Source organism: Moraxella sp. CTOTU47618 (genome assembly GCF_032017425.1).
Taxonomy (GTDB): domain Bacteria; phylum Pseudomonadota; class Gammaproteobacteria; order Pseudomonadales; family Moraxellaceae; genus Faucicola; species Faucicola tetraodonis.
In genome coordinates this window covers 173,015-403,700 of record NZ_DALZPW010000001.1, presented here as the reverse complement: position 1 = coordinate 403,700, position 230,686 = coordinate 173,015, and the positions used below count along the sequence as shown (strand labels likewise).

204 protein-coding genes and 1 pseudogene (2 of these 205 cut by a window edge) are annotated in these 230,686 nt (G+C 43.9%); 79 read left to right on the top strand and 126 right to left on the bottom strand.

Annotated elements, in window-relative coordinates:
* The 6 genes from aceE to RTS09_RS01775 form a co-directional block, all read right to left on the bottom strand.
* A protein-coding gene (aceE, locus tag RTS09_RS01800; RefSeq protein WP_312533708.1) for a pyruvate dehydrogenase (acetyl-transferring), homodimeric type crosses the window boundary here: on the bottom strand, positions 1-2,199 show its 5' portion. Its footprint begins 615 nt before the window's first position; the window shows 2,199 of its 2,814 coding nt (coding positions 1-2,199); its start codon is at positions 2,197-2,199; its stop codon lies beyond the left edge, outside the window.
* A gap of 280 nt (positions 2,200-2,479) precedes the next feature.
* Complete coding sequence (locus RTS09_RS01795) at positions 2,480-3,175, bottom strand: glutathione S-transferase (RefSeq protein WP_312533705.1); 696 nt, start codon at positions 3,173-3,175, stop codon at positions 2,480-2,482.
* Positions 3,176-3,348: 173 nt separating this feature from the next.
* The gene (gene gyrA, locus RTS09_RS01790) at positions 3,349-6,162 is read right to left on the bottom strand and encodes a DNA gyrase subunit A (RefSeq protein ID WP_312533703.1); all 2,814 of its coding nucleotides are present in this window, start codon (positions 6,160-6,162) and stop codon (positions 3,349-3,351) included.
* A 489-nt stretch (positions 6,163-6,651) separates the two neighbouring features.
* On the bottom strand, positions 6,652-8,316 hold the full coding sequence (locus RTS09_RS01785; protein ID WP_312533701.1) for an alpha/beta hydrolase family protein: 1,665 nt from the start codon (positions 8,314-8,316) through the stop codon (positions 6,652-6,654).
* 168 nt (positions 8,317-8,484) lie between these two features.
* A complete protein-coding gene (gene pssA / locus RTS09_RS01780; protein WP_312533699.1) occupies positions 8,485-9,405 on the bottom strand; it encodes a CDP-diacylglycerol--serine O-phosphatidyltransferase in 921 nt (306 codons plus the stop codon).
* Positions 9,406-9,534: 129 nt separating this feature from the next.
* The gene (locus RTS09_RS01775; protein ID WP_312533696.1) at positions 9,535-10,422 is read right to left on the bottom strand and encodes a 23S rRNA (adenine(2030)-N(6))-methyltransferase RlmJ; all 888 of its coding nucleotides are present in this window, start codon (positions 10,420-10,422) and stop codon (positions 9,535-9,537) included.
* 133 nt (positions 10,423-10,555) lie between these two features.
* On the opposite strand from RTS09_RS01775, the gene RTS09_RS01770 reads away from it, so the two are divergent.
* The gene (locus RTS09_RS01770) at positions 10,556-11,170 is read left to right on the top strand and encodes a 2OG-Fe(II) oxygenase (protein ID WP_312533693.1); all 615 of its coding nucleotides are present in this window, start codon (positions 10,556-10,558) and stop codon (positions 11,168-11,170) included.
* Here RTS09_RS01770 and RTS09_RS01765 read toward each other — a convergent pair.
* Positions 11,156-11,770: a LysE/ArgO family amino acid transporter gene (locus tag RTS09_RS01765; protein ID WP_409418361.1), complete on the bottom strand. Its 615-nt coding sequence runs from the start codon at positions 11,768-11,770 to the stop codon at positions 11,156-11,158. The two genes, RTS09_RS01770 and RTS09_RS01765, sit on opposite strands and share 15 nt — an antisense overlap.
* A gap of 170 nt (positions 11,771-11,940) precedes the next feature.
* On the opposite strand from RTS09_RS01765, the gene dapE reads away from it, so the two are divergent.
* Positions 11,941-13,179, top strand: a complete 1,239-nt coding sequence (gene dapE, locus RTS09_RS01760; RefSeq protein ID WP_282841065.1) for a succinyl-diaminopimelate desuccinylase — start codon at positions 11,941-11,943, stop codon at positions 13,177-13,179.
* A 239-nt stretch (positions 13,180-13,418) separates the two neighbouring features.
* Here dapE and iscX read toward each other — a convergent pair whose 3' ends face one another.
* The 6 genes from iscX to RTS09_RS01730 form a co-directional block, all read right to left on the bottom strand.
* Positions 13,419-13,619: a Fe-S cluster assembly protein IscX gene (gene iscX, locus RTS09_RS01755; protein ID WP_036604374.1), complete on the bottom strand. Its 201-nt coding sequence runs from the start codon at positions 13,617-13,619 to the stop codon at positions 13,419-13,421.
* A 12-nt stretch (positions 13,620-13,631) separates the two neighbouring features.
* Complete coding sequence (locus tag RTS09_RS01750; RefSeq protein ID WP_312533680.1) at positions 13,632-14,144, bottom strand: acyl-CoA thioesterase; 513 nt, start codon at positions 14,142-14,144, stop codon at positions 13,632-13,634.
* Between the two features lie 88 nt (positions 14,145-14,232).
* Entirely contained in the window at positions 14,233-15,621 is a 1,389-nt protein-coding gene (locus RTS09_RS01745; protein WP_312533928.1) for an NAD(P)(+) transhydrogenase (Re/Si-specific) subunit beta, read from the bottom strand.
* 11 nt (positions 15,622-15,632) lie between these two features.
* Positions 15,633-15,995 carry a proton-translocating transhydrogenase family protein gene (locus RTS09_RS01740; protein ID WP_312533678.1) on the bottom strand — a complete coding sequence of 121 codons (363 nt, stop codon included), beginning with the start codon at positions 15,993-15,995 and terminating at the stop codon, positions 15,633-15,635.
* A 43-nt stretch (positions 15,996-16,038) separates the two neighbouring features.
* The gene (locus RTS09_RS01735) at positions 16,039-17,160 is read right to left on the bottom strand and encodes a Re/Si-specific NAD(P)(+) transhydrogenase subunit alpha (protein ID WP_312533675.1); all 1,122 of its coding nucleotides are present in this window, start codon (positions 17,158-17,160) and stop codon (positions 16,039-16,041) included.
* A gap of 222 nt (positions 17,161-17,382) precedes the next feature.
* On the bottom strand, positions 17,383-18,432 hold the full coding sequence (locus tag RTS09_RS01730; RefSeq protein WP_312533672.1) for a ribonuclease Z: 1,050 nt from the start codon (positions 18,430-18,432) through the stop codon (positions 17,383-17,385).
* 454 nt (positions 18,433-18,886) lie between these two features.
* Here RTS09_RS01730 and RTS09_RS01725 point away from each other — a divergent pair, with 454 nt between their 5' ends.
* Both RTS09_RS01725 and RTS09_RS01720 read left to right on the top strand, forming a co-directional pair.
* On the top strand, positions 18,887-19,168 hold the full coding sequence (locus RTS09_RS01725; protein ID WP_312533670.1) for a subtilase-type protease inhibitor: 282 nt from the start codon (positions 18,887-18,889) through the stop codon (positions 19,166-19,168).
* A gap of 159 nt (positions 19,169-19,327) precedes the next feature.
* On the top strand, positions 19,328-21,034 hold the full coding sequence (locus tag RTS09_RS01720) for a sigma 54-interacting transcriptional regulator (protein ID WP_312533668.1): 1,707 nt from the start codon (positions 19,328-19,330) through the stop codon (positions 21,032-21,034).
* Here the strand turns inward: RTS09_RS01720 and RTS09_RS01715 are convergent.
* The 7 genes from RTS09_RS01715 to pheA form a co-directional block, all read right to left on the bottom strand.
* Positions 21,031-21,579 carry a 2-amino-4-hydroxy-6-hydroxymethyldihydropteridine diphosphokinase gene (locus RTS09_RS01715; RefSeq protein ID WP_312533666.1) on the bottom strand — a complete coding sequence of 183 codons (549 nt, stop codon included), beginning with the start codon at positions 21,577-21,579 and terminating at the stop codon, positions 21,031-21,033. The two genes, RTS09_RS01720 and RTS09_RS01715, sit on opposite strands and share 4 nt — an antisense overlap.
* A gap of 40 nt (positions 21,580-21,619) precedes the next feature.
* Positions 21,620-22,099: a dihydroneopterin aldolase gene (folB, locus tag RTS09_RS01710; RefSeq protein ID WP_312533663.1), complete on the bottom strand. Its 480-nt coding sequence runs from the start codon at positions 22,097-22,099 to the stop codon at positions 21,620-21,622.
* Positions 22,100-22,110: 11 nt separating this feature from the next.
* A complete protein-coding gene (gene rarD, locus RTS09_RS01705; protein ID WP_312533926.1) occupies positions 22,111-23,007 on the bottom strand; it encodes an EamA family transporter RarD in 897 nt (298 codons plus the stop codon).
* Positions 23,008-23,204: 197 nt separating this feature from the next.
* Positions 23,205-25,439, bottom strand: a complete 2,235-nt coding sequence (locus tag RTS09_RS01700) for a bifunctional prephenate dehydrogenase/3-phosphoshikimate 1-carboxyvinyltransferase (protein ID WP_312533660.1) — start codon at positions 25,437-25,439, stop codon at positions 23,205-23,207.
* Positions 25,440-26,330 carry a DMT family transporter gene (locus tag RTS09_RS01695; protein ID WP_312533658.1) on the bottom strand — a complete coding sequence of 297 codons (891 nt, stop codon included), beginning with the start codon at positions 26,328-26,330 and terminating at the stop codon, positions 25,440-25,442.
* Positions 26,331-26,334: 4 nt separating this feature from the next.
* Positions 26,335-27,420, bottom strand: a complete 1,086-nt coding sequence (gene hisC / locus RTS09_RS01690; RefSeq protein ID WP_312533656.1) for a histidinol-phosphate transaminase — start codon at positions 27,418-27,420, stop codon at positions 26,335-26,337.
* Between the two features lie 54 nt (positions 27,421-27,474).
* A complete protein-coding gene (gene pheA, locus RTS09_RS01685) occupies positions 27,475-28,575 on the bottom strand; it encodes a prephenate dehydratase (protein ID WP_050324445.1) in 1,101 nt (366 codons plus the stop codon).
* A gap of 423 nt (positions 28,576-28,998) precedes the next feature.
* Between pheA and RTS09_RS01680 the strand changes: the two genes are divergently transcribed.
* Positions 28,999-29,937 carry a transaldolase gene (locus tag RTS09_RS01680; protein WP_312533653.1) on the top strand — a complete coding sequence of 313 codons (939 nt, stop codon included), beginning with the start codon at positions 28,999-29,001 and terminating at the stop codon, positions 29,935-29,937.
* Between the two features lie 115 nt (positions 29,938-30,052).
* Here the strand turns inward: RTS09_RS01680 and RTS09_RS01675 are convergent, their stop codons facing one another.
* Positions 30,053-30,589, bottom strand: a complete 537-nt coding sequence (locus RTS09_RS01675) for an adenine phosphoribosyltransferase (protein ID WP_312533650.1) — start codon at positions 30,587-30,589, stop codon at positions 30,053-30,055.
* A gap of 379 nt (positions 30,590-30,968) precedes the next feature.
* Between RTS09_RS01675 and rubA the strand changes: the two genes are divergently transcribed.
* The 3 genes from rubA to RTS09_RS01660 all read left to right on the top strand — a co-directional run bounded on the left by rubA (position 30,969) and on the right by RTS09_RS01660 (position 33,667).
* On the top strand, positions 30,969-31,133 hold the full coding sequence (gene rubA, locus RTS09_RS01670) for a rubredoxin RubA (protein WP_036589380.1): 165 nt from the start codon (positions 30,969-30,971) through the stop codon (positions 31,131-31,133).
* Between the two features lie 21 nt (positions 31,134-31,154).
* A complete protein-coding gene (locus RTS09_RS01665) occupies positions 31,155-32,606 on the top strand; it encodes an FAD-dependent oxidoreductase (RefSeq protein ID WP_312533648.1) in 1,452 nt (483 codons plus the stop codon).
* A 95-nt stretch (positions 32,607-32,701) separates the two neighbouring features.
* Positions 32,702-33,667 carry an alpha/beta fold hydrolase gene (locus tag RTS09_RS01660; protein ID WP_312533646.1) on the top strand — a complete coding sequence of 322 codons (966 nt, stop codon included), beginning with the start codon at positions 32,702-32,704 and terminating at the stop codon, positions 33,665-33,667.
* 18 nt (positions 33,668-33,685) lie between these two features.
* Here the strand turns inward: RTS09_RS01660 and RTS09_RS01655 are convergent, their stop codons facing one another.
* The 6 genes from RTS09_RS01655 to RTS09_RS01630 all read right to left on the bottom strand — a co-directional run bounded on the left by RTS09_RS01655 (position 33,686) and on the right by RTS09_RS01630 (position 39,068).
* A complete protein-coding gene (locus tag RTS09_RS01655) occupies positions 33,686-34,306 on the bottom strand; it encodes a hypothetical protein (protein WP_312533644.1) in 621 nt (206 codons plus the stop codon).
* A gap of 6 nt (positions 34,307-34,312) precedes the next feature.
* A complete protein-coding gene (locus tag RTS09_RS01650) occupies positions 34,313-35,977 on the bottom strand; it encodes an ABC1 kinase family protein (protein ID WP_312533641.1) in 1,665 nt (554 codons plus the stop codon).
* 158 nt (positions 35,978-36,135) lie between these two features.
* Entirely contained in the window at positions 36,136-36,777 is a 642-nt protein-coding gene (locus RTS09_RS01645; RefSeq protein WP_312533638.1) for a hypothetical protein, read from the bottom strand.
* A 15-nt stretch (positions 36,778-36,792) separates the two neighbouring features.
* Positions 36,793-37,248 carry a hypothetical protein gene (locus tag RTS09_RS01640; RefSeq protein WP_312533635.1) on the bottom strand — a complete coding sequence of 152 codons (456 nt, stop codon included), beginning with the start codon at positions 37,246-37,248 and terminating at the stop codon, positions 36,793-36,795.
* Positions 37,249-37,251: 3 nt separating this feature from the next.
* Positions 37,252-38,283: a bifunctional demethylmenaquinone methyltransferase/2-methoxy-6-polyprenyl-1,4-benzoquinol methylase UbiE gene (gene ubiE, locus RTS09_RS01635; protein ID WP_312533632.1), complete on the bottom strand. Its 1,032-nt coding sequence runs from the start codon at positions 38,281-38,283 to the stop codon at positions 37,252-37,254.
* A gap of 86 nt (positions 38,284-38,369) precedes the next feature.
* A complete protein-coding gene (locus RTS09_RS01630) occupies positions 38,370-39,068 on the bottom strand; it encodes a DUF8198 family protein (RefSeq protein ID WP_007116680.1) in 699 nt (232 codons plus the stop codon).
* A 222-nt stretch (positions 39,069-39,290) separates the two neighbouring features.
* On the opposite strand from RTS09_RS01630, the gene RTS09_RS01625 reads away from it, so the two are divergent.
* Complete coding sequence (locus RTS09_RS01625) at positions 39,291-40,982, top strand: ATPase (RefSeq protein WP_312533629.1); 1,692 nt, start codon at positions 39,291-39,293, stop codon at positions 40,980-40,982.
* A 193-nt stretch (positions 40,983-41,175) separates the two neighbouring features.
* On the top strand, positions 41,176-43,044 hold the full coding sequence (locus tag RTS09_RS01620) for a SurA N-terminal domain-containing protein (protein WP_312533626.1): 1,869 nt from the start codon (positions 41,176-41,178) through the stop codon (positions 43,042-43,044).
* A 131-nt stretch (positions 43,045-43,175) separates the two neighbouring features.
* Here RTS09_RS01620 and fdx read toward each other — a convergent pair whose 3' ends face one another.
* The 8 genes and pseudogenes from fdx to RTS09_RS01580 form a co-directional block, all read right to left on the bottom strand.
* Positions 43,176-43,514 carry an ISC system 2Fe-2S type ferredoxin gene (gene fdx / locus RTS09_RS01615; protein WP_036597564.1) on the bottom strand — a complete coding sequence of 113 codons (339 nt, stop codon included), beginning with the start codon at positions 43,512-43,514 and terminating at the stop codon, positions 43,176-43,178.
* 39 nt (positions 43,515-43,553) lie between these two features.
* Positions 43,554-45,512, bottom strand: coding sequence for a Fe-S protein assembly chaperone HscA (gene hscA, locus RTS09_RS01610; RefSeq protein WP_312533624.1), 1,959 nt, complete (start codon positions 45,510-45,512; stop codon positions 43,554-43,556).
* Between the two features lie 176 nt (positions 45,513-45,688).
* A complete protein-coding gene (locus RTS09_RS01605) occupies positions 45,689-46,321 on the bottom strand; it encodes a Fe-S protein assembly co-chaperone HscB (RefSeq protein ID WP_312533622.1) in 633 nt (210 codons plus the stop codon).
* A 53-nt stretch (positions 46,322-46,374) separates the two neighbouring features.
* A complete protein-coding gene (gene iscA / locus RTS09_RS01600; RefSeq protein ID WP_219332926.1) occupies positions 46,375-46,716 on the bottom strand; it encodes an iron-sulfur cluster assembly protein IscA in 342 nt (113 codons plus the stop codon).
* A 103-nt stretch (positions 46,717-46,819) separates the two neighbouring features.
* Positions 46,820-47,203 (bottom strand): Fe-S cluster assembly scaffold IscU, encoded by a 384-nt coding sequence (gene iscU, locus RTS09_RS01595; protein WP_007116687.1) that lies wholly within the window; start codon positions 47,201-47,203, stop codon positions 46,820-46,822.
* 80 nt (positions 47,204-47,283) lie between these two features.
* Positions 47,284-48,501: an IscS subfamily cysteine desulfurase gene (locus RTS09_RS01590; protein WP_312533615.1), complete on the bottom strand. Its 1,218-nt coding sequence runs from the start codon at positions 48,499-48,501 to the stop codon at positions 47,284-47,286.
* 179 nt (positions 48,502-48,680) lie between these two features.
* Positions 48,681-49,112 (bottom strand): annotated as a pseudogene (locus RTS09_RS01585) (Rrf2 family transcriptional regulator); the annotation flags it as partial.
* Positions 49,113-49,345: 233 nt separating this feature from the next.
* A complete protein-coding gene (locus RTS09_RS01580; protein ID WP_312533613.1) occupies positions 49,346-50,008 on the bottom strand; it encodes a hypothetical protein in 663 nt (220 codons plus the stop codon).
* Positions 50,009-50,448: 440 nt separating this feature from the next.
* Here RTS09_RS01580 and RTS09_RS01575 point away from each other — a divergent pair, with 440 nt between their 5' ends.
* On the top strand, positions 50,449-50,721 hold the full coding sequence (locus RTS09_RS01575) for an HU family DNA-binding protein (RefSeq protein WP_099808014.1): 273 nt from the start codon (positions 50,449-50,451) through the stop codon (positions 50,719-50,721).
* A gap of 170 nt (positions 50,722-50,891) precedes the next feature.
* Here RTS09_RS01575 and RTS09_RS01570 read toward each other — a convergent pair whose 3' ends face one another.
* Entirely contained in the window at positions 50,892-53,948 is a 3,057-nt protein-coding gene (locus RTS09_RS01570; protein WP_312533611.1) for a lytic transglycosylase, read from the bottom strand.
* A gap of 227 nt (positions 53,949-54,175) precedes the next feature.
* Complete coding sequence (locus tag RTS09_RS01565) at positions 54,176-54,685, bottom strand: hypothetical protein (protein WP_007116693.1); 510 nt, start codon at positions 54,683-54,685, stop codon at positions 54,176-54,178.
* 346 nt (positions 54,686-55,031) lie between these two features.
* On the opposite strand from RTS09_RS01565, the gene yajC reads away from it, so the two are divergent.
* The 5 genes from yajC to RTS09_RS01540 all read left to right on the top strand — a co-directional run bounded on the left by yajC (position 55,032) and on the right by RTS09_RS01540 (position 59,927).
* Positions 55,032-55,376: a preprotein translocase subunit YajC gene (yajC, locus tag RTS09_RS01560; protein WP_081454568.1), complete on the top strand. Its 345-nt coding sequence runs from the start codon at positions 55,032-55,034 to the stop codon at positions 55,374-55,376.
* 154 nt (positions 55,377-55,530) lie between these two features.
* Positions 55,531-57,426, top strand: a complete 1,896-nt coding sequence (gene secD / locus RTS09_RS01555) for a protein translocase subunit SecD (protein WP_060995021.1) — start codon at positions 55,531-55,533, stop codon at positions 57,424-57,426.
* Positions 57,427-57,436: 10 nt separating this feature from the next.
* Positions 57,437-58,699, top strand: coding sequence for a protein translocase subunit SecF (gene secF, locus RTS09_RS01550; protein WP_095355462.1), 1,263 nt, complete (start codon positions 57,437-57,439; stop codon positions 58,697-58,699).
* 69 nt (positions 58,700-58,768) lie between these two features.
* Positions 58,769-59,476 carry an AzlC family ABC transporter permease gene (locus RTS09_RS01545; RefSeq protein ID WP_312533609.1) on the top strand — a complete coding sequence of 236 codons (708 nt, stop codon included), beginning with the start codon at positions 58,769-58,771 and terminating at the stop codon, positions 59,474-59,476.
* A 61-nt stretch (positions 59,477-59,537) separates the two neighbouring features.
* Positions 59,538-59,927 carry an AzlD domain-containing protein gene (locus RTS09_RS01540; protein WP_312533607.1) on the top strand — a complete coding sequence of 130 codons (390 nt, stop codon included), beginning with the start codon at positions 59,538-59,540 and terminating at the stop codon, positions 59,925-59,927.
* Positions 59,928-59,965: 38 nt separating this feature from the next.
* On the opposite strand, the gene purF is transcribed toward RTS09_RS01540, so the two are convergent.
* From purF to tolQ, 9 genes are all read right to left on the bottom strand, one after another.
* Positions 59,966-61,501, bottom strand: coding sequence for an amidophosphoribosyltransferase (gene purF, locus RTS09_RS01535; RefSeq protein WP_065252635.1), 1,536 nt, complete (start codon positions 61,499-61,501; stop codon positions 59,966-59,968).
* Positions 61,502-61,612: 111 nt separating this feature from the next.
* Complete coding sequence (locus tag RTS09_RS01530; RefSeq protein ID WP_312533605.1) at positions 61,613-62,128, bottom strand: CvpA family protein; 516 nt, start codon at positions 62,126-62,128, stop codon at positions 61,613-61,615.
* 24 nt (positions 62,129-62,152) lie between these two features.
* Positions 62,153-63,196, bottom strand: coding sequence for a quinone-dependent dihydroorotate dehydrogenase (locus RTS09_RS01525; RefSeq protein WP_159676254.1), 1,044 nt, complete (start codon positions 63,194-63,196; stop codon positions 62,153-62,155).
* Positions 63,197-63,474: 278 nt separating this feature from the next.
* Positions 63,475-63,987 (bottom strand): DUF4870 family protein, encoded by a 513-nt coding sequence (locus tag RTS09_RS01520; protein ID WP_007116703.1) that lies wholly within the window; start codon positions 63,985-63,987, stop codon positions 63,475-63,477.
* 74 nt (positions 63,988-64,061) lie between these two features.
* Positions 64,062-65,120, bottom strand: coding sequence for a hypothetical protein (locus RTS09_RS01515; RefSeq protein ID WP_312533603.1), 1,059 nt, complete (start codon positions 65,118-65,120; stop codon positions 64,062-64,064).
* A gap of 16 nt (positions 65,121-65,136) precedes the next feature.
* On the bottom strand, positions 65,137-66,447 hold the full coding sequence (locus RTS09_RS01510) for a TolB periplasmic receptor (protein WP_312533601.1): 1,311 nt from the start codon (positions 66,445-66,447) through the stop codon (positions 65,137-65,139).
* A 137-nt stretch (positions 66,448-66,584) separates the two neighbouring features.
* On the bottom strand, positions 66,585-67,550 hold the full coding sequence (gene tolA, locus RTS09_RS01505; RefSeq protein ID WP_312533598.1) for a cell envelope integrity protein TolA: 966 nt from the start codon (positions 67,548-67,550) through the stop codon (positions 66,585-66,587).
* Between the two features lie 116 nt (positions 67,551-67,666).
* On the bottom strand, positions 67,667-68,134 hold the full coding sequence (gene tolR, locus RTS09_RS01500; protein WP_312533596.1) for a protein TolR: 468 nt from the start codon (positions 68,132-68,134) through the stop codon (positions 67,667-67,669).
* Positions 68,135-68,190: 56 nt separating this feature from the next.
* On the bottom strand, positions 68,191-68,919 hold the full coding sequence (gene tolQ, locus RTS09_RS01495) for a protein TolQ (protein WP_076776105.1): 729 nt from the start codon (positions 68,917-68,919) through the stop codon (positions 68,191-68,193).
* 557 nt (positions 68,920-69,476) lie between these two features.
* On the opposite strand from tolQ, the gene RTS09_RS01490 reads away from it, so the two are divergent.
* The 3 genes from RTS09_RS01490 to RTS09_RS01480 all read left to right on the top strand — a co-directional run bounded on the left by RTS09_RS01490 (position 69,477) and on the right by RTS09_RS01480 (position 72,009).
* Entirely contained in the window at positions 69,477-70,055 is a 579-nt protein-coding gene (locus tag RTS09_RS01490; RefSeq protein ID WP_188875545.1) for a TerD family protein, read from the top strand.
* Positions 70,056-70,122: 67 nt separating this feature from the next.
* Positions 70,123-70,725 carry a TerD family protein gene (locus RTS09_RS01485; RefSeq protein ID WP_312533593.1) on the top strand — a complete coding sequence of 201 codons (603 nt, stop codon included), beginning with the start codon at positions 70,123-70,125 and terminating at the stop codon, positions 70,723-70,725.
* A gap of 93 nt (positions 70,726-70,818) precedes the next feature.
* The gene (locus RTS09_RS01480) at positions 70,819-72,009 is read left to right on the top strand and encodes a S1 family peptidase (RefSeq protein WP_312533591.1); all 1,191 of its coding nucleotides are present in this window, start codon (positions 70,819-70,821) and stop codon (positions 72,007-72,009) included.
* Between the two features lie 153 nt (positions 72,010-72,162).
* Here RTS09_RS01480 and RTS09_RS01475 read toward each other — a convergent pair whose 3' ends face one another.
* From RTS09_RS01475 to RTS09_RS01465, 3 genes are all read right to left on the bottom strand, one after another.
* Positions 72,163-72,897, bottom strand: a complete 735-nt coding sequence (locus RTS09_RS01475) for a hypothetical protein (protein ID WP_312533588.1) — start codon at positions 72,895-72,897, stop codon at positions 72,163-72,165.
* A gap of 172 nt (positions 72,898-73,069) precedes the next feature.
* A complete protein-coding gene (locus tag RTS09_RS01470) occupies positions 73,070-73,441 on the bottom strand; it encodes a hypothetical protein (RefSeq protein WP_312383523.1) in 372 nt (123 codons plus the stop codon).
* 287 nt (positions 73,442-73,728) lie between these two features.
* Positions 73,729-74,874, bottom strand: coding sequence for a DUF805 domain-containing protein (locus RTS09_RS01465; RefSeq protein ID WP_312533586.1), 1,146 nt, complete (start codon positions 74,872-74,874; stop codon positions 73,729-73,731).
* Positions 74,875-75,133: 259 nt separating this feature from the next.
* Here RTS09_RS01465 and RTS09_RS01460 point away from each other — a divergent pair, with 259 nt between their 5' ends.
* A complete protein-coding gene (locus tag RTS09_RS01460) occupies positions 75,134-76,087 on the top strand; it encodes a LysR family transcriptional regulator (RefSeq protein WP_065263623.1) in 954 nt (317 codons plus the stop codon).
* A 46-nt stretch (positions 76,088-76,133) separates the two neighbouring features.
* On the opposite strand, the gene lipB is transcribed toward RTS09_RS01460, so the two are convergent.
* Entirely contained in the window at positions 76,134-76,814 is a 681-nt protein-coding gene (lipB, locus tag RTS09_RS01455; RefSeq protein ID WP_284033992.1) for a lipoyl(octanoyl) transferase LipB, read from the bottom strand.
* Positions 76,815-76,858: 44 nt separating this feature from the next.
* On the bottom strand, positions 76,859-78,202 hold the full coding sequence (locus tag RTS09_RS01450) for a calcium-binding protein (protein WP_312533580.1): 1,344 nt from the start codon (positions 78,200-78,202) through the stop codon (positions 76,859-76,861).
* A gap of 345 nt (positions 78,203-78,547) precedes the next feature.
* Here RTS09_RS01450 and RTS09_RS01445 point away from each other — a divergent pair, with 345 nt between their 5' ends.
* From RTS09_RS01445 to accC, 6 genes are all read left to right on the top strand, one after another.
* On the top strand, positions 78,548-80,062 hold the full coding sequence (locus RTS09_RS01445) for a protein adenylyltransferase SelO (protein WP_312533577.1): 1,515 nt from the start codon (positions 78,548-78,550) through the stop codon (positions 80,060-80,062).
* A gap of 117 nt (positions 80,063-80,179) precedes the next feature.
* A complete protein-coding gene (locus RTS09_RS01440) occupies positions 80,180-82,510 on the top strand; it encodes an NADP-dependent malic enzyme (protein WP_312533574.1) in 2,331 nt (776 codons plus the stop codon).
* Positions 82,511-82,593: 83 nt separating this feature from the next.
* The gene (locus tag RTS09_RS01435; protein ID WP_312533571.1) at positions 82,594-83,775 is read left to right on the top strand and encodes a tRNA nucleotidyltransferase/poly(A) polymerase-related protein; all 1,182 of its coding nucleotides are present in this window, start codon (positions 82,594-82,596) and stop codon (positions 83,773-83,775) included.
* Between the two features lie 13 nt (positions 83,776-83,788).
* The gene (gene aroQ / locus RTS09_RS01430) at positions 83,789-84,277 is read left to right on the top strand and encodes a type II 3-dehydroquinate dehydratase (protein WP_312533568.1); all 489 of its coding nucleotides are present in this window, start codon (positions 83,789-83,791) and stop codon (positions 84,275-84,277) included.
* Between the two features lie 168 nt (positions 84,278-84,445).
* Positions 84,446-84,865 (top strand): acetyl-CoA carboxylase biotin carboxyl carrier protein, encoded by a 420-nt coding sequence (locus RTS09_RS01425; RefSeq protein WP_100269924.1) that lies wholly within the window; start codon positions 84,446-84,448, stop codon positions 84,863-84,865.
* 56 nt (positions 84,866-84,921) lie between these two features.
* Positions 84,922-86,289, top strand: coding sequence for an acetyl-CoA carboxylase biotin carboxylase subunit (gene accC / locus RTS09_RS01420; protein WP_312533565.1), 1,368 nt, complete (start codon positions 84,922-84,924; stop codon positions 86,287-86,289).
* Positions 86,290-86,340: 51 nt separating this feature from the next.
* Here the strand turns inward: accC and ruvA are convergent, their stop codons facing one another.
* The 4 genes from ruvA to RTS09_RS01400 all read right to left on the bottom strand — a co-directional run bounded on the left by ruvA (position 86,341) and on the right by RTS09_RS01400 (position 90,092).
* Positions 86,341-86,961: a Holliday junction branch migration protein RuvA gene (ruvA, locus tag RTS09_RS01415; protein WP_007116725.1), complete on the bottom strand. Its 621-nt coding sequence runs from the start codon at positions 86,959-86,961 to the stop codon at positions 86,341-86,343.
* A 108-nt stretch (positions 86,962-87,069) separates the two neighbouring features.
* The gene (gene fba / locus RTS09_RS01410; protein WP_007116726.1) at positions 87,070-88,107 is read right to left on the bottom strand and encodes a class II fructose-bisphosphate aldolase; all 1,038 of its coding nucleotides are present in this window, start codon (positions 88,105-88,107) and stop codon (positions 87,070-87,072) included.
* 214 nt (positions 88,108-88,321) lie between these two features.
* Positions 88,322-88,726 carry a hypothetical protein gene (locus tag RTS09_RS01405; protein WP_007116727.1) on the bottom strand — a complete coding sequence of 135 codons (405 nt, stop codon included), beginning with the start codon at positions 88,724-88,726 and terminating at the stop codon, positions 88,322-88,324.
* Between the two features lie 175 nt (positions 88,727-88,901).
* The gene (locus tag RTS09_RS01400; protein ID WP_312533563.1) at positions 88,902-90,092 is read right to left on the bottom strand and encodes a phosphoglycerate kinase; all 1,191 of its coding nucleotides are present in this window, start codon (positions 90,090-90,092) and stop codon (positions 88,902-88,904) included.
* A 278-nt stretch (positions 90,093-90,370) separates the two neighbouring features.
* Here RTS09_RS01400 and RTS09_RS01395 point away from each other — a divergent pair, with 278 nt between their 5' ends.
* Positions 90,371-90,697 (top strand): TraR/DksA family transcriptional regulator, encoded by a 327-nt coding sequence (locus RTS09_RS01395; protein ID WP_203171832.1) that lies wholly within the window; start codon positions 90,371-90,373, stop codon positions 90,695-90,697.
* Positions 90,698-90,807: 110 nt separating this feature from the next.
* Here the strand turns inward: RTS09_RS01395 and RTS09_RS01390 are convergent, their stop codons facing one another.
* Both RTS09_RS01390 and RTS09_RS01385 read right to left on the bottom strand, forming a co-directional pair.
* Positions 90,808-91,842, bottom strand: a complete 1,035-nt coding sequence (locus RTS09_RS01390) for a D-alanyl-D-alanine carboxypeptidase family protein (RefSeq protein WP_312524366.1) — start codon at positions 91,840-91,842, stop codon at positions 90,808-90,810.
* A 355-nt stretch (positions 91,843-92,197) separates the two neighbouring features.
* Entirely contained in the window at positions 92,198-93,949 is a 1,752-nt protein-coding gene (locus RTS09_RS01385; RefSeq protein ID WP_312383496.1) for a glutamine--tRNA ligase/YqeY domain fusion protein, read from the bottom strand.
* Positions 93,950-94,161: 212 nt separating this feature from the next.
* On the opposite strand from RTS09_RS01385, the gene RTS09_RS01380 reads away from it, so the two are divergent.
* Complete coding sequence (locus RTS09_RS01380; RefSeq protein ID WP_060994994.1) at positions 94,162-94,671, top strand: peptidylprolyl isomerase; 510 nt, start codon at positions 94,162-94,164, stop codon at positions 94,669-94,671.
* Positions 94,672-94,680: 9 nt separating this feature from the next.
* A complete protein-coding gene (locus RTS09_RS01375; protein ID WP_312533559.1) occupies positions 94,681-95,466 on the top strand; it encodes a UDP-2,3-diacylglucosamine diphosphatase in 786 nt (261 codons plus the stop codon).
* Between the two features lie 38 nt (positions 95,467-95,504).
* Here the strand turns inward: RTS09_RS01375 and RTS09_RS01370 are convergent, their stop codons facing one another.
* The 4 genes from RTS09_RS01370 to RTS09_RS01355 form a co-directional block, all read right to left on the bottom strand.
* Positions 95,505-96,227 carry a phosphoribosyltransferase gene (locus tag RTS09_RS01370; RefSeq protein WP_227522682.1) on the bottom strand — a complete coding sequence of 241 codons (723 nt, stop codon included), beginning with the start codon at positions 96,225-96,227 and terminating at the stop codon, positions 95,505-95,507.
* An 8-nt stretch (positions 96,228-96,235) separates the two neighbouring features.
* Positions 96,236-98,233: a transketolase gene (gene tkt, locus RTS09_RS01365; protein WP_284033981.1), complete on the bottom strand. Its 1,998-nt coding sequence runs from the start codon at positions 98,231-98,233 to the stop codon at positions 96,236-96,238.
* 190 nt (positions 98,234-98,423) lie between these two features.
* Positions 98,424-99,122 (bottom strand): N-acetylmuramate alpha-1-phosphate uridylyltransferase MurU, encoded by a 699-nt coding sequence (murU, locus tag RTS09_RS01360; protein ID WP_312533554.1) that lies wholly within the window; start codon positions 99,120-99,122, stop codon positions 98,424-98,426.
* Between the two features lie 6 nt (positions 99,123-99,128).
* A complete protein-coding gene (locus tag RTS09_RS01355) occupies positions 99,129-100,271 on the bottom strand; it encodes an aminoglycoside phosphotransferase family protein (protein ID WP_312533551.1) in 1,143 nt (380 codons plus the stop codon).
* A 165-nt stretch (positions 100,272-100,436) separates the two neighbouring features.
* Between RTS09_RS01355 and RTS09_RS01350 the strand changes: the two genes are divergently transcribed.
* Together RTS09_RS01350 and RTS09_RS01345 are read left to right on the top strand one after the other, a co-directional pair.
* Positions 100,437-103,400: an LPS-assembly protein LptD gene (locus RTS09_RS01350; RefSeq protein WP_312533545.1), complete on the top strand. Its 2,964-nt coding sequence runs from the start codon at positions 100,437-100,439 to the stop codon at positions 103,398-103,400.
* 332 nt (positions 103,401-103,732) lie between these two features.
* Entirely contained in the window at positions 103,733-105,295 is a 1,563-nt protein-coding gene (locus RTS09_RS01345) for a peptidylprolyl isomerase (protein ID WP_312533543.1), read from the top strand.
* 57 nt (positions 105,296-105,352) lie between these two features.
* On the opposite strand, the gene pgeF is transcribed toward RTS09_RS01345, so the two are convergent.
* The 3 genes from pgeF to RTS09_RS01330 form a co-directional block, all read right to left on the bottom strand.
* Positions 105,353-106,243, bottom strand: coding sequence for a peptidoglycan editing factor PgeF (gene pgeF, locus RTS09_RS01340; RefSeq protein WP_312533540.1), 891 nt, complete (start codon positions 106,241-106,243; stop codon positions 105,353-105,355).
* 82 nt (positions 106,244-106,325) lie between these two features.
* Complete coding sequence (prpF, locus tag RTS09_RS01335) at positions 106,326-107,507, bottom strand: 2-methylaconitate cis-trans isomerase PrpF (RefSeq protein ID WP_312533537.1); 1,182 nt, start codon at positions 107,505-107,507, stop codon at positions 106,326-106,328.
* A 142-nt stretch (positions 107,508-107,649) separates the two neighbouring features.
* Positions 107,650-108,687, bottom strand: a complete 1,038-nt coding sequence (locus tag RTS09_RS01330) for a hypothetical protein (RefSeq protein WP_312533534.1) — start codon at positions 108,685-108,687, stop codon at positions 107,650-107,652.
* Between the two features lie 148 nt (positions 108,688-108,835).
* Here RTS09_RS01330 and RTS09_RS01325 point away from each other — a divergent pair, with 148 nt between their 5' ends.
* Together RTS09_RS01325 and RTS09_RS01320 are read left to right on the top strand one after the other, a co-directional pair.
* Positions 108,836-109,723: a glycerophosphodiester phosphodiesterase gene (locus RTS09_RS01325; protein WP_076776690.1), complete on the top strand. Its 888-nt coding sequence runs from the start codon at positions 108,836-108,838 to the stop codon at positions 109,721-109,723.
* A 35-nt stretch (positions 109,724-109,758) separates the two neighbouring features.
* Positions 109,759-110,214 carry a DIP1984 family protein gene (locus RTS09_RS01320; RefSeq protein ID WP_188874431.1) on the top strand — a complete coding sequence of 152 codons (456 nt, stop codon included), beginning with the start codon at positions 109,759-109,761 and terminating at the stop codon, positions 110,212-110,214.
* A gap of 213 nt (positions 110,215-110,427) precedes the next feature.
* On the opposite strand, the gene RTS09_RS01315 is transcribed toward RTS09_RS01320, so the two are convergent.
* Positions 110,428-111,150 carry a ribonuclease HII gene (locus RTS09_RS01315; protein ID WP_312533529.1) on the bottom strand — a complete coding sequence of 241 codons (723 nt, stop codon included), beginning with the start codon at positions 111,148-111,150 and terminating at the stop codon, positions 110,428-110,430.
* A gap of 68 nt (positions 111,151-111,218) precedes the next feature.
* Here RTS09_RS01315 and purD point away from each other — a divergent pair, with 68 nt between their 5' ends.
* Together purD and RTS09_RS01305 are read left to right on the top strand one after the other, a co-directional pair.
* On the top strand, positions 111,219-112,523 hold the full coding sequence (gene purD / locus RTS09_RS01310) for a phosphoribosylamine--glycine ligase (protein ID WP_312533527.1): 1,305 nt from the start codon (positions 111,219-111,221) through the stop codon (positions 112,521-112,523).
* 173 nt (positions 112,524-112,696) lie between these two features.
* Positions 112,697-114,106, top strand: a complete 1,410-nt coding sequence (locus RTS09_RS01305; RefSeq protein ID WP_312533525.1) for an ABC1 kinase family protein — start codon at positions 112,697-112,699, stop codon at positions 114,104-114,106.
* Positions 114,107-114,171: 65 nt separating this feature from the next.
* Here RTS09_RS01305 and lpxB read toward each other — a convergent pair whose 3' ends face one another.
* Positions 114,172-115,560 carry a lipid-A-disaccharide synthase gene (gene lpxB / locus RTS09_RS01300; RefSeq protein ID WP_312533523.1) on the bottom strand — a complete coding sequence of 463 codons (1,389 nt, stop codon included), beginning with the start codon at positions 115,558-115,560 and terminating at the stop codon, positions 114,172-114,174.
* A 305-nt stretch (positions 115,561-115,865) separates the two neighbouring features.
* Between lpxB and RTS09_RS01295 the strand changes: the two genes are divergently transcribed.
* From RTS09_RS01295 to RTS09_RS01285, 3 genes are all read left to right on the top strand, one after another.
* The gene (locus tag RTS09_RS01295) at positions 115,866-116,963 is read left to right on the top strand and encodes a 3-deoxy-7-phosphoheptulonate synthase (RefSeq protein ID WP_081454564.1); all 1,098 of its coding nucleotides are present in this window, start codon (positions 115,866-115,868) and stop codon (positions 116,961-116,963) included.
* 82 nt (positions 116,964-117,045) lie between these two features.
* A complete protein-coding gene (locus RTS09_RS01290; RefSeq protein ID WP_007116753.1) occupies positions 117,046-117,216 on the top strand; it encodes a hypothetical protein in 171 nt (56 codons plus the stop codon).
* On the top strand, positions 117,216-117,614 hold the full coding sequence (locus RTS09_RS01285; RefSeq protein WP_282841007.1) for a type II toxin-antitoxin system death-on-curing family toxin: 399 nt from the start codon (positions 117,216-117,218) through the stop codon (positions 117,612-117,614). The genes RTS09_RS01290 and RTS09_RS01285 overlap by 1 nt, the downstream gene beginning before the upstream one ends.
* Here RTS09_RS01285 and RTS09_RS01280 read toward each other — a convergent pair.
* A complete protein-coding gene (locus tag RTS09_RS01280; RefSeq protein ID WP_312533516.1) occupies positions 117,611-117,886 on the bottom strand; it encodes a SlyX family protein in 276 nt (91 codons plus the stop codon). The genes RTS09_RS01285 and RTS09_RS01280 overlap by 4 nt on opposite strands.
* Before the next feature lie 104 nt (positions 117,887-117,990).
* Here RTS09_RS01280 and RTS09_RS01275 point away from each other — a divergent pair, with 104 nt between their 5' ends.
* Together RTS09_RS01275 and RTS09_RS01270 are read left to right on the top strand one after the other, a co-directional pair.
* Positions 117,991-119,946 (top strand): ATP-binding cassette domain-containing protein, encoded by a 1,956-nt coding sequence (locus RTS09_RS01275; protein ID WP_312533513.1) that lies wholly within the window; start codon positions 117,991-117,993, stop codon positions 119,944-119,946.
* A gap of 163 nt (positions 119,947-120,109) precedes the next feature.
* Positions 120,110-121,072 (top strand): pirin family protein, encoded by a 963-nt coding sequence (locus RTS09_RS01270; RefSeq protein WP_312533919.1) that lies wholly within the window; start codon positions 120,110-120,112, stop codon positions 121,070-121,072.
* Between the two features lie 66 nt (positions 121,073-121,138).
* On the opposite strand, the gene ppnP is transcribed toward RTS09_RS01270, so the two are convergent.
* The gene (gene ppnP / locus RTS09_RS01265) at positions 121,139-121,426 is read right to left on the bottom strand and encodes a pyrimidine/purine nucleoside phosphorylase (RefSeq protein ID WP_312533511.1); all 288 of its coding nucleotides are present in this window, start codon (positions 121,424-121,426) and stop codon (positions 121,139-121,141) included.
* 254 nt (positions 121,427-121,680) lie between these two features.
* Here ppnP and RTS09_RS01260 point away from each other — a divergent pair, with 254 nt between their 5' ends.
* Complete coding sequence (locus RTS09_RS01260) at positions 121,681-123,024, top strand: lytic murein transglycosylase (protein ID WP_312533509.1); 1,344 nt, start codon at positions 121,681-121,683, stop codon at positions 123,022-123,024.
* Positions 123,025-123,073: 49 nt separating this feature from the next.
* On the opposite strand, the gene RTS09_RS01255 is transcribed toward RTS09_RS01260, so the two are convergent.
* On the bottom strand, positions 123,074-124,006 hold the full coding sequence (locus RTS09_RS01255) for an NAD(+) kinase (RefSeq protein WP_050324375.1): 933 nt from the start codon (positions 124,004-124,006) through the stop codon (positions 123,074-123,076).
* Between the two features lie 201 nt (positions 124,007-124,207).
* On the opposite strand from RTS09_RS01255, the gene RTS09_RS01250 reads away from it, so the two are divergent.
* On the top strand, positions 124,208-124,927 hold the full coding sequence (locus RTS09_RS01250; RefSeq protein WP_036597451.1) for a Bax inhibitor-1/YccA family protein: 720 nt from the start codon (positions 124,208-124,210) through the stop codon (positions 124,925-124,927).
* Positions 124,928-124,984: 57 nt separating this feature from the next.
* On the opposite strand, the gene pdxH is transcribed toward RTS09_RS01250, so the two are convergent.
* The 4 genes from pdxH to cysS form a co-directional block, all read right to left on the bottom strand.
* Entirely contained in the window at positions 124,985-125,644 is a 660-nt protein-coding gene (pdxH, locus tag RTS09_RS01245; protein WP_312533505.1) for a pyridoxamine 5'-phosphate oxidase, read from the bottom strand.
* A 25-nt stretch (positions 125,645-125,669) separates the two neighbouring features.
* Entirely contained in the window at positions 125,670-127,025 is a 1,356-nt protein-coding gene (gene glmM / locus RTS09_RS01240; protein WP_060994978.1) for a phosphoglucosamine mutase, read from the bottom strand.
* A 209-nt stretch (positions 127,026-127,234) separates the two neighbouring features.
* On the bottom strand, positions 127,235-128,701 hold the full coding sequence (gene guaB, locus RTS09_RS01235) for an IMP dehydrogenase (RefSeq protein WP_007116763.1): 1,467 nt from the start codon (positions 128,699-128,701) through the stop codon (positions 127,235-127,237).
* A 241-nt stretch (positions 128,702-128,942) separates the two neighbouring features.
* Positions 128,943-130,391, bottom strand: a complete 1,449-nt coding sequence (cysS, locus tag RTS09_RS01230; protein WP_312533502.1) for a cysteine--tRNA ligase — start codon at positions 130,389-130,391, stop codon at positions 128,943-128,945.
* A 107-nt stretch (positions 130,392-130,498) separates the two neighbouring features.
* Between cysS and RTS09_RS01225 the strand changes: the two genes are divergently transcribed.
* The 4 genes from RTS09_RS01225 to RTS09_RS01210 are packed head-to-tail and all read left to right on the top strand — an operon-like array spanning position 130,499 to position 133,333.
* Entirely contained in the window at positions 130,499-131,077 is a 579-nt protein-coding gene (locus RTS09_RS01225; RefSeq protein WP_312533500.1) for a cob(I)yrinic acid a,c-diamide adenosyltransferase, read from the top strand.
* 56 nt (positions 131,078-131,133) lie between these two features.
* Positions 131,134-131,850, top strand: coding sequence for an ABC transporter ATP-binding protein (locus tag RTS09_RS01220; RefSeq protein ID WP_309595985.1), 717 nt, complete (start codon positions 131,134-131,136; stop codon positions 131,848-131,850).
* Positions 131,847-132,665 carry an ABC transporter permease gene (locus RTS09_RS01215; protein WP_282849411.1) on the top strand — a complete coding sequence of 273 codons (819 nt, stop codon included), beginning with the start codon at positions 131,847-131,849 and terminating at the stop codon, positions 132,663-132,665. The genes RTS09_RS01220 and RTS09_RS01215 overlap by 4 nt, the downstream gene beginning before the upstream one ends.
* Before the next feature lie 41 nt (positions 132,666-132,706).
* Positions 132,707-133,333 carry a LysE family translocator gene (locus RTS09_RS01210; protein WP_096488830.1) on the top strand — a complete coding sequence of 209 codons (627 nt, stop codon included), beginning with the start codon at positions 132,707-132,709 and terminating at the stop codon, positions 133,331-133,333.
* A gap of 2 nt (positions 133,334-133,335) precedes the next feature.
* On the opposite strand, the gene RTS09_RS01205 is transcribed toward RTS09_RS01210, so the two are convergent.
* The 3 genes from RTS09_RS01205 to RTS09_RS01195 are packed head-to-tail and all read right to left on the bottom strand — an operon-like array spanning position 133,336 to position 136,218.
* Complete coding sequence (locus tag RTS09_RS01205; RefSeq protein ID WP_099807969.1) at positions 133,336-133,542, bottom strand: hypothetical protein; 207 nt, start codon at positions 133,540-133,542, stop codon at positions 133,336-133,338.
* Positions 133,543-133,566: 24 nt separating this feature from the next.
* Positions 133,567-134,865, bottom strand: a complete 1,299-nt coding sequence (locus tag RTS09_RS01200; protein WP_007116772.1) for an adenylosuccinate synthase — start codon at positions 134,863-134,865, stop codon at positions 133,567-133,569.
* Positions 134,866-134,922: 57 nt separating this feature from the next.
* Positions 134,923-136,218 carry an ATP phosphoribosyltransferase regulatory subunit gene (locus RTS09_RS01195; RefSeq protein WP_312533490.1) on the bottom strand — a complete coding sequence of 432 codons (1,296 nt, stop codon included), beginning with the start codon at positions 136,216-136,218 and terminating at the stop codon, positions 134,923-134,925.
* Between the two features lie 317 nt (positions 136,219-136,535).
* Here RTS09_RS01195 and RTS09_RS01190 point away from each other — a divergent pair, with 317 nt between their 5' ends.
* The 3 genes from RTS09_RS01190 (at position 136,536) to corA (ending at position 139,226) form a co-directional block, all read left to right on the top strand.
* A complete protein-coding gene (locus RTS09_RS01190; RefSeq protein ID WP_312533488.1) occupies positions 136,536-137,129 on the top strand; it encodes a glutathione S-transferase N-terminal domain-containing protein in 594 nt (197 codons plus the stop codon).
* A gap of 44 nt (positions 137,130-137,173) precedes the next feature.
* The gene (locus RTS09_RS01185) at positions 137,174-137,557 is read left to right on the top strand and encodes a DUF2237 family protein (protein WP_065252584.1); all 384 of its coding nucleotides are present in this window, start codon (positions 137,174-137,176) and stop codon (positions 137,555-137,557) included.
* A gap of 508 nt (positions 137,558-138,065) precedes the next feature.
* Positions 138,066-139,226 (top strand): magnesium/cobalt transporter CorA, encoded by a 1,161-nt coding sequence (gene corA / locus RTS09_RS01180; protein ID WP_312533916.1) that lies wholly within the window; start codon positions 138,066-138,068, stop codon positions 139,224-139,226.
* Between the two features lie 89 nt (positions 139,227-139,315).
* On the opposite strand, the gene RTS09_RS01175 is transcribed toward corA, so the two are convergent.
* From RTS09_RS01175 to RTS09_RS01140, 8 genes are all read right to left on the bottom strand, one after another.
* Positions 139,316-139,951, bottom strand: a complete 636-nt coding sequence (locus tag RTS09_RS01175; RefSeq protein WP_312533485.1) for a hypothetical protein — start codon at positions 139,949-139,951, stop codon at positions 139,316-139,318.
* A gap of 207 nt (positions 139,952-140,158) precedes the next feature.
* Positions 140,159-141,091: an electron transfer flavoprotein subunit alpha/FixB family protein gene (locus RTS09_RS01170; protein WP_060994967.1), complete on the bottom strand. Its 933-nt coding sequence runs from the start codon at positions 141,089-141,091 to the stop codon at positions 140,159-140,161.
* A gap of 68 nt (positions 141,092-141,159) precedes the next feature.
* On the bottom strand, positions 141,160-141,909 hold the full coding sequence (locus tag RTS09_RS01165; protein WP_050324357.1) for an electron transfer flavoprotein subunit beta/FixA family protein: 750 nt from the start codon (positions 141,907-141,909) through the stop codon (positions 141,160-141,162).
* A gap of 469 nt (positions 141,910-142,378) precedes the next feature.
* The gene (locus RTS09_RS01160) at positions 142,379-142,591 is read right to left on the bottom strand and encodes a cold-shock protein (protein WP_007116781.1); all 213 of its coding nucleotides are present in this window, start codon (positions 142,589-142,591) and stop codon (positions 142,379-142,381) included.
* A 211-nt stretch (positions 142,592-142,802) separates the two neighbouring features.
* Positions 142,803-143,342 carry a hypothetical protein gene (locus RTS09_RS01155; RefSeq protein ID WP_312533482.1) on the bottom strand — a complete coding sequence of 180 codons (540 nt, stop codon included), beginning with the start codon at positions 143,340-143,342 and terminating at the stop codon, positions 142,803-142,805.
* A gap of 148 nt (positions 143,343-143,490) precedes the next feature.
* On the bottom strand, positions 143,491-144,507 hold the full coding sequence (gene ilvC / locus RTS09_RS01150; RefSeq protein WP_065252581.1) for a ketol-acid reductoisomerase: 1,017 nt from the start codon (positions 144,505-144,507) through the stop codon (positions 143,491-143,493).
* Between the two features lie 48 nt (positions 144,508-144,555).
* Positions 144,556-145,047, bottom strand: coding sequence for an acetolactate synthase small subunit (ilvN, locus tag RTS09_RS01145; protein ID WP_007116784.1), 492 nt, complete (start codon positions 145,045-145,047; stop codon positions 144,556-144,558).
* A complete protein-coding gene (locus RTS09_RS01140) occupies positions 145,047-146,762 on the bottom strand; it encodes an acetolactate synthase 3 large subunit (protein WP_173846746.1) in 1,716 nt (571 codons plus the stop codon). The genes ilvN and RTS09_RS01140 overlap by 1 nt, the downstream gene beginning before the upstream one ends.
* A gap of 756 nt (positions 146,763-147,518) precedes the next feature.
* Between RTS09_RS01140 and RTS09_RS01135 the strand changes: the two genes are divergently transcribed.
* Positions 147,519-147,995: a DUF4124 domain-containing protein gene (locus RTS09_RS01135; RefSeq protein ID WP_160001937.1), complete on the top strand. Its 477-nt coding sequence runs from the start codon at positions 147,519-147,521 to the stop codon at positions 147,993-147,995.
* 111 nt (positions 147,996-148,106) lie between these two features.
* Here RTS09_RS01135 and RTS09_RS01130 read toward each other — a convergent pair whose 3' ends face one another.
* On the bottom strand, positions 148,107-149,783 hold the full coding sequence (locus tag RTS09_RS01130; RefSeq protein ID WP_312533478.1) for an NAD(P)H-hydrate dehydratase: 1,677 nt from the start codon (positions 149,781-149,783) through the stop codon (positions 148,107-148,109).
* A gap of 70 nt (positions 149,784-149,853) precedes the next feature.
* Between RTS09_RS01130 and queG the strand changes: the two genes are divergently transcribed.
* On the top strand, positions 149,854-150,981 hold the full coding sequence (queG, locus tag RTS09_RS01125) for a tRNA epoxyqueuosine(34) reductase QueG (protein WP_312533475.1): 1,128 nt from the start codon (positions 149,854-149,856) through the stop codon (positions 150,979-150,981).
* Here queG and RTS09_RS01120 read toward each other — a convergent pair.
* Positions 150,978-151,556, bottom strand: a complete 579-nt coding sequence (locus RTS09_RS01120; RefSeq protein ID WP_312533472.1) for a DUF924 family protein — start codon at positions 151,554-151,556, stop codon at positions 150,978-150,980. The genes queG and RTS09_RS01120 overlap by 4 nt on opposite strands.
* A gap of 115 nt (positions 151,557-151,671) precedes the next feature.
* Between RTS09_RS01120 and RTS09_RS01115 the strand changes: the two genes are divergently transcribed.
* Genes RTS09_RS01115 through tgt form a run of 3 tightly spaced genes read left to right on the top strand, consistent with a single transcriptional unit; the run spans position 151,672 to position 154,524 of the window.
* Positions 151,672-152,253 carry an acyl-CoA thioesterase gene (locus RTS09_RS01115; RefSeq protein ID WP_312533469.1) on the top strand — a complete coding sequence of 194 codons (582 nt, stop codon included), beginning with the start codon at positions 151,672-151,674 and terminating at the stop codon, positions 152,251-152,253.
* 4 nt (positions 152,254-152,257) lie between these two features.
* Positions 152,258-153,331 carry a tRNA preQ1(34) S-adenosylmethionine ribosyltransferase-isomerase QueA gene (gene queA / locus RTS09_RS01110; protein WP_312533466.1) on the top strand — a complete coding sequence of 358 codons (1,074 nt, stop codon included), beginning with the start codon at positions 152,258-152,260 and terminating at the stop codon, positions 153,329-153,331.
* A 56-nt stretch (positions 153,332-153,387) separates the two neighbouring features.
* Positions 153,388-154,524 (top strand): tRNA guanosine(34) transglycosylase Tgt, encoded by a 1,137-nt coding sequence (tgt, locus tag RTS09_RS01105; RefSeq protein ID WP_312533463.1) that lies wholly within the window; start codon positions 153,388-153,390, stop codon positions 154,522-154,524.
* A gap of 118 nt (positions 154,525-154,642) precedes the next feature.
* Here tgt and lpxA read toward each other — a convergent pair whose 3' ends face one another.
* From lpxA to hrpA, 14 genes are all read right to left on the bottom strand, one after another.
* Positions 154,643-155,419, bottom strand: a complete 777-nt coding sequence (lpxA, locus tag RTS09_RS01100) for an acyl-ACP--UDP-N-acetylglucosamine O-acyltransferase (protein WP_007116793.1) — start codon at positions 155,417-155,419, stop codon at positions 154,643-154,645.
* A 228-nt stretch (positions 155,420-155,647) separates the two neighbouring features.
* On the bottom strand, positions 155,648-156,163 hold the full coding sequence (fabZ, locus tag RTS09_RS01095) for a 3-hydroxyacyl-ACP dehydratase FabZ (RefSeq protein WP_007116794.1): 516 nt from the start codon (positions 156,161-156,163) through the stop codon (positions 155,648-155,650).
* Positions 156,164-156,292: 129 nt separating this feature from the next.
* Complete coding sequence (gene lpxD, locus RTS09_RS01090) at positions 156,293-157,345, bottom strand: UDP-3-O-(3-hydroxymyristoyl)glucosamine N-acyltransferase (protein WP_312533457.1); 1,053 nt, start codon at positions 157,343-157,345, stop codon at positions 156,293-156,295.
* A gap of 109 nt (positions 157,346-157,454) precedes the next feature.
* A complete protein-coding gene (locus RTS09_RS01085) occupies positions 157,455-157,967 on the bottom strand; it encodes an OmpH/Skp family outer membrane protein (protein WP_282840980.1) in 513 nt (170 codons plus the stop codon).
* A gap of 13 nt (positions 157,968-157,980) precedes the next feature.
* Positions 157,981-160,374, bottom strand: coding sequence for an outer membrane protein assembly factor BamA (gene bamA / locus RTS09_RS01080; protein ID WP_312533454.1), 2,394 nt, complete (start codon positions 160,372-160,374; stop codon positions 157,981-157,983).
* A 318-nt stretch (positions 160,375-160,692) separates the two neighbouring features.
* A complete protein-coding gene (gene rseP, locus RTS09_RS01075; protein ID WP_312533452.1) occupies positions 160,693-162,060 on the bottom strand; it encodes an RIP metalloprotease RseP in 1,368 nt (455 codons plus the stop codon).
* 128 nt (positions 162,061-162,188) lie between these two features.
* Complete coding sequence (gene ispC, locus RTS09_RS01070; RefSeq protein WP_312533449.1) at positions 162,189-163,409, bottom strand: 1-deoxy-D-xylulose-5-phosphate reductoisomerase; 1,221 nt, start codon at positions 163,407-163,409, stop codon at positions 162,189-162,191.
* Positions 163,410-163,671: 262 nt separating this feature from the next.
* Positions 163,672-164,559, bottom strand: a complete 888-nt coding sequence (locus tag RTS09_RS01065; protein ID WP_312533446.1) for a phosphatidate cytidylyltransferase — start codon at positions 164,557-164,559, stop codon at positions 163,672-163,674.
* A 19-nt stretch (positions 164,560-164,578) separates the two neighbouring features.
* Entirely contained in the window at positions 164,579-165,319 is a 741-nt protein-coding gene (gene uppS, locus RTS09_RS01060) for a polyprenyl diphosphate synthase (RefSeq protein ID WP_312533443.1), read from the bottom strand.
* 44 nt (positions 165,320-165,363) lie between these two features.
* Positions 165,364-165,918 (bottom strand): ribosome recycling factor, encoded by a 555-nt coding sequence (gene frr / locus RTS09_RS01055; protein ID WP_050324341.1) that lies wholly within the window; start codon positions 165,916-165,918, stop codon positions 165,364-165,366.
* Positions 165,919-165,957: 39 nt separating this feature from the next.
* Complete coding sequence (pyrH, locus tag RTS09_RS01050) at positions 165,958-166,686, bottom strand: UMP kinase (RefSeq protein WP_312533440.1); 729 nt, start codon at positions 166,684-166,686, stop codon at positions 165,958-165,960.
* Positions 166,687-166,898: 212 nt separating this feature from the next.
* Positions 166,899-167,243 carry a DMT family transporter gene (locus tag RTS09_RS01045; protein WP_060995106.1) on the bottom strand — a complete coding sequence of 115 codons (345 nt, stop codon included), beginning with the start codon at positions 167,241-167,243 and terminating at the stop codon, positions 166,899-166,901.
* 14 nt (positions 167,244-167,257) lie between these two features.
* On the bottom strand, positions 167,258-168,745 hold the full coding sequence (gene rimO / locus RTS09_RS01040; RefSeq protein ID WP_312533437.1) for a 30S ribosomal protein S12 methylthiotransferase RimO: 1,488 nt from the start codon (positions 168,743-168,745) through the stop codon (positions 167,258-167,260).
* 319 nt (positions 168,746-169,064) lie between these two features.
* On the bottom strand, positions 169,065-173,279 hold the full coding sequence (gene hrpA / locus RTS09_RS01035) for an ATP-dependent RNA helicase HrpA (RefSeq protein ID WP_312533913.1): 4,215 nt from the start codon (positions 173,277-173,279) through the stop codon (positions 169,065-169,067).
* Positions 173,280-173,524: 245 nt separating this feature from the next.
* Here hrpA and RTS09_RS01030 point away from each other — a divergent pair, with 245 nt between their 5' ends.
* Positions 173,525-174,193 carry an alpha/beta hydrolase gene (locus RTS09_RS01030; RefSeq protein ID WP_312533434.1) on the top strand — a complete coding sequence of 223 codons (669 nt, stop codon included), beginning with the start codon at positions 173,525-173,527 and terminating at the stop codon, positions 174,191-174,193.
* 66 nt (positions 174,194-174,259) lie between these two features.
* Here RTS09_RS01030 and RTS09_RS01025 read toward each other — a convergent pair whose 3' ends face one another.
* Together RTS09_RS01025 and wrbA are read right to left on the bottom strand one after the other, a co-directional pair.
* A complete protein-coding gene (locus tag RTS09_RS01025) occupies positions 174,260-174,682 on the bottom strand; it encodes a hypothetical protein (RefSeq protein WP_076775980.1) in 423 nt (140 codons plus the stop codon).
* On the bottom strand, positions 174,679-175,284 hold the full coding sequence (gene wrbA / locus RTS09_RS01020; protein ID WP_076775979.1) for an NAD(P)H:quinone oxidoreductase: 606 nt from the start codon (positions 175,282-175,284) through the stop codon (positions 174,679-174,681). Before wrbA ends, RTS09_RS01025 begins: the two co-directional genes overlap by 4 nt.
* A gap of 250 nt (positions 175,285-175,534) precedes the next feature.
* On the opposite strand from wrbA, the gene RTS09_RS01015 reads away from it, so the two are divergent.
* Positions 175,535-177,556 (top strand): YihY/virulence factor BrkB family protein, encoded by a 2,022-nt coding sequence (locus RTS09_RS01015; RefSeq protein WP_312533431.1) that lies wholly within the window; start codon positions 175,535-175,537, stop codon positions 177,554-177,556.
* 85 nt (positions 177,557-177,641) lie between these two features.
* Here RTS09_RS01015 and RTS09_RS01010 read toward each other — a convergent pair whose 3' ends face one another.
* Genes RTS09_RS01010 through RTS09_RS01000 form a run of 3 tightly spaced genes read right to left on the bottom strand, consistent with a single transcriptional unit; the run spans position 177,642 to position 180,420 of the window.
* Positions 177,642-178,166 (bottom strand): DUF2127 domain-containing protein, encoded by a 525-nt coding sequence (locus RTS09_RS01010; RefSeq protein ID WP_312533429.1) that lies wholly within the window; start codon positions 178,164-178,166, stop codon positions 177,642-177,644.
* 54 nt (positions 178,167-178,220) lie between these two features.
* On the bottom strand, positions 178,221-179,387 hold the full coding sequence (locus RTS09_RS01005; protein WP_312533426.1) for a dihydroorotase: 1,167 nt from the start codon (positions 179,385-179,387) through the stop codon (positions 178,221-178,223).
* Positions 179,388-179,436: 49 nt separating this feature from the next.
* A complete protein-coding gene (locus tag RTS09_RS01000) occupies positions 179,437-180,420 on the bottom strand; it encodes an aspartate carbamoyltransferase catalytic subunit (protein WP_409418365.1) in 984 nt (327 codons plus the stop codon).
* Between the two features lie 296 nt (positions 180,421-180,716).
* On the opposite strand from RTS09_RS01000, the gene RTS09_RS00995 reads away from it, so the two are divergent.
* Both RTS09_RS00995 and RTS09_RS00990 read left to right on the top strand, forming a co-directional pair.
* Entirely contained in the window at positions 180,717-181,694 is a 978-nt protein-coding gene (locus RTS09_RS00995; RefSeq protein ID WP_312533421.1) for a class 1 fructose-bisphosphatase, read from the top strand.
* Positions 181,694-182,470 carry a TrmH family RNA methyltransferase gene (locus RTS09_RS00990; protein ID WP_065252557.1) on the top strand — a complete coding sequence of 259 codons (777 nt, stop codon included), beginning with the start codon at positions 181,694-181,696 and terminating at the stop codon, positions 182,468-182,470. Before RTS09_RS00995 ends, RTS09_RS00990 begins: the two co-directional genes overlap by 1 nt.
* 101 nt (positions 182,471-182,571) lie before the next feature.
* Here the strand turns inward: RTS09_RS00990 and RTS09_RS00985 are convergent, their stop codons facing one another.
* From RTS09_RS00985 to xthA, 3 genes are read right to left on the bottom strand one after another with little or no spacing between them, the layout of a single operon-like run.
* Entirely contained in the window at positions 182,572-182,736 is a 165-nt protein-coding gene (locus tag RTS09_RS00985; RefSeq protein ID WP_172823558.1) for an NF038104 family lipoprotein, read from the bottom strand.
* 19 nt (positions 182,737-182,755) lie between these two features.
* Entirely contained in the window at positions 182,756-183,970 is a 1,215-nt protein-coding gene (argJ, locus tag RTS09_RS00980) for a bifunctional glutamate N-acetyltransferase/amino-acid acetyltransferase ArgJ (protein WP_312533417.1), read from the bottom strand.
* Between the two features lie 29 nt (positions 183,971-183,999).
* On the bottom strand, positions 184,000-184,812 hold the full coding sequence (gene xthA / locus RTS09_RS00975) for an exodeoxyribonuclease III (RefSeq protein ID WP_099833852.1): 813 nt from the start codon (positions 184,810-184,812) through the stop codon (positions 184,000-184,002).
* 286 nt (positions 184,813-185,098) lie between these two features.
* Between xthA and RTS09_RS00970 the strand changes: the two genes are divergently transcribed.
* Positions 185,099-185,854 (top strand): IclR family transcriptional regulator, encoded by a 756-nt coding sequence (locus RTS09_RS00970; protein ID WP_312533411.1) that lies wholly within the window; start codon positions 185,099-185,101, stop codon positions 185,852-185,854.
* Between the two features lie 103 nt (positions 185,855-185,957).
* Here RTS09_RS00970 and RTS09_RS00965 read toward each other — a convergent pair whose 3' ends face one another.
* The 9 genes from RTS09_RS00965 to RTS09_RS00925 all read right to left on the bottom strand — a co-directional run bounded on the left by RTS09_RS00965 (position 185,958) and on the right by RTS09_RS00925 (position 195,811).
* Positions 185,958-186,773: a Cof-type HAD-IIB family hydrolase gene (locus RTS09_RS00965; protein WP_007116823.1), complete on the bottom strand. Its 816-nt coding sequence runs from the start codon at positions 186,771-186,773 to the stop codon at positions 185,958-185,960.
* A 122-nt stretch (positions 186,774-186,895) separates the two neighbouring features.
* Positions 186,896-187,822, bottom strand: a complete 927-nt coding sequence (gene mmsB / locus RTS09_RS00960) for a 3-hydroxyisobutyrate dehydrogenase (RefSeq protein ID WP_312533407.1) — start codon at positions 187,820-187,822, stop codon at positions 186,896-186,898.
* 34 nt (positions 187,823-187,856) lie between these two features.
* A complete protein-coding gene (locus RTS09_RS00955; RefSeq protein WP_312533404.1) occupies positions 187,857-189,053 on the bottom strand; it encodes an enoyl-CoA hydratase/isomerase family protein in 1,197 nt (398 codons plus the stop codon).
* 13 nt (positions 189,054-189,066) lie between these two features.
* Positions 189,067-189,558 (bottom strand): hypothetical protein, encoded by a 492-nt coding sequence (locus RTS09_RS00950; RefSeq protein WP_157797661.1) that lies wholly within the window; start codon positions 189,556-189,558, stop codon positions 189,067-189,069.
* Positions 189,521-190,297 (bottom strand): enoyl-CoA hydratase, encoded by a 777-nt coding sequence (locus tag RTS09_RS00945; RefSeq protein ID WP_312522795.1) that lies wholly within the window; start codon positions 190,295-190,297, stop codon positions 189,521-189,523. Before RTS09_RS00945 ends, RTS09_RS00950 begins: the two co-directional genes overlap by 38 nt.
* Positions 190,298-190,326: 29 nt before the next feature.
* Positions 190,327-191,487, bottom strand: coding sequence for an acyl-CoA dehydrogenase family protein (locus RTS09_RS00940; protein ID WP_312533400.1), 1,161 nt, complete (start codon positions 191,485-191,487; stop codon positions 190,327-190,329).
* A 75-nt stretch (positions 191,488-191,562) separates the two neighbouring features.
* The gene (locus tag RTS09_RS00935) at positions 191,563-193,056 is read right to left on the bottom strand and encodes a CoA-acylating methylmalonate-semialdehyde dehydrogenase (RefSeq protein WP_284033921.1); all 1,494 of its coding nucleotides are present in this window, start codon (positions 193,054-193,056) and stop codon (positions 191,563-191,565) included.
* 105 nt (positions 193,057-193,161) lie between these two features.
* Positions 193,162-193,770, bottom strand: coding sequence for a PAS domain-containing protein (locus RTS09_RS00930; protein ID WP_312533397.1), 609 nt, complete (start codon positions 193,768-193,770; stop codon positions 193,162-193,164).
* 58 nt (positions 193,771-193,828) lie between these two features.
* Positions 193,829-195,811: a propionate--CoA ligase gene (locus tag RTS09_RS00925; RefSeq protein ID WP_312533394.1), complete on the bottom strand. Its 1,983-nt coding sequence runs from the start codon at positions 195,809-195,811 to the stop codon at positions 193,829-193,831.
* Positions 195,812-196,145: 334 nt separating this feature from the next.
* Between RTS09_RS00925 and ppc the strand changes: the two genes are divergently transcribed.
* Positions 196,146-199,016 carry a phosphoenolpyruvate carboxylase gene (gene ppc / locus RTS09_RS00920; protein WP_312533389.1) on the top strand — a complete coding sequence of 957 codons (2,871 nt, stop codon included), beginning with the start codon at positions 196,146-196,148 and terminating at the stop codon, positions 199,014-199,016.
* Between the two features lie 79 nt (positions 199,017-199,095).
* Here ppc and RTS09_RS00915 read toward each other — a convergent pair whose 3' ends face one another.
* The gene (locus tag RTS09_RS00915) at positions 199,096-199,521 is read right to left on the bottom strand and encodes a hypothetical protein (RefSeq protein ID WP_312533387.1); all 426 of its coding nucleotides are present in this window, start codon (positions 199,519-199,521) and stop codon (positions 199,096-199,098) included.
* Positions 199,522-199,647: 126 nt separating this feature from the next.
* Here RTS09_RS00915 and RTS09_RS00910 point away from each other — a divergent pair, with 126 nt between their 5' ends.
* Positions 199,648-200,139: a hypothetical protein gene (locus RTS09_RS00910; RefSeq protein ID WP_138018949.1), complete on the top strand. Its 492-nt coding sequence runs from the start codon at positions 199,648-199,650 to the stop codon at positions 200,137-200,139.
* 68 nt (positions 200,140-200,207) lie between these two features.
* On the opposite strand, the gene RTS09_RS00905 is transcribed toward RTS09_RS00910, so the two are convergent.
* The gene (locus tag RTS09_RS00905; RefSeq protein ID WP_312533383.1) at positions 200,208-200,600 is read right to left on the bottom strand and encodes a hypothetical protein; all 393 of its coding nucleotides are present in this window, start codon (positions 200,598-200,600) and stop codon (positions 200,208-200,210) included.
* Positions 200,601-200,869: 269 nt separating this feature from the next.
* Here RTS09_RS00905 and RTS09_RS00900 point away from each other — a divergent pair, with 269 nt between their 5' ends.
* The 8 genes from RTS09_RS00900 to gspM all read left to right on the top strand — a co-directional run bounded on the left by RTS09_RS00900 (position 200,870) and on the right by gspM (position 207,527).
* Positions 200,870-201,568, top strand: coding sequence for an alpha/beta hydrolase (locus RTS09_RS00900; RefSeq protein ID WP_312533381.1), 699 nt, complete (start codon positions 200,870-200,872; stop codon positions 201,566-201,568).
* Between the two features lie 200 nt (positions 201,569-201,768).
* The gene (zapE, locus tag RTS09_RS00895; protein ID WP_312533378.1) at positions 201,769-202,893 is read left to right on the top strand and encodes a cell division protein ZapE; all 1,125 of its coding nucleotides are present in this window, start codon (positions 201,769-201,771) and stop codon (positions 202,891-202,893) included.
* Between the two features lie 44 nt (positions 202,894-202,937).
* Complete coding sequence (locus RTS09_RS00890; RefSeq protein ID WP_312533375.1) at positions 202,938-203,348, top strand: FMN-binding negative transcriptional regulator; 411 nt, start codon at positions 202,938-202,940, stop codon at positions 203,346-203,348.
* A 2-nt stretch (positions 203,349-203,350) separates the two neighbouring features.
* Positions 203,351-203,923, top strand: coding sequence for a nitroreductase family protein (locus RTS09_RS00885; RefSeq protein WP_312533372.1), 573 nt, complete (start codon positions 203,351-203,353; stop codon positions 203,921-203,923).
* An 88-nt stretch (positions 203,924-204,011) separates the two neighbouring features.
* Positions 204,012-205,220 (top strand): NAD(P)H-dependent glycerol-3-phosphate dehydrogenase, encoded by a 1,209-nt coding sequence (locus RTS09_RS00880; RefSeq protein ID WP_050324307.1) that lies wholly within the window; start codon positions 204,012-204,014, stop codon positions 205,218-205,220.
* Positions 205,221-205,253: 33 nt separating this feature from the next.
* Positions 205,254-205,706, top strand: coding sequence for a phosphohistidine phosphatase SixA (sixA, locus tag RTS09_RS00875; protein ID WP_159374555.1), 453 nt, complete (start codon positions 205,254-205,256; stop codon positions 205,704-205,706).
* A gap of 36 nt (positions 205,707-205,742) precedes the next feature.
* Positions 205,743-207,014, top strand: a complete 1,272-nt coding sequence (gene gspL, locus RTS09_RS00870; RefSeq protein WP_312533368.1) for a type II secretion system protein GspL — start codon at positions 205,743-205,745, stop codon at positions 207,012-207,014.
* Positions 207,015-207,035: 21 nt separating this feature from the next.
* Positions 207,036-207,527 (top strand): type II secretion system protein GspM, encoded by a 492-nt coding sequence (gspM, locus tag RTS09_RS00865; protein WP_312533365.1) that lies wholly within the window; start codon positions 207,036-207,038, stop codon positions 207,525-207,527.
* A gap of 84 nt (positions 207,528-207,611) precedes the next feature.
* Here the strand turns inward: gspM and RTS09_RS00860 are convergent, their stop codons facing one another.
* Both RTS09_RS00860 and RTS09_RS00855 read right to left on the bottom strand, forming a co-directional pair.
* Positions 207,612-208,280, bottom strand: a complete 669-nt coding sequence (locus RTS09_RS00860; RefSeq protein WP_312533362.1) for a DUF2057 family protein — start codon at positions 208,278-208,280, stop codon at positions 207,612-207,614.
* Between the two features lie 77 nt (positions 208,281-208,357).
* The gene (locus tag RTS09_RS00855; protein WP_239742054.1) at positions 208,358-209,143 is read right to left on the bottom strand and encodes a DnaA ATPase domain-containing protein; all 786 of its coding nucleotides are present in this window, start codon (positions 209,141-209,143) and stop codon (positions 208,358-208,360) included.
* A 358-nt stretch (positions 209,144-209,501) separates the two neighbouring features.
* Here RTS09_RS00855 and RTS09_RS00850 point away from each other — a divergent pair, with 358 nt between their 5' ends.
* The gene (locus RTS09_RS00850; RefSeq protein ID WP_312533359.1) at positions 209,502-210,425 is read left to right on the top strand and encodes a hypothetical protein; all 924 of its coding nucleotides are present in this window, start codon (positions 209,502-209,504) and stop codon (positions 210,423-210,425) included.
* A gap of 20 nt (positions 210,426-210,445) precedes the next feature.
* Here the strand turns inward: RTS09_RS00850 and RTS09_RS00845 are convergent, their stop codons facing one another.
* Complete coding sequence (locus RTS09_RS00845) at positions 210,446-213,184, bottom strand: heavy metal translocating P-type ATPase (RefSeq protein WP_312533356.1); 2,739 nt, start codon at positions 213,182-213,184, stop codon at positions 210,446-210,448.
* Positions 213,185-213,371: 187 nt separating this feature from the next.
* Here RTS09_RS00845 and mrcB point away from each other — a divergent pair, with 187 nt between their 5' ends.
* The 5 genes from mrcB to purH all read left to right on the top strand — a co-directional run bounded on the left by mrcB (position 213,372) and on the right by purH (position 220,803).
* A complete protein-coding gene (gene mrcB / locus RTS09_RS00840) occupies positions 213,372-215,978 on the top strand; it encodes a penicillin-binding protein 1B (protein ID WP_312533354.1) in 2,607 nt (868 codons plus the stop codon).
* 198 nt (positions 215,979-216,176) lie between these two features.
* Entirely contained in the window at positions 216,177-217,085 is a 909-nt protein-coding gene (prmA, locus tag RTS09_RS00835; protein ID WP_312533352.1) for a 50S ribosomal protein L11 methyltransferase, read from the top strand.
* Between the two features lie 223 nt (positions 217,086-217,308).
* Positions 217,309-218,487, top strand: a complete 1,179-nt coding sequence (locus RTS09_RS00830) for an MJ0042-type zinc finger domain-containing protein (RefSeq protein ID WP_312533350.1) — start codon at positions 217,309-217,311, stop codon at positions 218,485-218,487.
* 253 nt (positions 218,488-218,740) lie between these two features.
* The gene (locus tag RTS09_RS00825) at positions 218,741-219,070 is read left to right on the top strand and encodes a helix-turn-helix domain-containing protein (protein ID WP_007116852.1); all 330 of its coding nucleotides are present in this window, start codon (positions 218,741-218,743) and stop codon (positions 219,068-219,070) included.
* A gap of 152 nt (positions 219,071-219,222) precedes the next feature.
* The gene (purH, locus tag RTS09_RS00820) at positions 219,223-220,803 is read left to right on the top strand and encodes a bifunctional phosphoribosylaminoimidazolecarboxamide formyltransferase/IMP cyclohydrolase (RefSeq protein WP_312533348.1); all 1,581 of its coding nucleotides are present in this window, start codon (positions 219,223-219,225) and stop codon (positions 220,801-220,803) included.
* 87 nt (positions 220,804-220,890) lie between these two features.
* Here purH and RTS09_RS00815 read toward each other — a convergent pair whose 3' ends face one another.
* The 4 genes from RTS09_RS00815 to sohB all read right to left on the bottom strand — a co-directional run bounded on the left by RTS09_RS00815 (position 220,891) and on the right by sohB (position 226,018).
* The gene (locus RTS09_RS00815; RefSeq protein WP_099807908.1) at positions 220,891-221,979 is read right to left on the bottom strand and encodes a type I glyceraldehyde-3-phosphate dehydrogenase; all 1,089 of its coding nucleotides are present in this window, start codon (positions 221,977-221,979) and stop codon (positions 220,891-220,893) included.
* A 28-nt stretch (positions 221,980-222,007) separates the two neighbouring features.
* Positions 222,008-224,092 carry an AAA family ATPase gene (locus RTS09_RS00810; RefSeq protein ID WP_312533346.1) on the bottom strand — a complete coding sequence of 695 codons (2,085 nt, stop codon included), beginning with the start codon at positions 224,090-224,092 and terminating at the stop codon, positions 222,008-222,010.
* Between the two features lie 134 nt (positions 224,093-224,226).
* Entirely contained in the window at positions 224,227-224,904 is a 678-nt protein-coding gene (locus RTS09_RS00805) for a DUF1543 domain-containing protein (protein WP_312533344.1), read from the bottom strand.
* Positions 224,905-225,025: 121 nt separating this feature from the next.
* Complete coding sequence (gene sohB / locus RTS09_RS00800; protein ID WP_312533342.1) at positions 225,026-226,018, bottom strand: protease SohB; 993 nt, start codon at positions 226,016-226,018, stop codon at positions 225,026-225,028.
* Positions 226,019-226,268: 250 nt separating this feature from the next.
* Between sohB and aspS the strand changes: the two genes are divergently transcribed.
* From aspS to RTS09_RS00780, 4 genes are all read left to right on the top strand, one after another.
* Positions 226,269-228,089 carry an aspartate--tRNA ligase gene (gene aspS / locus RTS09_RS00795; RefSeq protein ID WP_312533340.1) on the top strand — a complete coding sequence of 607 codons (1,821 nt, stop codon included), beginning with the start codon at positions 226,269-226,271 and terminating at the stop codon, positions 228,087-228,089.
* Positions 228,090-228,111: 22 nt separating this feature from the next.
* A complete protein-coding gene (locus tag RTS09_RS00790) occupies positions 228,112-229,056 on the top strand; it encodes a lysophospholipid acyltransferase family protein (RefSeq protein ID WP_312533337.1) in 945 nt (314 codons plus the stop codon).
* Between the two features lie 18 nt (positions 229,057-229,074).
* Complete coding sequence (locus tag RTS09_RS00785) at positions 229,075-229,857, top strand: glycosyltransferase (RefSeq protein ID WP_409418360.1); 783 nt, start codon at positions 229,075-229,077, stop codon at positions 229,855-229,857.
* A gap of 108 nt (positions 229,858-229,965) precedes the next feature.
* On the top strand, positions 229,966-230,686 hold the 5' portion of the coding sequence (locus tag RTS09_RS00780) for a hypothetical protein (RefSeq protein ID WP_312533334.1). 89 nt of this gene lie beyond the right edge of the window; only the first 721 of its 810 coding nucleotides appear in the window; it begins with the start codon at positions 229,966-229,968; the stop codon falls past the right edge of the window.

Genomic DNA, 230,686 nt, shown 5'->3' with positions numbered 1-230,686 from the left:
CTCACGTAAAATCACGCCTGAACCTAGCAATTGCACTTGTTTTGAACCATTATCTTTGAGCAAGTACATGCCTTTTTTGATGCCTTCTTCTACCCCTGTTGGCATGGCTGGTTGCTCGTAGTTTTCATTCATTAAGGTGATATAATAGAAAACCCGTTCGCCTTCACCATACATACGGCGCAGACCATCTTGTATCACAACCGCTAACTCATAACCATAACATGGGTCATAAGTGACACAGTTTGGCACCGTGTTAAATAAAATCAACTGATGACCATCTTGGTGCTGTAAGCCTTCGCCATTGAGTGTGGTACGACCTGCGGTACCGCCAAGCAAGAAGCCTTGCGCCTGCATATCGCCTGCAGCCCAAACTAAATCACCGACGCGTTGGAAACCAAACATCGAATAATAGATATAAAATGGAATCATCGGTAACGCATTGGTTGAATAACTGGTCGCTAAGGCAATCCAAGCACTCATCGCACCCGCTTCATTAATGCCTTCTTCAAGCATGTGACCGTCTTTGGCTTCTTTATAACCCATCAAAGCTTCATGATCTTCAGGGGTATAATTTTGACCCGATGCCGAGTAGATACCCAATTGGCGGAACATACCTTCAAGACCAAAAGTACGGGCTTCATCAGGAACAATTGGCACCACACGCTCTTGCAGCGCTTTATTTTTTAGCAGTGCCGCTAGCAAGCGTACAAATACCATGGTAGTAGACTGTTCTTTGCCTGCACTACCTTGTAGTAATTTATCAAAAATCTCTAACCCTGGGACATCGAGTGGAATATGACCACTACGGCGATTGGGCAAATGTCCGCCCAGTGCTTGACGGCGACCTTTCAGATATTGGATTTCAGCAGAATTTTCATCAGGACGATAAAACGGCAATTCTTCAAGCTGCGTATCAGTAAATGGCAAATCAAAACGATCACGGAAGTATTTTAATGAGTCAATTTCGAGTTTTTTGATTTGGTGGGTTTTGTTGACCGCTTGGCTTTGGTTAGATAAGCCATAACCTTTGACGGTTTTAACCAAAATCACTGTGGGCTGACCTTTGGCTTTCATGGCTTCACTAAATGCGGCATACACCTTCATCGGGTCGTGACCACCACGGTCTAAATTTTGGATTTCTTGGTCGGTCCAATCTTTGACCATCTCGGCAAGTTCTGGGTATTTACCAAAAAAATAGTCACGGACAAATTTACCATCACGCGCTTTATAGACTTGGTATTCCCCATCGAGGGTCTCAAGCATACGGTGTTTGAGCGCGCCCGTATGGTCTTTGTCTAGTAGCGTATCCCATTTACCGCCCCAGATGACTTTAATCACCCGCCAGCCTGCACCGCGAAACACAGATTCAAGCTCTTGGATGATTTTACCGTTACCACGTACAGGGCCATCTAGACGCTGTAAGTTACAGTTAATCACCCAAATCAGATTTTCTAAATTCTCGCGACCGGCTAGTGAGATAGCACCTAAGCTTTCTGGCTCATCGGTTTCACCATCGCCCAAGAATGCCCAAATCTTGCGACCTTCTTTTGGAATCAAGCCACGATTTTCAAGATATTGGTGCACATGCGCATGATAAATTGACATGATTGGGCCTAAACCCATAGACACGGTTGGGAACTGCCAATAGTCAGGCATCAAATAAGGGTGTGGGTAGCTAGATAGCCCCTTGCCCCCTACTTCACGGCGAAAATTCGTTAGCTGCTCTTCAGTCAATCGACCTTCTAAAAATGAGCGAGCATACATCCCTGGCGAACCGTGACCTTGATAATAAATCATATCACCGCCAAAGCTTTCACTCGCTGCGCGCCAAAAATGGTTAAAACCTGTTTCGTATAACGTTGCGCTAGAGGCAAAGGTCGCTAAGTGACCACCTAAGTCGTCGTCATTTTTGTTGGCACGCATCACCATCGCCACCGCATTGTAACGAATGATAGCGCGAATTTTACGCTCTAGGGTTAAATCACCGGGATACGAGGGCTGATCTTCTACCGGAATAGTATTGATGTAAGCGGTATCAAGGCGGTTAACGCGTAACCCTTCTTGTACCGCCTTATCATAGATGGCTTTTAGTAAAAAAGTAGCACGTTTTTTTCCCACTGACTTGATCACCGAATCAAAGGCGTCAAGCCATTCTTGGGTTTCTTGACTATCAGGGTCTTTAAAATACTGATATTGCATTTTTCGTTCCTTCTGGCAATGGCATCCATCCATGGAAATAACCTAGAATGGAGCTAGGTTGTAAACGACTCAAAGTATTCAACTATTAGACACAAAACATTGTTATAAATAGCGATAGCAATATTTTACATGAAAAAAATATTTATGTATTTTCGCTAATTTTTGATAGGTATTTAGTTATGAAATAAAGGTAAAAAAAACAACTGTTTTTTCTGACCGTATAGTAAATTTATCGACAAAGTAAAGCGATAAAATCGTTAAATCGCTTGACAGTCAACCATCAACACTTATCAACTGCTTTTTGATAAGCTGGACGAGCTTGGCATTTTTTTAACCAATTGTGAATGTTGGCGTATTTTGCCTCTAAACTATGGGTTTCTTGCATGGCGTTTATGCCAAATTCAAGCTGTATATCAGCGCCGCTAAATTGGTTGCCAGCAAGCCATTCATTGCTACCCAAATGCTTATCTAACATTTTTAGCTGTTCAGTTAATGAAGGATTCAGATAAGATTTGTCTATCCCCGATTTGAGTAATTTTGCCACTTGTTTGATACCTATCGGTGATTTTTTTATCATGGTAGCAAATATTAGTCGGATAATAAGCAAGGGCATCAACGAGCTTTCGGTAAAATGCAGCCAATATCGATACTGCTCATACGCTTCACTGCCATAATCTGGGCGAAATTTTTTATTCAGCACCAGTTGTGAGATTGGCTGTGCATCTTGCTGGTTGCTTAACTTATCATAGTTATCAATCAAATACTCAATGATATTGGCAGATTCAATCAGCGTTTTTCCATTATCTTGCAGGATAGGTGCCTTACCCATCGGGTGAATTTTTTGCAAAGACTTGGGTGCCAAACCATGATGGCGTTCGTACTTGGTCAACTGATACGGCAGCTCTAATTCCTCTAATAGCCAAAGAATACGAAACGAACGTGATTTTTCAAGGTGATGTAGATGCAGTTTTGACATGGGTATACTCGTCTTCTAATGTAATAGGATTGTTGGAACAAAGTAACTTTAAATTTTATAAGGCTTTAAACTTACTGGCTGTTGCGAAATTGTAGAATTCAGCGAAAAAAAACCAGCTTATTGATTGATAAGCTGGTTTGATAAAGCGAAGTTATAAATAGCAAGGCTACAAATTAGTCATCTAGCTGTTGTGCATCGGCTTCTAGTAAACCATCTTGCTGGAGCGCTTCAGACAACTCGATGTCTTGCAAATCTGCACTGTCTCGTAAATCAGTACCATCTTGCGCGATATTGTCAGCCAATGCTGTATCTAAGCTATCTTCGTCCAGCTCGTCTTCACTACCGCCTTCAACCAAAGCGATGGAAACCAATGATTCATCTTGTGAAATACGAATCAGGGTGACCCCTTGTGCATTCCGACCTGTCTGCGCGATTTGTCCGACAGGTGTACGCACCAACGTGCCTGCATCAGAAATCAGCACAATATCATCAGCATCGGTTACCGCTAACGCCTGCACCAGCTCGCCATTACGCGCCGTGGTTTTGATGGCAATAATGCCTTTACCGCCACGACCTTTGACAGGGAAATCAGAGACAGGGGTACGTTTGCCAAAGCCACGCTCACAAGCACATAAAATCTCGCCTTGCTGTGGGGCAACAACCAACGATACTACACGACTAACCGCAACGACACTGTCATTGTCTTGGTCATCTTGGCTATCGTCTTCAAGCTCGGTGTCGTCGTCTTCAATACCTTGATTGGCCAGTAACGTCACCCGCATACCGCGTACCCCTTTTGCGGTACGACCCATCGCACGGATTTTACTTTCATTAAAGCGAATGGCTTTACCTTCATTAGAAAATAACATAATGTCTTGCTCGCCATCGGTAATGGCAACGCCAATCAAGTTATCGCCGTCATTGAGTTCAACAGCGCGAAGTCCGTTGGCGCGAAGGTTTTTAAATTGTGACAATTGGACGCGTTTTACCATACCCGATGCGGTTGCAAAGAACACATAGCTATTGTCATTCTGCTTGTCGTCTTCGGTCACGGGTAAGATGGCGGTGACTTTTTCATCGGCATCGAGCGCAATTAGATTGACCATCGGACGGCCACGTGAACCACGGCTGGCAATAGGCACTTCAAACACTTGTAACCCAAACACACGGCCCCGATCGGTAAAAATCATCACGTTGTTGTGCGTGGACGTGACCACCATATGGTCAATGACGTCATCTGCCTTCATGGCAGTGGCTGACTTGCCTTTACCACCGCGTTTTTGGGCGATGTAGTCGCTGATAGGCTGGGTTTTGGCATAACCCGTGCGTGAAACAGTCAACACAACGGTTTGTTCAGGAATCAAATCCGCACGGCTAAAGTCACTGCGACTATCGACAATTTGGGTTTTGCGTGCATCGCCAAAGTCATCACGGATTTGGATTAGTTCGTCTTTGATTACTTGCATTAATTGATCAAAGTTATCCAAAATGCTTTGTAATTGGGCAATGAGTGCCAAGATTTCTTTGAATTCTTGCTGTAGCTTGTCTTGCTCTAGCCCTGTTAAACGGTGCAGCTGCATATCCAAAATAGCATTGACTTGGTCAGGCGATAGACGATAATGTTGGTTGTCATTAATCAGTCCATATGGGGCGTTTAGGTCTTCGCCTTCAATCACATCAGGGCGAATCGAATGACTGCCTGCTGCCTCTAACATGGCAATCACGCCACCTGACTGCCAAGTATTGGTCAGTAAGTTGTCGCGGGCTTCTTGGCGGTTTGCCGATGCCTTGATAGTGTCAATAATACGGTCAATGTTGGCAAGGGCAATCGTTAGTCCTTCGAGCAAATGACCACGCGCCTGCGCTTTTTTGAGTTCAAAAATAGTACGGCGAGTGACGACTTCTTGGCGGTGTCGCACAAAGGCGGCAATTAAATCACGCAACGTCATGATTTTAGGTTGACCTTCATCTAAGGCAACCATGTTAATGCTAAAACTTGATTCTAACGGCGTTTGGATAAATAGATTGTTAACGATGACTTCCGCGTTTTCACCGCGTCTTAAGTCAATGGCGATACGCATCCCATCTTTATCCGACTCATCACGAATCTCGCTAATGCCTTCAAGCTTTTTATCGCGTACCAATTCTGCGATTTTTTCAATCAGTTTTGCTTTATTGGTTTGATACGGAATCTCGGTAAATACAATACGTTCACGTTCTTTATTGGCGCCCGTTTCACTCATCGGTTCGATGTGATATTTGCCGCGCAAATGCAGGCGACCTTTACCGGTACGATAAGCATCGACAATGCCTGAGCGGCCATAAATAATACCGCCTGTTGGGAAATCAGGACCGGTGATATGCTGCATGAGCATTTCACCCGAGATGTGCGGGTCATCGGCATAGGCCAAACAGGCATTAATCACTTCCGTCAGATTATGTGGCGCCATATTGGTCGCCATACCCACCGCAATCCCTGTGGCACCATTGACGAGCAAATTTGGAATACGGGCTGGCATGACGCTTGGCATTTGCTCCGAGCCATCATAGTTTGGCTCCCAATCCACGGTGTCTTTATCTAAATCACCCAGCATCTGGTGGGTAAGCTTTTGCATGCGCACTTCGGTATAACGCATCGCTGCGGCAGGGTCATCATCCACTGAGCCAAAATTACCTTGACCATCGATGAGCATATAGCGCATTGAGAACGGCTGCGCCAAGCGCACAATTGCGTCATACACTGCAGTATCGCCATGCGGGTGGTATTTACCGATAACATCACCGACCACACGCGCCGATTTTTTGTAAGGTTTGTTAAAGTCGTTTGATAATTCATGCATCGCGTATAATACACGGCGATGAACAGGTTTCAGCCCATCACGCACATCAGGTAAAGCACGGGAGACAATTACGCTCATGGCATAGTCGAGATAAGATTGTTTTAATTCATCGACGATGCCAATGGGGCTAACGGAATCGGTGGACATGCACGCTCCTTTTATCAAGCTACTTAAATATATGAGTCATCTTATTTATTTTACTTTTCAAGGCGATGCCTAAGTTAACAACAATGCGTTTAAAAAACATGCGCAATTTTGACCAAAAGTTGCAAAAAACCCCAATCAAAACCTTTGGAAAAGTAACACAGATGCCGTTATATTTTTAGGATAGTAAAAAGGAATAATTATAGCATAAAACGCATGATTTAGCAGTTAACTCACCGCCAAATGTCGACGGTAATATCAAAATATCATGCTTTCGCGGGTGTTATTTTACCTCCATGGTAAACTGCCCAAAATTAACCAGCTATTTTTACAAGCTATAAAATAATCGGATTAAATCTGAGGCTCGATATCAAACTGTCTAATGACAAAGCCTGTTGATAAACAGGCTTTGTTAAATGGGTATCAGTTAAGTGCGTGTTGGTTTATTGGGCATAGGTTCAGTAGCTATCGCATATTTAGAACTGGCTAAACTTAGAACTGACTAAACAATGTCTGTGCCACACCCATACAATACGGCGTGACTAAACCATGATATTGCATAGCGACGGCTTGTGATGGATTGCCCCCGTTGGCAGCCGCAATCGCCGCAATATTTTGCACTTTACTAGCAAATCCTGCCTGCATTTTTTCTGATTGAGACTGGATGCTATTATTGTTGACGCTATCAAAACCTAATGTTTGATAAATCGGTTTTTGACGCGTGGCACGATTGGTGACATCAATATCAATAATTCCCAACTTGGTCGCGCTAGTTTTATTAGTGTCAGTGTCCCATAGCGTTTTCATCAAGCTAGTATTGACGTCAAAGAACACCATCGGATCTTGGTTACCACCACACATAATAACAGGCATTGTTGGTAAATAGCCGCGCAAGTCATTGGCTTTTAACGCTTTACGTAGGGGATGTTCAGGCAGTGTAGCAGGCACTGGGCTATAGTTGGTATAACCTTGTAAATAAGGCACTGCCCAATCAACATTTTTTTGGGCATCTGCCAAGTACCCTAATCGGTAGTCATTTTTGACTAAATAATGCGTCGTGTCAAAACCAAAGCTAAATGCTGGGTCAGACGGTGATAACGCATCCAGCGTTGAATTTCCCGTTGGGGCTTTTTGAAACATCGCTGAGGCAGGCAATTTACCACTTAAAATGAGCTGCATATCAGTCATGCTGGCGCTAGGCAGTAGCGAGGGGATTTCATCGGCATTGTCTGGCGCGAACATGTCACTGGGTTTAGCATAAATATTGCTATACTGCTCTTGATAGTTGCGAGCCATCAGCGGGGCAAAAAACGTCGCACCGAGCATAACTTTGCCACCAAATACCACATCACCAAAGGCTTCCATGGCATAGGGTCCAGAAATTGGCAGTGCTGCTGTCACAGGTTCTTTAAGCGTTTCAAGATAGCGTGTGGTTGCCATGGTGACATAGCCACCTTGAGAATAACCTGTGATAAACAATTTGCCATTGTCAGCGACATTGGTTGCACTGCCGGTACGGCGTATTACTTCCCTGCCTGCTTTTAACGCATCTGCCATCTCGTGTGACTGCTGCTGGGCATTGAGGTACGGATGATAAGCTAGGCTTGATTTGTCATAACCTGCATAATTGGGTGAGACAACCACATAGCCTTGCCCTGCAAACAAAGCCGCTAACAATGTCGCAGCTGGTCCTGCTTCATTGTTGGCATTACCGACTTCTGCAAAATTATAGGCTTTGGTCGTTGCCGTACCGTGGGCATTGAGTACAATGGGTCGATTGCCACTACAGCTTGCATCTGTACCTGTTGGAATAAACACAGCACCCGTCGCATCGGTCTTATTACCTTTGACATCAACAGTATCATATTGCATGTATTCAACACGCACACCACACTTGGGCGTGGCTGCAACTTTGCTAAAATCGGGATCTGTGGTATTAAATAACTGGGTTAAGGCGCTGGGGGTGAGGTTTTTGGTCGTTAATGGATCTTTGATTAAATTACCTGTGGGCAGTGAAGCAACGCCTGTTTTGGTAGGTGGCGTTGTCGCGGAATCATTGTCGCTACCACAAGCGGCTAAAGTTGAAGCCAGCCACACCGAGATAAAAATTTTGGTTAGGTTAAAAGCAGGGTGGATTAAATCAGCCTGACGGTGCATCTCATACTCCTTATGAGGAAATTAATGGTTCATATCCTTGAACAACGCATCATATTACCCAAAAAAAACGGGCATGAAAGCGATACACTCATCATGCCAGTTTTTATACTATTTGAACATCCGTTTCTAAAAAAATTTGCTACTGAAACAAAAAAACCTAAAGTAGCGCTAAACAGGTTTGCGTTTAAGCTTGCTCCAAACCGCAGTTACTGGGCCCGATAAGGCGTAAATCACGCTAATCGCCAGCAGTCCTGCAGGAATATTATACAGCACGATACCGAGCGCAAACACAATCAAAATCAATGCCACAAACGGGACACGCTTTTTATCAAACTCTTTAAAGCTATAGTATTTTAAATTACTCACCATCAAAAAGCCCGCAATCACTACCCAAATGGCTGCCAAAATTTGAAAAGCGGGACTGGTCGCCGGCAATTCAACTTGCCAATCCATATGCACCATCACAAACGTAGTGACTAAAATAGCGGCTAACGGACTTGCTACCCCGACAAAGTATTTTTTATCAACGACACCAATTTGTACATTAAAACGCGCCAGTCTCAGCGCGGCACAGGCAGCATACACAAAGGCGCAAGCGATACCAATACGCCCCAACGGCTCTAACGCATAATGATAAATCAATAACGCAGGCGCAAGTCCAAACGCGATGCAGTCGGCTAGCGAGTCTAGCTGCTCGCCAAAGGGACTTTGTGCATTGAACAGCCTTGCCGCCCGACCATCTAACCCATCTAGCAATGCCGAGATAAAAATCGCCACACAGGCACGCATATAATGCCCTTCCCCCAACGCGCTTTGGGTAATCGAATAAAATGCCGCAAGCAGCGACAATAGCGTAAATGAATTGGGAATTAAATAAACGCCTTTTTGCGCTATCGTTTTGTCAGCGACACGCGCATTTTCAATGACTTCAAAGGTGAGCCCATCATAGTCATCGGTTTTTGCCAATTCACGGTTACGCTGATGCTCAAGCTGAATTGGATTGATATCATTAGTGTGCTGTTGCGGCTGTTGGGATGGGTCGATGGGCGTCTTGATAAGGGTTGGTTGGTTATTATTATCGTTATTCATTGATTATCCTTGCAGGTTGTCTCTTGCAGGTCGTCTGTAATAAATCGTCTGTTGCTAGGTGCATCGAGCTCGGTAACAAATTGCAAAATTTGGCGGGTTTTGTGACTACTTAACCCGCCAAGTGTGACATTATTCGCCAACCAACCATTGTACTTTGGTACGCTGTTCTACGCTCATTTGTGGGCTTTCAGGATGCTGCAAAATTGGCTGTAGATATTGCAAAATTTCTTCGGCTTTAGCATCAAATTGCCAAGGTGGGTTAATCACCAACATACCCGTCCCATTTAAGCCCATCGGCAAATCGGGTGGGAAAATATTCAGCTCAAGCACCAACTGACGGCGGATTTCGGTGCGTTTCATTTTTTTATAAAACAGCTCAACCGCATCGTTGTTTTTGATGGGATACCAAAGTGCCAACACTCCGGTTGACCATTTTTTATGCGCTTTTACCAATAAATCTACCAATGCGCTAAAATCACGGTGTTCCTGTTCAAAGGGGGGATCGATTAAAATCAACCCGCGTTTTTCTTGCGGTGGTAGTACCGCCAAAATCCCTTCATAGGCATTGCGATGTTGCACGCCAATGGGCAATTGGTGCAGTTGGTAGTTGAGCGCATCAAACTCGCTTGCTTTCCATTCAAACGCTTCGGCGCGATTGTTAATCTTTGGGTGAGCGTCTTGTTGTTTTTCGATGTGATGAGCAATAAACCAAGGCGAACCTGGATACACATGCTTATCGTAGAATTTTTTGGCGTAGCCAATATCTTGCAGATAAGTTTGCACCGCCTGTGGCGCTTGGCTGTTATCTTGCGCTAGCAGTTTGGTAATGCCATGGATGGCTTCGCCCGTTTTTTTGGCTTCATCACTGGCCAGTGAATACAAACCGCGACCACCATACGCATCCAAAATATAATAAGGTTTTGGCTTGGCGCTCATCATCTCAAGTAATTGCAATAATAAAACGTGTTTTACCACATCAGCAAAGTTGCCCGCGTGGTAGCTGTGTTGATAATTCATAATAAATTTTTCGTAAACAAATTAGCAGGTATGGTAGCATAGCTATCAAAAATTGGCGAAGTTTTTGCTAGAAGTTTTTGCTAAAAATTGCCCAGTTAAATGTTTAAACAATGCTGAAGGAAACACAGCGCATATGCCAGAGTTGAATTTTATCCTGCCCAACTGGTTTGAAAAAATAAATGATGCACAGCTTGACGGACTGGTTAATGACGGATTTATCGTTATAGATGACTGTTTTGACGTCAATTTTTTTCAGGCGTTACAAAAAGAGAGCGGCTTGATTGATTACCAAGCCGCCAATTTGACGCAGGGTGAGCGAATCACTAGCATTCGCGGGGATAGCACCCGCTGGATTGATGAGCGCTGTCCGATGGGTATGCAGTATCTACAAGCGATTAATGAGCTCGCGCAATTTTTTAATCAAACCTTATACACTGGCATTCGCCGTAGTGAAGCCCATTATGCCCGCTACCCTGCAGGGTTTGGTTATCAGTGGCATTCAGACAACCCGCAAGGGCGTGATGAACGTGTGTTATCGGCGGTTTTTTATCTCAATGAGGGTTGGGGCGCGCACGATGGCGGTGAAATTTTCGTCATTGACCAACATGACACACAGCAACAATTACAGCCGCAAGGTAACAGATTGGTGATTTTTAACAGTAACTTAGTCCATCAAGTCGCAATCACCCATCGTGAACGCTTCTCCATTGCCACTTGGATGAGAAAAGATGGGCTAATTAGCCAGTAATAAACTTGCCGCAATCCCCCACATCACAACTCCGATGAGGATATCAAGAATTTTCCAAGACAGTGGTTTGGCAAATAGCGGCTGCAGCACACGCGCACCATAACCCAAACTAAAAAAGAAGATAAACGAAGATAAAATTGCACCCAACGCAAACGCCAGTTTATCGGTAACCTGTGATGCAATCGTCCCAAGCAAAATCACCGTATCTAAATACACATGGGGATTAAGCCAAGTAAATGCCAAGCACATGGCAATCACTTGTTTTAAATTACCAACGTCTTCACCCTGCGCCACGAGCGATTGGTCTGATTGATAAGCCGCAATAAAACTTCTAGCACCATACACAATTAAAAACAACGCCCCTGCGTATTTGGCGATGGTGATAATCAGCGGGAATTGCGAAATCAGCTTGCCAAAACCAAACACGCCACCCGTAATCAATACCGCATCAGATAATGCGCAAATCAAACACACGATAAACACAAATTGTTGTTTTAGCCCTTGTTTCAGCACAAATGCATTCTGCGCCCCAATCGCCAAAATTAGGGAAAAGCAGACGCTCATGCCCATTAAAAAAGTAGAGATATTCATCAGTACCACACGTCCCCAGTAACATTCGCAAAAAACACAAAAAAAGCACAGTGAGAAAAAAAGCGTATTGTAGCCAAAATCCTGAGCGATTGCGAACAATGCGACCCGCTAAGGCGCTAATTTATGCTAATATGCAGCGCAAATAAGCGAGATTTTTGAGAGATTTTGAGGAAACGACAATGACTGATTATGCCAGTAACGCCACTGATTTAGACCACCTTCAAGCGCAAACCTTAGCACTAAGTTTACAGCTGATGCGCGAGCCATCAGTGACGCCGACTGACCTTGACTGTCAAAACATACTGGCTGAGCGGCTTAACCACCTCGGCTTTGATTGTGAGTTTTTATACTTTGGTGAAAAAGGCGCAACAGGACGCGAAGCAGAAGTCAAAAATTTATGGGCAATCCGTCAAGGTCGTGGGCAGGCGCAGGCGCCCGTATTATGCTTTGCAGGACATACTGATGTCGTGCCCACGGGCGATGTCAGCCAATGGACCTATCCGCCATTTGAACCCACTATCAAAGATGGCATACTGTATGGGCGTGGTGCTGCAGACATGAAAACAGCGATTGCAGCATTTACTATCGCTGTTGAAAATTTTGTCGCCAAGCACCCCAATCATCACGGCTCAATTGCTTTCTTAATTACCGCTGATGAAGAAGGTCCTTCGGTTAACGGTACAGTCAAAGTGGTGGAAACATTGCAATCGCGCAACCAACCGATAACCTATTGCTTGATTGGCGAACCCTCTAGTACTCACACCTTGGGCGATATCATCAAAAATGGTCGCCGTGGCTCGCTCGGCGCCGTTTTGACAGTGACAGGCAAACAAGGCCATGTTGCCTACCCGCATTTGGCAGTGAACCCTATTCATTATGCTTTGCCAGCACTATCCGAGCTTTGTAGCCAAACTTGGGACAATGGCAATGCGTATTTTCCTGCCACCACCCTGCAAATTTCAAACCTTAATGCAGGGACTGGGGCTAACAACGTGATTCCTGCAACTTTAAGCGCCGAGTTTAATTTTCGTTTTTCAACTGAGACCAACGATGAGAAACTTAAAGCGACCACCCATGCGATTTTTGACAAGCATTTTCAAGACGGTGCAGCCAGTTATCACATCAACTGGAAACTATCGGGCAACCCATTTTTGACGCCGCAAGGCAACCTCGTCGGCGCCTGTCAATCCGCGATTAAAGCTATGACGGGGACAGAGACAGAGCTTTCAACCACAGGCGGCACCTCAGATGGTCGTTTTATTGCAACGCTGAATGTTGACAATAGGTCGCCTGAAGTGGTTGAGCTTGGCGTGCGTAATGCCACCATCCACCAAATTGATGAATGTGTAGAAGTGGAAGATTTGGGTAAACTTGCCGCAATTTATGAGCAAATATTACAAAACTTGCTGTTAGACTAAATACTATTAACCTAAATATTGCATGCTAACAACCCAGTGATGCGGCTAATTTTGGTGTGGCTAACAATCTTCGTTGGGGTGGCAACTGATTATTTACCCAAGATAAATGACATCAAAGACCGTTACTTTTTGGCTGACGCATTAAGCAAACGCGGTTCATTTTTCATGGGTAAATTAATTTAGCTGCTGCTCATTTAACAATCTAGCATGCTAGCATGAAGAAGAATCTAGCATTCAGCTTAATCTAGTTCGTCTAGCCAAGCCATTTGAATCGCTTCTAATTGTTTTTCGGTCGATTTGGTTGGGTCATCGCTAAATTCTTCCAGCTGCGTCACATACCGATGCAAATCGGTAAAACGAATATATTGTACGTCTTCATCAGGGTATTTTTCAGAAAGTTGAATGGCTATTTCTAACGTGTCGTTCCATTTGAGGGACATATTTTTCTCCAGTTATTTGATGGGGGTGAGTTTTTTGATTTCGTTAAGATTGTCTTGCCAAGTTTTGATGACAGGGTGATTTTGTTCATCTTGCTGTACAATGACGTTGGTCGGTTGCACTTGCTGGTCTAACATCAATACAATTTTGGTCAGTGCCACCACATACAAGTCATTTTTGACCCAAAACTCGTGGCGAAAATACAGGTATTTTTTATCCCAAGCCAATAGTTGACTGCGAAGCGCCAATTTATCAAACAAAAAGCTTTCTTTGATGTAAGTTAATTGTTGCGATGCAATCACCCAACCTAGCTTGTCCGTTGGGCGTTGTTGTATCAGCCACTGCTGGATGTTAAGCTCAATAAAGCTTAAGTAGCGATAATTAGGCACATGGTGACGAAACCCCATATCATGTGGCAAAATCCGGTAGTGGCGGATAATCGCATCGCTATAGCTTGGTTTAGACGACTTTGCTTTATCGGATTTTAGCATCAAGCATAAGATAAGGTAACGAAGTAATAAATTCATGAATTTTCCTTGTGATATCCGCCTGATTATAGCAAATAAAAAACCCTGACTAAACTGATTAGTCAGGGTTGATTAAAGTCAAAAAAACTTAGTGACCCGTACCATTGATATGGCGAATCATGTCTTCCACCACTTTTTTGGCATCACCAAAAATCATCATGGTTTTGTCCATGTAGAACAAGCTATTATCAAGACCTGCGTAGCCGGCACTCATTGAGCGTTTGATGACCATCACGGTTTGCGCTTTATTTGCTTCAAGAATTGGCATACCAAAGATCGGTGAGTTTGGATCGTCTTTTGCCGCTGGGTTGACCACGTCATTGGCACCGATAATCAGCACAACGTCAGTACCTGCAAAGTCGGAGTTGATTTCATCCATTTCTAAGATGTCTTCATACGGTACATCCGCTTCAGCCAATAGTACGTTCATATGACCTGGCATACGACCTGCCACAGGGTGAATCGCAAAACGCACATCCACGCCTTCTTCTTTAAGCATTTCATAAAGCTCTTTTACCGCATTTTGGGCACGGCCTTGCGCCATACCATAACCTGGCACAATAACAACACTGCTAGAGTTTTCCATCATAAAGGCGGCATCTTCAGGTGAGCCTGTACGGTAAGTTTTGGGTCCCGTATCTTCTTCTGTCGCAGCGACTGAGCTGCTTGACATACCGCCAAACAATACGTTGAGCAGTGAACGGTTCATGGCTTTACACATAATGTAGGACAAAATCGCCCCAGATGAACCGACCAATGACCCTGCGATAATCAGCATTGAGTTGCCTAGGGTAAAACCGATACCGGCTGCCGCCCACCCAGAGAATGAGTTGAGTAGCGATACCACCACAGGCATATCACCGCCACCAATCGGCGCAATCCACATCCAGCCAAAAATAATAGCAAGGATGGTCATGGCATAAAACGCTGGCATGGATTGGGTAGTAAAATACATAATACCAAACGCTAACATCGCGATGAACAATAGCGCTTGGACAGGTTTTACCCAAGTGCCTTTAAGCGTCTTTGCCCAGCTTTTTGCCGCCAATTTACCAAAAGCAAACAGGGATGCTGAGAAGGTAATCGCACCAATAAAACAGCCCACAAACAACTCAAACCGCGCGATGGTGCTATGCTCGACGCCGGTATGCAATACGCTCGCTAGTGCAATGGCAACTGCCGATAGACCCACTAAAGAGTGCATCAAAGCCACGGTTTCTGGCATTTGGGTCATGGCAACAGTGCGTGCTTTCCAAGTGCCGACCACAGCGCCTAGCACCATCGCGCCAACAATTAATACAAATACCGGACTGGGTGCCAAGAAAAAGGTGGTGATAATGGCAATCGCCATACCTATCATACCGAATCGGTTGCCACGGATGGCGGTTTTTGGGCTTGATAAACCCCGTAGGGTTAAAATAAATAGCACCGCACCAATCAAATAAAACCAATCAGCATGTTGGGCGACCCAATTCAAATTCTCATTCATCAAGCTTTTCCTTCTTTGTTTGGCTCAGCTTTGGCTTTTTTATCTTTTGATTTAAACATCGCTAACATACGTTCCGTCACCGAAAAACCACCAAAAATGTTGATGCTAGCTAAAAATACCGCGAACGCCCCCAATAAGCTGGTTGGGGTAAACATATTGCCACCGATGCTGACGGTCTGCAGCATGGCACCGACGATAACGATACTGGATAAGGCATTGGTCACCGCCATGAGTGGGGTATGCAGTGCAGGTGTTACCCCCCAAACCACGTAATAACCCACAAAAATAGCCAAAACAAAGATACTAAAGATTGCCACAAATGGGGTGGCAGATGTCGCAGACGCTAATAGGGTCAATAACATAAAACCTCCTAACCTCGATAGGTAAAATTAAATGAAAATTAGGTTAGCGACTGGCTAACAATACTTGACCTTGGCTAGTAACCAGCAAGGCTTTTTGGATTTCATCTTCTGGATTGAGCGCAAACACTTTATTGTCATCCATCAAGGTTGCAAAAAAGTTATACAAATTGTTGGCATACAATGCCGATGACTGCGCCGCCAAGGTCGATGGAATATTGGGCACACCCATGATAGTGACACCGTTTGGGGTGATGATATTTTGTCCGACCACTGAGCCTTCTACGTTGCCGCCTGTTTCTACGGCCATATCGAGTAAAATTGAGCCAGATTTCATTTTATCGATGGTAGCTTGGTGTATCAAACGCGGGGCATTGCGACCAGGAATTTGAGCCGTGGTAATCACAATATCTGCTTGACTGACCGCTTTATCGACAACCGCGGCTTGGTCTTTGATATATTGCTCAGACGGTGTCCAGGCATAGCCGCCTGTGTCTTTGGCTTTGGCTTTTTCCTCATCGCTCATGGGGACATCGAGCCATTTACCACCGACTGACTCCACTTGATCACGCACGGTAGGACGTAAATCACTGGCTTCTACAACAGCACCCAAACGACGAGCGGTGGCAATCGCTTGCAAACCCGCGACGCCTACGCCTAGGATGACAATACGCGCAGGTTTCACCGTACCTGCCGATGTCATAAACATGGGGAAAGGACGACCAAACTGGTTGGCAGCCAAAATCACCGCTTTATAACCTGCCAAGTTGGCTTGGGATGACAGCACGTCCATGTTCTGCGCCCGCGACAAAGTTCGTGGCAATAGCTCCATGGCATATACTTTGGCGTTGCGATTGGCATAATCCTGCAAATTGGCATTGCGATACGGATTCATCATGCCGATAACAATTGCTTCTTGTTTTAGCTGGTTGATTTGTTCAATCGGCAAGCTATTGACCGTGAGCACCACATCACTTGTTGAGATCGCATCCTCAACAATTTGCGCCCCTGCTTGTTCCAACGCATCATTGGTAATAAACGAACCTTTACCTGCATCGCGTTCGACCACAATACTGTGACCCAACTTGATGAACTTTTTAATGGTATCGGGGGTAATCGCAATCCGATTTTCATATAATGCAGTCTCTTTTGGTACACCAATTTGCATACACTCTCCTCAAGCGCTTCGGTTAGCTTCTCAATCCACAACTGACCATTAACTAAGACAGTTATAAATTAAAAAAATGATAATTAAATTACCATAAATATAATTAATTATGCAAAACAATTCTAGGCGGAATAACAAGTAAATTTGACTAGTGCGTATAAAAAAAAGTTATCAATAAAACTTTTTACAAAATTTTCTTTTAATAAGATAGCTTTTTGGGGGTTAGTTTATTCGTATATTGCGTTTTTTAACATTGCCATGGTCGATTTCAAATTCATCAAAATCTTGGGCAAGCCAAAAATTACCTTGATAACTGGTAGCCACTTCTGCCCGAATATCTGACATATTCAAAGTTTTACTGCTAGGTTTATCAAAAGGTTGAAAACGCGCGCTAAAATGGGTCAAAATCAGGTTTTTTAACTGTGATAGCTGCGCAAATTCGGCAACTTGCTTGGCGGTTGAATGCATGGGGTCAAAATAGTTAGGGGCTACTTTTCGTTTATCAGCGATTGCTTGGGTATAAGTCGCCTCGTGTACTAGCACATCGGTATTTGATATAGCATCGGCTAATAGCTCAGGTGAGTCATTGTCGCCTGCGACTATCAGCACGGTTTTATGCAGCGTGGTGGTGACAAAATCCGCAGATTTTAGCAAGGTGTTATCATCTAGATTGACGTCAATACCGTATTTAAGTTTGCCCCATAGCCGTTTATCTAGCACGTTAAGCTTGGTGAGTTTTTGGGTTAATAAGGTTTTTTTGGACAGGCGCTGGGTGAATTTAAAGGCATGGCTAGGGATACGGTGTGATAGCGCAATCACGTCAACTTGTAGCTGATGGTCGTCTGTCAAATCCAGCGTGACAGGTTGGTAACTATCCCCCTGCACTCTATTGTCAATGGCGATAAAATTAATGTCAAAATTTATCATCAGCGCTGTCGTGGCTTGCACGGCGGCAAGATAATCAGCAATGGCTTGTGGGGCGATGAGGGTTAATGGGTGCTTGCGTCCACTCATCGCCATACTTGCCAGTAACCCTGGCAAGCCATAACAGTGGTCGCCATGCACATGGGTGATACAAATTAACGCTAGCTGCATCACGGACAACGGGGTTTTGAGTAGTTGATGCTGTGTGGCTTCCCCACAGTCCACCAATATCCAAGGGACATTTTTTGCTTTGCTATAAGGATTGATGAGTGATACAGCAAGCGCGGTGACGTTGCGGTGTTTGGTGGGTATCCCTGCAGATGTGCCCAAAAAAGTGAGTGTTAACATGATTACCTCATTGTCAAACGTATTACTTATCTTTATATTGAATTTTTCATAAATTTAACTATAAAATGCGCTAACAAATTTCACAACAACTTTTGATTGGGCTATGACATTGACTTCAACGCATCTTTTTAACCCTTAGTCTTTAACCATTAGCCTTTAACCATTAGCCTTTAGCTTTTGTCTTTTATCCACTACCCTTATATGGTGTCTGGCGAATTGGGCGAATCTGCTTTAATCATTAGCCTTGTACTTGGCGATAGGTTGATTTGGGGCGTGCTTTATTACGGATCCAACGGCTGGCTGCCCGTTTACGTTTTAAAGATTTGGTAACACATAATAGCAATAATAATTTGGCAAGCGGGTTATTATTGAGGATGACTTCATATAGTTTTGGTATACTCAATGCCGCTTATATCATCTCTTGTATCACTTACGGAACAAAATAAGGAATGCTATGTTTAAGTTTCTTACCCCATTATGCTTCTCATTAAGTTTATTTGGTTGCCAAGCTGTTAGCTCAGATCAGCAAAACCCCCAACCTATGCCTCAGCCAATTAAGAAACCTGAGATGATGTGCACCATGCAATATGATCCTGTCTGCGTCAAGACCATCAATAATGGCATCGTCCGCTATCAAACCTATGGCAACGCTTGTATGGCAAATAATGGCGTCAATGCTATGGACAAGACTATGAGCGTCACCAAAGGTGCTTGTGAGTCAGAGACTAGCAAGTGAATGAGTTAGTAAGTGACTGAGCTAGCAAATAGCTGGGCTATCATAAGTTAGCCCGCTATAACGTCTGCACTAGCTTGTTTTGCCATAGCTGACTGACGATAAAACAAGCGAAGAGCTATAATCCCTCTAATTACTTTGTGTTAAAGGTTTTGCATCTGTATGGCATTAGCGCTGATTATTGATGATGAAGTAGATTTGTGTCGCTTGATGCAGATGACACTCAAAAAAATGGGCATTGAATCCAAAGTCGCCTATGACTATGCCACCGGCATCAGCCATCTTCAAGCGTATAATTTTGATTTTTGCTTAACCGATCTTAAACTTCCTGATGGGACAGGACTAGATATCGTCAAGCTTATCAATAAAAATTATGCCAAAACCCCCGTGGCAGTGATTACCGCCCACGGTAGCATGGATTTGGCGATTGAAGCGTTAAAATTGGGCGCCTTTGATTTTGTCAACAAGCCACTTGAGCTATCACGGCTACGCCAACTGGTCGAAAATGCCTTAAAGGTGGCGCAAAATGCCAATCCACTCAATTGTAAAGAAGTCTATGATCCTTTTAGCAATCGCCTAATCGGACAATCTAACGCCATTGCCCAGCTCAAAACCACCATCCAAAAATTGGCGCGTAGCCAAGCGCCCGTATTTTTGTGGGGAGAATCGGGCACTGGTAAAGAAGTCGTTGCCAAGCTCATTCATGATTTAAGCCCGCGCTGCTCTGCCAATTTTGTGCCTGTTAACTGCGGCGCCATCCCATCAGAGTTGATGGAAAGCGAGTTTTTTGGGCACAAAAAAGGCAGCTTTACGGGGGCTACCACAGATAAAGAAGGGTTATTCCAACAAGCAAATGGCGGCACGCTATTTTTGGATGAAGTAGCGGATTTGCCGATTTCCATGCAAGTCAAATTATTACGCGCCATTCAAGAAAAGAAAATCCGCCCCATTGGGAGCACCCAAGAGATTGCCGTGGATGTGCGCCTTTTATCCGCTACCCATAAAAATTTGGCTAAGCTTGTCGAAACGGGTGAATTTAGACAAGATTTATATTATCGCATCAACGTCATTGAAGTAAAATTACCAAGTCTCAATGAACGGCGTGATGATATTTTACTGTTAGCCAATCATTTTATCGCTTTGATTGCAGACGATTGGGGACTAGCGCAGCCACCGACATTATCGAATGAAGCCGCGGTTCAATTGACAAACCATCACTTTGCAGGCAACGTACGTGAATTAAGAAATATCTTAGAGCGGGCGATTACCCTAGCTGATGATAATGTGATTGAAGCCCATCATTTGAATTTGCCATTATCAGCCGCCAACGTATCGCCTGACACTCCTAGAATCCATGAAATCCAAAAAACTCATGAAATCACAGAAAACTCCAATCACACCGTGTTATCAATACCGAGTCAACCGAGCACGCCAAAAGTTGTGCCATTAGCTGAAGCTAAATCCGCTTCCAACAGCCCCATCAATACTTCCTATAGCAGCAACTTGTTTGCAAGTGGTTACAAAGTCAAACCCAATATTCAATTTGCGCCCACACCGACCCAATCCAACCATGAAGCGTTAACCCATGAATCGTTAACTTTAGATGCGCCGATAGGGGGTATCAATGCGCCTAATTTAGCCCAGCCCCCTGCTGAGGAAGATCAACTGCCTACCGAAGGGCTGGAAGAATATTTGATGAATCAAGAACGAAAAGTCATTATCGCGGCGCTCAACTGCAGTGGTTGGAATCGCACCCAAGCTGCTAAACTGTTAAATACAACGTTTCGCTCACTGCGCTACCGTATGAAAAAATTGGGCATTGATAGTGACAGTGATATTAATAGTGATAGTGACAGCGATGAGGATTAAAAACTTCGGATAAAGGACAAATCGATATTTTTTGATAAATCTACTATCCCTACTTGGTCATAACAAGCTAGTGGAAAACGCCGGCTGATGCCTAACCACTGGTTTGCTGATTTAGCAAATAGCACAAATCGATTGCCTTTTTCATCGAGGCTTTGGTCGATATTGTCAATTTGATGCAGGCATTTTACCGCAATGATATCGATGTCTAACGTAACAGCGGGTTTTTGGTATTCAAGTCTGTCTTGTTGCTGTTCAAACTTCTTGGTGAGTTGTAACCACTGCCAATAATCCATTGGCTGCGCAAATGCTAAATAAGCCACTTGGTTAAAATAAACCGGTGTATTGGATGTTTGCTTGTTTAAATCGTCGTTTAAATTGTTATCACTACAAGTATCTTCACTACTATGAATCGCGCTGAGGGTCAAAGTACCAAAGTTTTGCAGCCAGTCTTTGGCTTTTGCTAAATAATAAGGTTGTTTGACATTACTGGCTAACGACAAAACGCAGGCTTCGATGACTATGACATCGCGCGGTGGTACACTCATACTCAAATGCTCAAATAAACATAATTTTTGCTTAGGCTAATTAATTTTGCTGAAAACGGGTAATTTTAACCCCGACACTATCGGCTTGTTTGATGGCGGTGGGTTTGTGAATCGTCACTGTGACTTTTTCTGGGGCAAATTCTGCCAAAATCATCTCAGCGACCAATTGCGCTAACCGCTCTAACAGCGCGACTTTGTTGGCAATGCTCACTTCAGCCACACGCTCACTGACACTTTTATAGTTGATGGCATCTTGAATATTATCAGTCTGCGATGCTTGGTATTGACAGCCCACCATTTCAATATCAAAAATCAATGGTTGGGTTATTTGCTGCTCCCACTCATACACGCCAATCACGGCATCGACTTTGAGTCCCTTCACAAATACCGTGTCCGTTGAATTACCGGTCAGTTTGATTGGCTGATTGTTGGACTTTTCGTTTGCAATTGCGTGTAAGGCATCCGCCGCTGAATATAGTGATTCATGCATGGTTTTTTGGGTGGTTTCTGGTGTGGTCATTTTTACTCTCGTTAGGTATTTCGTTGTTTGATTAAATCATAGCTAAAAAATACCAACCCTGTCCAAATAAAGGCAAAGGTAATCAATTTATAAATGTTAAAAGGCTCATGATACAAGAATATCGCCAATAAAAAAATCATGGACGGGGTCAAATAATTTAAAAAGCTTAATAAACTAAAGTTGACCATTTTGGTAGCTTTATTAAACATCAATAGCGGTATCAAGGTCACAGGCCCTGCAATCATCAATAAAAAAATTGATGGCGATAGCCAAAAATCTAACTGACTACTAGCAACATCATGCATAGCAAACCAGCCAATAAAGATCGGCACCAATAATGCCGTTTCGATAAACATCGCAGACAGCGCATCAACCGGCGTATGGCGATGCATCAAACCATACACAGAAAAGCTACTCGCCAACAATAACGATACCCACGGCAATTTACCCAGCACGACCAACTGAATCGCCACGCCTATCGCTGCCAAAATCACTGCCATCCATTGCAAAGGACGCAGTTTCTCTTTGATGACCACTAGCGATAGTAAAATACCCATCAACGGACCAATATAATAGCCCAAACTGGCTTCCAAAATCTGATCATGATTGACCGCCCACACGTACACCAGCCAATTGACTGAGATAATCGCCCCTGAAACGGCAGTATAAAGTAGCCATTTTGGGTTGGCTTGAATCACTTTCACCCAGTGCCAGTTTTTGGTCACTGTCATGATCAGTAAAATCGTGACAAACGTCCAAATAATTCGATGCCCAATGATTTCAATCGCATCATAATCTTTGAGTAGCTTAAAATACAGGGGGAAAAACCCCCAAATCAAAAAAGCAGCCAGTGCGGTCAATACCCCTTTGGGGGTGGTCACTATGGTTGGTTTTTCATGGTCAGTCATATCAACAACACGGGTCGGAATGTCACTATTGATGATATCAATTGTTTGATTTTCGGGGATTTGATTTTTCATTAACACAACGATAAATTTTATTTTTTGTAAAAAAGTAAAAACTAAGAAAGTCATAGTCTATCTTAGTTTTTATGTCATCCATGTAAAGACTTGCGACAGTGATACAAGTTTAGCTCACCTATGGTTTAGTCAGTCACCACTTTAACTTGCAACCCTGCACTATTGACCAGTTCAGCAAAGTTAGGGAAGCTGGTATTGACCGTCTCAGTACCATGAATGGTAATCGTATCGCTAGCGCGCAAACTTGCCACAGTAAAACTCATGGCAATGCGATGGTCATGGTGACATTCAATCTCACCACCGCCAAACACCTGTGCCACATCACCGCGACCTTCAATTTCAATGCCATCATCGAGTACAGTACAGGCAATTCCTAAGGTTTTTAGCCCATCTGCCATGACTTGAATACGGTCAGATTCTTTAACGCGTAACTCAGCTGCGCCATGTAGCACGGTTTTACCCGTGGCACAACTTGCTGCCACAAACAGCACAGGAAATTCATCAATGGCGAGTGGCACCAAGTGCTCAGGAATCTCAATACCTTGCAATTTTGAAGATTTCACCACGATATCGGCAACTGGCTCACCGCCAACGGTGGTTTCATTGGTCAATGTCAAATCAGCGCACATCAGCTTTAGGATATCAATCACGCCGGTGCGCGTGGGATTGATGCCCACTTTGTTGATGGTCACATTGCCTTGTTGGGCGATGGCGCCTGCCACCATAAAAAATGCCGCAGATGAAATATCAGCAGGCACTGCGATATCACATGCCGTTAATTCGCCGCCCCCTGTCACACTAATTTGATTGCCATTGTGCACTTTTGACACTGTCACAGGATAACCAAATGCCGTCAGCATGCGCTCGGTGTGATCGCGCGTTACTTCTGGCTCAATCACCGCAGTGGTGCCTTGTGCCCATAGCCCTGCTAGCAGCAAACACGATTTCACCTGCGCTGATGCCATCGGCATTTCATAGCGGATACCTGTTAAAGTTTGATTACCGGTGATGCTAATCGGCGGCGTACCTTTTTCGCCCGTGGTTTGGATTTTGGCACCCATCTCCCGCAGAGGCTTGGCGACCCGTTCCATGGGACGCTTGGATAAACTCGGGTCACCCGTCATCACTGAATCAAATTTTTGTGCTGATAAAATACCTGATAACAAGCGCATACTGGTGCCTGAATTACCCATATATAGCGGATCATGCGAGGGTTTTAACCCATGTAATCCAACCCCATGAATCACTACCCTGCCTTGGTTTGGACCTTCAATCACTACGCCCATATCGCGAAAGGCCTGCAAAGTAGCGAGTGCGTCTTCACCTTCCAAAAACCCTGTCACCGTGGTAGTCCCTTTGGCTAACGAACCAAACATAATCGAACGGTGAGAAATAGACTTGTCACCTGCGACGGTGTGACTGCCTTCAAATTGTTGCGCTGGGGCGATAACGTAAGTTTGCTTCATGGCTTGTTTTTCCAAATAAGGCGTTTTATTTAACATATGTCCAAAATGTTGTCGAGCGGCTTGGGCTTGGGTCAATATACCCAGCATCTGCTCAGAATCATTGGTTTCAATAATTGCTTTCAACTGGCTTAATTGCTCACTAAACTCATCAATGGCATCGAGGAGCGCGGTTTTATTGGCATAAAAAATATCATGCCACATGGTTGGGTCGCTGGCGGCGATACGGGTAAAATCCCGAAAACCACCCGCCGCGAAACGAAAAATATCCATATTGTCGTTGTGCTTGGCTAGTTGAGCAACTAGATTGTAGGCTAGCAAGTGGGGTAAATGACTGGTACGCGCGAGCACCTTATCATGATAATCCGCTGGCATGGTTACCACTTCTGCACCAGTCTGTGCCCATAGCTCAATCACTTTTTTAACCGCTTGTTTGCTAGTGGTATCTAACGGCGTTAAGATAATTTTATGGTTATCAAATAGTTTGGCATTACGCGCATCAATCCCTGATTTTTCTGCGCCGGCAATCGGATGGGCTGGCACAAAACCTTTGGGCATATCCTCACCAAACACCGCGCTGGCGTCTGCAATAATATTGCCTTTGGTACTGCCCACATCCATGATAATGGTTTTATCGGTAATGATGGGTTTGATTTGCTCAAAAATCTTTTTGACCGCCTGTACCGGCGTGGCTATCACCACCAAGTCTGACCCCTGCACCGCAAGTGCAGCATCATCAAATCCTGCATCAAGCAGTCCGTAGTTGATACCTTTGTCAATGGTTGCTTGTGAACGGCTGACCGCCACAATTGATTTGGCCAATTTTTTATCACGCATGGCTTGTGCCAAACTTGCGCCGATGAGCCCTAGCCCAATAAAACATACTTTTTCAAACATTTAACTTACCGATTTTTTATAATTTGCTAAAAAGACTGCGAGCGCAATCAAAATCCCACCCAAAATAGTGCTGATGGTGATTGTTTCACCCAATAAAACCACACCCAACAATACCGCAATGAAGGGAATAAAATAAATATACAGCGAGGTTTTTACCACCCCCAAATGCTTATTGGCATTGGTCCACAACACAAAACACAAGGCAGAAGCGATACCACCCAAAAACAGCAAATTTGCCAGATTGATGGGCGTAAACGCGTGAAGGTTGATAAAGGCTTCACCTGTCACAAGCATATACAGCGACGCGGTGATTATGCCATACAAAAACACTTTACGCATGCGTACCATCGGGCTTAGTTCATCTTTAATGGCACTGTTAGCAAAGCCAAAAAATGACCATGCCAACCCACTTAATATTGCCAAAATATTACCCAGCATGCCATTGGTCAAATTCATCGGCTGATTCGCCAGTACCAACGCCACGCCAACCAATGCCATCACACACGCGGTCAACAGCAACTTGCTAAAGGTATGGGTTTTAATGATAAAACTGGCAATCAGCACCGTAAACAAGGGGGATGCTGTGACTAGCAGCGCCGCGTTACTGCTATAGGTATATAGCAATGCGGTATTTTCTAGCAAAAAATACAAGGTGATACCGCACAGCCCCGACAAAAAATACAACACTTCGTTTTTTACACTGCTAAAGGTTTGCAGTCTAGGTGACATCGCAAACAATAACCCATAGGCAAATACCGACCGATACAGCAAAATCTGAATGGGTGACATATCCGCCAGCAGCACCTTGGTGCTTGCTAATGTTGTTCCCCAAACGATGACCACAAATAACGCTAAAAAATGCCAAAATACTTCACGATTTTTTTCTAACATTGGCCTAGCTCAATACCTGCGCCAACGTATCTAAAAAACGGTTAATTTCTTCAGGCAAACCCACACTCACACGTATCCAGGCTGGCAGACCGTAACCAACCATCGGTCGCACTACCACGCCTTGCTCAATCAATGTTTGGTAGATGTCCATGCCATCGCCGACATTAACCATCACAAAATTGGTAGCCGATTTGACATAGACGACACCTAAGCTATCCAAGCCATCATACAAGGCTTGTTTTTGCTCATGGTTAAACGCCAAATATTGGTTAATAAAATGTTGGTCTTTAATCGCTGCTGTGGCGGCGGCATGCGCCAATGTACTGGTATTAAACGACTGGCGCGTATAATTTAAAATCTCAGCAATGCTTGCGCTGCTTACCGCATAACCAATGCGTAAGGCTGCCAGTCCATAAGCTTTGGAAAAGCTACGTAGCACAATGACATTGTCATACTCTTGGGTCAAATCTACACAGCTGAGCGTTGGCACAAATTCGATGTAAGCTTCATCAATCACCACCAACACCTCCGATGGCACTTTTTTGATGAATTTAATCAGGTCATCTTTGGCGAGCACGGTGCCGGTGGGGTTGTTGGGATTGGTGATAATCACCATTTTACAATTGGCGGTTTGATTGATAGTCTCAAGCATCGCAGGCAAATCATGAGCAAAATTTTTGGCAGCGACTTGTTGGGTTCGCTCATTGATACCCAAAGACGCCAATTCGTAATCCGAAAACGCGTATTGAGAATACACGATCACATCATCGCCATCGGCAAAGCTTGCGGTAATGTTATTGAGTAATTCATTAGAGCCATTCCCCAACACAATTTGTTTTGTTTCGCAGCCCAAAAAATCGGCTAACGCCTGTTTAAGCCCCTGCCCTGCGCCATCGGGATAACGCGATAACTCACCCAATTTTGACGTGATTGCCAAGGTCACGTGTGGCGAGCAGCCCGTTGGGTTTTCATTGCTCGCCAATTTAACGATGTCACCCAAGCCATACTCACGTGTCAGCTCTTCATTGGATTTATCCATTTCATAAGCTTTTAACTGCTCAATACTGTGATTGACCGATTGGATCGTCATATCAAAACCTTTAGTTGATGATTGATACTGATAAAATTTTATTGCCAAAAACGGTTAAATCACCGCTTTTGGATAAGCGCCTAATACCCGTAAATCTTTGACTTGGGGGCGAATTTCAGCGAGGGCGGCTTGCATATTGGCATCGTCAATATGACCGAGCATATCAATAAAGAACACATAAGCCCATTTGTTTGGACGCTCTGGGCGGGTTTCGATACTGGTCATCGATACGCCATGTTTTGCCAGTGGCTGCAGTATTTGAATCAGCGCGCCCGCCTGATCTTTGGCTGCCACTAAAATCGAGGTTTTATCTTGACCTGACGGCGCTACTGCTTCGCGGCCAATGATTAAAAAACGTGTGGTATTGGACGGGGTATCTTCGATGTTTTCAAATAGTTTGTGCAAATTATATTCGCTTGCTGCCACTTCCCCTGCAATCGCGGCTGAGTGCCACTCATTTTTGATACGCCGCGCCGCTTCACCATTGCTAGAGACTGCCACACGCTCGACATTGGGATAATGGGTATCTAACCATTGGCGGCATTGGGCGAGCGCTTGGCTGTGGGCATAAATTTTTGAAATCGCGCCCACTTTGGTATGCTCACCTACCAAAAATTGATGATGCACCGGTAATTCTACCTCACCAATGATTTTCAGATCGGAGGATAAGAAGCCATCGAGGGTATGATTGACCACGCCTTCTGAGGAATTTTCCACAGGGACGACGCCATACATCGCAGAGCCGGCTTCCACTTCACGAAACACATCAGCAATGGTCGATAGCGGCACGGTCGTGGCGGCTTTACCAAAATGCTTTAGCGCTGCCATGTGAGTAAAGGTGCCTGCAGGGCCCAAATAAGCAATTTTTTGTGGGGCTTCTAAGTCTAAACACACTGACATAATTTCGCGGAATAAACGTGCCATTTTATCGGCAGGGAGTGGACCCTCATTACGCGCCATCACTTTTTTTAGCACCTGCGCTTCTCGCTCTGGGCGATAAAAAATCGGATTGTCCTCTTGCGTCTTTTTGGCTTTGGCTACTTGCACCGCATAGCCTGCTCGCTCGTTGATTAATCGCTGGATTTTTTCATCCACTTCATCGATTTTTTGGCGAAGTCCAATTAATTCATCATTGCTCATCGTTTGTTCATTCATAAAATTACAACTCAACAGTCAACACTGACCTGCGCGATAGGATTGAGGGTCATAAATCACAGGCAGCCTAGCTTGAAATATACCTTGAAATATACAAAGTTACCAAATGGCTTTATAGCAGAAATTGCCTAATACTAGCACAAATCACGCCTGTTAATCGAGTTTCGCTCGGCGCTTTTTCATCACAAATAGTGATATAGACACAATATTTTTGGCATACCCTAAAAAAAATTGGATTTTTCTGCTTGGTGCTTAACAAATACTTGCAAAATAGAAAAAAAACTAGCGATCGTCACAATGTTTGTGATAGCTTTTGACATAGGTTAAACAACATTGAATGAAACCATACTATTTTGTCCCTGAACCATTTTGTCGCTGATAGGTTATCAGAGACATGCAGCAATTTGACATTTAGGAAAGTACATGACTAGCAGCTTAAACCAACTAAAAATGATGACAACCATTGTGGCAGATACTGGGGATTTGCAAGCGATTGCCCGCTTAAAACCAGTCGATGCGACCACCAACCCAAGCTTGATTACCAAGGCATTGTCAGCGCCACAAATGCAGCCTATTTTAATTGAGACATTAAAAAAACACCCCAATGATATGGATGCGGTGATTGATGAGCTCACCATTTATATCGGCACCGAAATTTTAAAACTGATTGATGGTCGTGTTTCCACCGAAGTGGATGCAAGGTTGTCTTATGATACCGATGGCACCATTGTCAAAGCGCAGCAATTTATCAAAGCCTATGAAGCCGCTGGGATTGATAAAAAACGCGTACTCATCAAAATCGCTGGCACCTGGGAAGGCATCCAAGCCGCCAAAGCGCTAGAGCAACAAGGTATCCATTGTAATGTGACGCTGCTATTTGGCTTGCACCAAGCCCAAGCCTGTGCCGATGCCGATGTTACCTTGATTTCGCCATTTGTCGGACGGATTTTGGATTGGCAGAAAAAAGATGAAGGACTCGATAGCATCGAAATCAGTCGTGATAAAGGCGTGAGCTCAGTCAAAACTATCTATCATTACTTCAAACAGCATGGCTACACCACCCAAATCATGGGCGCGAGTTTTCGCAGCATTGAGCAAATATTGGCATTGGCGGGTTGTGATTTATTAACGATTGCGCCTGATTTGCTAGACCAACTTGCCACGATGGACGTCAAAGTCGAGCGTCAGCTATTCCCAGACATGAAATTTATTGACCTCAAAAAACAAACCCTCGATGAGACCCAATTTGCCGAGCAGCATGCGCTTGATCCTATCAGCCAAGCGTTATTATCTGCTGGTATTGAAGGCTTTATCCAAGCTAGAGAAGCGTTAGAGCAAACCTTGAGAGGCTTGGTTAACTAAGTGTTGTTAATTAAAGCTTTATTCATTAAAACTTTAATGGATGAAGCTTGGTTCATTAAATTTTTGTTAGCGGCTAATCATGTCCTTTAGTCATGATTAGCCCCATGCCACCCCACTAGCCTTTAGCTTGCAACACGGTATAAAGTGGTATAGCAAGCGGTTGATGCAAATCCACCAAATCAAGCAATACAAGTGCGCCTAACACCTGATGCCCTGCGGCTTCACAAAGTCCCACTGCAGCGCTCAAAGTACCCCCTGTCGCCAATATATCGTCCACTAACAACACATTAGCGGGCGCAAGTCCCGCCTGCATCTCTAAAGTATCACTACCATACTCTAGCGCATAGCTTTTATTCGCCACAGGCGGGGGCAGCTTGCCTTCTTTGCGTACCAGTACCATGCCTTTGCCTGTTCGACCCGCCAACAGGCTAGCAAAAATAAACCCCCGTGCTTCAATGGCGCCAAAGCAATCAACCGCATCGAATACTGGCTGTGGTATCGCTGCCAGTAACGCATCAATTACCGCATTGATGTGAGCGCGCAATAATGGGGTGATATCATAAAACGCAATGCCTTGTTTGGGAAAATCAGGTACCACTCTGATGATTTGCCAAAATGGATGTGGTGAATCAGGGGTGATAGTCGGCTGCATAGGATTGACCCAGTTAAGTAAAAAATTAAGTAAAAGTAAGTGTTAAGTAAAAAGTAAGTAAAAATTGCTCAAGCGTGCCTCATTCTAGCAATTTTTTCCTGCTGAGCCAATCAGGGTCATGGATGGCGTTAAGCCTTTACTTTAACCATGATTAATAGGCTAGGCTTGGGCGAACTGATTTAAAAATTTGCGGTATGGGATTGAATGTTGCCTGTCATTGGCTTGCTTGTTTCAGTGCATACTTGTAAACTATCGCAAGTTAAATTTTTAGGTAATTGCGTAAGTTTTGCATGGTTAACATACTGCTCGGCATTGTAATTGCAATTTTTATCCTTATCTTCAATAGCAAAAGTTACCACTAACATAGGGAAAGTTACCAATGAAAAAATATCAATGTATCGTGTGTGGTTGGGTGTATGATGAGGCATTGGGCTGCCCAGAAGAAGGCATCCTCCCAGGTACACGCTGGGAAGATATTCCCGAAGATTGGACTTGCCCTGAATGTGGGGTTAGCAAAGTGGACTTTGAAATGATTGAACTATAATAAATATAATAGGGTTTTATTATGCAATCAACTAACAATGCCGATAGTGCGAGTGTCGATAGTGCCAGCGACAATAGTGTAAGCTTAGACAGTATCAATTCAAATGATGCGCCTATTGCGCAACTGTCAAATACAGAACCACAACCTGTAATCATTATTGGTTCAGGAATGGCGGGTTATACGCTAGCGCGTGAGCTCAGAAAACTAACGACTAGCTTGCCTATTGTCATGGTGTGTCAAGACAGTGGTGATAGCTATGCTAAGCCAACCTTGTCAAATGCCTATGCGCAAAACAAACTTGCCGATTCTATCGCCAATGCGAGCGCGGCAAAAATGGCAGAAACGTTAAACCTGACCCTATTAAATTTTCATCAAGTCACTGATATTAATGCCGATGAACAAGTTATTGAGGTTCACTCGCTAGTCAATGAAGCTTCTCAAACAACGCTTGCTTATCGAGATTTGGTATTGGCAACAGGTGCGCATTCTAGAATGTTACCCAATCTAGCGGTCAATCATCAAACCATTTTTGCCGTCAATCATTTAGATGAGTACAAAAGCTTTCAGCAGCGCCTCAACACCTTAAAATCTCAAAAATCAGCGCCGGTTAAGGTAGCGATTATTGGTGCAGGGTTGATTGGTTGTGAATTTGCCAATGATTTGATTGGTCAAAATACAGATAACCAGACCGCTGACATCACAGTAGCTCTCTTTGATAAAGCGGCACGCCCACTGGCTCAGCAGCTCCCTAGCGAAGCGGGTATCATGCTACAAGACGCTTTGACTCAGTCAGGGGTGACATTTTACTTAGGCACTGATATCACCAGTATCACGACAAACCTTAATAAAAATATTACTACAAATATTGAAACAAGCGATAATGCAACCGTGACCATCTCGTTTGACAGGGATAAGCAATCACAAACCTTTGAAGCGGATATTGTTTTGATAGCGATTGGTTTGGTGGCTAATACTGACCTTGCTGCATCAGCGAACATTGCCATAGCATCGTCACAGCACATCAATCCTACAATAACCCATTTGCCAAGAACAGTGCAGCAAGGCATCAAGGTCGATGCCTATCTAGCCACATCGGCAAAGCATATTTATGCCGTTGGCGATTGTGCCAACGTGATGGGTAGCTACATGCCCTATGTCATGCCATTGATGAACCAAGCCAAAGCCTTGGCAAAAACCCTAGCTGACCCTAACATGGCGCCGACCAAAGTGGCGTATCCTGCCATGCCAGTGGCTATCAAAACACCTAGTTTACCTTTGGTGGTATTACCTGTATCAGGGCAGTACAGTGACGATCAACTGTATTGGCAAACGACCCCAACCACTGATGGCATGGTCATGACCGCCCATCCAAAAGATGATCCTAATAGCATCTTAGGGTTTGTATTAGCCGGTAAAGAAGCAGCGAAACAGCGCTTAACGTTAACCAAGCAAGTGGCGGATTGGCTGTCTTAGTAACTATATTAGTTGCCACGCTGGTGCAACGCGTCATCTAATGCGGCAAGTTCATTCAACACCCCACTAGCAGATTGATATTTTTGGAATAAATTATGGATTTAGCCAAATTTAATTTTGAACCCTCAGTGATTACGGACTTTATGCAAAGTGCCATCATTGATATTGGTGATGAATTACAACTGTGTGTTGAAGTTGGTGGCAATCCTGATCATCCGCCCTTGCTGCTGATTATGGGCTTAGGCTCGCAGTTGGTGTTTTGGCCAGATAGTTTTGTCAAAGGCTTGATTGATGCAGGCTTTTTTGTGATTCGTTTTGACAATCGTGATATCGGGCTATCCTCAAAAATCGCCCGACCCTTCCCCCGTTTTCCTATCAACAATGTCAAAATGATGCTGCGTATGCAGGTGGGTTTGACGAACCGTCATTTTCCTGTGGCGTATAACTTATTTGACATGGTCGAAGATACCCGCCGCTTGCTTGATAAATTAGCGCTGAACAATGTGTATGTGGTGGGGGCATCCATGGGCGGGATGATTGCGCAAATTTTGGCTGCCAAATACCCAAAACGCGTGTCGACACTGGGTCTCATGTTTACCAGTAACAACAAGCCATTTTTACCACCCACCAAGCCAAAGCAGTTGCAAACCCTACTGTCACATCCCAAAACCACCCAAATTGATGACGTGGTCGCATACGGCGTGTGGTGTATGCAGCGTATCGGCTCACCCAAACATGTGGATGAAGAGGAAGTAGAACGGCTCATTCGTTTGCGGTTTGAACGTAGTTATCACCCACGTGGCGCGCTTCAGCAGCTGCAAGCGATATTAGCCACTGGCTCTATTGTTAAATTCGACCAAAAAATCAAACAGCCAACCATTATCATTCATGGGGAAAAAGATGGGCTGGTGCCATCGGCGCATGGTCGAGCGATTGCCAAAGCAATTGCGCACAGTGAATTTCATTTGATAAAGGATATGGGACATGATTTGGCAAAACCTTTTGTGCCTTTAATCGTCAAGTTATTGGTTGAGCATTATTTTAATCACAATAATCCCTAAATATTATTTAATCTTAAATTAATAACCATTGATATATAGACCTTTTTTAAATAGCATCACACCTTTGTCAGTTCGATTTTTGGCAAGGTTAATTATATAGGCAACATCATAGCCTTTTAGTCTATAGTCTTGATTATCTATTGTTGAAGTCAATTCACTGCTAACGCCAAAACCGAATTTTTTGCTATTTTTTGCTTTAATTTCAAAAATGTGTGTACCTTTGAAAACATGGGATTTACAGTATTCTAGATTGTCAAAGGTACTATCAAAACATAACTCATTTAAATGAGAATAAATTTCAATTGTGTTTTGGCTAATGTTGGCAAAGACAAACTGTTGCGGTAATTGGTCAAACCGTTTTAAAGATTTTTTCGCCCCTGTTAATGCAAGGTACCCTAACCAAAATACTACCCCAGTAAATGGATTAAATAGTATCCACAAAGCAGTTGTTATTAAATCATGGTTAATTTTAAATGCTAACGAGCCGATGACATAACAGAAATACAATCCTATGGTGAAACAACTCAAACCAACCAAATACTGAAAATGAAACTCATTTTTCCTGAGTCTTTCCTGATAAATGACAATCGGCAATATTAAGGGAGTATGGGGTTGTAAATCTTCTAATGTTTTTACCATTCATAATTACCCCATTAACCGCCACAATACAAACAGCACTGCAATCACATAAAAAATCGGTGCAAGCCAGCTACTCACCTGCCAAACGGCATGACTGGCAATCATTTGCGCGATAAACAATGAACCCACAAACCCAAGCAGCGCCAGCCAATCCTGCTGACGACTTTTGAGCATATCTGAGCGAATTTGCTGTATTTCACGCAGCTGCTGATTTTGGTGGCCACCCAGATTTGACAGACTTTGCAAACTGTTATCCAGCAATTGTGGCATGTCATTGAGACTCAGTAACAGTTCAGGTAATTGCTTGCGTAGCTCACCTATTTTTTGCATCGGGTCAAATTGTTGCTTCACCCACCCTGTCAAAATCGGTTTGGCGAGCGACCAAATATCAAGCTCAGGATATAAATCCCGTCCCAGACCTTCCACATGCACTAGGGTTTTAAGCAGTAGCATTAATTGCGGCGGTATGTCCAAATGATAGCGACGCGCAATATCAAGCACCGACATGAGCACGCCTGCAAAATCAATATCGTTGATTGGCTTACTAATCATCGGTGACACGGTGCGGCGCATATCGCGCATGAGGGCATATTTATCGGTATTGGGTGGAATCCAGCCTGCCCGCGCGATAATATCCACTAGACCGGTAAAGTTATTGTTTATCACCGATAATAAAAGCCTTGCCACAATCATTTGGTCAGCTTTAGATAGCTCGCCCACGATTGAGCAATCAAGGGCAATATAGCGGGGATTGGGATTTGGGGTATCGGCTGGCAGCGTTTCAACAAACACATTGCCTGGATGCATATCGGCATGAAAGAAATTATCCCGAAATACTTGGGTGAAAAAAATCGTTAATCCTTTTGCCGCAAGTGCCGCCCTATCATATCCAAGCGCATCAAACACTTGGGTTTGCGAAATCGGCACCCCAACAATGCGCTCCATAATCATGATGTTTTTGCTCGCTTGATACACTTCAGGCACATACATCATCGATGAACCCAAAAAGTTGTTACGCATTTGGGTGGTATTGGCAGCTTCAAGGGTTAAATCAAGCTCATTGAGCAAGACTTGCCGATAATCTTCAACGATATCGATAATATGTACGGCACGCGCCGCTTCAATCCGTGCCGATGCCCACCCTGCCAAATCGCGCAATAATTCAAAATCTTCAATAATCTGTTCACGGATGGTTGGGCGAACTATTTTGACTACCACTTCACGCCCATCATGCAGGCGTGCGGTGTGTACTTGCGCGATGGATGCCGCCGCTAACGGTGTGCCATCAAATCTAGCAAATAACTGGTTGATAGTTTGCCCCAAACCGCCTTTTTTTGTCGATTGTTCAATTTGCTCGATAACTGTATCGACACTAAAGGGTTTCACCCTGTCTTGCAAATGCACCAACTGCTCAATAATCTCAGGGGTGACCAAATCACGACGGGTGGAAAGCAGCTGCCCTAATTTTAAAAACAGCGTGCCCATCTCTTCAAGCGCCAGCCTAACCCCGTCTGGATGCGGTTTTTGAAAATAGCTGGCAGGGTGCATACGGATAAGTTTGGCAATAGGCTCAAGCTGCGGCGTCTCTTCAATAGGCAGATGGGTATCAACACGATAATGAGCGGCAATGCGCCACAGTTGTAAAAGACGTTTGCGATGATTTAGTAACACGTTGGCAACTCGTTAGAAAGCTTATCAATGGTGGGAATTCTAGCATGATATAAGCAATTTTTTAATGGTTAAAAAAAAGACGGGGATTTAACCCGTCATTTTGATTGTGCAAAAGCAACTTTTGCAATGGATTTACTTTTACAATCTACTTTTGCAATCTACTTTCTCAATAAGGCCGCTTGCTGTTGCTTGATGGCATCGAGTCTGGCTTGTTCACGTTCAATATCTGCCCGCAGTTTTAGTAGCTGTTGCTTTAATTCATTGCCTGTATTGTCATCAGTACTTGCATCGTTGGTTTTCCACTCTCTGATATTGGCAATATCGGCAAACATCTCTTTGGCAGGTGCAGCGATTGTGCCTTTTAGGTTGGCTAACAGATTAGACAATTGACTTGCCATCGGCAGACCAATCAAAGGTTGCAGTTTACCAATGATATCAAGGTCAAACCCAGCGACTAATTGTTTGACTTGCATCAGCACTTTATAATCGCCCTCAATCGGCAGATTGCCTTGTGGGTCACCCATCAAATTGAGCAAATGCACAGGATTGTCTACCTTGACCATACAATCAGGTTTGCTTACCACAGCGCTACCCTTAGGTTCAAAAACATCAACCGTCACAGGCTCAAAGCGGATATGGTCATCATTAAAAATCGTATCAAATTCAATGGCGGGCTCTGCCATCACTAGGCGCAAAACTTTACCCGATAACGGTTGTAACCCTGCTTGGGTGATGGGGTCGGTAGTAATGACAAGATTGATAACTTTTTCAATCCCTGCAAGCAATAAAACTGTAAACATTTTTTACCTTTTAAGTTAAGGGATAAATTCTGGGATAGTATAATTTTGAGCAGTTTTCTTTAGCAATTTTATCATGTCTAAATTAATTAAACTGTTATCTAATCTAATATATGTATCTGCTTGAATGAAATAATAGTTATTTATCGATGTACGAAAATACAGGTGGATTGCTTGTACATCTTGCCATTTTGCGTACTCAGTTTTATGACGGTTAAAAACTTTGATACCAAAGTCGTCTAGCACGATATAAGGTTGATTTTTATACAGTTTAACTTTGTTAAAATAACTCGTCCAAATTCCAATTAAACTAAAAATAGCAACTAAAAATACAAGTATCGAAAACCCTTTGTTAGTTTCCGAAATGGTCAGCAAAATAACTTGCAAGACCATTAACCCTACAGTCATATAAAAGGTAATTCGTTGATTAATTTTTTTTATACTCGGTAAATCAACAAAAAGTTCCTGTTTCATCAATTACTTTTTAAACCCACGATGTACCGCCACGATACCGCCTGTTAGGTTGTTATAGTCACAATTGACAAACCCTGCGTCTTCCATCATGCCTTTTAGGGTGCGTTGGTCTGGGTGCATACGGATAGACTCTGCCAAATACTGATAACTTTCGCTATCATTCGCCACCAATTTACCCATGAGTGGCAATGCGGTAAACGAATACAAATCATACACTTTACCAAATGGCTCAAACACCGGTTTTGAAAATTCCAAAATCAGCAAGCGACCGCCTTTTTTGAGCACCCGATACATGGAGCGCAGTGCCGCGTCTTTGTCAGTGACGTTGCGTAGCCCAAAGCTGATGGTCACCAAATCAAAACTTTCATCTTCAAATGGTGCCAGCGTCTCAGCGTTGGCAAGTACAAAGTCGACGTTACTACAACCTGCATTGAGCAGACGCTCACGACCGACCTCTAGCATCGCTTCATTGATATCGGATAATACCACATGACCTGTGCGCCCCACCTCTTTACTAAAGGCTTTTGCCAAGTCACCTGTGCCGCCTGCGATATCTAATACCCGTTGACCTGCACGCACGCCCGTTAGGCTGATGGCATAGCGTTTCCACAGACGATGAATACCCAGTGACATTAAATCATTCATGATGTCGTATTTTTTAGCCACAGAGGTAAACACTTCTGCTACTTTTTGTTGTTTTTCAGCTTTTTTGACGGTTTTGTAGCCAAAATGGGTCTCTTCATTGCCATCAGTGGCTTCAGTGTGCGGATTGTCGATAGCTGATTTATCAAAACTACTAGTTGATTGCGCTGACAACTCATTGGGGATAGCGTCATTTGGGGTAGCGGATGCAGGGCGAGTGAGCTGCTGACCTTGGGGCACGGATTCTGGCAAATCAGCTGTGCCAGTAAATTGACGGTTGATGGTGGTGTCAGCTGTCAGTGACTGTTGTACTTGGCTATTGAGTTTGTCATTGGCTTGGAGGCTGTCTTTTACCAAGCTGTCTTGGATTGAATTATGGTTATTGTCGTTCATGTGGTTTCCTAGTGAGGTCATCGCCAATCAAGAATTGGCAAAGTTAAAAGCGCAAAGTTCGTGCAAATTTTTTTTCTATTTTATCACTAAACATCAAAAGGATGTTCTTTGCCAGCATGCACATTGGTAATGATTTGCAACTCTTTTTCACAAAATGGCTCGATAAAGGCGCCAATACTTTTAATCGGTTTGATGGCAGCAAAACCTTCGGCGATAAAGTCATATAACGGCTGAAAACCTTTTTTGTACGCTGTGCCTTTGGCGAGTGAAAATGCTTTTTGTAAGATAAATGATTTAAGATATTTATCCGTGCGATAGCACATTTGTTTGAGGTCAGCAATCTGTTGGCGTCTTGCGGACTCTGCATTGACGGACTGATAGGCTTTAATCATGGATGGCTCATCCACGGATAAATGATTTTCTTGTAAATACTGAGCAAGCTGTAAATCAAGCTTAATGGCGTTAATCGCTTCGATGATACCGGCTGCCCCTGTGCTCACGGCATTGGCAGGGATAAATTTTTCTAATTTTTCAGCCTTTTGCACCATGCGCTCTAGCTGTTCAGCGAGCACATTGAATTTTTCGCCCCCATATAGTTGGTCAATTAAAAATTCCCCCATGGCTTGGTTGTTGGCGCTGGCAAATAACGCTTGGTGGGTTTTATGAATACGACCGCGTTGCCAGGCTTGTACTTCACTGAGTTTTTGCGCTAACTGGGTATCGCTGTGGTATGGAAGGGCGCGAAATTGTTTTAAATCTTGTTCTAATTGGCTTAAGCTGCTCATAGGGCCTCGATTTTTTTGCAAAATTTTTAAATTCAAAACAGAGAAACTGCAGTTTATCCATTGTATAAACCCACAGTAAAATGAAGTTTTGTGACGCATTACCTTAATGTAAATCCACCAAAAATACAAATCGTAAATTGTTCACCGGTAGGATAACTGCTATCTTTTAAAAAAATGAAGCGGTCATTAGCAAAATTTCGGGTATTTCCCTAAGAAGGTCGTATGCCAACGCAAAATAGCAACAGTTTAGATAATAGCTTAGATAACAACTTGAATAATAATACAGCCGCGTCTGCACCCACTAATAACACTGCCAAATCTGCCAAAACCGATAACGCTCACAAAACGCCACCTGCGACGCTTGAGGCGCAATTAAGTTTTGACTTAATTACCGAGCAAACCACCCTACGCGAGCAACGGGCTGGCAAAAACTCGCGCGGGTTACTAATCTTGGTGAATGGTATGGAAAATTCGGGCAAAGGCGAAGCGGTCAAAGCGCTAACCGAATGGATGGACGCACGCTATATCAAGGTTCACGCCACTATGGGACAGCATCCCAGCCGCTACCAACCGATTTGGCAGCGTCACACATGGCAACTGCCTAGAAAGGGTGAAATTGCCGTGTATTTTGGCAACTGGTACGCTGACTTGATTCGTTATGTGTTTGACTGTGGCGATGATATAGATGAACAGCGCTTACAGCAAATGATTGAAGATATTGAGGCGTTTGAACAAGATTTGGTCAATAACAACACCGATATCGTCAAATGCTGGTTTTCAGTCGACAACAAAACGCTAAAAAAACGCTTGACCGATGAAGAGCCTGACCCTGAGCAGTTGTACCATTTAGATTGGTTTCGAAAAAAAGATGTGAAACGTTTCAAACGCTTTAGCAGCAAGCTGATGCGCTTACAATCAAGCTGGCACCACATAGATGGACAAGATATCGATGCCTCAAATATCCAATTTGCGAATGTTGTATTAGCAGCGCTGCAAACCATGAACCAACTAGCTGCAGCCAATGATGCCCAAGACAACCTAGCAAAAACTGATAAATCAGCTAACCCTAAAACGGACAAAAATCCTGTTAAACCCACCTCACTGCCTTTTAAACCCACCCCACTAATTGATGAGTTGGTTAGCGTCGAATCCCACGCATTAGAAAAAGCAGATTATAAAAAACAACTGCATAGCAAACAACATATACTCGCTGAACTGATTCGTGAGCGAGGTCAGCGCCATATCATCTTTGTATTCGAAGGTATGGATGCGGCAGGCAAAGGCGGGGCGATACGCCGCATCATTGCCCCACTCGACCCGCGTGAATTTACCATCCACGCTATCTCTGCCCCAACCGAAGATGAATTGAAACACGCCTATCTGTGGCGTTTTTGGACGCGCCTGCCCCATGATGAAATGGCAGATGTGGATATAGCGTATTTATCGCAAAAATTCAAACGCAATAAATGCGTCGCCTTACTCAAACAACGCCTGCATAATAGCCGAGTGACCATTTTTGACCGTAGTTGGTATGGTCGGGTACTCGTTGAGCGTATTGAGGGCTTTGCAAAAGAGGCAGACTGGCAACGTGCTTATGACGAAATCAATCGCTTTGAAAACGACTTGGTACAGAGCAATGCCATTGTGGTCAAATTTTGGCTCGCTATCAGTGAAGAAGAAGAACTTAAACGCTTTAAAGCGCGTGAAGAGACGCCCAATAAGCAGTTTAAAATTACCGATGATGATTGGCGTAACCGCGCCAAATGGCATGAGTACGTGCAAGCCGCTTCCGACATGATTCATTTAACCCACCATAAAAAACGCCCTTGGTATGTGATTGCCACCGATGATAAATATAGCGCAAGACTCAAAATCCTTGACGCTATTATTTCCGAGCTATCTAAGAATTTATAACGCGTTATCTAAAAATTTATAAATTGCTAATAAGCTGCCTTTTTACTATTTTGCTATATCTTAAAACTGTCTACCCAACTTGATGAAAGATAATGATTTTGGTGGACAGTTCCCCTATAATATCGTGTTTGATTTGATTATTTAGCCTGATTAGTTATCCTTAATAAATCCATCTAAACTGCAAGTGAGCAATATGGAATCTTTACGCAATTTTTTGAAAGGTTGGATGGGCAAAGCCTTGCTCGTTCTTTTTTTACTTCCTTTAGCCATCACGGGTTTTGAGTCAATTGTCCGTAGCGGAGATGACCCCAATGCTGTCGCCAAAGTTGCAGAGTTAAATATCGATAATGCTACCTTGCAAACCATGATTAACAATCGCCGCGAAACGTTGCTTGAGCAAGTGAATGGCGATGCAAGCCTACTTAATAGCGATAAATTACGTGAGCAGATGCTGCACAATTTGATTGACCGTTATTTGATTATCAACCAAGCCAACCAGCTTGGTTTTACTGTGTCCGATGCCACCATTACCCAAATGTTGATGGCAGAAAAAACCTTCCAAGACGCCAGCGGAAAATTTTCTAACGAGTTGTTTGCTAGCTATTTAACCAGTCGCGGCATGACCAAAGAACAATTATTTGATTCGGTCCGTCAAGACTTGTTGGTGACTGCCTTTAGCCGCGGTATCATTAATACAGGGATTTTTGCGCAAGGGAGTATTGATAAACTTATGTCAATGCAGTCTGAGTCGCGCCCTGTGCAAGTGCTGCGTTTGGACTGGCACAGCTTTGCGCCGCAGGTGCAAGTGACGCCGCAAGAGATTGCAAGTTATTATCAAAAAAATCAAGCGACACTTAAATCTAGTGAGATGGTGGATTTAACTTATCTAGAACTCAATAAAAATGCCCTGCCTGTTGCTGCCCCAACGGCTCAGGAATTGCAGCAACAGTATCAAACCTATTTGAAAAACAGCAACAACCAAACCGAATACGAATTGGCAATGATTTTGATGAATGGCGGTCAAGCACAAGCCACCTTAACCTCATTAAAAAGTAAGCTTGATGCCAATCAAGCGGATTTTGCGGCACTTGCCAAACAGTACTCGCAAGATGAAGGTAGTAAAAACGATGGCGGTAACATCGGTCCGATTACCCAATCGATGTTCCCCAATGATTATGACACCATCATGACCCAAATCAAGACTCTAAAAGTCGGTCAAGTCACCGGCCCCATCAAAACCAACTATGGCTATCATTTATTTAAATTGGTAAAAATCAATGGTCAAACCCCACCAACCATTGAAAGCTTGACGCCTGTGTTAACCCAACAAATTATGGCGCAAAAGCGCGAAGCCGCCTATCAAGATTTGATTGGTAAAATCAACAATGACGCAGTCGCTGGCGCTACTATCACCGAGCTTGCCAATCGCTATAAATTAACCGCCAAATCGATTAAAAACTACCCTAAAACCAATAACTCTTCCGCTCTCAATCAACCTGCTATTGTAGCGGCAGCATTTGAGCCACTCGCGCTGCAAGAAGGCAGTGTGTCAGTCGGCATAGATGTCTCTGATAAAGTGGTATGGTTACAATCAACCAATCACCGCACTAGCAAACTCATGACACAAGCAGAAGCTGAGCCGGTTATCAAAGCCAAGCTTATTGAAGAGAAAGCAAAAAGTTTAGCCGTGGCAGAGGCCAATGCCATCGCTGCCAAAGTCAAACAAGCCAATTCAATTGCGGCGGCGGGTGCACCATTCCAAGATTTGGGGATTGTGACTCGTCAAGATAGCAAACTCAGCGATGACGAGCGTGGTGTGGCATTTAGTCAACCTGCTGTGAACAATCAACTAGCGGTCATGACGCGGCCTACTGTATCGGGTGCGAGCGTGATTGTTGGTGGGGTTATTAGCAATGACAACGCGCAAATCACACCCGAAGTCAAACAACAAACTGCCCAAATCGTGCGCGAAAATATCGGTCAGTCTCAGTTTGAGGATTATTTAGCATACTTAAAATCCATCACTAAAGTCACGGTTAAACCGCAGACTGCTGCGCCATAATATGCTATGAATAAATATGCGCTGAATGAGTCAGCGCCTTGTTCTAGCAATAAAGAGTGTTTAGCGATACGTAGCGCCATCAAAAAAGGCTTACTAACCATGATTAGTAAGCCTTTTTTTATCGGTTGGTATTAATGATTTTCAGAGGCGTGATTGATGGTATATTTTGGAATTTCAATCGTCAAATCTTGATCTTCAATGATGACTTGGCAAGACAGTCTTGAATCTGGCTCTAGCCCCCAAGCACGATCTAGCAAATCAGCTTCGATATCGTCCATTTCCTCCAAGCTATTAAACCCTTTTCGCACGATAACATGGCAGGTAGTACAAGCTTTTGACATATCACAAGCATGCTCAATTTTCACGCCTTTTTCTAGCAAACCACGGCATAGATTATCGCCTTCATTGAGTTCAATCTCTGCGCCAGTAGGGCAAATTTGGTGATGCGGTAATACAGTAATTTTCGGCATAGCAATCTCTTAACGATTAATAGTCTTATGTATTTAAAATTAATTTGACCAATCCGCGGTTGAAGTGCCTTTCATGGTTTCATTGACCGCTTGGTTCATGATAAGTGCAGCAAAATCATCACTATGAACTTTTAGCTGCGCGCTCGCTGTTTCTAACTGGGCTTGTTCAGCACCATCAATCGCGTGTTGAACATCAGCCATCGAGGTTTGCAGCGTATTTTTCTGCGCATCGCTTAACAAAAAGCCAAATTCTGCAAGCGCGGATGCTAGCGCCAACAATTCTCGTTTTGCTTCTACCTGACTTTCAATCAAGCTGCGCTGCAGTCGATCTTGCATGGCAAAATCAAAGCCTGCTTTGAGCAGTTTTTCCTGCTCATCTTCTGACAACCCATAAGACGGCTTGACTTGAATTTGGCTTGCTTTGCCCGTTGTCAACTCTTTAGCCCAGACGGTTAACTGACCATTGGCATCAATTTGAAAAGTAACTTCGATACGCGCCAACCCTGCTTTCATCGCTGGAATGTCAGTCAGTTTAAACTGCCCTAACGAGCGATTGTCAGCCACCGTATCGCGTTCACCTTGTACCACATGGATAATCATACCATTTTGGTTATCTTGATAGGTTGTAAACACCTGTTTACGCGTTACAGGAATGGGCGTGTTACGCGGAATAATCACTTCGGTGAGACCGCCCATGGTCTCAAGCCCCAAGGATAAAGGCGTGACATCAAGCAGCAACACCGTATCTTGCTGTTGTCCGATTAATTGGCCAGCATATTTGGCTGCGCCTAACGCGACGACTTCATCGGGATTGATGCGTGACAGTGGCGGCTGATTAAACGTTTCTGCCACGATCTGCTGAATCAATGGCATTCGTGTCGAACCACCTACCAATACCACTTCATCAAGCTGGGACGTCTCAAGTCCAGCATCACGTAGCACTTGCTCACAAACCGCTAATGTACGGTCAGTCACAGGCTGGATGATTTGACGAAGATTGCTTTGGGTTAACACAATGTCAAAAGCTTGACCGCTAATTGAAAGCTTGGCAGTCACTTGCTCTACTTTTGACAACTGTTCTTTGAGGGTGCGAGCCTGTACGTTTAGCAGCTGTTTTTGATGGTTATCAATGTTTGATGGATGCAAGCCTGTTTGTTGAATGAGCCAATTAGCAATCAGGCGGTCAATATCATCGCCACCCAGTGCGCTATTACCGCCCGTTGCCAGCACTTCATACACGCCTTGATTGAGCTTTAACACCGATACGTCAAACGTGCCCCCACCCAAATCATAAATGAGATGATATGCTTCGTCTTGTGCTTGGTTGAGCCCATACGCCATCGCGGCAGCCGTCGGCTCGTTTAATAATCGAATCACATGAATGCCTGCCAATTTAGCCGCATCTTTAGTCGCTTGGCGCTGTGCTTCATCAAAATAAGCCGGCACCGTAATCACCGCACCCACAATACTATTGTCAGGTAACGCCAATTTTGCCCGATCATACAGATGTTTTAACAGGATACTTGATACTTCAACAGGGTTTTTGGCACCTTGTGGGGTTTGGATACTTGGCATCACATCGACATCGCCGACTAATTCGTAAGGATGATTGAACTTAATATCCTTGATGCTTCGACCCATAAACCGTTTGACCGAGCGTACAGTATGATTTGGTGCTTGTTCTGCCATGGCTTCAGCATGACTACCTACCAAAGTTTCTGGATTGCCATTGTCATCTAAGCCAAAATACACCACCGAGGGCAAAAGCTTTTGGCAATCGATACCTTTTACCTGATTGGCAAATGGACTGTCGTTATTATCATTGGTGTTATTGTCGTTAGATTGACATTCGCTAACTTTGTCGCCAATCACTTGTGGCTCACCTGAACGGACTACCGCTACCAGTGAACGCGTGGTTCCTAAATCAATTCCTAAAGCAAAACGATGCGCATGGGGCTTGGCACTTTGATTGGGTTCAGCGATTTGTAATAACGACATAAATTGGACCAATTAAAAAAAAGAAAAAATAATTTGAAAATAAAACCAGCTTAGTTTATATCTTTAGCTTAGTTTGTATCTTTATAGAAAGTCAAAACGGATGGTATTATAAATTAAAAATATGATAAACCAAATAAATTAACAAACGCTATGACAACTTACCCTTTAATCATGATTTACACGTAGAGATCGTCATCATTATCAAAATTCTGCTGGGCTAATTCATCGGTGGTTTTTGCTACATCTGCTTGCAGTTTAACCAAAAACTGCAGTTTTTGAATAATATCTATCGCCTGTTTCGTTAAGGCATCATCATTAGCCTCAGCTACAGTTGAATTATCAATTTTTTGGTAAACCTCGTCAAAAGCAAGTTGATAATTATTTAGCCATTCGGTAAGTTTTTTGCTAAGCAAGGTAATACTTTGGCTATCAGCATCGTCTAAATCGATGCGAAATGACATGGCATCGTCTAAAAAGTCCAAATCACGAATCGGCTGATTAATAGATTGTGAAATGCCTTTGAGTGCCAATAAATGTGACGCGCGAGAGTCGGGGTTTTTAAGCGTATTATAGGCTTCATTAATAATAGCAGACGCTTGCTCAGGCTTTAGTGCGGATAATTTGGCGATTGATTCACGCAAAAAACCATCCGTATTAGCAGATAGCGAAAGGTTTTGCTCAGCTACAGACGCATCAAGATTGTTGTCAGGATGGAACTTAGATTGAAGTTGGCGAAGGGTCTGCTGAAGTTTGGCGATATCAATTTGATATTGTTGGGGTACATTCATCAATTCAAAATAATTAACCATTTTCAACTTCCCCTACCGAGCCATCACTATACTGACAAAAAAAATATTAAAAACTAAACGGTGAAAGATTCACCACAGCCACACTCACCTTTTTGGTTTGGATTACTAAATTTAAAGCCTTCATTGAGACCTTCTTTGACAAAATCCATTTTCAAACCATTAAGATAAACTAAGCTTTTTGGATCGATAAATACACTAACCCCATTGCTTTCAAAACGTTGGTCGTTAGGGTCTGGCTCATCAACAAATTCCAGCACATAAGCTAAACCAGAACAACCTGCGGTACGGATACCTACACGGATACCTTCACCATGACCACGGTTTTGCAAAAAATCGCGTACATGTTCAGCTGCATCGTTTGATAATTCAATCACTTTACTACCCCATTTACTCATGTCAATCTGCAATCATTTAAATCTTTAGGCCAGTCACTTTGAGCGACTCACACACAGTCTTATTGAGGATAAATCAATAAGGCTATGACAATCGTGAAATCAATCAAGCTTCAGCTTTGGATTTATAATCTTCAATCGCTGCTTTAATGGCATCTTCTGCCAGCACTGAGCAGTGCACTTTAACAGGTGGCAATGCCAGCTCTTCAGCGATGTCTTTGTTTTTAATCGCGCTAGCTTCATCCAGAGTTTTGCCTTTAAGCCATTCTGTCACCAATGAGCTTGAGGCAATGGCTGAACCACAGCCATAGGTTTTAAAGCGCGCATCTTCAATGATACCGTTATCACCCACTTGGATTTGCAAGCGCATCACATCACCACAGGCTGGCGCGCCAACCATACCGGTACCGACATTTTTGGCATCTTTATCTAAGTTTCCCACATTACGTGGATTTTCATAATGGTCAAGCACTTTATCACTGTAGGCCATTTCATTTTCCTTTTGGCTGGTTACGTCAAACGTAACTGACTAATCTTTACTTATTAAATTAAATAAATTTTTAATACAAATTAATGTTCGTTCCATTCCACACTATTTAAATCAACGCCTTCTTGGTACATGTCCCAAAGCGGTGATAAAGCACGTAATTTTTCAACCGCGGTTCGCATCTCAGCAATTGCATGGTCAACATCTTCTTCGGTCGTATAGCGACCCAAACTAAAACGAATTGAGCTATGAGCAAGCTCATCTGACAATCCAAGCGCGCGTAATACGTAGGAAGGCTCAAGCGTCGCTGACGTACAAGCAGAACCCGATGACACGGCAAAATCTTTCAATGACATCATCAACGATTCGCCTTCTACAAAGTTAAAGCTGATGTTGACGATATTTGGAATACTGTGATTCATGTCACCATTCAGATAAATTTCATCAAGCTCTTTTAAGCCATCCCAAAGACGTTGACGCAGTTTTGTCAGTCTGGCTTCATCTTCTGCCATACGTTTGCCCGCAATGGCAAAGGCTTCACCCATTCCCACGATCTGATGCGTTGCCAAAGTACCTGAACGCATACCACGCTCATGACCGCCACCTTGCATTTGTGATTTTAGACGCACACGTGGTTTACGGCGAACATATAAAGCACCAATACCTTTGGGACCATAGATTTTATGCGCAGAAAAACTCATCAAATCAACTTTTAATTGTTCTAAATCAATCGGAGTTTTACCGGCTGCCTGCGCCGCATCAACATGAAAAATAATACCTTTTTCACGTGTGATTTCACCAATTGCCGCAACATCTGTTAAAGTGCCAAGTTCGTTGTTCACCATCATTAGGGTCACTAAAATAGTATCTTCACGAATAGCCTCTTTAACTTGGTCAACCGTGATCAGACCTGTCTTTGGCTGTGGGTCTAGATAGGTAATTTCAAAACCTTCTGTTTCTAATTCACGGCAGACGTCTAGCACGGCTTTATGTTCAATTTTACTGGTAATGATATGTTTGCCTTTACCGCTATAAAATTGCGCCGCACCTTTAATCGCCAAATTGTCTGACTCAGTAGCACCTGAAGTAAATACAATTTCACGTGAATCGGCGTTGATTAACTCCGCGATTTGCTCACGGGCAGTTTCAACCGCTTCTTCAGCTTGCCAACCAAACCCATGCGAACGTGAAGCAGGATTACCAAACACGCCATCAAAGGTCATGTATTTCATCATCTTTTGGGCGACTTGCTCATCAATTGGTGTGGTCGCGGCATAATCTAAATAGACTAATTTATTCATGCTAACAAATTCTCCCCAGAATTTTGTTTTAAGGTTTTGCTGTTATCAGCTAATGAATGATTGTTACTAATATTACTAACTTTAGTGGTGCTATGCTTTGCTCGTTGCGATACGGGTGCCTCTGTCATCGGATTTACCGCAGATTGCTCCTTATGCTGCATATCTTCAACCATCAAAATTTGACGCTCAGAAATTTCACGGATAATTTGACGGTTGATGAGCGTATCTAGTGTTACGGTGGACAAATAGTTTTCAATTTGCTCAGACAATCCATTCCATAAATCATGGGTTAAACACATGGCGCCGTCTTGGCAGTTGCCCTTACCTTCGCAAGCTCTGGCATCCACCGACTCATCAACCGCTGAAATAATGGTCATAATCGAGATTTCATTGATGGGTTTGGCAATATGGTAACCGCCTGATGCACCGCGAGTGCTCACCACCAACCCTTTTTTACGCAGCTTTGAAAACAACTGCTCAAGATAAGAAATAGAAATTTCTTGACGTTTTGCGATATCAGACAATGACACAGCCAATTCATGTTTTTGCTCTTGCAATGCCAAATCTAGCAGCGCTGTCACTGCATAGCGTCCTCGGGTTGTCAATCGCATAGTAGCCCCACTTAAGTTAAAAATTTAAATCCGTTCAAGCACAGTAAGCTGTGAAAACACGTTTTATGGTTGGTATGGCTATTATATGAAAATCCGAGTCTTTTAGTCAAGATTAATTCTTACTAAAACACTCGGATTTATTTATTTCTCAGATTTATTTACTCAATGATAAACGATTTTTTATCAAAGCAATTTTTTATCTTTTATCAAAGCAATATAGGGGGGAATGGGTGTTATTTTACCGCCCAACCAATTGCACAAATGATGAATAATACAAAAAATGCAATTGCCGCGCGTTTCATCCATTGATTTTTACTGTTTAATTCTAAAATTTGTGCTTCAAGCACTGTTTTTTGTAGATTTGCGGCGTTGACTTCGCTATTGAGTGCTTCGACTTGTTGCTTATAGTCAGCATCAGTTTTGATAGGTTTTTTGAGTTTTTGCTTGTCTTTATCGCCTTTGACTGCTTTTGTGATGACTTGTAATAGCTGATTGATACCAATTTGATGTAAAAAAGCCTTCACCTCTGCCATCTTTTGTGCTTCGCCGCGGATTTGTAGCTGCTCGATGGCTTTGGGCTGATTGGTAAATAAATTCTGTGCGATTTGCCAAGTAAAGCCATTGATGGTCACATCGACCTGCTGAGAAGGCTGTAATTGACTGTCTAACAAAATGCCGTTAACGGTAAAAGTCACATAGAAAGTGACGTTTGGAATATAAGCATGAATACGAACGACAGTATTGGTAGTGGCTAAAGGATAGACAACCTTACGAAGATCTGCATCAAAACGTAGCAACAGGGTCAGCAAGGTTTCAATAATCACTAATACCACATTGAGCGCTGTCGTGGCTATATTGCTTGGGGCATTGGTCGAAGTTTGAAAATTATCGTTCATTAAATTTCCACAAAATTAATCAAATATGGGTTTTGTAATTTGTCGATAGTGTAGCTTTAAAAGGGTGTTAATAACATTAATTATTGTAAGTCTGGTATAAAACACTGTCAGTCGCTGAGTATTGATTAAGGCGGGATTGATTTTTAGCCACTTTTACTCACTATAGCTGTATATATCAAGTTTTAGCAGTTTTTGTTGAAATAAAATGTTATCGTTTGGTGTGCCAACCGCTATATTTTGCAAAAACACGTTAATCAATGCTTAATTGCACAGAAATTATGATTAAACTGCTTGTGAAGCCGTTGGAGTTTACTTATAATCGAATCATAATTACTTATGCAACACTTGATACTCAAGGCTTTGAGCCTAATTACTTATCAAGTGTATGCTTTGTATATATAACGTTTATTTTCATCCCTAAAAATTTGAAGGATATTCTTATGAATAAGTCAGAATTAGTTGATAGCATTGCTAAAAAAAGCGGTCTTTCTAAAGCCCAATCAACTGAAGCATTAAATGCCTTTATCGCAACGATTGGCGAAGCGATGAAAGCCAATGATACCGTGTCACTGGTTGGCTTTGGTACGTTTAGTGTCAAAGAACGCCAAGCACGTACAGGTCGTAACCCACAGACTAAAGAAGAAATCCAAATCCCAGCAAGCAAAGTCCCAAGCTTTAAAGCAGGTAAAAGTTTAAAAGATATCGTTAACTAATTAACCCTTATCTCTTTATATGTAAAAAAGCGTATTTTTAATTAAATACGCTTTTTTATTGCCTATTATTTCCTTGCTAAGTATAAAAACTAAACTATAAAAACCGGGCAAAAACTTAAGTAAAAAACCACTATTTTTACACAGTGGTTTTTTATTTTATAAACTATAACCTATCTTGGCACCGTAATGATTTGACCCACTTTTAGCGACGCTGTTGGTGACAAGTTATTTAAACTAGCCAATTCTTTAGGGCTGATGCCAAAGCGTCCTGCCAAAGAAATTAAGCCTTCGCCTGCTTTAACTTTATAGGTTGTTGTGGTTTTCGGGATTTTGATGTTTTGACCAATCAATAACGACTCATTACCTTTTAAATTATTTAAGGCGGCAAGTTCGCTTTTGGAAACGCCATATTTTGCACTCAAGTTTGTCAGGCTATCACCAGATTTTACTTGGTAGCTTTGCGTATCACCACGGCTATATTTGCTTACTGGTTTTGACGCTGGCTTGTTATCATCCTCTGATTGGGTATCTTTGGCTGTTTTGGTCTCTTTTTTTGTTTCTTTTTTGCTCTCTGGTTTTGCAGAGTCCTGCTTGCTCATCGGTTCGCGGGTCGCTGTCACACTAGCCACCGTACCCAATCCTGCTTGAGGAATAACCAGTTTTTGCCCTTGAATTAAATTTGCCGTCGGTTTTAGATAATTGGCTTTGGCTAAAGCTGCTACCGTTAAATCAAAGTTATTGGCGACACTACCTAAACTATCACCTGGGCGTACTGTGTAGTTAATCGATTTGCCAGCTAGCGCATATTTGACCTTTTCAACTGTGACAGGCACGATGATGACTTGTCCTTTTTGCACACGATAATTGGTGTTAAAACCGTTGACATCGGCAATGTCTTTGGGCGATACGGACAGTCGATCAGCGATACCCGACAAGGTATCACCCGTCTGAACCGTATAACGACTTGATACCGGTTGCACTTCAGCTCTAGCAGGGGCAGGCTTTTGCGCTGCGGGCTGTGCCACTGGCGGCTCTGGCATTTTGTCTGGAATTAACCACAAGTTTTGGTTGGTACGCACTTGATAAGTGACTGGTAAATTATTGAATTTTGCTAACTCACTGACATTTAGATCAAACTTGTCGGCGATGTCTGTCAAGGTATCCCCCGCTTGCACGATATAGCTATTGGCTTTACGTTTTGGCGATTCTGCTACTTTGGGTTCGATAGGCTTGGCGTTGTATAAGTAAAGTGTTGAACCTGCTAGCAAGGCAGCATTTGGGTCAATTTGGTTCCATTCAGCGATATCTCGCCAATTTACACCCATGCGACTGGCGATATTTGCCAAGGTGTCGCCAGCTTTGACTTGATAGATGCTGCGTGTGCCGCTCGGACGTTTTTTGGCAGCTTGCTTGCTAACTGTGACAGCTTTGCTTTCACTGGTGGTATTGGATTTGCTCGTGGTCGCTTGCGCCGTGTTTGGGGCTTTGCCATTTAAGCTCGACGCTTGGGTAATTTTGACCTCTTTTGGCAACACCACTGGCGGTTCTTCGTAACTGAGTTTTTTGGTCTCGCCTTTGGCTTCTAGCACAGATTGCTGAGTCTGAATAGCATTGAGCTTGATATTACCATCGGTAGGGTTAATCGCTTGCTCTACTTGTGGTGCGGTTTTTTCAATTTCTTTAGCAATCAAGTTACGCTCTTGATTGGATAAAGGCGGCTCTTGCACCACGGTGTTGTTGGCAGTAACAACGGCTGAAGTGGTTGGTAATGTATTGGTAGACTGCATTTCAGCGGTCACTATTTTTTGCTCAGTGGCGGTAATCGGTGGTTCTTTGATTACTGTATTGCGGCTTTGGATGCTTGGTGTACTAGGAATGGGGGCGATATAAGTCGTGGTTTGGTTTTTAACCATACTAGTTGCCATCGCCGCCAAATCGCTGCTAGAGGATGGCAAGTTAACTGTTTCTTTTTTGCTATAGGCTTGTTTGGCGGCACTGAGTGAATCACCCTGACTTGTGGTTGTATTTCGGGTTTGGTTGCCAGAGTTTGTGGTCGGTGTGTTATAAGTCGGTGTAACAGTTTTAGGCGTGACATAGCTATTGTTTGCCAAATAACCTTGTTGACTCATATAACCATTACCGCGTAATTGGGTGATTTTACGGTCAATTGATTGATTGAGATCATTGGGAATCAGAACACGGCTTGGGCCTGACATATCTACCGTACCTGCAATTAACGCAGGATTTAGGGCGCGCAGTTCATCGTAGCTTACGCCTGTCAGGCTGCTAATTTCGTGCAAGCTCACGCCAACATTGGCAGGGACACTTCTAAAATGCTGACGGTTCGCAATTGCGGGTAAATACACATTGTAGGTACTCGGATTTTTGACGATTTGCGCCACAGCCAAAAACCGAGGGACATAGTTCATCGTTTCAGTGGGTAATTTGAGCGACCAATAATCCGTTGGTAGACCACGTGCTGCATTATAATTAATCGCGGATTGGACACGGCCTGGACCGGCATTGTACGCTGCCAATGCCAACTCCCAACTCCCAAATTGGTTATACAAGGCGGTCAAAAAGTCATAAGCGGCACGGGTTGACTCAATCACATCACGGCGACCATCAAAGGTGCTGGTTTGATTCAACCCATAAATACGACCTGTACTTGGAATAAACTGCCATAACCCTGCCGCAGATGCGTTACTATTGGCATTGGGGTCATAAGAGCTTTCAATCACAGGCAATAATGCCAGTTCCGTTGGAATGTTGCGACGCTCAGCTTCGCGTACTGTGTAGTATAAATAGCGGCTAGCACGCGCTGTTAAGCGGTTTAGATAGTCTTGGCGGCTAATAAACCAACTTTTTTGCGCTTCAATACGCGGATCGTACACATTGGAGTTCATACGAAAATTGACGCGCAGTCTATCCCATAGATTACCGTAGCGCTGAACCAACAAAGCGTTATTCTCTACCATGCTCATGTCGGTGGCTTCAAGCAGGCCTTCCAGTTCATCCAAACTATCCATATCCAGTAGCGCCGCATTTTCTTGCGCGCTACGCACCGTGCTTTTGCTGTGACTGGATGATCCAATCATAGGTTTACCGGCTGGACTGGTGGTGCTGGTGGTTGGCGCACTGCTACAGGCTGCCAAAATAATAGAGGAAATAGCTAAACTTAACGGTTTGATAGTTTTTTTTGATGAATGGCTTATCGAAAGCAACATGATGATTCCTAGCTCTTTTTTGCAATTTAGATGTAGGACATATACCCATCCCATAGCGTAACACTATGAAAGAATATAAGCTAAAATTTGACATTATAAATAAAAAAACGGCTGTGATTTCAAGCCCGTGAAATTAAATATTGGCTGAAATTATACTAGAATCCATAAAAAAAGTGGCACAAAACTTTTGCACCACCCTGTTTAACACCACTTTTAATACCACTAAATTAGTGCTTTTCAATCACAAGTTGGCTAATCGCCCTAGACAATAACACCGAGTTACCGCTTTCAGCAAAGGTAATACGTGAAGTTGTTACTAAACGTGTCGTCAGGTTATTTTCGACGATGACTTCTGTGGTTATGGCATCTGCTTTGGCATGGTTACCGCTAAATACCACATTATTTAATTGTATATCATAGCCATATTGCGTTGCTTTTGACCAGTTGTTTTGCAAGAGGTTTAAATAATTGCTTTTATTTAAGGTGGTGGTTTTTCTTTTACGCGACACAGATATCAAGGCATCATCTGCTACTAGGTTTGCAACGCGCGAAATACTTTTGGCATTTGCTGCAGCCGCCATCGCAGTACCGTAATTGTCGATATCACGCTGGGTGATTTCAGCGTTTGCCAGCGTTGGGACGGTTAACGAAGTCGCGATGACTAGACCTAGCCATAGTTTTGACTTTACTTGCTTTCGGATTTTATCAATCGGTTGAAAATTTAACGTGATACTCATGAGATTTTCCTTCAATTGGTAACACCCAATTGTTTGACCCTAAAAGAAATAATTTGTTACAACTAAGCATAGCATAACCATTAATTTTATTGTTACGTCATTGTTAATTATCAAGCATAAAATAGTGAATAACCCCGATAAAAATTTTTGAACTTATTATCCAAAACTATCCAAAATCGCTGGATTGCCAAATCAATCATCGTTTTTACAGCACTGAATTATTTCAGCAAACAAGGGTTAATCATTTATTAATTTGGCTAAATCGGTTATCATTACAGGTTGTTTTTATCACCATTTTATGACTAAATCTCAATTGAAGGGTATTTCAACTATGCTACTTACCGCTATTTTAGCATTTATTCAATCTGCCCATGCGGAAGGTGCGGCGGCAGCGCCTACTGGAACGGGTGCTTCCACCATCATGCAAATGCTATTGCCATTGGCTTTTTTTGCTATTTTTTACTTCATTATTATCCGACCACAAAGCCGTCGTAACAAAGAGCATCGTCAAATGATTGATGCCATTAAGGAAGGCAATGAAGTGGTATTTGCCGGTGGCTTGATGGGGAAAATCAAAAAGCTTCAAGGTGAATATGCGGTTGTGGCATTAAACACTACCCAAGAGGTGATGGTGCAACGTGCCTCGATCATTTCGGTATTGCCTGTGGGTACCATTGATAGTCTTAAATAATTGCCGATGCAGCTCACCTGTCAGGTTGGCGACCTAGCATTCTGTTAAGTTGCCAACTGGCTATTATGATATTGTACTGCCTTGTTGATCGCGGTTAATAGCCCTAGTAGAACAACTAGTTACCTAAAAAAATCAAGTTTAAGAAGTCAAGATTATGCACTACCCTGCTTGGAAATACTTTTTAATCGGCATTGTGCTGCTACTGAGCACCCTGTATGCCCTACCAAACCTTTATCCAGACAAGCCCGCCGTTCAGATCACGGGGGCTTCCGCTAGTACCACATTGACCAATGATGTGTTAAAACAAGCGGAAACCATCCTAAATGCCGCCAATATCCCAACCAAAAACAACAGTTTTGATGGTAAATCAGCTTTGTTAAAAATTGGTGATGAGTCGACTGAAACGCAGCTTAAAGCGCAACAAGTGCTAAAAGAAAAGCTTGGCGACAATTACGTTGTGGCACTGAACTTGGCACAAACCACGCCAGCATGGCTACGTAATATTGGCGGCAATCCTATTAAATTAGGCTTGGACTTGCGGGGTGGTGTACGGTTTGTACTAGAAGTCGATATGAGCAAAACCGTCTCTCAGCGTTTGGAAAACTTAACTCGAGATATCCGTACAGAGCTACGCAACCAAAAAATTGCCGTGACCAATTTACAAGCAGGGCAAAATAATCTGACTTTAAACTTTGTCGATAATGCCGCGCGTGATCAAGCCATTAATGTGTTACGTAGTCGCTTTGGGACAAATTACGAATTACAACCGCTCATCAATGCGGGGGGTCCAGCGATTAACATGACCTTGACCCAGTCGACGATTTCACAAATCTCTCAAGATGCGGTCACCCAAAACTTGACGACTTTACGAAACCGTATTAATGAGCTAGGCGTGGCTGAAGCCGTGGTGCAATCCCAAGGTGCCAACCGTATTGTGGTGGAATTACCCGGGGTACAAGATACCGCAGAAGCCAAACGGGTCATTGGTCGTACTGCCAATCTAGAATTTCGTATGGTGTCTGACCAAAACAATACTTTCCAAGCCAATCCATCTGGGGTATTGCCTGCAGGCACTGAAGCCTATTCATTTGGTGAAGTCGATAGCCCACAAAAAACCTTATTGGAACGTCAAGCTGTGGTCACCGGTCGAAACGTACAGGATGCCCAAGCAGGGATGGATCAAAATGGTCGCCCCCAAGTGAATATCACGCTGGATAACGCGGGTGGTCGTTTGATGCAAAACACCACAGCAAAATCAGTGGGCAAACAAATGGCGGTGCTGTTTATTGAAAATAAGCAGCGTGTCACCTTCCAGCCAGACCCAGTGACGGGTCAAAATAAAGAAGTAAGAACACCTTACGCAGAAAGCCATATTATCAATCAAGCGACCATTCAAGGCGTCTTTGGCTCAACTTTCCAAATCACGGGCTTAGATAGTAATGCAGAAGCCTCAGAGCTGGCTTTGTTACTTCGTGCAGGTGCGCTAGCGGCGCCCATGTATTTTGTTGAAGAACGTACTATTGGTCCATCATTGGGACAAGATAACATCCAAAAAGGTATGTTCTCTACCCAAGTCGGCTACTTACTCGTGTTCTTATTTATGATTATTTTTTATCGTTTATTTGGTTTGATTGCCAATATTGCGTTAATTTTTAACTTAATGATGATTTTAGCCATCATGTCATTGATTGGTTCTGCCCTGACATTGCCGGGTATCGCAGGTATCGTGTTAACCATCGGGATGGCGGTGGATGCCAACGTGCTGATATTTGAACGCATCCGCGAAGAGCTTGCCAACGGCGCCAGACCTAAATCTGCGATTGTGGCGGGTTTTAACCGCGCATTTACCAGTATTTTTGATGCGCAGCTAACTACCTTGATTGTCGCATTTATTTTATTTGCGATTGGTACAGGTCCGATTAAAGGTTTTGCTGTCACCTTAGCCATTGGTATTGCCAGCTCTATCTTCACCTCAGTGACCGTCACGCGTGCACTGGTACAGTTAGCTTATGGCTACCGCAAAACTGTCAAACGCCTAAGTATTGGTTAAGGAGCGAATAATGAATGATGACAAGTTAGAGGATCTAGACGGTTTAGACGGCTCAGAACCCATTAACCCCGAGCAAAAACTCTCCGAGCTTGGCGTACGTCGTAGCGATGAAATGGTATCAAATACACAGCACCGCAGAACGCCGCGCCGTAATGGTAAAGGGGTGAATAAAAATTTGGTCAAGCAGCCTGCCAACTCCTCCGATACGACAACCCAAAACGCTGGGTTAGCGGTGGCTAACGCTCCCACTGCTGAATTTTCGGCAGAGGGTTTTGGCGGTGAAAAATTCTTTGCCGGTCGGCGTATCATTAATTTTTTGAAAGTATCTAAACCTTTTGCCATATTATCCGCCATCTTAACGATTCTGGGTTTGGTCGCTATTTTAACCAAAGGTTTAAATCTGGGCTTAGACTTTACAGGCGGTGTGTCAGCCACGGTTGTATATGAGCAACCGGTGCAACAAGCCCAAGTTCAGTCAGCCTTAGCGAGCCATAAAATCAATGACAGTGTGGTGCAATATTTGGGCAGTAACAAAGAAATTTTGGTACGCCTGCCGCCGCAAAAACAAATCGAAGGGTTATCAAACTCTCTTGATGCGGCGTTAGATTTACCCAACAACAATGCCACCATCAAGAATATTGACGTGGTTGGCAGTCAAGTAGGTAATGAGATTTATATCAGCTCATTGGGGGCAACGGCACTGGCATTAGTGTGTATGTTTATTTATGTGATGGTGCGTTTCCAAGCCAAATTAGCCTTAGGCGCGGTGTTGGCGTTATTTCATGATAGTATTATCACCGTGGGTATTTTCGCACTTTTCGGATGGCCGTTTGATTTGACCGTGCTTGCCGCGGTGTTATCATTGATTGGTTACTCGATTAACGATACCATCGTCGTCTTTGACCGTATCCGTGAGAATTTCCGCCGTGTCCGTGGTGCTAGTCCAACGCAAATTGTCAATTTATCGCTCACTGAAACGCTACGTCGTACTATTATGACCATTTCAACGGTGTTGCTAGTGGTGGTCGCGATGCTGCTGCTTGGCGGTGAAAGCTTGCATTGGTTCTCAGTAGCATTGCTCATTGGCTTGATTTTAGGTACTTTCTCATCGGTGTATATCGCCAGTGCGATTCCACTGTGGCTAGGTATGTCGCGCAAAGACTTTATTGTCGAAGTCAAACCAGAATTTGTTGAGGACGAAGTGGTTTTTGAAGACCGCAATGCGCCTATCAATGCGCCTATGTACGACAACAAAGCGTTAGATAATCAATAAATGGTTTGAGCGGCAAAATACCCTACTTGCTAGGGTATTTTTATGGCTAAAATTTAAACAAGAATAGCAATGATGACAAATGAATTAATGAAAACTGGGTTATGGCAACAGGCGTTTAAAGTAAGCTTGCCTGTGGCAATGGGTTATATCCCTGCGGGGATTGCCTTTGGCGTGTTGTTTGTGGCGGCAAAACTGCCTATATGGGCGGCGATTTTATCTAGTGTGGTGTTATACGCGGGTGCGGCGCAATATGCTTCTATTACGCTGTTAGCGGGCGGGGTTGGAATCTCAACCCTCGCCAGCAATACCTTAGCGATAAATTTGCGCCACGCTTTTTATGCCATTCCTTTGTTAAAACAATTACCAACCAATCCTATCAGTCGACTTTATTGCTTGTTTGCGTTAACCGATGAAACTTTCTCCGTGTTAACCACCCTTCATGCAAATGAACGCCAAAGGCTGATACTACCTGTGAGTTTGCTCAATCAGTGTTATTGGGTTATCGGTACCATATTAGGCATTATGCTGGGTGCAGGGCTCAATGATTGGGTGCCTCATTTGGATTTTGCGTTAGTGTGCTTATTTGCTATTTTAGCCTACGAGCAGTTTAAAGCAGTCAAGGCTTACTATCCCATCTTCATCGCCATCATTGCGTTCACAGCGGCGTTTTATTTTATATCCGATTGGCTTTTACTATCAGCGATTTGCGTGAGTTTGGGACTCATTATCATCCACTTTTTTATGAGCAATAAATCTGCTCATCAGCAAGCTACTTGACAGTTCAAACTATCTGACAGCTCAACCGCCAAAAAATTTATCCATTAATCGTTAGAATATTATGAACACACCACCTGATAACGTTTATTTAGTCGCCGCTATTTTTACCATGGCGTTGGTGACTTTTCTCACCCGCATCACCCCGATAATTTTGCCAAAGCGATTATTGGATGCCCCCTTGTTACTCGCGGTGAATAAAGCATTGCCATTATCCGTGATGACGCTGTTGATTTTAACTTCTTTGCATTGGCAGCAGCCCAAGGCTATGCCCAACGCTCTGAGTGTGAGTCTGGGCTTATCGCCATTACTTGTGGCAGAGATATTGGCGCTGATAGTGGTGTTGCTCAGCTATCATTGGAAAAAGCAATTACTGCTAAGTATGCTGGTGGGAATTGCTAGCCTTAATGGGTTTTTATGGGGATTGAATCTGATAGGTTTTCAATCCCCATAAAAAAAAGCCCTACTTGGGCTTTTTTTATGCAGGATAACTTACACCTCGGTTTGTACCCCGACGATATCCACAGGCGTATCAGCCACGTCTTGTATGCCAGATTTTTTCTGTTTGGCTTTATCACTGCGTTTACGCTGTAATTCATCCAAGTAGTCTTCATCAATACCACCAGCGATGTATTTGCCATCAAATACCGAACAATCAAATTTTTTGGCATCGCTGTGTTTGTCTTGTACCGCTTCAATCAAATCATCCAAATCTTGGAATATCAAACGATCCGCGCCGATGATTTTACACACTTCTTCCACACTATGACCTGATGCAATCAGCTCATTGCGCGCTGGCATGTCAATACCATACACATTGGGATATTTGACAGGTGGCGCCGCACTGGCAAAATACACATTATTGGCGCCAGCATCACGTGCCATTTGGATAATCTCGTGGCAAGTCGTGCCACGTACAATTGAATCGTCGACCAACAATACGTTTTTATTTCTAAATTCAAAAGGCACTGCGCTTAATTTTTGACGCACCGATTTTTTGCGTTGCTGTTGACCTGGCATAATAAAGGTGCGACCGATATAGCGGTTTTTCATAAAGCCTTCACGGTATTTCACACCTAGATGCTGGGCAAGCTCCATCGCAGAAGTACGTGAGGTATCGGGAATAGGAATAACCACGTCAATCCCGTGATCTTCGCCCCATTCTTTGATGATTTTCTGCGCTAACGACTCGCCCATACGCATGCGGGCTTTATAAACAGAAATATTATCAATAATCGAATCTGGGCGGGCAAAATAGACGTATTCAAAAATGCAAGGTCTAAACTCTTTGGCTTCGACACACTGACGACTAAAAAAGTTATTGTTTTCATCAATAAAAATCGCTTCACCGGGCTTCACATCTCGAACGATATCAAAACCCAATGCGGTTAACGCAACTGACTCAGATGCCACCACATATTCAAAGCCGCCATTTTCCGCTAATCGTTGACCAAAAATCAGCGGGCGAATGCCATTGGGGTCACGAAATGCCAAAATACCATAGCCCGTAATCATGGCGACCACCGCATACGCACCTTCGATACGTTTGTAGACGGATGTCATCGCTTCAAAAATATCATCGGGGCTTGGATGCTGGATACCGAGTTTTTGCATCTCATGCGCTAGCACATTGAGCAAGACTTCGGAATCAGAATCGGTATTAATATGGCGCATATCTTCCATAAACAGTTCTTTGGCAATCTCTTCTGCGTTGGTCAAATTACCATTATGCGCCAAGGTAATACCATACGGCGAATTGACATAAAAAGGCTGAGCTTCCGCACTGCTAGACGTACCAGCTGTTGGGTAACGTACATGCCCGATGCCTTGATTACCGACAAGACGCATCATATGACGTGTCATAAACACATCGCGCACCATGCCATTTTCTTTACGCAAAAACAGACGGCCATCTTGACATGTCACAATACCCGCGGCATCTTGCCCGCGATGCTGCAGCATAGTCAGCGCATCGTATAGCATTTGATTAACTTCACTGTGAGCGGCTATACCGACAACTCCACACATATTTTACCCCTTTAATTTTTCACCGATGGCTATGAGACCTGATGAAAATTGAATGAAACTACCTTATTTGGCGGCTTAGAAGATGTTAGCCGTCAGTTAAACTTACCAATGCTATTGGCCCATTTGCCCTATTCCTTCGAAAGCGGTTTTCCCCAGATTGGCAGCAAGCTGTTGGGTGATTTGGGTCGCAAAAGGTGCTAGTGGCAGTAGCGCATTGGCAAACTTAGACTGCTGCCAAAAGTCACGTTGACTGACAAAAGGCGCCAATAAACTCACCAGCATCAACACAATGACCAAATTTTTGACCAAGCCAAACCCTGCGCCTGCCAATTTATCTAGGATGCTCAGCCGAAGCCCCTGCAAGGTTTTACTCATCACCCATAATACAATTTGCAGTCCCACGATGACAAATAAGCCAATTGCCAAGAATGCCGCAATGATACTAAGGCCGGTTGAGCCCGTCAGCGACACAAAAAACGGCGCTAAAGGTTTTGCCAAATAACTGGCGAGCAGCAGCGCCAATAGCCAACCAAACATGCCCACCAGTGAGCGCATCAAGCCATTATTAAACCCCTGCCACAACCCCATAAACAATACAAACAACACTACCATATCTAACAAAGTCATCGGGTCAAGCTCGTATCATGGGATTTACAAATGAGCGGGTGAATGTTGGCTTAGACGATAACCGTCAATGGCTTCAACACAGGTTTGGATGAGCTCTGGCCCTTCATAAATCAAACCACTATAGAGCTGAATCAAATCCGCACCTGCTTCAATCTTTTTAACCGCACGTTGACCATTGTCAATGCCGCCTACGCCAATAAGTGCAACTGAGCTCGGTAAGCGTTCGGCAAACTGCTCAAGAACTTGGGTACTACGGTGGCTCAGTGGTCGACCTGATAGCCCGCCTGCTTCTTGACTGGTTTTGTAATCTTCTACCCCGTTACGGCTTAAGGTGGTATTGGTGGTAATCAACCCATCAATATCAAAACGCACCAATTCTTTGGCAATATAATCAATTTGATCTTCTTCCAAATCTGGGGCAACTTTCAGCACCAATGGTACATAATACTGATGTTGGCTAGCGAGTTGGCTGTGACGTGATTTGATACCATCAAGCAGCGCCGTGAGCGCATCACCACTTTGCAAGTCACGCAGGTTTTTGGTATTGGGAGAGGAGATATTCACCGTAATATAAGACGCGTAAGGATACACTCGCTCTAGACAATAAATATAGTCATCTAGGGCATTTTCAACCGGCGTGCTGGCATTTTTGCCAATGTTAATACCCAAAATGCCTTGATATTTTGCACGCTTGACTTGCTCAATGAGATAATCGACGCCTTTATTGTTAAATCCCATGCGATTGATAATGGCATGGGCTTCTTTGATACGAAATAGACGGGGTTTGTCGTTGCCAGGCTGTGGTTTTGGGGTAATCGTACCAATTTCGATGTAGCCAAAACCCAATGCTGCTAACGCATCGATATATTCGCCGTTTTTATCAAGCCCTGCTGCCAAACCAACCGGATTGGTAAAGGTTAACCCCATACATTCAGTTGTTAGTTCTTGTTTACCGTACAAAAACCCGAGCATCCCAAATTTTTGCGATTTTTCGAGTAACGATAAGGTGATTTCGTGGGCTTTTTCAGGATCGGTGTTAAATAAGAACGGACGAAGAAAGGCATACATAGTTGAATAAGCACTCACATTGCATGGGTGAATCTAATTGACTCTGCCCTTTATACAAGCAGAACTAACCTATTTAGCTTGAGAGATAGCACCCGTTGACGCGCTGTCTAGACTATCTCGTCAAAATCAGAAAAGCTATTATATCAGTGTTGACGCTAAATAAACACCTGCAATTTTCTTTGCCTTCACTGCTACATTAACTACCATATCAGCTATCAACCCAGAGTATTTAGAATATAGATTGCAGGATTTAGCTTTTAACGTCCTATAATCAAAGACTAAGGCACAGCTCGACCATTTGACAAGGCAATCCAACCACGAATAATGCGATACAGATGCCATAAGACTGTGGCGACGATTATCAGGCCGCCTAAAGCACCGACAATAAAACTACCACCCATCGTATGATTACTATCAACGGCGGCGCCAAAAAATAGCCCGCCAGTCGCAAAAATCACCATGACAAAACCAATCACCCAAAAAAATATACTGTACCAAAACGTTTTGATTTGCCAATCAAAGTGACTATAAAGCCACGTGTTTCTAGCCTCATCGCGCTTTAAGTAATTCATCACAATCGGAATAATCCAAGTCAGTCCCGCAGTAAAATAACTAAACAGCGCCAACGCATAAGTAATGTGGTTATAACTGATTTGGCTTTGGGTCACCGGTAAGTTTTGACTAAGCTGCGTGTATTGCGGTAACGCTGATGGATAACCATTCGCCCCACTACCAAATTGTGGATTGGCTGGGTCAGGTGTGTGAGCATCTGTTGGTTTTTCTAGGTTCATTATAATTTTCCATTAATGATTATTACTTTTTTTATCGGGTCATACACTAGAATTTCAATTGATTGTTATGGACTTTAGGGTGTTACCCAAATCGGCTCTCGAATGGTAAATGGTTGGTGGTTGCTATCGGCAAACTCGATTGTCCAGCTAGCAGGCGACTGCTGCAATCTCAATGACTCAAAAGTCGGTACTGGGATGATTTTTATGCGGTTTTTTGCCGAATAAAGTAAATAGTTGCCATCGGGCGAAAAGTTGGCAGGTTCAGCCAATCCTTCATTATTGATAGCGATGCTTTTTTTAGTTGCCATATCTGCAAGCCTGCCTTGGCTATTATCGCTGACATAAGTGATCAAACGCCCCGTAGGACTAATCCGAGCTATGGCATTGGTTTTACCAGGCAAGTCTAAAGGCAAAAATTGTTGTTTTGCAAAATAGTACTGATAAAGTTGCGGTTGTAAAAATTTGGCTTTATCTGACGTAAATATAAAGGATTGACCATCGGGCAACCACACAGGGGCTAAATCAATCGCTGGTTGATGGGTCAGTTGTTGTTTTATATTGCCGCTGCTATCGGTCAAAAAAATCTCTGGATTGCCCATTTGGCTATTTGCTAGTAACAATTGGCGTCCATCGGGAGAGATTGCCCCGCTAAAATTATGGGTGCGTTTGGCAGAAGCCGCAGAAACCCCAGAAACATCAGTGACTTGCAAAGTCGCTCTATCAAGGATAACGACTTGAGGATAACTTTTGCCTGCTTGAACCGTAAAAATCAGGCGGTCGCCTAAGCGACTGGCGGATAAGCTCATTATCGTCCCATTGACCTTATACAAAGTCTTTGGGTTGCTGCCATCCATTTGGGTCTCAATCAGCTGCGCTTGGCGATTTTCCCCAAATCCGGTTAAATAAATAAAAATTAACTTGCCTGACAGCTGGCTAGCATCCATGTGCGGCAAATTAGTTGGTGCAGTCGCTATGACTTTGGGCAGTGAGGACGAACTTTGCAGGGAGGTTTTGGATAAGGTTGTTGATGGCGAGTGCATGGTCTGACACCCTGTCATCGCCAAGCTAATTGCCATGACAATTGCCATAACAGGGGCGCACCATAACCGTGATAACTGATAAACATGCTTCATGTTATTTGTGGCTTGATTAAGGTAAAACATTATTGGCGTCTGGATTGAGCCAAAGTGGCCCATAAATCAAGCCATTGGGTACGCCATTTTGGGACGGGCTAATACTGATGGATTTGCCATTTGATACAATGGTAATGACATTTTTATTGGAGTAAATATAGTGTTGGCCATTGGGTGAGACACCTGGGGCTTCACTTAACCCAACGTTATTTACAGCGGTTACCGAGCGCGAACCCAGATCCATCACCACGCCTTGATTGGCACCCGATAAATAGGACATTTTTTTACCATCATTGCTGATGCGCCCCATACTGCTCAGTCCGCCGCCCGTCAACCGCTGTTCACTACCGGTTGCTAGATTGTAGAGATAAATTTGACCTTTATTACCGCCTTTTTTACCACCGGCTCTATCTGAAGTATAGACAAATGATTGCCCATCAGGCGCCCAACTAGGATAAATAGCCCCCACAGGGTCATTGGTCAAGCGACGAGAATTGCCACCTTGCGCCAAATAAATCTGCGGTATGCCGTTTTCAAAACTGCTACTAAATATCACACGACCATCTTTACTCACGGACGCACCATAGTTCATGGCTTTAAAATTCGTCAAATTGCTGACTGCCCCGCTGACAATATTGGCAGACATGACCTGCGGATAGCCTAGCGTGTCGGGCTGAACTTGGAAAGTGAAGGTTTGATTGTCAGCAGAGGTGTTTAGGGTTTTAATGGTACCGTTAAACTCATAAATCACTTTTGGGTTAAACCCATCGACGTCAGAAATGACCAAACGTGACACACGGTTTTTAGGCTTGCCTGTTTCGACTACATACGCAATGCGCCCAGAAAAATCGCCTTTGATGCCTGTCAATATCTCATAGATACGGTCAGCAACCTTATGCCCTGCCATACGCAAACTTTGTGAGTTATTTTTGCTGGTAACGGTTTGCAGACCTTGCATCACCTCGCCTGTCGCCACATTAATGACTTCAAAATTGATTTCAACATTGCCACGATTGCTGCGCGTATTGCCGACCACCAGATAAGGGACGGCGTTATGCTGCCAGACAGGCAAAGTGACTTCACGACTGCTATGAGGCCGCTCTGGTAAATTACTATCTAAGGTAAATTGCCCCAAATTGGTCAAATCATTGGTGACAATCCCTGAGATACTCTCCGCACCAGCAAATGGTACAATGGCAATTTGCAAGTTAGAGCGTGGTGCCTGCTTGACTAGGGTAAAATCAACATTGTCGGCAGCATTCGCTAGAGGTGGCATCGCAGTGGTAGCCAAGGCAATGATTGCCGCTTTCAAAAGAGTATGGTTCATAATTAGCCTGCAATAGTTATAATTATTAAAAATTGGTTTCAAATAATAGCATTGTTTTAATCGCCAAAAAAGACTGGGCAAGACTAAGCGCTACCACACTATTTAGCTTTACTACTTAGCTTTCCTATTTGACTTTACTATTTAGCTCTAAAATTGCCCGTCATGCTTCTTGCGCCATTTGGCGGGGGCGGCAGTGGACTTGATTGGTTGATTGCTTGTTGTAAGCTTGCTTTAAAAGCGGCATCACTACTGCCGCGAATAGTAATATTACTAATTGTACCATCCGCAGCAATGCTAAATGACGCCGTTAATGAATTGCCATTACTATTGGTTGGTACATTCCAATTTGCATCAATCATCGCCATGACTTGGCTGACATAGCCTGCCGAGCTCCCACCCGATGCACCACCACGTCTGCTAGAACTTTGACCACCAGATGATTGCGATTGCGCTGCACCTGTAGATTGACCATCTTTACCCAAATCCAGTGATTTTATATTATTATCACTTTGCCGCTCGCTATTGGCATTGAGATTTTTATTATAAGCGGCATTGTTCGCGCGTATTTCGTTTTTTACCTCATCAATATTGCTTTCGGCAATTTTATAATCTTGCAGATTTCGCTGCTGGGTTTCATTGCGCTGGTTTAATTCATCAATCACGCCTTGTCTTTCAGCTGCTACTTCTCGGTCTAGCTTTTCAGCAAATAGCGCCTGCTCTTTTTCCCATTGCGCCTGCTTGGCAGCCAAATTATCTTTGACCGTTTCAATTTGATTGGTTGATGTCGAATGGGGCGTATTCATTGGCACAGTTGATAGGGTTTGCGAATTTAAAGACGGTGTGTGAGCGTCAGCCATCTCGCCAGCCGTGGCTTGGTTTTGCGCAAGCTCATTTTGTTGGTTGGCTTTGATTTGCTGTTGCATTGCCGACAACTGCTCAGGGGTAATCAACGAGGTTTCCATGGGCGCTGGCGGGGTGTTATGATAAAAGAAAAACAATAACCCAACCACCAACGCATGGGCAATGGCACTGAGAACAATCGCCCATACCGGGTAATCGGGTGTTTTGACGGGTACATAGACTGAGGTCACTTCAGCATACATCGTCTCAGTATTTCCTTATTCTAGCAAAAATGTTCAATCAAAAATTAAAAGGTCATCGTATTAGAAGGCTGCTTGATTAAAAAGCTACTTCATTAAAAAGCCATTTGATTAAAAGGCTACTTGCTGGCTGGTTTTGGCGGTGCCGTTAACAAGCCAACCTTTTGGATGCCCGCTTGCTGCAAGTTTGCCATCAATTGGATAATATCACCATATTGGTTATTTTGATCGGCATTAATCATCACATTGACATTGGGCTTACCATCGAACTGGTATTGAGGCTGAGATTGCAAATTATTCAAAGTCGCAATTAACGCCTCTTCGCTCATTGGCTCATCGGTTTTGTCCTGGGTACTTAAATATAGCTGCCCATCAGATTTTAGCGACACAATCACCGGTAACTGCGTGCCTTGCTGTAGTGATTTGGTTTGCGCTTTTGGCAAATCAATATCCACTCCCGTCGTTAGCATGGGCGCGGTCACCATAAATATGACCAGCAGCACCAACATAACATCAATATAAGGCACCACATTCATACCTGCATTGAGTTTTTGTGGACGGCTACGGCTGTAAGGGTTTGCTTTCATAGTGTCAAGTTGTTCAATAAAATTTATCTAACATTTATTTAGCATTTAGCGTTTATCTAGCGAGCGAGCGGTGGCATCATAGCAGGTGAATTCAGCCCTGTCGGTAAGTTGGTAGCCGTATCCACAGTTTGTCGCAGCAACATGCCTGTCATCTCATCACAGAACAGGCTACGACTTTGATAAACTTTATCGTTTTTTGCGGTAAAATGGTTGAAAGCCAGTGCCGCTGGAATCGCAGCAAACAAACCTAGCGCCGTGGCAATCAAGGCTTCGGCAATACCAGGGGCAACCGCAGCCAGTGTGGCTTGCGAAGAAGTCGATAAGCCCATGAAAGCCGTCATAATCCCCCAGACCGTACCAAGCAGACCGATATAAGGCGAGACCGAGGCAATACTGGCTAGCAACGGCAATCCTTGCTCAAGCTCGAGTTGCTGACGCCCCAAGCCAACGCGAAGTTTGCGCTCCACGCCTTCAATGATTTCACTACGCGCTTGGGTGTTTTTGAGCAGTTTTAAAAACTCACTAAAGCCAATAAAAAAGATTTGCTCAAGACCACTTCTATCAGGATTACCTTGAACGCCTTTGTATAGGGTTGGCAATTCAACCCCGGACCAAAAGGTTTGCTCAAAATAATTATCGGCGCGCGTGGCAATTGCCAAGCGACTACTTAAACGAAAAATAGTGACCCAACACAACAAAGAAGCAAATAATAAAATGCCCATGATAATTTTGACGAAAATACTGGCGTGCGTTACCAAACTAACGAGATCAATCGAGCCTTCCATAAAGTTATGCTTCCCCAACCATCCAAATTACTAAATATAAGTCACTAAATATAAATTACTAAATATTTTGATGCCAGCTTGTCAACAGCCCGCCAGCCATACCCGATTAAAACCAAAAACCAAAAAACAAAAACTAGTGCAATTATAAGGTCGAGCACTAGAATTTACATAAGCATATTGTAACCAATAACATCTGCTAATCGTATAAAAACTTTTGGTAGATTTTATCAAGCAGCTTGACGGTCAAAGTATTAGAAATTCCCGCAGGTGACAAGGCTGCCATCAGTTGATTTTGGCGCGGGCTTCAGCCTTATAGGTGTCGCTGTGTTCTACTCTTTTCTTACTCATGGTAAACTCTGGTTTAGGATGCAAGTTTAGTAAATATTTTTCTTCCGTTTTTTTTAAGCATACCTCAAAAATTTTAAAATATTTTTTGTATAAAGCGTTAAGCTAAAGAATAGAGCTTTGACTTTATACAGATAATTGTTTAATTTAAGGGAGGAAAACACCCTCAGAAAAATTTTAGCTAATTCAATATTATAATATAGGAGATACAAATGGCTATTTCACTTAATAAAGGCGGTAACTTATCCCTGTCAAAAACAGATCCTACCCTAACACGGTTATTAATTGGTCTAGGTTGGGATGAGCGTGCCACATCAGGGGCAGAGTTTGACTTAGATGCCAGCGTATTTTTGCTTAATAATATGGGCAAAGTACGCGGTGACCATGACTTTATTTTTTACAACCAACTAAAATCTGACAACGGTGCGGTCGAACATACCGGGGACAACCGCTCAGGGGCAGGTGACGGTGATGACGAAGTGATCAAAGTTAACCTGTCACAAGTACCAGCCGATATTGAAAAAATTGCTGTTACTGTGACCATCCACGATGCCCAAGCTCGTAATCAAAACTTTGGTCAAGTATCCAATGCCTTCATTCGTGTGGTCAATGAAGAAACAGGGGCAGAGGTAGTACGGTTTGACTTAGCAGAAGACTATTCAATCGAAACTGCCATGGTATTTGGCGAAGTCTATAAACACAATGGCGAATGGAAATTTCGTGCGGTGGGTCAAGGCTATGCAGGTGGCTTAGCAGCTATGTGCCAACAATATGGCGTAAATATCGGCTGAATCGGATTTTAAGCTGCAATTTACCATTAAAATAATGATAAAAACTCATTAAATAAAGGATATGAAGATGGCGGTTAGTTTACAAAAAGGGCAAAAAATCTCTCTCGATAAAGAAGCAGGCACGGCACTGACTCGTATCAAAATGGGTCTAGGGTGGGATGTTGCATCCACCCCAAAATCCGGTGGCTTTTTGGGCAGTCTATTCGGTGGCGGCGGTAGTAATGATAGTATCGATTTGGATGCATCTTGCATTATGTTTGACGCGAGCAAACAGCCCATCGATGCAATCTGGTTTGGTCAACTGCAGTCAAAGGACGGTAGTATCGTTCATACAGGCGATAACCGCACAGGCGCAGGGGATGGCGATGATGAAGTCATCAATGTCGATTTATCTCGTATCCCTGCTCATGTACAGTCATTGGTATTTACCGTGAATAGCTTTACGGGTCAAACGTTTGAAAAAGTTGCCAATGCGTTTTGTCGTATCGTTAATGGGGGCAATAATAGCGAAGTGGCTCGCTATAATTTATCAGCTCAAGGCAGTCATACCGCGCTGATTTTAGCAAAGATTTATCGCCACAATGGTGAATGGAAAATGCATGCGATTGGCGAAATTGCCAGTGGTCGTACCTTTCATGATTTGATGCCTGCCATTACACCACATGCCTAAATTTAAATTGTAGATAACAATACCCTATTTGACTCTATTTGCAGTCAATGGGGTATTTTTTTATTCGGATAATAAAAAAAATAAGGAAAAACGATGCCAACGTTGGTACCTGGGGCAAACACGCCTATTCCCCACACGCCTTGCCAAGTGACAGTAACTAGCCAAAATGCCAGTCGTTTTGGGGTTGAGATGGGCTGCGTATGGATAGCGATGGATGCAAGTCGCCGAGCAACTACCAGCCCTGCTTATCTGCATGAAAGCAAAGATTGGGCAGCGGTGACAGTCGAGAGTGAGAAAAGCCATGTTTGGACATTAGACTTAGCCAATGTGTTTTCCCAAAATCAAACCCAGTATCTGCAACTGATCGTGTATGCTTACCAAGACTCCAGTGTCATTGCCCCTGCGGTGGAAGTCAATGATATAAGCATTAAAGTGAGCAATGACATTGATTATACGTTTCATACCCCAGAGCGCCATATCAAAGCCAGTATTGTACTGGAGATCTACCAGCGTAATGGGCAATATAAATGCCGAGCACTCGCGGAAACATCTAGTCAAAGTCTAGCCAGTTTTGCCGAACGTTTACAAATCAGCCTTGACGCCCGTTACCCTAACAACATGACGACAGGCAACGTTTTGCACGCCATACCAGACAACAGACGTCCTCGCCCTCAGCCAGGTGACACTTGGACTGGGACGGCTTTTGCGATTGATCCCTATCATTTACTGACTTGTGAGCATGTGGTGGACGGGGCAAACCAAATCGCACTGCGTCAACAAGGTTATCCCGATATGGAATGTCAAGTGGTGCTGGCAGATGAAGGTAGTGATACCGCGTTACTTAAAGTCAATCAGCCTTTACCAAGTTATCTGCCCATGCGAGAACGTGGCTATGATTTGCTGGGTGAGCAGATTACCACGCTTGGTTTTCCGCTAACAGGTCTTGGTAGCCAATTACAAGTCACCCAAGGCAATATTGCAGGGCTACAAGGCATTGGCAATGATATTCGTTTTATGCAGTTTACTGCGCCAATTCAGCCTGGCTCAAGTGGCAGTCCGCTCCTGCTTCCCACAGGCGAAGTGGTTGGCATGGTTACCCATACCATTGCCAATACCCAGAACATGAATTATGCCGTCAAATATCAATTATTATCTGCGCTTTTGACCAGCTGCGGTCTTAATGTGAGCGAGCTTACTCACAATATTAGCCAAACACCCCTATCCACGCCTCAGATTACCAAACAGAGTAAATCTGCTTTGTGGTTAGTTGGCTGTGGGGTGTGACAGCTTTTTATTAGACTGAACTTATCGGAGTCAGCAGAGAAGATATACAATCAAAAAAGTTAACACTCTAGACGCATAAAGATTAAAAAATCACTTAGTCAAGCGCTAAAGCTGCAGCAGATGGCTAAATGTGTCTAGATTTTTGGTGGCTATTCACGGGTCGGCAATAAAATGCTGTGTTTGGGCATAAGATTGCGCTTCTGATTTAATTAGCGCCAACCATTCATTGGCAATAACAGCATTCGACTGAAAATATGCCATCATCCAATGGGCTAACGGCGTAGGCACGGGCACAAATTGGGTGGAAGGCAAAATGGATTGGACGCCATTGCCATTGGTGTCATCGCTGTCATACACAAGCTCAACCTGCGGATTTTTTTGAATAATTTCTACCCCAGTAATCTGCCAATTGGTAAAAGCATTATCAATCGCATAGGGCAACGATTCTGCTTGAGATAATTTTGATTGTAGATAGATGGGCTCAAATGTTTTGATGGTATTCACCCAATGCAAGCGTAATGCAATGTCAGGGTGTTGATAAAACACCACCAATTTGCCAGCAAACTTTATTTGCCAAGGATTAACAACTTGGTGGAGATGAATGCCAAGCATTTGCGCAAATTGCTCTCGCGTCAGCAATCGATCAAAGCTTGCTAGCAATTGACCATTTAGCGGATGTTGCAGTTTGAGTAGGTCGGATAAATACTCATAATGGTAAATAAACTTCATAGGCCGGTGCTGTGAGATAAGCACGTCCGTCACTTGACACCGATGCACTTTCCACTGCGGCATGGTATCAGTGATAAGCGCAAGCAAATCTATGATTGTGTTATTGTTTGTACTCTTGGCTATAGTTTGTGTATTAACATCCGTTTGAGTGACTGGCAAGGGATTTCCTTTTAAATGATTTGTCTATCTAAATGGTTTGTTTATCTAAATGATTTTTTTCATCATAATAGCTTTATTATAAAACTTTTTTCATTTATTTGAGCCAAAAAAAATCATTACATGGTGAAATGTAATGATTACTCAAAAAAACTGTGGTAGTTAAAAGTTACAGTTAATAATAAGCAGCGTTTAGCAATAAGGCGACCGCTAAAAAGAACCAAATCATAAAGACGGTACTAAGCCATTTACGATGATAGCGCCAAGACTCATCATCGATTTTATTATCGGTTGCCCAATCATCCACTAAATCATCTTTGGCTGATTTTTTTGGTAGCTTTTTTGGTAGCTTTGCAGACTTTTTAACGCTATGTTTAATCCGCAAGTCTTTGGTTAATTGATTGTCCTCATCTTGCATAGTAAAGAAATTAGACGGGCAATCTGCCAAATATGTTTGCTGACTATCGTAGCGCGGTAATAGGGATTTAATAGTTGCCTGACTATAATCACTCTCACCCACGTCACCAAAAACTAATTGAGACGCCAAACTTTGAGATGCTAAGCCACTCCTTATATTGTCATATGTTTTGTTAATCTTCATGTTAAATACCCCTTCTTGATAAGTAACATTATAGGGATATCGCGGCGTTATTTAATCATAGGTTTGATTGTGGTTTTGTTATACTCAGCTAACTTGTATTAGCAAATGTGCAGATTTGAAACCGTTTGTAAACCGCTAATAGTTAAACTTGCGCCCTCTTAATTTATAATTTTTGGCACCCATGATTTGTACTAGGATGGAAAATTTTTATTTAACCTGTAGATTTAAAAAAATTATCTTCTATCGATGAATATTTGTTGTTCAGAGGCTTTGACAAAATCTTCATAAGAAACCACCCCTTGACTATTAGGGGCATTTGTTGTGGAATTACTGCTGCCCGTCTGCGCGCGCTCATCTGAACCTTGATTTAGGTTATTGGGATTTGAGCTATTAGGATTTAGGGTATTGGGATTAGCGGTGTCAGTTGGCGCCTCAGGCATCTGATTAGTCCTACTTGGCGTATTGGCAAGTGTATCTGTTGACACTTGATTGGTGGTCATAGCGGGATTGACATTCGCTGGCGCGGTGGGTTGTGGGGTGGAAGAGACGCCGTTTCCTAATTGCTCACCGGTAATTATTACCGCTTCTGTTCTTAAATTCTCTGGTTGAGTGGTCGAGGCGGCAACAGCGGAAGCAGTTGCAGGCAATGTCTGCGCCGATTGGCTAGGGTTTGTTGCCGTTAGAATGACATTGTTTTGAGTGTCTCTATTATTTTTCATCGCTTGATAACTGTGATAACTGTGATAACTCTGATAACTGGGCACGACAACTTGGGTTAACAAACCGATGAGTGACATGACTAACAGCGGAATCAATACCATCAGTACCGTTTTTAATTGGCTAGCAGGTCTAGCAGGTAAGCCATAATAATTGGCGCCTTCACTGCCTTTGACTGCTAGCAAGTAAAGGTAAACTAAGACATTTACCCCGGGCACTAGCATCAATAACGCAAGCCACCCCGTTTTGTTAAGGTCATTGAAGCGCCGTTTGCTAACAGCAAGCTGTAGATAAAACAAAACCGCCACACCCACACTACTTGCACCAAGCAAACTCATCGGCAACTGCTCACTACTGGCATTTACCATGCCTTGAAAGCCACCAATCATCACAAATAGCAAAGCGACCAGCATTAATGCTATCAACGCATTGAAGGTGGAATACGCTAAAAATTGCATACGGCTAACCCGACCGTGCCAATCAAAAAACCGACGATTATTAAAGCCTTCATGCATCTCAGTTAACGTGACAAAAGACGTACCAGCTTCAGTTGCAATTATTTCATCAGGTTGCATTTCATCAACTTGATGCATATTATTGAAACTGGGGTCAATCGGGGGTAAAGACTGGGCTTTTTTTGGCTTGGGTAGACGGATGGCCATAATGAGCAACTTAATCTATAGGTTTAAACTTTTTTTTAGCGTAATATCTTTAACGTAGTATTGCCCAAATTCTATAATATATTGGTTAGAATATCTTGAAATGGCGACATAAATTTGACATTTTTTGTAACATTAATTTAGTGACATTGATTTAATGGTTTGGCTTGATTGCAAATTTATTGGATAAATAATTTATTGAATGAGTAAATAGTTTTTAACCCCCGATAACACAACGCTGTAATTATCATTGAGTATTGATATGGATATTTCACAACTCACTTATTTTGTGGTAGTGGCAAAAGCAGGTAGTTTTAGCCAAGCTGCCAAAACCTTGGCTATATCACAGCCATCGCTAAGCCGCCATGTCCAGCAACTTGAAAGCGAGCTGGGTGTCGAGCTGCTGGATCGCTATCACCGCCCAATGACTTTAACAGCGGCGGGACATTTTTTTTTAGCACAGATTGAGCCAATATTGTTGCAACTTGAGCAAGCCAGTGAGTTGACTCAGCGCTTTGCCCAGCCGCATCGAAACAATCATTTGACGATTGGATTTGTCGCCTCAGTGCTGTACGGTTTGTTGCCTGAAATTATTTCTACAGTCAAACAGCGACATCCCAATTTGGATATCAAGCTGGTCGAAATCAATTCGGAGCAGCAAATGTCAGCGCTAAAGTCGGGGGACATCGATGTGGGATTTGGAAGATTTCGGCACAGTGACAACTTTGTGCAACAGATATTTTTACGTCATGAACGCTTTGTGGTGGCACTGCCAATGGCGCACCCCTTGGCATCACGCCCGGATGATATCGGCATCGCATTTAAAGAGTTGCTAGAAGATACGCTTATTTTGTATCATCGCACGCCCTTGCCAATCCTGCAAAATCCGCTATTCAATGGCGAAACTGATCAACTCATGTATTTGTTTGCCCGCCACCAATTGTCACCTCATTTGACCACCAAAGTGCGCGATATCCAAATCGCTTTGGGCTTGGTGGCGGCAGGTGAAGGTATCACCTTAGTGCCTGATAGTTTAAAAACCGTCCGTACCGAGCAAATTCATTATCATCGTCTACGTCACGAAGATGCGACCACCCCAATTTTTATGAATGTGTTGGCACACCAATCCAATCCGTATATTGATGATTTACTGCAGGCGACTTACCAAGTGTATGAAGCTAAGGGCATTACCTACTCTAACCAATCGTTGAATTAAACACAGTTATATTAAAGACTCTTATATTTAAGCCTCTAGTAAAATTTTATTTGCTTAGGCTAAATTGACGTTCTTGGTTGACACGGCTGATAAATTGTTGGGTAAATGCTTGATAATCCACGTCCGCAAAATCTGCTAGACGCAACATGGTCATGCCGGCATAGCCACAAGGGTTGATCATTTGAAACGGGGTCAAATCATTTTGTACATTGATGGCGATGCCATGATAACTAAAGCCGTGTTTTATCTTAAATCCCAATGACGCAATTTTACCAAGTTCTAAATCGTCTTGATTATACACATACACCCCTGGCGCATCCGCACGCGCTTTGGCATAAAAATCTGGCGGCAAATAAGGCGTGATGACATCAATGATGATGTTTTCAGCTTTACTGACCAAATCGCGCACGCCCCACCCCAACGCATTTAAATCAAATAAAAAATACACCACCAACTGCCCATGACCGTGCCAAGTGACTTGACCGCCACGATCGGTGTGGATGATGGGGGTATTATCTCTTTGCAAAATATGTTCAGGTTTGCCCGCTTGACCCAGTGTAAACACATTTTCGTGATCCACAATCCATAACTCATCAGCGCTAAGCTGCGCCTGCTCGCTGCTGGTAGATTTTTTTTGCTCGATACGCGATAACACGCGCGCCAGCATTGCCGCATGGGTGGGTTCATATTGAGCGTTTTGCAAATATTTAATTTCTAATGGTAACATCGCATTTCCTTGCAGTATCTTTTTGCGTTTGTGTGACAAACCGCTTATTTGTCGTTTGTAGCAGTAACATTGACTTTGCCCAGTTGTAAAAGAGATTTTTGCAGTATTGACTGATAATCAGTCATATCACGCTGCGCGACTGAGCCAAAATTTGTTAATTGACTGGTTAATTGACTGACTGGCATCAGCATCGCAGGGTTGGCGATACCGCTTTTTGCAAAACCGATGGCTAAACTGGCGTTATCGCCGCCCAAATAAAAATCTTTGATGGTAAGTTGATCGTCAGTCGGCGTATGGGTTTTCTCATTGTTATTGGGCGAACTAGTTGCAAAATCCAGCGTTAAGTCCTGCTTTTCTTGAGTGACCAAGCTGAGCTCGTCATAGCCTCTATCCGCAAGGTAAACCGTATCTTTGCCACCGCCCACATTGATGATGGTATCATGACCAAATCCTTTGGTGAAATAATATAAATCATTGCCCGTGCCACCCACTAGCATATCATCACCGGCATTGCCGATGAGCACATCATCATCAGCACCGCCTAGCAGCCGATCTTGACCGCTATTACCCACTAGCACATCGTCCCCCTGACTACCCCATAATAAATCCCCTACGCCCTGCTGTCCAAGTACAGAACCGTCAATATGGTGATTGATCAGGACGTCATTAGCTAAGGTGCCAAAATACTGGTTAGCTTTATTGGCAAGGGATTTGGCTTCATAACTGTTCCAATCCAGTGGCTTGCCAAATGCTTGCTGATAATCTTGCGATATACGCGAAGTGGCAAAACGGTTATTCAAGAACACCAAGGTATTGTATTCATCATACGTATAAAGTGGCGCATGAAACTGCCCACTGGGCAACATGCTCTGATTGAGCACTGCCAATTGGGTTATTTTATCGTTTTCACTGATTGCTTGGCGCATGATTTCATCGACTTCAGTAAACACATCTTTATCTTGCGGTTTTGCCGCGTTATCGAGCCACAAGGGTTTGACAAACCGTTGATAGCCTAATTCTTTTGCCACCAAAAACTCATAATAAGTTGCCTCACCCTCCGCTTTGGCGCGTGCCATCCCATAGGTTTGTGGCGTATCAAATTGATACAAATTGTTTTTATCACGATTGATTTTTTGGTATTGACCGGTTGCGTGCCCTAGCTCGTGGGCGATGTTCAAAAAATTTTTGTAACTTTTAGCAATATGAATGGTATTGCCGTAGGCTTTTGCGCCGGCACCGACGGTGGTATCCTGCTCATCGATGAGTAAGTTACCTTGGAATCGATTGAGCAAATTGACCAAGGTAGGCGATTTTTCGATATCTTGGACATTAAACCCCGATTGAACCAAATAGACATTGTTGGGATTGTTCAGATCTAACGCAGGCATGACCTTCCTTTACGTAAGTGGCTTTTTAGGTAGTTTTTTTAAGTGGCTTTCTTTACCTGTTTTTTTTAAGCGGATTTTCTATCAAGTAACGCTTAATGACAGCAGAAAGTTATCACAGCAAAAAGTGAATTTTACAGCGGCATTGACTCATGCACAGTTATTGCACAGATCCTATCGTCGGATAAAGGTATAGTAAAATATAAATTTTAAAAAACGTCAGCAAGCTTAATCAAATTTTCAGCCGGCTGTTAACGCGCTATTATAGCGCAATTAATGACTTAAAACGCCCCTAAACAGGGGGCATTTAACCGCCAGATTAGTCATGCCTATAAAAATGGAAAAATTATGAAAATCGAAAACTCGTATGCCACGCTCGATCCAAGGCTCTACCATAAACAACCCCCTAAACCGCTCACCAACCCGCAAGCAGGGCATTTTAACCCGCAAGTCGCCAACCAAATTGGTTGGGCAGATGATGAGTTTTTAAGGCAGCATTGGGTTGAAATCTTTGGCGGCGACATCGTTCCCGACGGCTTTGAACCGTTAGCCATGGCGTATGCTGGACACCAATTTGGGCAATGGGCAGGGCAACTGGGCGATGGTCGTGGTCTATTACTCGCTCAGGTAATCGATAAAGACGGACAATTGACCGATTTGCATCTAAAAGGCGCAGGATTAACCCCCTACTCGCGCATGGGGGATGGTCGTGCGGTGATTCGAAGCGTCGTGCGAGAGTATTTGGCAGGTCATGCGCTTAATCGCTTGGGTATTCGCTCTAGCAACTCACTGGGTTTTGTGGTGTCAGATACCCCTGTCAACCGTGAGACACGCGAACGCGGCGCTGCGCTACTACGTACCGCAGATTGTCATATTCGCTTTGGGCATTTTGAATGGGTGGCAAATTATGCGCCTGATTTATTGCTGTATTTTACCCGTTATGTCATCAAAACTTATTTCGCCGAATGTTTTGACAGTGACACGCCCATTCAAGATTTTTTGCGACAAGTGGTTGATAAAACCGCCAAAACCCTGGCGGATTGGCAGCTGATTGGCTTTGCCCATGGGGTGATGAATACCGACAATTTATCCATCACAGGTGCGACCATCGATTTTGGTCCTTACGGTTTTATGGAGCGCTTTAATCCGATTTGGATCAACAACCATTCTGATTACAACGGGCGTTATGTTTATCAAAACCAGCCTTCCATTGGGCTTTGGAATTTGTCACGTCTGATTACCTTATTTTTACGCCTTAATGGCGAAAAACTGACCGCTAATCATCCGCCAGAAACTTTGTCGCGCGAGCAGTTAACCGACATTTTAGACAGTTTTGGTGAGATTTTTTATCGGTATTATCAGCAAGGTCTCTGCCAAAAATTTGGCTTACCCATCAGTGAAGAAAACTGTGACTTTGCTTTGCAGTACTTGGAGATCATGCAGCAAAACAAACTCGACTTTACCAACAGTTTGCGAGCGCTAGTAGCAATCGTTGCTGACGCCAAACCCAATGATAAATTAAACCTATTACATGAATTTAATTTACTTAATCAGTTGAAAATTTCAATTAGCAGCGGTAACGGTCAAGCCAATGCCACCTTAGCGGATTGGATTGCTACCTACCATACCAAATTACAGCAGGATTCTTTGCAGTTGGTAATGAGCCACAATCCAGTGTATGTCCTAAGAAACAGCATGGCACAGCAAGCCATTGAATTGGCTGAACAAAATGACATGAGTGAGGTGGATAGACTGTATCAGCTACTGGCTAATCCTTACCAAGTTAGTGCATTAGCCAAGCCAAGTGACACCGAGCCACCGTTGGCAGATGCGCCTGAAATATGCGTCAGCTGCTCATCTTGAGGTGATAGACAAAGTCGTTAGCGTGATTTTTTAGCTAACTAGTTTTATTTTTTGCGGGTACTCAACTAGTCATCAATCTGTCAATAGTGCTAGAATAGCGAACACTACGATTCGAAAATGACTATCGCAACGAAGGATATTATGGATAAATTATCGCCGACCAACAATGGCTTATCAGACAAAGAATTATTTGAACAAGCCGCCTTGCATTATCATGCCAATCCACGCCCAGGTAAAATTTCTGTTACCCCCATCAAGGCACTTGCCAACCAACGGGATTTGGCACTTGCCTATTCGCCTGGCGTTGCCGTACCTTGTCTAGAAATTGAAAAAGACCCCAAAAAAGCCGCGCTTTATACCGCTCGTAGCAACTTAGTCGGGGTGGTGACCAATGGTACCGCTGTTTTAGGATTAGGGAATATCGGTCCTTTGGCGTCAAAACCTGTGATGGAAGGTAAAGGCGTGCTGTTCAAAAAATTTGCCGGCATTGATGTGTTTGACATTGAAGTGGCACAAAACGATCCGGATAAATTCATCGAAGCAATTGCCTCTTTAGAGCCTACCTTCGGCGGTATCAATCTTGAAGATATTAAAGCCCCTGAATGTTTTTATATCGAAAAAGAATTGCGTAAACGCATGAACATCCCTGTGTTCCATGATGACCAACATGGTACCGCGATTATTGCGTCTGCCGCGTTATTAAACGCGCTACAAATTACCGGCAAAAAAATCGAAGATATCAAAATTGTGGTATCTGGTGCAGGTGCTGCAGCGATTTCTTGTTTGGATTTGATTTGTGCGTTGGGCGCAAAAAAAGAGCACATCTTTGTCGCTGACTCAAAAGGCATCATCACCAGCAACCGCGCAAACCTCGATGAGTCAAAACAGCGTTATGCCCGCGATACCGAAGCCAAAACCTTATCGGATGTGATTGAAGGCGCGGATATGTTCTTAGGTCTATCTGCCGCTGGCATGCTGACCCAAGATATGGTAAAACGCATGGCGCAAGATCCCATTATCTTTGCCCTAGCCAATCCAAACCCAGAAATTCTACCTGAAGATGCCAAAGCGGTGCGTCCCGATGCGATTATCGCCACAGGTCGCTCTGACTATCCAAACCAAGTAAACAACGCACTGTGTTTTCCGTATATCTTCCGTGGCGCGCTTGACGTCGGTGCCACGACCGTCAACGAAGAAATGAAAATTGCCTGCGTGCGAGCTATTGCTGCCATGGCACATGTGGAAGCCACCCCACAAAAAGGTCAAAAAACGGTGGATGAAACCCAACGTTTTGGTCGTGAATACCTAATCCCTGGGCCGTTAGAGCCAAATTTGATTTTGGAGATTGCACCAGCGGTTGCCAAAGCTGCGATGGATTCTGGCGTTGCCACGCTACCCATCGAAAACATGCGTGCTTATCGCGATAAACTCTCAGAGTTCGTTTATAACTCTGCGTTCTTGATGAAACCTATTTTCACCCGTGCCAAACAAGAACCAAAACGTATCGTTTACTGTGAAGGTGAGGATGAAAACGTATTACGGGCAGTGCAAGTGGTGGTGGATGAAGGCTTGGCAAAACCTATCTTGGTCGGTCGTCCAACCATTATTGCCAACCAAATCCAGCGGTTGGGCTTACGTATGGTGGCAGGTGAAAATTATGAACTAGTTAACATCGAAAGCGACCCACGTTACAAAGACTACTGGCAGTTTTACTATGAGATGAACAAACGCAATGGTGTGACGGTTGAGTTGGCGCGTCGTGATGTGCGCCGTAAAACTTCGTTGATTGGCGCGCTAATGGTTGAACGTGGTGATGCTGACGGTATGATTTGTGGTACATTTGGTTCATATCACTTGCACTTAAACTACGTGCAAAACGTGATCAAAAAACAAGCAGATGCTAAAGATTTTTATGCGTTAAATGCCTTATTGATTCAAGGTCGTAACTTGTTCATTGCTGACACTTACGTGCATGAAGATCCAACTGCTGAACAACTAGCAGAAATGACGGTATTAGCAGCGCAAGAAGTCCGCCGCTTTGGTCTTGAACCGCGTGTGGCATTGCTATCACATTCAAACTTTGGTTCATCTGACTTTGAAAGTGCCAAAAAAATGCGTCAAGTTTATGATTTATTGACCGATATGAATGTTGATTTTGAGTTTGACGGCGAAATGCATGGTGATACCGCGCTTGATGACCGTATCCGCCATGCCTCATTCCCATTTAGCAAATTGACAGGTTCAGCCAACCTACTCATCATGCCAGACTTAGATGCGGCTAACATCGCATTTAACTTGCTAAAAACCGCGACCAATAGTGTCACCGTCGGTCCATTGTTATTGGGAGCGCAACGACCTGTGCATATCTTGACATCTTCTGCGACAGCACGTCGTATCGTCAACATGACTGCCGTAGCAGTAACGCAAGCGCAAGAGTTGGCAAAATAATTTTGTGTTGATTGATAAAACCAGTTTAGTGCTCTAAACTGGTTTTTTTATGGGTTTAATTTAGTTAAAACATCGGGGTGGTCATGCAAGTTTATTTGGTCGGTGGTGCGGTACGCGATTATGTATTGGCGCGCGAGGTCACTGAACACGATTATGTGGTGGTCGGCGCAACGCCTGAGCAGATGCTGGAGCTGGGATTTTCGCAGGTAGGGGCTGATTTTCCGGTTTTTTTACACCCAAAGACCCATGACGAATATGCACTGGCTCGCACGGAACGCAAAAGCGGTAACGGCTATCTTGGTTTTAAGGTACACGCTGACGCCGCTGTCACCTTAGAAGAAGATTTAGCCAGGCGCGATCTCACCATCAATGCCATGGCTATAGAAGTCAACGGCTTGTTTGACTGCAGTTTTAAACAGGGCAAATTTGATACCCGCGATATCATCGACCCGTATGGTGGCTTAGCAGATATTCAGCAAAAAAAATTACGCCATGTGTCCGCCGCTTTTACAGAAGATCCGGTACGCGTATTGCGCCTTGCCCGTTTTGCCAGTCGTTATGCGCCGCTCGGATTTACGGTCGATGAGCCCACCGCTAAACTTACCAGCCAAATGAAAGCCGCAGGTGAGCTGAGTCATCTTGTCGCTGAGCGGGTATGGTCAGAGACGTCAAAAGCGTTAACGCAAGCTTGGTCGGATATTTATTTTGACACGCTTTATCAGCTCAATGTCCTCGATGTTATTATGCCAAAACTCTATCAAGCATCGATTGATAATCCTAGCCAATGGCAATTGATGCTATCTGCGCTGCGGATGGCGGGAGAGCAACAAGCGCACAACGTCATGAAGTTCGCCCTTATAGCCACCTGCTTTAAGTCTCACCAGCACCACAATAACCCAACCACCGAGTATTTAGAATTTTGCCAAGGTTTAAAGGTGCCAAAAAACGCTGAGCGATTGGGGTTATTCATTGTTGAGCATTTTGATGAATTAAAAAATTTTAATCACTTAACTGCAGACCGATTGTTTGAACTGTTAAGATTAAGTAATAGCCTTAAAGACACCTCTCTTTTAGAGCAAGCCTTACAAGTCGTTCATCTTTATCAACAGGTCAAACAAACCGCGCTGTTAGCCACTATCAAAACGCAGTTAACGCAAATTTCTGCCAAAGATGTGGCAAGCGAGCTGACCGGCAAACAGATCGGTGAAGCCATTGACCAGTTAAGGTTGCAAAAACTTGAGGAAATTTTAAATCAGCCACGATAAAGGAAGCATCATCATGACAACGACAGCAATAGCAACAAAGATCCAACTAACCCATGTGTTAGTATTAAATGGTCCCAATCTTAATTTGCTTGGCAAGCGAGAACCAGAAATCTACGGATTTCAAACCCTACAACATATTGAAGATGATATAAGACAATTAGCCAGCCAGTATCAAGTCAAACTCACCTGTTTTCAAACAAATCAAGAATCTGCCCTGATTGATAAAATCCATCATCACGGTTTGTTGACCACAAATCCTGACGAGCAGATTGACGCGATTATCATCAATCCCGCTGCCTTTACTCACACATCGGTAGCAATTCGCGATGCCCTACTCGCCGTAAATAAACCTTTTATAGAAGTTCATCTTTCCAATATTCACACCCGTGAGCCATTTCGACAGCATTCTTATTTTAGCGACAAAGCCGAAGCGGTCATCTGTGGTATGGGCGCTTTTGGTTATACTGCAGCGTTTAATTATCTGGTTCAAAAATATCAGTAACAACATAATTTAGCCTAAAATCAGTAGCAACATAGCAGCAAATTTTAAGTGTACAAACGTACACAAATATACCCTGCTATATCTATTTATTTTAGAAAAATCTTGTTACAATACGGCAATCTATGAATTGGTTGTCTATGAAGCGTATAATTTTAAGGTAGTTAGGATATGGATATAAGTAAAATCAAACAACTTATTGACTTAATGGAAGAGCGAACATTAGCAGAATTAACCGTACAAGATGGCGATAAAAAGGTCTCTATCTCACGCCATTTACCCCAAGCGAATGTTCAACCCGTCACAGCAACTACAGCCACCACGACAACCGCTAACGCTGCCCCTGTAAAATCTGGCATGGTAGAAACATCACCGATGGTTGGGGTGTATTATGTTGCACCGAGTCCTAATGACGCGCCATTCATTAAGGTGGGTCAACAGATACAAGCAGGCGATAGTTTAGGCATTATTGAAGCCATGAAAATCATGAACCCGCTTGAAGCAACCCAAAGCGGTATCATTGCAGAAATCTTGGTACAAAACGGCGATGTGGTGCAATTTGGTCAACCGATTGTCCGTTACGAGTCTTAATTTTTAACTTTTTTGTATATTTGAAGTTTGATTATCGATAAAAATTAGGGATAGCAATGATAAAAAAATTACTGATCGCCAATCGTGGTGAAATTGCACTTCGCATTGTTCGCGCTTGTAAGCAGCTTGGCATTCAAACGGTGGGCGTCTACTCAACTGCAGATGACAACTTGATGCACCTTCGATTCGTTGACGAATCCATCTGTATTGGCAAGCCCAATGCCAGTCAAAGCTATCTCAATATCGATACTATCTTAACAGCCGCAGAAATCTCTGGCGCTGATGCCATTCACCCAGGTTATGGATTTTTATCTGAAAATGCCGAATTTGCCGAACGCGTGGAAGAGGCAGGGCTAACCTTTGTAGGTCCTGCGCCTGAGCACATTCGCTTAATGGGTAACAAAATATCCGCTATCAACGCCATGAAAAAAGCCGGTGTGCCTACTGTCCCTGGTTCAGTGGGTAGCGTCACTCTGGCTAACGCTGAAGAACAAGCTAAAGCCATTGGCTTTCCTCTGTTAATCAAAGCGGCAGCGGGTGGTGGTGGTCGTGGTATGCGCGTGGTTGAACGCCTTGAGCAGTTATTGTCTCAAGTGCAAGCCGCCAAACAAGAAGCCGAATTGTGGTTTGGGGATGATAGCGTTTATATGGAGCGCTTTTTAAAAAACCCACGCCATGTCGAAGTGCAAGTGTTAGGTGATGGCGAAGGCAATGCCATTCATTTATTTGATCGCGATTGCTCGCTGCAACGTCGTCACCAAAAAGTGCTTGAAGAAGCCCCTGCCCCAGAGATTCCTGATGATATTAAAGAGCCCATTTTGCAAGCTTGCGTCCGTGCTTGTGAGCAAATTAACTATCGCGGTGCAGGGACGTTTGAATTTTTATATGAAGATGAGCAATTTTTCTTTATTGAGATGAATACCCGCGTACAGGTTGAACATCCAGTCACCGAGATGATTACCGGCATTGATGTAGTGGTTGAACAGCTTAAAATCGCATCTGGCTATGGGTTATCGTATCGTCAAAACGAAATCGAAATTCGCGGTCATGCCATCGAGTGCCGTATCAATGCCGAAGATCCTGTGACTTTCATGCCCTCACCCGGTACGGTGACCCACTTTTTTATGCCAAATGGTAGCGGTGTACGTTTTGACTCGCACCTTTATCCAAGCTATGCCATCCCTACCTTTTATGACTCATTGATCGGCAAATTAATCTGTCATGGTCAAACCCGTGAACAAGCGATTGCCAAGCTTCGCCATGCCCTTGACGAGCTGATTATCACGGGTATCAAAACCAATGTGCCATTGCATCGCGATGTGATTTTGCAAGATAAGGCATTTTGTAAGCAAGCACAAAACATTCATTATCTAGAAAAAAACTTATTATCCCAGCCAGAGACGTCAAAAACCGAAACAGAATAAGGTTAATGGTAAAAAAAAGAGGGTCATTTGAGCCTCTTTTTTTATTCAATTTTAATTCATCGCCAAATTCTTAAGAGACGCTTTAAGCAGATTTTGGATGGTTAACGGTGAATCAATAGCAGATTTTGCCAGTTTTATCGCAGCTTGCGCTTCTTTATCGCGATAACCTAGTGCAATCAACCCCGCTTCGACTTCAGCAATGATAATGCCTTCATTGCCACTATCGGTCTCTAATGGCAATGAAGGGGCAAAACCTGACGTATCACCTAAGTGCTTGATTTTGTCTTTTAATTCAACAATCAGTCGCTGTGCGGTTTTTTTACCGACCCCTGGAATACGCGTCAATGCCAGCTCATCATTGTTCATCACAAACTGGTGCAACTCCTGCACCGTTACGGTTGACATCATCGCCAACGCCATCTTTGCCCCCACCCCATTGACTTTAAGCAACAGTCTAAACACTTCCCGATCGCTATGGCTTAAAAACCCAAATAACAACTGAGCATCCTCGCGCACCAAAAAATGCGTCCACAAGGTGACGGACTGATTTAATTGTACTTGGCAAAATGCATTGAGCGGCATCTCAATTTCATACCCAACGCCCGCTGTGGTCATCACCACTACCGTAGGTGCCATTAGATGATGCACTTGCCCTTGAATTAATCCTATCATTGATGACTCACTACAAATAATTTAATCCAATAAAAAAGTGGGCAACCTCAGTCAACCCACTTGAATGTCATGCTTTTTAGTCATTTGCTAAAACTTTAGTTCTAGTATTTAGTTATAGAAACTAACCATTTTTTCTAGGCTAATTGGGCGAATTTTATCCGCATTACCCGCCGTACCAAATGCGGTATAGCGATCGATACAAACCGCTTTCATCGCATCGATAGTCTTGGCAAAATATTTGCGTGGGTCAAATTCTGCTGGGTTTTCAGCGAGGAATTTGCGAATCGCACCGGTTGAGGCTAAACGTAAATCGGTGTCGATATTGACTTTACGTACACCATGTTTGATGGCTTCTACGATTTGCTCAACTGGCACACCATAAGTCTCACCGATATTGCCGCCATTTTCGTTAATCACTTTGAGCCATTCTTGTGGCACACTTGAAGAGCCGTGCATCACAAGGTGAGTATTAGGAATGCGGGCATGAATTTCTTTGATACGTGCAATCGATAAGATATCATCGGTAGGTGGTCGGGTAAATTTATACGCCCCGTGGCTAGTGCCGACTGCAATCGCTAGTGCGTCGACATGGGTATCGTTAACAAATTGCTCAGCTTCATCAGCACTGGTTAACAGCTGTGAATGGTCAAGTTTACCTTCTGCCCCTACGCCATCTTCTTCGCCAGCCATACCTGTTTCAAGGCTACCCAAAACGCCAATTTCACCTTCTACTGATACACCACAAGCATGAGAGAGTTTTACCACTTCACGCGTCACTGCCACATTATAATCATAGTCTGCAGGGGTTTTACCATCACTCTTTAACGAGCCATCCATCATCACCGATGAAAAACCCAATTGGATTGAACGCTGGCAAACCTCTGGACTGGTACCATGGTCTTGGTGCATAACCACTGGAATATGTGGCCACTCTTCAATGGCAGACAAAATAAGATGGCGTAAAAATGGGGCACCTGCGTATTTGCGTGCGCCTGCCGATGCTTGCACAATCACAGGTGAGTTGGTTTCATCGGCTGCCATCATAATGGCACGCATTTGCTCTAAGTTATTGACGTTAAATGCAGGAACACCATAGTTGTTTTCTGCTGCATGGTCTAAAAGCTGACGCAAAGAAATCAAAGCCATATTACTTTCTCTTAGTAAAGTTAATAATCAATTGAAAATTTTAGAAAAATTGGGTTTTGCCATGTTGGACAAGGCTTGAGTATAACAGAAGTGCACTACAATTTAAATTCAAAAAAATAACTTTGAAATGATTGATATTATGAAAAAATAGTTAACTCAATAAAATAAAAAGCCCCAAAATGATTTTGGGGCTTTTTTAGGCTGAATGCTAAATTTAGTATTTTTGTTTTTCTGGCACGGTTGTTTGAATATCAGTATTGCTATTTGCTGCATCGTTTTTAACCGCTTCTGCACCTTGGGCTACATTGGCTGCACCAGTCGCTACAGCAGAGGCTACGTTTTCGGTGGCTTGCGCGGCGCCATTGGCAACAGCTTCAGTCGCGTTGATTGCTGCGCCTTGGGCAACCGCGGCACCCGTGGTAGCAGCACTGGCAACTGCGTCACCTGCATTTGCTGTTGCACTGGCGGCACTTGCAGTCGCGTCTTTAATGTCTTGACCCGCTGCGCTTGCTGCGGCTTCAGGTTGACCGTTAGCTGCAGCTTCTTCCGTTTTTTTACTACATGCCGTGATTGATAAAGTGGCTAATAAAGTTGCCAATACTAAATTACGTTTTAACATATTAATTCCTTAAACGCCAAACATATGGGTATACATACTTATATAATATCTTATCGACAATATATTTTTGGTGCAATTAATTACAATGTTTACCATACAAATATTAACTTAACATTACATTAATTCAGCGATGATAAATTTAAATCGCTGAATTAATGATAATGATTGTTAGCATTTAGGCACGTTGGCTCAGTGCGTGCACGGCAGGTAGGGTTTTACCTTCCACAAATTCTAAGAACGCCCCACCCCCTGTTGATGTGTAGCTTACTTTATCGGCGACCTTGTATTTATCAATCGCAGCGAGCGTATCACCACCGCCTGCAATGCTAAAGCCTGCACTTGCTGCGACTGCTTCACTAACGATTTTGGTACCTTCGCCAAATTTATCGACTTCAAATACGCCGACAGGTCCATTCCATAAGATGGTTTTGGCATTTTTAATCGCATCGGCAAGTTTTGCCGCACTGCTTGCACTAATGTCTAGAATCATTTCATCATCTGCAATGGTATTGACAGATTTGGTTACGGCATCGGCAGATTCTAGCGAGCCCAAAAAATCATCAAAATCAATTTGTGATTTTTTGGCGACGACCACTTCGTCAGGTAATAATACATTGGTTTCTTGCATAATGCTTTTGGCCGTTTCCACCATGTCCGCTTCATATAGCGATGCACCGACATTGGCACCTTTGGCTGCCAAGAATGTATTGGCAATCCCACCGCCCACAATGATTTGGTCACAGATTTTTGCCAATGATTTAAGCACATCCAATTTGGTAGAAACTTTCGAGCCACCAACAATCGCAAGCATGGGCTTGGCCGGGTTATCTAAAGCTTTGGCTAATGCATCAAGTTCTGCCGCTAACAACGGTCCTGCACAAGCAATCTTTGCTTTGGCGATAACGCCTTCTGTCGACGCTTCAGCACGGTGAGCAGTACCAAAAGCATCCATCACAAATACATCACATAAAGCGGCATAGCGTTCAGATAAAGCAGCATCGTTTTTCTTTTCACCCGCATTAAAACGTACGTTTTCCAGTAGCACAACTTCTCCTGGGGCTACTGTCACATTATTTTGGACATAATCGGTCACTAATTTGACAGGCTTGCCCAGAGCATCGCCCAAATAATCTGCGACTGGCTGCAACGAATATTTGGCTTCAGGGTTTGAGGGGGCTGGGCGACCTAGATGTGAACACACGATAACCGCTGCGCCTTTATCTAAAGCCAACTGAATAGTAGGCAAGCTTGCTTTTAAGCGGGCATCATTGGCAATTTTGCCATCTTTTAACGGTACATTTAAATCTTCGCGAATCAAAACTGTTTTGCCAGAAACATCAATATCGTTTAAACGAGCAAATTGCATGGATTAACCTCTAAGTTAACAACAGGATGGTGACCCGTAGGGGTTGATAAAACGTCGTCACATGACAACAAAAATTGAATAAAAAAATAAGCGTAGATTAGCATATTTTGAGTATTTTTAACATTATTGATGCTATCAACTAACGCCACGCGCGGTGATAACACGGTATTACTACTATATTACTACTTTATTAAGAAGGGTGTTGATGATAAGCTTATAAAAACAACAACATGAACGCAGCACTGCGTTCAATATTTTATTATAAAATTGGAGGCCGTATGGTTGACCTTGACAAAGCAAAACAACGATTACTTGACCTAAAACAAGAATACCAAACTCGCGTGTATAAAATCCAACATGATATGCAAAATCCTGATACGGATATGACCCAAGATTGGGATGACCAAGCGGTGATTAATGAGCAAAACGATGTACGTAAAAACTTGCTAGTCGAAGCCCAGCAAAACCTTGAATTGGTGAATAATGCCTTACTTCGTATCGAAAATGGAACTTACGGTATTTGCGCTGTGAGTGGTGAAGAAATCGAACCTGAGCGTCTAGAAGCAGTACCCTTTGCGACCACCTGTATGAAACACGCTAAATAGCTTACAAAACATACCAAATAGCTGATTTTGGTAGTCTTTCACCCATAAAAAAGCAAGGAAAGTTATCCTTGCTTTTTTTTCAAAAAATCAGTCAATTAATTGCGAATTGATTAGGTGAATCGGCGCATGCTTAAATTAGCAATAATATTTTCTGCATCGTTCCAGCGGGTTTTTGAGTCATTGGCGCCCAATAACACTACGATGGCTGGACGATTACCGACATTGGTTTCAAATAAAACACAGTTACCCGCTTCACGAATATACCCTGTTTTTGATAGGCCAATATTGTATAGACCATCACGCACCATGTAATTGGTACTGCGCGCCGCAACCGTGCGATAACCTGAATTGATATTATTTACCCCAAATTGGCGGCTAGGTGTGGTACTAAACTGGCTAATTAAATTATGCTTATAAGCATAGCGCGCCAAAATTGCCAAATCACGCGGTGACGCCACATTACGAGAATCCAAACCCGATGGATCATAATAACGGGTTTGCGTCATCCCCAGTTCACGCGCTTTTTGGTTCATACGGCTGATAAAATTGTCATAGCCCATAGGGTCAGTACGTGCTAATGCTTTAGCCGCGGGATTTTCTGATTTCATCATCATCATCAGTAGCATTTCAGCACGATTAAGCTGATCGCCAACTTTTAGACGGTCACTGCCCGATTGTTTTGGGGTTTTGAAATCTAATGGACTAATCGTCAATGTTTCGCCCATGTTAGCGCCTGATTCCGCCACCACCACAGCCGTCATCAATTTACTGATTGACGCAATCGGACGGGCGATATCAGCATTTTTTTCATAAATGGTATTGCCCGTTAACGCATCCACTACCAAAGCACCTTTAGAATTGGCAAAATAGCTGCCCGAAGCCCGCGTGCTATCTTGAGACCATGCAGGATTATAGCTATCATCCTCACTGTATGCATTGTTATAGCTATTATAATTACCGCTATTAAAACTTGTCGTCTGTGGCGTGCTGTTATACATGATGGCACGGGCTTTGTCTAAACTACCCTGCCCACCCCAACTAACTTTAGCTTGGCTACCTGTCTGCATATTTAATTCAGCATTACTTTGTACGCCAACCAGTGCAATGACAGCACCTAACAACGTTTTCTTTAACAATGTTTTCATTTCAACACTCTCAATCAAATCATGGTTAACTTGCTGTTGGATAAAGCATACAGTTACCAAAACTACCAATATATTTACGAAGAACAGATGAACAACCATACCTTAAGCCTAATAGCCATTAAAATCAAGCTGTTAAAAGTTACAAAATCTAACAAGAATAACGGATTGATTACGCAAGACTGATTTAAATTTACGATGAGTAGTTTAGCACAGTACAAATGTTACGCATGTAAAAAAGTAAAAAAAGCGTTTAGCTAATACAATAATAAAACCATAAGTAACAATAGGTTAAGATATCTTTTAATAAAAAAGCTGACATATTACTATGCCAGCTAATTTATAATTTAACGATGATTTATGGTTTGAAACTGTCTTTTAAGGTCACAATACGGTTAAACACCAAATGCTCTGGTGAATAATCTTTACTATCTGCCACAAAAAACCCTTCGCGTTCAAATTGAAAACGCTCGCCTGCATTGACTTGTGATAAAGAAGGCTCGACAATGGCATCTACTTCACGTAGTGAATTGGGATTAATCTCTGCGGCTAAATTATTGATGTCAATTTTGGCGGGGTCTTCTTGGTTAAACAGCTGCTCATACAGACGGACTTTGGCAGGTTTGCCCAAGCTTGCCGACACCCAATGTATCACACCTTTAACCTTACGACCTTCTGGATTGTTGCCCAACGTTTTTGGGTCAATAGTCGCTGTTAACCCCACTACTTCACCTTTGTCATCGGTGATGTGATCCTCAATCTTTAACACATAGCTATTGCGTAAGCGAATTTCTGGGTTTTGCGGTGACAAACGTTTATAGCCTTCAGGCGGCGTGATTTCAAAATCCCCTTTATCAATATAAATTTCTTTGGTAAAAGGAATGTCACGCATACCTTGGCTGTCATCATGGCTATTTTTAGGCTGGGTCAACCATAAAACCCCATTGTCGAGTTTAGTTTTTACACTGTCTTTTTTAAGTGCTTCAACATTGGCAACCGCTTCATCAAAATTGGTAATGGTCACTTTTAGTGGGCTTAGCACCGCCATGGAACGATTCACATGCTCTAATGAGTTACGGATACTAAACTCGAGTAAGCCAAAATCGACCACACCGTCTGACTTGCTGACGCCTACACGGTCACAAAAATCCCGTAAGCCTTCAGGGGTATAACCACGGCGGCGCATACCGGCAATCGTCGGCATACGCGGATCGTCCCAACCGCTCACCAAGTCATCTTCAACCAGTTTTTTGAGTTTGCGTTTACTGGTCAAAATATGGTTCACGTTTAGGCGTGCAAATTCATATTGGTGTGGTTCTTTGTCAAAGCCCACTTTATCTACCACCCAATCATAAAACGGACGGTGGTCTTCAAATTCTAGGGTACAAATCGAATGCGTAATACCTTCGATTGCATCTGACAACGGGTGAGCATAATCGTACATGGGATAAATACACCAATCATCGCCTGTTTGGTGATGCGCTTGGTGCATGACACGGTACAAAATCGGATCGCGCATATTCATATTGGGGCTTGCCATGTCGATTTTGGCACGAAGCACCGCTTCACCATTGCCATATTTGCCTGATTTCATATCGTCAAACCGTTGCAAATTCTCTTCAACACTGGCATCACGGTAAGGTGAGTTTTTGCCTGCTTGACCAAAATTGCCGCGGTTTTCACGAATATCCTCAGGACTTTGCAAATCAACATAGGCATCGCCTTGTTTGATTAATTTCACCGCCCAATCATATAACTGACCAAAATAACTGGACGCATAGCGCGCCTCGCCTGTCCAGTCAAAACCAAGCCATTTGACATCATCTTTGATATTATCGACAAACTCCTGATCTTCCGCATCAGGATTGGTGTCGTCAAACCGTAGGTTACACAGCCCTGCAAACTCTTTAGCAAGCCCAAAGTTGAGACAAATAGATTTGACATGACCCAAATGTAAATAGCCATTGGGCTCAGGTGGAAAACGGGTCACAATCTGGCTATATTTTTGCGAAGCAAGGTCATCGCGTACAATCGCACGGATAAAGTCATTTTTTTCACTATTGGCTGCTGTATCGTTGGTTTTTGTATTTTTGTCGGTCGTCGCCGTCATTTGGTTGCCCCTTACCTATTACAAAAATGGTGAACTAATCTGCCATTCTAGCAGTTTTTTGACATCGAAAAAACTTAAATGAATTTAATTGAAACATTTAATTTTGCCAACTTTGCAAACTAAATACTGACTTTTTGATTGAAAATCGCTAGGATAGCCACAACAATTGCAAGATACGTTTTTTTAACCATAAAAACCATTAGGAGCACACAATGGATATGCCATATGTAGAATTAGAAACCACCATGGGTAACATCGTTATCGAACTCAATCAAGAAAAAGCCCCCAATACCGTGGCAAACTTCTTAGAATACGTCAAATCAGGCCATTATGATGGCACGATTTTTCACCGCGTCATTGACGGTTTTATGATTCAAGGTGGCGGTATGGACGCCAACATGACAGAAAAATCTACCAATGCCCCAATCCAAAATGAAGCAGATAATGGCTTAAAAAATGAAGTCGGCACGATTGCAATGGCACGTACTTCTGACCCACATTCAGCGACTGCGCAATTTTTTATCAATGTAAAAGACAATAGCTTCCTAAACTTTTCTGGCAAAAACCCACAAGGCTGGGGTTATGCGGTATTTGGTAAAGTGACTGAAGGCATGGACATTGTCAATAAAATCAAAGGTGTACCAACTGGTAAATACGGTTTCCACGCTGATGTGCCAACCACGCCTGTGGTGATTACCCATGCAAAAGTAATTGAGAAATAATTTTTTTGTATGCAAAGTTTTGCAGATTTGGTCACCGATAATCCCTCCGCCATTACGCAGGTTATTATCAGTGACTTACATTTGAGCATGAATGAGCCTGCCACTAATCCTTTAGGGCAGGCTTTTTTAGATTTTTTAGATAAATTGGCTTTATTGCCCAATCTAAAACAGTTTTTTATTCTCGGTGATTGGTTTGAAGCTTGGTTAGGAGATGATGTTGCCGATACAGATACCCTAATAGATGCGCTGCAACCGATTATAGCAAAGCTCAAAACATTATCCGATAAAAACTGCCAAATTTTTGTCATGCATGGTAATCGGGATTTTCTGCTTGGGCAGCAATTTTGCGACAAGTTTGGCGGGCAATTGATTTTTGAGCCGTTTTATTTGACGTTAAATGGCAAAAAAATCCGCCTAGAACATGGCGATGCGCTGTGCACCGATGATAAAGGTTACCAACGCTTTCGCAAAATCATCCAACATCCTATCACTAAAAAAATTTTGCTCGCGCTACCCATCAAAAAACGCCAACAAATCGCGCAAGATTTACGCCAAAAAAGCAAAACTGATAATGCCAAAAAATCCTTGCAAATCATGGATGTCAATGAACAAGCCGTCAAACAAGCCTTGCAAAAAGCCGATATACTGATTCATGGGCATACTCACCGCCCTGCTGTTCATCAAATTGGCGATAAACAACGGTTAGTGCTCGGCGATTGGCGGATTAGAGATAATCAGGTACTTGCTGAAATTTGTCTTATTGATGAAACCTCGATTATCTTATTACCACTTTAGTCATCTTTAAAATTTTTTGACTATTAATAGAGGCTCTTTTAAAGTCCTGCTTCAATGAGTCTATTTCTGATTTCGTCAAGTGATTTTGGTTTTTTGAAATGCCCGAGTTCACCGCTTGTGAGGTATTCGAGAGGAAAGTGAAATTCATTTTGCCACCATTGAGCTAAATCAGGATGTTTAAGCTGAATTAATTGTATCATTTTTTGGGTTGGAACAATATCAAAAAAAGGTAATTGATAGCCAGTTAATACAACTGCTTGAATTACCTTACCGCCCATTGTTTCTATATAGCCTTTAAGTCCTGCTAATGTACCACCCATCGCCACTGTATCATCAACGATTAAGTATTCTCGACCACGTTCAACTTCGCCAGTAAAAATAGCTTGTCTGACGATTCGCTCATAAGCACTAGCCTTAGTATGGTTCGCTTTTACAGCTTGTACGATGTCAAAGGTGATGGGCAGATTTAACTCATTGGCAAGAATTTGACCAAATACCATTGGAAGTCTATTATTTCCCAAAAATTCTATCGCTAATACAGGAGCGATAATAGGAGATTTTCCTTGTAAGCAATGCTTGATACTTGCTATATCCTTTTGTGTCATCAATTGAGTTAAAAGTTTAATAGCGGATAATTCATTACCCGATTTAGCTTGTATATACAGGTCTTCATCGAGGTTTTTCAATGTATTTAAAGCATATAACACCAAAATGGGTGGAAAATCCACCCAAGTTGTTCTTTTAGCATATATACTATCCATGATATTGCTTAAACAACCGCTTTCACGGCTTGAATGACCGCATCAGTGGTGATGTTAAAGTATGGGAACAAGTCTTTAGCAGGGGCAGACTCACCAAAGGTGGTCATACCCACGACTTTACCATCAAGCCCTACAAACTTGTACCAATAATCGATATGGCTGGCTTCAACCGCCACACGCGCACGCACTTGGGGTGGTAACACGCTGTCACGGTAGTTGATTTCTTGTTTGGCAAACACTTCAGCACAGGGCATTGATACGACGCGCACGCCCAAACCTTCGGCAGTCAACTCAGTGTAAGCATTCATGGCAAGCTCAATCTCTGAACCTGTGGCGATGATGATGGCACGTAGCTCGCCTTGTTCTTTGGCTAGTATATAGCCACCTTTGGCAATATTGGCTACTTGTTCGATATCTCGCGCTTGGTGCGGTAGGTTTTGACGGCTAAAAATCAGCGCGGATGGGGTTGATTTTGCTTTCAAGGCTTCTACCCATGCCACGGCTGACTCGACCGTATCACAGGGTCGCCAAGTATGTAGATTTGGGGTAGCACGCAGGCTAGCAAGCTGCTCGACAGGTTGGTGAGTGGGTCCATCTTCACCCAGACCGATTGAGTCGTGCGTATAGACATTAATGACGCGTTGTTTCATCAAAGCTGACATACGCACCGCATTGCGCGCATATTCCATAAACATCAAGAACGTCGCCACATACGGAATAAAGCCGCCATATAAGGCAATACCATTGGCAATTGCCGTCATACCAAATTCACGCACACCGTAGTGAATATAGTTACCTGCCGCATCATCTTCGAGCGCCTTGGCATTTTTAAACCAAGTCAGATTTGACCCTGCCAAATCAGCAGAACCGCCCAGCAGCTCTGGCAATAATGGCTGTAAGGCATTGATTGAATTTTGGCTGGCTTTACGCGTTGCAATGTTTTCTGGGTTATTTTGACACGCCTTGATAAATTCCTGGGCTTGTGTCTCAAAATTTGCTGGCAAGTCACCATTCACACGGCGAAGCAATTCACTGGCAAGCTCTGGGTAAGCGTCTTTATAAGCATCGAATTCACTTTCCCATGATTGTTGTAGTGCTTGACCTTTAACTGTACAGTCCCACCCTTCATAAATATCGTCTGGAAGTTCAAAGGCTTCGTGATCCCACTTGAGTGCTTGACGGGTAAGCAAGATTTCATCCGCGCCAAGGGGTGCGCCATGTGAGGCCTCCAAGCCTTGCTTGTTGGGTGAACCTGCGCCAATCACGGTTTTACAGATAATGAGTGATGGTTTATTTTTTTCAGCTATCGCATTTTGGGTCGCTTGGGTGATGGCATCGGTATCGTGACCATCAACTTTTTGCACTTGCCAGCCATAGGCTTCAAAACGTTTTTGGGTGTCATCTGAGAACCAGCCTTCGACGTCACCATCAATCGAAATACCATTGTCATCATAGTATACAACCAATTTTCCCAGTTGCAGCGTACCGGCTAATGAGCAAACTTCATGGCTAATACCTTCCATCAAACAGCCATCACCTAAAAAGCAATAGGTTTGGTGGTCGATGACTTGGTGACCGTCTCGGTTAAATTGCGCGGCTAGGGTTTTTTCTGCAATCGCAAAACCTACAGCGTTGGCAATCCCTTGACCCAAGGGACCTGTGGTAGTTTCCACACCTGCGGTGTAGCCATATTCAGGGTGACCGGGGGTTTTAGAGTGCAATTGGCGGAAATTTTTGATATCCTCAATGCTAACGTCATATCCTGTCAAGTGCAGCAAAGCATACTGAAGCATTGAGCCATGACCATTTGAAAGCACAAAACGGTCGCGATTTAGCCAATTTGGGTCGGTTGGATTGTGCTTTAAAAACTTACGCCATAACACTTCAGCGATATCTGCCATGCCCATCGGCGCGCCTGGATGTCCAGAATTGGCTTTTTGCACCGCTTCAAAAGCTAGGGTACGGATGGCGTTGGCAAGACGACGTTCAGAAATTGGGGTTGTCATTGGCTTTCCTATATTACAGAATTAGTTACAGAATTAATTGCAGAATTAAATTTTGTCGTATGTAACATGCTAAAAATAAAACTGTGACAAATTTTATCACAGTTTTGGGTCATTTTTTTAGCTTTAACCGTTTAGTTTGCTCGGCTTTCAAATAAAAGCAAAATGGCAAAAGATGAAATTTTCTGTCAAATTACTTGTTAGCCGACAATTTTTGGTTCAAATTTTCTAAACGCTCAAGCGTGCCCACATCGACCCACGCATCGCTCAGCAAATCGCCAATTACCAAACCTGCTTGCATGGCTTGTTTGAGTAGTGGCGCAAGCGGCGCAGTCTCACCTGCCTTGACCGTATCCAATAATCTTGGTGACATCACGCTAATCCCTGCAAAAGTATATTTTGGTGTGCCATCTGCCTTGACCTTGCCATTTTCTAAGGCAAAATCACCCGTTGGGTTGTGCGTAGCTTGGTCGGTGAGTAGCAAATAAGCCTGCGAATCGTTTAACTGAAGCTGGCTTAGTTGAGCAAAATTAAAAGGCGTCCACACATCCCCATTGACCAAAATAAATGGCTGGTCTTTTAATTTACCAGTAGCCAAAGCCATCTTGATACCGCCTGCTGTCTCAAGCGGTTCTTCTGGCTCAATCGACCAATGAATGGTGACACCGTATTGACTGCCATCCCCGATTGCATTTAGCAGTTTATCCGCAAGCCATGACACATTGATGGTGATATCAGTGATACCGGCTTGTTTGAGTGCTTTGATATGCCACACGATAAGCGGTTGCCCGCCGACTTCGACAAGTGGCTTTGGCGTGGTCAAAGTTAAAGGGCGCAGCCGAGTGCCTTTACCCGCGGATAAAATCATGGCTTGGGTGATGGTGGTTGTCATGGGGTTTTATCCTTGGATTTTTTGATGAAAAGCAGGTTCAACAACGGCTGTCATCCAATCAGCAAATTTATCAAAAGTATGATGCTCATCCCTTTGGCTGATAGCTTTTAGACAAGTTAATAAATTATTGAAAACTTTGGGCAGGTTGACCAAATAACGGTCTTTGCCATCTCGCTCAAACAAGCGTACAAAGATTCCCAATACCTTGAGATGACGCTGCATACTCATGATATTAAAATCCACAGTAAACTCTGCCAAGCTTTTGTCAATTTGCGCCAATTGATAATAATGAGCCAGATGCGTGTTGACCCATGTTTCATCATAATTGATATAGGCATCTCGCAATAAAGACGCCAAATCATAGGTATAGGCTCCGATGACAGCATCTTGAAAATCAATCACGCCCAACTCATCGCTGTGATTTAATACCATCAAATTACGGCTGTGAAAATCACGGTGCACCACCACTTGAGGCTGCGCGATGACTTGCTGGATAATATCAGACTGCAAATCTTGCCACAGCGTCTCTAAGTCTGGGGTCATCGTCACGCCGATATAGCGTAAAAACCACTCGCTAAACAAGCCCATTTCTCGGCGCAGCAAGGCATCGTCGTAACTTGGGATAACGGCTTTGGCGTCATTGATGTCAATTTTTTGAATCGCCAAAATTTCCTGCATTGCCTGCTGATAATAGCGCGCAGTTTTTGCCAGCTCGCCTGCATCCGTTAAATCCTTGGCAATGACATCGGCAAAATCCGTATTTCCCAAATCCTCAAGGACGATAAAACCTTGCTGTTCATCCGTGGCAATCATTTTTGGCACATGCACATGACCTGCCATTAAGTTGTCCACGGCGATAAATTCTTTTACCGATTCTTTTTCTGGCGGCGCATCCATCACGATATAGTGTTGATTGTCGACGGTTAAGCGATGATAGCTGCGAAAGCTGGCATCACCAGGTATTTTTTCATGCTGCAATGATTGATTTGGAAAAACTTGGGTTAACCAAGTGTGCAGCTGTTGTTCCCGTGACTGTTGTTCAAGTGGCTGTTGTTCATATGAGTGTGGTTGACATGGCTGGTCATCTGATGGCGAAGCTGTGCTATCGGAAGGGTCTTGGTTGGCAAGTTGTGCGGCGGGATGGTTCATAAGGTGGGCTTACTCAATAAAAATAAGTTATGCTACCGAAAATCTGCGTATCTCTCAAGTGGCGTCTATCATGTTTGCAATTTTAAACATCTTTTGCAATAGTATATTGATGACGCTAGTGATATGATGTGAAGGTTTTTATATTGCGTCTTTGGTAAATGTCTAATGAAAAAATCTGTGAAATTGTCGCCTATTTCGTCAACTTCTAATCGTTTAACTTCACATTCGTCTTTGCCAACCCAGCCCACACGCCTGCATCAATCATTACACCAAATTTATCGACACACCAACGTTTTAGCGATGACGCTTGGGGCAATGTTTACTACTTTGTATTCAACCTCAGCGCTTGCGGTGTTGCCGACAGCAGCCGTGACTGAATCGAATGATGCAACGACAGCACAAAGCACAGCAGCTAAAAACATTGAGTCACAGAATATTGAGACACAAAGCACTGAATCACAAAGTATTGAAAAACAAAACCTTGATACCTCAGCTGCAAAGCCCGATACCGATAGTAGTATCGCCACCACAGCAGACAGCGTTACTACTGTCGATGTAACCACCAATCAAGGTATCACACCGATTAGCGCGCCTGACATCAAACCAAACTCTGCGCGTACTCGACTCAACTTTACCCCAAATCAACAGCAGCAAGCCAGTCTAGATAAGCTCAAAACCTTTTATCAACCCAAAACCCCGCAAACCACGGACGATACTAACGCCACGGTTGCTAATCCAAATTTACTGAACCCGCTCGCGCCTGATAGTCAACAGTCAGGTGCTCAATCAAAAACAGGTAGCCGAAAAAAAGACGCCATGTGTCATGGCAACTGGGTATATCCCACCTCGACCATTTATCAACAACAGGCATTAGCGGCAGCCGCTACCGATAAGCCCAATAGCAGCTTCCCAATTTATGCGTCGTCTGACTATGGGTATTATGACAATGAAAATTACGCTGAATTGTCAGGCGATGTGCAAATCAACCAAGGTCGTCAGCAAATCTCTGCCGATAAAGTGGTCGTTAACGTGCAAGATGGCATTGCGGCCGCTCAAGGTAATGTTTTGTTGGTCGATGCCGCGCAAAGCATCCAATCGACAGACGGTAACCCACGTGTAAGCCTTAAAGATAGCCCAAAAGGGGGGCTGATTACCGTTGCCGACGAACTGGCGTACCAAACGGATAGCAGCAAAGCAACCGCCAAAGATGTGGCGTTTGCCAGCGTGCCCCTACAAGCGTATGGTTATGCCAAACGGCTTAATAAAGTCGATGAAAGCCGCGTTGAAATTGACGATGTCATGTTTACTACCTGCGCGCCTGACAATCCGACTTGGCAAATCAATGCCAAAAACATCGATATCAATACCGACACGGGTCGCGGTGAGGCCTATAATGCCACGTTAAAAGTCAAAAACACCCCGGTATTGTACCTACCGTATTTCAACTTTCCGATTGACGATCGCCGCACCAGTGGTTTTTTGTTACCACGCGGCGGCTTTAGTACAGAAGGGAGTTTTAATGTACAGTTACCTTATTACTTTAATCTAGCGCCAAATTACGATGCCACTGTCACGCCAACCATTTTTACTGACCGCAATCCGATGTTGACAGGTGAGTTCCGCTATCTGACAGAAAAATTTGGTTATGGTAGCTTGACAGGTTCTTATCTGCCAAACGACAAACAATATAATGATGAAGACCGTAAGCGCTTTTATTATAATCATCATTGGCAGTCAAAAGATATCCCTAACCTGTCCATTGATGCGCTATACCAGTATGTCTCAGATCCTAAATTCTTAAACGATTTTGAGACCTTGGGTGACGAAACCGTTCAATTAAATTTACCGAGGCGCATTCAAGCCAATTATTACAATGACTATTTGACTGCGCTTGCCAAGATTGAAACCTTTCAAACACTGGATCGTAATTTAACCAATTCAGAAAAAATCTTGGACAAAGACAAACCGTATGACCGTCTGCCGCAGTTATCGGTCAAATATCGTGTGCCTTGGGTGACCCAATTTGATTTGACGGGTATCAGCGATTTTGCCTATTTTAAACGCCCAATCGATGATGGCTCTGCGCCTGAGCAAAGTGGTGGCAGACTGTATAACAAACTCACTGCCGCCTACCCAATGATGCGGACTTGGGGATATGTGACCCCGTCAGTAAGTTTACAGCACCTTTATACCCAATTTGACCAAGAATCAGCCGACGCCAATGGACTGGATAAAAATAGCAAAAGCCAATCTATTTTTGTACCGCAGTTTAGTATTGACAGTGGCTTAAATTTTTTTAAAGCAGGCACTCCGTTTGGTAAATTTGATGACTCCTTAGGCGGCTATCAGTTATTAAGCCCGCGCCTAAAATATGTGTACTCGCCCTATAAAGACCAGACTGACGTACCCAACTTTAATACCCGTTTGGCATCGCTCAATTTTTCGCAATTGTATGAAGATTCATGGTTTTTGGGATATGATCGCCTGCCCGACAACAATCATCTAACCCCATCATTAAATTATCGCTATATTGATGGCAATGGTTTGACTCGCTTGGATGCTAGCGTGGGTAAACAAATTTATTTGAGTGATATTCGGGTACATCTTGACAATACCGATGATGGGTTAAAAATTGACAATACCGGTACCGTTTTTCAGGTAAGCACCCAACCGCGTCAAGATTTTTGGGTGGATTTAGATGGCTCGGTTGATGACAACGCTGATTTAAACTATATCAACACCCAATTTCGTTATGCGCCAACTTACAATAGCCTTTATAACTTAGGGTATATCAAACGCAATGAGAGTATATTTGGACAAAAAGCCCTCTCTGCTTTCACAGGCTCTGCTGTTTTGCCTATTAATGATAATTGGCAGTTTTTAGGGGCTGTCCAATACGACAATGAGAAAAGTCGTTTTAGTGATGTGTTAGCGGGCTTTACTTATGATAGCTGTTGTTATGGCTTATCGATTTATGCTCGCCGTTATTATGATGAATTAAGTGATAAAGACAGTGCTGACCACGCCATCATGGCAGAAATTAGCTTAAATGGGTTATCCAACAAAGGTGACGGTCGACTGGCTAGCTTGATGCGTAATCGGGTATTGGGTTATGACCCTAGATACTAAATGCCTTTTACGCAAAAAACTGCCTAAAACTTGACGTTTTTTAGGATTTATTATGATACAGACATACGCTAGCAAATATTATTGTATAAAATGACCCAAACTTTACAACATCACTTAGCAATATCATTTAGCAACCTCTAAGACACTCGGTCAAAGACCCGTCATTTAAGCTAAATGGTTTTGCCACAATTTTTGAGTCATCAAATTTACTTTTGGTTTTTATTTTAAGGATACATGTCATGAACTATGCTGTCATGCATAATTTACCCAATTTTCACCGCAACACCCTATCTGCTCTCACTAGCGCTTTGATATATGGCGCTCTATTGGTTATGCCAACATTGAGCGCGCAAGCCGTGACTGCAGCAGCGGCTGCAACAGCCAAAACCAACACAACCAGCAGCAAAACGACGGTAGAATCTAGCAAAAAATCTAGTACCAAACCTGCAGCGCAAACCACAAGCAAATCAACCAAAGCTGTGACAGCAAACAAAACCACCAACGCTGCCAAATCAGTCAAAGCTGACACTAAAGCCAGTGGCTCAAAACCTACCACTCAAAAAACAGCAAAAACTGTCTCCCAAACTGCGCCCGTAACATCAGAGGTCGCCAACTCATCAGCCAAGCCAACGCCTGTCGTCACTAGCAGCTCGCAAGATCAGGTCATTGATGGCGTGATTGCTATTGTCAACGACACCCCTATTTTACGCAGCCAGTTAGATCGCGCGGTTGCTCAAGCTTCTGCACAGCTTCAAGCGCAAAACAAACCTGTACCACCCGCACAGCAACTTTATCCGCAAGTATTGGATCAGCTAATTACTAAGCAAATCCAACTTGATATCATCAAACGCCAAGGACTGCAAGCTGAGGAGAATGCAGTGAATGCTGCATTGACCAATTTGGCACAACAAAATGGGGTCGCAAGCCTTGCCGAATTCCAGCAAAAACTTGACGCCCAGCGCGTAGGTAGTTACCAAGCATTGCGTCAAAAAGTCAGTGAAGACTTGGCGATACAAACTTTGCAGCAGCAACAACTTGCTAGCCGCATTAAAATCTCAGATCAAGATATTAACAACTTCTTAAAATCACCAGAGAGCAACGCTTTAGAAAAATCACAATATCGCACCTTACATATTCGCGTGCCTTTTGTAGCCGATGCCGCAGGTAAAACCAGCGACAAACAAAAAAAACAAGCGCTGACCGTAGCCACCCAAATTGCCAAAAACTTGCAAGCTGAGAATGCCAATATTGAGCAAATCATGACTGACGCGCAAACCAACTATAACGCGCAAATTCAAGGGGGCGATATGGGCTACCACGTCGCGGCAGAGTTACCGACAGAATTGTCAAAAAACATCACCGCCCTTGAAGTCGGGCAAGTCACCAACCCCATTGCCACGGCAGAAGGTTATAACGTGATTAAATTGGTCGATAAACGCGGCGGTCAACAAAAAATCATCGATCAATGGCATACCCGCCATATTTTAATCAGCCCATCGACCGTCCTACCGGCTGACATGGCGAAACAGCAGATCGACACTATCTATGAAAAACTGCGTCAAGGTGCGGACTTTGCTACCTTAGCGAGCACCTACTCGAAAGATCCAGGAAGCGCCAGCAACGGCGGCGATTTGGGCTGGGTCAGTGAAGGTGATATGGTACCAAGCTTTGAAGCAATGATGAAAAAAACGTCGGTAAATGACTATTCTGTGCCATTCCAATCACAATTTGGCTGGCATATTCTTAAAGTCGATGAAAAACGCCAAAAAGATGTGAGTGATGTCTATCGTAAAAACATGGCGCGTGAAATCCTATACCAACGTATGGCACCACAAGCGCTAGACGATTGGATGCAGGACTTAAGAGCGCAAGCTTACGTTAAAATCATGCAATAATTTAGCTTTCACAAAAAAGGCAGTAAGATTAACATACTGCCTTTTTTTATAATTAAATTAGTCCATAAAAATCAGTGTTGCCATTCTACCTGTTGCAGGCAATTGATGCTGGGTTTGCCGACGATACGAATAAAATCGTGCTTCCCCATGGCTATCTAAACCACTTTTATGCACCTGATGAATACCACAAGCCTTGAGCTGTAATTCTGCTATTGCAGGCAAATCGGCAAAATAATGACCGACCTTATCAGCATTTGGTTGAAACAACTGGGTAGCGACAGCCTCAGATACGTTTAACACTGATAACACGGCATCTTTGACACGACTGTCCACTTCATAGCTTGATTGTGCGATGCTAGCGCCTATCCAAGCGTGCCACCCACGAGTGACCTTCTGCATTTCGGCAGGCGCATTGTCCCCCGCGGCAAAGTCAAACTGGTGTACCATTTTTTGTACGGTCTTTGCAATGATATTTTTATTAAGACCTTGCCAGCCAGCGTGAATCGCCGCAATCAGCTTGTTATCATCTGCTGCATCGGTGGCTATCATGACGGGTACACAATCTGCTGTCATAATCGCTAAGGCAACGTTTGGTAAACGCGTAATATGCGCATCAGCAGATATCGCTGCTGCGCCAATTTTATCGGTAACCTGATAAACGTCGTTACCATGGATTTGATTAAGCCAATGAATGCTGTTTAATGCGGGATGATAGTGTTGCAAGGATTGCAGCAAATGCGCACGATTTTGATGCACCTGCATGCTATCATCCCCTACATGCAAGCCTAGATTAAATTGACCATACATAGCATTCAAACTAGACTGCCCCACTGCATCATTGCTTGAAATGCTTGGCATAAACTCACAGCCAGATAGGGTTTGAACCACGGTTACCCCTTGGCTTGGTGCGTGCGTAAGTTCAATCCAGTGTGAGTTGTTATCCGTCATTATTGGGCTCTTAGGTATTGGGGACTTAGGTATTAGGCTCTTAGGTATTGGGCTATAAGTTGGCTTGTGAATGATTTGTCGATTAAAACGCATCGCCAGGCACATACACCTCACCCACCATCAGACGGCGTGCTGAACGGCTCATAGACACTTTTTTGGCTTGCCATTTGCCATCCACTTGCATAGACTCACCCCCGACCAGTAGCGTGCCTGATGGGTGACCAAAGCGTACTTCAGACAAAGCTTTGCCACCTGCTGCTTGGTTGACTAGCGTACCTTTAATGGTCGCTGCAGTGCCAATTGCAACCGAGGCTGTACCCATCATGGCATGGTGCAATTGACCCATGCTCATCGCGCGGGCAAGCAAATCAATATCGCCTGCCTTGACTGCTTTGCCACTAGAGGCGGTATAATCAGCGGGGGGTGCAACCCAAGCAATTTTTGGGGTATGCTGACGGGTTTGGGCTTCTGTTAACGCTGCAATCAGTCCCATTTTAACTGCGCCATGAGCACGGATTTTTTCAAGCTTAGCCAAAATTTCTTGGTTGCTGTTGATATCTTTTTGCAGCTCAGCGCCCGTAAAACCTAAGTCTTTGGCATTTAAAAAAATCGTTGGGATACCTGCATTGATCATCGTAACGTCAAATTCACCGATTTCAGGTACATTAAGTTTGTCAATCAAGTTGCCCGTCGGGAACATATCGCCATCGCTGTCCACAGGGTCGATAAATTCAATTTTGACTTCGGCTGCTGGGAAAGTCACACCATCTAGCTCAAAATCGCCCGTTTCTTGCACTTGACCATCGGTCATAGGTACATGCGCGATGATGGTTTTGCTGATATTTTGCTGCCAAATTCGGACTTCACAAATGCCATTTTGGGGCACTTTACTGGCATCCACCAAGCCATTGGCAATCGCAAATGAACCGACTGCAGCGGTTAAGTTTCCACAGTTACCTGACCAATCAATCATCGCTTTGTCAATGGCGACCTGACCGAATAAATAATTCACATCATGATCCACAACGTCTGTTTTTGACAAAATCACCACTTTGGAGGTTGATGATGAGCCATTCCCCAAACCGTCAATTTGCTTACCATACGGATCTGGACTACCAACTACCCGCAGTAAAAAATTATCTCGGGCTTGCCCTGGGGTTTGGCAGCGTTCAGGTAGGTCATCAAGCTTGAAAAAAGTACCTTTTGATGTACCACCGCGCATATAGGTAGCTTTAACAGCGACTTGTGGGGCAAAATGGGCCATGTTCATATCCTTATGGTGGCAGGCAGAGAATTGACGCATCAATTTGTTTTATGGTTAGTCACATGACTACATTAAAAACATGCTAAAACAAATTGATGACTGGGTGGCATACGTTGAACACGTCATTTAACAGTGGTTTACGTTAGTATTGCTCGTTTTTTTCTTCAATGGTTAATTTGACATTGGTGTCGGTTGGGACTTTTTCATGCGATACTGACTTGGTCGATTTGTCTGTACTTGTGCTAGCCGCTGACTTAGTAGCGGTTGATTTGCTATCAGCATTTGAGGTGGTTGACTCAGATTTTTTATCCGATATTTTATCTGCGCTATCTGATTGCGTGTTTTTCTTGTCTGATGTGTTGGTCACGTCAGTCTTGGTTTTTTCACTGTCGTTTTTTTCACTGTTGGTTTTTGGTTTTTCTGTCGTTTGTTTTTTGACAGGTTTGGTCGTTGTATTTTGGCTGTTGTTGGCAGCGACACTGGGTCTACTAGTCACAGGTGGCAAAACAGCGATAGCGCCTGCCGAAGAACCGGCTAAGGGCGTATTAGATGGTTGGGTCAGCGTTTGCGCTAATGCCGAATTTGCCATAATCTCACCGACTAGCCCAATCACATCGTCGCCTGTTGTGCTATTGACTTGGTAATTGGTGCCGCTGGCTGATAACCCAAATCCAACAGGGTTTGCCACCAATGTGCTATTTTGCAGTTGATACCCACGCGACGCGATTTGCTCGGCGGCGACTGGCATTTTTAGACGGGTATAAATTTTATCCGCGTTATCGAGCTGCGCTTGAGGCATATTAAACGACACCGTCGCTTGGCATTTACCATTGCTACCATTCACACTCTCTAGGTTAATGGCCACTTGCGACAAGCCATTTTGCAAGATAGTCATATCAACCATCGTACCTGCTTGCTGCTGAATGATGTCAGACTGCTTTTTGGCTTGCTGGTCGATGCGATTGACCAGATAACTGTGAATGGCACTGGTTGCCTTCTCATTGTTACAGGCAATATCAGACATCTCAATTGGCTTTTGCTCACTGCTTGCAGCACTGCCAGTTTGCTCGTCTTTTTGCTCATTGCGACTACATCCCACAACGGTTAAGGCAAAACACGCCAACAATAACGGCGTACGCATTTTTTTTGACAACGTATTTTGTGGGAAAATCATAGACATAAGGCACCTTTCACGCAGAATTTATTACCATGCCATTATAAAGCAAAGTTTTGCAAATTGGCTAGTTGTTCACTATTATTTATAATAAAATTTAGTTGTAATAATTTTTAGTAGTGATAAAATTTTATTGTCTATTGCGAGCCATCGTATGCGCCATCCAAATCAAACGTATTATTTACTCGGTCATCGTGCTGCGCGGGCTGAACGGCTTGAGAACTGTCAAGACGGATTCGCCTATGTGCAGCAATTACAAAAACATGATAAGCAGCTTGATGGGGTTGAATTTGACGTCCAAATGACCGCCGATGGTAAATTTGTGGTGGTACATGATGAAACCTTAAATCGTCTTACAGGACAACAATCGTGGATTGCCGATAAAACATGGGCGGAATTAGATGCCATTGTGCAATCGGACTATGGGCGTTTTTCCCAACGTTTTGAACTAGGGTTTTTAAAACATCACATATTGTTGCTAGACGATTTACTACCCTATCTGCAACACTTTCGCCATATTCAACTGGAAATCAAAACCCATGCTAAAACCCAGCCAGCGCTATTGGTTAAAAATCTGCTTAGGCTATTATCACAAGAAATATGGCAAGCTTTACCCATCACTTTGACCAGTTTTGATACCGATATTTTGTACCAAATTCAAAACCAACAGCAATTTTTAAATTTTCACTTTCCGACAGGCTTATTACTTGAACCCAAAACACTTGAGCCTAAAACACTTGAACCCAACACCACGCTGGCAAGCCAAATTGCTTTTTTACCGACGCCTGATGCAGCGGGTAAAAATTTAATATTGCAAACCTTTAATCGCGCTTGTGCGTTAGGCTGTAGCCAAGTGGGCATTTATTATCCGCTTATTACCCCAGCCCTGTTGGAAATTGCCAAAATTTATGGCTTAACAGTCAGCGCTTGGACGGTGAATGAAGTTGAGGTGGCAAAACGCTTGATTGAGATGGGCGTCGATTGTGTGATTACAGATTATCCTACCCAATTTTTAACCCAATTATATGAGTTTAACGTTTAAATTGACCCACTAAATTGACCAATAGGGAGATAACCATGAAACTTGCAGAAGCTTTGTTACGGCGTGCCGATATGCAAAAAAAGCTCGCCAGCTTGAAATCGCGCATTGCTGAAAACGTCAAAGTCCAAGACGGCGATACCCCAAATGAAAACCCGAATGAACTGTTGCTACAAGCCAATCAAGTCATGAGCGAGCTGTATGCGTTAATCGACCATATCCATCGTACCAATGCCATCGCTGTCATGCCCGATGGCTCAACCATGCTGAGCACTTTAGTCAAGCGTGATGAACTTGCCGAACGCCATCGCCTGCTGCAAACCGCGATTGATAATGCTAAGACGGAAGGCGATCGTTATAGCTACCGAGAAATTAAATGGCAAAAAGTGATTGAACCGGTCAGACTGCAAAAACAAGCAGATGACATAGCGGTCAAACTCAGAAACTTAAATATCCAATTGCAAGCCGCTAATTGGCAGATTGATTTAGTATAAGCTAGTTTGAAAAAACCCTACAATTTGCTATGATGGATTTGAACATACAGGGCGACTATCAGACCTTGTTTGGCGCGCTGTCCACCGAGAGGTTGAAAACAAATCGGGCACAGCTTGCAGGTCTGCGAGCAAGACCATCTTTTTACTTGTCATGCTCAGCACACCTTACTAGTTAAACCCGCTCACAAGGCGACTTTAGACCTGCACTCATTACTACCGGATATTGACTGTATGTTCACCTTTTTTGTCTAAAATCCTCTGTTTGATGGGGGCAAAACTTTTGCGGTGCATGGGCAAAATACCGTAATGTTGTATCGCTTGAATATGGGCGGCAGTGGGATAGCCTTTATGCTGCTCAATGCCATAATCAGGATATAACTCTGACAACGCCACCATGTCTCGGTCACGCGTCACTTTGGCAATCACACTGGCGCCACTGATACACGCATGTTTGCCGTCCCCTTTCACAATCGCTTGCTCATGCGTAATTTGCTGATAATTGGGCAAGTCAAACAACACGGGCAGTTTATTGCCATCCACCATGACGCTAAAGGTCGCCGTTGGGTATTGCGCTAACATTTGCGCCATCACGCCTGCCACCGCTTGTTTCATGCCTAGTAATGTCGCTTGTAAGATGTTGAGCTGGTCTATTAAGCTGGCAGAAATTTTGACAACCTGATGCGCACTCGCCGTTTGTTCAATCAAGGAAAATAATGCTTCTCGTTTTTTCTCTGACAGTTTTTTGGAGTCAGTTAGCGCGCTTAGCGGATGATTGTGGCTAATACTCACATTATCAGCGGTGGGTAAATCAGTGCTTAGGCTATCTTCTTTGATAGATAAAATCGCCTTATCGAAGATGAGCGCACAAACCACCACATCCCCCAATAACGGCCCTCGCCCGACCTCATCCACACCAATAATAAAATGCTTTGTCATTTAATTTAGATCCCAAAATTTGTTACAATGCCTACCATACGGCTATTTTACATTTTTAAGGAAACAATATGAATATTTTAGTGATTGGCACAGGTGGACGTGAGCACGCATTGGCATGGCAATGCGCCAAAGATAGCAAAGTTAGCACAGTTTTTGTTGCCAACGGCAATGCGGGCACAGCGCTTGAACACAAATTACAAAATGTCGATTTAAACGTCAAAGACCATGCGGCGGTGATTCAATTTTGCCAAGACAATGACATTGCCTTTGTGCTGGTTGGTCCTGAAGCGCCACTTGTGGCAGGTATGGTCGATGACTTAACAAAAGCAGGTATCAAAGCTTGGGGACCCACAGCGTATTGCGCGCAGCTTGAAGGGTCAAAAGCCTTTGCCAAAGATTTTATGATAAAACACCATATTCCTACCGCCAAATACCAAACTTTTAGCGATGCTGAGCAAGCGATTGCTTATGTGAAATCTGAAGGCGCGCCGATTGTCATCAAAGCCGATGGTTTAGCCGCAGGTAAAGGCGTGATTGTGGCGATGAGCGAACAAGAAGCCATTGACGCCATCAATGATATGTTATCGGGCAACAAATTTGGTGATGCGGGCAGCCGTGTGGTGATTGAGCAGTTCTTGCAAGGCGAAGAAGCCAGCTTCATTTGTATGATAGATGGCAACCATATCTTACCGATGGCAACCAGCCAAGATCACAAGCGTATTGGCGAAGGTGATACCGGTCTTAATACAGGCGGTATGGGTGCTTACTCACCTGCGCCCGTGGTGACGCAGCAAGTACATGACAAGGTGATTGCCCGTGTGATTCAGCCAGTGGTCGACGCCATGAATGCCAATGGCACGCCTTATACGGGATTTTTGTACGCAGGCTTGATGATTGATGACCACAATGACCCCTATGTGATTGAATTTAACTGCCGTTTTGGTGACCCAGAAACACAGCCCATTATGATGCGCCTAAAAGGCTCAATGGTCGATTTGATAGCATTAGGGTTGGATGGCAACCTTCCCAAACAAACTGAGTGGGATGAGCGTCCTGCCTTGGGTGTGGTACTGGCTAGCAAAGGCTATCCAGAAAGTGCAAGTAGCGGCGATGTCATCCATGGGTTACCAACGCTTGAGTCACAGTATGGGCAAACGGATATGGATGTCAAAGTTTTCCACGCAGGTACCAAAGCCTTTGACAATGGTGAAATTATCACCAATGGCGGCCGTGTGGTTTGCGTGACGGCGCTCGGTGACGATATTTTGGATGCCCAAACCAAAGCCTTAGCAGTTTGTGGCGCTATTAGCTTCGATGGTATGCAATATCGCCGTGATATCGGTTGGCGCGCTATTCAATCTAGCGCCGAATAACCAGTAACCAATAAGATGACATTTAGACATTTAGTCACTATGTTACGCCAAGTGGTTACGCTAAGTGCTAATCCACTTTATTAAAAATCGGTAACAACAATCAAAGCAAATCATGTGTTAAAATGATTTGCTTTTTATTTGGCTTTTTCTTTCAAAAACATTAGGCACCCTGTATGGCAAATCCGCAAAATCACGATAATCAACCGCTTGAACAGCTCAAAACCTCGGCGCTTGACCGTCGGTTATCGATTGCCAAAGCATCGCTCAATATCGGCAGACGATGGGCGACCAATAGCGCCTTTGGCTTATTTAAGTCAAAAGAAGAAAAAGCGGTACAAAAACAAGCGTTTATGCGTGAGCAAGCCCAATATTTGGTGGATGAGCTGGGTAAACTCAAAGGTTCGGTGGTCAAAATCGGTCAAATGTTAGCCCTGTATGGCGAGCATTTTTTGCCCCCCGAAATCACAGAAGCTTTACAAACATTGAACAGTCAGACGACTGCTTTTTCATGGTCAATTATCGAATCCGCGCTACGAACCGAATTGGGCGATACCATCCATGAGTTTGATATCGACCATACCCCAATTGGCACCGCCTCACTTTCGCAAGTACATAGAGCGGTTCATAAAGCCACGGGCGAGCAAGTGGTATTTAAGGTGCAATATCCCAATATCGCTGATGCCGTGGACAGTGATTTGGATTTGTTCCGCCAACTGCTTAGAGTCACCAATGTTGTGCCGCAAACCCGCCAACTCGATGATTGGTTTGAAGAAATTCGTGACCTGCTGCATCATGAAGTCAACTACCTCTTAGAAGCAGATACCACTGAGCTATTTTTTCAACGTTTTGTTGGGGATAGTCGCTATGTGGTGCCGCGCATCTTCAAAGCTTATAGCACCGATCGGCTGCTATGTATGACCTATGAAGATGGCGTGTCGATTTTGGATGAGCAAGTATTTGCGCTGCCACAAGAAAGACGGAATGCGATTGGGCAGGCTTCGATTGAAATTATGCTGCGTGAGATTTTTGAATGGGGCGATATGCAGACCGACCCCAATTTTGGCAACTATCTGATTCGCCTTGCACAAAAGCCTGATACACAGCTTGACCAATTGGTGTTATTGGACTTTGGCGCCATTCGTCAGTTTGATGACAATCTGCTACTCATCGCCCGTAATTTGCTGTTGGCAGGCTTTTTTCACGACCGTAGCAAAATGCGCCAAGCGATTGAACAAGCAGGCAAGCATTTTGAATTCTTTGCTAATCTTAGTGATTCGGTGAAAAATGATATGGTAGAGCTATGTTTGCTTGCCAGTGAACCTTTTAGTTTGCCAAGTCGTAATCCGACAATTCCACCGAATGTACTGGATGTACATGGCAATTACATTTGGGCGGAAAGTGATTTACATAACCGTGTCATTAAGCTTGCCAGCAAATCAGCGACCTCAAAATCCTTTAGTGTGCCGCCTAAAGAGCTGATGTTTATTAGCCGTAAATTCATCGGCGCTTATACCTTTATGACTGTGCTTGATGCAAGAACCAAAGCCCATGACTTGATGGCAACATTCACCTCAGAAGATTAGGCGTAAGTTTGCCATCAATATCACCGCGCCCAACTTGATAAAGCGTCAAATTTTGTATGGGATTTTTACTGCTTTTTCCACATCAGCCAATTATCAATCACCGCATTGGCGGGATTGATGTTGCTTTGCTCACGCAGCCATTCTGATGTTTGCCGCAAATCTCGCAGCTGCTCGTTATAATTTTTAACTTTTAATGATTGCTGTACCACACGGCAAATATTGTCTGGGTTGGCGTCTTCTTGTAGCAATTCTGGTACGATTTCTCGACCTGCCAAAATATTAGGCAATGCCACATACGGCACTTTGACCAGGCGTTTTGCCAGCCAAAAGGTCATTTTATTGAGTGAATATACCACCACCATCGGTTTACCCAGTAGCATGGCTTCAAGCGTGGCGGTACCCGATGCGAGCAGCACCAAGTCTGATGCCGCCATCACCCGTTGGCTAAAATCCGCTTGTGTTTCATCACAGCTCACTGTCACATGATGGCGTACCTGCGCTGATTGGGCTTCTAGATATTGCTCTACGATAGTCAGTAGATGCTCGTTGACCGTTGGTACGATAAAGCATAGCTTATCATCCATAATCAACAGTTGATGAATGGCTTTGAGCATTTTTGGAAAAATCGCAGCGATTTCACTGCGTCTTGAGCCTGGCATCACTGCAATGAGATGACTCATCTCAAGCTTGCCCATTTTGACAAAAAACTGATGGTAGGTTGGATTATCCCAAATCAACTCACGGCGCAGCTCATCCATAGGCGTTGTAAGCAAATTGTCATCCATGGTTTTGAGGAGTGAATGCCCGACACACACGGCGGGATGATTATGTTTTTGATAGACAGACAACTCAAACGGAAACAAACACAGCACCAAATTGGTGGCGCGTTTGATTTTCTCAATTCGCCCTTCCCGCCATGCCCATATCGATGGGCTGACATATTGCACACAATAAATACCCGCTGATTTTAACCGTTCGCCCAATCGTAAATTAAAATCCGGCGCATCAATGCCGACAAAGATATCGATTGCGTTTTGTTTAAACGCTGCCAAAATCTCATCGCGTGCTTTAAATAAATCTGGCAAATGCTTGACCACTTCCACCAAGCCCATCACCGACAAACGAGACATCTCAATGACTGAGTTAAGCCCCTGCGCTTGCATCTGTGCGCCACCCACCCCCACCCACACAATGTCATCACGCAAATTATTCATCTGGCGCATAAAGTCTGCACCCAGCGCATCGCCTGAGACTTCGCCTGCTACGATACCAATGACAATCGGCTGAAACTTGGTTTTAGCAACATTTTGCAGCAAATTCTCTTCACTTAGGTTAGAAAAGCTCGCTTCGCTGACGTTAGAAAAGCTCGCTTCGCTTGGGTTAGCAATATCGGTTGCGAGTGTGGCGTTTGCAGCAAGGTCTGAAATGGTTTGTGCAGGGGCGTTAGCGTACATGAGATTAAACAGCCTTGTTTGGTTATCATTTTAAAAAAATATTTTAGGGGTAAACAGATGAAAAGTAAAACCATCAAAAAATTTAAATGACAGTTATTTGTTATTTTGTACTAGTATGATGATACAATAGTTGTTATACTGTTGTTGTAGGATATGCAGATATCCAAACAAAGTTTAAACATTGACAAAAAATTTTATCAACTGCCAAACTAAAAGTAGGCTTTCCTACTGACTCAAGTAATGACATTATAATTTTTTTGGTTTATAGTGATTTTTTAAATTTTTGCCAACAGCCTGTGAGAATTATGACAACTTTTGCCAAAACTGATATCGCTGATGTAGATAATGTGAATATTGAAGCAATTTTACCGCTAGTGACGCCTGCGGAATTAAAAAACGCACTACCATTGAGCCCCAAAGCTATCGAGACTGTGACCAAAGGTCGCGAAACCGTGCGTAATATTTTAGACGGTAAAGACAAACGCTTATTGATGGTGATTGGTCCCTGCTCGATTCATGACGTCAACGCTGCGCATGAATACGCCGATAAACTGTTGGCTTTATCCAAAGAAATTGAAGACAGTATTTATGTGGTGATGCGTGTGTACTTTGAAAAACCCCGTACCACGGTGGGCTGGAAAGGCTTAATCAATGACCCAGACATGAATGATAGCTTTGATATTAATAAGGGCTTGCGTGTTGCGCGCAAACTGCTGCTTGATTTGAATGAAAAAGGCTTACCTTGTGCAACCGAAGCGCTTGATCCCAATACACCGCAGTATATCCAAGATTTAATCAGCTGGTCAGCGATTGGGGCACGTACCACTGAGAGTCAAACTCACCGCGAGATGTCTTCAGGTCTGTCTTGCCCAGTCGGCTTTAAGAACGGTACAGACGGCGGTATGACAGTGGCGGTCAATGCCATGCAAGCGGTCAAATCTGGTCATAGCTTTTTAGGTCTATCTGCCGATGGTTTGGTGTCTATCATTCAATCAAAAGGTAATCCATACGGTCATGTGGTGCTTCGTGGCGGTAATGGCAAACCCAACTATGATGCCACTGCCGTTGCCCAAGCAGAAAATGAACTTGCTAAAGGTAAAGTGTCAGGCAAAATCATGATTGACTCAAGCCATGCCAATTCAAATAAAGACCCTTACCTGCAACCGATGGTCATTCAAAATATCGCTGAGCAAATCAAACACGGTAATCGCTCGATTATTGGGATGATGGTTGAGAGCCACTTAAAAGGCGGTCGTCAAGATTTGACCGCGGATTTGAGCCAACTAGAATATGGCAAGTCTATTACCGATGGCTGTATCGATTGGGATACCACGGTCAAAGCGATGCATGATTTACGTGACGCCATTAAAGATGTATTACCCACTCGCGAGTTGAATGATTAAGTCTTTAGCATTTGAATAAATTTAATTAACCGCTATAATGAATTTGTAGCGGTTTTTTTGTTGATGAAATTAGGGTCTAAACATGAGCGAAAAATTGGAAAAATATGGCGTCAAAATCGTAGAACGTCCTGCCATTAAGCCCACTAAAAAACTTGATTTGTCAGGTATTTATGGTATGCAAATTATCAAATCGGAAACCAAACTAGTTCTACGCACTCATAACAAAACCTTTAAACGCCTAGCAGATATGTAATGGAGTTAATATTTTTCCCATTTGAGCGGGTTATTGAAATAAATGTCTATATCCTTTCAACAGAAAAAGGTATGAAGGGGCAAGCAGACATTGGCAAATTACAAGGTGCTTTAGCGAGAATTGATAATGCCATTGTATATGGTGAACTTAATGATATTTTTGAGATTGCAGCGAAGTATGCAACAAGTATCGCTGTAGCTCATGCATTATCTGACGCCAATAAACGAACAGGTCTTGCGGTTGCTTTAGAATATTTGTCATTAAATGATTTTGAAATCACGATTGACCACATTTTGTTAGCCGATGCGATGCGAGATTTAGTTATCGGGGAAGTGACTGAATCCGAGTTCGCCGATATCCTTTATTCTCAATATGCATTGACCACTAGACTAGGTTAATAATGCGGCGGTTTATCGCTCAAAAAATCAAACGGCTGAATTTGTGAGCCTTGCGTTTGAGTTTCCAATTTTTGATAAAGTAGCTGTAATTGCCGTTGTTGGTTAGCAATCAACTGGCTTTGCTCGGTGACGATATTATCAAGTTTATCCACTGTATCTTCCATAAACAACACTTGCGTTTGTAAATCAATCAATTCTTGGGTTAATTTTTGCACTATGTTAACCCACCCATTTTCATCGCTTGCCTGTTTTTGGTTATCTTTTTCGCTCATTTAGAATGCCTCATAAGTTTCCCCACAATTTTTTGCCATAAAGTCTGCTACAATAGCCGCATTTTCCTATTATACAAACATTTTTACTAAACTTTGAGAAAGTTATGGCACTGATTCATTTACGAGATATTCATTTGGCATTTGGTATTGCACCGATTTTGGACGGTATTGATTTTAATATCGAACAAGGCGAACGCGTGTGTTTGATTGGGCGCAATGGTGAAGGCAAATCAACTTTGTTTAAGGTCATTAGCGGTCAAGTCAAGGCTGACAGTGGCGAATTCCAAATTAGTGGTGATTTGAAAATTGCCATGCTTGAGCAAGACATTCCAGAAACGTCGGGCAAAGTCAGTGACATTGTTATGGCAGGTGCCGGTGACGTGGCAACCTGGCTGACAGCCTACGAGCAAGCCAGTGATAAATGCGCCAGTGGTGACATGAAAGCCTGCGAATTAATGTCAGATTTGCAGCATAAAATTGATGATGCCCATGGGTGGGACTTGACCCGCGAAGTACAGACCATGCTGTCCATGATGAATTTGGACGGCGATGCCGATATTAGTGAATTATCGGGCGGGCGCAAACGCCGTGTGCTACTTGCGCGTGCGCTGATTACCAAACCTGATGTGCTACTACTTGACGAGCCGACCAACCATTTGGATGTCGAAAGTATCGAATGGCTTGAGCAATTTTTGCAAAACGCGCAAGGATTAACCCTGCTGTTTATCTCGCATGACCGCTCGTTTATTGACAAAATCGCCACCCGCATTGTCGAGCTTGACCGCGGTATTCTACGCAGTTATGACGTCACCAAGCAAGCAGGCAATGTCAATAAAGGCTATGCCCGCTACCAAGAGCTTAAAGAACAACAACTGAGTGCCGAAGAAAAAGCCAATGCCAATTTTGATAAAAAACTGGCTGAAGAGGAAGTGTGGATTCGTCAAGGCATCAAAGCGCGCCGTACCCGCAATGAAGGTCGCGTGCGTGCGTTAAAGGCGCTGCGTGAAGAACGTAAATCCCGCCGTGAGCAAGTCGGGCAAGTTAACATTAGCATGAACGATGGCGACAACAGTGGCAAATTGGTTGCCAATGTCAAGCATCTAAATCTAGGTTATGGCGATAAAACCTTGGTAAAAGATTTTAACACCAGCATCATGCGTGGTGACCGTATTGGCATTATCGGTAAAAACGGTGTCGGTAAATCTACGCTCATTCATGCGATTTTGGATATTCCACAGCCTGATATCACCAAATCTGGCTCAGTCAAATTAGGCACTAATTTACAAATCGCCTTTCTTGACCAATTGCGTGACCAACTTGATCTGGAAGCAACCGTGGTACAAAACGTTGCAGAAGGTTCTGATTTTGTAGAAGTAGCGGGTAAAAAGAAACATATCATCGGCTATTTGCAAGATTTCTTATTTGCCCCAGAACGCGCCAGAACACCGGTCAAAGCATTGTCAGGCGGTGAACGTAACCGCGTTTTGCTAGCCAAACAGCTACTAAAACCTGCAAATATCTTGGTACTTGATGAGCCGACCAACGACTTGGATATGGCAACCCTAGAGCTATTAGAAGAAGCCGTCGATAGCTTTAATGGCACCATCTTACTAATCAGCCATGACCGTACCTTTATGGACAATGTCGTGACATCAACTTGGGTTTTTGATGAAGATAGCGATGGCAATGGCATTGTCAAAGAATATGTCGGCGGTTATCAAGACTATTTGACGCAAAAATCCCGTGAACAAGCGATTAAACCCAAAGCAGACAAATCAGAAAAGACAACAGCAAAGCCCAAAGCAGTGATTAACACTGATGCACCAAAAACTGATACGGTGAAGAGAAAACTGAGCTATAAAGAACAGCGTGAATTGGATAGTCTCCCCAATGAAATCGCGCTACTCGAGCAAGAGCAAGCTGAACTTCAAGACAAATTAGCCGATGGCAGCTGGTTTGTAAGCGATATAGCAGCCGCTACCCAAGCCAGTGAACGCCTCAACGAGATTGATGATTTGCTACTTGAAAAAATGGCGCGTTGGTCAGAACTTGATGATTAAAAATAAGTAAATAATTTATAAAGGCAAGGTTAGCAATTAACCTTGCCTTTTTTATCTTTTATATTAGTTAATATTTACAATAACCATTATAATGTAATTTATACTTGAAAATAGCCTTTTTGTTCCTATATTATAGCTATCAATAAGGAGAAAAATCATGGCCATGCAAAATAGCAATAAAACTTACCGACAAGTCGACAAAATCCATGCTGCCCCACGCCCCCATTGGGTGGGTGATGGTTTTCACGTCAACCCGATGTTCAATCACATGGTGGGTGATAAACGCACCGATCCTTTTTTAATGCTCGATTATGCAGCAACACAGTATTTTGAACCCAATGCTCAAGCCCCGCGCGGTGTCGGACAACATCCGCATAAAGGGTTTGAAACGGTAACTATCGCCTATGCAGGTGAAGTCTCTCACCGTGACTCTAGTGGCGGTGGCGGTACGATTAAGACAGGTGATGTGCAATGGATGACGGCGGGCAATGGCGTGATTCATGAGGAATTTCACTCCCCTGAATTTAGCCAAGCAGGCGGTGATTTTAGTATGGTACAGCTTTGGGTCAATCTACCTGCCAAAGATAAAGCCACGCCTGCCAAATACCAACATCTTGCCAATGATGACATGCCTGTGGTCAGCCTGCATGATGATGAAGGACTGCATGCAGGACAAGTTAAGGTAATTGCTGGGGAGTTTACCCCTACTATCAATGCCAAAGCCCCCCAGCAGGGTGACAATAAGGCACGCGGCATTGGCACGACTTTTACTCCCATTAATTTGTGGGATATCAGTATTGAACCCAACCGCTCGATAGAAGTCGCAATCTCTCGCACCCACAATTTGTTGTTATTGTCGATGCAAGGCGATGTTATCATCAACGCTGATCACGACCAGCAAGCACACGCCAACCAATTAATCACTTTTGAGATTGAAAGTGACGAGGCGGGCGAGGATTTTGTACGCTTAACGGCAGGCAAAGCGGGAGCGAAAATCTTGCTGATGAGTGGTGAGCCGATTAATGAGCCTGTGGTGGGTTACGGACCCTTTGTGATGAATAGCCAAGCCGAAATCCGTCAAGCTATCTTAGATTTTAATGCGGGGAAATTTGGCGATATTCAATAAATTTTTCGGCTAAAAAAAGCGATTTCATGTATTTGATATCGCTTTTTTATTTCTTATTTATCTTGCTTATTTATCTTGGTAAGTACAAAGATAAGCCGTCTCTTCGTCAATTTTTACCTTGAATTTTTGGTTGGCATCGACGGTAAAGGTTTCACTGGCTTTAAAAGTTTGCCAATCAGTTTGGTCTGGCAACAATGCTGAGATAGCCCCGCTAATGACGGTCATGGTTTCAAATTGACTCGTGCCAAATTCGTATTCCCCTACTTTCATCACGCCTACGGTCGCAGGTAGGGTGGCTGTTTGAAAACCGATTGATGCCACATTCCCATCAAAATATTGATTGACTTTTAGCATAGTTATTCCTCAAAATTAGCTAGTATAAACCGATTATCATAAACTTTTTTGACCAATTATCAAATCCTATTTTTCAAAAAACGCTGGCAAAACTGCCAAAATCTGGCAATATTTTTACCCCAATTTTTGTAGTATTTTTATATCAATTATTCCTTAACAACTAAAATTTCCTATTTTTGTGCTATATTCAATTTTTTTACCACAGTTGTTATGTTTGTACGCATTTGGCTTGTATTAATTGAGGTTATTGCTCTATGTATGTTAAATATCCGTCGTCTATCGTCGCTTTATCGCTCTGTTTGTCGCATCGTTTGGGTGGTCAAAAACTGGCATTGCCTGTCAGCTTAGCGGCATTGTTGGCAGCCTGTTCATCAGCACCTATTCAGACCCAACCCCAAAAATTACCAGGTACGTTGCCGACTTCCCCTGTGGTGATTACGGCACCCCCGAAAGTCACGCCCATGCCACCTGTGACTATTCCAACCAATCAATACAGCAGTTTTTATCAGTGGAAATCGGATTTTATTGAACGCGCCGTGCAAAAAGGTTACCCCCGTGCTGATGTTGAACGCTTACTGTCAAGCGCTAACTACAGCGAGCAAGTGGTATCACTGGATAAAGGACAGCCTGAATTTGCCAAAATGCCTTGGGAATATATCGATGGTGCCGCGTCGAGTGGTCGTGTCAGTGGGGGTCAGCGCAATTTTGCCAGCCAAAGCGCCCTACTTGATCGCATTGAAAATCAGTATGGTGTGCCAGCCTCTATTGTGACTGCCATTTGGGGCATGGAATCTTCTTATGGTCAAGGCACAGGCAACTCATCACTGGTCAATAGTTTGGCGACCCTGGCATATGATGGTCGTCGCCGCAGTTTTGCAGAGGATCAGCTACTAGCGCTGTTGTCGCTGCTTGAGCGTGGTGATATTGATTGGTCGCAATTGCGCGGCTCTTGGGCAGGTGGCATGGGGCATACCCAATTTATTCCCAAAACTTGGTTAGATGAAGCAGTAGATGGCAATGGTGATGGTCATCGTAACCCTTGGCATACCGCTGATGCGTTAGCCTCTACCGCAAGCTATCTCAAAAATGCAGGCTGGCAACGTGGTATGGGCTCGTACTATGAAGTACGATTACCGAGTGGTTTTGATTATCGCCAGGTCAGTACCAAAAAAACCATGGCGGACTGGCAAAATTTAGGTGTTCAATTTATTACCCCAAATGCGCCCATGGATGCGATGGCAGAATTGTGGCTCCCTGCGGGTAAAGAGGGTCCTGCGATTTTATTAACCAAAAATTTTGATGCGATTAAGGTCTATAATAACTCCTCCAATTATGCTATGGGGGTGAGCTTACTTGCCAAAGCCATTATCGGGCAGCCAGGCTTACAGCAATCTTGGCCTCGCTATGAGCAGCCACTTGCTACTTATGAAGTACGCCAACTTCAACAGCGTTTGACGGCAATGGGTTATGATACCAAAGGGTCAGATGGCGTCGTAGGCACCAATACCAAATTGGCATTTCAGCGTTGGCAAGCCGACCACAACCAAATTCCTGATGGATTTATCTCAAAACGCTCGGCAAGTGGGCTGATTAATTAAGGTATTTCTTCATAAAAAGCCACCTAAATGATTCAGGTGGCTTTTTTATTTAATTATCCATACTAAATTCTTCAGCGTAGCTATTCCAACCGAGCTTAGTACGGCAAGCTTCAAAAAAATCTACCCCAGGTGGGTGTAATAACGTGAGTTTGTTAGGATGCTTGTGAATCACTAAGCGCTGGTTTTGGTTAAGGGGCACCGACGGTTTCCCATCTGCACTCACCATCGGCTGGGTACGATTATCTTTATGGATGCGGATTTTAATTTCGCTGTTGCCGCTAACCACAATCGGGCGGCTTGATAAGGTATGTGGATGCATGGGCACCAGACAAATGGCATCCATACTAGGATGAATAATCGGCCCGCCACCTGATAGCGCATAAGCGGTGGAACCCGTCGGTGTGGAGGCAATCAGACCATCACTATGCTGACGATAGACATTAAGCCCATCAATTTTTAAATGAAAATCTAGCATATGCACTGACTTGCCTGCATGCAGCACAATGTCATTTAGCGCCATATCTTCATAAATCACATGCGCACCTTGACGGATTTCCATCTTTAACAAGAATCGATCTTCAAGCTGATAATGACCTTGTAAAATACTGGTCAATTTTACGTTTAAATCATCAGGATAAATGTCAGTTAAAAACCCTAAACGTCCGCGGTTCACCCCCACCACTGGCACTTTGTGTTTGACCAATACTTGCGCCGCATGTAGCAGCGAGCCATCACCACCGACCACAATGACCAAATCACAAGCACCGCCTAGCAAACTGCGCTCAATCGTAGCAATCTCGCCTAGACGTGCAAAATCTAATGCCGGCAACCGTGCCGTCTGATGGTCAATTAATAAAGGCAACCCTTGCTCATGGAAAAAGTCACAAATTTGGTAGATACTTTGAATGACACTTGGCTTGTTGGCACGACCCATAATGCCGATACGCCCAAAGGCAGGATTGGGAATAAGTGTGGACGTCATAGCAGAAAATTAACTGATAAAGATTAAGCTATTTTATCACAGCTTACTGGCTCACGTTATGCCCAATCAATATTTTATATTACAAAATTGCTAACCTTCGTTGTGCAGTTAATGTATACAAACTCGTTGCTATTTGCTAATTTAAGGTAATTGATATTTAACTAACTTTTGAATTTTTTTAACTCTTGGGAGCAAATTTTTATGGCAAATCCGATTATATCTCGTGCTGAACTTGCGGTTAGTACGACACCGATGACGGTCAAAGGGGTCATCCGAAAAACCTCTTTTCTGTTAGGTTTGACGACCTTATCGGGTGTTGGATTTTTTGGCTATTGCTTAGCTACTGGCGTCACTTCAGGTTTTGTGAGTGTAGCGGCTTTAGCCAGTATCTTGGTGGCGTTTGTATTGAGTATGGTAATTATCTCAAAACCCCACATAGCTAAAACACTGGCAATTCCCTATGCTATTTTAGAGGGCATCGTGATTGGCGCGATTTCCCTATTTGCTAGTATTAAGTTTCCCACAGTGGCTCCGACGGCGTTGGTCGCAACTTTCGTGACCGCTGCAGTGATGCTGGCGCTTTATCGCAGTGGCGTGATTAAAGTCACCCAAAAATTTCGTTCTGTGATGATGTCGGCTGTGATTGCTATCATGCTGGTGTATCTAGTACAAATCGGGTTTAGCCTATTTGGTAGCTCACTGCCGTATTTATTTAGCGGTGGCGTGGTGGGTATTGGTTTTAGCTTGCTGGTGATTGTGATTGCATCACTGAGCTTGTTATTAGATTTTGATAGTGTTGAGCGAGCTTATGCCGCAGGGGTGGATGAAAGCTATGAATGGGTACTAAGCGTCGGTATCTTATCAACACTGGTGTGGATGTATATTGAATTTGTGCGTTTACTGCGTTCACTGCAAAACTAATTTTTATCAAACAAAAAAACACGGTTTAAAGTACCGTGTTTTTTTATGGCTTGTAGTTTAAGGTAATAAGCGTTCCATCACCCATTGGTCGCCATCTAGCGAATATACGATGCGGTCGTGCATACGATTGGCTCTACCCTGCCAAAATTCGATTTTTTCTACCGTCAGCAGATAGCCTCCCCAAAATTCTGGTAAAGGGATTGGATTGTCCCCATACTGCGCAGTTAATTGGGCAAATTTGTCTTCCATTACCTCGCGGCTGGCAACCACGCTGCTTTGTGGCTCGCTGACCCAAGCGGCTAATTGGCTATCACGCGGACGGCTATGAAAATACTGAGCAGATTGTTCACGACTAACCTTTTGCACAGCGCCGGTAAGACGGATTTGTCTTTCTAGGCTTGGCCAAAAAAATAATGCTTCAGCATTGGGGTTGGTCGCCAAATCACAGCCTTTGGCGCTGTCGTAATTGGTATAAAACACGAGGCCAATGCCCGTGTTATCCAATTGGATAATTTCACGCATCAATAAGGTGCGCACACTTGGCTGCCCATCACGTCCACAAGTCGCCAGTGAAAACGCATACGCTTCTCCTTGCTTGCTATCAATCGCTTGCTGCACCCAAGTTTGTAGCAAGCTAAACGGTTGCTCCGGCAAGTGTGATTCGATAAGCTCGCCTTGCTCATACGATAATCGTTGACTGGTAAAATCAATACTCATGTTTTATCCTTATGAAACGTCAACTTTACGCCATCACTTGGCGTACTTTTTCAGCAAGTTCATTGGCTAGCATATCGCACTCAATCTCATCATCGCTTTCGACCATCACCCGAATCAATGGCTCTGTACCTGATTGACGAATCAGTAAACGACCCCGTCCTGTCAATTTTTCTTCGGCAGCTTTAAACGCATTTGCCAATTCTGGGAAGGTATAGGGATCTTGTTTTTGCGCCAATCTGACATTGACCAATTTTTGTGGTAGCTGCGTATAACCCTTCATCAGCTCTGATAATGATTGTTTGCTCTGCGCCATCACCGCAAGCACTTGCAAACCTGCCACAATCGCATCGCCCGTACTGGCTTTATCTAGCGTTAAAATATGACCCGATGACTCACCGCCCAGTACCCAGCCATTTTTTTCAAGTCCTTGCATGACATAGCGGTCGCCGACTTTGGCGCGCTCAAAGGCAATACCGGCTTTGTCAAACGCCAATTGCAGACCCATGTTGGTCATCAAGGTACCTACCACGCCATCGACTTGTTGCGCTGCTTGGGTGGCTAAAATATATAAAATGCCATCACCATCAACCAACTCGCCTTTTTCATTGACCATGATGATACGGTCGCCATCGCCATCTAAAGCAATACCCACTTGGGCATCATGGTCAAGCACCGCTTGTTGCAAGTTTGCCGGATGCGTAGAGCCGACATTGTCGTTGATATTAATGCCATCGGGTTTATCGCCAATCGCAATTACGGTGGCACCTAACTCACGTAATACACGGGGTGCGACACTGTATCCTGCGCCATTGGCACAGTCAACGACGATTTTTAGGGCATTTAAATTTAGGTTGTAGGGGAAAGTGCCCTTACAAAACTCGATATAGCGACCTTTGGCATCTTCCACACGATAACTTTTGCCTAGCGCTTCTGGGGTATCAATGACGACATTGATATCTTTGATTTCATCAATTTTTTCATTGATGGCTTGTTGAATTTCATCTGACAGCTTTTTGCCTTCATTGGAGAAAAATTTGATACCGTTGTCATAAAACGGATTGTGGGATGCGGATATCACCACGCCCGCATCAGCGTGAAAACTTCGGGTCAAATGCGCGATGGCAGGGGTTGGAATAGTGCCTAGCATATGCACATCTACTCCTGCAGCGTTAAATCCTGCTTGCAGACAGGCTTCAATAACATAGCCAGAGAGCCGCGTATCTTTACCAATGACGACATTGGGACGATGATTTTCGTTTGGGGTCGCTTGGTTAGCTAGCAGCACTTTACCCGTGGCATAGCCTAGTTTGATTAAAAACTGCGGATGTATCGGAAATTCCCCAAACTTACCACGAATACCATCAGTACCAAAATAACTCATTTAATTCTCCTTTGTCGCCCATTGTTATAAGAATATAAAATTTTAGCATAGCAAAATTTCACGCATGTTGCGACATCTGTTTGTTTTTATGGGTCACTCGGCAAGGTGTCAATCTAGGCTGTAAAAACTTTGGGCTATAAATTGGGCTATAAATTGGGCTATAAAAAAACTGGGTAGTTAACCCAGTTTTAGCGCAATCAACATATCATTTAGTTTACACGGTAATTCGGTGCTTCTTTGGTGATTTGCACGTCATGTACGTGAGATTCTTTCATACCTGCCGAAGTCACACGCACAAACTGGGGTTTGCTACGCATTTCTTCAATATTGGCACAGCCTGTATAACCCATTGACGAACGTAAGCCACCGGCTAATTGGTTGATAATACCGTTCATTGGACCTTTGTAAGGGACGCGACCTTCGATACCTTCGGGTACCAATTTTTCTACCCCTTCTTTGGCGTCTTGGAAATAACGATCGGATGAACCGTTTTGTCCTGACATCGCACCTAGCGAACCCATACCACGGTAGGCTTTGTAATAGCGACCTTGGAATAGCTCAACTTCCCCTGGCGCTTCTTCAGTACCTGCAAGTAGCGAACCCACCATGATAGAAGAGGCACCTGCTGCTAACGCTTTTGCCATATCACCTGAAAAACGGATACCACCATCGGCTATCAGTGGAATGTCATTTTTTAGCGCATCAGCCACGTTGCTAATCGCTGAAATTTGCGGCACGCCGATACCTGCGATAATACGTGTGGTACAGATAGAGCCCGGACCGATACCCACTTTGACCGCATCGGCACCCGCATCACGCAACGCTAGTGCCGCATCAGCAGTGGCGATATTACCGCCAATCACTTGGATGTTTGGATAGTTCTTTTTCACCCAAGCCACGCGATCAATAACGCCTTTTGAATGACCATGTGCAGTATCTACAACAATCACGTCCACATCGGCAGCGATGAGCGCTTCAACGCGGGCTTCGGTATCTGCACCCGTACCCACTGCCGCGCCAACACGTAAGCGACCTTTGCTATCGCGGCAAGCATTTGGGTTGTTTTCAGCTTTGGTGAAGTCATTGACAGTAATCAAGCCTTTTAATTGAAAATTGTCGTCCACAACAATCACTTTTTCGATACGGTGTTCGTGTAGCAAACGTTTGATATTCTCTGTGGGCTCGCCTTCTTTAACTGTCACCAATTTTTCTTTTGGGGTCATGATATTGCGAACAGGCTGGCTTAGATTATTTTCAAAACGGATATCACGGTGGGTGACGATACCGACCACTTGGTTACCTTCTACCACAGGCACACCGCTGATTTTGTTTTCTTTGGTGATGCGAAGCAATTCGCCTACACTGGTATCGGGTGATACGCTGATAGGATCAACAACCGTACCGGCTTCAAATTTTTTCACCCGGCGTACTTGCATGGCTTGTAAATCAATGTCCATGTTTTTGTGCAAAATACCCATACCGCCAAGCTGGGCAATGGTAATCGCCATTTGTGATTCAGTCACAGTATCCATCGCGGCAGATACGATGGGTAAATTTAGCTCAATACCGCGCGTCAAACGGGTTTTTAAATCTACCATTTTAGGCAAGACTTCGGAATAAGCAGGTAGTAGCAGCACATCATCAAAGGTAAGTGCTTCATCAACGATTCGTAACATAAAGACCTCGGAGTAGTTAAGAGTAAGTAGTTAAATAGTAATTAAAATTTTGTCGTGGTGAAAAATTTGACAGCCAAAAAACCGCAAAAGGCTGAACAGTTCCCTGCCCAGCCTTTGGATTTAGCGTGTTGTCATTGGTATATTCAATTGACACCATCGTTTAGTTTTTGATTAACCGTCTATTCTAGCTAAAATCGGTTAAATTATCAAGCGATTTAAACCGCGACAGGTTAAAATCAGCTTAAACACGGCGCCACATCGTGCCATTTTTACCGTCTTCTAGCTCAACGCCTTGCGCCTTCAAATCATTACGAATTTGGTCAGCTTTGGCAAAGTCTTTGTCCGCTTTGGCTTGCTTGCGCGCTTCGATGAATGCTTCAATCTCACTATCACTTAACCCGGTCGTTTCGCCCACTTTTGCTTGTAAAAAATCGGTTGGATTAAGCTGTAAAATATTGAGCGGTTGTGACAAATCTTTTAGCAATGTTGCCAACGCCAGCGCTTGGGCATTGCCTTCAGCGGTTTCGAGATTGACTGCTTTGTTGATTTCACGTGCCAGACTAAATAATACACTCACCGCCCCTGCACTGTTAAAATCATCGCACATCGCTTGATTAAAGGGGGTTTCAAATGGGGTTTTGTCAATCTCGCCGGCTAGTTCGGTGAGGCTTTCTACAGATTTTAAGGCTTGATACAGACGCGTGAGGCTGGTTTGGGCTTCTTTAAGCGCGCTATCTGAGAAATTCACTGGACTGCGATAATGACTCGATAAAATAAAGAAACGAATGGTCTCTGGGTGAAACTGTCCCATCACATCGCGAATGGTAAAGAAATTACCCAGTGATTTTGACATTTTCTCGCCGTCAACATTGATAAAACCCACGTGCATCCAGTTGTTGGCATAGGTTTTACCGGTTGCGCCTTCAGATTGGGCAATTTCGTTCTCGTGGTGCGGAAACTGCAAATCATGCCCGCCGCCGTGAATATCGAAGGTGTCGCCCAAGCAGCAAGTACTCATCGCCGAACATTCGATATGCCAACCTGGACGACCCACACCCCAAGGTGACTGCCATTTGGTCTCAGACGGCTCTGTTTGTTTGGCAGATTTCCACAATACAAAGTCAAACGGATTTTTTTTGTCTGTCTCAACATTTACCCGCTCGCTGGCACCTGCTTGCATATCGGCTAGGCGACGTTTTGAGAGCTTGCCATACTCAGCAAAATTTTCGACCGCATAATAGACGTCGCCCGTTGCGCCTTGATAGGCTAAATTTTTGCTTTCCAGCGTTTGGATTAGATGTTGCATCTGTGGGATAAAATCCGTGGCTTTTGGCTCACTGTTAGGACGCTCACAGCCCAGATTATCAGCATCTTCATGCATGGCTTTGATAAAGCGGTCTGTCAACTGATAGATACTTTCGCCATTGTCCTTAGCGCGGTTAATAATTTTGTCATCAATATCGGTAATATTACGCACATAGTTGACATCATAGCCAATATGACGCAGCCAGCGCACAACCACATCAAAGCCGACCATGACCCGTGCATGACCAATGTGGCAATAATCATAGACTGTCATCCCACAGACATACATGCCAACCTTGCCTGCTTCTAAGGGCGTGAATGGGCGTTTTTGTCCACTCATCGAGTCATATATGGTAATCGGCATGGGCTGTGTCAGCTGGGTCATGGGATAGTCACCTTTGCAAGTTGGGTAAAAAAGACAATCGGTTATCATACCGAAATTTTGTTAAAAGTGCTATGATTTGGCATATTTCACACTTTAAGGTCTCTATAATGGGCAATCGATTATCAAAGATTTACACCCGAACGGGCGATGACGGCACCACTGGCATGGCGGATGGTTCACGGGTGTCTAAGGCAGACTTACGCTTTGACGCCATGGGCAAAATTGACTTATTAAACTCCCAAATCGGTTTATTGCGGGGCTATCTTACTCAATTTAACCATACTCAAGATAGCCATGCCCAATTTGATGCTAAGCTAGGCCGCTTGCAGCATCAGCTTTTCAATCTAGGGGGTGAGCTTGCCATGCCCGAATACCGCGGGATTTTGGCAGAGTATGTGACAGAGCTGGAAAATCAAATTGATGAGTGGAACACCCATTTACCACCCCTCAAAGATTTTATTTTGCCTGCAGGTACCCTTGTGACCAGCCAAGTGCATATCGCTCGCTGCTACTGCCGAGACGCTGAGCGCCTACTCGTGGCATTAAATTCGCGGGATGATAATGTCTCACCACTCAGTCTACAGTTTATCAATCGTCTATCCGATTGGCTGTTTGTATTGGCGCGTGTCGTTGCTCGGTTGGATGCCGGTCAAGAAGTGCTTTGGGATAAAGCCACCCTGTCATAACTCTATCACGATACTTTAAAAACGCTATCCGTTAAAAACACCATACTTAAAAAGCCATGCTGCAATTTGACCAACTGTCCTACCAAATCGACCATCGAACACTCGTCAATCATGTTTCAGGTGAAATCCATGACCATGACTTTATTGTCATCACAGGACAGTCTGGCAGTGGCAAATCGTTACTGTTAAAGCTGCTATCTAGCCTATTACCTAAGTCAGCAGGTCACATTACCTTAAACGGCAAAAATTTGACCGATTTGACGCCGGCTATTTGGCGCTCACAGGTGGCCTATATTGCGCAACTAAGTGAGATGATTGAGGGCAGCGTCTTAGACAACTTGAGCCTGCCCTTTAGCTTTGCACTTTATAAAGACAAAAAAATCGATGTATCTTGGCACGAGCAGCAGCTAGTTAACCTTGGCAAATCACCGCAGTTTTTACAGCAAGATAGCCGCAGCTTATCGGGTGGCGAAAAACAGCTCGTCAATTTATTACGCACGCTACAATTGCACCCGACCATTTTATTACTCGATGAGCCTACCGCCTCCCTTGATGCCACCACCACCCAGCAAGTCGAAACATTGATTAACCACTGGTATCAGTCCACCCCCAATGCCACCGTCGTGTGGATCAGCCATGAGCCGACCCAAATTCAGCGCTTATTGGCGATTGGCACTAGCCACTGGACGATGGCTGATGGTCAATTAAGCAATCACAAGTTAACGGTGGATAGCAAAGCACTCGCATCCGTATCACAAGGCAATCAGCCATGATGATGTTAGCCATCACCATGCCCGCTATCTCCTACCTACAAGTAGCGCTGGCAAGCCTGGCATTATTACTGGTGATGGCAATCAGTGTTTGGTTGAAACTGGGTATCGTCAAATCCCTGCTCATTGCAAGTTTTCGCACGGTGGTTCAACTAAGCTTAATTGGACTGGTACTTGCGTGGATTTTTGCCAGAGAGCAATGGTATGAAGTGTTGGCAATTTTGACTTTTATGTCGATTATCGCTAGTATCGCTGCCAAAAATCGGGTTAAAAAGCCTTATCAAGGTTTATTTTGGGATACGGCGTTGGCGGTGTTTGTCAGTAGTTGGGTGGTAGCTATATTTGGTGGTGGGTGGGTGCTGTCAGACAACGCAGCTACATGGTTTCGTCCGCAAGTCATGATACCGTTATTGGGGCTGATTTTAGGTAATTCATTGACCGCTGTCTCACTCTCTATGAACCAACTTGTCAGCAGTTTTCATCGCGAACAAAGTATGATTAATACCTATTTGGCATTGTCCGCCACGCCTTGGGAAACCGCAAAACCCTATGTCATTGCTGCCATTCAAAATGGTATCACACCGACGATTAACAGCATGATGGTGGTGGGGTTAGTGAGCTTGCCGGGTATGATGACAGGACAAATTTTGGCAGGCGCAGACCCGCACCAAGCCGTGCTTTATCAAATTATTACCCTGTTTTTAATTGCCACCAGCAGTACATTAGGGTGTACAATAGCGACTTTGCTGATTTTTCGACGGTTTTTTAACCCGGAGTGGCAGTTTGTCATTCCACCCTCTGCCAACACTTCTCATTAACCGTTAATTGGCTATCTTTCATTTATTTACTAAAAATTCTAATGACCCTGCAAAATTTCTTATTTTTTTTAATCAGTACTTGCCTTATCTCGGCAGCGCCTGGCTCTAATATGCTATTAGCGTTCCAATTTGGTGTCAATTATGGCATCAAAAAAACCCTGTGGACGTTGGCAGGGCTGAGCATGGGTTTATTTATTTTATTGACAACGTCACTGTTAGGGCTAGGGCTTATCAGTACCAACGCGCCTTTTTTGCTGACCATTATCAAAGTCGTGGGCGCGCTGTATTTAGCCTATCTTGGGATAAAATCTTGGCGCCAAGCTGACAGCGAATTGCACAGTGACCAGTTACAGGTGATACCGACCCCCGCGCAACTGTTTAAAACAGGGATTTGGGTGTCGTTGTCCAACCCCAAGGCGATTTTGTTTTTTGCCGCATTTTTCCCCAAATTTATCAACTTTTCCGCGCCTCTACTGCCGCAATACCTCATGCTCACGGTGGGTTTTTTTATGATTGAGATAACTTGGCAACTGGTTTATACCATGAGTGGCAAAAAACTGTCGGATTGGCTGCAATTTGGCAATCGCTTGATGTGGCTTAATCGCTTATGTGGCTTGATATTTATTATCATCGCCATCGCGCTCATCACTGAGATTTTTTGGCATTAGGTTCAAAAAAAATAGTGACGGGCGATATCGACAATCAATTTGAGCGCTATGAGGGTGAGTAGATACGGCAGGATTTTTTCTAGCCAGTCTAAACGGATTTTATGGCGCAGTCGGGTACCAAGCCATGAGCCCGCCAAAAATTGCCAAAAATAGGTAAAGTCTAAGGCATCGCGACCAAACCAAGCGCGCGATAAAAAACCCGACGTCACATCGGGTTTTTTGATAAGTGAGGGTTAGGCATCGTATGGGTCGCGTAGCACGATGGTTTCAGCACGGTCTGGACCTGTTGAGATAATGTCAACGGGGCACTCGATAAGCTGCTCAATGCGCTTGATATAAGCTTTGGCATTTTCAGGTAGCTTGTCATACTCTGTCACGCCCACAGTGCTCGTTTTCCAGCCTGGCAAAGTTTCATAGATAGGTTTCACGTTCTCGTAAAACTCCGCATCGCTAGAGCCGCAAACTTCCCCACTTGGCAACTCATAACCTGTGCAGATATTGAGCTGTTCAAGGTCATCTAACACATCAAGCTTGGTCAAGCAGATACCAGATAGGGAGTTTAGTACCACAGCACGGCGTAGAATCGCTGCATCAAACCAACCACAACGACGGGCGCGGCCCGTGGTAGCACCAAATTCTTGACCGACAGTACCGATGTGCTCACCGATATCATCAAATAGCTCAGTTGGGAAGGGACCCGCCCCCACGCGTGTGGTGTAAGCTTTGGTGATACCCAATACGTAGTCAAAGTACAAGGGTCCAAGACCGGTGCCCGTCGCCACGCCGCCAGCGGTGGTATTTGAGCTGGTAACGAAGGGATAAGTGCCGTGGTCAACGTCAAGCAATGTACCTTGCGCGCCCTCAAACATTAAGTTTTTGCCTTCTTTGCATAGCTTGTCAAGCTCGCCTGTCACATCAGCCACCAAGTCTTTTAGCGCATCACGCCATTCTTCTGCCAGCTTTAAGGTCGCCTCAAAATCGACTGCGTCCACCCCATAGTATTGGGTCAAGGCAAAGTTATGAAACTCAAGGTTAGTTTTTAGTTTATCGGCAAAGTCAGCTCGCAACAAATCAGCAAAACGCAATGCACGGCGCGCTACTTTATCTTCGTACGCAGGGCCGATACCACGACCGGTCGTGCCAATTTTGTTGTTGCCGCGTTTGATTTCACGGGCTTGGTCAAGCGCTACATGCTGTGGCATGATCAGTGGGCAGTTGGGCGAAATACGAAGTCGCTCACGCACAGGCACGCCTGCTTCAACCAGTGATTGCATTTCTTTTAATAGCGCATCTGGGGCCAGCACCACGCCATTACCAATGTAGCAAGTGACACCTTCACGTAGAATACCCGATGGAATCAAATGTAATACGGTTTTTTTACCGCCAACGACTAAAGTGTGACCAGCATTATGACCGCCTTGATAGCGCGCCACCGCACTGGCTTTTTCAGTCAATAAGTCAACGATTTTGCCTTTACCCTCATCGCCCCACTGGCTACCAAGGACAACGACGTTTTTTCCCGTATGTTTCATGATAAGTCACCTTTTATCAAAGTAATTGCTAAAAACAAGTTTACAACAGCTTAAAAATTAATTTTCTGCCAAATGCTCTAAGTACCAAACCCCATTCGCTACTTGCAAACGATGGGTGGTTTGCTCAGGTTCATCGGTTTCATCCAGCGCAATCATCACCCGATGCCCCTCTTGGCGTAGTGAGTCAATCGCTTGTTTGAGCGCTGGCGCATCAGGATGATTGGGTACATGTAAAATAGTTTGTACATGGCTATAAGGTACCACGGTAAAAGGCTGCTCATGTACCTGGATATGATTTTGCCAACGGTTTAGCTCGCAGCTAAAGCCAACGCCGGAACGCACGGCATCGGTATTATCAACTTCATGATGAAAATGATTGCTAAAACGACCGCCACGAATCAGCGGCAATGACTCATCTGCCACGTACACATTAAAGACAACGCCTGTATGATAGTGATATCCCAATCCTGTGACATCGACACTGACGTTGGCATCCCAGTGCTCTTCAAGATAGCTCACCAAATAAGTCAAATCAGACAAGGCTTTGGCAATGATAGCATCGTGTTTGGCTTGAGTTGAGAGCCGTTCGCTCAGTTTTTGCAAGTCATTACCTGCCTCGCCTAGCACATAAAAATCGTTGGCAAGTTCGCCAAACTGGCTCATTTTGCTGGTCAAAAGTTTCAGCTCAGGTAACGCTTTATTGGCATAGAGCTCAATGAGTTTTTCTTGCAGATACGTAGGTACACTGGCAAGCTGGCAAAGCTGCTGAAAAATCGCCACATGACCAATATCAATATGCGAGCGTGCAATCACATCCGTGCTATCTAACAAGGTAAATAGCACATCTAATAGCTCCACTTCACTGGCTAGTGAGTCGGTACCAAAAATCTCAGCCCCCAACTGTAGCGGGGTGCGCGAACCAAATAAGCCTTTTGGCATGGTATAGATTACATGCCCTGCATAACAATAGCGAGAAATTGATTTTGATGGGTTACTAGTGTCTTGATTATTGTGAAGACGCGCATCAATCCGCGCAATTTGTGGGGTGATATCTGCGCGTACCCCCATGAGCCGACCGGTTAGCTGATCAATGATTTTAAAAGTTTGTAATTTAACATCTTCAGACGCATAGCCGAGCAAGCTTTCGGTATATTCAATCATAGGCGGGCTAATAAATTCATAGCCATGGCTGATTAAAATACGGGTCAATTGATAACGCAGGGTTTCTTGCTTTACCGCTTCGGTTGATAGTAAATCGACAACCCCATCAGGTAATAGCCAAGTATTTTTTGTATTAAGATAAAAAGCAGACTGATTTGCCACATTGGTGGAATTTGATGCTAAATTTGACACAATAAATCCTAAGGATAATTAAATGATATATCACTAGACATGACAACAAGCGGCCATATGAAAACATAGACCATGAATTACCATGTAAAATCATAGAATAATCGATGAGAAGGGCACTTACAAAAATAAAATGCTAAGAATAAAAATAAGGGCACTTTTCCTTTTCATTGTATCATAGCTTCACTGGGCTTAGGCATTTTTTTATTGCCCAATTTTTTATGCTACACTCCTATAAAATTTTATTGAAACTTATTTATTGAAACTTATTTATTAAAACTTACAGCTATGCAATCATTATAGGGAAATCCAATTCACCCATGAAACTCTTTGTCTCAACCACCTCCCCTTTCGCCCGTCTCGTGATGGTCGCCTGTTTACGCCAGCAAATTGATGCCGAGCTGATATTTGTCATGCCTTGGGAAAACCCACAAGAATTATTAGCGGTCAACCCTTTTAGCCAAGTACCTGCCCTGCTCACCGATAATCAATTACTCATCACCGAAAGCAGTGTGATTTTGGCGCACCTTATGCCGCAAATTTTTGCTGATGAAAAATCTGCCGCTTTAACAAGCCTGAGCTTAGGCATTATCAACCAAACCGTTCGCGCCTTTGCCACCGAGCGCTTTCAGCCATCAATTGCTACCCCACATCCATTTATTGAGCGCTCGACCAGTCTATTGTCGAATTTACTCCCCAATGCACCACAGCTCGATGCACAAAGCGACGCGCTCGGCCAAATCTTTTTTGGCATTGCCTTAGGGTATTTAAAATTACGTTTGGCTGAGGTGTTTGACAAGGCAGTCACTGAGGTCAATAAATCAGCACTCGAGCAATTTTATCAGCGAGATTTTATGCAAAAAACTCAGAGTATTGCTTTAGAAAAACTACCAAAATCTATCTTTAAACTTTAACTAATCCTCCATCTAAACCAATCAAAACATTAAAAGAGCTCACTATGTCCTATCATCCAAAAGCTGAATTAAACCAAACCAATGTACTGGGTACCGCACTAGCGAGTTGCTGTTTTGACCCGTTAACAGGTTATTATCGAAATGGTTTTTGTCATACCGGCGCTGGTGACGTCGGCTTACACACGGTTTGCGCCAAAATGACCCGAGAATTCTTAGAATTTTCTGTTGCCAAAGGCAATGATTTGGTGACGCCTTTACCCGAATTTGGTTTTCCAGGGCTGCAGCCCAATGATTTTTGGTGCGTGTGCGCCCTGCGCTGGGTGGAAGCATTGGATGCAGGGGTTGCGCCGCCGCTAAAGCTTGCCGCATGCCATGAGAGTCTCTTAGAGTTAGTAGATATAGAGACACTGCAGCAGTACGCTATTTAAGGCGATAGTGAAATAATGACCGTTGCTAAGTCCATGGTTAACGAGATTAAGCTAGGTTTTAGCGGTCTTGTCACGTATAATTATCTTGAGATTGTCATTTTTCACTGTTATCATTATCCATCTAATTTTAGCCGTATGATTGCATTGTTAATGCATGACTTCTTTTTTTATTCGTTTAAAAATCACTGAGAGTTACAAAATAGCAAGAACACACAGGCGCATTTGCCTACTTTGATGTTTACTTGCTGTTTTGTGGTTGCTACCTTTTAAGTACTTTGATAACGACTGGACACATTTATTCGATCTGATACAACTCTTTCAAATCGTGATAGCGAGGTTTTTGGTTATGACGCCACCCCACCAAAACAAAAATTTATCTGAACGCAGCGACGATTTATTAGAGCACCCCACTCAGACGACCCAGCGCGTCACTCTGCCGTTAGCCTCAACACTTAATCCGCCACATGATATGTCGACGGATTCTTTTACCCTTGCCAACGCTGATGTCATGTATGATGAAATCACTGATGAAGAACTCGATTTGCACGGTGATGATAGTTATATCTATGGCGAAAATTATGACGATGACGGCACTGTCGAAGTCTATGCACCTACCGATGTACCACCGCCTGAGTACAACCCTGAAGCTGAAATCACCGAAGATCGCTTTAAAGGGAAAAATGAGATTGCCAACTGCTTTGCCTACTCTCGTAAATCTGGGGAAAAAATCGGCGAGATTGAGCTTGATGATGTGCGCCGCGAACTATCCAACAACAACGTGTTTGTTTGGGTAGGACTACACGACCCAAGTATCGAAACCATTCGAGAAGTCCAAGAGGCATTTGACTTGCACGAACTTGCCATTGAAGATGCTTTCGCTGAACATCAACGCGCCAAAGTTGAAAGCTATGGTAATGATAGCGTGTTCGTGGTAGTACGAACCGCCAAATTGACCGAAAACACCATTCGTTATGGCACTACGGCCATCTTTATGGGCAAGCAATATATCATCACTATTCGTCAAGGTGCCTCTCATAGCTACGAAAGTGTGCGAGATTTTTGCCATCGCCGACCAGAAAAATTGCGCCTTGGACCCATCTTTGTGCTGCATGCCATCCTAGACTTTATCGTCGATAACTACTTACCTATCACTGAAAAATTAGGGCGTTATTTGCGTGAGCAAGAACGGGAAATTTTCTCTGAAAACTTTAACAAGCATACACTGCGCAATTTGTATGAATTAAAATCACAGCTTGTACATATGCGTGCTGTCATCTTGCCCGTACAAGATATCTGTAATTTTTTTATCAATCATAAAAAGACTGATTTGATTCCAAGTTTCCCTAGCCAAGCCAAACCGTATTTTCGCGACGTCAATGACCATCTACTGCGTGCGCTCGATGCGGTCAATGGACTCAACGAAATGCTCAGTGTTGCTATGGATACTTACATGGCAGTGGTCAATATGGGTCAGAATGAGGTGGTACGAAAACTTGCCGCTTGGGCAGGTATCCTCGCGGTCCCGACTGCCGTAGCAGGGATTTATGGGATGAACTTTGAAAATATGCCTGAACTAAAAATGCATTATGCCTACTATGTCTTATTAGCCGTTATTTTGACCATTTGTTTCACGCTTTACTATCGCTTTAAAAAGGCAGGTTGGTTATAAATTTTATCTTTAATTATAAAAGCTTAACAGATGATGCTGTTAGGTTTTTTTATTATTGGTTTATAAATTTATCAATTAAACACTATTCTCTAAACAGTAATTAAATTAAACAGCTCATCAATTTCTTCTTTCAAATGGTACATTTCAGTGTCATTCCATTTTTTGGATAAATGGCTGATGGGCAAAATCACACAGTGTAAATCTCGATAAGTGATGGCATTAAAAGTATTTCTCACCAGAATTTTATTGGCTTCTCGCTCAAAATATTTAATTACATCAATATTTTGGGTAATGACTAAGACAGGTTTTAAAATGCTATATAGCCAATCAAATAGATGCGTGTGTTTATGCTGAGGGCTTAATAAAGTCTTTTTGGGGGTGATAACACTATAAAGGTAGGTTTCAATCACCGGATGATTTGAGATTTCATCAATCAAATTTTGCTGAAATATATGGTTGCGATTCCACTGTAAATCATCATTGTAGCTAGCGATGTCATAATGCTCAGCAAACGATTCACGATCAAACCCTATGTCATCATGCCAAATATCGGCATCAAACACGTCTAAATTAACTTCGCGAGCTGGATTGTAGCCGACCATCATGATTTTGCAATTAAGGGGTGACCCTGAACAGATAAAGGGACGTACTTTCACATTGTCTAGTTGCTGCTCGCTAAGCCGCTGCTGCATCTCTGTACGGAATTTTTTTAAATCCATTTTCACAATTTATTCCCAGAAAATTTACTATCAATAAAATCCCACAATTTTTATTATATTACCTAGTCGCTATACAACAATCAATATACTTTTAGCGATAATTAAGTCACTGCTTAACGAGTAAATAGCAAATAAAAAAACCTCAAAAAGCATGAGGTTTTTTTATATTTATCGCCTATATATTTATCGCTTAGTAGCTTATGATAGCGGCGATTACAATTTGCTAGTTAGTTCTGGCAAGACTGTAAAAATATCACCTTCTAGGAAATAATCAGCCACTTGAGAGATAGGCGCTTCTGGGTCATTGTTGATGGCAACGATAACTTTTGAATCTTTCATACCTGCCAAATGCTGAATAGCACCTGAGATACCTGCGGCGATATATAGGTTTGGTGCGACAATTTTACCCGTTTGACCCACTTGTAGGTCGTTTGGCACATAACCTGCGTCAACTGCCGCACGTGATGCACCCATCGCAGCGCCTAGTTTATCAGCCAGTGGTTCAATATACTTGGTGAAGTTTTCACCGCTGGCTAATGCACGACCACCTGATACAACAATCTCTGCAGCAGTTAATTCTGGACGATCAGATTTTGCCAACTCTTCACCGACAAATTTTGATTTACCCGCATCTTCACCTGCGCTTACTTGTTCTATGCTAGCTGCGCCGCCTTCCGCTGCCGCTGCATCAAATGCGGTGGTACGAACTGTGATAACTTTTTTGCTTTCAGTATCTTTAACGGTTGCAATGGCGTTACCTGCGTAGATTGGACGCTCAAATGTCTCTGCATCAATTACAGCGGTTACATCAGTTAGCATATTGACGTCTAACAAAGCGGCAACGCGTGGTAAGAAGTTTTTACCTGTTGTTGTTGCTGGTGCAACGATATGGCTATAATCACCTGCAAGCGATACCACGAGTTTAGCAACGTTTTCAGCCAGTTGATGCTCAAAAGCAGCATTACTTGCGCAAAGCACCTTTGAAACACCCGCTACTTTAGCGGCTTGTTCTGCCACGGCTTCACAGCCAAGACCTGCAACTAATACAACGATATCGCCACCGATTTTGCTTGCTGCCGTTACGGTGTTGAGTGTTGCTTTTTTCAGCTCTTTATTATCATGTTCTGCATATACTAAAATTGCCATGAGATTTTCCTTAATATTTGATAATCGCTATCGTTAAATGACGAATTAAATTGAAGGTAGTTAAGTGATTAGATAACTTTAGCTTCGTTTCTTAATTTATCGACTAACTCGTCAACCGATTTAACTTTAACACCCGCTTTACGTTCTGCAGGTGGCGTTACTTTTACGATTTGAATGTTACTAGCGGTAGAAACACCATAATCTTCTGGTTTTTTCTCTTCTAATGGTTTTTTCTTCGCTTTCATGATGTTAGGCAGTTTGGCATAACGTGGTTCATTTAAACGTAAATCAGTGGTGATAACCGCAGGCAATGATAACTGAACGGTTTGTAAGCCACCATCGATTTCACGTGTTACATTGACGCTACCACCGTCGACTTTTACTTGTGATGCAAAGGTTGCTTGACCTACATCCATCAATGCCGCTAGCATTTGACCTGTTTGGTTGTTGTCATCATCAATCGCTTGTTTGCCTAGTAAAATGATGTCAGCAGCTTCAGCTTGTGCAATCGCTTTTAAAATTTTTGCGACTTGTAGGGGACGCACAGTGTCGGTCGTTTCAACTAAAATACCACGATCTGCACCCAGTGCCATTGCACCACGGATTTGTTCTTGTGCTTCTTTTGGTCCGATAGATACAACAACAATTTCAGAGACCACGCCCGCTTCTTGTAGGCGTACAGCTTCTTCCACAGCAATCTCATCAAATGGGTTTACAGACATTTTAACATTGGTTAAGTCAACACCAGTGTTGTCCGCTTTTACACGAACTTTTACGTTATAGTCAACTACACGTTTAACAGCAACTAATGCTTTCATACGTTCCTCGTTTGTTATATGAATTAAAAAAGGAGGATAAATCCAAGTATCCCCAGTCATGATAAAATGAACATCCTATTCTTTTTAACTTAAACTAGCTTGGTGAGCTAACTTAGCAAGCTAAAAAGTATAGGTATACTGTGAATACTCACAATACCCATTATCTTCGTTAATAATATATGTTGCGATAACTTACCCAACAAATCAAGAAAATCCTATGAATTTTAAGTCATAAAAAAATGGTTTGAATACATCAAAAATTCTTGAATTTTTCGAATATATCATAACTAAAATAATTAGGGAAATTTTTTAACTAAATATTCAACATACAATGTCTTATGCTTGATATAAACATTGAACACAAAACAAACGCGCAAAAAAAAACAACCTATCGTCCGGTTGTTTTTCTTTATTGCAAGCTAATTAAGATAAGCAGTTAATAAACAAACAATTAAGCTTGTAGTTATTATTATTGTGCTTCAATTTGTTCGGCTTGTGGGCCTTTTTGACCTTGGCTCAATACGAAGCTCACACGTTGACCTTCTTTAAGTGTTTTAAAACCTGAACCTTGGATTGCACTGTAATGAGCAAAAACGTCTTGACCGCCATTATCTTGAGCGATGAAGCCGAAGCCTTTGCTCTCATTGAACCATTTTACAGTACCAGTAGCTTTATCTGACATAAAAAATCCTACATTAAAAATTAACTATGTTATCTATAACGCTTGCAATTACTTAGGTAAATACAGGGTGTTATAAATTGTCATCGCTAAAAGTTTGTTAAGTGTATTTTAGCGAATAATGACAGTATAGCCTAGTTTTAGCGTTTCACCTACTATTTTTTGATTTTTTTACCACAAAGTTACAATTAAAAAGGCATTTAAATTGACTTTATTAAGCTAGATTAAAGGCGATAACACCGTTCATCAACATATTGATAAATATCGCAATACTGGTCACCGTAATCACCAGTGAAAATGATAGGCTGTAGTCCATATATCTGATGGGCATACTCATGTCATCGACATCTTTAATATCGCCCGCCTGATCTTTGAGTAGATAAAATCCGTAAATCCAACCAAATACGCTATACAGAATATAGGCAAATGGCACGACTTTGGCAATGCTACTAAATGCGCCATAATATACGGCGACCACGGATACCATAAGCCACACAGTTTCTAATATGGAACTCACGCTAAATAACGTCGATTGCGGCAATTTTCCTAAATTTTTCTTCAAAACTATGGATTCATAGGCAATCAGTAGGGCGACAATTAAGGTACCGACCAGATAAATTGCTTGCCAATTTAACGTATAGCTATCCCCCATCAGGTGATTCAAAGGATTTGCCAATGCAGGCAAAGAACTCATACCGCTAAAAGTGTGTAAAAAAGTTGCAGTGGACAACTGCCAAACAGACGCTATATTCAAAACAAATCTCATAAACTTTATATCGATACCCATTATTTTATACTAAAAAACCCTGTCCATGTAACTTTACACAGCGCAGGGTTATTTTCATTTTATCGTTTTTACCAATTGGGTATGATGTCATTGGTAAAACTAATTGGGTTCAAAACTAGTTTTTCTCTTTGTCGATGATTTTGCTTGAGGTAATCCAAGGCATCATACCGCGAAGTTTGGCACCTGTTTTTTCGATTTCGTGCTCAGCGGTTTGACGGCGGCGCGCTGTCATTGATGGGTAATTTGACATACCTTCAGCGATAAACATTTTTGCATATTCGCCTGATTGGATACGTTTTAGGGCATTACGCATCGCTTCACGTGATTGGTCATTAATAACTTCTAAACCTGTCACGTATTCACCGTATTCTGCGTTGTTACTGATTGAGTAGTTCATATCAGCAATACCGCCTTGGTACATCAAGTCTACAATCAATTTTAATTCGTGTAGACATTCAAAGTACGCCATTTCTGGGGCATAGCCTGCTTCAACCAAGGTTTCAAAGCCCATTTTGACCAGCTCAACCGCACCACCACACAGTACTGCTTGCTCACCAAATAGGTCAGTTTCAGTTTCGTCTTTGAACGTTGTTTCGATGATACCTGAACGACCACCGCCGACGCCCATTGCATAAGACAACGCCACTTGTTTGGCTTGACCAGAGGCATCTTGGTAAACGGCGATTAAATCAGGAATACCGCCGCCTGTGGCAAATTCGTTACGCACGGTATGACCCGGTGCTTTTGGCGCAATCATGATGACGTCTAGGTCTTTGCGTGGTACCACTTGGTTGTAATGGATTGAGAAACCATGGGCAAATGCAAGCGTGGCGCCTTGTTTGATGTTTGGCTCAATCACGTCATTGTATAGTTGTTTTTGGAATTCATCAGGGGTTAAAATCATGACTAAGTCAGCTTGCTTGACTGCTTCTTCTACTTCAGCCACTTTTAGACCGGCATTTTCTGCTTTTTTCCAAGATGATGAATCTTTACGAAGACCTACCGTAACATCAACGCCGCTGTCTTTTAGGTTTAATGCGTGGGCGTGACCTTGTGAGCCGTAGCCGATAATCGCGACTTTTTTGCCTTGGATGATTGATAGATCACAATCTTTATCATAAAAAATGTTCATAACTATTTCCTTGTGTAAAAAACAACTACTATTAAAAGGTTGGTAAATTTAGACGCTGAGGATTTTTTCACCCCGAGCGATACCAATAACACCAGAACGTACCACCTCTAAAATGCGTTCACGTCCCATCAATTCGATAAAGCCGTCCAATTTTGCGGTGTCACCGACAATTTGAATGGTATAGACATTGGGCGTGATATCAACAATACTTGCACGAAAGATATCCGCACAGCGCTTCACTTCTTCGCGGTTGCTACCCGTGGCACGTACTTTGATCAGCATGAGTTCGCGTTCAATATGTACACTATCGGTCAGCGTGGTTACTTTAACGATTTCAATCAGCTTGTGCAACTGTTTGGTCACTTGCTCAATCTTATTTTGATCGGTATCTGTGGTCAAGGTCAAACGCGATAAAGTCGGGTCATCAGTTGGCGCGACGTTCAGTGTCTCGATGTTGTAGCCACGTTGTGAAAATAAGCCAACCACACGAGACAGTGACCCTGATTCATTTTCCATTAAGACAGAAATTAAATGTTTCATTAGGTACGCTCCCCTTTGGCTAACCACATATCACGCATTGACTGACCTGCTAATTGCATTGGATAAACATGCTCATTTTTATCGACGAGTACATCGATAAATACCAATCGATCTTTGAGTGATAAGGCATAAGCAAGTTGTTCATCAAGTTTGGCTGGGTCAGTGATTTGGATACCGACATGACCGTAAGCTTCTGCAAGTTTGACAAAATCTGGCAATGAATCCATATAAGAGTGCGAATGACGACCTTCATAAATCATGTCTTGCCATTGTTTTACCATACCCAACTGGGCGTTGTTAAGATTTAAAATCTTCACTGGTAAGTTATATTGTAGGCAAGTTGATAGCTCTTGGATATTCATCTGAATTGAGCCTTCACCGGTGATACAGACCACATCACGCTCTGGGTTAGCAAGTTTGGCTGCCATTGCATAAGGTAATCCTACCCCCATGGTGCCTAACCCGCCTGAGTTTAACCATTGACGCGGCTCATCGTACTTATAGTATAAGGCGGCAAACATTTGGTGCTGACCCACATCAGATGTGATGATAGCTTTACCATGCGTTAACTCGTATAAGCGCTCAACAACGTGCTGTGGTTTCATGCCATTGCTGTCGTCTTTGTCATAGCGCAGACCATGACGTTTACGCCATTCATTGATTTGCGCCCACCAATCATTTAGCGCGGCTTGGTCAAGCTGTGCGTTATTTTCTGTTAATACGGCGAGCATATCACTTAGCACATTTTTTACATCACCGACGATCGGGATGTGTGCGTTGATGGTTTTTGAGATTGACGCAGGGTCGATATCAATATGGATAATTTTAGCGTTTGGACAGAATTTTTGCGTATTGTTGGTCACACGGTCATCAAAACGGGCACCGACGGCCAAAATTACATCTGAATTGTGCATGGTCATATTAGCTTCATACGTCCCATGCATCCCAAGCATACCTAAAAACTGTTTATCCGACCCTGGATAAGCGCCCAAACCCATCAAAGTATTGGTCACCGGTAAATTAAGTAAACGGGCTAATGCGGTTAATTCTGCACTTGCGTTTGACGCAATCACGCCACCACCTGAATATAAAACAGGGCGTTTGGCTGCAATTAAAGTTTCTATGGCTTTACGAATTTGTCCTGAATGACCGCGAACCGATGGTTGGTAAGAACGCATACTGACCGACTCAGGGAAATGATAAGGGAATTTTTCGTTAGGCGCAGTTTTATCTTTAGGTACATCAATCACCACAGGACCTGGGCGACCAGAGCTTGCGATATAAAATGCTTTGCGAACGATTTCTGGGATTTCGCTGGCATGACGTACTTGAAAACTGTGTTTGACGACCGGACGTGACACACCAATCATATCAGTTTCTTGGAACGCATCATCACCGATGAGGCTTGAAGGCACCTGACCTGAGATGATAACCATCGGAATGGAATCCATAAACGCGGTTGCGATGGCAGTAACCGTATTGGTGGCGCCTGGACCTGATGTCGCTAATACCACCCCTGTTTGACCTGTGACACGGGAATAAGCATCTGCCATATGACCCGCTGCTTGTTCGTGACGCACGAGGATGTGCTCAATGCTATCTTGTTTGAACAAAGCATCATAAATATGCAACACGGCGCCGCCTGGATAGCCAAAAATGTATTCGACACCTTCGTCAATTAGCGCTTGCACCAGCATTTCTGCACCAGACATCATCACAGGTTCACCTGCTGAGGCTTTGGCGGTTTTTTTGTCAAAATTGGGTGCAGCGTGAGCCGTTTGGTTTTCTCCCGTCATATTGGGAGCTTGGGTAGTTTGAGTCACTGTCATCACCTTTTATGGTCGTCTTCAAAAATGATACTGGGAAGTTGTTTTAGATAAAAATTGCTAAATGATTAGCAAGAATCTTCAACACTGCCATAAGGTAACAGTGAACAAATCAGACGAGGGCAAAAAGCATGATAACCAAAAAAGAAAGCATCACAAAAATTACGTAATGTATAAATTGATGGCTACTTTTTGTCTTTGTTGACCGATAAGTCAGGGTTGTTAGATTCTTTTGTTTAGATTCATAAACAACAACAACGGTAAAAAATGCTCTCATCCAATTGTAGAGCCTAATCAGCGGATAGCGCCAATTAGCTTAGATTTTACCAATTAGTAACCAACGATAATTGTTACTAACGACCAGTAGAGGACTTATGATGTGAGTTTTTTTAACACTTGTCAATAAAAAAAAGCTACTAGGATTTATAACTTTTAGTTATAGATAAATGAATTGTCTGAAGCTTGATTTTAAGGCTTGGTTTTAAGGATTGATAAACTTTAAAATCTCAGACTGATTGAGCCAGTCATTTTTAGAAAATTACCTTTAGGAAATTAAACGATTATCTTGTCGAAATTTACTGCTAAAAGCTATCAAGCTGTGATAGGCTATCGCATAATTTTCTCGTTTCTTGCATAGGAAAAACAATGTTAAAGCCACTGTTTTTGTTATCACTCATGTTATCACCATTCGTTATGGCGAGTTCAAATGCAGCAACTTATTACAAGTGGACTGACAAAAATGGTGTACCGCATTATAGCCAATATGCGCCGACCAATGGTGTTAATCTGCGACAAGTGCAAGTAGTTAATACCCGTGAACTTGGACCTAGTAGTCGTGCACCTGCGACAGCTGGCAATAGCACAGGTGCTGCATCAGGTGTATCACCAACGCTGACCGCCGATCAAAAACGCGCTGCTGAACTTGAAGCACAAAATCAGCAACTCAAAAAACAGCAAGATGCGGAGCGCTGTAAAGCCTTACAAAGTACCCTTGCCAACCTGAATCAAGGCGGGCGCGTCTATGAGATGGATAATAAAGGTGAACGTAAATATTTAGATGGTCGTGAAATTGAGCTACGCCGTCAGCAAGTCGCGCAAACAGTGAGCCAATACTGTAAATAACTTTGAATGCTATATGACTTTAGCATTCAATGAAAATTAAAGTTGTGTAAAGGTTAAAGGTGAGTGAATTCTCACCTTTTTTTTATTGAACCTTCTTAACCTGCCGTGATTTTAATGGTCCGTGATTTGATGGATGATGTCACCGATTGCCGATGCCATGTGATTAGCTTGCAGCGCATATTCCCCCATTTTTTCTGCTAACGTATCACCTGCTTTGGCATGTATGAGCACGGAGGTTAGCATGGGTGCGGCAATCGCTTGCCCCAATAAGCCCGCCATCAGACCTGCCAAGCAGTCGCCCATGCCAGCCGTTGCCATACCGGCATTACCCAAGCCGCAAATATCAATACTGTCTCGTTCAAGACAGTCTCGTTCAAGCACAATCGTTTGTGCCCCTTTGATAAGCCAATTGCCCCCATAGTGGTGAGCCAATGCCTGAATTGCGCTGATTTTGTTTCGATCGATGTCGGCATAGGGTTGATTGAGCAAACGTCCTGCTTCCGCTGAATGCGGTGTTAGATAAAACCGTTGGTTTGACTGCCCCAATCGTGGTTGAATTGGCGCATTTAAACCGTCACTCGTGCCTGCCCAATCTGCCAAATGGTATAAACCATCGGCATCAATGACACATAGTTTCTCTGATTGTTTGATCGCCGTAAGATACTGGTTAAATAACTCTAACGTTACTTTATCTCTACCCAAACCCATGCCGATGGCAACCACATCCACCGCGTTAATCAGCTCGATGACGCTAGCGATATTGTGTAAATCCGCGGTCATGGCATTGGGCAAAGCGGTGACAATGGCTGAATGAAAATCACGATGACAGGCAACGGTGACTTTGCCTGCACCACTGCTCAATGCCGCACTGGCGGCCAATATCGCCGCCCCTGCCATGCCATGCCCATCCTGTAGCCGATTGCCACCGATGATGAGTACATGACCATACGTACCTTTATGACTCACCTGCTGACGTTGTGGCAAGTTAGGTAGCGTGCAATGTAACAAGATGCTTGATTGCTCAACAGGGAGCAAAGGCACATCGATAACGGTGCCAACATAATCTTTACTATCCCCGATATGCAGTCCGACTTTTCGCCCGATTAAACAAAGTGTCTTGTCTGCTTTAATCGCCGTATCATCATATACTTCGCCCGTAGCGGCATTAAGTCCGCTGGGTACATCGATGCTGATGACTTGACAAGAGTCACTTTGCTTGCGGTATTGATTAATCCAATGGATGATTGGCTGATAATCACCGCTAGGCTTGCCATCGAGCCCAATCCCCAATAACCCATCAATCACCACATTATAATGATAGCTTAAACCAAGCTCATAAAATGGCTGTAAAAATGCTGTCAACGTCAGATATTTTGCCGCATTTGCACAGTTTGACTGGTACAGGTGCTTTGCTGTTTGGCTGTCGAGGGTGGTAGGCGCTGCGACTTGTACTACGGTAACTGACCAATGTGGGCAAAGCTTGTTCACATAATGCGCCACCAACCAAGCATCGCCGCCATTATTACCCGCGCCTGCCACTACCAATACCGATTTTTGAGAGTGACTGCTTTTTTGAAGGTGATTGCTTTTTTGAGGGGGACTGCCTTTTTGATTGCTACTTTCCTGCTTGATGATGTGTGCAAGTTGCCATGCAGCTTGTTGCATTAAGGCGAAACTGTCATTTTTGCTAAACCAGTTTTTTTCAATGTCATAAATTTGTTTGGGGCTATATAAGGCAATGGCGTTTTGCATCACAATATTTTTATCCGTCTGTGCATTACTTTGCATAAGATGATCCAATGATGTGGTAGGTGTTTATTTTGCTATAATAGCATTTTAATTTTATCTGGTTGTTGGCATGTTGGACACTACAAACGAACTTAATGCACTCAAGGGCTGGATAAAGGCGCAAGCCAAGGCGTTGGGGTTTGCTGATTGTGGCTTTGTCCATCCCGCCAATCCCATATTTAGCAAACAGCTTGATGCCTTGCAAACCTGGCTAGCACAAGGTAAACATGGCGATATGCTGTTTTTTGAAGACAATCATGATAAACGTGCTAACCCTGCCCTGTTAGTTGACAGGACGCAAAGTATCATTAGCGTGCGTTTAGATTATTTGGTCACGCCGCCGCCCAAACGCAGTGTGCCAGACAACGAGCGCCCCAACTCAGCGATTATTGCCCGCTATGCTCGAGGGCGTGATTATCATAAAACCATGCGAGGATTATTAAAAACCCTAGCCAAACTGATTCAAGACAAACTAACCACCGATTATCCGCAATATGCCAACGACTTTGTATTTCGCCCCTTTAGCGACTCTGCGCCTATATTTGAGCGCGCGTTGGCTGAGCAAGCAGGTTTAGGCTGGACAGGCAAACACACCTTGCTGATTCATCCACAAGCGGGGTCATTTTTTGTGTTGGGGGAATTATTCACCAGCTTGCCTTTGGCAGAGGATAAAAAGCAAATCGAAACCACATTATCGCATTGTGGCAGTTGTCGTGCTTGTATTCATGTGTGCCCTACCCATGCCATCCGCAAAACACCCACCGGGCATTATGATGTCGATGCACGGCTGTGTATTTCGTATTTAACCATTGAATTAAATGGCAAAATCCCTGTAGAACTTCGCCCCAAAATCGGCAATCGTATTTTTGGCTGTGATGATTGTCAGTTGATTTGTCCTTGGAATAAATTTGCCAGATTAGCGACGATTGAGGATTTTAATCCCCGTCACCGTTTAGATGATATGTCATTGCTTGAGTTATGGGCATGGGATGCACAGGATTTTTTGACAAAAACTGAAGGCTCGCCAATTCGCCGCACGGGCTACGAGAATTTTATGCGCAATGTGGCGGTAGCCTTGGGCAATGCACCATTTAGCCAAGCAATTATTGACAAATTACAACAAAAACGCCCAATGTTAAGCGAAAATACACAAGAACATATTGATTGGGCGACCCAGCAACAACTTAATAAAAGTTAAAATGACGAGTTGGGTTGTTGTAAAAAGGCAATTTCCTCATCACTGGATTGTCTACCCAAAATCGCATTGCGGTGCGGATAACGCCCAAATCTCTCAATAATGGCTTGATGCTTATATTCAAACGCTAACGTATCGGCACTGGCGTATTTTTTAAACAGTGGCAACGCCTGCTGATGAATGGTTGCCGATTCTGCATGCATAAAAGGCATTAAAGCAAAATTGCGTTCGTCTTGATTTAACTTGTCAAAATCTGGCTGTTTGACGATTTCTTGCGCCAATACTAACGCCATGCCATCTTGGGCAAAAGCTTGTGAAGAATCTCGAAAAATATTGCGCGAAAACTGGTCCAATACAATGATTTCTGCCAATCGCCCTTTTGTACTGGTTCGCCAATCCCCTAACTCGCCTCGTTTGGCTTGCTCAAGTGTGGCTAAAAATTTAGCCGTTACCGTTTTATCAAAATCCTCATCTTTGGCAAACCAAAATGGCTTAGTATTTTCCTGCAACCAAAAATCTAATACCTTTTTAGCGTCCGCTGATAAGGCTTGCGCTGCTACCTGTGTTTGATTGGTCATTTGCTTTCCTTTTGTAGGTTAATTATAGTGACTTGTCGGGTAATGATAGTGACAAATTTTGCTAAACAAGCGCGATTTACCTATAATGTGGCACAAATTTAGATTGAGAACAACCATGTATCCTTTTTTACGACTGGGCACCCATGCCATCAAAAGCGCGATTAAACAAAAGCAAGGTCATTCGCTTCAATTAACCGATACCAGCGAAATCACCTTGACCGCTAATATCAACGACATTGACAATTTTTTTGAAATGAACAACGGGCGTATTTTTACGCTGTTTGATTTGGGGCGAAACGATCTTGCCATTCGCTCCGGGCTTGCCAAAAAATTATTCAAGCATCGCTGGGGACTGGTGGTCGCTGGTAGTACCATCCAATATCGTAAGCGTGTTCGTTTATTTGATAAGGTTACCATCAAAACCCGACTGATAGCTGTTGATGAACGCTGGTTTTATATTGAGCAAAGCATGTGGGTCAAAGGTCAGCCGACTTGCGCTGCGCTGCTGCGCACCGGTATCACCAACATCGTGACAGGCAAGGTTTTGCCGACTGAGCAAGTGCTCAGCGCATTGGATTATAAAGATATCAATATGCCACCTGACGACTGGGTCAAAGCTTGGTCGAACGCCGATAAAATCCGCCCATTTCCTAAAGCCAATGTCCACCTTGCCAAAGATTCTGCTATCAACGAGTAAATAAATGCCTTTAACTTTAGATGATTTTGATTATCAACTGCCCGATGAACTTATTGCCCGCTATCCGTTAGCGGTGCGCTCCGCCTCACGATTGCTGTATTTGCCTGCCCATGGTCAACCCAAAGACCAACAATTTGTGGATTTGCCAGAGCTATTAAATAGTGGTGACTTGGTGGTGTTTAATGACACCAAGGTCATGAAAGCAAGGCTGTTTGGGCAAAAAGCCAGTGGCGGCGCGGTCGAAGTATTGGTTGAGCGTATTTTGCCCGATGATGATACTGGCAACCAAAAGCACACCGCTTTGTGTCATGTACGCGCCAGCCGCAGCCCAAAAGAGGGGCAAACGTTGAGCCTTGCCGATGGTAACATTCATGCCACGGTAATGGGGCGTGAGGACAATTTATTTTTGCTAGAATTTGACCAACCGATATTGCCTGTGCTTGAGCACTATGGTGAACTGCCAATTCCGCCCTATTTTGAGCGCCATGCCGATGACAATGACGAAACCCGCTATCAAACGGTATTTCATGACCCAGCCAAACTTGCCAGCGTAGCCGCACCGACCGCAAGCTTGCATTTTGATGATAACGTATTGGCTGCACTCAAGTCCAAGGGCATCAACACCGCCTTTGTCACCTTGCATGTCGGTGCAGGCACATTTGCCCCTGTCAAGACAGAGGATATTTTGCGCCATAAAATGCACTCAGAATATGCTGAGTTGCCCCAAGCGACTGCCGATTTGATTAACCAAACCAAAGCCCGTGGCGGGCAAGTGATTGCGGTCGGTACCACTGTGACACGGGTGCTAGAAACGGCGTTTCAAAAAACCGCCAGTTTTGAAAACCCGATGCTATCGGCTTGGTCAGGTGACACCGATATTTTTATTTATCCGTCATTTAGGTTTGGGGTGATTGATAAGCTCATCACCAATTTTCATTTGCCAAAATCCACGCTATTGATGCTGGTGTCAGCGTTTGCAGGCAGTGAGCCTATCAAACAGGCTTATCAGCACGCCATCGAGCAACGATATCGTTTCTTTAGTTACGGTGATGCGATGTTGTTGGAAAAACTGGTATAATTTCAACCTTTTATGATTTTAACCTTTTAAAAAACTTGTTACAGAAACTTTAGATTATGCAATTTACCTTACATAAAAACGCTGTAGGCGAGAGCCGTGCTCGCCGTGGTACGGTTCATCTCGCTCATGGCGATGTGCAAACCCCTGCCTTTATGCCTGTCGGTACTTATGGCACCGTCAAAGGCATGCTGCCGCGGGATATCCACGAAATCGGTGCCGAAATCATCTTGGGCAATACCTTTCATTTGTGGCTGCGCCCAACCACCGATGTCATTGACAAATTTGGCGGCTTACATGACTTTATCGGTTGGAACAAGCCGATTTTAACCGATTCGGGCGGTTTTCAAGTCTTTAGTCTGGGCGCAATGCGTAAAATCAAAGAGGAAGGTGTGCATTTTCGCTCGCCGATTGATGGCGCAAAAGTATTTTTATCCCCTGAAATATCGATGCAAATTCAATACTCACTGAACTCAGACATCGTTATGCAGTTTGATGAATGCACGCCTTACCCTGCGACGCCTATCGAAGCGGATACATCGCTTGAATTATCGCTGCGTTGGGGCGAGCGCTGTAAAAATGCGCATGAAAAACTGGGTAACAAGAATGCTTTGTTTGGTATCATCCAAGGCAGTATGTATCGCAACCTTCGCGAAAAGTCCCTAGAAGGGTTGCTCGCTATTGGCTTTGATGGTTATGCCATTGGTGGACTGTCAGTCGGTGAGCCAAAAGAAGAAATGATGGCGGTGCTTGATTACTTACCCGATGATATGCCCGCCGACAAGCCCAGATACCTGATGGGCGTGGGTAAGCCTGAAGATATCGTGGAAGCGGTACGCCGCGGTGTTGATATGTTTGATTGCGTGATGCCAACACGTAATGCACGAAACGGTCATTATTTCACCACTTTTGGCGCCGTTAAAATTAAAAATGCGGTGCACCGTTTTGACCAAAGTCCGCTTGATAGTGCGTGTGATTGTTATACTTGTCAGAATTTTAGCCGCGCCTATTTGCATCATTTGTTCAAGTGCAATGAAATGCTATCGGCACAGTTGGGCACCATACACAATTTACGTTACTATCAGCGCTTGATGGCAGATATTCGTCAGTCTATTGAAGATGATAAGTTTGATGCGTTTGTCGATACTTTTTATCAGCAGCAAAACTTACCAAAATCTGATTTGCATTTGACCTAAAAACCACCTAAAAAAAAGAGCCGATTTGGCTCTTTTTTACTTTTCAGATGCTGCTGTTGATACGCTAAAATACGCTAAATAGCAACGCTATCCTTTCTTACAACCTTATCTTACCACGTTATCTGACTAAACCACGTTCACTATGAATCAGGGAATCCAATAGCAATTGTACCAAAGGTTCTTGGGGTAACAGTTGCTCGCTCACCGCGACAATGGCTTCTTCTTTGGTCAATCCTGAACGGAAAATCACCCGATAAGCTTGTCGCAGATAATCAATAGTCTGCTTTGACCAACCTTTGCGGCGCATGCCTTCGATATTAAGACCATGGCTTTTGGCAGGGTTACCCGATACCATGTTAAAAGCCGCAACATCTTTTAAAATCAAGCTTGCGCCACCAATCAAACTATAATCATCAATGCTACAAAATTGGTGAATACCTGAATTACCACCGACAATCACATGGTTACCGATGCGGACATGCCCCGCAATCCCCACATTATTAGCCACAATGTTGTCGCTCCCAATCACGCAATCATGCGCAATATGGGTATTGACCATAAACAGATTACGGCTACCAACGCGTGTGATGCCTTTATCTTGTACCGTGCCGCGATGAATGCTACAGGCTTCGCGAATGCGATTGTCATCGCCAATTTCTAGCCACGTCTCCTCGCCTTGGTATTTGAGATCTTGGCAGTCTTCGCCGATGCTAGCGAATTGAAAAATCTGGTTGCGCTCACCGATACGGGTAAACTTGCTAATGACGACATGGGGGTGAAGCACGGTCTGCGCCCCAATTGTGACATGTTCACCAATAATGCAATACGGCCCTATCTTGACCGACGGGTGTATCGTTGCAGTGGCATCAATAATCGCCGTTGGGTGAATCGTCATGAAAAATCCTTATACCAGCCCACTATTCAAGGAGAACTAAAAATACAGGTTTAGCTGAAACCATAGGCAAAGCTAACTATAAACAGTAGGTTAAAATAAAAACGACATTATAGCATTTTTACTAAAGTATGCCATTTTTATCAAGGATTTTGCTTAACTTAAACAGATTTTATCGTTATAGCTTACTCAAACGCGCCTTATTCAAGCCATGTAAAAATGACGTTAAAGTCATGACTGGTGATATTGGGTACGCTGCTCTGCAATGGTGATTTCTGCACTGGCTGCCAACTCATCACCCACGCACGCTGTACAACTAAATTTATAGATACTGTGACGCTCCATGGTTTTTTCGGCACGTAAAATGAGCTGATCACCGGGGATGACTTGACGTTTAAAACGTACTTTATCGACCCCAGCAAACAGATAAATATAACCATCTCTTGGTTTGACATTTTTGCTGATAAAACCCAGTACACCCGCCACCTGCGCCATGGCTTCAATCATTAAGACGCCTGGCATGATAGGCTCTTCAGGAAAGTGACCATTAAAAAAAGGCTCGTTAATGGTGATGTTTTTAAGACCGGTAATCCACTCATTGGGTTTTACCGCAGTGACTCTGTCTAATAGCATAAAAGGATAACGGTGAGGCAGATAATCACGTAACACAGCGGCATTGAGAGGTAATGTCACCCCAATCTGTGCAAGGCCAGCGATGTCTTCATCAATCAACTTATCAAAATCCATGGATATATCCTTTATACTTTTAAATCATCTTTATCAAAAAAATAGATTTGTGAGAAATAGCTATTGTAACGGTTTTAAGATTGAGTTTACAGTTGTTTTCTCAAATTATTTGATGGATAAAGGTAACGATTAACTTTTTGGTTTGCCAAGTTGCTTAAAATTAATATAGGCTCTTTTCCATAAGCTATTGGGCATCACTGGCATGCCTGAAGAATATACACCCGGTTGGTGAATCGATTTGGTTACCATCGTCATGCCAGTAATCGTGACATCATCACAAATTTTGATATGACCTGCAAAACCTGATGCCCCGCCAATCATGCAGCGTTTACCAATTTCTGTACTGCCAGCAATCCCCACACACGCTGCAATCACCGTGCCAGCACCAATTTTTACATTATGGGCAATTTGCACCAAATTATCGATAATGACATGATTACCGATAACCGTATCATTCAGCGCACCACGATCGATACAGGTGTGGCTGCCTACGCTGACATGATCGCCCAGTATCACTCGTCCTAATTGGTGAATTTTTTGCCAACCTGCTTCATCTGTACTGCCTCTAGGGGCAAAGCCAAACCCGTCATTGCCAATGCTGGCATGACTATGCAAGCTGACATGTTTACCCAATACACAATCATGCCCGATATAGACATGCGGCGCAATGAAGCTACCTTCGCCAATCACGACATTGGGCTGAATATTGACTTGGGCATCAATCTTGACACCATCACCAAGGACGCAGTTATCACCAATTTGGCTATACGCCCCAATACGCACATTGTCACCCAATTGCAGATTGTTACCCAAAATGGCCGTCGGGTGAATCAAACCATCTGATAAACTAGGGTTGACTGTCTGATGATACGCTTGTGTCGGTTCAAACAATGCCGTCAGTTTGGCATACGCGGCATAAGGTGAGTTGACCACGATGGCAACGCTATGGCTTGGGCATTTTTCCTGCAAGGATGCAGGGACTAGCACAGCGCCAGCGCCCGTGGTTTGCAATTTTGATTCAAATAGAGAATTGGCAATAAACGTAATATCGGTGTCGGTGGCATCCTCAAGGGCAGCGATTTTGGAAATTTGTTTCTGCAAATTTTGGTCGGTTTGTACATCCCCTTGGTCAATGACGTCACTAGCTAAAAAATCCAAAATTTGTGCGAGGGTGAACGCCATGTGATTACTCCAATCGTTTGCTTAAAGTTTGCCTTAATTTTACACACAAAATAAAAAACGCAATAGTCGAATATTGCGTTTTTGCTAAAACCTCTGCGCTTAAAAAATATTATTTTACTTGATCGTTAATCGCTTTGGTAAAATCTGCCGTTACATCCCATTCAGGTTTGACATAACTAACGGTTCTATCACGATTATCAATGAGCACATCAATATTTTTTTGACGCACAATATTTTCTTTAATGGCTTGGATTTTGGGGGCAATTCGCTGCATCACTTCTGCCTCATTGGTATCAATGATGGACTGGATTTGACTGGCAACCTGTTCATAGTTTTGTAGGTTGGTTTGAATTTGCTTACGCAAATCATCCTTTTGTGCTTGGGTCATCTGAGCATTTTGCGTGGCGTATTGTTTTTGCAAACGCTCAATGGTGGCTTTGTAGCTATCAAGCTGCTGCTGCTTTGGTTTGACCGCCGCTTGCACCACGCCAATTTTGGTTTTGGCGATGTTAGTATTGTTGATGGCAACTTGGGAATTCCAAACCGCAACGGTATTGGCAAACACTGGCATTGCCAATACACTTAAAATACTTGCTGTGGCTAACTGAGTGATTATTTTCATATACATAGACCTTTTAGAATGTACGTCCAATTTCGAACTGTACATTGTCGACTTTATCTTTATCTTTATCATTAAGCGGAACGGCATAGCTTAATGAGATTGGACCAATTGGGGTAATCCAAGTGAAGCCTGCACCCGCGCTAAACCGCATGTCATTGTCTTTTTCATTTAATAGCGATACGGTATTGCCATTCACTGTGACTTTTTGGTCATATTTATTGGTGGTGTCAAACACTTGTGCCCCTTCAACAAATAACACCGGACGGATTTGGTCTGCCCAATCGCCTTTAAACGGCATCGGCAGAATTAGTTCAGTACCCACTTGCGCGAGTGCATTACCGCCAATCTCTTCTGGGTAATTATCGACCCCACTATTATTTTTCACTTGGTAATAACGATTACTGGTAGGGCCTAACGTGGCATTCTCATAACCACGCACTGAGCCATAACCCCCTGCGAAGAAATTTTTCCAGAAAGGTAAATCGTTACCATATCCTAACTTGGTATAACCGCGTAGTACGGTATTTTTTAGGAATGGGCGATAGTAGTTTCCTTGATAGACCAGTTTTTGGTAAGTGGCATCGCCAAAGGCCAGTTCTAAATTGACGTTATGGGACATACCGTTGGTTGGAAAACGTCCACGGTCAAGCGTGTTCATATTCCAGCCTAAATTTAGGCTCGCGGTATTAAATGGGTCTGATTCGAATGATTCATTGCCATCGGAGTCTGAACCTACTTGCAGAGTACCTTCGTCTTTTAAGTATTGATAGTTTGATACCGCTAACAAAGCACCTGCTTTGATTGTGGTACTATCAAGTGTGAGACCGGCACTTAAACTCTTATTTTCATCAATCGGGTAGCTAAAACCTAAGGTGCCACCATACGAGTCTGTTACATAGTTTGAAATGTTTTTTCTGTCATATTTGGTTTTGCGTGTATAGATACTGGCACTTTGCGATATCCCATCTGGGGTAAAGTACGGGTTGGTATAGCCCAAATTATAACTATCTAACGTCTGAGAACGCGATAACGAAATATTGACTTGATTACCTGTACCCAAAAAGTTAGATTGACTTAAACCTGCTTGGAAAGTGATACCACCACTTTGTGAATAACCAGCCGCAATGGTACTGGTACCTGATGGCTGCTCCTCTACTGCGACATTGATATCTACCTGATCGGGGGTGTTGGGGACAGGTTTGACATCCATGTTGACAGTTTTGAAGAAGCCTGTACGCATTAAACGCGTGCGCGACAAATCGATTTTTTCATTGGCGGCCAATGCGCCTTCCATTTGGCGCATTTCTCGGCGCAATACTTCATCTGCGGTTTTATTATTGCCGGTAAAATTGATACGGCGCACATACACAGGACGCACAGGATCAATAAAGAAATCGACATCTACCGTGCGAGTATCTTCATTAATACGCGGCACTGGGCGGATTTGGGCAAAATAGTAGCCATCGTTACCATACAGTGTGCCAAGATTTTGTAAAGTTGTCGTCATTTGACGTTGTGAATAACGCTCACCTGGCTTAAATGCTACTTGCTTACGAAGCTTGTCGGTATCGTAGTTGGGCGTACCCATAAAGTTGACATTACCAAATTTATATTGCTCACCTTCAGTAAGATTGAGCTCGATAAATACTTTGTCTTTTTCTGGACTTAAATTAATGGTGGCATCATTGATGGTGAATTTGACGAAGCCCGCATTTTGGTACATGGCGGTGACATTTTCTAAACTTGCCGCAAGCTTTTCTTTGGCATAGCGGTCAGATTTGCTAATCACATTGATCCATGAGCTTTCTTTGATGCTCATCGCTTGTCTGATTTCTTTGTCGCTAAAATGTTTGTTACCAATCACCTTGATATCGACAACACGCGCCGCTTTACCTTCAACAAAATTAAATTTAAGCGCAACGCGGTTATTGTCTAGGGGCGTTTGGGTCACCTTAACTTCGCTATTATAATAACCTTGCTGGTTGTATTGCTGTTTTAGCTCATTTTGCACTTGCTCAACCGTCGCCTGTTTTAATACATTGCCTTCTACGATGCCAATACGTTTTAGGCCTTCGGTTAATGCTTCTTTTGGAATCAGTTTATTACCCTCATAAGTGACACTTGCGATAATTGGGCGCTCTACCACGTCAAATACCAACTTATTGCCTGATTGGGATGCTTTAACGTCTGAGAAATTGCCAGTTTCATAGAGGGCTTTGATACTAGCTGCGATATTGGCATCGTTTGCTACTTCACCGGTATTGACAGCAAGCACGGGATAGAGGTTATCAGCGGATACCCGTGTCAATCCATTAAATTGAATATCGCTCACGGTAAAATTTGCCGCTTGTGCATACGAGGTAACGAGTGCTAACGGTGCAACCAAAAATAACGCTGAATTTCGCATATAACTTGTTTCCGAATTGACGACTGCCCAAAGATAATGCATGAAACCTGTCACTTTTAGGTATCTAAAATTAGTTAGCCAAAGGTATTTATCTAGGTTTGGTAATCTAAGTTTGGTTCGCTAAAAATGACAAATGCTATCAAAAAGGGTGACTTAATTAAACTTCTAGTAATAGTTTGTCTTTGATGTGTAGCTTGTATTATCAAAGTACAAGAGATCCGTAAATAAATTTTACTGGCATAAGGTAAGCTAAATCTTGCGTAAAGTCTAGCGAAAAAACAAAACTACAAATCAATATTTTAGCCAAATTTGGGTCGGTTAAAACAAGCGTGAGATATCGTTACCAATCGCCAACAGCATGAAACCTGCAAGCAAAACTAAACCAATATTCATTCCCATCATTTGTATTTTCTCCGGCATGGGTTTACCAAAAATAGCCTCATAGGCATACATGACAATATGCCCCCCATCAAGCACAGGTACGGGTAATAAATTGAGCACAGCAAGGCTTAAACTGATAATCGCCATAAACGACAATACCGCTTCCCAACCGATGCTAAAACTTTGATTGGCGACTTTGGCAATGGTAATGGGACCTGATAGGTTCTCTACCCCAATGGTGCCCGTCAACATTTTACCCATTGATTTGAGGGTCATGGCACACAAATCGACAGTTTGATGTACGGATTTTTCGACCGCTTGGATGGGCGTATATTGAATGGTTTTTATATACTCAGGGGGCGGCGTAATCTTAGATGCGGCTGCCGCTGCGCCAATTTGTCCAAATCGATTGCCCATGGTATCTTTTTTTGCTTGTGGCATGACTTTTAAGGTAGTGATTTTACCTTGGCGCTGTACTTCAAGGGTTAATAACTGCTCTGGGCTGGATTTGACAACTTGTGAAAATGCCAGCCAATCGCTCACCGGTTGACCGTTGACACGGGTGATGGTATCACCGACTTGCAGACCTTGACGCGCGGCAGCGCTATTTGGGACGATTTCACCGACCACCGCAGGAATTTTTGGTTGCCACGGAATCGCGCCTAGACTATCAATGGGATTGGTTGCTTTACCCGGTTCTGCTTTCATAAAGCGCTGTATCGGCACGGCAACATTGGTTTGACCTTGCGCGCCATTCACTGTTAAATTAACTTGCCCCGACTCGCCCATGCGATCAGCTAACGCATAGTTAATATCCTGCCAACTTTGGATGGGTTTATTATCAACCGCAACAATTTCGTCACCGACTGTAAGACTGGTTTGACTGACGGGTGAATTGGGCAAAATACTGCCGACTTTGGTCGCCAAGACTTGGGTTGGGGTGATAAATAGCAGCCAATATAAAAAAATCGCAATCAGTAAGTTCATCACCGGACCTGCTGCGACGATGGCGATTTTTTTCCAAGGTTGCTGGGTATTAAAGGCTAAATGACGTTCGGCTGGATTGACTTTGCCTTCTCGCTCATCGAGCATTTTGACATAGCCGCCAAGCGGAATCGCAGAGAGAGCATAATTAATCCCAGTTTTTTTACTGGTCCAGCTTAGCAGCTTTGGACCAAACCCAATTGAATAGGTCAATACCTTGACACCGCACAGCCGAGCAACAATATAATGCCCCCACTCATGTAGCGCAACCAAAGGTCCTAGTACCACAATCGCAGCTAAAACGGTCAAGATGAAATTCATGGCTATCCTTTTGACAAAATCACAGGCCAAAAATAATTTAACTATCGGTATCTTAATAATTTATGTAGTCATTCTTAACGATTATCAACCAGTGTTGCCAACTATTTTTAAGCTTTTTTAAGCATTATTTAAGCGTTTAAATCGGCAATACATTGGTGTGCTTGTTCACGGCTTAGTTTATCGACCGCCAAAATTGCTTGCAATGACCCAATCGGCTGTTTTTCGGCTTGCAATAGCACTTTTTCATTGATATCAGCAATATCGGTTAAACAGATGTCGCCATCCAAAAACGCTTGAACGGCTATCTCATTACTGGCATTCAAGGCGATACACGCATAGCTACCTTGTTGCATGGCTTGATAAGCCAACCCTAGGCATTTAAACTTTTCTAAATCAGGTCGGACAAAATTTAAATTACTTAACTTAAAAATGTCTAATCGTTCCACCCCACTGCTGATACGGTCAGGGTATGCCATAGCATGGGCAATGGGGGTACGCATATCGGGACTGCCAAGCTGCGCTAAAAAACTACCATCGTTGTATTCAACCATAGAATGCACGATGCTTTGGGGATGAATGACCACTTCAATCTCAGAGACGGGCATATCAAATAAAAAACTTGCTTCAATCAGCTCCAAGCCTTTATTCATCATGGTAGCACTATCTACCGATATTTTTTGCCCCATGGACCAGTTCGGGTGTTTGACAGCCTCTGCAACACTGGCGCGTTTCATATCGTCGAGTGTTTTGTGTAAAAAAGGCCCACCTGATGCCGTTAACCAAAGCTTTTTAATACCATGGTTATCGTCATGAATGGCATTGCGCTGTTGTTGTACCGCAGTAGGCAAACATTGAAAAATGGCATTGTGCTCGCTATCAATTGGCAGCAATTTGGCATTTGACTGCTTGACGGCTTTAATCATCAGCTCACCTGCCATCACTAACGCTTCTTTATTGGCGAGCAAAATCGTTTTACCCGCGTTAGCCGCTGCCAGTGTTGATGGCAACCCTGCAGCGCCGACGATAGCCGCAACCACCATATCCACTTCTGCTAGCGTGGCAAGCTCAACCAAACCTTGCTCACCAATCAAAATCTTGCAGTCCAGATTAGCCTCGCTGAGCATCTGCGCAAATGTTGTTTCCTTTTCTTTGGCAACACAAACATAGCTTGGCTTAAATTGCAGGCAAATGCTCAACAGTTTATCCAGCCGTGAAAACCCTGTCACCCCGACCACGTTATACAAATCAGGATGCTGACTGACGACCGATAGCGTACTATCGCCGATAGAGCCGGTTGCGCCCATGATAGCAATGTTTTTTTGCGGTATAGTGTGATTTGAAGATAGCATTACAATGACCTAGTAAGTTGCGGGCAGACGGCGGTTAAACCTATATTTGCATTTACAGCGCCAAATTGCCACTTTGGTAAGCATATTAACACGCGAGAAAATTTTTAAGCAGCAATCAACAAGCAGTTGCGCAAAAAAGATTGGATGAAACATAAGCTTGCATTGATTAGTGAATTAAACAAATTGATATTGGCTAGATGGGTATTGAGCAGATTAATATTAAGCAGGTGTGAAAATTTTTGAAAGCTAACCCAATGTAGCATTAAATTAATCCGTAAAATTTCATCGCCCAAAACCCCAACGCAAAAATTGGCACGGCTGAAAGCTGCGAGTCAATACGATCAAGAATGCCCCCATGCCCTGGCAACAATGCCCCGGCATCTTTGACGCCTGCATGGCGCTTTAGCATGCTCTCAAATAAATCACCGAACACGGACATGATGATAGTGAGCAACGATAACAGCAAAAACAATCCAATAGCCGTCATCGACCAATCGTTTAATAACCCAAAAGAGACGCCAATGACCACCAGCGTGCCTGTGGCAAGTCCGCCTAATAAGCCTTCCACACTTTTATTGGGTGAGACATGCGGGGACATTTTGCGTCTGCCAAGTTTTCGTCCGACAAAGTAAGCACCGCTATCCGCGCACCACACCAATACAAACACATATAGCAGCCACCAAGCTGAAAGTGTCCACAGATAATACATCGCAGTAATGGCGGATGACAGTATAATCATACCGATGATGTATAAATGCTTACCATACCAAGCTTGCGTATTGTTGGGATAATGGCGAATCCAGCCAATCGCTACTAACCAAATCAGCGCCGCAACCAGCCAAAAAAACACCCAAGCGGTTATACTACCTGTTAGCTTTGCTATCGCCAATAACACACTGACAATCGCTAACACCATAAGGCTATATATATAATCGATTGGTTTGGCAGGTTTGGTCGGCATTTGGGTGGTAGGCGGTACATAACTGTCGGGATTTTGTTCAAGTGACGGCATGAGCTTTGACCACTCAAAAGCCCCAAAACCTGCACCGACTAACAATAGCGGCAACATCAAAATAGGCTCGCGGGTAGCAAACATCGCAGCGCCAACAATCACTAACAAAATAATGGCGGTTCTAATGCGTTCCCACATGACAGTTCCTATTGATTAACTAAAAGCTCAAACCCAATACTTGCTCGCTGGTCTTACCAAATCGACGCTCACGACCCATGAAAATATCAATCATTTGGTCTAATTCAGCCGCCTTGAAATCTGGCCAAAGCGTTTCGGTAAAAAATAACTCAGCATACGCACATTGCCACAGTAGAAAGTTAGAAATGCGGTAATCACCCCCTGTACGGATTAACATATCAACCGCGGGTAAATCCGATAGCGACAGGTGGCGTGCAAAATCGTCTTGGGTAATGGCATCGGCAGTAAGTGCGCCTTCTTCCACTTGTTTGGCAACTTGGCGGCAGGCATTGACGATGTCCCATTGACCGCCGTAGCTAATAGCAATTACCAAACTCATCTTAGTAAAATGAGCAGTTTGCTCTTCTGCATCTTGCATAATCGCGCGTAAATGCGGCGTCAAGGCACCTCTATCACCGATAAAGCGTAAAGAAATTTGGTGCCGCAGCATCCTCGGTAATTGGTCATGGACGGTTTGCTCCAGTAGCTTCATTAATAGCGCCACTTCATTGGCTGGGCGCTGCCAATTTTCGCTAGAAAAAGCAAACACCGTCAACGCACGTATACCAATATCCATACAATGCTCAACCAAAGGGTCTAAATTATCTTTGCCGGCAATATGCCCGCCACCGGTTGGTAGCCCATGTGCTTTGGCATAGCGGTTATTGCCATCCATAATGATGGCAATATGTTGTGGCATTGCTGCCTTTGACTCAACCATGACCTACTTCTTATGAATTGGTTCTTTTATTGGATAAATAACGATTAAACGGCCATTAATTCTGCTTCTTTGCTAGAGAGCATTTTATCAATGTTATCAATGTATTTATCGGTCATTTTTTGGATGTCGTCATTGGCACGGCGTTCCTCATCTTCTGAGATTTGCTTGTCTTTTACCAAGGCTTTTAAGGCATTGTTGGCATCACGGCGGGCATTACGCACAGATACACGGCGCTCTTCGGCTTCATGACGTGCCAATTTTTGCATATCTTTACGGGTTTCTTCCGTCAATGCGGGTAGCGGTACCCGAATCACTTCTGCGCTCATTGGGTTAAGACCCAAATCTGATTCACGGATTGCTTTGTCCACTGCCTGCACCATGCTACGGTCAAAAGGCTGCACTAACAGGGTACGCGAGTCTTCAACATTGATGCTCGCCACTTGATTAAGTGGCATCTCAGAGCCATAGTAAGACACCATCACACCCTGTAAAATACCAGGATGGGCGCGCCCTGTACGTAATTTACTAAAGGCATTTTCCAAGGCTTCAATCGCCTTTTTCATTTTGTCTTCACCTTGTTTTTTAATATCGTTAATCATGTTGCATCCTTTTAAAACTCTGTATGTCAAATTTAGAAATTAGTAATTGATAACTTTGGTGCCTTCTGCCTCGCCCATCACCACATGAAGCAGCGCGTTGGGTTTTGCCATATCAAATACTTGCAGCGGTACGTTATGCTCACGCAGCAACGCAATCGCAGTCAAATCCATCACCCCCAATTTTTGATCCAGCACTTGGTCAAAGGTGAGTTCGTCGTATTTGACGGCATCGTCATGGTTATTTGGATCTTTGTTATACACGCCATCGACTTTGGTGGCTTTTAGGATTAAATTGGCTTCAATCTCGATGCCACGTAAACATGCTGCGGTATCCGTGGTAAAAAACGGATTGCCGGTACCTGCGACAAACACACACACTTCATTGTTTTTTAAATAGCGAATGGCATTGCGGCTGCTGTAGTTTTCAGTCACTTCACCAATTGGCAAGGCTGACATCAAACGGCATTTGATATTACGGCGCTCCAAGGCGTCACGCATCGCCAAGCCATTCATCACGGTCGCAAGCATACCCATTTGGTCGCCTGTGACACGACCCACCAAGCCTTGTTTTTGTAGCGCAGCGCCACGATACAAGTTGCCACCACCGACCACGATACCCACTTGCACACCCAATCCTACCAAGTGCGCAATCGCAAGACTCATGCTGTCTAATACGCCTGAATCAATCCCCATATCATTTTTGCCTGCCAGGGCCTCGCCAGAGAGTTTGAGCAAAATACGTTGGTAACGGGGAGCTTTATCAGACATGGTTGACCTCTTGTGGGCTGTTGGATAGCAAATAATGCAAATGGCGAAATTTTAACAAAATTAACGGTTTTTAGATAGTGTAAAGATAATTTCAACAGTCATTTTAATTTTTACCCTGCTCTTACCTTGACAATTCAATCGGCTTTAGCCATCAAACTATCAAGTCGCTATATTCAAGGTACTATATTAAAGCGTGGATTATTAAAGCGTGATTAATGCGTGGCTGAATGAGAAAACAGATTAATCACAATCACACCCAATACAATTAGGCTCATACCCGCGATGGCGGGTAAATCCAGTTTGTTACCCAAAATAAAGTACCCAATGATAGCGGTTAACACAATACCTACCCCTGACCAAATGGCATAAGCTATCCCCAGTGGTATGATTTTGATGACTTGTGAAAGAAGATAAAAAGCAATCCCAAAACAAATCATGGTGATGATAGTGGGCAAGGGTTTGCTAAACCCCTCTGATTTCGCCAAAAAAGTTGAACCAGTAACCTCACTAACAATCGCAATCGCTAAAAGACCATACGCTAACATTGATTGAGACATGACAATCCTTATCCTTATAACAGTTCACCGGTAAAACTGGCAAAAAGGTCATACTCATTGGCTTCATCAATGGTGACGGTTAAAAATTCACCGACTTTAACCGATGCATCAATATTATCTACATACACGTGACCGTCAATTTCTGGCGCATCGGCATAGCTACGGCAAATGGCGATATTTTCTTCTTCATCAATCTCATCCACCAACACTTTTAAGGTTTTACCGACTTTCTCAGCCAATTTTTCGGCACTGATTTGTTGCTGTAACGCCATCAGTCGTTCATAGCGTTGTTGTTTGATAGCTTCTGGCACAGGGTTCGGCAAATCGTTTGCCGCTGCGCCTTCTATTTCTGAATAGGTAAACGCCCCTACTCTGTCTAATCGCGCCTCTTTGAGCCAGTCAAGCAAATATTCAAAATCTTCTTCTGTCTCTCCAGGGAAACCCACCACGAAAGTGGAACGAATGACAATATCGGGGCAAATCGAGCGCCAAGTTTTGATGCGCTCCAGTACATTTTCGCTATGCGCGGGGCGTTTCATGGCTTTGAGCACATTGGGGCTGGCATGTTGGAATGGGATATCAAGGTATGGCAGTAGCTTGTCTTCACTCATCAGTTTCACCACAGCATCGACATGCGGGTAAGGATAGATGTAATGCAAACGCACCCAAATGCCCAGTCGATTCAGTGCCTCGCACATATCGTAAAATTTGGATTTGATGGGCATACCATTCCAAAAACTGGTTTTGTATTTAAGATCTACGCCATAGGCTGAGGTATCTTGCGAGATGATTAATAGCTCTTTGACGCCTGCGTTTTTGAGCGCAGCCGCTTCAGTCATGATACTGTCAATCGGGCGACTAACGAGGTCGCCACGAAAGCTTGGGATAATACAAAATGTACAGCGGTGGTTACAGCCTTCGGATATTTTGACATAAGCATAATGTTTTGGCGTAAGCTTAATGCCCGCATCATTGATTAGGTCGATTTTTGGGTCGTACGTTTTTGATGGTGCAGGTTTGGGCACATAATGCGACACGGCATTGACGACTTCTTCATAGGCATGTGCGCCAGTCACCGCAAGCACGGCTGGGTGCATGGTTTTGATTTTTTCGGCATCTTTGCCAAGGCAACCGGTGACAATCACCTTACCGTTTTTGGTAATCGCCTCACCAATGGCGTCAAGCGATTCTTGCACTGCAGATTCGATAAAGCCGCAAGTATTGACCACCACCAAATCTGCGCCATCATAGTCACTGGCGACTTGGTAGCCATCACGGCTAAGCTCGGTGATAATGCGTTCGCTATCCACCAAGGCTTTGGGGCAGCCAAGCGACACAAAACCAATCTTAGGCGCTTTTGTCGTTACTATACCTTGAGCCAGTTGGTGCGCCGTTTGGCTAGCGCTTTGACCTACAGTACGGTTTTCGTTATGATTGGCTTGGTGGTGATTGGCAGGTTTATTGGTAGCTTGGGGATTAAAAACTTGCGGTTGGCTTGGCATGACTTTCACTTTTGAAAAATTTAATCTGATTATTTTACTAAGTTTTGCCGTTTTTACCAAATCAACTTTTTAATTTTTCATCGAATCAAATTGCCCGTAGATATAAAAATCTCAGATGCTAAAAAAATCAATCTATTGTTCATAACCTATTGTTCGTAAAATCCCTATCAACTGTAGCACTCCCCATCATGACTATTCAATATGAACCATACCCTGAAAAAACACTATTGGTCATGATTTTAGTTGAAACAAATTTTAGAAAAATTATTTTAAATCAAAATCTTATAAAAAATCCGCCAAAGTTTGACGAATTTTTTTGTTAACCATTCAATTCATCCCACAATTTTTCTAGGCGTTTATCCGACACAGGCACGCGGGTTTTCATCGGCTGGGCAAACAGCTGAATCCGAAACTCCTCAACCAACCAACGATACGGCATAATTGTCTCATCATTACCCTTAACAGACAGCCTTTCCATGTGTTTATCGAGCTGATACACGGCATCAAGATCGGCATCCAAATTGTGCTCAAGCCTATCAAGACGCACCAACAACGCCTGCAAATAACGCGGATATTGCTGCCAATCTTGATAACTCATGCGGTACACAAAGTCCGACAAACTCAAATCATCGAGCTGGTCTTCGATATCTTCGATACTTTCTTCAAAAATATCACGGTCAAGTAGTAGCAGTTTTTGGCGAACTTGCTGCCACTGCTCATACACCGATTTTAGCTGGGCTAATACACTTTGCCCAACGCTCAAGAAATTGGCAAGCACCACGGCTTTGGCTTGGTTAAATTCATCCAACGTCAAAGGCAACTGATTGATGGCAATCACCAACTCTTTATCATGAATCCCTGCCGTGAATTTTTCATGGTCAAACGCTGCAACAAATTTTTCAAAAGTGGCATCAAGCGTGGCATGAATCAGTAAATCTTTGAGTCTGTCAAGCTCACCGAGTGGGGCAAAGGCAAGTTTAAAGTTTTTATCAATTTGGTTGGTAAGCTGTCGGGCTTTTGCTCCGAGCTCATTGCCGATTAAAGCAAGCAAGCCTTGACGGTGTTTGTTGAGTGCCACACTGACATCGGTAAATTGCTGAATAGACACAGCCTTTTTATCGGTATAGCTTGGCTGTCCATCAGCAACCAGTGCCGAAAACTGCTTGATCATCACGCCTGCACTGTGGCGGTTTTGCATAAAATTAAAATGCTCGGGAAACTCGCTATGTACGCCTTTACCACTGGCGACGGCTTGGCTTGTGGTGACTTGATGACGCATTTTTAATGCGTCAATATCTCGCCCTTTTTCAATCAGGCGGTTTTTGTCATCGACCAACGCAATTTGTGGCTGCAAATAGGTTTCAACCTCACTTGGGTTAAAGTCTTTTGGCTCTACAAGTTGGTTATTTGCTCCACGCACACCGCGCTGGTTTAAGGCTTGGCACAGTTGCCTTAGCAGTCCGCCATGATGGTTTTTTTCAAGCGTGTCAAAAATTTGTTTGGCGGTATCAGGCACGGGTACGATTTGACGGCGAATATCTTTTGGCAACGTCTTTAATAGCTGCAAAACCAGCTGATAGCGCCACCCTGCAATACCCCATAATAATTCAACCGCATCAACCTGTGGTAAGGCAACGAGTGGGACTTTAATGGTCACACCATCATCGTCGCTAGTCGGGTCAAAAATATACGACAGGGGTAGTTTTAAATTACCTAGTTGCCACGTTTCTGGGAAAGCTTGGGTAGCGGGTGCTTGTTCGTTCAGTACATCTTTATCACTAAAAAATAAAAACTGTGGGTCCGTTTTTTCTACTTCTTTTCGCCAATCTTCAAATACTTTGCGACTAGCGATATGCTCAGGCACTCGCTTGGCATAAAAGTCGTATAATTGCTCTTCATCAACCAGCAAGTCTCGACGTCTCAGCTTGTCTTCAATCAAGGAGACATCAGCGACTTTATCTATATTATGCTGCAAAAATGGCGGTAACTTGCCCTTTTTACCATCGCCTGTGGACGGGGCATTTAAATTGCCCAAGACCAAGGCATCTCGCAAAAAGATTTCTCGAGACTCGGTAAGGTTGACCCGCTCATAATTCATCAGTTGTTTGTGTACCACAATCAGACCAAACAGGCTGATTTGGGCGTATGCCTTGACATGCCCTGTTTTGGCTGACCAATGCGGCTCAAAATAATGGTATTTGAGCAAATCCCCTGCCATCGCCAAAATCCACTCTGGCTCGATTTTGGCAGCGGTACGCATAAACACCTGCGAGGTCTCAACCACCTCAAACGCCATTACCCATAGCGGATTTTGTTTAAACAAGGTACTGGCAGGAAAAATCTTGGCTTTGTGTTGACGCGCGGTGACATACTCGCCACGTTTGGCTTTGATTAGCTTGCCGCTTTTGTCGACGTCATTGACTTTTTGGGCAATAAACGACAGCAGACCCGTGAGCAATGCGCGGTGAATAGGCACATAACTGGCGGGCTCTTGGTTGATTGTTAATTTTAACCCATCCACCATTTGCAACAACTGGCTATGGGTTTGTTGCCATTCACGTAAACGCGGCGAGCTTAAAAAATGTTTTTTGGCAAAGCTTTTACGTTGGCTGTTGGTTAATTTGTCGTTTCCATACGGGCTTTGCGCGATTGGCGCGGCTTCATCATCTAGCGTTGCATTTTTTTGACGGTCAAGATCACTGCTTTTAAATCCATCGCTTTTAAATCCACCGCTTTTAAACAAGGCCCCATGAATTGCCTGCCAAAGACTGAGATAAAATAAAAAATCGCTGTCGGCTTGGCGAAATAATGCGTGTTTTTGGTCGGCTTGGGTTTGCTTATCGCTCGGGCGTTCTCGAGGGTCTTGCACTGACAAGCCCGATACAATTACCAATAGCTCTTTGAGACAACCGTATTGCTCACCTGCAATCAGCATACGTGCCAAACGAGGGTCAATAGGCATTTTTGCCATCATTTGACCGACTTTGGTAAGTTGATTGGGATGGCGTTTGGATTGACCTTTGCCCTTGCCCTTGTCACTGTCATTAGATGTGCTTAGGCTATTTTCAGTTTTTTTAGTGGCAATCGCACCCAATTCTTCTAATAGTTTACGCCCATCATTGACCAGTCGATTGTCGGGTGGCTGGATAAAGTCAAAGTTTTCTACCTCACCCAGACTCAAGTTTGCCATTTGCAAAATCACCGACGCCAAATTGGTACGCAGAATTTCAGGCTCGGTGAATTCGGGGCGGCTGGTAAAGTCTTCCTCTGAATATAAACGGATACACACACCCGCCGCGATACGACCACAGCGACCTTTGCGTTGATTGGCGGCAGCTTGGCTAATCGCTTCAATCGGCAGTCTTTGTACCCGCGAGCGATAGTCATAGCGTGACATCCGAGCAAATCCCAAATCAATGACGTAGCGGATATTGGGTACAGTCAAAGCGGTTTCGGCAACGTTAGTGGCGATGATAATGCGACGTCCGCCTGTCGGGTGAAAAATCTGCTGCTGCTCGGCAAAACTTTGACGGGCGAATAACGGCAAAATCTGGGTATGACGGGGGGCGTATTGATTTAAAATATCTGCCAAATCATGAATTTGCGCTTCTGTTGCCGCAAAAATCAAAATATCTGCTTGGTCAGCATGCCCTTTACTGGCAGCGTCTTGGTAGCACTCTTCCACCGCTGCGGTAATCGCTCGCGGCAAGTTATCTTCGACATCATCAAAGCTGTCATCATCCGAACCTGTGACAATCTCCTCCGTCAACGGACGGTAGCGCACTTCCACGGGATAACTGCGACCTTCAACCACAAATACAGGCGCGGGCGTCGCTTGTTTGGTTTTACTATCAACGCTAGAAAAATATTGGCTAAACCTTGCTGTGTCGAGGGTTGCCGATGTGATAATCACCTTTAAATCGGGGCGTTTTGGCAATAAACGCTTGAGATAACCCATGATAAAGTCAATGTTAAGACTGCGCTCGTGGGCTTCATCAATGATAATGGTATCATAGCGGCTCAAAAACTTGTCATGCGCCATTTCGGCAAGCAAAATACCGTCGGTCATCAGTTTGACAATGGAATCGGATGAGCCTTGCTCAGTAAAACGCACTTTAAAGCTGACTGTCTGTCCGAGTGTTTCTCTTAATTCTTCAGCAATACGATTTGCCACACTACGCGCCGCTAATCGTCTTGGCTGTGTGTGTCCGATTTGTCCTGTTACCCCTCGCCCTGCAAGCATGGCAATCTTAGGTAATTGGGTAGTTTTGCCCGAGCCTGTCTCCCCAGCCACGATGATGACTTGGTGGTCTTGGATGGCTTTGATGAGTCTATCGGCTTGTTGGCTGACAGGCAAATCTTCGTTGAGATGTATGGTTGGCAGACTGGCGATACGGCTTTGCACCCTGTCTTGCGAGTGTTTGAGTTGTTTTTGGTAACGGTCAAATCTTGACGTATAGTCTTCGCTTTCTTTGTCTTTGATTTGTTTTAACTGCTGGGCAAGGCGTGACAGATAATAGCTGTCTTTTGCCATGACCGGTAATTTCACACCATGGTGATTGTCTGTTTGAGGCTTGTCTGGTTGATAATCATTTAATGGTACAGCAGTCGATATAAGTTCTTTCATTCACTTAGGCTATTCTTATGGTAAACATTGCCTAGATAATGTGGTATGAATAAGCTAAAATCAAGCGTTATCCCTATTTTTAAGCTATCGGCTAATTATTTTTATGACAATTAATTTTTATGACATTTGTGTTTCACATGAAAGGAGAATTTATGAGTTTATTAAAAACGGTTGAAGTCATTCACAATCCCAACAATCTGCCTGTTGATAGAGCGGTGATTTGGCTACATGGACTGGGCGCAAATGGTCATGACTTTGAGCCAGTCGTCCCTGACTTGGGACTCGATAGCAAACATGGCATACGGTTTGTATTTCCTCACGCCCCCGCCATTCCTGTAACCATCAACCAAGGCTATGTGATGCCAGCTTGGTATGATATTTTGGAAATGTCGCTTGAGCGCAAAATCGACACCGCACAGATTGAACAATCCGCCCGCTCGATTAGAGAGTTAATCAAGCGTGAAGCCGAGCGCGGTGTATCGCCTGAGCGTATAGTGATTGCAGGATTTTCACAAGGTGGTGCGGTGGCGTATCAGACGGCACTCACCTATGACAAACCATTAGCCGGACTATTAACCCTGTCGACTTATTTAGCGACCAAAGACAGCCTAACTTTAAGTGATGCCAATAAAAATCTAAACATTGCCATTCATCATGGCACACAAGACCCTGTTGTCCCAGTACAGCTTGGGCAAGAAGCCAAAGCATGGCTTGAGTCAAAAGGTTATCAGCCGCAGTTTTACAGCTATCCGATGGCGCACCAAGTGTGTATGCCGCAACTCAAAATTATCGGTAAATGGCTAAATGATGTGTTGGCCTAACGATGTTTTAGCATAATTTTTTAGCCAAAAAAGAGCGTACCTGACTTAGGTACGCTCTTTTGACAATTAGCCATTCATCTTTGGTAATCGTTTGAGTAAGATAAATAACCAATAATTCACCAAACCCAATAAAACAAAATCCACCAACCACACAGTCATCAACCCCCAATGCGTTTGATAACCGTATTTTAGTGCAACCATACCACTGCCGCCCAAATATACAAAAGTGAGCATACTTAGCAGCAATAGCGCGTATGGGCTTTTGCCTTTCACGATATAAGGCGTTGATAATAGCGCGGGTATCAACCACAAAGCTTGCCAAGCAATCCCGCCGACCATAGCAGGCTTTGCACTTGCCAACCAATGCGTCAATAACGGTACTGCCAGCAATCGAAACCCCAGCCAAACCCACCAGACTATGGTTAAGCGGCGGTGGATGGGATATATGGGCTTGGGTGCAGATAGTGATTGTGGGTCTTGTTGTCTCATAACGCTTGTAGTGCCTTGGCAATTTTGGCTAGACGCTGACCTTGGGCGATGGCTAATGTTTTTTCGTCCGCGCTCATGATATGGTCATGCTTTGCGCCACTGACATGGCTTGCACCATACGGGCTGCCACCTTGGCTCGTGGTATTGAGCGCAGGCTCACTGTACGAAATCCCCACAATTACCATGCCATGATGCAGTAGCGGCGTCATCATGCTAGTTAATGTCGTCTCCTGCCCACCGTGCATGGTACCCGTACTGGTAAATACAGATGCCGGTTTGTTTTGCAAATCCCCCGCGAGCCAAATTGTGACGCTATTATCCCAAAAATACTTCATCGATGCTGCCATATTGCCAAAATGGGTGGGACTACCCAATGCCAGTCCCACACAGTTTTTTAAGTCATCCATGGTGGCGTACAGGTCACCTTCATCAGGAATACTTGGCGCAACTTTTTCAGTCTCGCTACTGACCTTGGGTACCGTGCGAATCCGAGCGGCTATGCCCGTGCCGCTGTCTTCAATACCTTGTGCGACCAGATACGCCAAATCTTTGGTAGAGCCATTTTGGCTGTAATACAAGACTAAAATATAAGGTTGACTCATGGTTTTTCTCACATCAATTTTGATAATTGTTACGTTAAACTATTTTGCATGGATGAATGTTAATGGATGAATTTTGATGGCAGGATCAAGGCAATCTACTAGCCAGATTGACAATTGCAAAACACCAAAACTGTTCACAGTAATTCAATAAACAATTTTTTTGAATATGATACCATACTGCCATACAATCACTGCCTTTTTCGCCGATTTGATGGTCAAACTTTGAAATTTTTTATCAATAAGAACTATTATGAATGAACTCATTGCCAAACTAAAAAAATTATCCATTTTTAAACATAAATGGGTGCAGTTTTTGATGTATCTTATCAAAAATTTTATCGATGATAATTGTAGCCAAAAAGCTGCGTTATTGACTTATACCACGCTGCTGTCTATTGTGCCGATTTTAACCTTGTTGGTGGTGATTCTCTCCACCATCCCGCAGTTAGCAGAAGCGCGTGAGCAGATTCAAAACTTGATATTTAGCAATATTTTGCCCAGTACCGGATTACAGGTCACCAAGTATCTCAACCAATTTACCAGTAATTCATCGAATCTAACCATTATCGGTGTGGGTATTCTGTTTTTTACCACCATTTCCACTTTAATGACGATTGAAACCGCGTTTAACCAAATTTGGCGGGTTGAAAAAAAAGAGACCAGCTGGCTCAATCTTGTGCGTTATTGGGTGATTATTACCCTGTTGCCTATTGTGCTTGCCATCGTCATGATTATTTCAAGCACTGTGCAAAGTCTGAGTTTTTTAAATCAAAAGATTGGTGGTTATGGGATTGACTGGGCGATTTGGGTACAAATCGGCTCCATTGCAATTATGCTGATGGGTCTGGTGGCCATGTATTGGTTTGTACCACGCTGCCAAGTACGTTTTAAACATGCGTTGGTTGCCGGTGTTGTGGTTGGGATTATCTTTGAAATCTTAAAACTCACCTTTGGCGCAATTGTCGATAACTTTACCAGTTATAAAGCGGTGTATGGGGCGTTTGCGATTTTGCCGTTGTTCTTACTCTGGATTTATATTTCTTGGAATATTATTCTGCTTGGGGTGCAAATCAGCTACTGTTTGACCATTTTTGAGACCAAAGAAATCTTTCCCCGTCATGCCTTGTTTAGCTTGATGGATATGTTAAACGTGTTATACCGTGAGCATAAAAAAGGCAATGTCGTCACCGAAGCCGGTCTGCGTGATGTGCTAGGTCGCCAAGAGATGCCAAATTGGTACACTTATATTAGCTTTTTACAAGATAACAATCTCATCACCACCAGTGACAAAGATGAATATGTGCTTAAACGCTCGCTCGATGATTATAGTTTTTGGGATTTTTATCAAAATATGCCTTATCCTTTGCCGCATGAAAAGGATTTGCGAAAACTTAAAAATAACGCGCCTTGGACTGTGCAATGGATTAATACCTTAGCGCGTGGTGAAGCCATGCTCAAATATAATTTTGATGTGTCGATGGCAAGTATTTTTGACAGTATCGCACCGCGTCAGGCTCCAAATGCCGAAGACATCGAGCCAGATAAGGGAAAAAAAGATAAAGGTAAAGGCAACAAACTAGCCGGTCAACGTGAAGGCTCAGGTCTATCAGGCGGTCAAGTCAGTGACGTGGTCAATGAGGATAAACGCATCAAAGAAACCGACGCCGAGCAAGCGACTGGCTTTGATGGTACGCTTGATTTTAAAGGTCAAGGTAGCTTATCGAGTCAACCGCGTGATTTTAATGCCTTAAATAACGAAGAGTTATCGGATGAATTATCACATGAATCATCAGTTGCTAAGCAAAGTCATGATAATCAGACACACTTGTCAAATGATAAGGGGTTAGATGACAAACATCCACTAAAAACGCTTGAAGAAAGTAATAGTGAATACGACAGCCATAGCGAAAACAAAGCGACTCCCTCATCCACACAAAATAGCAATGCCACAGACGAGCATAAATTTGCGATTGATAATTATTTAAATGCCAATAATTTTGACAATATGCGTTGGGATATCAGTAATTTAGATGACACGAGTTTTAGCAATGAAATTACTACCACCCAAACAGTCGAGTCAAAAATCCTAACGGATGATGACAAAGCGAAAGGTGATAATACAGCGGTAATGGCTAAAATTCGTCAGATTGTACCGGCTATCGTACTCGATAGCCCGTACAATCCTTTTAATTTTATCAAATCAAAAATTGCAGCCAATGCAAACAAAAAATCCCCGCGTATCATTACCGAAAAAGATAAACCAGATAGCTAGACCAGACAACTAGAACAGACAGCTAGTTTGGCGAGTAAAAAAGGGCAGATTCTGCCCTTTTTTACTCGCTTTTTTTATCGATAGCTTAAGCCTGTGTCATCTTTTTACCCAATAACCCTTTGGCGCGCATATTGCGATAGACCACCACAACAATGACGATATTCACTAGCAGTATCAAAAAGTTAAGCCAATTGAACCGATGGCTAAATAACTCATAAACCTCAAGCGGCAAAAACACGCCATAGCCCAAAACACTATACCAATACGCCCATATCTTATCTCGATAAAGACCGTAGGTTTCCACAAAACGCAGCAGCGCATAGCCCACGACTATCCAACAGGCTTTTTGCCAATTTTGGTTAGCGAACCAAGCATAGTGATTCAGCGCTTCTATTTGGTGATGCAGTGCCATACTCATGATACGATGCAGCGCCTGTGAAACCACCCGCGCAATCCATTGCAATTTATCATGCCCTACAAAAATAATAGCCGCCACCCCTAGCGCTATCAATCCTTTTACAAGCTCATAGATAGCGACCATAATGATGGCGTTCTTGGCATGATGGCTATTAGGCACTGTCGGGGCTATCTGCTTAAACGCCTTTGGCATGATTCATTACCGTATCCAATCTTGAAACAAACTTAAAACAAGCTTCAAACAAGCCTAAAAATAGACTTGCTCGACTTTCCCTGTCAGTTCGCTATTGATAAATGGCGTATTTTTGCCTTGCGATATCATCGATTCTTTTGTCACGGTCCAAGTCAGATTGGGGTCAACTAGCACCGCCCCACCCGTTTGATGATAGCTAGCTTCAATGCCAGCGATTTTGGCAGGGTTGAGTGCAATTTTTTCTACTAGCTGCGCTGGGGTCAAAATACCCTCTTTGACCAATTGACAAGCGAGCCCCATAAAAGTATCAAAATTGCTAATACCGGGTTTACACTCCGCAAATGGCGCTTGTTTAGCGGTTTTTGCCAATGGCTCATGGTGGCTACAAATCGCATCGATAGTACCATCTTGCAAGCCTTCTTGCAGCGCTTTTTTATCCGTATTGGAACGCAGGGGCGGCAACACATACGCCAAAGCATTAAAACCAATCAGGGCATCATCGGTTAAATGTAACTGGTGCATCGCCACATCACAGGTCACCGGCAAGCCCCTTTGTTTCGCCCAGCGAATCAAATCAATCGATGATTTGGTGGTCAGCTGACCAAAATGTGCCGATACGCCTGTTTCTTCGACAATCAAAAGCTGCTTGGATAACGCCACCGTTTCAGCAATCCAAGGAATCCCTGCCAAGCCATGATAAGATGCGATATAGCCATCATGGGCGACACCGTTTTTGGATAGACTGGGTTCATCAGGGTAAAAAAATACTTTGATGTCATAAGTCGCCGCATAATCCAGTGCTTGCAGTAGTACGTCATCATTGGCGAATTTGCGGCGAGCATTGCTGACCCCAATGATGCCACCTTGCTTCAGCCCAAGCATATTGGCGGGTTTTTCACCTTCAAGACCTGCGGTCATCGCCCCCAATATATGCAGATAGATGCCGCCATCTTGATAAGCCCGCTCTCGCAAGCCTGCCAGTAATGAGCCGTTTTCAAGCACGGGATTGGTATCAGGTGGTATAACGACATGCAAAAAACCGTTTTTTCGAGCCGCGGCGCCTTCTGATTTTAGTGTGCCATGCGACTGGTGCCCAGGTTCACGCAAACGCGCACATAAATCCACCAGCGGCGGTAATAGCCATTTGCCATGGCTGTCGATAGGGTTAAGCTGCGTGGTATCAAATTGCCAGTTGGCAGGTAAAAGATTTTGAAGCGTCATGGTTTTGCCTACTTTGGTTTTGCCTACTTTGTCATTTTTTTCGCTAAATTTAAGATGCGCTGCGTGCGGCACGTTGCCCTTGCATAGCCAGTGCCAACACCGCCATACGTACCGCAATGCCGTTATTGACTTGTTTTAAAATCACCGATTGCTCACCATCGGCAACAGCTGATGAGATTTCAACGCCGCGATTCATCGGTCCTGGGTGCATGACAAGCGCGTCAGGTTTGGCAAGGGCAAGGCGTTCGGTGGTAATGCCATACGCTTTAAAATATTCGGATGTCGATGGCAACAGCGGCGAGCCAATACGCTCATTTTGAATACGTAGACCAATGATGACATCACAGTCAACCACTGCCGAGTCTAAATCGTTATAGACACTGACACCATACCGCTCAATGCCTTTTGGTAATAATGTCTTGGGCGCCACGACGCGAATTTCTTTAACCCCCAAGGTTTTGAGCGCTGCAATGTCCGAACGGGCAACGCGGCTATGCTTGATATCGCCGATAATCGCTACCGTTAATTCCTCAAACGGTCTTGGCGCTTCACGATAAATCGTGAGCATATCGAGCATCGCTTGGGTCGGATGCGCGTGCCAGCCGTCACCACCGTTGATGATGGCAATGTTTGGGGTGACTTCGGTTGCCATAAAATGCGCAGCCCCACTCGATGAATGACGCACCACAAAAATATCCGCTGTCATGGCTTCAAGATTCCACAGCGTATCTCGTAAGCTTTCGCCTTTTTGGGTGCTGGATTTGGCAATATCGATACTGATGACACTGGCGCCAAGACGTTTGGCAGCCACATCAAAGGTAGTTCGAGTACGGGTAGAATTTTCAAAGAACAAATTCATCACCGTACAGCCTTCAAGCTCATCACTGTTACGGATGCTGTTGGGGCGACCGGCATTATCAGTTAAGTAACCATTGGCTTTTTCGATGATGGCCATCAGCTGGGCTTTGGATAATCCTTCTACGCCGATAAAATGCCGCAAATCACCTGCTTCGTTCATTTCTGGCTTTGCCATCGCTTGATCAAGCTTGCTCTGTAGCGCTTCGTTGGATAAAGTTTGGGTGTTTAAAATATTCATCAGCCACCTAGATTTGTTGTTATTTGTATAAATTTTGCCTATTTTACCGTAAATCGGCTGGAATAAATACGCCAATATTTTGCGATTATCGCTGATAAGACGGCTCAAAAAGTGCTACAATTTGCGGCAAATTGTCTATATTTTTTTTAATTCATGAGGTCTAAATTCACCTTGCTTAATCGTATATGATTGGCTTAGGTTGTTAATTTATAATTTTATAATAAGGTCTACTTATGTCAAATCTTGAAACTTATCTTGCCGCGCAAAACGCCCAACCTGCCGTTGCCGACATCATTACCACCATTACCAAAGTCGGCATTCAAATCAGCGACTTGCTCAAACGCGGCGCGCTCGCGGATATTTTGGGCGAAGCGGGTAACCAAAATGTGCAGGGCGAAGAGCAAAAAAAGCTCGATGTCATTGCCAATGATTTGTTGCTAGACGCTTTGAGCAGCAATCCGCATTGCGCGGGTGTGGCTTCTGAAGAATTAGATAACGCCACCCCTGCCAATCAAGATGGCGACGTGTTGGTACTGTTTGACCCACTTGATGGCTCATCTAATATCGATATTAATATGGCAGTCGGTACAATTTTCTCGATTTTACCCTACAACAACCAAGGTCATCCTGCGACGGATGAGGACTTTTTGCAAAAAGGAACTGCGCAGTTGGCATCGGGTTATATTTTGTATGGCACCTCAACTGTGATGTCAATCACGCTTGGCAAGGGTGTGGCCATGTTTAGTCTTGACCCCGATACCAAAGCGTTTGTGCAAATCAAAGACCAAGTGCAAATTAGCCCAGATACCAAAGAGTATGCGATTAATGCCTCTAACTATCGCTATTGGTTGCCACCGATGCAGCGTTATATTGACGAGTTTACGGCGGGTAAAACTGGCGTGCGCGGTAAAGACTTTAATATGCGCTGGGTGGCGGCGATGGTGGGCGATATTCACCGTATTTTGTGCCGTGGGGGGATTTTTAGCTATCCGTTTGACACCAAACACCCTGATAAACCGGGTAAACTGCGTCTGATGTATGAAGCCAATCCGATGAGCTTGCTGATTGAGCAAGCGGGTGGTATGAGTACCGATGCTATCAATCGTATTTTGGATATCGAGCCGACCAGTATCCACCAACGGGTGCCTGTGGTACTGGGGGCAAAAAACGAAGTGACCTACGTCAAAAAGCTGCATGAAGAAGTCAAATAATGCTCATCACTTCAAAAGACAACCCAACCATTAAAACTGCCCATGCCCTTCTCACTGCGTCGCGCCAGCGTAAAAAACTGGGGAAAACCGTGATTGAAGGCACGCATTTGCTTGAAGCGTACCTCAACGCCAATCTCACGCCCGAAACCGTGATTGTCAGTGAAAGCGGTTTGCACAATGACGAAATCAATGCCTTATTAAACCGACTTGAAAATGTTAAAACGTTAACGATTAGCGATAATCTTTATAAAGAGATTCGCACGCTGGGCGAGAGCCTGCCCATCATGGCGATGATTGATATGCCGCATTTAGACTTTAATCAGCCCATTACCAGCGATTGCTTAATCATCAATGGTGTCCAAGACAATGGCAATTTGGGTACACTATTTCGCACCGCATCCGCCGTGGGAATTAAAACCATTGTCTGTACGATGGGCACCGCATCGGCGTGGTCGCCCAAAACCTTGCGAGCGGGCATGGGGGCAAATTTTAGTTTAACGATTTATGAAGGCATCAGCGTAGATGAGATTTTGATGAAGGTCAAAGTGCCGATGTTTGCCACGAGCTCACATACCGATCATATTATTTATCAGACCGATTTGAGACAACCGCTAGCCTTGATTATGGGGCATGAAGGACAAGGCGTCGATGAGAGGTTACTTAGTCAATCTGCCCCGATTGCCCTACCACAGCCCAATGGTCAAGAAAGCTTAAACGTGGCGATAGCAGGGTCACTGTGTCTGTATGAAATGTTACGGCAAAGACGCTACGCATGATTGCCATACACGATTGCCATCAATGCCATCAGTGAATGAGTGTGACATAAATCACTAGACAGCCTGTGTTTAGTCTTTTTTGTCGTCACTATCGCTTGGTATTAGCCGCCTGGTATTACCGCTTTAGCGACAGCTACCGTGCCTTTGACCACCCCTTTGGTGGTCTTATAGGCAACTTTGACAGGAACAGTGACAATTTTATGCACACACCCTTGTAATATAACAGCGGTGGTCAGCACAAAAAGCAGGGTGGTTAGTTTTTTCATTCGTTACCTTTAATTGACTTTAAGAACGATAATCAGCATTGATTTTGACATACTCATATGATAAATCACAGGTATAGACGGTATCACTCGCCTGCCCGCGACCCAGTTCAATGTGAATGGTAATTTCAGGACGCTTCATCACCTCGCTGCCACGCGCCTCGGTATAGTCGTGTGCCAAGCCGCCACGCTCGCAGATACGCACATCATCGAGTGATACCGCCACTTTTGACTGGTCGAGCATCACGCCCGCTTTACCTACCGCTGCCAAAATACGCCCCCAATTTGGGTCACTGGCAAAAAATGCGGTTTTTACCAGCGGTGAATGCGCTACTTCATACGCGATTTTGGCACATTCTTCAGAGGTTTCACCACCTGTCACTTTGACCGTAATAAATTTGGTTGCCCCTTCACCATCGCGTACAATTAATTGAGCGATTCGAATCATCACATTGTTAATCGCTTGATAAATCGCTTGATAATGCGGGTGATTTTCACTGTCAATCATCTCTCCAACTTGTCCTGTGGCAATCAACGTACAGCAGTCATTGGTCGAGGTATCGCCATCCACTGTGATGCGGTTAAATGACTGATTCACCGTGTCGGTCAAGATATTTTGTAGCAATGATTTCTCAATGTTGGCATCGGTTGCCACAAAGCCAAGCATGGTCGCCATATTGGGGCGAATCATGCCCGCGCCTTTTGAGATACCTGTCACCGTGTAAGTTGTACCATCAATTTCCACGATTTCGCTATGTCCTTTTGGGGTGGTATCGGTAGTCATGATACTGTGGGCGGCGCCAAGCCAATTATCGTCGGTTAAATTGGCTAAGGCGCTGTCTAACCCCGCGATAATTTTATCCGCCGGCAGGGTTTCCCCAATCACCCCGGTGGAATAAGGCAATACTTGCTCGGCTGCGACACCGGTTTTTTCTGCCAATGCCACACAAGTGGTTTTGGCACGCTGTTTACCGTCTTCACCTGTGGCAGCATTGGCGTTGCCTGTGTTGACAATCAAATAACGGGGACTGTCTTTGGCGATAAATTCTCGCAGCAACTGTACAGGCGCGGCACAAAATTGGTTTTGCGTGGTGACAACCGCGGTATTTGCGCCCGCTATGATGTCAAAAACCGTTAAGTCTTTGCGCCCTGCGTAGCGCACGTGGGCTTCGGTGATGCCAATTTTTATCCCTTTCACTGGGTGTAATTTTACAAGTTCGACATTGCCAACTGGCATGAGAGCGCTCCTTACTGTTGTTTAATTGATTAATCCAAAAAATCTGCCCAAATCGGGGCATGGTCGCTGGGTTTATCCATGGCACGCAAATCATAGCTGATGCCTGCACCGTTGAGCTTATCCGCCAAATCAGGCGTCATCAAAATATGGTCAATCCGCAGCCCCCGCTTTGGCTCATCGTCAAATCCCTTGCTGCGATAATCAAACCAGCTCAGCGCTTGACCGTCGGCATATAACGCCCGATAAGTATCATGCAAATCTGTCGCAAGCAGGGCTTGGTACCACTCTCGCTCCTCTGGCAAAAACGAGCATGTGCCATTTTTTAGCCAACGTTTGACACTATCCTCGCTAATGCCAATATCAAAATCAAGCGGCGCAATATTCATATCCCCCATCAAAATCATACTGCGATGTTCTGCTTTAAGCTGCAAAATATAGTCGGTTAAATCAGCATAGAATTTGCGCTTCATCGGAAATTTGGTTTCATGCTTGCGATTTTCACCTTGCGGGAAATAGCCATTGAGCACATCAATATATTTGCCATTAAAATCATAGCGCGCATGGATAAATCGTCGCTGCGCATCGTCGCTGTCGGTTGGAAAGCCTTTTTGTACAAAAATAGGTTTTTGTCGCGATAATAACGCCACACCATAATGAGATTTTTGCCCAAAAAATTCGACATGATAGCCCAATTGCTGCACGCTCTGCAGCGGAAATGCGTCATCATGTACTTTGGTTTCTTGTAGCCCGATGACATCGGGCGCGATGATATCGCGAATGGCTTCAAGCTGGTGTGGGCGCGCCCGCAATCCATTGATATTAAAACTGACAAAACGCGGCATGTGTTTTCCCCAAATTGATAAATATGTCTTGGTATTGATAAATATGGCTTGGTTAAGCGTTAAATGCCGACTATATTAGCGGATATTGCCCGCAAGCTCAATTTGAAAGCAAATTGGCTCTGCAACACTGAGGTTATGCATGATGAACCCGCAAATAGCAGGTGAAGTTTAAAAAAATTTTGGTATAATCAAAAAACCTTGCACTTTAATCACTGCTAACTTTGCAAAATATTTTTTTCAATTTTTTCTGGCGACGTGCTGACCCTAGACTTAAAAAGACAATATAATGGCTCGAGTTTCTTCTATTACCCGTGTTTTAAAAATCATCGAAGCCGTGTCTGCGGCACAGCGTCCTTTATCCCCGCTGGATTTGTCTGAGATTTTGGATATTCCAAAACCAACCATGCACCGACTGATACAGCAGCTGCAAGAAGAAGGCTTTGTGCGGGTCGATATCAATGGTACTATTGTGCCTGCGTCGCGTACGCGGCATATGGCGATTCATCTGTGGCAAAGCCAGCAAGTGGCGATTCAGCGATTTGCGATTTTGCAAAGACTGGTGGATAAAATCGGTGAAACCTGTGGCATGGCGGTACCCTATTACGTCAACATGGTATATACCGACCGCGTACCTTGTCCTTCTGCCTTACAAGTGTATATGCCCACTGATTCGCAAGCACCCATTTGGTGTACGGCGGCTGGTAAAATCTACCTAAGTACGCTCACAAAAGATGATAGGGTCACGCTACTAAAAAATTTATCGTTAACCGCTATCACCCCTGCCACAATTACCGATAGGGATGTACTCAATCAAAGTCTTGAACAGGTAGCCCAGCAGCGCTATGCAATTTCTGATGAAGAATATATTGCCCAAGCGGTCTCAATTGCTGTGGCAATCAATGACACCCAAGGTCGTTACATCGGCTCACTGTACACAACCGCACCCAAAACACGCAAATCCCTCGAGGATTTGATTGGGTTTGTACCTGATATGCAAAAAGCTGCGGATGATATTCGTGATGCGTTTTTTGGGGAAATTTAAATATTATCCTTGACAGTTTTGACAAGGCAAAGTTAAAACGCTCAAAGCGATTTTATTGATAGATTTTATATAACATGGCGGGGCTTAATCATTTGCTGCCTCATCAATGTGGCAACAAACCCAAATGTTGTAAGCCCTGATAGATACCATCTTCCCACGCAGCTGGACATACATAGTCAGCCGCTGCTTGCACATCGGGATGGGCATTCCCCATCGCCACGCCAAAGCCGACGGTCTGTAACATTTCAATATCATTCACCCCATCGCCGAATGCCATCGCATCTTCAAAATCCAGCCCCAGTTTATTGAGCGCCTGCGCAATGCCGCGTGCTTTCGAGCCTGTCGCATCTAGAATATCGATACCGTTTTTGTGCCAGCGCATGATTTTTAAAGTCGAGGGAAATTCAAAATTTACCTGCGTGTTGTCAGGATGAAATGCCACGACTTGATAAATAGGTATCGACAAATCAATGTCATCATGACGGGCAGTACGGTAAGCTATTTTAAGCGAATTCAAAGCTTCTGACAGCGCATCATCTTCCGCTAACGCGATAATTTCCGTATCGGTCATGTAGGCATAGGATAAATTGTTTGATTCAAGATAATCGGTAATCAGTTTAATTTGCGTAGTGGTCATCGGATAATGCGCTAACAATTCACCTTGGTGGTGACTGCATTGACCGTTGATGGTGACCAGCACATCGATACCCACGGTTTCAATGAGCTCATACACAGCTTTGGGAAATACCGCACGACCCCGACCGGTGGCGATAGCGACCATAATGCCTTGCTGCTTTAATTTTTTAAGTGCCTCAATCGCGGATTGCGGCACCCTTTCTTGCTGCTTGATGTACAACGTGTCATCAATATCAAAAAAGACAATTTTCGGTTTTTTGGGGCGTGCTGTTGGCTTAGACATAATAAAACTGATGCGATAAATTGGGATTGACGCTAATTCTACCCTATTTTTGGGTTAACTTTTGAATTAACGACTAGAAAAAAGCCAGAAAAAAATCCTAGCTTTTTACTAAACGCCAAAACTTATTGCAGAACGTTCGCATCATAATGCGCCATGATGCTTGAGAAATCCTTATCTCCATGTTGCTCGCTATGTTTGCTATACAGAGCCGTCGCTTGGTCAGCCATTGGTGTCACCACCTGGGTATCATTGGCTGTTTGTTTGGCAAGGTTCATGTCTTTGAGCATGAGTTTGCTCATAAATCCACCTGTATAACCACGGCTTGATGGCATGGCATCACCAACATCGGGATGCGGATTACACACTTCCAGCGCCCAGTTACGACCGGTGCTGGCTGACAAAATACTGGCTAAGACTTTTGGGTCTAATCCGTTTTTGGCGCCCAGATTCATGGCTTCGGCTGTCCCTGTCATAATCACGCCAAGCAGCATGTTATTACAGATTTTGGCGACTTGACCTGCACCGACCTCGCCCGCGTGAAAGATATTTTTTCCCATCGCCTCTAAAACGGGTTTGACTTGTTCAAATTGCTTAGCTTGCCCGCCCACAATAAAGCTGAGTGTCCCTGCTGCTGCCCCTGCGGTACCGCCTGATACGGGCGCATCCATAAAATCAATGCCTTTATCTGCCGCGACTTGGGCAACTTCACGCGCATCACTGGCTGCGATGGTGCTACTATCGACTAGCAAGGTATCTTTACCCACCACATCGAGTAAGCCTTTATTGCCATCTTTACCCAGATATACCTCTTTGACATGTTGACCTGCAGGTAACATGGTGATGACCATATCTACCTCTTTGCTTGCGTCCACAGGTGAAGTCGCCACGTTTGCCCCTTGTTTGGCGAGGTCGTCTAGCACGGCGGTGTTTAGGTCAAATACGTTGAGGGCAAAGCCATTTTTGATAAGATTTTCTGCCATCGGTTTGCCCATATTACCAAGCCCGATAAAAGCAATTTTTTTAATGGCTGTTTGTTGATTATTTGGCATATACATTCCTTGTATGTTGTGGTGTTTGTAAACTTTATACAGCAAGTTTGGCTAATTTTGCTGAGAGCGAATCGCTACCCAACCAAGCCTCAAAGGGATGTTCGCTATTGGGAAAAGCTGGCGCAAGATGTGACTGGATATAGCGGGCATCGCATTCATCAAGGGTTTTACGCCATTTTGGCGATTTGTCTTTATCAATCAGTAACGCGCGTACACCCTCACGAAAATCGGGGTAATTAACACAATGTAGCGACGCATTCATCTCTATATATAGCACTTGCTCAAGCGATAATTTGCTGGCATGTTTAAACATCTCAACCGTTAATGCCGCACTAACAGGGCACCCGTGCTGATAAGTCTCGACCGCTTTGGTGAGCCATTTATCCGCTTCGCCGTTGACTTTGGTAAAGTTGTCATCGCGCAACGCTGCATCTATATCATGCACTGAGCCTTTGTTTACTAGCGCTTGGATAGTATTAAAATGCATCATCAAATGACTGTCTGCTAAATGCTCGGTATGATGAATTTTGGCTAAGGCTTGGCTTGCGATATCATGTAAATTGTTGTCAGCTTGCCAATTGGCTTGTTTTAGCGCGTCAAGCACTTTGTCATATTCTGTACTTGCCACGGCATACTCGGCAAGGCTAGAGAAAATCGCATCGTTGGCGTTACAGTTCGCCCCTGTCAAGCCCAAAAACAGCCCAATTTTGGCAGGCATACGCGCCAAAAACCACGAACCTGTGGCATCGGGGTATAAGCCGATGGTAATCTCTGGCATGGCAAAACGGGTGGTTTCGGTGACGATACGATGGCTACACATCGCCATCAAGCCCATACCACCGCCCATGACAATACCGTTACCCCACAAGATAATCGGTTTTGGGTAAAAGTGCATTTGCCGGTATAGGCTATATTCGTTTTCGAAGAATTCAACCCCGTACGGATTGGGCTGCTGCATAGGCACTTGGGGCGGAGTGTCAATCATACTGTCATACAGTTTGCGGATATTGCCCCCTGCACAAAAGGCTTTTTCGCCACTTCCCTTTAGCAAAATGGCGACGATGCTGTCATCGGTTGCCCATTTTGCAAGCTGATTTGCCATCAGTTTGCACATATCGACGCTTAGGGCGTTTAGGGCTTTCGGGTCGTTCAATGTCATCGTGCCGATGTGGTGACCACAGTGGGTGGCTATCGTTTCAAATATTACAGGTTGTTGATTTTCCTCGCTCATTTTTATTTTCCTATTATAGTCCGATATGTACTAAGCATTTATTTGGGTTATTTTCAACAATTTGACAAAACTCAACTAATTGATAAAGTTGCGTTAAAACAGTGGATTTATCAAAAGTTTGAGTTTGGTTAAAACGGTTTAAATCAAATGTTTGGTTTGCATTTTCAAAAAGTACAATCCAAGCCAAAATTAACTTTTTAAAACTAGTGATTTGATTTGGATAAAGCGTATTCACACCTTCAAAATCTAATCCTTGATAAACCACGTCTTTATCATCAACACTAAAGTTAACCCATGCTAAACTATCGGCTAAATATCTAAGTAATTTATCATCAATATAAGTGTAATGATTTTTTATTAATAATTTATTTTCCCATTCTTCATTTAATGGGTGCTCATATGCAAAAACTAAATTGGTAATATCGGTTATGAAGAATAGTTGAATTTCACTCATAAATAGTTTTTGTTTATTTCCACTCTGGCGAGCGTTTTTCAAGGAACGCATTGACGCCTTCTTGTTGGTTATCGCCATCAAATAACTTGATAAATAACTCACGTTCCTTTATCCAGTTAAAACTTGGTGGCTGATAACGTGCCGACATAATCAAGGTTTTACTCGACGCAATCGCATCGGGGGATTGCTTCGCCACTTTTTGAGCCAATTCTAAAGCCGTTTCTAACCCTTTGCCACTTTCCACGACTTCTTCCACCAAACCAATTTGCAGCGCCTTATCTGCCTTGATACGCTCACCGCATAAAATCATACGTTTTGCCCAGCCTTCACCCACCAGCCACGGCAAGTTTTGCGTACCGCCTGCACATGGCAACAAACCAACAGATAGCTCAGGGAGTGCCATTTGGGCATGACTTTCAGCAATGCGGATATCACAGGCAAGCGCACACTCAAGACCGCCGCCCATTGCATAGCCGTTGATACAGGCTATCGACACGCCACGGAAGCTTGATAACGCTTCAAACGCTTCGCCAAACGCCATTGCCATCTCCGCGGCTTGTCCTTTGTCACCACTGGCAAAGCTGTTTAAATCCGCCCCTGCACTAAAGAACTTTTCGCCATCGCCATGCACCACCAAAGCGGTGACTTGCTTGTTGGCGTTTAAATCGCTAATGAGCTGCTTTAAACTGGCTAAGCTGTCCTTTGTCCAAGTGTGTGCAGGCGGATTATTGAGCGTCAAAACCGCAATGTGATTGTCGATGGTTAATTTTAAATTGGTGTAATTTGACATGGTAAATTCCTTTTAAAATGCCTTTAAATTCATTGCAATCTTGCTAACGCCCCATCTTCCATCATTTTGCGAGACACAATCATCCGCATCACTTCATTGGTGCCTTCTAGGATTTGATGAACGCGCAAATCGCGTACATGACGCTCTAGCGGATATTCTTGTAGATAGCCATAGCCACCGTGTAGCTGAAGCGCTTGGTTGGCGATATCAAAACTCAAATCCGTGGCAAGGCGTTTTGCCATCGCACAATACGCCGTGGCATCGGGCGATTTGCTATCCAAATGATACGCCGCCAATCGCACCATCTGCCGAGCCGACACCAGATGGGTGAGCATATCGGCAAGTTTAAACTGCACATTTTGGAATTGGTCGAGGGTTTTACCAAACTGGCTACGCTCCTGTACATACTGCACGGCACGGTCAAGGGCAGCTTGAGCCGTACCCACCGCGCAAGTGGCGATATTGATACGCCCACCATCCAAGCCTTTCATGGCAAAGGTAAAGCCCTGTCCTTCTTCACCCAGTAGATTTTCGGCAGGGACTTTGACATCGGTAAAATGCACTGCCGCGGTCGGTTGGTTTTTCCAACCCATTTTATGTTCATTTTTGCCATAGCTGATGCCATCGCTGTTGGCATCGACGATAAAGGCAGACACGCCTTTTGCCCCATTGTCCGAGGTGCGCGCCATCACCACAAGCACATCAGTCGCCCCTGCCCCAGAGATAAACATTTTTTGCCCAGTAATGTGGTAATAGTTGCCTTGTTTGACCGCTTTGGTTTTTAATGAACCCGCATCTGAGCCAGCATTGGGCTCTGTCAAACAGTAGCTACCCAATTTTTCGCCCGCTAATAATTCAGGCAAGTATTTTTCGGCAACCTCAGGTTTGGCAAACTCGCCAATCATCCAAGCGACCATGTTATGAATAGTCATGAATGCGGCAGTTGAGGTATCGCCATACGCCAGTTTTTCAAAGATAATCGCCGCATCAAGGCGCGGCAAGCCCAGTCCGCCAAAATCAGGGTTGGTGTAAAGCCCCATAAAGCCCAGTTCACCTGCGGCTTTGAACACCTCTTTAGGAAAATAGCCTGTGGCATCCCATTCGGCAGCGTTGGGTGCTAGCGATTTGGCGGCAAATTGGGCAGCCAAATCGGCAAAGGCTTGTTGGTCTTCGGTAAGGGAAAAATTCATATCGTGACCCTAATTTTAAATTTGGTTGAAAACAAAGGCGCGATGAATACGCCTTTTATGCCATTGAAAATTATATTATTTTAGTGAAATTGTGGTATTAACGCCTTTACTGGCTTCATCATCAAACCAACGGGCGGTGACGGTTTTGGTTTGGGTATAAAACTGCACCGCTTGTTTGCCATAAGGACCTAAGTCACCCAACTTACTGGCGCGAGAGCCGGTGAATGAGAACATCGGTAGTGGCACAGGAATGGGTAAATTAATACCGACTTGCCCCACATCAATATCTTGTTGGAATTTATGCGCTGCCGCACCTGATTGGGTAAAGATAGCCGTGCCATTACCGTTTGGATTAGCATTGATAATGGCAATCGCTTCATCTAGGCTATCGGCGTACATGATATCAAGCACCGGTCCAAAGATTTCTTCCTTATAGCAAGTCATATCGGTAGTGACGTTATCTAAAATAGTCGGTCCGACAAAGTTACCGTTTTCAAAGCCTTCGACCTTGATACCACGACCATCGAGCAGGACTTGTGCGCCTTCATCTGCGCCCGCTTGGATTAGACGTTCAACACGCGCTTTTGCCGCTTGAGAAATCACAGGTCCTAAGTCTTTGTCATCTTTACCGGCTGCCACCACCAATTTTTTGGCACGTTCCACGATGTCACCCACCCAGTTTTTGGCTTCACCGACTAGAATCACCACGGATAACGCCATACAGCGCTGACCTGCGGCACCAAATGCGGCACCGGCTAGTTGGTTAAGACATTGCTCTTTATTGGCATCGGGTAGAATGACCGCATGATTTTTTGCCCCCATCATACATTGGACACGTTTGCCTGCTTGACTGGCGCGGTTATAGACGTGTGTACCAACTGCGGTTGAGCCGACAAATGAGATGGCTTTGATATCGGGGTGGTCACAAATAGCATCAACGGTGTCTTTGCCGCCATGCACCACGTTTAATACGCCTTTTGGGATTCCCGCTTCGAGCGCCAGCTCTACCAATCGCATGGTGACCATCGGGTTTTGTTCTGATGGTTTTAATACGAAGGTGTTACCGGTGGCGATTGCCATTGGGAACATCCAAAGTGGAATCATGGCGGGGAAGTTAAACGGGGTAATACCTGCACACACGCCAAGTGGTTGCTGAATATTATACATATCCACGCCAGTCGCTACGTTCTCGATAAATGCGCCTTGTTGCAGGTTGCCAATGCCTGAGGCATGTTCGACGACTTCAAGACCACGGAACACATCGCCTTTAGCGTCTGCTAGGGTTTTGCCTTGCTCTTCGGTGAGCATGGCGGCAAGCTCGTCCATGTTGTCACGAATCAGTTGTTGGTATTTTAAGAAGATGCGCGAGCGGGTGTTGATTGGGGTTTTGCGCCAGGTTTTGAACGCTTCTGCAGCCGCCGCGACTGCTTGGTTGATTTCATCGGAGGTAGTTTGGGGTACTTTGGCAATCACTTGTTGGGTAGCTGGGTTGGTCAGGTCAATCCACTCGCTAGTGGTTGATTCGACAAATTCGCCGTTGATGAGTTGTTTTACAGTTTGGGTAGTCATCGTAACAATCCTTGTTTTTACCTTGTTGGGTGTATAGCGTTTGATAGCGTTAACGCGTTGCAAAACAGTGTGAATGAGTTGGGGGATACTGTCAATCATACTTAATTACTTAAGTAGTTTTTCTGGAGTAGCTCTGCTAGAGTGGTTTTGCTGGGCGGCTGCCATAGGGTTAATGACAATAATCTTTGAGGCCAGCTCACCTTTGCTGCGAGCGCCCAGTTTTTTCATTAAGTTGGCTTTATGCACTTCAATGGTTCTAGGGGATAAACCAAGTAACTTACCAATCTCTTTACAGGTATAGCCATTGACCACATACTGCGCAATTTGGGCTTCACGTGCGGTGAGCTGGGATTCGGACGATACTTGCGGTTTTTTTTCAAAATGCCAAATTGCCAGTTTGAAGGGGTCATCTGGGGTTAAGGTGCGTCCGTGGGTGGTTGCCCAAAATATCTCCCCTGTTTTGTGACGCATAAAGCGCTCATCGCAGTAATGCATATTGGTCTGTAATCCCAAACCTGTTAATGCTTCTTTGCCAATTTTTTCAAAATCTTCGACACTGGGAAACAATTTTTGCATCGATTGATTGAGTAGCTCATGGTGCGCATAACCGAACAAATTGGCAAAGGCATCGTTGAGCGCTTTGATACGCCGATAGCTTAATACCACTATCGGCGTGGGCGCGTGCTTAAAAGCCAGTACGGCATAATTTTCCATCACAATCGCCCCTGATTTTTAAGCCCTGACAACTTATTGGTGGACAACTTAATTGCCATTAATAATCCGCCATCGCTTGTCTGACCGCCTCAATCGCAGTTGGGTCATCAAGGGTACTCATGTCGCCTGTTTCTTTGCCTTCCGCCAGTGCCTTGATAGAGCGGCGTAAGATTTTGCCTGAGCGAGTTTTGGGTAAAGCTTTGGGAAAATAAATAGCCGCAGGTTTAGCCAAGGCGCCCAACTGTCTTGCGACCTCGCCCACGATTTGCTGCTCAATGCGGAAACGGTTTTCGGTTTCTGCTACTAAGTCATGATTTTTTAGAATACAAAAGGCAATGGGTAGCTCACCTTTAAGCTCATCATGGATGCCAACCACCGCTGATTCGGCGACTTCGGGGTGATGACCGATGGCTTCCTCGATTTCCTTGGTACCCAAACGGTGACCTGCCACATTGATGACATCATCGGTTCGCCCTAGAATATAGTAGTAGCCGTATTCATCCATCACCGCATAGTCTGATGTTGCGTATTGTTTGCCATCAAGTAGTGAAAAATAGCCATTGATAAAACGCTCATCATTTCGCCAAACGGTGGCCAAACAACCGGGTGGTAAAGGTGCGGTTAACACCAGCATGCCTTTTTCATTGGCTAGGCAGGGTTCGCCTGTGGTTTCATTGATGACTTTGGCGTCATATCCAAACATCGGATAGCCGGGTGTGCCTTGTTTGTGTGGCTTGTGGTCGGGATTGCCTGCAAATTTTGGGGCATGGCTTAGGATGGGCCAGCCCGACTCAGTTTGCCAATAGTGGTCAATAATTGGTACGCCCATGTGACCTGTTAGCCACTCGGCCGTTGGCTCATCGAGTGGCTCACCTGCCAAGAAGAATGATTTTAGGCTTGAGATATCGTGACGGCTCATCCACATTTCGTCTTGTTTACGTAGCATCCGCACGCCTGTCGGTGCGGTTAACAAAATATTGACTTTATTGGCTTCGACAATTCGCCACCAAATCCCCGGGTTTGGCGTGGTTGGCAAGCCTTCATATATGATACTGGTCATGCCGGTCAGTAAAGGGGCATAGATGCTAAACGAATGACCCACTGCCCAACCGATATCCGAAATCGCCCAAAACGTCTCGCCAGCATTACCGTTATAGACAAAATCCATCGCGGTGGCTAGGGCTACTGCATGACCGCCTGTATCGCGTTGTACGCCTTTGGGTGTGCCTGTTGTGCCAGAGGTATATAATAGATACGATGGCGCATTGGACTCTAGCCAAACACAATCGACTTTGGCATTGTTGTCGGCACTTATCGCCCGCTCGGTGGCATAGTCGATGTCGTGCGGCTCAGCCGTGTATGGCATAATGCCACGGTCAACCACTAGCACATTGGTTTTGACTTTGGCTTCTTCCACCGCTTTATTGACCAAGTTTTTATAATTAATGAGCTTGCCACCGCGCAGCCCTGCATCGACCGTAATCACCATTTTGGCTTCGGCATCATCCATGCGTACAGCGAGGTTATGCGAGGCAAATCCGCCAAATACCACTGAATGAATCGCCCCGATACGCACACAAGCTAGCATGGCATACGCTGCTTCCAAAATCATCGGCATATAGATGACAACACGGTCGCCTTTGTCGATGCCATGACGTTTTAGCACATCGGCAAAATAGTTTACTTCTTTGTATAAATCGTTGTAAGTTAAACGGCGTTTGGCATAGTCGGTATACAGTTCAACAGGGTTGCCGAGTGCCTTAAAAGCTTTCTGAATATTGGGGTAATTATCAATCATTTCAGCATTGATTTCGGTAGACACCCACACAAAGGCATCTTGCTCTGCTCGGTTTTCAAGGTGGCGGTCGACCATGTTGTAACACAAATTGGTTTCCCCACCGACAAACCATTTGGCAAAGGGCAGCTTACTATCATCTAAAATTTGGGTAGGTTGTTGATGCCAATAGATTCGCTTGGCTTGCTCGCCCCAGAAGGCTTGTTTGTCGTTGATGGATTGATTGTATAAGTCAGAGAAATTCATTGGCTGTCCTTAGCTAGAATCTTAACGGATGGTGAAAGTCGCTTGCAGGTTTGGTTTTTAGAGGTTGGCAAAATATCTTATTGCTTGGCAAAGCCTATCATTGTACTCATTGCATGAATTCACTCCTTGAATTCATTTTATAAATTCAAATGATACGTTTTGTATCGTTTTGAATATAGCAAATAGACTCGCTAACGTCAAGTCTCGTCAGATTAATTTTAAATTTTTTATATTTCGAATTTTTAACGATTAGTATTTCTTATGGTGATGATAGTTTGTGCTAACATAATTGTCCTGTTACACTTTTTAGACTAAAGCAAATAAGGGAAAAGTCATGAGCCAGACCAACGCCAACCCAGCTGAAAATGAAAACAGCCTTGCACCGCCTCACGTTTTAAGCTTAACCCCTTTAAACTCGCATCCGTCAAATACGGCACTCGTTGAGCTTATCGATAGTGATAAAGACTCACCTTTGCTAGCGGACACCCAGTTACTTAGCCGCGTGCTGATAACGGTCGTTGAGCAGCAAACCTCAGAACCGGTCAAACAAACCATTAATAAACTGTTAAATGGCGAAGACCCCCAGCAGACTATTCAAGCCATTTTGCCAACGCTCAACCATCAACAGCGCAAGAATCTCATTCGGGCTTGCGGCTTATTTGCGCAAGTGTTTAACATCGCCGAAGACATGCACCATGAGCGCCGCCGCCTTGCCCACGAACAAGACGAATCTGCCTCAAAAAGTAGTTTTGCCCATGTGATTGATGAATTAAAAGCCCAAGGGATTGACAGCGATGAGTTGCAAGCACAGCTTGATGATACCTTTATCAGTGCGGTATTGACCGCGCATCCGACCGAAGTACAGCGTCAAACGATTTTATCACTGCGCCGTCAAATCCGTGCTTTACTTGAGGAATACCACACTGCGATTGGCTACCAACGTCATCGTATCGAGCAGCAACTAGAAGCCACGTTATTGTCGCAGTGGCAAACCAATGAAACCCGCCATTTTAAAATTACTGTCAAAGATGAAATCGACAATGGCATTGCCTATTTTGATTTAAGTTTTTTTGAAGCCTTGCCAAGTCTGTATCGCAAATTAGATTATCAGTTAAAAGAGCGTTTCCCCGACACTGACATGCCAAACTTACTTAATATCGGTGGTTGGATTGGTGGCGACCGTGACGGCAATCCGTTTGTGTCAGCCGATACCCTTCGCTATGCGTTCAAACGCCAAGCGGCGACGGTGTTTTACTTTTATCGTGACCAACTGGGCAAGCTATATCAAGAGTTGCCGCTATCTATCCGCCATGTGAAAGTGAGCGATGCGGTACTGGCACTCTCCGAGCAATCCAAAGAAGATAATATCTCTAGAGAAGAAGAGCCTTATCGCCGCGCCATCGGGTTTATCTCGTCACGTTTAGTCGCTACCTCGCATACGTTTGATTTGTCTTACGGTTGTCGCTTTGGACTTAGTGAGCCCTACGCTGATTGTGACGAGTTTTTAGATGATTTGTACGTCGTTTATCAGTCATTGGTGGATAATGGCAGTGAGTTACTGGCTAACGAACGACTCACCGATATCATCCGCGCGGTGGAAGTATTTGGTTTTTATTTGATGCCATTGGACTTGCGCCAGTTTTCAGGGATTCATGCCGAAACGGTTCACGATTTGTTCAAACATGCCGATTTGGAAGATTATCTTTCTTTGTCTGAATCCGCACGTCAACGTGTGCTACTGCGTGAATTGGCAACTGCGCGTCCTTTATACAACCCCTATATCACTTATGAGCCACAAACCCAGCGTGAGCTAGAGATTTTTCAGGCCGCAGCCGATATCAAAAATCGCTTTGGTGACAGAGCGATTACCCAAAGCATTATCTCCAATGCGGAACAAGTAAGTGATTTGTTGGCATTGGCGTTATTATTGAAAGAATCAGGGCTATTATTGGTCAAAGATGGCGTACCCGTGAGCCGTATCAATATCGTACCTTTGTTTGAAACCATTGAAGCGCTGCAAAACAGTACCCGCATCATGAGTGAGTTACTAGATAAACCTTGGTACAAATCGGTGCTAGCCAGTCGTGACAATCTACAAGAGATTATGCTCGGTTATTCAGACAGTAACAAAGATGGCGGTTATGTCACCAGTCAATGGTCGCTATACCAAGCTGAAATTCAGCTGGTCGAAATGGCAGAAAAATATGCCATTCAGCTGCGTCTATTCCACGGTCGCGGCGGTAGCGTGGGTCGTGGTGGTGGTCCGTCATTTGAAGCGATTTTGGCACAACCAGAAGGCTCAGTGGATGGTCAAATCCGTATTACCGAGCAAGGGGAAGTTATTACCGCAAAATATGCCGATGCGGGCAACGCGGAACGCAACCTTGAGACGCTGATTGCTGCAACGCTAAAAGCGAGCCTATTGCCAAGCCATAGCGAAAGCCCTGATAGCGACCTAATGAATCAATTATCGCATGAAGCCTTTAATTGCTATCGCGCGCTTATCACTCAGCCGTATTTTATTGACTATTTCTTGCAGACAAGTTTGGTCAAAGAAATTGCCAGTTTAAATATTGGCTCACGTCCTGCTAGCCGCAAGTCTTTGGCACGTATTCAAGATTTGCGCGCGATTCCTTGGGTATTTTCTTGGATGCAAAATCGCTTGATGCTGCCAGCGTGGTATGGCTTTGGCACCGCAGTCGAAAAACTGATTGCAGATAACCCAGAAAACTTAGCAAAACTGCAACACAACGCCCAACACAGCGCCTTTATGCAAGCCATGTTATCAAATATGGCACAGGTGATGGCGAAAACCGATATCGAAATCGCCCAAGCCTATGTTGAGCTTGCCAACAATACCACTGAAGCCAACGCTATTTTTGCACTTATTACTGCAGAATATCATCGCAGCCTTAAAGCCTTGTTGACACTCACCAATAAAGAAACGCTACTGGATGATAACCGTACATTGGCACGCTCACTTGCGCTACGCTTGCCGTATTTGAATGCCTTGAACTGGTTGCAAGTCGCCTTATTAAAACAACTTCGCGAAGCAACTGCTGATGAAACGACTACTGATGAAAGGTCTACCACTGAAACCACCAATGAAGCGACGAGCGATAATGAAACGTCTTATACCGCAGCGCTTAACTTGGTTCATTTAACTATCAATGGTATTGCCCAAGGCTTAAGAAATACTGGTTAGTAAGTGTTCAAAACAGCCTTAAATTACTTATTTTAAAAAATCGCTGGTTGAGTACTGGCGATTTTTTTATTGATGACAATTAACCCAAATAAACCTTATCAAAATCCAAATGGTGTACCCATTCTCGTAATAGCAATACCTTTGCATAAAACGCTAGGTCATTGGGCATAGCAGGCAAATCTTGCAGCGAGCGATAGCCCGCCAGCACTGCAAAAGCTTTTTCTAGTATCTCAGCCCGAATATAGCCGCCATTGTCATCTTGCTCAAACGCTAGCAAGCGTAAATCCTCTGCCCCTATCACCTTTAATAATTCATCTTTGGGCAATCTGGGTTTTAGCGGTGAAAAAGCATCTTCTATGCGCATAATTGCCGTTTCCCATGCCAATTCGGTGGGTGGCAATGCGTACAATGTCTCTGCAATTACTTTTAGCGTAAGCCCAATGTCCCATAGGTTATCTTGCAACCTTACACTGATGTGTTCAGCATTGACTGTTAACACTAACATAGCACGCCCTTTTGTCATTTTTATTCATTATAGCTTGATTGCAATCAAAATGTGCTCGTTTAACCGGCGGATTTGATTTTATAAAAAAAACCCTTATCTAATAACCATATAAATAAGGGGATAGCCATGTCAGAAATTCAATTTAATGCCAACTTAAAAAAAGCCGAAAACGCTGAGCCACTGACTGAGCAGCAATTAGAGGCACTGGCACAAAAACGCGCCTATTTGCAAGAGCAGGCTGAAGACATCATTGCTATTGCACAATTACAAAACAATTCTGCGCTCAACTGTTTACACAAAATCAATGTCTTAGGCGGTACCTCAGAAAAAGCTTACAGAGCGGTAAATACCCGTATCATAACCGACCAAGATCCACATGGCGCTTATCATGCGGTGGCAATGGCACAATCAACTTCGGATTTGCCATTTGATGTGCCTACCCTCGTAGATATTGTCATTGAGCAAGGTGAGCCAGCATTACAACTGCGGTTGTTAAAGCTATTTGATAGTCAGCCGATTGCTGCCGAGCCGATTCCAAAAATTCGTGACAGTATCAATCAGTTAGGCGACAAAGCGGTGATTGCACAGCTCAATCAGCATTTACTAAATCGTCAGTGATACAAAAACAATAAAGGTTAGGAACACTCCTAACCTTTTTTTATTGATAGATGATTTGACTTTGACAATTAGGGGCATTTAAAGGTGATGGTATATTCATAATCATCATCGCGGGCAAGGGTTTTTTTGCTGCCAAACACGCTGCCAATCATACCTATGGCTTGGTCAGCTGCCCGTCCCATGTTTTCATCCAACACGCCATTATACTGGTAGCTATCGGTCAACACGATGGGCGATTTTCCGCGGCACTGCTCGGTTGCGATATGTAACGCATTTACTTTGGCGATATTTTTGCTTTTGCCTAACCCAGTGGTTTCTAGGATGTTGTTCGCGCGCTGTAGCACGGGTAAATTAGTGGGTGTGCTTTGACAGGCAGATAAACTCATTGCTGCTACCAGCGTGATAGTAGTGATTTTTAATGGGGTGATTTTTAATAAAGACGGTTTGAGAGATGATTTCATGATCTGCAGGCTGTCCCTTTTCAATAGCGGTGTTAAGTTTCTCATCAATTATCAATAATCCAGGCAAACTCACCATTTCAACAATAGAACTTGGTTGATAGCTTGTATTAGTGTGTGGTAAAAAATGAGCCGCCGCAAGTGGTCTTACAAATCATAAAATCCGCGCAACAATTGGCTGCTTTGTTGATTTTCAAACTAGCTATTTTGGGTGAAATTGGTTAGCATGATGGGTGGTTTTTTTAAAGTTTTTTGCTTAGATTAGGATGATTATGCGCTCACCTGCCCATTCACAATTAACCCATTTGCAATTAATAGATGCCCCTTGCGGTAAGCTTGAAGTTGACGCGCTTTGGCAAGCTGATTCAACGGGCGTTGCTAACCCAAACGCCGCGTCGGTTGAGCGTGTTGCCATTCTTTGTCACCCAAACCCATTGCAAGAAGGCACGATGATGAATAAAGTGGTGACCACCATGTATCGTTTTGCCCGCGACCAAAACATGCATGTGGTACGCTTTAATTTTCGCGGTGTGGGTCAGTCAACGGGCGAGTACGGCAATGTGACAGGTGAAATCGAAGACGCGTTAACCGTACTGCAATGGATTCATAGCCAAACTGAGGCGCGTAAGCTATGGATTGGCGGATTCTCGTTTGGCGGATTTATCGCCGCCAAGCTTGCTCAGCTTGTCAATGAACAAGGCGCATTTTTGGGAGTGGATGATTTTGACATCACTGATTTGGCATTGATTGCCCCTTCTATTGAAAAAAACGACACCTCAGATTTGTTAATACCCACTGCACAAACCTTTATGATTTATGGTGCGAATGATGAAGTGATTGCGCCAAGCTCGCTACAACAATTTGGGGAAAACTTTGGTATTCAAACGCACATCATTGACGATACAGGGCACTTTTTTCATGGTAAATTAGGGGAATTAAAACAGCTGCTTGAAGCGCTAAGTAGCAAATAACGCAGTTTTTATTTTATCCTAGTTCCTGATTTGTGTTTTTGATGGGTGTTTTTGATTCAAATTTTTGGTGTATTTGACATCGTGAGCTATTTGGCAGTTTAATGCAGTCTATTTAATCGCATCTATTTATTTAATACCCCTACGTCAAAGCACGTTGAAATGAAAATTTGACAACTTTTTAATTTACGCTGAGAGATAACATGCCCAACTCAAATTTACGACCCTTACGACGCTATGAGCTTGCGCTAAAATCTGGTGAGTTTAGCGAAGACGCACAGCAGCGCGCTGCGATGACTTATTTGGACAATGTCTATGAACAAATCATGGAAAACCGCGCCAAACAACGTGGGCTGTTTAGCTTTTTAAGACGTACTGAGCCGCCCAAAGGGCTGTATATGTGGGGCGGTGTGGGTCGCGGTAAGACTTGGATGATGGATATGTTTTTTGAGTCGGTGCCTGCCGACAACAAAATGCGCCAACACTTTCATCACTTTATGAAGCGGGTGCACGCCGAGCTCAACAAGCTACAAGGTCAACAAGACCCGCTACAAAAGGTCGCCGATATCATCCATAATGAAGCAGATGTGATTTGTTTTGATGAATTTTTTGTCTCCAATGTCTCCGATGCGATGATTTTGGGCGATTTGTTTACCATGCTATTTAAAAAAGGCATCACCTTGGTTGCCACATCAAATATCGCACCAAATGGCTTGTATAAAAACGGTATTCACCGTGACCGTTTTTTACCTGCCATTGCCGAAGTCGAAAAAAACTGTACGGTCATGAACATTGACAGTGGCATCGACTACCGTCTGCGCGTATTGCAGCAAGCCGAACTTTACGTGTCGCCATTGACCAAAGAAAACATCCACTGGCTTGCCAACCGCTTTACCGCGTTAAGCAACAATCAACACATTATCCAAGACCCCATTCATATCAATGGTCGTGATATCGCCATCAAAGGTCGCACCGAAAACACCTTGTACATTGATTTTAGGGCATTATGTATGCAGCCGCGCTCGGCCAGCGACTTTATTGAAATCGCCAATGAGTTTAGCACGGTGCTGGTGGACGATGTGCCCATACTCAACGATATTATCGCTGATCCGACAAGGCGCTTTATTTACCTCGTCGATGAGTTTTATGATCGCCGCGTCAAGCTTTTGGTACGTGCAGAACAGCCGATTTTACAACTGTACGATGGGCAAAAATTGGCGTTTGAAATTGAGCGTACGCGTTCACGGCTGTTAGAGATGCAATCAGAAGAATATCTCAAAGCGGAACATCGTTTGGACGAGATAAAAAAAGAAGATATGACCATTTAAATAATCCAAAGCCTTAATTGTTATACAGGTGAGTGGCTTTAACGATGTATATTCCCAAAGATTTTTCCCAAACCGATTTTGAAGCCGTTAAAGATTTTATTGCTCAGTCGCCATTAGCAAATATAATGGCATTAACCGGCGATTCGGTTGAAATCTGCCCTGCTTTGCTACTTTGGCAAGTAGATGAACAAAATCCGCTTGGCTATCAACTTAAACAAACTAACCCCTGTCATAAGCCTTGGTCTTTAAGTGATGCGCCAAGTGACTATATCAATGCCATGTGCCGCGCGATTGTGGGGGTTAAATTGAACATTGATAATTTTGAAGCCAAATTTAAACTTAGCCAAAATAAAACTTTGGATAATCAGCAAGGCGTGATTGACGGTTTAACACAACTGCAATCGGCGACAGCGGATAATATGGCAACGCTAATCAATAACCTCTTTAAGGAATAAAAATGACAAATTCAGAAATTTTAGACTTTATCAAATCGCGCCGTTCAATCGGCAATCTCGTCGCCCCTGCCCCCACCCGCGAGCAAGTCGAACAAGCGATTGAAGTGGCGCTATCCGCCCCCGATCACAAGGATTTAAACCCCTACCGTTTTATCGTACTTGAAAACCAAGCGCTCAACACCTTAGGCACGGCGTTAAAAAATGCCGCGATGGCACAAGGTGAAACCGATGAGAAAACCCTCGCCAAAGCGGAAAATATGCCGCTGCGTGCGCCGATGATTATCGCGTGTGTGACCGATTTTAAATCCCATGATAAAGTCCCCCATTGGGAACAAATAGCGGCAAGTAGTTGTGCCGTGCAAAATCTCCTGCTTGCCTTGTCGGCACAAGGGTTTGCCACCGTATGGCGCACCGGTCCACTTGCCAATGCGCCTGCAATCAAACAGCTGTTTAATGTAACCGTTGATAACCAAGTCATTGCTTTTGTCTATGTTGGCACAGCCGTGTCGACCATCCCGCCGCGTTCTAAGATAGACGTCACACCATTTATTGTTTATGATAATGGCACAAACTAACGGCTAAGCTAGCCGTTTTTATATTTTGCTCATGTAAAGGGTGCCCTGTTGTCAGTATTTGCAGGACAAGTGGATTCAAGGATTTTCAATGAAAAAACCCCAGTTAGCAACCAATCTAAGTGAAAATTTAGAAAAGCTGAATGTCAATCGTGAAAAAGCCAGCAAGCTGTTTGCCGACGTCATTGAAAAAGCGGTCAAAAAGTCTAAACCTGACACCCCAGCGGTGCTAGAGACAGACTTAGACAATCAGCTCGCCAACCAACCTGCGCCCCTCAAAATTGCCGTGCTGGGCGGTGGTAGTTTTGGTACGGCAATGGCAAATTTATCGTCCAAAAATGGCTGCGAAGTCACGCTTTGGGTACGCGATAAACGCAGCGTCAAATCGATGCAAAAAACCCATATCAACAAAAAATACTTGCCCGACCATAAGCTTGACGAGCGCCTGCAATTTACTCATGATTTGCAAGCAGCCGTCAAAGGTAAAGATTTGATTTTTGTGGCAGTGCCTAGCGCTGCTTTTCGCGAAACCTTACAAAAAATTGCGCCTTTTATCAGCGCTCAAGCCATCGTGTCTTTAACCAAAGGTATGGAAAAAGATACCTTTGCGCTAATGAGTGATGTGATCGCAGATGAATTGCCCAATGTGGCTTTTGGCGTGATGAGCGGCCCCAATCTCGCCAAAGAAATCATGAATAATATGCCGTCTGCCACCGTGATTGCCAGCCAATCTGCAGCGCTACGGCTTGCCGTGCAGACAGCGCTGCACAGTGCGTTTTTTCGCGTGTTTGCCAGTGATGATTTAATTGGCGTGGAGCTTGGCGGCGCGCTTAAAAATATTTATGCCATCGCCATGGGCATGGCCGCTGCCTATGACATCGGGGAAAACACCAAAGCCATGATTTTAACCCGCGCATTGGCTGAGATGAGCCGATTTGGCGTCCAAGCGGGGGCTAATCCGCTGACCTTTTTGGGGTTGTCGGGCGTGGGTGATTTGTATGCAACTTGCTCATCGACCTTAAGCCGTAACTACCAGATTGGTAATATGCTAGGGCGTGGCATGAGCCTTGACCAAGCCATCAAAAAACTGGGGCAAACCGCTGAAGGGATTAATACCATCCAGCAGGTGAATGAAAAAGCCATGAAAGCGGGTATTTATATGCCGATTACCCATGCCTTGCACGATATTATCTATGAAGACAAAGCGCCGCTTGGGGTTGCATTAAACTTGATGGAAGCAGGATTTAGAAGTGATGTGGAATTTGTCATGCCGCATCAAGTGCAGCCAACGCATAACTGACAAACATAACTTTAAATATTTTTAGGTAAATACATGCAATTAATTTTAGTTCGTCATGGCGATGCAGGCGCTTATACCCTGCCAGACCATGAAAGAAATTTATCAGCACTGGGTCAAGCCCAAGCTTCACAGACCGCAGCGTGGCTTGCTGAGAACTTTGAGCCCGATCATTTTATCGTCAGTCCTTACAACCGCGCCCAGCAAACCCTTGCCCAAATCCAGCAATTTTTTCCCCATGTGCCTGTGACCACGTATGAGGGCATCACCCCTGATAACGATGCAGACATCGCCGTGGATGCGCTAGGCGAATTGGTTGGCGACTGCATGGTGGTGGTTTGTCATATGAATATCATTGCTAAAATTGCCCATATTCTCACGGATGAACCCCTAGAGGGTTTTGCGCTGGCTGAAGCGCGTGTATATGATATGGGTATATTGGCACCCAGTCTTGCCGCTGAGATCAAACGTTTTGTTCCCACCTGTTAGGTGATTTAATTTGTCAATTTTGTGTAGGACACTTCTGTGATTCATATTTGGTTGCCAACTCAGCATGCTGCCTTACGTTTATGGCAACAAACCACCCAGACTTGGCAAACGGCTGACAATTGGCAAACACTTGCGACCCTTGCCAATCTGCAAACCACGCAATCAGCCAAGCTGCAAGCCTGTCTCTATTTTCCTAGTGTCAGTTTATTAACAATCCAGCCTACCCTCTCAGCAAGCCAGCTCAACACTTTGGGCGACACCGGCAGGCGCTATTTATTTGAAGATATCAGCATTGGGTCGGTAGAAGATTTACAAGTCAAAATCCAGCCGACCGCCACCAACAGCGAGTTACCTGCATTATTTGGGCTTCATGCTGCCGATATTCATTCATGGATCAATGCTGCCTCGTTGGCGGGTATTGAGATAGTCGCTTTATTGCCAGATTTTTTATTGCTGCCGACTATAGATACTAGAATAGATACTAGTATGAATACTAGGGCTATATCTACCACAAGCGCGGTCTACTACCAAGATGCAGATACCCAGTTATTAAAACTACATACTTATCACGGCATGGCGGTTAGTTTTTTACCGCTGGTACTCACCAAATTACCCATGCTAGAAACGCTATATTTAACGGGTTTTCACGATGAAACCGTTGCCCAGCAGTTAGCCAGTATGCCTAATTTATCCATTGCATCGTCTGAGTTGTTGCCTACCCCAATCAAAGACCCGGTCAGACATTTTTTTAACTTTGCGACAATCAAAGGTAAAACGACGCTTGCGCCTTATGCCAAAGTCATCGCCCTAATCACGGTTTGTGCGCTGCTGACAGCCTTTGTGGTCGATGCACTTCGTTGGTATTATTACAACCAAGCGCAAAAACAAGCCGCAACTTTGCTAGCTCAGCAATATGCCCAGTGGTTCCCCAATGAGCCGCTTAGTAGCAAACTCACCCTACAACGACAGTTATCTGGCAAATTAACCACCCAGCAATCAGCCACGCCAAGCGTACTTGAGACATTATCGTCAATACAGCCTGTATTGCAGCAGTACCAACTGACCGCCAAGCAGCTTAATTTTCAAAATAATCACTTACAACTGCAGCTGTTATCATCAAGCGCCGATTCATTAAACAAAGCCGTCAATGACATGGTAAACAAAGGGATAAAAGCCAAGCTAGGGTCTGTGGATGCCGCGATACCCGCTGCAATGTCTTCCAATACTGCCAGTGCGGTTTCCAGTGCAGTGGCGCCAACTTCTGCTGGCAGTACCCTTGCCATGATAGATATTGAATTGGCAGAATAAACCTACGACTGAGATGAATTTATGAAACTGCAAGCCTCACTGAGCCAATCCCTGCAAAAACTAACCACGCCTTTGGCTCATGCCTTTCAAAATTTATCACGTCGTGATCAGATTGCGCTGCTGATATTGGCAATGTTCTTGCTTTTTTTTGTGGTCGGTGTCGGTGGTTGGACGCTGCATAGCCAAGCCAACCAAGCACAAAAAAAATACGATGACACCATGGCAGATGTGTTTTGGCTACGCAGTCAAGCAGGTAACATCAATCCCAACCAAACCCAACAAGTCAGTCAAGCCGATGCTATCAAACAAATACTTAGCCAATCAGGTATTGTCAATGCGCAAGTGGTCGAGAATGGCAATACTATCCAAGTTGCTTTTAGTCACGCGCAGGCGAGCGTAATCACCAATATATTTAATCAGTTTGAACAACAAGGTATCCGCATCCAGCAACTACAAATCAACCAGCCAGCCCTCGATAAACTTGAAGTACAGTCTGTTTTATCTATTAACTAATGGTAAAAGCAAGTAATGTTAAATGACCATAAAAAACGATGCACTTGGCATCGTTATTTTGGCGCATGGGGGCGCATGGGGTGATTATTTTTGCACCCACTGACGGATTTTATCACGCTCTGCTGGCGTTGCTCTCAACCATAACTGCATAAATTGATCGAGACTATCCGATGAACTGACCGTGGTCGCAACAGGTTGATTGATAGCGGGAATCGCGCCCCCTGATTGTCCTAAGGCATTGATGGTTTGTTGATTGGCTTCAACCGCTTTTGAGCTACCACCAAACACACCGCCTAACGCATTACCCAAGCCGCTAAAAATGCTTGAACTACTGCTGGATGTAGCTTGCTGACTTGCAATAACTTGCTTGCCTTGTAGCACCGCTAGTGTGGGTTGTTTGACATATTCTTTGGCGGCATTATAGTCTTCTGGTTGACCTAGCATATCTAACACATACGTTTGATTGTCGGCAAGCTCTACTGGAACGCTAATATTGCTTGAACGTAACACATCGTGATTGTCACCGCGCAGCTCGTACAACCGATTGTACTTGGCAGTAATCACATGTTTGCCTGGCTCAAGTTTGTAGGTTTTTTGCGGCTTTGAAAGCAAGCCGTTTTTGACTTCTTGACCATTAATAGCAGTCACCACGGTATTATCAGCAACATTCAAGGTGACTTGGGCAAATGTTTGTGTGGTTGCTAACACGCCCGCAGTCAACGCGGCAGCCGTCCATAAGTACTGTTTATTCATAGGATATCCTGTTGTTTTACATCAAACTGTTGATGGATTCTAACCCATTTATCACGCAATTCCTATGACAAACCCGGTCAAAAATCTAAAAAATTTTCATTTTCTGCAATTTCATCAAAGTCCGCCAATTCAAAATTCAGCGTTAAATTATCAATGATGTTCATCGCATCTTGAATTTTGGCTTTGCTCACTTTGTTTAATGGGGTGCGTTCCATGTTAGAAAATAATGGCTGCAATTCGTTTAATACTGCTAACATCGCACCGATGCGGTGTGGACCTTCGTTAAGCAAATAGTCGATGATGCGCGGATCAAAGTGCCAATGACGACGGCGTAATACCGATTCCAAAATCAGCTGTCTATCAAGCCTATCACTGCCCGTTGGCAATTGAAAAGTCGCGGCTCGAGCAAGCCTTGATAGCAAATCTCGCAGCTCAAAATTTAACGCTTTGACAGGCAAACGACTGGCAAAAATAATTTTATTGCCGTATTCTTGCGATAAATTAATCAGATGAAAAACTGCTTCTTGCCATTCAGGATGACCTTGAATTTCATCCATATCATCAAGCGCAATCACTGTGGTATTCTCTAGCGATGACAACACCATGGCATCCATATTGGCGTTTATGAGCTCACGCAGCGATAGATAAATAACAGATTGGTCGATATCACGGAAGGATTCGCAGATAGCGTTGAGTAGATGGGTTTTACCTGTATCGCGCTCGCCGTATAGATACAGCTGCGTCAACAGTCCTACATGCATTTGGCGCACCACATCGATGATTGATACCCAGCCTGGACCACTAAAGTCACTGATACTCGCGGACTGCTTGATATTTAAGTTTAGACTTAATTGTTCCGACATTCATGCACTCGCAATCGGTAAGATATCGCTTTTTGAAAATAAATCATAAACCACTATACACATAGTGCTGCCCAGTTCGCCGCCCTATGCTTAAAAGTTTAAAAGTTTAAAAGCAAAAAATTCAGGCGTCTAACTAAATTTTGACTATTATAACCTAAATTTATGAAATAGCTACTCACGCGCCTTTTGCCCCGTGTCGTGGTGTTTGAAATTTATTTACCTTTTAAAACTGTCAATAAAAACCGTCAATACAAAAAATAAATACTATTGTAAACCTAAACACGATGGTATAACCAAAGATTGTACATGTCTTATCATTTTAGTAGTATATTTGATTATCTTTGTAATGGAGACTCTTATGTCTTTTGTTAACCAATGGCGTGATGCGAATTTTTTTAGACCATTACATATCACTATGAGTACCTTGAGCGCTATGGGGCTAGGCTTGGTGCTTACCGCCTGCCAGCCCACCCCTGAGACAACTAACCGAGCGAGCGACACTGCACCTTCACCGTCTAACGTACCTGAAGTCATCATCGCCCAAACCCCAGCCAGTATCCCACCTGCCACAGTCGGGTTAAAACGCATGGATTTTCCGGTGTATTTGGCAGGTGTGCCCAATCTACTGCATCCGATTATTCCGTCAGTGCCTATCAATCGCAAATATGACAGCGATGGCAGTGATGCTAAAAAATCACCCGTCAGCTACTTTCAAGAAGTTGCGCCCTATGATTTTCAAAGCAGTGTTTACAATATTGTGTTTGAAGGGTTAAAAACCGGGCAAGTACACCGGCTGTTTCCACAAGATAACTTTGTGATAAGAGCGGTGCACACGCCCTTGGTAGATTTAACCCAAGATGACACAACAGTACAAAAAAAAGCTACCATGACGCAAATTGCGCCTACCCAACCGCAAGCCGCGAAAGAAGCAACCAACCCATTGGCAGTCAAAGTCGGCAATACCTTACTGCTGGGCTATTTTATCTATGAAGTCAAAGAGATCGCTGATGATGATGACAATAAAACCAATCTTGATCAGCAGCTTACCTTGTATTTAAGTGATTTAAATGGCAAAAATTTATTGAAACTCACGCCCAATAATCAATATTTTAAACATTATAAATGGCTGCCTGAGAGAAAACGCTTTTACTTCTCAACCCAAGCTGATTCCAACGGCGATCGGGTGATTGATGAGAATGATAAATACTTCTATTATTTCATCGATTTTGCCAAAAACGCGCAAATAGTCACGGCGTATGATTTTAGTAAGCCAAAAGCATAAAGCTTTGTTAAATTGCACTATTAAGCGCGTTTGAGACGTAACGCATTAAGCACCACAAACAGTGAGCTCAATGACATACCAATCGCAGCCAACCAAGGCGGTACATAGCCTAACGCAGCGGGTATCAGTACGATAAAGTTATACCCTAGCGCCCATTTGAAGTTTTGGGCAATAATGCGATCGGTCTTGAAAGCCACCTCACGCGCTTTTGCCACGGCTTGGATTTGACCATTGAGTACCAAGGAGTCACTGGAGACTTGCGCCAAATCTGCCGCACCTGCCATGGCGGTTGAGATGTTGGCAGCGGCAAGTACCGGCGCATCATTTACCCCGTCCCCGACCATTTGCACGATGTGTCCTTGCTGCTGCAGGGCTTTTAAATGTTGTACCTTATCATTCGGAGTAAGACCTTTATAAACTGTGTCAATACCAAGCTCGCGCGCTACTTCAAACGCCTGAGCACTGGGATCACCGGTGAGCATCAGCACCTGCGCGCCTTGGTCTTTGAGATGTTTAATGGTAGCTAAGGCGCCTTCACGGACTTTATCATGAAAATAAAAATGCGCCAGTGGCTGCCATTTTTTGCTTAGGCTATCTTGTCTTGATAAGGTCACACTGGTACTGGCTTGGTGTTTGCTCAGATTTGGCAGTAACCCATCATCTAATCCTGATTGCACTGCAAAACCGTGATGACCTAGACGGTAACTTAGCCCATCAATCGTAGCTTGCAGACCGCCCCCCGGAATGTGTACCAAATCGCTGGTAGTGGGCAAATGCATTTGCCGAGTCATTGTCAATAACGCATGAGCAATGGGGTGACGACTACCCACTTCAAGGCTCGCTGCAATACTTAAAAAATGGTTTTTTATCTCGTCTTCGTTTTTGGTGTCATCTTCAGTAAAATCCACTGACGGATTTTGTTTAACACCATCCGGTACATCCAGCGTTTCAATCGCCATCAAATTGGGTTGACCGTACGTCAATGTACCGGTTTTATCAAACGCCACATGGGTGACTTCAGCGAGTGTGGTAATGGTATGCCCGCGCGTCGCTAAAAACCCCAGGCTTGCTAATCGATTGGTAGAAACGGTTAATGCAATGGGCGTGGCCAATGACAAGGCGCAAGGACAAGTAGCGACCAATACGGCAACCGTTGCCCAAATGGCATGACTCGGCTCAATAAAATACCATGCCAAAAACACCATACTGGCAATCACCAGTACCCGCGCGACAAACCAGCGCGCCAGTCTATCTGCTTTTAAGGCGATTTGCGGCTTTTCACTGAGCGAGCGATTCACTAGCCTGTCAATCACGCCCATTTGGCTGTCATTGGGTAATGTGGTGATTTGCATCACAAACGGCTGACTGTCATTTTGACTACCGCCCACAATGCTATCGCCCAAGCGTTTGACGATTAAATCACTCTCCCCGGTCAATAAACTTTCGGACACCGTGGCACTATCCGACAGCAAAATACCATCACTGATGATACTGCTACCGGCATCAATGCGGACAATATCACCAACTCTTAGCGACTGCGCCGAAACCATTTGCTCGTTATCACCCCTATTGGCAGGGTCTAAACTAAGTGACTGATAAAAAAGGTCTTTATATTGACTGGCATAGAGCGCTACTTGTGAGGTATCCGTATTCTCTAGCGCTAACGGCGCTTCATGACCCAGCCTTGCGACCAACACAGGTTCGACGACCACCAAATCATTGGCTAAATTGGCAGCCTTTAGCCTAGCATTGTGCTCGACAAATTTGCCCGCCAATAAGAAAAATATCAGCATACTAACCGAGTCATAATAGGTCTCGCCCGTGCTGGTCAATGTCGCATATAAACTTGCCAAAAAGGTAATGACAATGGCGATACTAATCGGCACATCCATATTGACTTGGCGGGCTTTAATCGCTGACCACGCCGATTGAAAAAATGGTAACCCTGCAATCAAAAACACAGGAATACTAACAAACAGCGATACCCAGCGTAAAAATTGCCGATCGTTGATGCCGATACCTGAATATTCCCCAAAATATAGCGCCACTGCAAACATCATCGCTTGCATGGCACCCAATGCCGCAATACCCAATTGAAACAACATACGGCGATTATCTCGCTTGAGCATCGCTTCATGGGTATCTTGCCGATAGGGTTTGGCATCATACCCAATGGCTTGCACATTTGCCAAAATTTGGCTAATCGGCAGTTTTTTGTCATCCCATACCACGCGCATCCGTTGATTGGTGAGGTTGACTTGGCAAGTGTCCATGCCATCAAGGCGATACAACTGGGTTTCAATCAGCCAACTACAGGCAGCACAGCGCAAATTGCTGATTGACAGCTCAGCAACGCTGTGCCCTTGCTGATGGTAAATAAATTGCGATTTGATATCATCGTGGTCATACGCTTGCAGCTGATATAACGAATCAGGGAGACTGGCGGTACGATTGATTTCACTGCGGTCAAGATAGTATTGCTCAAGCCCCGCCTCGATGATACTTTGCGAAGCAAGCTGACAGCCCATACAGCACATCGCCCGATCTTCACCCAATACATGGGTAAAAAATGGCGGGCTTGGCAGCGGATCGCCACAATGAAAACAATGCCCTTCATCTGGTAACACCAGCTCCACATCTTGATATGTGGTAGTAAATTTGCTATCTGCTTCAACAAGCGTACGGCTAGGCGCATCGGTCACAACCGACGGCTCAATATCCGATTGTTTTGCCCCAAATTGGCTATTGTTTGGCATCATCAAAACCCCTAGGGCAAACACCCTAACTCACCCAAAAATGACTGTTATTGTACTCCAAAACGGTCTATTAAAGTTCAAAAATCCTGTATAAACGTGGCAAAATAGCACGATGTTGACATTGTATTTTGGCGTATTTTGGGTCATGATAAAGCACTTTTTTATACCCTTGATCGTGACGCATTTTTGTATGAATTCAACCGTTATCTCTGCCGCTAAAAATCGCCAAAACTCGCCTAAATTCCAGTATGACTCAAACCAACAAGGGATGTTTATCCTGAGCTTTATCTTTGTGGTGGCAGTATTGGGCGGCTTGGTCTTGCTTGGGTTATATTTGGTGCGCCAAGATAATGTCATCACCCAAAAATTTGAGGGCAAACGCTGGAATATCCCTGCAAAAGTATACTCGCAACCATTAACGTTAACGGTGGGTAATCCCCTTAGCGATGATGAATTGGAAAATTGGTTAAATTTACTCACCTATGCCCCTGACCAAAACTATGACAATGCCGGGACTTATACCAAAAAAAATGGTGAGTACTATATTCATACCCGCGAATTTAAATTTGCCGCCAATGATACTGAGCCATCGCAAATTATTAAGGTCACGCTCAAAGATAACCAAATTGAAAAATTACAAAGCACCCGTCCCAATCCATCGGGTGTGGCGCGGGTTGAGCCAATTTTTATTGGCGGTATCTATCCAGACAACAATGAAGACCGCATCGTTTTAACCATCAATGACTATCCGCAGCCATTAATTGATGCGCTGGTGGCAACCGAAGACCGCAGTTTTTATCAGCATCACGGCGTTTCTATCCGCGGGATAGGACGTGCGATTTATAGCAATTTTATGGGCGGTTCACGCCAAGGCGGCTCCACCATCACCCAGCAACTGGTTAAAAACTTCTATCTCAACTCAGACCGTACTATCAAACGTAAAGCCAATGAAGCGGTGATGGCGATTTTGCTGGAAATGCATTACACCAAAAGTGAGATTTTGCAAGCCTATATGAATGAGATTAACTTAGGTCAAAATGGCAATCACTCCATTAACGGGTTTGGGCTTGCCTCGCAGTTTTACTTTAACCGCCCGCTAAAAGAGCTTCGACTCGACCAAATGGCGATGCTCGTAGGGCTTGCCAAAGGTCCTACCCAGTACAATCCGCTACGCTACCCCGATGCTGCCCTAAAACGCCGTAACGTGGTGCTGAGTAATATGCTGATAACCGGTAAAATCAGCCAGCAGCAATATGATGAAGCGGTGCAGCAGCCACTGAGCATTTCTTACAATCCTGTGATTGGTAAAACGCGTTTTCCTGATTATCTAGACGTGGTCAAACGAGAACTCACCCGTACCTATGATGCCAACGATCTCAAAAACGAAGGGTTAAGAATATTTACCAGTTTTGATCCCAATGTTCAAAAAACCGCTACCAGCGCGGTCATTCAAAGCGTCAATCAGTTAAAAAAAAGTAATCCCAAACAGCTCACTAATTTGCAAGCCGCCCTAGTCAGCGCCAATCCCAACAACGGTGAACTGCTCGCTGTAGTAGGAAGTAGTCGTGATTTTACCGGTTTTAATCGCGCCGTGGATGCCAAGCGCCAAGTTGGCTCTTTACTCAAACCGATTATTTACTTAACCGCATTTGAGCAGGGTCGCTATAATTTGTCCAGTAGTGTCGATGACAGCCCGATTGTGCTAAAAATGACCGATGGCAAGACATGGACACCCAGCAATTACGGTGGCGGCAGTCATGGTATTATCCCCCTCACCAGCGCTTTAGCCAATTCCTATAACCAAGCCGCGGTGCGTGTGGGTATGGAAGTTGGTATTCCCAATTTTTTAAATCAATTATACCGTATGGGTATCAATAGCCCATTGCCCAATTATCCATCTACCTTGCTTGGCGCGGTGAATCTATCGCCCATGGATATGTTGGGGATTTATCAAGTACTGGCAACGGGTGGCTTGCGTCATGAAATTCATACCATTCGCACGATTATTGATGACCAAGGACGAGTGGTTCAAGGCATGGAACAAAAAAATCAGCAAGTCATCAACCCCACGGCTGCCTATCTCACCAATTATGCAATGCAGCAGGTCATCAAGCAAGGTACCGCCAAAGCGGCGCTATCGCTCGGTGACAATCTCAATCTTGCAGGTAAAACAGGGACTACCAATGATTATCGCGATGCGTGGTTTGCAGGCTATAGTGGCAATGTGGTCAGCGTTGTTTGGGTCGGTTTAGATGACAACAAACCCACAGGTCTAAGTGGCGGTAATGGTGCTTTGCCGATGTGGATCAATTTTATGAAGCAGCAAAAGCTTACGCCAGTTAATCTCATCGCGCCAGGCAATATCGAATGGCTATGGATGGAAAACGGCAAATCACAATTATCCCATGAAAAATGTCCAAATGCCATCTATGTACCTGTTGATACCGACAATCTACCGCAAGATAGTAGTGAATGCGCGGTACAACTATACCAAAGCGAGCAAGAAGCAAGATTTGCCGCACAGCAACAACAGGCAATGAGTGAGTTTGGACAAAGCCAACAACAGCGCTATGACAATATTGAACGCAGACAAACCTATGAAGATACCATTGGCAATAACCCACCTGCACCCAATCCCTACCAAAATGAAGGTGGCTATACGGGGAATACGCAGACCAACCCTAATACCCCCAATACCCCTAATAACGGCGGCGACCCGATCCATACCAACCAACCACTCAATGCGGCGCCGCGCTCGCAGTCTTGGTTAGAAAAATCGGTTAAAGAAATGTTTTAGAGACGGTAACAGGCGAACCTTCTTATTTGTCTTTACCCTTACCGCTAGGTGTTTTAGCTCGGGTGCGCCAAGCAATAATATGGGTATTTTCATTTTTAAGTCACATCGCATTTATGGCTGAATGTGTTTATACTACCAAGCTAGTGCACTCCCTTTTTATTGTTTCATTATTTTATTTGTTATTTTTAAGGACTGTTTATGCCTTGGCAGCAATTACATATTCGATGCGAAAAATCGCAAGCCGAACTGGCGGAAACCTTGATGCTCGAAGCCGATGCGCTCAGTATCAGTTTAGATGATGCAGGTGACCAACCGCTATTTGAACCATTGCCAGGTGAATCGCCATTGTGGGATGATGTGATTGTGACTGGGCTATTTGATGGTGATTGTAATTTGGAAACTTTGAGTCAAGATATCGCCAATGATGTGGTGGCGACGCGAGTTTGGACGAGCCGAGTGGATGACAAAGATTGGGAACGTGAGTGGATGAAGAACTACCATCCCATTGAATGTGCCAATGGACTTTGGATTGTGCCCAAATGGATGTCACCCCCTAACCCCAATGCGATTAACATCATCATGGATCCAGGCTTGGCATTTGGCACAGGTTACCATGCAACCACCCGTCTTTGTATTGATTGGCTGACAGAACAACCTTTGCAAGATAAAGTGGTGATTGACTATGGATGCGGCTCAGGTATTTTGGGCATTGCGGCGCTTTTGCTAGGCGCAAAACAGGTGTACGCGGTCGATATTGACCCCCAAGCAGTCTTAGCAACCCATCAAAATGCCGAGCGCAACAAGGTAGCCGATCAGCTTCAGGCTTTTTTACCTGAACAATTTAGTGACTATTGTAAAGAGCAGGCTATTTTGCCTGTGGACTTGATAACTGCAAATATTTTAGCCAAACCGCTAATGAGCCTTGCCTCTTATTTTGCGACATTATTAAAATCTCAAGGTAGCATTGTGTTGGCCGGTCTGATTGAAAACCAAGTGGAAGATGTAAAAGCTGCCTATCAGCCTTATTTTGAGATGGATGGCGAATTTACCTTTAGCGCGCAGGAAGATAAACATTGGCATCGCCTCTCGGGTTTTCGCCGCGAGTAGAACAAGTCGCGATTCGTATAAAAAGCCTTACAAGGAAGTAAGGCCGTCTTTTCCCCGTCGAAGCCTAATAACGTAGCTAGTATCATAGCTAGCAGCATAGTGAACATAAACTCTAGGAAATTTGTTGACTTTATTTTTTATTCGTCATTAAATGATTTAACACACGACATTATTAACAATCAAAGACGCAAACTAAAAATGCTAAAAGGGAAGTGATGTTGCGATGAATTTGTACAATGCTAAATGCCCAAACTGTCAACACGCATTTAAAATCAATGATGAACAGTTAGCCATTAAAAATGGGTACGTTCGTTGTTCCTATTGCAAAACCATTTTCTCCGCCGCCGACCAGCTAGAACAACAAAAAATTACTAACAACAATCCGCCGGCAAGTCCAAACCATCAGACGTCCTCGGCGCTCATCGATGATAAATCTGAGGAGATTTTATTTGACGATGAGTCAGGTATTGATGAAGCCGGCAATCTCATTGTCGATGAACCAGTTAAACCCATCTCACCCTATCCCTTGTCACAATCTCATACAAAATCAGCCTATGCTAAATCAAACAGCACCATAGATGACTTAGAGATTATAGACAATTTTGACCAACTACCCATAGCCAAAAATAGCAATCCCAAAGTATTGATTGGCGATGAGGACGCCGTTGAAGCGATAGACCTCGCCCAAGATAACGAGACGTTAGGCGATGAGCAGGCTTGGCTGCTAAGCTTAATGGCACAAGCGGATGACAACGAAGCAGCAGACGACACAGCCGGCGCCAAGCGAGGCATGGATGGGGTGTTTAACACAGATATTTTTGACCAAATTCCGATTGATACTCGTAGTGAGCAACAAGCAGATTTGTTAGCCTATCAACAAAAGATTGATGAACGCTTGTCGCAACAAGTTTCCTCGCAGCAATTGGCGAATGCAAAAATTTTTAATATGAGCATTATTTGGGGATTAGGTAGCTTACTATTAGTCTTTTTGTTAGCCGTGCAATATATTATTTTTAACATCGACACCCTAATCACTTCAAAAACAAACGCGGCTGTGCTCTCAAATATTTGCCATAAAATCCCTGCCTGTCAATTGCCTATCGCTGATACGGGTCTTATTGATGTGCAGATGCTAGCGCTTGCTCATTCATCCAAACAAGCGGGGCAGACTGACATGATATTTACCCTGACCAATACCACGGATAATAATATTATCTACCCGAGTGTTAAGGTTTCGCTGCGCAGTGGCAATACCATACTTGCGCAAACCCTACTCACCCCTAGCCATTATTTGGAAGCCGGTAACAACTATTTGATGCCGCATCAAATAAAACCCGTCAAATTGCGTATTGACTTTCCAAAAACCAAAGTTCAAGCCGCCAATATTGAGCTGATTTATTAAATTTTTTTAGCTTCATTCAATTGAGCTTCTTTTTAGCTTCATTCCAATAGTGATAAAACAAGCCTCCAGCACCCAGTATTTATCGCAGAATTTTACATATTGTAAACAACTTAAGCTTGCTATCAGTTTCATAATTGTTTTAGTATAAGTATTAATAACTTTATTATTCGTCTTGATATTTAAGTTTTATTTAATCTGTTAACTAACGAATTATTCAATAAATTTGTCAGCAACTTTAGTTTGAGAATCTGTTATGCCCAATTCTGTTGCTTTACAAAATCGCGCCAAGTATTCCAATATGTCAGATACCCCATCTAACCCATACACTACCCATACCCCATCGCAAACTTCTCCCAGCGCAAGCCTAGCTCATCACATTGAGCTTGTAGTGCGAGAGTACTTCGATAATTTAAAAGAACAACAACCGACCCAGCTCTACGAGCTTATGTTGTCACAATTTGAAAAACCGCTAATCAGTGTCGTCCTTGAACACACCCGCGGCAATCAAACCAAAACCGCCGAGATTTTGGGACTTAATCGCGGTACATTGCGGAAAAAACTCAAAACCCACCAATTGCTATAATTGATAAAAATACCCGCTTTTTTATGATAAGATATCCCTATATTTTGGAATTTATAGAGTTGGGGTATGAAAGTCAATCAGTCAGTTCGTCATAACTGACTTTTTTGTTTTTTCTGCCCCTAGTGTTTTTTTGTCAACGAGTCGAGTCAATTATGAATCAATCTTATGCATTGCTCTCTGTTTCTGATAAATCGGGTATTGTGGATTTTGCCAAAGGTCTAATCACCCACGGTTTTCGTCTACTATCAACAGGCGGCACCTACAAACTACTCAAACAACATGACTTAGCAGTGACTGAGGTCGCAGAATACACAGGTTTTGCAGAGATGATGGATGGTCGGGTAAAAACCCTGCATCCAAAAATTCATGGCGGTATTTTAGGTCGCCGCGGCACTGATGATGCCATTATGCAAGAACATGGTATCGACCGCATTGACATGGTCGTTGTCAATTTATATCCATTCGCCCAAACCGTTGCCAACCCGAATGTCACCAAAGAAGACGCCATCGAAAACATTGATATTGGTGGACCTACCATGGTGCGTGCCGCGGCAAAAAATCATGACCATGTCAGCATTGTGACAAGCCCCAACGATTATGCAGCAATCTTGGGCGAGCTAACAGCAAACGGCCGCATCAGTGATACCACCCGATTTGATTTAGCGGTAAAAGCATTTGAGCATACCGCACATTATGATGGTATGATTGCCAACTTTTTAGGCAACCGCCTGCAAAGCTTTGAATCGGCTGACCAATTCCCGCGTACTTTTAACGTGCAAATGGACAAAGCGCAAGACTTACGCTATGGTGAAAACCCGCATCAACGAGCCGCTTTTTATGTCGAAAAAGCGCAGGTTAATGGTCAAAAAGAAGCCAGTATTGCCACCGCCAAGCAATTACAAGGTAAAGAACTATCTTACAATAACATCGCAGATACCGATGCGGCATTAGAATGCGTGAAATCGTTTGATTTGCCTGCGTGTGTCATTGTTAAACACGCCAATCCTTGTGGTGTGGCCGTGGATGCCGACTTAACCCATGCTTATCAAAAAGCCTTTGCCACTGACCCAGAATCTGCGTTTGGCGGTATCATTGCCTTTAACCGTGAATTAGATATCAAAACAGCAAAAGCGATTGTGGATCAGCAATTTGTTGAAGTCATTATCGCCCCAAGCGTTGCCGATGGTGTACTCGATGTCACGGCTGCCAAGAAAAATGTGCGCGTGTTAGTCTGCGGTGAATTACCAAACCCAAGTGAGCGCCAAGCCCAGTTTGACTTTAAACGCGTCACCGGTGGTTTATTGGTGCAAGCGCAAGATTTGGGCTTAGTTACTTTAAATGATTTAAAAGTGGTGACAAAAGTACAGCCGACTCAGCAACAATTCGATGATTTGCTATTTACTTGGCAAGTCGCTAAATATGTGAAATCCAACGCCATTGTGTATGCCAAAGATGGGCGTACCATTGGGGTAGGCGCAGGGCAAATGAGCCGAGTGAACTCAGCCCGTATTGCCGCGATTAAAGCTGAGCACGCTGGTCTATCACCTGTGGGTGCGGTGATGGCATCCGATGCCTTCTTCCCATTCCGTGATGGTATTGACAATGCCGCAGCGGTGGGAATTAAGGCGATTATCCAGCCAGGTGGCTCCATGCGCGATGACGAAACCATTGCTGCAGCCGATGAACATGGCATTGCGATGGTGTTCACCGGTATGCGTCATTTTAGACATTAATTTTTGTTAGGCATAAAAAAGGCGAAACTGACTAGGTTTCGCCTGTTTTAATTGATAATTTTTTTCTTTTTATAGCTCTGCTAAGGTTTATAGTTTCGCTAAGGTTTGGCAAATATCGAGCATCCGATTGGCATAGCCCCATTCATTATCATACCAAGCAAACACTTTAAATTGCCGCCCCACGCTCATGGTCTGTAAACTATCAATCACCAATGAATGCGCATCATGGATAAAGTCACTGGATACCAATGGCTCATCACTGTAATCCATGATACCCAATAAATCTTGTTCACTGGCATGTTTTAACAGCTGATTGATAGCAGTAACATCCGTGGCTTTGTCAAAGGTAAATGTCACATCAATTGCCGCGACATCCATGGTCGGTACGCGAATGGAATACCCATTCACCTTGCCTGCCATATGCGGCATCACCCGATTGACCGCAGCGATACTACTTGATGTGGTTGGAATAATGTTATGACCAGAAGCCCGTGCACGGCGCAAATCACGATGCACTTGGTCTAGCACGGTTTGGTCAGCGGTCACCGCATGGATTTCGGTCATCATCGCTGATTCGATGCCATAGGCATGATGCAATACATATAGTAAAGGCACGAGCGCTTGGGTGGTACACGACACACTGGATAAAATCTTTTTATCACGGCTAAGCTCATGGTCATTGACGCCCACTACGATACTGGCATCCACATGATCAAACGGGGCAGCCCCAATCATCACCTGCTTGGCGCCCGCGATAATATGCTGCGACGCCTGTTCATAGCTACGAAAATGACCGGTGCTCTCAAGCACCATGTCGATGCCCAGTTTTTCCCAAGGTAATTTGGTGGCAATGGGCTGCTGTATCAATGCAATTTTTTGCCGAAACTCCCCTTGGCTTAATAGCAAAAAATGCTGTTGTTTTTCCCTCAAATCTACTGTTTTTAATTCAATATGGATATTACTGACCGCCGATAATCGACCATGGGTACTGTCATATTTGAGTAAATGTAACAGGGTTGCTGGCTCAGCAATATCATTGATGGCGACGATGTTTAACGGCTGTAATTGTAAAGGATTTTGACAAAACCGTTCGATATAAGCACGTAGCACGTTGCGCCCAATACGACCAAAGCCATTAATAGCGATGTTAAAAGGTTTGATAGTAGAAGCATTCAATCAGGGATATTCCTTACTAGACAAGTGCTCAATTGCCATGCGGTTTTAAAAACAACAAGGCAAGTTTCACATCATTATAAGAATAGGCGTTTCTTAACTCTTCGACAATCGCGCGAATTTTGATTTTGCCATCGTTATCTTTATCGCGTTTGTCATCACGTTTGGCTATTTTTTGATACGCCTTATTAATCGGCTGTAACCATTCGTCATGAGGTTGTAGATGCGCGATGTTGGCGCGGGGAAAATGCTCAGCAATTTTCTCGATATGTCCCATCACGGTTGATTGGGCGAGATTACGGGCTTGCGCAATTTCTGCAATGGTCAAACTTTCATCCAACAAGGCTTTAGTTTCCAGCACCGTGGGGGTGATAACGCCTGCCGCATCATCCGCCAAAGATTGCAGCTGCTGTACAGCATGGCGACGTTTTTCAATCAGTTTTTGCTGTTGTTTGGCGCGATTTTCATACGCAGCGATTTTTTCTTTATCCAGCGTACCCCGGCATTGAATGATAAATTCACGATGAAGGTCATTGAGCTGTTTTTTACTGCGCGTCAAAAATTCACATTCTTGCTCTGCACTGATCGCTTGAAATCGCTGGTCAGCCCCGCGCGCTAAGGGATCAAGCTGTAAGCTTAATTCATTGACGCCCAGTAATTGTAGTCCAGATAGCTGCTTTAACCGTGATAAAGCCACATAGCCCTGCCCTTTTTCAAAGGTTTTCGACAAATCCACTTCTGCCGCATCTAGCGTCATGCCTTGGCTTTTGTGAATGGTAATCGCCCACGCCAGCGTCAAGGGGATGTGGTAATAGGCAGCCAGTATTTCACCTTCTTCATCATCAATACGCCATGAATCATATTCAGCAATGACTTTGCGGCCGTCATTGAGCTCAACCAAGGGGTAAAGTAACTCCGACAGTTTGTCATCAGCCGTGTCTGTAGCGGCTATATCATCCTCATCCCTCTCCTCATCCCTGGGGTGAGTTTGTTGTGATTGACCGCCATTGACTTCATCGAGCAAGTCTGCCATATCGGCTTGTTGTTCTTGTTCGATGGCATCGAGCAAGGCACTTTCATCTGCTGCTAGCGCTTGTTCATCAAGCGGCTCAGATAGGTTTTTTGATGGGCTGTTTGTTGATGGGCTGTTTGTTTGTTTATTTGGTTGTTTAAGGGTGGTGGCAACAAAATCAACTACCTTGCCCATGGTGCCATTTGAGACATTAAGCTCGGCGTTGTTTTTGATAAACATCACTTTTGCGCCAAGTTTGAGCACCAGCTCTGGGGTATTGCGTACGGATTTTTTTAGCGTTTCTACCAGCTTTTCATCGCCTTCTCCCCAAGCGCGAAAAGTATGCGCCGCTGTGGTAAGTTTACCAAGTTCCTGCTCATTGATAGCTTGTACGTTGACATTGTGGGTAAACAGTCGGGTACGGTTGTCGGCTAGCACATGCTCAGCCGTCGCGGTCAAAGCAGGCATGATATGGGGGGTAAACTGCTGGCTACGAATCTGATTTAAAATCGCAGTCAAATCCAAGCCATAATAGGTGTTGCCTGCCGCCGCTGTTTTGTCAGTTGTTTGACGGTGCTGCTCGGATAAATAGCAAATTTGAAAATCTGCATCCAGCCAAGCTTGCGCCATAAAAGCAAATTTATCGCGGTTGCTCTCATGGGGCTCACCAATCGGCGGCAACTGAAAAAAATCCCCGGCGACCAATAGCTGTATCCCACCAAACGGCAAGGTGTTTTCTTTGATGGCTTGTAGCACTTGGTTAATCAGCTCAAATTGCTGTCGATGCAGCATCGAGATTTCATCAATCACCAATACTTTGGTGCGCTCAATGCGCTCCACAACCACCGTGCGTTTTTTGATGCGAGCGATGTCTTTGGCGGTTAGCTCATTACTGATGCCGATGCCCGCCCAGCTGTGAATGGTCATGCCGTTCATATGAGTGGCAGCAATGCCTGTGCTTGCCGTCACCGCGACCGCCACATCCCTTGCGCGCAGATAATGCAAATACTGATTGATGGTATAGGTCTTGCCCGCCCCTGCTGAGCCTGTTAAAAATACATTTTTACCAGTTTTAAGGATATCAAGGGCGGTGGCTTGTTTCATTGGTTATACAAAGCTTTTATAGATAAAAAGAAGGGGTTAAAAAAAGCGAGTTAAAAATGAGCCTACTATAAAGGCAAAGCCGAGTAAAGGCAATGATTGACAGCGCCAAAATACGCTATCAAATGCTTCACCAGTTAGTCAATCATGGTTTTGATTTGCTTGAGACTTAAATAACCAATATGCAGCGCATCGACCGGTAGCTGATTTTTTTCAGGCTCGGTTAATGGCTGAATGGTTAATGCCACGTCTCTTGGCAGTAAATCAGCCACACAGTGAATATCATCCAAGTCCAGTTGCTGCTTATCATCAACATGACTGGTTGCCACGCCGCTTTTGGCGGTATCGACATTATCAAATGTATAGTCTTGATAAAATGCCGTTTTTTTAACTTGCGCCGTTGCTTTACCTAGCGTCTCGGCTACCACAAGTGTTTTATAATGGAACTCTTCAAATTGACCTGGTAGATAACCACCTAAATTGACAAAATAAAGTTGTTTGCCTTGACTATCTAATTTGTTATCTACCTTATCATCTGCAAATATGTTATCTGCAAGCGCTTTATCTTTTGACAATCCATCTTTCGACAATCCATCTTTTGACAAGCTGTCTTTCGACAACAAAATTTGATAATCACCCACTCGCTTCACTTCTCGCCATGCGTCTAAGTGCCAGTTGTTTTTGACTGCTGGCCAATGCTGATTGACACTCTCAATTGTTTCACTTAGGCTATTTGCAATCACAAACATCACATCATGCTGTTCAATCAGTCGTCCTTGGGGACGCGCCCCGATTTTTAACATAAATAGTTTCATAGTTATACGCCCAAATGTGTCGCCATTAAAAATTAAAAACCTGCGAACCATCTCAGGTTTTTGTCACGGGTTTTTGTCACAGGTTTTTATCACCGCAGGTTTTTATCATTTTATCTTACGGTTATTTTTTGACCATCGGCATTTTAGCGCTTTCTAACTTTGCCAAGGCATCTGGTAGTTTATCAATTGCTGTCGCTACCACCGCTTGTGCCGCTTGCGAGATGCCTAGCTTTTGCGCGATGGTCGGTTTTTGACGAGATTGAATGGCATACAATTCGCTATCCGTCATCTTCTCTAAGATATAACTGTCCGATGTTTGCAAGGCATCGACCAAATTGCGCGTTATCGCATCTTCACCGTACCAATGCTCACCAGTTGCCACTTGTTCAACATCCAAACTTGGACGGTATTTACGTACAAAGTCTTTAAATAGTTTGTGCGTTTCTTCCAGTTCTTGTTGGAATTTCTGTTTGTCTTCTTCGGTATTTTCACCAAAAACGGTTACCGTGCGTTTGTATTTACCTGCGGTAAATACTTCGACATCGATGTCATGTTTTTCTAATAAATCATGAAAATTAGGCACTTGTGCCACCACACCAATCGAGCCCACCACCGCAAATGGCGCCGCCAAAATTTCATCAGCCACACACGCCATCATATAGCCACCACTGGCGGCGACTTTATCAATACAGACCGTTAAGTGTAGTCCTGCTTCTTTTATACGTGCCAACTGGGCAGCAGCGAGACCATACGCGTGTACCATGCCACCTGAGGATTCAAGGCGCACAATGACTTCATCTTCAGCTTGCGCAACCGTCAGTAGCGTACTGATTTCTTCACGCAGTTGCTGTACTTCAGTGGCTTTTATATCGCCATGAAAATCAAGCACAAAACAATTTTTGTTAGCGGGTTTATTTTTGAACAGACCAAATTTTGAAGGGGTTTTTTTGGGATTGTCTTTTTTCGTCAAGTCTGTCAATGCGCGGCTGATGAGTGATGTTAACCCTTTATCATTCACCATTTGCAATTGTAATTGTTGTTTGCGCTGGGCTTTGACTTTATTTAAATGGGTGACTTTCATTTCAAGCGGATGTTTGGCATTTTGAAATAGCATAATAACTCTCTAATTAAGGGCTCTAATTAAGGAAAAAATTCACACAATGGGTTTTATATAGCGTTTATTTTGCTGTTTTCAATCGCTTATCCACACAATATTCGCGAAATGTCTGTGACAGGCATGGCTAGTAGATATGCATGATAAACCGTGTTTCATATTGTGAAATTTGAGTAAACAAGGCATAATATTCGTTTATAAAAATTTTTGCTACTTCGTACATTACGAAAAATATTGGGATTGCTTCATTATGATGCGTACACACTATTGCGGGCTTGTCACCGAAAACTTAAACGACCAAACCATCACTATTTGCGGTTGGGTGCATCGTCGCCGTGACCACGGTGGGGTTATTTTCTTGGATATGCGTGACCGTGAAGGCCTACTGCAAGTGGTCATCGACCCAGATACCCCAGAAGCATTCGCTACAGCAGATAGCGCGCGTTCTGAATATGTGCTCAAAATCACTGGCCGTGTGCGTCAGCGTTATGCCGGTACTGAAAACAAAAACATGACCAGCGGTCAAGTGGAGTTATTGGCCAAAGACATCGAAACAATCGCCACTTCTGAGACACCGCCATTTCCCCTCAATGATGAGTTTACCAACGTTTCTGAAGAACTGCGCCTAAAATATCGCTTTTTAGACATGCGCCGTCCAGAGATGCAAGAGCGTATGAAGTTTCGTGCCAAAGCTACTTCGACCATTCGCCGTTACCTAGATGACCAAGGTTTCTTGGATGTAGAAACCCCCATCTTGACCCGTGCCACCCCAGAAGGCGCGCGTGATTATTTGGTGCCTAGCCGCGTGTCAAACGGTGAGTTTTACGCATTGCCACAGTCACCTCAGCTATTTAAACAGCTATTGATGGTGGCGGGTTTTGACCGTTATTATCAAATTGCTAAGTGTTTTCGTGATGAAGACTTACGTGCTGACCGCCAGCCAGAATTTACCCAAATCGATATCGAAACCTCATTTTTAAGTGATGAAGATATCATGAACATTGCCGAAGGATTAACAAAAGACTTGTTCAAAACCATGATGAACATTGAATTTGATACCTTCCCGCGTATGACATACGCTGAAGCGATGCGTGACTATGCGTCTGACAAACCAGACTTGCGTATTCCTATGAAGTTAATTGACGTGGCTGATATCATGCAGTCTGTGGAATTTAAAGTATTTTCAGGCCCTGCTCAAGACCCAAAAGGTCGTGTGGTAGCGCTTCGGGTACCACAGGGTAGCGACCTCACCCGTAAACAAATTGACGAATATACTAAATTTGTCGGCATCTATGGCGCAAAAGGTCTGGCTTATATCAAAGTCAACGATGTGAGCAACATCAACAACGGTGTCGATAAAGAATCAGGTCTACAATCACCGATTATCAAAAACATGACCGATGAAGTATTGGTCGAGCTGATTAAACGTACTGAGGCGCAAACCGGTGATATTATCTTCTTTGGCGCGGATAAAGCCAAAGTCGTCAATGATGCCATGGGTGCGCTGCGTGTCAAATTGGGTCTAGACCTAAATATGCTGACCTGTGAGTGGGCGCCGCTTTGGGTCGTGGATTTCCCAATGTTTGAAGAAACCGACAGTGGTGATGGGCTGGGGGGTAAATGGACGTCGGTGCATCACCCCTTCACCAAGCCAAAAGGCACGGTTGAAGCGATGAAAAACAACCCAGAAACCGCGCTGTCTATCGCTTATGACATGGTATTAAACGGTACTGAAATCGGTGGCGGTTCACTGCGCATCAATACTTTGGATATGCAAAAAGCGGTATTTGAAGCCTTGGGTATTTCTGAAGCCGAAGCCGAAGAAAAATTCTCATTCTTACTTAACGCGCTAAAATACGGTGCGCCACCGCACGGTGGTTTGGCATTCGGTCTTGACCGTTTAATTATGCTAATGACAGGCTCACAATCGATTCGAGACGTCATCGCCTTCCCAAAAACCAAAACGGCTGAATGTCCGCTGACTGAAGCCCCTGCGCCTGTGGATGGCAAACAACTGCGTGAATTGGGTATTCGTATACGCGAAAAAGACAGTAAAGTGCCACAATCTTAATCAAGGTCACACCTTTAATTAGATGAATGCCTTTACTCTCCTCAAATATGTGCCAATGTGGATGCTGTATCTATTGGCACATATCGCAAGCTTTATCATTTCACTTCGTCGTGACAAAAGTATCATAAAAACCGTTGATACTAACTTACGACTTGTCTATCCTGAACTCACCGAAACTCAGCGTGACCAGCTTGCTAGAGCCTGTATTGCCAATCAAAGCAAAAACATGGTGGAATCGGCTAAAAGCTGGGCGATGCCACCTGCGTGGTCGGTCAAACAAATCCATACCGTGCATCATCAACAAGTTTTAATGCAAGGCTTACAAAACCCCAATGGCATGCTTGCAATTGTGCCGCATTTGGGAACATGGGAAATCATGAATGCGTGGCTCAACCAGTTCGGCGCACCGACCATCATGTATAAACCCGTGAAAGGTGAACAAGCCAATCAGTTTGTGCTACAAGGGCGTCAGCGACTAAATGCAACTTTGGTACCAACCGATGCCACTGGGGTAAAAGCGATTTTTAAAACCCTAAAAGCAGGCGGTTTTAGTATCATATTACCTGACCATGTCCCTGACCCATCTGGCGGTGAAGTGGTGCCTTTTTTTGGTATTCCGACATTGACCAGTACTCTTGCTAGCAAATTAGCCAGTAAAACCAAATGTAGCTTGGTAGGTTTGACCTGTGTACGCCGTGATGATGGACAAGGCTTTGATATTTATTGTGATGAGTTAACTGACCCCACCTTGTATGACAAAAACATGGTGACAGCGACAACTGCGATGAACCACGCCATCGAGCGAATGATTGACCGTTTCCCCAGTCAATATATGTGGGGCTATAAGCGCTTTAAACGTGTGCCAGGATTTCCGGTTATTTATAATGCCAAGCCATCCATCGCAGTAGCGGTTCGCCAGCGTTATCCAAAACTTAGCAATCATGATATTATCAATTCACTTACTTAATATGATAATCATTTACTTATGACTTTACCAAATTATACTTCAGCGCCTGCTCTGCCTGATGAAAACCGTTACATTATTTGTATGAAATGGGGTACCAAATATGGTGCTGAGTACGTTAATCGCCTGTACAATATGGTTAACAGACATTTAACGTTGCCCTTTCAAATGGTATGTTTGACCGATGATAGCACAGGGATAGATGCCAACGTCAAATGCTACCCAATTCCTGAGCTCAATTTACCCAGTAATATTCCTGAACGTGGCTGGAAAAAACTGACCACCTTTAGCCCTGAATTATATGATTTAAAAGGCACGGCGTTATTTTTGGACATTGATATTGTGATTGTCGATAATATTGATTGCTTTTTTACTTATCAAGCGCAGCACGATGACAGTGTGGTGATAATCCGTGATTGGAAAAAACCGTGGCGCATGGTGGGTAATTCATCGGTGTATCGCTTTAAAGTCGGACAACATACTTATCCGAATTTGTTATCAAATTTTGAGAAAAATTTTGAAACGATTCGTAGCCAAGTACGCCATGAGCAAGCTTACCTATCCAATTATTTGCGTGAACATCATCACCTTGAATATTGGGATGCGTCTTGGTGCGTGAGCTTTAAATACCAATGCGTGCAGCCATTTCCCTTAAGTTTTGTCAAACCGCCGATTTTGCCTAAAGGGGCAAAAATGGTGATTTTTCATGGGGAAGTGAATCCACCTGATGCCATCATGGGTAGAAGCGGTAAATGGTATCGTAAGGTATTACCAACTGACTGGATTAGGGATTATTGGCGATAACTTAACCTTTGGTAGTTAAGTCTTAGATAATTAATGGATAATTGGGCAGCGGATAATTAAACTTAGAACAACTTTCACATAAGCTTGCGGTTTTAGGAATAATAAAAAATGGCAAACTGGTATCGTAAGTTTATTTTATTATTTAAAAGTGAAAAACGCCTTGGGGCGAATCAAATTATTGACCACTATGCCGGGCAAAATATTGAGGCGATGAAAAGTCGTATGATTGATAGTGATACCTGTTCTATCATTGACACGATTATTCAAGCCCACCCCCATTTATTAGATGATTCCCAACTGGATGAACCTATAAACCCGCTTATGGACTATGAGCCACGGCGTATTCGCAATTTATACACGCATTTAACCACGTTGCAACGCGAGTTTATAGGACAATCTGAACTTAGTTTTTACCATGCGATACTGATTGTATTATTACGCCGTCGGTTTCAACCTGAAAAAACTTTTCAAACCTTTACCCATCTTTGGCAAACGCAGACTGACTATTTGATGGATAATTTAAGTTTACGGTGGATTGCCTCTGCCTGCGATACCTTTATTGATTTTGATCCAAAGCCCACTAGAAAGGCAATATTACTCAATATTATTACTTTGATTAATACGGTAAAAGTCTACGAAACCCAGCAGTATCTGTGTCGTTCATCTGCCAGTCTAGATGAGGAAAAATCCGCTATTTTGTACGCGCATCATAAACCGCTGTATGCTGGTTTGACCTATTTTAGGCTAGGTAAGGACGATACACTAAAACATATGCGTGAGCGGTATCAGCATTTTTACGCTGAAGACCCTTTTTCTACCACACTCTTAC

Excerpts from the sequence above, each read along its gene's own strand:
- RTS09_RS01795 (WP_312533705.1), bottom strand. The coding sequence starts at position 3,175 with ATGTCAAAACTGCATCTACATCACCTTGAAAAATCACGTTCGTTTCGT.
- gyrA (WP_312533703.1), bottom strand. The coding sequence starts at position 6,162 with ATGTCCACCGATTCCGTTAGCCCCATTGGCATCGTCGATGAATTAAAA.
- RTS09_RS01785 (WP_312533701.1), bottom strand. The coding sequence starts at position 8,316 with ATGCACCGTCAGGCTGATTTAATCCACCCTGCTTTTAACCTAACCAAA.
- pssA (WP_312533699.1), bottom strand. The coding sequence starts at position 9,405 with ATGAATAACGATAATAATAACCAACCAACCCTTATCAAGACGCCCATC.
- RTS09_RS01775 (WP_312533696.1), bottom strand. The coding sequence starts at position 10,422 with ATGAATTATCAACACAGCTACCACGCGGGCAACTTTGCTGATGTGGTA.
- RTS09_RS01770 (WP_312533693.1), top strand. The coding sequence starts at position 10,556 with ATGCCAGAGTTGAATTTTATCCTGCCCAACTGGTTTGAAAAAATAAAT.
- dapE (WP_282841065.1), top strand. The coding sequence starts at position 11,941 with ATGACTGATTATGCCAGTAACGCCACTGATTTAGACCACCTTCAAGCG.
- iscX (WP_036604374.1), bottom strand. The coding sequence starts at position 13,619 with ATGTCCCTCAAATGGAACGACACGTTAGAAATAGCCATTCAACTTTCT.
- RTS09_RS01750 (WP_312533680.1), bottom strand. The coding sequence starts at position 14,144 with ATGAATTTATTACTTCGTTACCTTATCTTATGCTTGATGCTAAAATCC.
- RTS09_RS01740 (WP_312533678.1), bottom strand. The coding sequence starts at position 15,995 with ATGTTATTGACCCTATTAGCGTCTGCGACATCTGCCACCCCATTTGTG.
- RTS09_RS01735 (WP_312533675.1), bottom strand. The coding sequence starts at position 17,160 with ATGCAAATTGGTGTACCAAAAGAGACTGCATTATATGAAAATCGGATT.
- RTS09_RS01730 (WP_312533672.1), bottom strand. The coding sequence starts at position 18,432 with ATGTTAACACTCACTTTTTTGGGCACATCTGCAGGGATACCCACCAAA.
- RTS09_RS01725 (WP_312533670.1), top strand. The coding sequence starts at position 18,887 with ATGTTTAAGTTTCTTACCCCATTATGCTTCTCATTAAGTTTATTTGGT.
- RTS09_RS01720 (WP_312533668.1), top strand. The coding sequence starts at position 19,328 with ATGGCATTAGCGCTGATTATTGATGATGAAGTAGATTTGTGTCGCTTG.
- RTS09_RS01715 (WP_312533666.1), bottom strand. The coding sequence starts at position 21,579 with ATGAGTGTACCACCGCGCGATGTCATAGTCATCGAAGCCTGCGTTTTG.
- folB (WP_312533663.1), bottom strand. The coding sequence starts at position 22,099 with ATGACCACACCAGAAACCACCCAAAAAACCATGCATGAATCACTATAT.
- rarD (WP_312533926.1), bottom strand. The coding sequence starts at position 23,007 with ATGACTGACCATGAAAAACCAACCATAGTGACCACCCCCAAAGGGGTA.
- RTS09_RS01700 (WP_312533660.1), bottom strand. The coding sequence starts at position 25,439 with ATGTTTGAAAAAGTATGTTTTATTGGGCTAGGGCTCATCGGCGCAAGT.
- RTS09_RS01695 (WP_312533658.1), bottom strand. The coding sequence starts at position 26,330 with ATGTTAGAAAAAAATCGTGAAGTATTTTGGCATTTTTTAGCGTTATTT.
- hisC (WP_312533656.1), bottom strand. The coding sequence starts at position 27,420 with ATGACGATCCAATCGGTCAATCACAGTATTGAGCAGTTAAAAGCTTAT.
- pheA (WP_050324445.1), bottom strand. The coding sequence starts at position 28,575 with ATGAATGAACAAACGATGAGCAATGATGAATTAATTGGACTTCGCCAA.
- RTS09_RS01680 (WP_312533653.1), top strand. The coding sequence starts at position 28,999 with ATGACTAGCAGCTTAAACCAACTAAAAATGATGACAACCATTGTGGCA.
- RTS09_RS01675 (WP_312533650.1), bottom strand. The coding sequence starts at position 30,589 with ATGCAGCCGACTATCACCCCTGATTCACCACATCCATTTTGGCAAATC.
- rubA (WP_036589380.1), top strand. The coding sequence starts at position 30,969 with ATGAAAAAATATCAATGTATCGTGTGTGGTTGGGTGTATGATGAGGCA.
- RTS09_RS01665 (WP_312533648.1), top strand. The coding sequence starts at position 31,155 with ATGCAATCAACTAACAATGCCGATAGTGCGAGTGTCGATAGTGCCAGC.
- RTS09_RS01660 (WP_312533646.1), top strand. The coding sequence starts at position 32,702 with ATGGATTTAGCCAAATTTAATTTTGAACCCTCAGTGATTACGGACTTT.
- RTS09_RS01655 (WP_312533644.1), bottom strand. The coding sequence starts at position 34,306 with ATGGTAAAAACATTAGAAGATTTACAACCCCATACTCCCTTAATATTG.
- RTS09_RS01645 (WP_312533638.1), bottom strand. The coding sequence starts at position 36,777 with ATGTTTACAGTTTTATTGCTTGCAGGGATTGAAAAAGTTATCAATCTT.
- RTS09_RS01640 (WP_312533635.1), bottom strand. The coding sequence starts at position 37,248 with ATGAAACAGGAACTTTTTGTTGATTTACCGAGTATAAAAAAAATTAAT.
- ubiE (WP_312533632.1), bottom strand. The coding sequence starts at position 38,283 with ATGAACGACAATAACCATAATTCAATCCAAGACAGCTTGGTAAAAGAC.
- RTS09_RS01630 (WP_007116680.1), bottom strand. The coding sequence starts at position 39,068 with ATGAGCAGCTTAAGCCAATTAGAACAAGATTTAAAACAATTTCGCGCC.
- RTS09_RS01625 (WP_312533629.1), top strand. The coding sequence starts at position 39,291 with ATGCCAACGCAAAATAGCAACAGTTTAGATAATAGCTTAGATAACAAC.
- RTS09_RS01620 (WP_312533626.1), top strand. The coding sequence starts at position 41,176 with ATGGAATCTTTACGCAATTTTTTGAAAGGTTGGATGGGCAAAGCCTTG.
- fdx (WP_036597564.1), bottom strand. The coding sequence starts at position 43,514 with ATGCCGAAAATTACTGTATTACCGCATCACCAAATTTGCCCTACTGGC.
- hscA (WP_312533624.1), bottom strand. The coding sequence starts at position 45,512 with ATGTCGTTATTACAAATCGCTGAACCCAATCAAAGTGCCAAGCCCCAT.
- RTS09_RS01605 (WP_312533622.1), bottom strand. The coding sequence starts at position 46,321 with ATGGTTAATTATTTTGAATTGATGAATGTACCCCAACAATATCAAATT.
- iscA (WP_219332926.1), bottom strand. The coding sequence starts at position 46,716 with ATGAGTAAATGGGGTAGTAAAGTGATTGAATTATCAAACGATGCAGCT.
- iscU (WP_007116687.1), bottom strand. The coding sequence starts at position 47,203 with ATGGCCTACAGTGATAAAGTGCTTGACCATTATGAAAATCCACGTAAT.
- RTS09_RS01590 (WP_312533615.1), bottom strand. The coding sequence starts at position 48,501 with ATGAATAAATTAGTCTATTTAGATTATGCCGCGACCACACCAATTGAT.
- RTS09_RS01580 (WP_312533613.1), bottom strand. The coding sequence starts at position 50,008 with ATGAACGATAATTTTCAAACTTCGACCAATGCCCCAAGCAATATAGCC.
- RTS09_RS01575 (WP_099808014.1), top strand. The coding sequence starts at position 50,449 with ATGAATAAGTCAGAATTAGTTGATAGCATTGCTAAAAAAAGCGGTCTT.
- RTS09_RS01570 (WP_312533611.1), bottom strand. The coding sequence starts at position 53,948 with ATGTTGCTTTCGATAAGCCATTCATCAAAAAAAACTATCAAACCGTTA.
- RTS09_RS01565 (WP_007116693.1), bottom strand. The coding sequence starts at position 54,685 with ATGAGTATCACGTTAAATTTTCAACCGATTGATAAAATCCGAAAGCAA.
- secD (WP_060995021.1), top strand. The coding sequence starts at position 55,531 with ATGCACTACCCTGCTTGGAAATACTTTTTAATCGGCATTGTGCTGCTA.
- secF (WP_095355462.1), top strand. The coding sequence starts at position 57,437 with ATGAATGATGACAAGTTAGAGGATCTAGACGGTTTAGACGGCTCAGAA.
- RTS09_RS01545 (WP_312533609.1), top strand. The coding sequence starts at position 58,769 with ATGATGACAAATGAATTAATGAAAACTGGGTTATGGCAACAGGCGTTT.
- RTS09_RS01540 (WP_312533607.1), top strand. The coding sequence starts at position 59,538 with ATGAACACACCACCTGATAACGTTTATTTAGTCGCCGCTATTTTTACC.
- purF (WP_065252635.1), bottom strand. The coding sequence starts at position 61,501 with ATGTGTGGAGTTGTCGGTATAGCCGCTCACAGTGAAGTTAATCAAATG.
- RTS09_RS01530 (WP_312533605.1), bottom strand. The coding sequence starts at position 62,128 with ATGACTTTGTTAGATATGGTAGTGTTGTTTGTATTGTTTATGGGGTTG.
- RTS09_RS01525 (WP_159676254.1), bottom strand. The coding sequence starts at position 63,196 with ATGTATGCCTTTCTTCGTCCGTTCTTATTTAACACCGATCCTGAAAAA.
- RTS09_RS01520 (WP_007116703.1), bottom strand. The coding sequence starts at position 63,987 with ATGAACCTAGAAAAACCAACAGATGCTCACACACCTGACCCAGCCAAT.
- RTS09_RS01515 (WP_312533603.1), bottom strand. The coding sequence starts at position 65,120 with ATGAAGCATGTTTATCAGTTATCACGGTTATGGTGCGCCCCTGTTATG.
- RTS09_RS01510 (WP_312533601.1), bottom strand. The coding sequence starts at position 66,447 with ATGAACCATACTCTTTTGAAAGCGGCAATCATTGCCTTGGCTACCACT.
- tolA (WP_312533598.1), bottom strand. The coding sequence starts at position 67,550 with ATGTATGCTGAAGTGACCTCAGTCTATGTACCCGTCAAAACACCCGAT.
- tolR (WP_312533596.1), bottom strand. The coding sequence starts at position 68,134 with ATGAAAGCAAACCCTTACAGCCGTAGCCGTCCACAAAAACTCAATGCA.
- tolQ (WP_076776105.1), bottom strand. The coding sequence starts at position 68,919 with ATGGAAGGCTCGATTGATCTCGTTAGTTTGGTAACGCACGCCAGTATT.
- RTS09_RS01490 (WP_188875545.1), top strand. The coding sequence starts at position 69,477 with ATGGCTATTTCACTTAATAAAGGCGGTAACTTATCCCTGTCAAAAACA.
- RTS09_RS01485 (WP_312533593.1), top strand. The coding sequence starts at position 70,123 with ATGGCGGTTAGTTTACAAAAAGGGCAAAAAATCTCTCTCGATAAAGAA.
- RTS09_RS01480 (WP_312533591.1), top strand. The coding sequence starts at position 70,819 with ATGCCAACGTTGGTACCTGGGGCAAACACGCCTATTCCCCACACGCCT.
- RTS09_RS01465 (WP_312533586.1), bottom strand. The coding sequence starts at position 74,874 with ATGGCCATCCGTCTACCCAAGCCAAAAAAAGCCCAGTCTTTACCCCCG.
- RTS09_RS01460 (WP_065263623.1), top strand. The coding sequence starts at position 75,134 with ATGGATATTTCACAACTCACTTATTTTGTGGTAGTGGCAAAAGCAGGT.
- lipB (WP_284033992.1), bottom strand. The coding sequence starts at position 76,814 with ATGTTACCATTAGAAATTAAATATTTGCAAAACGCTCAATATGAACCC.
- RTS09_RS01450 (WP_312533580.1), bottom strand. The coding sequence starts at position 78,202 with ATGCCTGCGTTAGATCTGAACAATCCCAACAATGTCTATTTGGTTCAA.
- RTS09_RS01445 (WP_312533577.1), top strand. The coding sequence starts at position 78,548 with ATGAAAATCGAAAACTCGTATGCCACGCTCGATCCAAGGCTCTACCAT.
- RTS09_RS01440 (WP_312533574.1), top strand. The coding sequence starts at position 80,180 with ATGACTATCGCAACGAAGGATATTATGGATAAATTATCGCCGACCAAC.
- RTS09_RS01435 (WP_312533571.1), top strand. The coding sequence starts at position 82,594 with ATGCAAGTTTATTTGGTCGGTGGTGCGGTACGCGATTATGTATTGGCG.
- aroQ (WP_312533568.1), top strand. The coding sequence starts at position 83,789 with ATGACAACGACAGCAATAGCAACAAAGATCCAACTAACCCATGTGTTA.
- RTS09_RS01425 (WP_100269924.1), top strand. The coding sequence starts at position 84,446 with ATGGATATAAGTAAAATCAAACAACTTATTGACTTAATGGAAGAGCGA.
- accC (WP_312533565.1), top strand. The coding sequence starts at position 84,922 with ATGATAAAAAAATTACTGATCGCCAATCGTGGTGAAATTGCACTTCGC.
- ruvA (WP_007116725.1), bottom strand. The coding sequence starts at position 86,961 with ATGATAGGATTAATTCAAGGGCAAGTGCATCATCTAATGGCACCTACG.
- fba (WP_007116726.1), bottom strand. The coding sequence starts at position 88,107 with ATGGCTTTGATTTCTTTGCGTCAGCTTTTAGACCATGCAGCAGAAAAC.
- RTS09_RS01405 (WP_007116727.1), bottom strand. The coding sequence starts at position 88,726 with ATGTTAAAACGTAATTTAGTATTGGCAACTTTATTAGCCACTTTATCA.
- RTS09_RS01400 (WP_312533563.1), bottom strand. The coding sequence starts at position 90,092 with ATGCAATTTGCTCGTTTAAACGATATTGATGTTTCTGGCAAAACAGTT.
- RTS09_RS01395 (WP_203171832.1), top strand. The coding sequence starts at position 90,371 with ATGGTTGACCTTGACAAAGCAAAACAACGATTACTTGACCTAAAACAA.
- RTS09_RS01390 (WP_312524366.1), bottom strand. The coding sequence starts at position 91,842 with ATGAAAACATTGTTAAAGAAAACGTTGTTAGGTGCTGTCATTGCACTG.
- RTS09_RS01385 (WP_312383496.1), bottom strand. The coding sequence starts at position 93,949 with ATGACGGCGACGACCGACAAAAATACAAAAACCAACGATACAGCAGCC.
- RTS09_RS01380 (WP_060994994.1), top strand. The coding sequence starts at position 94,162 with ATGGATATGCCATATGTAGAATTAGAAACCACCATGGGTAACATCGTT.
- RTS09_RS01375 (WP_312533559.1), top strand. The coding sequence starts at position 94,681 with ATGCAAAGTTTTGCAGATTTGGTCACCGATAATCCCTCCGCCATTACG.
- RTS09_RS01370 (WP_227522682.1), bottom strand. The coding sequence starts at position 96,227 with ATGGATAGTATATATGCTAAAAGAACAACTTGGGTGGATTTTCCACCC.
- tkt (WP_284033981.1), bottom strand. The coding sequence starts at position 98,233 with ATGACAACCCCAATTTCTGAACGTCGTCTTGCCAACGCCATCCGTACC.
- murU (WP_312533554.1), bottom strand. The coding sequence starts at position 99,122 with ATGACAACCACCATCACCCAAGCCATGATTTTATCCGCGGGTAAAGGC.
- RTS09_RS01355 (WP_312533551.1), bottom strand. The coding sequence starts at position 100,271 with ATGAACCATCCCGCCGCACAACTTGCCAACCAAGACCCTTCCGATAGC.
- RTS09_RS01350 (WP_312533545.1), top strand. The coding sequence starts at position 100,437 with ATGAAAAAATCTGTGAAATTGTCGCCTATTTCGTCAACTTCTAATCGT.
- RTS09_RS01345 (WP_312533543.1), top strand. The coding sequence starts at position 103,733 with ATGCCAACATTGAGCGCGCAAGCCGTGACTGCAGCAGCGGCTGCAACA.
- pgeF (WP_312533540.1), bottom strand. The coding sequence starts at position 106,243 with ATGACGGATAACAACTCACACTGGATTGAACTTACGCACGCACCAAGC.
- prpF (WP_312533537.1), bottom strand. The coding sequence starts at position 107,507 with ATGGCCCATTTTGCCCCACAAGTCGCTGTTAAAGCTACCTATATGCGC.
- RTS09_RS01330 (WP_312533534.1), bottom strand. The coding sequence starts at position 108,687 with ATGTCTATGATTTTCCCACAAAATACGTTGTCAAAAAAAATGCGTACG.
- RTS09_RS01325 (WP_076776690.1), top strand. The coding sequence starts at position 108,836 with ATGCGCCATCCAAATCAAACGTATTATTTACTCGGTCATCGTGCTGCG.
- RTS09_RS01320 (WP_188874431.1), top strand. The coding sequence starts at position 109,759 with ATGAAACTTGCAGAAGCTTTGTTACGGCGTGCCGATATGCAAAAAAAG.
- RTS09_RS01315 (WP_312533529.1), bottom strand. The coding sequence starts at position 111,150 with ATGACAAAGCATTTTATTATTGGTGTGGATGAGGTCGGGCGAGGGCCG.
- purD (WP_312533527.1), top strand. The coding sequence starts at position 111,219 with ATGAATATTTTAGTGATTGGCACAGGTGGACGTGAGCACGCATTGGCA.
- RTS09_RS01305 (WP_312533525.1), top strand. The coding sequence starts at position 112,697 with ATGGCAAATCCGCAAAATCACGATAATCAACCGCTTGAACAGCTCAAA.
- lpxB (WP_312533523.1), bottom strand. The coding sequence starts at position 115,560 with ATGTACGCTAACGCCCCTGCACAAACCATTTCAGACCTTGCTGCAAAC.
- RTS09_RS01295 (WP_081454564.1), top strand. The coding sequence starts at position 115,866 with ATGACAACTTTTGCCAAAACTGATATCGCTGATGTAGATAATGTGAAT.
- RTS09_RS01290 (WP_007116753.1), top strand. The coding sequence starts at position 117,046 with ATGAGCGAAAAATTGGAAAAATATGGCGTCAAAATCGTAGAACGTCCT.
- RTS09_RS01285 (WP_282841007.1), top strand. The coding sequence starts at position 117,216 with ATGGAGTTAATATTTTTCCCATTTGAGCGGGTTATTGAAATAAATGTC.
- RTS09_RS01280 (WP_312533516.1), bottom strand. The coding sequence starts at position 117,886 with ATGAGCGAAAAAGATAACCAAAAACAGGCAAGCGATGAAAATGGGTGG.
- RTS09_RS01275 (WP_312533513.1), top strand. The coding sequence starts at position 117,991 with ATGGCACTGATTCATTTACGAGATATTCATTTGGCATTTGGTATTGCA.
- RTS09_RS01270 (WP_312533919.1), top strand. The coding sequence starts at position 120,110 with ATGCAAAATAGCAATAAAACTTACCGACAAGTCGACAAAATCCATGCT.
- ppnP (WP_312533511.1), bottom strand. The coding sequence starts at position 121,426 with ATGCTAAAAGTCAATCAATATTTTGATGGGAATGTGGCATCAATCGGT.
- RTS09_RS01260 (WP_312533509.1), top strand. The coding sequence starts at position 121,681 with ATGTATGTTAAATATCCGTCGTCTATCGTCGCTTTATCGCTCTGTTTG.
- RTS09_RS01255 (WP_050324375.1), bottom strand. The coding sequence starts at position 124,006 with ATGACGTCCACACTTATTCCCAATCCTGCCTTTGGGCGTATCGGCATT.
- RTS09_RS01250 (WP_036597451.1), top strand. The coding sequence starts at position 124,208 with ATGGCAAATCCGATTATATCTCGTGCTGAACTTGCGGTTAGTACGACA.
- pdxH (WP_312533505.1), bottom strand. The coding sequence starts at position 125,644 with ATGAGTATTGATTTTACCAGTCAACGATTATCGTATGAGCAAGGCGAG.
- glmM (WP_060994978.1), bottom strand. The coding sequence starts at position 127,025 with ATGAGTTATTTTGGTACTGATGGTATTCGTGGTAAGTTTGGGGAATTT.
- guaB (WP_007116763.1), bottom strand. The coding sequence starts at position 128,701 with ATGTTACGAATCGTTGATGAAGCACTTACCTTTGATGATGTGCTGCTA.
- cysS (WP_312533502.1), bottom strand. The coding sequence starts at position 130,391 with ATGACCCAGCTGACACAGCCCATGCCGATTACCATATATGACTCGATG.
- RTS09_RS01225 (WP_312533500.1), top strand. The coding sequence starts at position 130,499 with ATGGGCAATCGATTATCAAAGATTTACACCCGAACGGGCGATGACGGC.
- RTS09_RS01220 (WP_309595985.1), top strand. The coding sequence starts at position 131,134 with ATGCTGCAATTTGACCAACTGTCCTACCAAATCGACCATCGAACACTC.
- RTS09_RS01215 (WP_282849411.1), top strand. The coding sequence starts at position 131,847 with ATGATGATGTTAGCCATCACCATGCCCGCTATCTCCTACCTACAAGTA.
- RTS09_RS01210 (WP_096488830.1), top strand. The coding sequence starts at position 132,707 with ATGACCCTGCAAAATTTCTTATTTTTTTTAATCAGTACTTGCCTTATC.
- RTS09_RS01200 (WP_007116772.1), bottom strand. The coding sequence starts at position 134,865 with ATGAAACATACGGGAAAAAACGTCGTTGTCCTTGGTAGCCAGTGGGGC.
- RTS09_RS01190 (WP_312533488.1), top strand. The coding sequence starts at position 136,536 with ATGAAACTCTTTGTCTCAACCACCTCCCCTTTCGCCCGTCTCGTGATG.
- RTS09_RS01185 (WP_065252584.1), top strand. The coding sequence starts at position 137,174 with ATGTCCTATCATCCAAAAGCTGAATTAAACCAAACCAATGTACTGGGT.
- corA (WP_312533916.1), top strand. The coding sequence starts at position 138,066 with ATGTATGATGAAATCACTGATGAAGAACTCGATTTGCACGGTGATGAT.
- RTS09_RS01170 (WP_060994967.1), bottom strand. The coding sequence starts at position 141,091 with ATGGCAATTTTAGTATATGCAGAACATGATAATAAAGAGCTGAAAAAA.
- RTS09_RS01165 (WP_050324357.1), bottom strand. The coding sequence starts at position 141,909 with ATGAAAGCATTAGTTGCTGTTAAACGTGTAGTTGACTATAACGTAAAA.
- RTS09_RS01160 (WP_007116781.1), bottom strand. The coding sequence starts at position 142,591 with ATGTCAGATAAAGCTACTGGTACTGTAAAATGGTTCAATGAGAGCAAA.
- ilvC (WP_065252581.1), bottom strand. The coding sequence starts at position 144,507 with ATGAACATTTTTTATGATAAAGATTGTGATCTATCAATCATCCAAGGC.
- ilvN (WP_007116784.1), bottom strand. The coding sequence starts at position 145,047 with ATGAAACATTTAATTTCTGTCTTAATGGAAAATGAATCAGGGTCACTG.
- RTS09_RS01140 (WP_173846746.1), bottom strand. The coding sequence starts at position 146,762 with ATGATGTCTGGTGCAGAAATGCTGGTGCAAGCGCTAATTGACGAAGGT.
- RTS09_RS01135 (WP_160001937.1), top strand. The coding sequence starts at position 147,519 with ATGTTAAAGCCACTGTTTTTGTTATCACTCATGTTATCACCATTCGTT.
- RTS09_RS01130 (WP_312533478.1), bottom strand. The coding sequence starts at position 149,783 with ATGCAAAGTAATGCACAGACGGATAAAAATATTGTGATGCAAAACGCC.
- queG (WP_312533475.1), top strand. The coding sequence starts at position 149,854 with ATGTTGGACACTACAAACGAACTTAATGCACTCAAGGGCTGGATAAAG.
- RTS09_RS01120 (WP_312533472.1), bottom strand. The coding sequence starts at position 151,556 with ATGACCAATCAAACACAGGTAGCAGCGCAAGCCTTATCAGCGGACGCT.
- RTS09_RS01115 (WP_312533469.1), top strand. The coding sequence starts at position 151,672 with ATGTATCCTTTTTTACGACTGGGCACCCATGCCATCAAAAGCGCGATT.
- queA (WP_312533466.1), top strand. The coding sequence starts at position 152,258 with ATGCCTTTAACTTTAGATGATTTTGATTATCAACTGCCCGATGAACTT.
- tgt (WP_312533463.1), top strand. The coding sequence starts at position 153,388 with ATGCAATTTACCTTACATAAAAACGCTGTAGGCGAGAGCCGTGCTCGC.
- lpxA (WP_007116793.1), bottom strand. The coding sequence starts at position 155,419 with ATGACGATTCACCCAACGGCGATTATTGATGCCACTGCAACGATACAC.
- fabZ (WP_007116794.1), bottom strand. The coding sequence starts at position 156,163 with ATGGATTTTGATAAGTTGATTGATGAAGACATCGCTGGCCTTGCACAG.
- lpxD (WP_312533457.1), bottom strand. The coding sequence starts at position 157,345 with ATGGCGTTCACCCTCGCACAAATTTTGGATTTTTTAGCTAGTGACGTC.
- RTS09_RS01085 (WP_282840980.1), bottom strand. The coding sequence starts at position 157,967 with ATGAAAATAATCACTCAGTTAGCCACAGCAAGTATTTTAAGTGTATTG.
- bamA (WP_312533454.1), bottom strand. The coding sequence starts at position 160,374 with ATGCGAAATTCAGCGTTATTTTTGGTTGCACCGTTAGCACTCGTTACC.
- rseP (WP_312533452.1), bottom strand. The coding sequence starts at position 162,060 with ATGAATTTCATCTTGACCGTTTTAGCTGCGATTGTGGTACTAGGACCT.
- ispC (WP_312533449.1), bottom strand. The coding sequence starts at position 163,409 with ATGCTATCTTCAAATCACACTATACCGCAAAAAAACATTGCTATCATG.
- RTS09_RS01065 (WP_312533446.1), bottom strand. The coding sequence starts at position 164,559 with ATGTGGGAACGCATTAGAACCGCCATTATTTTGTTAGTGATTGTTGGC.
- uppS (WP_312533443.1), bottom strand. The coding sequence starts at position 165,319 with ATGGTTGAGTCAAAGGCAGCAATGCCACAACATATTGCCATCATTATG.
- frr (WP_050324341.1), bottom strand. The coding sequence starts at position 165,918 with ATGATTAACGATATTAAAAAACAAGGTGAAGACAAAATGAAAAAGGCG.
- pyrH (WP_312533440.1), bottom strand. The coding sequence starts at position 166,686 with ATGTCTGATAAAGCTCCCCGTTACCAACGTATTTTGCTCAAACTCTCT.
- RTS09_RS01045 (WP_060995106.1), bottom strand. The coding sequence starts at position 167,243 with ATGTCTCAATCAATGTTAGCGTATGGTCTTTTAGCGATTGCGATTGTT.
- rimO (WP_312533437.1), bottom strand. The coding sequence starts at position 168,745 with ATGCCAAGCCAACCGCAAGTTTTTAATCCCCAAGCTACCAATAAACCT.
- hrpA (WP_312533913.1), bottom strand. The coding sequence starts at position 173,279 with ATGGCAAAAGACAGCTATTATCTGTCACGCCTTGCCCAGCAGTTAAAA.
- RTS09_RS01030 (WP_312533434.1), top strand. The coding sequence starts at position 173,525 with ATGAGTTTATTAAAAACGGTTGAAGTCATTCACAATCCCAACAATCTG.
- RTS09_RS01025 (WP_076775980.1), bottom strand. The coding sequence starts at position 174,682 with ATGAGACAACAAGACCCACAATCACTATCTGCACCCAAGCCCATATAT.
- wrbA (WP_076775979.1), bottom strand. The coding sequence starts at position 175,284 with ATGAGTCAACCTTATATTTTAGTCTTGTATTACAGCCAAAATGGCTCT.
- RTS09_RS01015 (WP_312533431.1), top strand. The coding sequence starts at position 175,535 with ATGAATGAACTCATTGCCAAACTAAAAAAATTATCCATTTTTAAACAT.
- RTS09_RS01010 (WP_312533429.1), bottom strand. The coding sequence starts at position 178,166 with ATGCCAAAGGCGTTTAAGCAGATAGCCCCGACAGTGCCTAATAGCCAT.
- RTS09_RS01005 (WP_312533426.1), bottom strand. The coding sequence starts at position 179,387 with ATGACGCTTCAAAATCTTTTACCTGCCAACTGGCAATTTGATACCACG.
- RTS09_RS01000 (WP_409418365.1), bottom strand. The coding sequence starts at position 180,420 with ATGGCAAAGCCAGAAATGAACGAAGCAGGTGATTTGCGGCATTTTATC.
- RTS09_RS00995 (WP_312533421.1), top strand. The coding sequence starts at position 180,717 with ATGTCAAATCTTGAAACTTATCTTGCCGCGCAAAACGCCCAACCTGCC.
- RTS09_RS00990 (WP_065252557.1), top strand. The coding sequence starts at position 181,694 with ATGCTCATCACTTCAAAAGACAACCCAACCATTAAAACTGCCCATGCC.
- RTS09_RS00985 (WP_172823558.1), bottom strand. The coding sequence starts at position 182,736 with ATGAAAAAACTAACCACCCTGCTTTTTGTGCTGACCACCGCTGTTATA.
- argJ (WP_312533417.1), bottom strand. The coding sequence starts at position 183,970 with ATGCCAGTTGGCAATGTCGAACTTGTAAAATTACACCCAGTGAAAGGG.
- xthA (WP_099833852.1), bottom strand. The coding sequence starts at position 184,812 with ATGCCGCGTTTTGTCAGTTTTAATATCAATGGATTGCGGGCGCGCCCA.
- RTS09_RS00970 (WP_312533411.1), top strand. The coding sequence starts at position 185,099 with ATGGCTCGAGTTTCTTCTATTACCCGTGTTTTAAAAATCATCGAAGCC.
- RTS09_RS00965 (WP_007116823.1), bottom strand. The coding sequence starts at position 186,773 with ATGTCTAAGCCAACAGCACGCCCCAAAAAACCGAAAATTGTCTTTTTT.
- mmsB (WP_312533407.1), bottom strand. The coding sequence starts at position 187,822 with ATGCCAAATAATCAACAAACAGCCATTAAAAAAATTGCTTTTATCGGG.
- RTS09_RS00955 (WP_312533404.1), bottom strand. The coding sequence starts at position 189,053 with ATGAGCGAGGAAAATCAACAACCTGTAATATTTGAAACGATAGCCACC.
- RTS09_RS00950 (WP_157797661.1), bottom strand. The coding sequence starts at position 189,558 with ATGCGTTCCTTGAAAAACGCTCGCCAGAGTGGAAATAAACAAAAACTA.
- RTS09_RS00945 (WP_312522795.1), bottom strand. The coding sequence starts at position 190,297 with ATGTCAAATTACACCAATTTAAAATTAACCATCGACAATCACATTGCG.
- RTS09_RS00940 (WP_312533400.1), bottom strand. The coding sequence starts at position 191,487 with ATGAATTTTTCCCTTACCGAAGACCAACAAGCCTTTGCCGATTTGGCT.
- RTS09_RS00935 (WP_284033921.1), bottom strand. The coding sequence starts at position 193,056 with ATGACTACCCAAACTGTAAAACAACTCATCAACGGCGAATTTGTCGAA.
- RTS09_RS00930 (WP_312533397.1), bottom strand. The coding sequence starts at position 193,770 with ATGGAAAATTATGCCGTACTGGCTTTTAAGCACGCGCCCACGCCGATA.
- RTS09_RS00925 (WP_312533394.1), bottom strand. The coding sequence starts at position 195,811 with ATGAATTTCTCTGACTTATACAATCAATCCATCAACGACAAACAAGCC.
- ppc (WP_312533389.1), top strand. The coding sequence starts at position 196,146 with ATGAGCCAGACCAACGCCAACCCAGCTGAAAATGAAAACAGCCTTGCA.
- RTS09_RS00915 (WP_312533387.1), bottom strand. The coding sequence starts at position 199,521 with ATGTTAGTGTTAACAGTCAATGCTGAACACATCAGTGTAAGGTTGCAA.
- RTS09_RS00910 (WP_138018949.1), top strand. The coding sequence starts at position 199,648 with ATGTCAGAAATTCAATTTAATGCCAACTTAAAAAAAGCCGAAAACGCT.
- RTS09_RS00905 (WP_312533383.1), bottom strand. The coding sequence starts at position 200,600 with ATGAAATCATCTCTCAAACCGTCTTTATTAAAAATCACCCCATTAAAA.
- RTS09_RS00900 (WP_312533381.1), top strand. The coding sequence starts at position 200,870 with ATGCGCTCACCTGCCCATTCACAATTAACCCATTTGCAATTAATAGAT.
- zapE (WP_312533378.1), top strand. The coding sequence starts at position 201,769 with ATGCCCAACTCAAATTTACGACCCTTACGACGCTATGAGCTTGCGCTA.
- RTS09_RS00890 (WP_312533375.1), top strand. The coding sequence starts at position 202,938 with ATGTATATTCCCAAAGATTTTTCCCAAACCGATTTTGAAGCCGTTAAA.
- RTS09_RS00885 (WP_312533372.1), top strand. The coding sequence starts at position 203,351 with ATGACAAATTCAGAAATTTTAGACTTTATCAAATCGCGCCGTTCAATC.
- RTS09_RS00880 (WP_050324307.1), top strand. The coding sequence starts at position 204,012 with ATGAAAAAACCCCAGTTAGCAACCAATCTAAGTGAAAATTTAGAAAAG.
- sixA (WP_159374555.1), top strand. The coding sequence starts at position 205,254 with ATGCAATTAATTTTAGTTCGTCATGGCGATGCAGGCGCTTATACCCTG.
- gspM (WP_312533365.1), top strand. The coding sequence starts at position 207,036 with ATGAAACTGCAAGCCTCACTGAGCCAATCCCTGCAAAAACTAACCACG.
- RTS09_RS00860 (WP_312533362.1), bottom strand. The coding sequence starts at position 208,280 with ATGAATAAACAGTACTTATGGACGGCTGCCGCGTTGACTGCGGGCGTG.
- RTS09_RS00855 (WP_239742054.1), bottom strand. The coding sequence starts at position 209,143 with ATGTCGGAACAATTAAGTCTAAACTTAAATATCAAGCAGTCCGCGAGT.
- RTS09_RS00850 (WP_312533359.1), top strand. The coding sequence starts at position 209,502 with ATGTCTTTTGTTAACCAATGGCGTGATGCGAATTTTTTTAGACCATTA.
- RTS09_RS00845 (WP_312533356.1), bottom strand. The coding sequence starts at position 213,184 with ATGATGCCAAACAATAGCCAATTTGGGGCAAAACAATCGGATATTGAG.
- mrcB (WP_312533354.1), top strand. The coding sequence starts at position 213,372 with ATGAATTCAACCGTTATCTCTGCCGCTAAAAATCGCCAAAACTCGCCT.
- prmA (WP_312533352.1), top strand. The coding sequence starts at position 216,177 with ATGCCTTGGCAGCAATTACATATTCGATGCGAAAAATCGCAAGCCGAA.
- RTS09_RS00830 (WP_312533350.1), top strand. The coding sequence starts at position 217,309 with ATGAATTTGTACAATGCTAAATGCCCAAACTGTCAACACGCATTTAAA.
- RTS09_RS00825 (WP_007116852.1), top strand. The coding sequence starts at position 218,741 with ATGCCCAATTCTGTTGCTTTACAAAATCGCGCCAAGTATTCCAATATG.
- purH (WP_312533348.1), top strand. The coding sequence starts at position 219,223 with ATGAATCAATCTTATGCATTGCTCTCTGTTTCTGATAAATCGGGTATT.
- RTS09_RS00810 (WP_312533346.1), bottom strand. The coding sequence starts at position 224,092 with ATGAAACAAGCCACCGCCCTTGATATCCTTAAAACTGGTAAAAATGTA.
- RTS09_RS00805 (WP_312533344.1), bottom strand. The coding sequence starts at position 224,904 with ATGAAACTATTTATGTTAAAAATCGGGGCGCGTCCCCAAGGACGACTG.
- sohB (WP_312533342.1), bottom strand. The coding sequence starts at position 226,018 with ATGCTATTTCAAAATGCCAAACATCCGCTTGAAATGAAAGTCACCCAT.
- aspS (WP_312533340.1), top strand. The coding sequence starts at position 226,269 with ATGATGCGTACACACTATTGCGGGCTTGTCACCGAAAACTTAAACGAC.
- RTS09_RS00790 (WP_312533337.1), top strand. The coding sequence starts at position 228,112 with ATGAATGCCTTTACTCTCCTCAAATATGTGCCAATGTGGATGCTGTAT.
- RTS09_RS00785 (WP_409418360.1), top strand. The coding sequence starts at position 229,075 with ATGACTTTACCAAATTATACTTCAGCGCCTGCTCTGCCTGATGAAAAC.